The sequence below is a fragment of the Promicromonospora sp. NPDC050880 genome, assembly GCF_044456525.1.
Taxonomy (GTDB): domain Bacteria; phylum Actinomycetota; class Actinomycetes; order Actinomycetales; family Cellulomonadaceae; genus Promicromonospora.
Map to the genome: position 1 here is coordinate 616568 of NZ_JBITFV010000001.1, position 228775 is coordinate 845342.

General features: G+C 73.3%; 192 protein-coding genes and 1 riboswitch (2 of these 193 cut by a window edge). Of the genes, 101 read left to right on the forward strand and 91 right to left on the reverse strand.

The window, feature by feature from the left end; all coding sequences use genetic code 11:
* The 3 genes from ACIBBF_RS02850 to ACIBBF_RS02860 form a co-directional block, all read right to left on the reverse strand.
* Positions 1-1227, reverse strand: partial view of a M4 family metallopeptidase gene (locus tag ACIBBF_RS02850; protein WP_397410269.1) — the start only. It extends 1662 nt beyond the left edge of the window; the window shows 1227 of its 2889 coding nt (coding positions 1-1227); the start codon lies at positions 1225-1227; its stop codon lies beyond the left edge, outside the window.
* Positions 1228-1383: 156 nt separating this feature from the next.
* Positions 1384-2433 (reverse strand): LuxR C-terminal-related transcriptional regulator, encoded by a 1050-nt coding sequence (locus ACIBBF_RS02855; RefSeq protein ID WP_397410270.1) that lies wholly within the window; start codon positions 2431-2433, stop codon positions 1384-1386.
* A gap of 191 nt (positions 2434-2624) precedes the next feature.
* The gene (locus tag ACIBBF_RS02860) at positions 2625-4862 is read right to left on the reverse strand and encodes a helix-turn-helix domain-containing protein (RefSeq protein WP_397410272.1); all 2238 of its coding nucleotides are present in this window, start codon (positions 4860-4862) and stop codon (positions 2625-2627) included.
* Positions 4863-4978: 116 nt separating this feature from the next.
* On the opposite strand from ACIBBF_RS02860, the gene ACIBBF_RS02865 reads away from it, so the two are divergent.
* The 4 genes from ACIBBF_RS02865 (at position 4979) to rplQ (ending at position 8688) form a co-directional block, all read left to right on the forward strand.
* Positions 4979-5695 carry an alpha/beta fold hydrolase gene (locus ACIBBF_RS02865; protein ID WP_397410274.1) on the forward strand — a complete coding sequence of 239 codons (717 nt, stop codon included), beginning with the start codon at positions 4979-4981 and terminating at the stop codon, positions 5693-5695.
* Positions 5696-5746: 51 nt separating this feature from the next.
* Positions 5747-6709 carry an alpha/beta hydrolase gene (locus ACIBBF_RS02870; RefSeq protein ID WP_397410276.1) on the forward strand — a complete coding sequence of 321 codons (963 nt, stop codon included), beginning with the start codon at positions 5747-5749 and terminating at the stop codon, positions 6707-6709.
* Between the two features lie 356 nt (positions 6710-7065).
* Positions 7066-8082, forward strand: coding sequence for a DNA-directed RNA polymerase subunit alpha (locus ACIBBF_RS02875; RefSeq protein ID WP_397410278.1), 1017 nt, complete (start codon positions 7066-7068; stop codon positions 8080-8082).
* Positions 8083-8139: 57 nt separating this feature from the next.
* Entirely contained in the window at positions 8140-8688 is a 549-nt protein-coding gene (rplQ, locus tag ACIBBF_RS02880; RefSeq protein WP_397410280.1) for a 50S ribosomal protein L17, read from the forward strand.
* 191 nt (positions 8689-8879) lie between these two features.
* Here the strand turns inward: rplQ and ACIBBF_RS02885 are convergent, their stop codons facing one another.
* Positions 8880-9638, reverse strand: coding sequence for an ROK family protein (locus ACIBBF_RS02885; protein WP_397410282.1), 759 nt, complete (start codon positions 9636-9638; stop codon positions 8880-8882).
* 47 nt (positions 9639-9685) lie between these two features.
* Here ACIBBF_RS02885 and ACIBBF_RS02890 point away from each other — a divergent pair, with 47 nt between their 5' ends.
* On the forward strand, positions 9686-10585 hold the full coding sequence (locus ACIBBF_RS02890; protein WP_397410284.1) for a tRNA pseudouridine synthase A: 900 nt from the start codon (positions 9686-9688) through the stop codon (positions 10583-10585).
* Positions 10586-10651: 66 nt separating this feature from the next.
* On the opposite strand, the gene ACIBBF_RS02895 is transcribed toward ACIBBF_RS02890, so the two are convergent.
* On the reverse strand, positions 10652-11077 hold the full coding sequence (locus tag ACIBBF_RS02895) for a DUF5709 domain-containing protein (protein WP_397410286.1): 426 nt from the start codon (positions 11075-11077) through the stop codon (positions 10652-10654).
* 298 nt (positions 11078-11375) lie between these two features.
* On the opposite strand from ACIBBF_RS02895, the gene rplM reads away from it, so the two are divergent.
* From rplM to ACIBBF_RS02915, 4 genes are all read left to right on the forward strand, one after another.
* Positions 11376-11825, forward strand: coding sequence for a 50S ribosomal protein L13 (gene rplM, locus ACIBBF_RS02900; RefSeq protein WP_397410288.1), 450 nt, complete (start codon positions 11376-11378; stop codon positions 11823-11825).
* A 43-nt stretch (positions 11826-11868) separates the two neighbouring features.
* The gene (gene rpsI, locus ACIBBF_RS02905; protein ID WP_397410290.1) at positions 11869-12354 is read left to right on the forward strand and encodes a 30S ribosomal protein S9; all 486 of its coding nucleotides are present in this window, start codon (positions 11869-11871) and stop codon (positions 12352-12354) included.
* A 124-nt stretch (positions 12355-12478) separates the two neighbouring features.
* Complete coding sequence (glmM, locus tag ACIBBF_RS02910) at positions 12479-13843, forward strand: phosphoglucosamine mutase (protein WP_397410292.1); 1365 nt, start codon at positions 12479-12481, stop codon at positions 13841-13843.
* A gap of 192 nt (positions 13844-14035) precedes the next feature.
* Positions 14036-14785: a DedA family protein gene (locus ACIBBF_RS02915; RefSeq protein WP_397410294.1), complete on the forward strand. Its 750-nt coding sequence runs from the start codon at positions 14036-14038 to the stop codon at positions 14783-14785.
* 4 nt (positions 14786-14789) lie between these two features.
* On the opposite strand, the gene coaA is transcribed toward ACIBBF_RS02915, so the two are convergent.
* Positions 14790-15785, reverse strand: coding sequence for a type I pantothenate kinase (coaA, locus tag ACIBBF_RS02920; RefSeq protein ID WP_397410296.1), 996 nt, complete (start codon positions 15783-15785; stop codon positions 14790-14792).
* Between the two features lie 111 nt (positions 15786-15896).
* On the opposite strand from coaA, the gene glmS reads away from it, so the two are divergent.
* The 3 genes from glmS (at position 15897) to ACIBBF_RS02935 (ending at position 19299) form a co-directional block, all read left to right on the forward strand.
* Entirely contained in the window at positions 15897-17786 is a 1890-nt protein-coding gene (gene glmS, locus ACIBBF_RS02925) for a glutamine--fructose-6-phosphate transaminase (isomerizing) (RefSeq protein ID WP_397410298.1), read from the forward strand.
* A gap of 70 nt (positions 17787-17856) precedes the next feature.
* Positions 17857-18687, forward strand: coding sequence for an alpha/beta fold hydrolase (locus tag ACIBBF_RS02930; protein ID WP_397410300.1), 831 nt, complete (start codon positions 17857-17859; stop codon positions 18685-18687).
* Between the two features lie 261 nt (positions 18688-18948).
* Positions 18949-19299, forward strand: a complete 351-nt coding sequence (locus ACIBBF_RS02935; RefSeq protein ID WP_397410302.1) for a holo-ACP synthase — start codon at positions 18949-18951, stop codon at positions 19297-19299.
* A gap of 68 nt (positions 19300-19367) precedes the next feature.
* Here the strand turns inward: ACIBBF_RS02935 and ACIBBF_RS02940 are convergent, their stop codons facing one another.
* The gene (locus ACIBBF_RS02940; protein ID WP_397410304.1) at positions 19368-20417 is read right to left on the reverse strand and encodes a TIGR03560 family F420-dependent LLM class oxidoreductase; all 1050 of its coding nucleotides are present in this window, start codon (positions 20415-20417) and stop codon (positions 19368-19370) included.
* A gap of 97 nt (positions 20418-20514) precedes the next feature.
* Between ACIBBF_RS02940 and ACIBBF_RS02945 the strand changes: the two genes are divergently transcribed.
* The 4 genes from ACIBBF_RS02945 (at position 20515) to ACIBBF_RS02960 (ending at position 29848) form a co-directional block, all read left to right on the forward strand.
* Complete coding sequence (locus ACIBBF_RS02945) at positions 20515-22332, forward strand: bifunctional ADP-dependent NAD(P)H-hydrate dehydratase/NAD(P)H-hydrate epimerase (protein WP_397410306.1); 1818 nt, start codon at positions 20515-20517, stop codon at positions 22330-22332.
* Between the two features lie 351 nt (positions 22333-22683).
* The gene (locus tag ACIBBF_RS02950) at positions 22684-25023 is read left to right on the forward strand and encodes a LuxR C-terminal-related transcriptional regulator (protein WP_397410308.1); all 2340 of its coding nucleotides are present in this window, start codon (positions 22684-22686) and stop codon (positions 25021-25023) included.
* A gap of 402 nt (positions 25024-25425) precedes the next feature.
* On the forward strand, positions 25426-28338 hold the full coding sequence (locus ACIBBF_RS02955; protein WP_397410311.1) for a choice-of-anchor G family protein: 2913 nt from the start codon (positions 25426-25428) through the stop codon (positions 28336-28338).
* A gap of 139 nt (positions 28339-28477) precedes the next feature.
* Positions 28478-29848 carry a copper amine oxidase gene (locus ACIBBF_RS02960; protein WP_397410313.1) on the forward strand — a complete coding sequence of 457 codons (1371 nt, stop codon included), beginning with the start codon at positions 28478-28480 and terminating at the stop codon, positions 29846-29848.
* Between the two features lies 1 nt (position 29849).
* Here the strand turns inward: ACIBBF_RS02960 and ACIBBF_RS02965 are convergent, their stop codons facing one another.
* Entirely contained in the window at positions 29850-30869 is a 1020-nt protein-coding gene (locus ACIBBF_RS02965; RefSeq protein WP_397410315.1) for an NAD-dependent epimerase/dehydratase family protein, read from the reverse strand.
* A gap of 9 nt (positions 30870-30878) precedes the next feature.
* Positions 30879-31658 (reverse strand): class I SAM-dependent methyltransferase, encoded by a 780-nt coding sequence (locus ACIBBF_RS02970; RefSeq protein WP_397410317.1) that lies wholly within the window; start codon positions 31656-31658, stop codon positions 30879-30881.
* Positions 31659-31782: 124 nt separating this feature from the next.
* Between ACIBBF_RS02970 and ACIBBF_RS02975 the strand changes: the two genes are divergently transcribed.
* The 3 genes from ACIBBF_RS02975 to ACIBBF_RS02985 are packed head-to-tail and all read left to right on the forward strand — an operon-like array spanning position 31783 to position 34883.
* Entirely contained in the window at positions 31783-32937 is a 1155-nt protein-coding gene (locus ACIBBF_RS02975) for a hypothetical protein (protein WP_397410319.1), read from the forward strand.
* A 4-nt stretch (positions 32938-32941) separates the two neighbouring features.
* Positions 32942-34249 carry a sensor histidine kinase gene (locus tag ACIBBF_RS02980; protein WP_397410321.1) on the forward strand — a complete coding sequence of 436 codons (1308 nt, stop codon included), beginning with the start codon at positions 32942-32944 and terminating at the stop codon, positions 34247-34249.
* Positions 34242-34883, forward strand: coding sequence for a response regulator (locus ACIBBF_RS02985; protein WP_397410323.1), 642 nt, complete (start codon positions 34242-34244; stop codon positions 34881-34883). Before ACIBBF_RS02980 ends, ACIBBF_RS02985 begins: the two co-directional genes overlap by 8 nt.
* A gap of 22 nt (positions 34884-34905) precedes the next feature.
* Here ACIBBF_RS02985 and ACIBBF_RS02990 read toward each other — a convergent pair whose 3' ends face one another.
* The gene (locus ACIBBF_RS02990; RefSeq protein WP_397410325.1) at positions 34906-35379 is read right to left on the reverse strand and encodes a GNAT family N-acetyltransferase; all 474 of its coding nucleotides are present in this window, start codon (positions 35377-35379) and stop codon (positions 34906-34908) included.
* A gap of 121 nt (positions 35380-35500) precedes the next feature.
* Between ACIBBF_RS02990 and ACIBBF_RS02995 the strand changes: the two genes are divergently transcribed.
* Positions 35501-35803, forward strand: a complete 303-nt coding sequence (locus ACIBBF_RS02995) for a hypothetical protein (protein WP_397410327.1) — start codon at positions 35501-35503, stop codon at positions 35801-35803.
* 53 nt (positions 35804-35856) lie between these two features.
* Here ACIBBF_RS02995 and ACIBBF_RS03000 read toward each other — a convergent pair whose 3' ends face one another.
* Entirely contained in the window at positions 35857-36339 is a 483-nt protein-coding gene (locus ACIBBF_RS03000) for a glutathione peroxidase (protein WP_397410329.1), read from the reverse strand.
* A 79-nt stretch (positions 36340-36418) separates the two neighbouring features.
* Between ACIBBF_RS03000 and ACIBBF_RS03005 the strand changes: the two genes are divergently transcribed.
* The 6 genes from ACIBBF_RS03005 to ACIBBF_RS03030 all read left to right on the forward strand — a co-directional run bounded on the left by ACIBBF_RS03005 (position 36419) and on the right by ACIBBF_RS03030 (position 41608).
* Positions 36419-37441, forward strand: a complete 1023-nt coding sequence (locus ACIBBF_RS03005; RefSeq protein ID WP_397410331.1) for a pseudouridine synthase — start codon at positions 36419-36421, stop codon at positions 37439-37441.
* A gap of 47 nt (positions 37442-37488) precedes the next feature.
* Positions 37489-38730 (forward strand): alanine racemase, encoded by a 1242-nt coding sequence (gene alr / locus ACIBBF_RS03010; RefSeq protein ID WP_397410333.1) that lies wholly within the window; start codon positions 37489-37491, stop codon positions 38728-38730.
* On the forward strand, positions 38723-39271 hold the full coding sequence (gene tsaE, locus ACIBBF_RS03015) for a tRNA (adenosine(37)-N6)-threonylcarbamoyltransferase complex ATPase subunit type 1 TsaE (protein ID WP_397410335.1): 549 nt from the start codon (positions 38723-38725) through the stop codon (positions 39269-39271). Before alr ends, tsaE begins: the two co-directional genes overlap by 8 nt.
* Positions 39272-39393: 122 nt before the next feature.
* Positions 39394-40146 (forward strand): tRNA (adenosine(37)-N6)-threonylcarbamoyltransferase complex dimerization subunit type 1 TsaB, encoded by a 753-nt coding sequence (gene tsaB / locus ACIBBF_RS03020; RefSeq protein WP_397410337.1) that lies wholly within the window; start codon positions 39394-39396, stop codon positions 40144-40146.
* Positions 40143-40694, forward strand: coding sequence for a ribosomal protein S18-alanine N-acetyltransferase (gene rimI, locus ACIBBF_RS03025; protein WP_397410339.1), 552 nt, complete (start codon positions 40143-40145; stop codon positions 40692-40694). The genes tsaB and rimI overlap by 4 nt, the downstream gene beginning before the upstream one ends.
* Positions 40691-41608 carry a sulfurtransferase gene (locus ACIBBF_RS03030; RefSeq protein WP_397410341.1) on the forward strand — a complete coding sequence of 306 codons (918 nt, stop codon included), beginning with the start codon at positions 40691-40693 and terminating at the stop codon, positions 41606-41608. Before rimI ends, ACIBBF_RS03030 begins: the two co-directional genes overlap by 4 nt.
* Before the next feature lie 19 nt (positions 41609-41627).
* Here ACIBBF_RS03030 and ACIBBF_RS03035 read toward each other — a convergent pair whose 3' ends face one another.
* Together ACIBBF_RS03035 and tsaD are read right to left on the reverse strand one after the other, a co-directional pair.
* Entirely contained in the window at positions 41628-42350 is a 723-nt protein-coding gene (locus ACIBBF_RS03035; RefSeq protein ID WP_397410343.1) for a hypothetical protein, read from the reverse strand.
* 58 nt (positions 42351-42408) lie between these two features.
* The gene (gene tsaD, locus ACIBBF_RS03040) at positions 42409-43452 is read right to left on the reverse strand and encodes a tRNA (adenosine(37)-N6)-threonylcarbamoyltransferase complex transferase subunit TsaD (protein WP_397410344.1); all 1044 of its coding nucleotides are present in this window, start codon (positions 43450-43452) and stop codon (positions 42409-42411) included.
* Between the two features lie 111 nt (positions 43453-43563).
* Here tsaD and ACIBBF_RS03045 point away from each other — a divergent pair, with 111 nt between their 5' ends.
* Positions 43564-44178, forward strand: a complete 615-nt coding sequence (locus ACIBBF_RS03045; RefSeq protein ID WP_397410346.1) for a malonic semialdehyde reductase — start codon at positions 43564-43566, stop codon at positions 44176-44178.
* A 4-nt stretch (positions 44179-44182) separates the two neighbouring features.
* Here ACIBBF_RS03045 and ACIBBF_RS03050 read toward each other — a convergent pair whose 3' ends face one another.
* Both ACIBBF_RS03050 and ACIBBF_RS03055 read right to left on the reverse strand, forming a co-directional pair.
* Positions 44183-45361: a glutamate--cysteine ligase gene (locus tag ACIBBF_RS03050; protein WP_397410348.1), complete on the reverse strand. Its 1179-nt coding sequence runs from the start codon at positions 45359-45361 to the stop codon at positions 44183-44185.
* Complete coding sequence (locus tag ACIBBF_RS03055) at positions 45358-46623, reverse strand: SAM-dependent methyltransferase (protein ID WP_397410350.1); 1266 nt, start codon at positions 46621-46623, stop codon at positions 45358-45360. Before ACIBBF_RS03055 ends, ACIBBF_RS03050 begins: the two co-directional genes overlap by 4 nt.
* Before the next feature lie 332 nt (positions 46624-46955).
* On the opposite strand from ACIBBF_RS03055, the gene groES reads away from it, so the two are divergent.
* On the forward strand, positions 46956-47252 hold the full coding sequence (groES, locus tag ACIBBF_RS03060; RefSeq protein ID WP_119139803.1) for a co-chaperone GroES: 297 nt from the start codon (positions 46956-46958) through the stop codon (positions 47250-47252).
* A gap of 178 nt (positions 47253-47430) precedes the next feature.
* Here groES and ACIBBF_RS03065 read toward each other — a convergent pair whose 3' ends face one another.
* Positions 47431-47718, reverse strand: coding sequence for a WhiB family transcriptional regulator (locus ACIBBF_RS03065; protein ID WP_020016179.1), 288 nt, complete (start codon positions 47716-47718; stop codon positions 47431-47433).
* Between the two features lie 191 nt (positions 47719-47909).
* On the opposite strand from ACIBBF_RS03065, the gene ACIBBF_RS03070 reads away from it, so the two are divergent.
* On the forward strand, positions 47910-49148 hold the full coding sequence (locus tag ACIBBF_RS03070; RefSeq protein WP_397410352.1) for a MerR family transcriptional regulator: 1239 nt from the start codon (positions 47910-47912) through the stop codon (positions 49146-49148).
* Positions 49149-49215: 67 nt separating this feature from the next.
* The gene (gene guaB, locus ACIBBF_RS03075; protein ID WP_397410354.1) at positions 49216-50730 is read left to right on the forward strand and encodes an IMP dehydrogenase; all 1515 of its coding nucleotides are present in this window, start codon (positions 49216-49218) and stop codon (positions 50728-50730) included.
* Between the two features lie 495 nt (positions 50731-51225).
* Here the strand turns inward: guaB and ACIBBF_RS03080 are convergent, their stop codons facing one another.
* Positions 51226-52839: an FAD-dependent oxidoreductase gene (locus ACIBBF_RS03080; RefSeq protein ID WP_397410355.1), complete on the reverse strand. Its 1614-nt coding sequence runs from the start codon at positions 52837-52839 to the stop codon at positions 51226-51228.
* Positions 52840-53190: 351 nt separating this feature from the next.
* Between ACIBBF_RS03080 and ACIBBF_RS03085 the strand changes: the two genes are divergently transcribed.
* Positions 53191-53829, forward strand: coding sequence for a Rid family hydrolase (locus ACIBBF_RS03085; RefSeq protein ID WP_397410357.1), 639 nt, complete (start codon positions 53191-53193; stop codon positions 53827-53829).
* 31 nt (positions 53830-53860) lie between these two features.
* On the opposite strand, the gene ACIBBF_RS03090 is transcribed toward ACIBBF_RS03085, so the two are convergent.
* Positions 53861-54583: an exonuclease domain-containing protein gene (locus tag ACIBBF_RS03090; RefSeq protein ID WP_397410359.1), complete on the reverse strand. Its 723-nt coding sequence runs from the start codon at positions 54581-54583 to the stop codon at positions 53861-53863.
* 173 nt (positions 54584-54756) lie between these two features.
* Between ACIBBF_RS03090 and ACIBBF_RS03095 the strand changes: the two genes are divergently transcribed.
* From ACIBBF_RS03095 to ACIBBF_RS03110, 4 genes are all read left to right on the forward strand, one after another.
* The gene (locus ACIBBF_RS03095; protein WP_397410361.1) at positions 54757-55881 is read left to right on the forward strand and encodes a GuaB3 family IMP dehydrogenase-related protein; all 1125 of its coding nucleotides are present in this window, start codon (positions 54757-54759) and stop codon (positions 55879-55881) included.
* Positions 55878-56357, forward strand: coding sequence for a GNAT family acetyltransferase (locus ACIBBF_RS03100; RefSeq protein WP_397410363.1), 480 nt, complete (start codon positions 55878-55880; stop codon positions 56355-56357). The genes ACIBBF_RS03095 and ACIBBF_RS03100 overlap by 4 nt, the downstream gene beginning before the upstream one ends.
* 113 nt (positions 56358-56470) lie before the next feature.
* The gene (locus ACIBBF_RS03105) at positions 56471-58105 is read left to right on the forward strand and encodes a succinic semialdehyde dehydrogenase (RefSeq protein ID WP_397410365.1); all 1635 of its coding nucleotides are present in this window, start codon (positions 56471-56473) and stop codon (positions 58103-58105) included.
* A gap of 31 nt (positions 58106-58136) precedes the next feature.
* A complete protein-coding gene (locus tag ACIBBF_RS03110) occupies positions 58137-58619 on the forward strand; it encodes a hotdog fold domain-containing protein (protein WP_397410367.1) in 483 nt (160 codons plus the stop codon).
* A gap of 4 nt (positions 58620-58623) precedes the next feature.
* On the opposite strand, the gene ACIBBF_RS03115 is transcribed toward ACIBBF_RS03110, so the two are convergent.
* From ACIBBF_RS03115 to ACIBBF_RS03135, 5 genes are read right to left on the reverse strand one after another with little or no spacing between them, the layout of a single operon-like run.
* Positions 58624-59247, reverse strand: a complete 624-nt coding sequence (locus ACIBBF_RS03115; protein WP_397410368.1) for a vancomycin high temperature exclusion protein — start codon at positions 59245-59247, stop codon at positions 58624-58626.
* A gap of 56 nt (positions 59248-59303) precedes the next feature.
* Complete coding sequence (locus ACIBBF_RS03120; protein WP_397410370.1) at positions 59304-60275, reverse strand: DUF4031 domain-containing protein; 972 nt, start codon at positions 60273-60275, stop codon at positions 59304-59306.
* Between the two features lie 46 nt (positions 60276-60321).
* On the reverse strand, positions 60322-61560 hold the full coding sequence (locus tag ACIBBF_RS03125) for an acetate/propionate family kinase (protein ID WP_397410372.1): 1239 nt from the start codon (positions 61558-61560) through the stop codon (positions 60322-60324).
* Positions 61557-63656 carry a phosphate acetyltransferase gene (pta, locus tag ACIBBF_RS03130; protein WP_397410374.1) on the reverse strand — a complete coding sequence of 700 codons (2100 nt, stop codon included), beginning with the start codon at positions 63654-63656 and terminating at the stop codon, positions 61557-61559. The genes ACIBBF_RS03125 and pta overlap by 4 nt, the downstream gene beginning before the upstream one ends.
* A 34-nt stretch (positions 63657-63690) precedes the next feature.
* Complete coding sequence (locus tag ACIBBF_RS03135) at positions 63691-66177, reverse strand: phosphoketolase (RefSeq protein WP_397410376.1); 2487 nt, start codon at positions 66175-66177, stop codon at positions 63691-63693.
* A 186-nt stretch (positions 66178-66363) separates the two neighbouring features.
* Between ACIBBF_RS03135 and ACIBBF_RS03140 the strand changes: the two genes are divergently transcribed.
* Complete coding sequence (locus tag ACIBBF_RS03140) at positions 66364-67266, forward strand: SURF1 family protein (protein WP_397410378.1); 903 nt, start codon at positions 66364-66366, stop codon at positions 67264-67266.
* Between the two features lie 12 nt (positions 67267-67278).
* Here the strand turns inward: ACIBBF_RS03140 and ACIBBF_RS03145 are convergent, their stop codons facing one another.
* Both ACIBBF_RS03145 and ACIBBF_RS03150 read right to left on the reverse strand, forming a co-directional pair.
* Complete coding sequence (locus tag ACIBBF_RS03145) at positions 67279-68445, reverse strand: MalY/PatB family protein (RefSeq protein WP_397410380.1); 1167 nt, start codon at positions 68443-68445, stop codon at positions 67279-67281.
* A gap of 49 nt (positions 68446-68494) precedes the next feature.
* Positions 68495-68902, reverse strand: coding sequence for a DUF3817 domain-containing protein (locus tag ACIBBF_RS03150; RefSeq protein ID WP_397410382.1), 408 nt, complete (start codon positions 68900-68902; stop codon positions 68495-68497).
* Positions 68903-68995: 93 nt separating this feature from the next.
* Here ACIBBF_RS03150 and ACIBBF_RS03155 point away from each other — a divergent pair, with 93 nt between their 5' ends.
* Positions 68996-70849, forward strand: coding sequence for an ABC transporter ATP-binding protein (locus tag ACIBBF_RS03155; RefSeq protein WP_397410384.1), 1854 nt, complete (start codon positions 68996-68998; stop codon positions 70847-70849).
* Entirely contained in the window at positions 70846-72591 is a 1746-nt protein-coding gene (locus ACIBBF_RS03160) for an ABC transporter ATP-binding protein (RefSeq protein WP_397410386.1), read from the forward strand. Before ACIBBF_RS03155 ends, ACIBBF_RS03160 begins: the two co-directional genes overlap by 4 nt.
* 56 nt (positions 72592-72647) lie before the next feature.
* Here the strand turns inward: ACIBBF_RS03160 and ACIBBF_RS03165 are convergent, their stop codons facing one another.
* A complete protein-coding gene (locus ACIBBF_RS03165) occupies positions 72648-73580 on the reverse strand; it encodes an IclR family transcriptional regulator (RefSeq protein ID WP_397410388.1) in 933 nt (310 codons plus the stop codon).
* Between the two features lie 69 nt (positions 73581-73649).
* Between ACIBBF_RS03165 and ACIBBF_RS03170 the strand changes: the two genes are divergently transcribed.
* From ACIBBF_RS03170 to guaA, 4 genes are all read left to right on the forward strand, one after another.
* A complete protein-coding gene (locus ACIBBF_RS03170) occupies positions 73650-74684 on the forward strand; it encodes a 2-dehydro-3-deoxygalactonokinase (RefSeq protein ID WP_397410390.1) in 1035 nt (344 codons plus the stop codon).
* Positions 74681-75292 (forward strand): 2-dehydro-3-deoxy-6-phosphogalactonate aldolase, encoded by a 612-nt coding sequence (locus ACIBBF_RS03175; RefSeq protein WP_397410392.1) that lies wholly within the window; start codon positions 74681-74683, stop codon positions 75290-75292. Before ACIBBF_RS03170 ends, ACIBBF_RS03175 begins: the two co-directional genes overlap by 4 nt.
* A 76-nt stretch (positions 75293-75368) precedes the next feature.
* A complete protein-coding gene (dgoD, locus tag ACIBBF_RS03180; protein WP_397410394.1) occupies positions 75369-76517 on the forward strand; it encodes a galactonate dehydratase in 1149 nt (382 codons plus the stop codon).
* Positions 76518-76590: 73 nt separating this feature from the next.
* Positions 76591-78189, forward strand: coding sequence for a glutamine-hydrolyzing GMP synthase (guaA, locus tag ACIBBF_RS03185; RefSeq protein ID WP_397410396.1), 1599 nt, complete (start codon positions 76591-76593; stop codon positions 78187-78189).
* A gap of 67 nt (positions 78190-78256) precedes the next feature.
* On the opposite strand, the gene ACIBBF_RS03190 is transcribed toward guaA, so the two are convergent.
* The 4 genes from ACIBBF_RS03190 to ACIBBF_RS03205 all read right to left on the reverse strand — a co-directional run bounded on the left by ACIBBF_RS03190 (position 78257) and on the right by ACIBBF_RS03205 (position 82809).
* Positions 78257-78883 carry a prepilin peptidase gene (locus ACIBBF_RS03190; protein WP_397410398.1) on the reverse strand — a complete coding sequence of 209 codons (627 nt, stop codon included), beginning with the start codon at positions 78881-78883 and terminating at the stop codon, positions 78257-78259.
* A 253-nt stretch (positions 78884-79136) separates the two neighbouring features.
* Positions 79137-80291 (reverse strand): glycosyltransferase family 4 protein, encoded by a 1155-nt coding sequence (locus ACIBBF_RS03195; RefSeq protein WP_397410400.1) that lies wholly within the window; start codon positions 80289-80291, stop codon positions 79137-79139.
* Positions 80292-80332: 41 nt separating this feature from the next.
* Positions 80333-81208 (reverse strand): hypothetical protein, encoded by an 876-nt coding sequence (locus tag ACIBBF_RS03200; protein WP_397410402.1) that lies wholly within the window; start codon positions 81206-81208, stop codon positions 80333-80335.
* Positions 81205-82809, reverse strand: a complete 1605-nt coding sequence (locus ACIBBF_RS03205) for a PspC domain-containing protein (protein WP_397410404.1) — start codon at positions 82807-82809, stop codon at positions 81205-81207. The genes ACIBBF_RS03200 and ACIBBF_RS03205 overlap by 4 nt, the downstream gene beginning before the upstream one ends.
* A gap of 137 nt (positions 82810-82946) precedes the next feature.
* Between ACIBBF_RS03205 and ACIBBF_RS03210 the strand changes: the two genes are divergently transcribed.
* The 3 genes from ACIBBF_RS03210 to ACIBBF_RS03220 all read left to right on the forward strand — a co-directional run bounded on the left by ACIBBF_RS03210 (position 82947) and on the right by ACIBBF_RS03220 (position 86271).
* Complete coding sequence (locus ACIBBF_RS03210) at positions 82947-84359, forward strand: PspC domain-containing protein (RefSeq protein WP_397410406.1); 1413 nt, start codon at positions 82947-82949, stop codon at positions 84357-84359.
* Positions 84356-85057 carry a LuxR C-terminal-related transcriptional regulator gene (locus ACIBBF_RS03215; protein ID WP_397410408.1) on the forward strand — a complete coding sequence of 234 codons (702 nt, stop codon included), beginning with the start codon at positions 84356-84358 and terminating at the stop codon, positions 85055-85057. Before ACIBBF_RS03210 ends, ACIBBF_RS03215 begins: the two co-directional genes overlap by 4 nt.
* Before the next feature lie 290 nt (positions 85058-85347).
* Positions 85348-86271: a hypothetical protein gene (locus ACIBBF_RS03220; protein WP_397410410.1), complete on the forward strand. Its 924-nt coding sequence runs from the start codon at positions 85348-85350 to the stop codon at positions 86269-86271.
* A 52-nt stretch (positions 86272-86323) separates the two neighbouring features.
* Here ACIBBF_RS03220 and cobA read toward each other — a convergent pair whose 3' ends face one another.
* The 3 genes from cobA to ACIBBF_RS03235 are packed head-to-tail and all read right to left on the reverse strand — an operon-like array spanning position 86324 to position 90280.
* Positions 86324-87706 (reverse strand): uroporphyrinogen-III C-methyltransferase, encoded by a 1383-nt coding sequence (cobA, locus tag ACIBBF_RS03225; RefSeq protein ID WP_397410412.1) that lies wholly within the window; start codon positions 87704-87706, stop codon positions 86324-86326.
* Positions 87699-88565 carry a phosphoadenylyl-sulfate reductase gene (locus tag ACIBBF_RS03230; RefSeq protein WP_397410414.1) on the reverse strand — a complete coding sequence of 289 codons (867 nt, stop codon included), beginning with the start codon at positions 88563-88565 and terminating at the stop codon, positions 87699-87701. The genes cobA and ACIBBF_RS03230 overlap by 8 nt, the downstream gene beginning before the upstream one ends.
* Complete coding sequence (locus ACIBBF_RS03235; protein WP_397410416.1) at positions 88562-90280, reverse strand: nitrite/sulfite reductase; 1719 nt, start codon at positions 90278-90280, stop codon at positions 88562-88564. The genes ACIBBF_RS03230 and ACIBBF_RS03235 overlap by 4 nt, the downstream gene beginning before the upstream one ends.
* 651 nt (positions 90281-90931) lie before the next feature.
* Here ACIBBF_RS03235 and ACIBBF_RS03240 point away from each other — a divergent pair.
* On the forward strand, positions 90932-91285 hold the full coding sequence (locus ACIBBF_RS03240) for a hypothetical protein (RefSeq protein WP_397410417.1): 354 nt from the start codon (positions 90932-90934) through the stop codon (positions 91283-91285).
* A gap of 49 nt (positions 91286-91334) precedes the next feature.
* On the opposite strand, the gene ACIBBF_RS03245 is transcribed toward ACIBBF_RS03240, so the two are convergent.
* Positions 91335-92201 (reverse strand): arylamine N-acetyltransferase, encoded by an 867-nt coding sequence (locus tag ACIBBF_RS03245; protein WP_397410419.1) that lies wholly within the window; start codon positions 92199-92201, stop codon positions 91335-91337.
* 134 nt (positions 92202-92335) lie between these two features.
* Between ACIBBF_RS03245 and ACIBBF_RS03250 the strand changes: the two genes are divergently transcribed.
* Complete coding sequence (locus ACIBBF_RS03250) at positions 92336-92818, forward strand: DUF456 domain-containing protein (protein ID WP_397410421.1); 483 nt, start codon at positions 92336-92338, stop codon at positions 92816-92818.
* Positions 92819-93072: 254 nt separating this feature from the next.
* Here ACIBBF_RS03250 and ACIBBF_RS03255 read toward each other — a convergent pair whose 3' ends face one another.
* Positions 93073-93693 carry a PaaI family thioesterase gene (locus ACIBBF_RS03255; RefSeq protein ID WP_397410423.1) on the reverse strand — a complete coding sequence of 207 codons (621 nt, stop codon included), beginning with the start codon at positions 93691-93693 and terminating at the stop codon, positions 93073-93075.
* 24 nt (positions 93694-93717) lie between these two features.
* Between ACIBBF_RS03255 and ACIBBF_RS03260 the strand changes: the two genes are divergently transcribed.
* Together ACIBBF_RS03260 and ACIBBF_RS03265 are read left to right on the forward strand one after the other, a co-directional pair.
* Positions 93718-95793 (forward strand): S9 family peptidase, encoded by a 2076-nt coding sequence (locus ACIBBF_RS03260; protein WP_397410425.1) that lies wholly within the window; start codon positions 93718-93720, stop codon positions 95791-95793.
* 13 nt (positions 95794-95806) lie between these two features.
* Positions 95807-96283: a GNAT family N-acetyltransferase gene (locus tag ACIBBF_RS03265; RefSeq protein WP_397410427.1), complete on the forward strand. Its 477-nt coding sequence runs from the start codon at positions 95807-95809 to the stop codon at positions 96281-96283.
* Between the two features lie 139 nt (positions 96284-96422).
* Here the strand turns inward: ACIBBF_RS03265 and ACIBBF_RS03270 are convergent, their stop codons facing one another.
* Positions 96423-98000 carry a sugar transferase gene (locus tag ACIBBF_RS03270; protein WP_397410429.1) on the reverse strand — a complete coding sequence of 526 codons (1578 nt, stop codon included), beginning with the start codon at positions 97998-98000 and terminating at the stop codon, positions 96423-96425.
* 320 nt (positions 98001-98320) lie between these two features.
* On the opposite strand from ACIBBF_RS03270, the gene ACIBBF_RS03275 reads away from it, so the two are divergent.
* From ACIBBF_RS03275 to ACIBBF_RS03290, 4 genes are all read left to right on the forward strand, one after another.
* On the forward strand, positions 98321-99496 hold the full coding sequence (locus ACIBBF_RS03275; RefSeq protein WP_397410431.1) for a glycosyltransferase family 4 protein: 1176 nt from the start codon (positions 98321-98323) through the stop codon (positions 99494-99496).
* A gap of 100 nt (positions 99497-99596) precedes the next feature.
* Positions 99597-100799, forward strand: a complete 1203-nt coding sequence (locus ACIBBF_RS03280; RefSeq protein ID WP_397410432.1) for a DUF1972 domain-containing protein — start codon at positions 99597-99599, stop codon at positions 100797-100799.
* Positions 100796-101527: a CDP-alcohol phosphatidyltransferase family protein gene (locus ACIBBF_RS03285; protein WP_397410434.1), complete on the forward strand. Its 732-nt coding sequence runs from the start codon at positions 100796-100798 to the stop codon at positions 101525-101527. The genes ACIBBF_RS03280 and ACIBBF_RS03285 overlap by 4 nt, the downstream gene beginning before the upstream one ends.
* Positions 101524-102408, forward strand: coding sequence for a glycosyltransferase family 2 protein (locus ACIBBF_RS03290; protein WP_397410436.1), 885 nt, complete (start codon positions 101524-101526; stop codon positions 102406-102408). The genes ACIBBF_RS03285 and ACIBBF_RS03290 overlap by 4 nt, the downstream gene beginning before the upstream one ends.
* A 19-nt stretch (positions 102409-102427) precedes the next feature.
* Here ACIBBF_RS03290 and ACIBBF_RS03295 read toward each other — a convergent pair whose 3' ends face one another.
* From ACIBBF_RS03295 to ACIBBF_RS03305, 3 genes are read right to left on the reverse strand one after another with little or no spacing between them, the layout of a single operon-like run.
* The gene (locus ACIBBF_RS03295; protein ID WP_397410438.1) at positions 102428-103777 is read right to left on the reverse strand and encodes a lipopolysaccharide biosynthesis protein; all 1350 of its coding nucleotides are present in this window, start codon (positions 103775-103777) and stop codon (positions 102428-102430) included.
* The gene (locus ACIBBF_RS03300; protein WP_397410440.1) at positions 103774-104799 is read right to left on the reverse strand and encodes a glycosyltransferase; all 1026 of its coding nucleotides are present in this window, start codon (positions 104797-104799) and stop codon (positions 103774-103776) included. Before ACIBBF_RS03300 ends, ACIBBF_RS03295 begins: the two co-directional genes overlap by 4 nt.
* Positions 104796-106013 carry a glycosyltransferase family 4 protein gene (locus tag ACIBBF_RS03305; protein WP_397410442.1) on the reverse strand — a complete coding sequence of 406 codons (1218 nt, stop codon included), beginning with the start codon at positions 106011-106013 and terminating at the stop codon, positions 104796-104798. The genes ACIBBF_RS03300 and ACIBBF_RS03305 overlap by 4 nt, the downstream gene beginning before the upstream one ends.
* Before the next feature lie 90 nt (positions 106014-106103).
* Between ACIBBF_RS03305 and ACIBBF_RS03310 the strand changes: the two genes are divergently transcribed.
* The 5 genes from ACIBBF_RS03310 (at position 106104) to ACIBBF_RS03330 (ending at position 113602) form a co-directional block, all read left to right on the forward strand.
* On the forward strand, positions 106104-107078 hold the full coding sequence (locus tag ACIBBF_RS03310; protein ID WP_397410444.1) for a glycosyltransferase family 2 protein: 975 nt from the start codon (positions 106104-106106) through the stop codon (positions 107076-107078).
* Positions 107079-107130: 52 nt separating this feature from the next.
* The gene (locus ACIBBF_RS03315; protein ID WP_397410446.1) at positions 107131-107853 is read left to right on the forward strand and encodes a hypothetical protein; all 723 of its coding nucleotides are present in this window, start codon (positions 107131-107133) and stop codon (positions 107851-107853) included.
* A gap of 159 nt (positions 107854-108012) precedes the next feature.
* On the forward strand, positions 108013-111291 hold the full coding sequence (locus ACIBBF_RS03320; protein ID WP_397410448.1) for a LamG-like jellyroll fold domain-containing protein: 3279 nt from the start codon (positions 108013-108015) through the stop codon (positions 111289-111291).
* The gene (locus ACIBBF_RS03325; protein ID WP_397410450.1) at positions 111288-112544 is read left to right on the forward strand and encodes a hypothetical protein; all 1257 of its coding nucleotides are present in this window, start codon (positions 111288-111290) and stop codon (positions 112542-112544) included. The genes ACIBBF_RS03320 and ACIBBF_RS03325 overlap by 4 nt, the downstream gene beginning before the upstream one ends.
* The gene (locus ACIBBF_RS03330; RefSeq protein WP_397410452.1) at positions 112541-113602 is read left to right on the forward strand and encodes an acyltransferase family protein; all 1062 of its coding nucleotides are present in this window, start codon (positions 112541-112543) and stop codon (positions 113600-113602) included. The genes ACIBBF_RS03325 and ACIBBF_RS03330 overlap by 4 nt, the downstream gene beginning before the upstream one ends.
* Before the next feature lie 63 nt (positions 113603-113665).
* Here ACIBBF_RS03330 and ACIBBF_RS03335 read toward each other — a convergent pair whose 3' ends face one another.
* The 3 genes from ACIBBF_RS03335 to ACIBBF_RS03345 are packed head-to-tail and all read right to left on the reverse strand — an operon-like array spanning position 113666 to position 117147.
* Complete coding sequence (locus ACIBBF_RS03335) at positions 113666-114796, reverse strand: glycosyltransferase family 4 protein (RefSeq protein WP_397410453.1); 1131 nt, start codon at positions 114794-114796, stop codon at positions 113666-113668.
* The gene (locus tag ACIBBF_RS03340) at positions 114780-116441 is read right to left on the reverse strand and encodes a polysaccharide biosynthesis tyrosine autokinase (RefSeq protein WP_397410455.1); all 1662 of its coding nucleotides are present in this window, start codon (positions 116439-116441) and stop codon (positions 114780-114782) included. Before ACIBBF_RS03340 ends, ACIBBF_RS03335 begins: the two co-directional genes overlap by 17 nt.
* A 43-nt stretch (positions 116442-116484) precedes the next feature.
* Positions 116485-117147, reverse strand: coding sequence for a low molecular weight phosphatase family protein (locus ACIBBF_RS03345; protein WP_397410457.1), 663 nt, complete (start codon positions 117145-117147; stop codon positions 116485-116487).
* A gap of 165 nt (positions 117148-117312) precedes the next feature.
* Between ACIBBF_RS03345 and ACIBBF_RS03350 the strand changes: the two genes are divergently transcribed.
* Both ACIBBF_RS03350 and ACIBBF_RS03355 read left to right on the forward strand, forming a co-directional pair.
* Entirely contained in the window at positions 117313-117759 is a 447-nt protein-coding gene (locus ACIBBF_RS03350) for an adenylyltransferase/cytidyltransferase family protein (RefSeq protein ID WP_397410459.1), read from the forward strand.
* Between the two features lie 39 nt (positions 117760-117798).
* Positions 117799-120558 (forward strand): UvrD-helicase domain-containing protein, encoded by a 2760-nt coding sequence (locus tag ACIBBF_RS03355; protein ID WP_397410461.1) that lies wholly within the window; start codon positions 117799-117801, stop codon positions 120556-120558.
* Positions 120559-120735: 177 nt separating this feature from the next.
* Here the strand turns inward: ACIBBF_RS03355 and ACIBBF_RS03360 are convergent, their stop codons facing one another.
* Complete coding sequence (locus tag ACIBBF_RS03360; RefSeq protein WP_397410463.1) at positions 120736-121125, reverse strand: pyrophosphatase; 390 nt, start codon at positions 121123-121125, stop codon at positions 120736-120738.
* Positions 121126-121480: 355 nt separating this feature from the next.
* Positions 121481-123226 carry a DUF222 domain-containing protein gene (locus ACIBBF_RS03365; protein WP_397410465.1) on the reverse strand — a complete coding sequence of 582 codons (1746 nt, stop codon included), beginning with the start codon at positions 123224-123226 and terminating at the stop codon, positions 121481-121483.
* A 214-nt stretch (positions 123227-123440) separates the two neighbouring features.
* Between ACIBBF_RS03365 and ACIBBF_RS03370 the strand changes: the two genes are divergently transcribed.
* Positions 123441-124763 (forward strand): hypothetical protein, encoded by a 1323-nt coding sequence (locus ACIBBF_RS03370; RefSeq protein ID WP_397410467.1) that lies wholly within the window; start codon positions 123441-123443, stop codon positions 124761-124763.
* On the opposite strand, the gene ACIBBF_RS03375 is transcribed toward ACIBBF_RS03370, so the two are convergent.
* From ACIBBF_RS03375 to ACIBBF_RS03400, 6 genes are all read right to left on the reverse strand, one after another.
* Entirely contained in the window at positions 124750-125502 is a 753-nt protein-coding gene (locus tag ACIBBF_RS03375) for a hypothetical protein (RefSeq protein ID WP_397410469.1), read from the reverse strand. The genes ACIBBF_RS03370 and ACIBBF_RS03375 overlap by 14 nt on opposite strands.
* Positions 125499-126119 (reverse strand): hypothetical protein, encoded by a 621-nt coding sequence (locus ACIBBF_RS03380; RefSeq protein ID WP_397410471.1) that lies wholly within the window; start codon positions 126117-126119, stop codon positions 125499-125501. The genes ACIBBF_RS03375 and ACIBBF_RS03380 overlap by 4 nt, the downstream gene beginning before the upstream one ends.
* Positions 126116-127042, reverse strand: a complete 927-nt coding sequence (locus tag ACIBBF_RS03385) for a hypothetical protein (RefSeq protein WP_397410473.1) — start codon at positions 127040-127042, stop codon at positions 126116-126118. Before ACIBBF_RS03385 ends, ACIBBF_RS03380 begins: the two co-directional genes overlap by 4 nt.
* A gap of 350 nt (positions 127043-127392) precedes the next feature.
* Positions 127393-131226, reverse strand: a complete 3834-nt coding sequence (locus ACIBBF_RS03390; RefSeq protein ID WP_397410475.1) for a S8 family peptidase — start codon at positions 131224-131226, stop codon at positions 127393-127395.
* A gap of 147 nt (positions 131227-131373) precedes the next feature.
* A complete protein-coding gene (locus ACIBBF_RS03395; protein ID WP_397410477.1) occupies positions 131374-131916 on the reverse strand; it encodes a Clp protease N-terminal domain-containing protein in 543 nt (180 codons plus the stop codon).
* Positions 131916-132125 carry a helix-turn-helix domain-containing protein gene (locus ACIBBF_RS03400; protein WP_397410479.1) on the reverse strand — a complete coding sequence of 70 codons (210 nt, stop codon included), beginning with the start codon at positions 132123-132125 and terminating at the stop codon, positions 131916-131918. Before ACIBBF_RS03400 ends, ACIBBF_RS03395 begins: the two co-directional genes overlap by 1 nt.
* A 237-nt stretch (positions 132126-132362) precedes the next feature.
* On the opposite strand from ACIBBF_RS03400, the gene sucC reads away from it, so the two are divergent.
* The 5 genes from sucC to ACIBBF_RS03425 all read left to right on the forward strand — a co-directional run bounded on the left by sucC (position 132363) and on the right by ACIBBF_RS03425 (position 138601).
* Entirely contained in the window at positions 132363-133532 is a 1170-nt protein-coding gene (gene sucC, locus ACIBBF_RS03405; RefSeq protein ID WP_397410481.1) for an ADP-forming succinate--CoA ligase subunit beta, read from the forward strand.
* Between the two features lie 39 nt (positions 133533-133571).
* Positions 133572-134468 (forward strand): succinate--CoA ligase subunit alpha, encoded by an 897-nt coding sequence (gene sucD, locus ACIBBF_RS03410; RefSeq protein ID WP_119139663.1) that lies wholly within the window; start codon positions 133572-133574, stop codon positions 134466-134468.
* 209 nt (positions 134469-134677) lie between these two features.
* On the forward strand, positions 134678-136375 hold the full coding sequence (locus tag ACIBBF_RS03415; RefSeq protein ID WP_397410483.1) for a DUF6350 family protein: 1698 nt from the start codon (positions 134678-134680) through the stop codon (positions 136373-136375).
* 9 nt (positions 136376-136384) lie between these two features.
* Entirely contained in the window at positions 136385-137029 is a 645-nt protein-coding gene (gene purN, locus ACIBBF_RS03420) for a phosphoribosylglycinamide formyltransferase (RefSeq protein ID WP_397410485.1), read from the forward strand.
* Between the two features lie 321 nt (positions 137030-137350).
* Positions 137351-138601 (forward strand): MFS transporter, encoded by a 1251-nt coding sequence (locus tag ACIBBF_RS03425; protein ID WP_397410487.1) that lies wholly within the window; start codon positions 137351-137353, stop codon positions 138599-138601.
* 12 nt (positions 138602-138613) lie between these two features.
* Here the strand turns inward: ACIBBF_RS03425 and ACIBBF_RS03430 are convergent, their stop codons facing one another.
* A complete protein-coding gene (locus ACIBBF_RS03430; RefSeq protein WP_397410489.1) occupies positions 138614-139663 on the reverse strand; it encodes an SDR family NAD(P)-dependent oxidoreductase in 1050 nt (349 codons plus the stop codon).
* A 60-nt stretch (positions 139664-139723) separates the two neighbouring features.
* Between ACIBBF_RS03430 and ACIBBF_RS03435 the strand changes: the two genes are divergently transcribed.
* Complete coding sequence (locus tag ACIBBF_RS03435; protein ID WP_397410491.1) at positions 139724-140344, forward strand: TetR/AcrR family transcriptional regulator; 621 nt, start codon at positions 139724-139726, stop codon at positions 140342-140344.
* Positions 140345-140375: 31 nt separating this feature from the next.
* Here the strand turns inward: ACIBBF_RS03435 and ACIBBF_RS03440 are convergent, their stop codons facing one another.
* Positions 140376-140963, reverse strand: a complete 588-nt coding sequence (locus ACIBBF_RS03440) for a TetR family transcriptional regulator (RefSeq protein WP_397410493.1) — start codon at positions 140961-140963, stop codon at positions 140376-140378.
* A gap of 94 nt (positions 140964-141057) precedes the next feature.
* Between ACIBBF_RS03440 and ACIBBF_RS03445 the strand changes: the two genes are divergently transcribed.
* A complete protein-coding gene (locus ACIBBF_RS03445; RefSeq protein WP_397410495.1) occupies positions 141058-142122 on the forward strand; it encodes an NAD(P)-dependent alcohol dehydrogenase in 1065 nt (354 codons plus the stop codon).
* A gap of 222 nt (positions 142123-142344) precedes the next feature.
* Positions 142345-143997 carry a bifunctional phosphoribosylaminoimidazolecarboxamide formyltransferase/IMP cyclohydrolase gene (purH, locus tag ACIBBF_RS03450; RefSeq protein ID WP_397410497.1) on the forward strand — a complete coding sequence of 551 codons (1653 nt, stop codon included), beginning with the start codon at positions 142345-142347 and terminating at the stop codon, positions 143995-143997.
* Between the two features lie 194 nt (positions 143998-144191).
* Here purH and ACIBBF_RS03455 read toward each other — a convergent pair whose 3' ends face one another.
* Positions 144192-145625: an NAD(P)/FAD-dependent oxidoreductase gene (locus ACIBBF_RS03455; RefSeq protein ID WP_397410499.1), complete on the reverse strand. Its 1434-nt coding sequence runs from the start codon at positions 145623-145625 to the stop codon at positions 144192-144194.
* Between the two features lie 109 nt (positions 145626-145734).
* On the opposite strand from ACIBBF_RS03455, the gene ACIBBF_RS03460 reads away from it, so the two are divergent.
* The gene (locus tag ACIBBF_RS03460) at positions 145735-146184 is read left to right on the forward strand and encodes a DUF3017 domain-containing protein (protein WP_397410501.1); all 450 of its coding nucleotides are present in this window, start codon (positions 145735-145737) and stop codon (positions 146182-146184) included.
* A 78-nt stretch (positions 146185-146262) separates the two neighbouring features.
* On the opposite strand, the gene ACIBBF_RS03465 is transcribed toward ACIBBF_RS03460, so the two are convergent.
* The 4 genes from ACIBBF_RS03465 to ACIBBF_RS03480 form a co-directional block, all read right to left on the reverse strand.
* The gene (locus tag ACIBBF_RS03465) at positions 146263-147432 is read right to left on the reverse strand and encodes a septum formation family protein (protein WP_397410503.1); all 1170 of its coding nucleotides are present in this window, start codon (positions 147430-147432) and stop codon (positions 146263-146265) included.
* Between the two features lie 64 nt (positions 147433-147496).
* Positions 147497-148459 (reverse strand): septum formation family protein, encoded by a 963-nt coding sequence (locus ACIBBF_RS03470; RefSeq protein ID WP_397410505.1) that lies wholly within the window; start codon positions 148457-148459, stop codon positions 147497-147499.
* Complete coding sequence (locus ACIBBF_RS03475; protein WP_397410507.1) at positions 148456-149214, reverse strand: CD225/dispanin family protein; 759 nt, start codon at positions 149212-149214, stop codon at positions 148456-148458. The genes ACIBBF_RS03470 and ACIBBF_RS03475 overlap by 4 nt, the downstream gene beginning before the upstream one ends.
* Positions 149215-149375: 161 nt before the next feature.
* Complete coding sequence (locus ACIBBF_RS03480) at positions 149376-150347, reverse strand: MIP/aquaporin family protein (RefSeq protein ID WP_397410509.1); 972 nt, start codon at positions 150345-150347, stop codon at positions 149376-149378.
* A 173-nt stretch (positions 150348-150520) separates the two neighbouring features.
* On the opposite strand from ACIBBF_RS03480, the gene ACIBBF_RS03485 reads away from it, so the two are divergent.
* The 3 genes from ACIBBF_RS03485 (at position 150521) to ACIBBF_RS03495 (ending at position 157670) form a co-directional block, all read left to right on the forward strand.
* Positions 150521-151510 (forward strand): malate dehydrogenase, encoded by a 990-nt coding sequence (locus ACIBBF_RS03485; protein ID WP_397410511.1) that lies wholly within the window; start codon positions 150521-150523, stop codon positions 151508-151510.
* 154 nt (positions 151511-151664) lie between these two features.
* Positions 151665-153875: an NADP-dependent isocitrate dehydrogenase gene (locus ACIBBF_RS03490; protein ID WP_397410513.1), complete on the forward strand. Its 2211-nt coding sequence runs from the start codon at positions 151665-151667 to the stop codon at positions 153873-153875.
* Positions 153876-154022: 147 nt separating this feature from the next.
* Complete coding sequence (locus tag ACIBBF_RS03495) at positions 154023-157670, forward strand: ATP-binding cassette domain-containing protein (RefSeq protein ID WP_397410515.1); 3648 nt, start codon at positions 154023-154025, stop codon at positions 157668-157670.
* 15 nt (positions 157671-157685) lie between these two features.
* On the opposite strand, the gene ACIBBF_RS03500 is transcribed toward ACIBBF_RS03495, so the two are convergent.
* Positions 157686-159173 carry an MFS transporter gene (locus tag ACIBBF_RS03500; RefSeq protein WP_397410517.1) on the reverse strand — a complete coding sequence of 496 codons (1488 nt, stop codon included), beginning with the start codon at positions 159171-159173 and terminating at the stop codon, positions 157686-157688.
* 45 nt (positions 159174-159218) lie between these two features.
* On the opposite strand from ACIBBF_RS03500, the gene ACIBBF_RS03505 reads away from it, so the two are divergent.
* The 5 genes from ACIBBF_RS03505 (at position 159219) to ACIBBF_RS03525 (ending at position 168817) form a co-directional block, all read left to right on the forward strand.
* On the forward strand, positions 159219-159665 hold the full coding sequence (locus ACIBBF_RS03505) for a GNAT family N-acetyltransferase (RefSeq protein WP_397410519.1): 447 nt from the start codon (positions 159219-159221) through the stop codon (positions 159663-159665).
* A 293-nt stretch (positions 159666-159958) separates the two neighbouring features.
* Positions 159959-165487 carry a pullulanase-type alpha-1,6-glucosidase gene (gene pulA, locus ACIBBF_RS03510; protein ID WP_397410521.1) on the forward strand — a complete coding sequence of 1843 codons (5529 nt, stop codon included), beginning with the start codon at positions 159959-159961 and terminating at the stop codon, positions 165485-165487.
* A 213-nt stretch (positions 165488-165700) separates the two neighbouring features.
* Positions 165701-167050, forward strand: coding sequence for an extracellular solute-binding protein (locus ACIBBF_RS03515; protein WP_397410523.1), 1350 nt, complete (start codon positions 165701-165703; stop codon positions 167048-167050).
* Between the two features lie 4 nt (positions 167051-167054).
* A complete protein-coding gene (locus tag ACIBBF_RS03520) occupies positions 167055-167930 on the forward strand; it encodes a carbohydrate ABC transporter permease (protein ID WP_397410525.1) in 876 nt (291 codons plus the stop codon).
* Entirely contained in the window at positions 167930-168817 is an 888-nt protein-coding gene (locus tag ACIBBF_RS03525) for a carbohydrate ABC transporter permease (protein ID WP_397410527.1), read from the forward strand. The genes ACIBBF_RS03520 and ACIBBF_RS03525 overlap by 1 nt, the downstream gene beginning before the upstream one ends.
* A gap of 153 nt (positions 168818-168970) precedes the next feature.
* Here the strand turns inward: ACIBBF_RS03525 and purU are convergent, their stop codons facing one another.
* Both purU and ACIBBF_RS03535 read right to left on the reverse strand, forming a co-directional pair.
* On the reverse strand, positions 168971-169831 hold the full coding sequence (purU, locus tag ACIBBF_RS03530) for a formyltetrahydrofolate deformylase (RefSeq protein ID WP_397410529.1): 861 nt from the start codon (positions 169829-169831) through the stop codon (positions 168971-168973).
* A gap of 9 nt (positions 169832-169840) precedes the next feature.
* On the reverse strand, positions 169841-170473 hold the full coding sequence (locus ACIBBF_RS03535) for a GNAT family N-acetyltransferase (protein WP_397410531.1): 633 nt from the start codon (positions 170471-170473) through the stop codon (positions 169841-169843).
* 88 nt (positions 170474-170561) lie between these two features.
* On the opposite strand from ACIBBF_RS03535, the gene ACIBBF_RS03540 reads away from it, so the two are divergent.
* Positions 170562-171077, forward strand: a complete 516-nt coding sequence (locus ACIBBF_RS03540) for a GNAT family N-acetyltransferase (protein WP_397410533.1) — start codon at positions 170562-170564, stop codon at positions 171075-171077.
* Between the two features lies 1 nt (position 171078).
* On the opposite strand, the gene ACIBBF_RS03545 is transcribed toward ACIBBF_RS03540, so the two are convergent.
* Positions 171079-172158 (reverse strand): hypothetical protein, encoded by a 1080-nt coding sequence (locus ACIBBF_RS03545; RefSeq protein ID WP_397410535.1) that lies wholly within the window; start codon positions 172156-172158, stop codon positions 171079-171081.
* Between the two features lie 132 nt (positions 172159-172290).
* Positions 172291-172377: riboswitch (ZMP/ZTP riboswitch) on the forward strand.
* A gap of 95 nt (positions 172378-172472) precedes the next feature.
* Between ACIBBF_RS03545 and glyA the strand changes: the two genes are divergently transcribed.
* From glyA to ACIBBF_RS03565, 4 genes are all read left to right on the forward strand, one after another.
* Complete coding sequence (gene glyA, locus ACIBBF_RS03550) at positions 172473-173753, forward strand: serine hydroxymethyltransferase (RefSeq protein WP_397410537.1); 1281 nt, start codon at positions 172473-172475, stop codon at positions 173751-173753.
* A 4-nt stretch (positions 173754-173757) separates the two neighbouring features.
* Positions 173758-174642, forward strand: coding sequence for a bifunctional methylenetetrahydrofolate dehydrogenase/methenyltetrahydrofolate cyclohydrolase (locus tag ACIBBF_RS03555; RefSeq protein WP_397410538.1), 885 nt, complete (start codon positions 173758-173760; stop codon positions 174640-174642).
* Between the two features lie 174 nt (positions 174643-174816).
* Complete coding sequence (locus ACIBBF_RS03560) at positions 174817-175299, forward strand: VOC family protein (protein ID WP_397410540.1); 483 nt, start codon at positions 174817-174819, stop codon at positions 175297-175299.
* 67 nt (positions 175300-175366) lie between these two features.
* Positions 175367-176191, forward strand: a complete 825-nt coding sequence (locus ACIBBF_RS03565; protein WP_397410542.1) for an exodeoxyribonuclease III — start codon at positions 175367-175369, stop codon at positions 176189-176191.
* A gap of 114 nt (positions 176192-176305) precedes the next feature.
* Here the strand turns inward: ACIBBF_RS03565 and galK are convergent, their stop codons facing one another.
* The 4 genes from galK to ACIBBF_RS03585 form a co-directional block, all read right to left on the reverse strand.
* On the reverse strand, positions 176306-177538 hold the full coding sequence (galK, locus tag ACIBBF_RS03570; protein WP_397410544.1) for a galactokinase: 1233 nt from the start codon (positions 177536-177538) through the stop codon (positions 176306-176308).
* An 82-nt stretch (positions 177539-177620) separates the two neighbouring features.
* On the reverse strand, positions 177621-179723 hold the full coding sequence (locus tag ACIBBF_RS03575) for a beta-galactosidase (protein ID WP_397410546.1): 2103 nt from the start codon (positions 179721-179723) through the stop codon (positions 177621-177623).
* Positions 179724-179814: 91 nt separating this feature from the next.
* Complete coding sequence (locus ACIBBF_RS03580; RefSeq protein ID WP_397410548.1) at positions 179815-180804, reverse strand: NAD-dependent epimerase/dehydratase family protein; 990 nt, start codon at positions 180802-180804, stop codon at positions 179815-179817.
* A 78-nt stretch (positions 180805-180882) separates the two neighbouring features.
* Positions 180883-182022 (reverse strand): Mrp/NBP35 family ATP-binding protein, encoded by a 1140-nt coding sequence (locus ACIBBF_RS03585; protein ID WP_397410550.1) that lies wholly within the window; start codon positions 182020-182022, stop codon positions 180883-180885.
* Positions 182023-182133: 111 nt separating this feature from the next.
* Here ACIBBF_RS03585 and ACIBBF_RS03590 point away from each other — a divergent pair, with 111 nt between their 5' ends.
* Positions 182134-184200 (forward strand): hypothetical protein, encoded by a 2067-nt coding sequence (locus tag ACIBBF_RS03590; RefSeq protein ID WP_397410552.1) that lies wholly within the window; start codon positions 182134-182136, stop codon positions 184198-184200.
* Between the two features lies 1 nt (position 184201).
* Here ACIBBF_RS03590 and ACIBBF_RS03595 read toward each other — a convergent pair whose 3' ends face one another.
* Both ACIBBF_RS03595 and ACIBBF_RS03600 read right to left on the reverse strand, forming a co-directional pair.
* The gene (locus ACIBBF_RS03595; protein ID WP_397410554.1) at positions 184202-184717 is read right to left on the reverse strand and encodes a DUF1003 domain-containing protein; all 516 of its coding nucleotides are present in this window, start codon (positions 184715-184717) and stop codon (positions 184202-184204) included.
* Positions 184710-186041, reverse strand: coding sequence for a magnesium transporter MgtE N-terminal domain-containing protein (locus ACIBBF_RS03600; RefSeq protein ID WP_397410556.1), 1332 nt, complete (start codon positions 186039-186041; stop codon positions 184710-184712). Before ACIBBF_RS03600 ends, ACIBBF_RS03595 begins: the two co-directional genes overlap by 8 nt.
* Before the next feature lie 72 nt (positions 186042-186113).
* On the opposite strand from ACIBBF_RS03600, the gene ACIBBF_RS03605 reads away from it, so the two are divergent.
* Together ACIBBF_RS03605 and ACIBBF_RS03610 are read left to right on the forward strand one after the other, a co-directional pair.
* Entirely contained in the window at positions 186114-187031 is a 918-nt protein-coding gene (locus tag ACIBBF_RS03605) for a general stress protein (RefSeq protein ID WP_397410558.1), read from the forward strand.
* Positions 187032-187632: 601 nt separating this feature from the next.
* Positions 187633-188607, forward strand: coding sequence for a hypothetical protein (locus tag ACIBBF_RS03610; protein ID WP_397410560.1), 975 nt, complete (start codon positions 187633-187635; stop codon positions 188605-188607).
* 361 nt (positions 188608-188968) lie between these two features.
* Here ACIBBF_RS03610 and cimA read toward each other — a convergent pair whose 3' ends face one another.
* Positions 188969-190600 (reverse strand): citramalate synthase, encoded by a 1632-nt coding sequence (cimA, locus tag ACIBBF_RS03615; protein ID WP_397410562.1) that lies wholly within the window; start codon positions 190598-190600, stop codon positions 188969-188971.
* A 275-nt stretch (positions 190601-190875) separates the two neighbouring features.
* The gene (locus ACIBBF_RS03620; RefSeq protein WP_397410564.1) at positions 190876-191451 is read right to left on the reverse strand and encodes a TetR/AcrR family transcriptional regulator; all 576 of its coding nucleotides are present in this window, start codon (positions 191449-191451) and stop codon (positions 190876-190878) included.
* Positions 191452-191534: 83 nt separating this feature from the next.
* On the opposite strand from ACIBBF_RS03620, the gene ACIBBF_RS03625 reads away from it, so the two are divergent.
* The 9 genes from ACIBBF_RS03625 to ACIBBF_RS03665 all read left to right on the forward strand — a co-directional run bounded on the left by ACIBBF_RS03625 (position 191535) and on the right by ACIBBF_RS03665 (position 200689).
* Complete coding sequence (locus ACIBBF_RS03625; RefSeq protein WP_397410566.1) at positions 191535-192476, forward strand: aldo/keto reductase; 942 nt, start codon at positions 191535-191537, stop codon at positions 192474-192476.
* Positions 192477-192640: 164 nt separating this feature from the next.
* Entirely contained in the window at positions 192641-193897 is a 1257-nt protein-coding gene (locus ACIBBF_RS03630; RefSeq protein ID WP_397410568.1) for an inositol-3-phosphate synthase, read from the forward strand.
* A complete protein-coding gene (locus ACIBBF_RS03635) occupies positions 193894-194910 on the forward strand; it encodes an SCO3242 family prenyltransferase (RefSeq protein ID WP_397410570.1) in 1017 nt (338 codons plus the stop codon). Before ACIBBF_RS03630 ends, ACIBBF_RS03635 begins: the two co-directional genes overlap by 4 nt.
* Positions 194907-195794 (forward strand): sugar phosphate isomerase/epimerase family protein, encoded by an 888-nt coding sequence (locus ACIBBF_RS03640; RefSeq protein ID WP_397410571.1) that lies wholly within the window; start codon positions 194907-194909, stop codon positions 195792-195794. Before ACIBBF_RS03635 ends, ACIBBF_RS03640 begins: the two co-directional genes overlap by 4 nt.
* Positions 195791-196462 (forward strand): EboA domain-containing protein, encoded by a 672-nt coding sequence (locus ACIBBF_RS03645; RefSeq protein WP_397410573.1) that lies wholly within the window; start codon positions 195791-195793, stop codon positions 196460-196462. Before ACIBBF_RS03640 ends, ACIBBF_RS03645 begins: the two co-directional genes overlap by 4 nt.
* A 2-nt stretch (positions 196463-196464) precedes the next feature.
* Positions 196465-197343: a TatD family hydrolase gene (locus tag ACIBBF_RS03650; protein ID WP_397410575.1), complete on the forward strand. Its 879-nt coding sequence runs from the start codon at positions 196465-196467 to the stop codon at positions 197341-197343.
* A gap of 10 nt (positions 197344-197353) precedes the next feature.
* Positions 197354-198571, forward strand: a complete 1218-nt coding sequence (gene eboE, locus ACIBBF_RS03655) for a metabolite traffic protein EboE (protein ID WP_397410577.1) — start codon at positions 197354-197356, stop codon at positions 198569-198571.
* The gene (locus tag ACIBBF_RS03660) at positions 198568-199968 is read left to right on the forward strand and encodes an alkaline phosphatase family protein (protein ID WP_397410579.1); all 1401 of its coding nucleotides are present in this window, start codon (positions 198568-198570) and stop codon (positions 199966-199968) included. The genes eboE and ACIBBF_RS03660 overlap by 4 nt, the downstream gene beginning before the upstream one ends.
* A 136-nt stretch (positions 199969-200104) precedes the next feature.
* Complete coding sequence (locus ACIBBF_RS03665) at positions 200105-200689, forward strand: DUF6069 family protein (protein ID WP_397410581.1); 585 nt, start codon at positions 200105-200107, stop codon at positions 200687-200689.
* 9 nt (positions 200690-200698) lie between these two features.
* On the opposite strand, the gene ACIBBF_RS03670 is transcribed toward ACIBBF_RS03665, so the two are convergent.
* Both ACIBBF_RS03670 and ACIBBF_RS03675 read right to left on the reverse strand, forming a co-directional pair.
* Complete coding sequence (locus tag ACIBBF_RS03670) at positions 200699-201358, reverse strand: response regulator (protein WP_397410583.1); 660 nt, start codon at positions 201356-201358, stop codon at positions 200699-200701.
* On the reverse strand, positions 201355-202743 hold the full coding sequence (locus ACIBBF_RS03675; RefSeq protein WP_397410585.1) for a sensor histidine kinase: 1389 nt from the start codon (positions 202741-202743) through the stop codon (positions 201355-201357). Before ACIBBF_RS03675 ends, ACIBBF_RS03670 begins: the two co-directional genes overlap by 4 nt.
* A gap of 108 nt (positions 202744-202851) precedes the next feature.
* Between ACIBBF_RS03675 and ACIBBF_RS03680 the strand changes: the two genes are divergently transcribed.
* Complete coding sequence (locus tag ACIBBF_RS03680; protein WP_397410587.1) at positions 202852-203673, forward strand: GAP family protein; 822 nt, start codon at positions 202852-202854, stop codon at positions 203671-203673.
* A 79-nt stretch (positions 203674-203752) separates the two neighbouring features.
* On the opposite strand, the gene ACIBBF_RS03685 is transcribed toward ACIBBF_RS03680, so the two are convergent.
* The 5 genes from ACIBBF_RS03685 to ACIBBF_RS03705 form a co-directional block, all read right to left on the reverse strand.
* The gene (locus ACIBBF_RS03685; RefSeq protein WP_397410589.1) at positions 203753-204883 is read right to left on the reverse strand and encodes a branched-chain amino acid aminotransferase; all 1131 of its coding nucleotides are present in this window, start codon (positions 204881-204883) and stop codon (positions 203753-203755) included.
* Positions 204884-205043: 160 nt separating this feature from the next.
* Positions 205044-206102: a 3-isopropylmalate dehydrogenase gene (locus ACIBBF_RS03690; RefSeq protein ID WP_397410591.1), complete on the reverse strand. Its 1059-nt coding sequence runs from the start codon at positions 206100-206102 to the stop codon at positions 205044-205046.
* 75 nt (positions 206103-206177) lie between these two features.
* Positions 206178-206711 (reverse strand): pyridoxamine 5'-phosphate oxidase family protein, encoded by a 534-nt coding sequence (locus tag ACIBBF_RS03695; protein WP_397410593.1) that lies wholly within the window; start codon positions 206709-206711, stop codon positions 206178-206180.
* 60 nt (positions 206712-206771) lie between these two features.
* Entirely contained in the window at positions 206772-207170 is a 399-nt protein-coding gene (locus ACIBBF_RS03700) for a VOC family protein (protein ID WP_397410595.1), read from the reverse strand.
* A gap of 128 nt (positions 207171-207298) precedes the next feature.
* A complete protein-coding gene (locus tag ACIBBF_RS03705; protein ID WP_397410597.1) occupies positions 207299-207910 on the reverse strand; it encodes an ASCH domain-containing protein in 612 nt (203 codons plus the stop codon).
* A gap of 219 nt (positions 207911-208129) precedes the next feature.
* Between ACIBBF_RS03705 and ACIBBF_RS03710 the strand changes: the two genes are divergently transcribed.
* The 3 genes from ACIBBF_RS03710 to ACIBBF_RS03720 all read left to right on the forward strand — a co-directional run bounded on the left by ACIBBF_RS03710 (position 208130) and on the right by ACIBBF_RS03720 (position 211308).
* Entirely contained in the window at positions 208130-209392 is a 1263-nt protein-coding gene (locus ACIBBF_RS03710; protein ID WP_397410599.1) for a glycine betaine/L-proline ABC transporter ATP-binding protein, read from the forward strand.
* Positions 209385-210311 (forward strand): ABC transporter permease, encoded by a 927-nt coding sequence (locus ACIBBF_RS03715; RefSeq protein WP_397410601.1) that lies wholly within the window; start codon positions 209385-209387, stop codon positions 210309-210311. The genes ACIBBF_RS03710 and ACIBBF_RS03715 overlap by 8 nt, the downstream gene beginning before the upstream one ends.
* Positions 210312-210408: 97 nt before the next feature.
* On the forward strand, positions 210409-211308 hold the full coding sequence (locus ACIBBF_RS03720) for a glycine betaine ABC transporter substrate-binding protein (RefSeq protein WP_397410603.1): 900 nt from the start codon (positions 210409-210411) through the stop codon (positions 211306-211308).
* A 113-nt stretch (positions 211309-211421) separates the two neighbouring features.
* Here ACIBBF_RS03720 and ilvC read toward each other — a convergent pair whose 3' ends face one another.
* From ilvC to ACIBBF_RS03760, 8 genes are all read right to left on the reverse strand, one after another.
* A complete protein-coding gene (gene ilvC, locus ACIBBF_RS03725; protein WP_397410605.1) occupies positions 211422-212582 on the reverse strand; it encodes a ketol-acid reductoisomerase in 1161 nt (386 codons plus the stop codon).
* Positions 212485-213009: an acetolactate synthase small subunit gene (gene ilvN / locus ACIBBF_RS03730; RefSeq protein WP_119142819.1), complete on the reverse strand. Its 525-nt coding sequence runs from the start codon at positions 213007-213009 to the stop codon at positions 212485-212487. The genes ilvC and ilvN overlap by 98 nt, the downstream gene beginning before the upstream one ends.
* Positions 213010-213014: 5 nt before the next feature.
* Entirely contained in the window at positions 213015-214892 is a 1878-nt protein-coding gene (locus tag ACIBBF_RS03735) for an acetolactate synthase large subunit (RefSeq protein ID WP_397410607.1), read from the reverse strand.
* 284 nt (positions 214893-215176) lie between these two features.
* On the reverse strand, positions 215177-216151 hold the full coding sequence (locus ACIBBF_RS03740; protein WP_397410609.1) for an NAD-dependent epimerase/dehydratase family protein: 975 nt from the start codon (positions 216149-216151) through the stop codon (positions 215177-215179).
* Positions 216148-217809: a class I adenylate-forming enzyme family protein gene (locus ACIBBF_RS03745; RefSeq protein ID WP_397410611.1), complete on the reverse strand. Its 1662-nt coding sequence runs from the start codon at positions 217807-217809 to the stop codon at positions 216148-216150. Before ACIBBF_RS03745 ends, ACIBBF_RS03740 begins: the two co-directional genes overlap by 4 nt.
* A complete protein-coding gene (locus ACIBBF_RS03750) occupies positions 217806-219068 on the reverse strand; it encodes a cytochrome P450 (protein WP_397410613.1) in 1263 nt (420 codons plus the stop codon). Before ACIBBF_RS03750 ends, ACIBBF_RS03745 begins: the two co-directional genes overlap by 4 nt.
* Positions 219065-219850, reverse strand: a complete 786-nt coding sequence (locus ACIBBF_RS03755; RefSeq protein ID WP_397410615.1) for a glycosyltransferase — start codon at positions 219848-219850, stop codon at positions 219065-219067. The genes ACIBBF_RS03750 and ACIBBF_RS03755 overlap by 4 nt, the downstream gene beginning before the upstream one ends.
* Positions 219847-221022 carry a 3-oxoacyl-ACP synthase III family protein gene (locus ACIBBF_RS03760; protein ID WP_397410617.1) on the reverse strand — a complete coding sequence of 392 codons (1176 nt, stop codon included), beginning with the start codon at positions 221020-221022 and terminating at the stop codon, positions 219847-219849. Before ACIBBF_RS03760 ends, ACIBBF_RS03755 begins: the two co-directional genes overlap by 4 nt.
* Positions 221023-221145: 123 nt before the next feature.
* Between ACIBBF_RS03760 and ACIBBF_RS03765 the strand changes: the two genes are divergently transcribed.
* A complete protein-coding gene (locus ACIBBF_RS03765) occupies positions 221146-221715 on the forward strand; it encodes a Uma2 family endonuclease (RefSeq protein WP_397410619.1) in 570 nt (189 codons plus the stop codon).
* A gap of 7 nt (positions 221716-221722) precedes the next feature.
* Here the strand turns inward: ACIBBF_RS03765 and ACIBBF_RS03770 are convergent, their stop codons facing one another.
* The 5 genes from ACIBBF_RS03770 to ilvD all read right to left on the reverse strand — a co-directional run bounded on the left by ACIBBF_RS03770 (position 221723) and on the right by ilvD (position 226662).
* Positions 221723-222688 carry an ATP-binding cassette domain-containing protein gene (locus ACIBBF_RS03770; protein WP_397410621.1) on the reverse strand — a complete coding sequence of 322 codons (966 nt, stop codon included), beginning with the start codon at positions 222686-222688 and terminating at the stop codon, positions 221723-221725.
* On the reverse strand, positions 222685-223500 hold the full coding sequence (locus ACIBBF_RS03775) for an ABC transporter permease (protein ID WP_397410623.1): 816 nt from the start codon (positions 223498-223500) through the stop codon (positions 222685-222687). Before ACIBBF_RS03775 ends, ACIBBF_RS03770 begins: the two co-directional genes overlap by 4 nt.
* Entirely contained in the window at positions 223493-224311 is an 819-nt protein-coding gene (locus ACIBBF_RS03780; RefSeq protein WP_397410625.1) for an ABC transporter permease, read from the reverse strand. The genes ACIBBF_RS03775 and ACIBBF_RS03780 overlap by 8 nt, the downstream gene beginning before the upstream one ends.
* Before the next feature lie 12 nt (positions 224312-224323).
* Positions 224324-224680, reverse strand: coding sequence for a 4a-hydroxytetrahydrobiopterin dehydratase (locus tag ACIBBF_RS03785; RefSeq protein WP_397410627.1), 357 nt, complete (start codon positions 224678-224680; stop codon positions 224324-224326).
* Positions 224681-224799: 119 nt separating this feature from the next.
* Complete coding sequence (ilvD, locus tag ACIBBF_RS03790) at positions 224800-226662, reverse strand: dihydroxy-acid dehydratase (RefSeq protein WP_397410629.1); 1863 nt, start codon at positions 226660-226662, stop codon at positions 224800-224802.
* 221 nt (positions 226663-226883) lie between these two features.
* Here ilvD and ACIBBF_RS03795 point away from each other — a divergent pair, with 221 nt between their 5' ends.
* Positions 226884-227324 (forward strand): CBS domain-containing protein, encoded by a 441-nt coding sequence (locus tag ACIBBF_RS03795; RefSeq protein WP_397410631.1) that lies wholly within the window; start codon positions 226884-226886, stop codon positions 227322-227324.
* A gap of 25 nt (positions 227325-227349) precedes the next feature.
* On the opposite strand, the gene ACIBBF_RS03800 is transcribed toward ACIBBF_RS03795, so the two are convergent.
* Positions 227350-227934: a GNAT family N-acetyltransferase gene (locus ACIBBF_RS03800; protein ID WP_397410633.1), complete on the reverse strand. Its 585-nt coding sequence runs from the start codon at positions 227932-227934 to the stop codon at positions 227350-227352.
* Between the two features lie 40 nt (positions 227935-227974).
* Positions 227975-228775 carry the 3' portion of an Asp-tRNA(Asn)/Glu-tRNA(Gln) amidotransferase subunit GatB gene (gene gatB, locus ACIBBF_RS03805; RefSeq protein ID WP_397410635.1) on the reverse strand. Its footprint extends 720 nt past the window's final position, so the window shows 801 of its 1521 coding nt (coding positions 721-1521); its start codon lies off the right edge, out of view — the gene reads right to left on this strand; its stop codon occupies positions 227975-227977.

Genomic DNA, 228775 nt, shown 5'->3' on the forward strand with positions numbered 1-228775 from the left:
GTTCACGAACGGGTTGCCGCCGTAGGTGATGCCCACGAAGGAGTCGATCGGCATGCCGGCGCCGTCCATGCTGTCGCGTCCGTGCACGGTCTTGTAGTACTCGAAGACCTGGGCCGCGGCCCAGTGCGCGTCGACGGCGCCGAGGTCGGTCAGGTCGGCGCCGAGCGTGCTGGAGGGCGAGACGAACGGCGCGATGCCCTCGGGCCACGTACCGGCCGTGTCGAAGTAGTCGTGCTCCGTGGCGTCCCACGTGGTGACCGGTACCGTCCGCCCGTCCGCGACCGTGTGCGTCAGGTCGACCGTCCGGTACGTACCGGTCGCGTCCTCCCGCTGCAGCGGGACGTCGACGACCGTGCCGTCGGCCTTCGTGCCCGTGCCGACCACGTCGGTCACACCGTTGCCGGACGGCGGCGGTTCGGTGGCGGCGCCCGTCCCCGCTCCGGCCGGGCGCGCACCGGCGGCCTGTCCGGGTGGGGCCAGCGTGCGCAGGCGGCTGGAGCTCAGCAGCATCGCGCCCGTGGTGGCGCTCACGTACACGTCGGTGAGCACGGGCTCGCCGGTGACCGGCGCCGCGCCACTCACCACGACGTGACGGGCCAGGACGCCGGTCCCGGCCGGCACGACGGCGAGGCCTTCGTCCGTACCGGTCAGGCCGGCCTGTGCCGCCGACGGCGCCGTGCCCGGCTTCACGCCGCCCGCGACGACCGCCGTGCCTGCCGACAGGCTCTTGCGGACCGAGTCGACCGCCCGGTCGACGGCCACTCCCGCAGGCAGCGTCTCGGCCGTCGTGTCGACGTCCAGCTCGGTGAAGTACGAGCCCGAGGTACCCGTGACCGTCCGTTCGCCACCCCGCTTCTCCATGCGGACCACGTACTGGCCGCCCACCACGGGCAGCTTCTTGTACCGCTGGTCCAGCCGCACGGTCTCGCGGACGCCGTCCCGCTCGACGTCGGCGGTCACCAGCGTGGCGCCGACGTTCGCGATCGCGTACCGCGACCGGTGGTCGGTCAGGTGGGACCTGGCCGCCTGGTCGGGCGTGACGGTGGCGTCGACCGGCTCGTCGAGCCCGTCCACGAGCCGGGGCGTCTCGGTGCCGGGCGCCGGGTCGGCCGCCTCGGCGTCCGCGGGAGCGGCCGCCGGGGCCGCGTGAGCAGGGGCCATGGCCCCGAGCAGCAGCGCCGTCAGCGCGATCGAGACGACACCACGACGGTGTCCTGGGAAGCGCATGGTTCCTCCTCCGGCCCTGACGGGCCCGTGTCGAGTGCTGTCCTGGAGAGAGCCGGTCGCCTCGTTGCGCCCTGTTGGGGCACAACTGTGCTGAGCGGCCTCGGGCCCGACAAGGAGGAGGATGCGCAATTGCGCAGATGAGCAGAGAGCGGAGCGTCACGCGTGCATGCGCGGCAGGAGGCCGCGCTCGGCGGCGAACAGCCCGATCTGGAACCTGGTGCGCGCGCCCAGCTTCTCCGCGAGCGCGGTGATCTCGGCCTGGACGGTGCGCCGGCTGATGTCGAGGGTCCGGGCGATCGCCTCGTCGGTCAGGCCGCCGGCCATCAGGTCGAGGATGGACCGCGTGCGGTCCTCCAGCGGGACCGGGGACCGGTGCCGGACGGGCTCGTCGCCCTCGTCCGACGGCGCCCCGGCGCCGCGGAGCTCCCACAGCGCCTGCGGCACCGCCGCCTCCCAGAGCCGTTCGAAGAGCTCCAGGAGGGCCCGCACCAGCGCGGGCGAGTGCACCACCAGCGACGCGACGCCGGCGTCGTCCCCCTCGGCGGGGAGCAGCGCGATCCGCCGGTCCACGACGACCAGCTTGAGCGGGACCTGCGGCAGCAGACGCAGCCCCGCCCCGGTCGACCGCCCGCCGAGCGCCGTCTCCAGCGACACCGGGTCGGTGAACGTGGAGCTCTCGTACACGCTGCGCATCGTGACCGCCGGGTCCATGGCGGGCCGCTCCCCCTGGGTCTCCGGCGTGACCTTGAGGTACGGCGGCCGGGCGAGGTGCAGCACCTCGTGCGTGGCGGTCTCCATGAGCTGCCAGTACAGGGCGCTGACCTGCTGCGCCCCCACGACGACGTCGACCAGGCCCGTGCCCCCCACCTGTCCCGTCGACACCTGGTAGGACCGTTCGATCTCGTCGACGTGCAGCTCCCAGACGGCGAGCTCCAGCCGCCGCTGGGCGAGCAGCCTGGTGAGCACCGACCGCGGCGGGAACGCCGTCCACCGCCCGCCCGCAGGATCCCCCGGCGCGCTCACCCGGACGACGAGCCGGTCCCGCTCGAGCGCGGCCAGCGCTCCGCGCACCTCGTCGATGCCCAGGCCCAGTGCCCGGGCGATCTCCGCCTCGTCGACCTCGCCTCGCCCCGCGAGGTGGTGGAGCACGCGGACCGGTGGTGGCGTGGCCACGCCCAGGGACCGCTGCACGTCGTCAGAGATCATGTCGGCCTGCCTCCTTGGCACACGTGGTCGTGCCAAGCCGCCGTCGCCTCGGCCACGGGCGGTCGCCCTCGCCAGCTTTCCGGAGACGATAGCTCGTCGTGGTGCGCACGCCGCCCTGTTTCACCCGCAGGGCGGGGCCGGTCGGCCCGGGCGGACGGCGGCACCGCACGCGTGCCGGGTGGCGGTGCGGGTCAACCGAGTCCCGCGAGCTGCTTCCGGGCCGCGGCGGCGCGCCGGCGGTCGCCCAGCGCCTCGCGGATCTCCACGACCCGGCGCAGCGCGGCGGCCGCCTCGGCCCTGCGCCCGGTCGCCGCGAGCGCCAGCGCCCGCACACGCAGGTACATGGCGCGGTGCGCGCGCACGTCGAGCTCGTCGACGGCGGACGCGGCGGCGTCCGCGGTCGCGAGCGCGCCCGCGCCGTCGCCGAGCTCGACGAGGTTCTTGACGATCGCGGACGCCGCGGCCACCCGGGTGGTCAGCGCGATGTCCCGGGGGAACCGGTCGGGTTGCCGTTCCAGCAGGTCGATCGCGGCGCGGTCGGCGCCGATGGCGTCGGCCCGCTGCCCGAGCTGGGTGAAGGCCTCGGCGAGCATGCGGTGCGTCTGGAGCAGGCCGGCCGCGTCGTCGGCGTCGGTGAAGCAGCGGCGCGCCTCCTGCGCGTCACGCACGACGTCGCCGGGGGAGCCGAGCAGCAGCTCGCACCAGCCCGTGTAGTACAGGGCCCAGCCCTCCTGGGAGCGGTTGCCCGCGCGCCGCGCGACGTCCCGGGCGCGGTGCGCGTGCTCCAGGCCGCGGGCCGGGTCGTCCTGCGTGCAGAGCTCGGCCCAGCTCAGGTACCCGAGCTGCGTGGCCAGCAGGTCGGCGTCGTCGAGGCGTTCTGCCGCCTGGACGGCCAGGCCGTAGACCTGGTGCCACTGGCCCCACTGCACCCACAGGTCGGAGAACCAGTGCAGGGACTCGGCCACCCGCACCACCAGGGCGTCGTCCTTGTCGGCCGCCGCGGCGCGCAGCGCGGAGAACCAGTGGTCCGCCTCGTCGTGCAGCCAGGCGCTCGCGGCCTCGCGGGTGGACAGGTCGACCAGCCCGGGCCGGTCGGGGCCGTGCCCGCGGGCGGGCTCGAACCAGAGGCCGGCGTCGACCGTGGTCTCCAGGATCCAGTGCCGCAGGCGCTCGGCGTGCCCGGTCGGCGCGTGCGGACCCTCGTCCCGGCGGAGCCGGTCGCGCGCGAAGATCCGCAGCAGGTCGTGCAGGTGGTACCGGTCGTGGCTGGCGGCCTCCAGCAGACCGAGGTCCACCAGCTCGTCGAGCAGGTCCACGGCCGGGTACCGGCCGGAGCCGATCAGGACGGCGCCGAGCTCAGCGGTGAACGTGGGTCCCGTCAGCACGCCGAGGCGCCGGAACAGCGTGCGTGCGGCGTCCGAGAGCTGGTCGTAGGACATCGCGAAGGCCTTGCGCAGCTCGAGGTCCCCCGCGCGGAACCCGTCGAGGCGGTGGTCCTCGGAGGCCAGCCGGTCCGCGAGCCCGCCCGCGGTCCAGGCGCGGTGGCTCGCGACGCGGTTGCCGGCGATGCGCAGGGCCAGCGGGCAGCCGTCGCAGAGGTCCGCGAGGCGGTGCAGGTCACCCTCGGGCCCCTGCGCCGCAGGGATGATCCGGCGCAGGAGGGCGACGGCGTCGTCGTGGGCGAGCCGGTCGAGCTCCACGCGCAGCGTGGCGTCCAGCCCGGCCAGCGGGCGGCGGGCCGTGACGATCACCGCGGAGGGACCGGCGGCGGGCAGGACGGGCCGTACCTGCTCCTCACCGCCCGCGTCGTCGAGGATTACCAGGACGCGACGGTCGCCGAGGAGGGAGCGCCAGAGCGCGGCGGCGTCGTCCAGGTCGGTCGGTACGGACCGTACGGCGGGCTCGCACGCCTGGATCAGGCGGCGCAGCACCAGGTGCGGGTCGAGGGGGCGCCCGCCGAACCCACCCAGGTCGATGAACCGCACCGCGTCGAACCGGTCGCCGACGTCGCCCGCGGCGCGCACCGCGAGCAACGTCTTGCCGAGCACCGCCGGGCCGGAGAGCACCACGAGCGGCGACGGCGCACCGTCCGCGCCCGACGTGACGTGCGCGCCGATCGCGGACAGCTCGGCGTCCCGCCCGACGAGGTCGGCGACGGCACGAGGCAGCGGCAGCGGGGCGACGACGCCGGCCGGGGGCCGGTGGCGGCCCGCCCGGGCGGCCGCCAGGAGCGCCGCGCGGTCGGCGTCCGCCAGTCCGAGGCCGTCGGCGACGAGGTCCACGGTGCGCCGTTGCGGACCCAGGCTGGCCCCGCGCTCGATGTCGCTGATCGTGCGGTCGCTCACCCCGGAGAGCTCCGCGAGGCGCTCCAGCGTGAGGTCGGCCTCGTGCCGGAACCGGCGGAGCAGCGGGCCCAGCGCGTCGGTCATCTCTCCCCATTCCTGCGTGCTTCCTTCGTGGACGCAGTCACCGGTGACGGCCTTGGATCGAAGTGTCTCATCGTGGCGGCCGTGCTCCCGCGGTCGTCCCGCGGAAAGGAACCCTCATGTCATCCACTCCCACCATCGTCCTCGTGCACGGCGCCTTCGCCGACGCCGGAAGCTGGACCCCGGTCACGCGCGCACTGCTCGACCAGGGCTTCCGGGTCGTCGTCCCGCCCGTGCTGAACCGCTCGCTGACCGGCGACGCCGCGTACGTGCGGTCCGTCGTCGAGTCGGTCGACGGGCCCGTGCTGCTCGCGGGGCACTCGTACGGCGGCGCCGTGATCACGGTCGCCGGCGCGGCCGAGAACGTCGTCGGGCTGGTCTACGTGGCCGGCTACGCGCTCGCCGAGGGCGAGAGCCTGGGCGAGCTGCAGGGTGGCTTCCCCGACTCCGACCTCGCGGCCCACCTGGTCTACACGCCGTACCCGGTCGAGGGCGCCGAGCCGGGCACCGACGTGTCCGTGGCCGTCGACGCGTTCCCGGCGGTCTTCGCCGCCGGGGTGCCGGACGACGTCGCGACGGTGCTCGCCGTGTCGCAGCGCCCCCTGTCGGCCGTGGCGTTCGGCGAGCCCGCGCCGGTCGCCGCCTGGCGGACCAAGCCGTCCTGGGGGATCGTCGCGGCCGCCGACCACACGATCAACCCCGACGTCGAGCGCTTCGGCTACGAGCGCGCCGGGGTCCGCGAGAGCGTCGAGCTCGACGCGCCGCACCTCGTGATGCTCACCCACCCCGCCGAGGTCGCCGGCCTCATCGCGCGGGCCGCGGCGCAGACCGCCTGACGGCGTCCCCGGCCCTCCGCACTCCAAGACCCCCCGCACCGAAGGAAACCCATGACCGCCAATCCCCACGGCCTGTCCCTGGAACCCGCCGCCCAGGCGTTCGCCGAGGCCACCGACAACCCGCCGTACCTGTACCAGCTCACGCCCGAGGAGGGCCGCAAGGCCGTCGACGACGTGCAGTCGAGCGAGATCTTCAAGCCCGAGGTCGACGACGTGTGGGTCACCGTCGAGGGCGGGCCCACCGGCACCGTGCCGGTCCGGATCGTCCGGCCCGCCGGCGTCCAGGGCCCGCTCCCCGTGGTGCTCTACGTGCACGGCGCCGGCTGGGTGTTCGGCGACGCCCACACGCACGACCGCCTGGTGCGCGACCTCGCGATCGGCGCGCGGGCCGCCGTCGTCTTCCCCGAGTACGACCGCTCGCCCGAGGTGCGCTATCCCGTCGCCGTCGAGCAGGCCTACGCCGTGGCGCAGTGGGTCACCAAGGAGGGCGCCGACCAGGGGCTGGACGGCGGCCGCCTGGCCGTGGCCGGCGACTCCGTGGGCGGCAACATGTCCGCCGCCCTCACGCTGCTCGCCAAGGAGCGGGGCGACGTCACCTTCCGGCAGCAGGTGCTGTTCTACCCGGTGACCGACGCCGCGTTCGACACCGCCTCCTACCGCGATTTCGCCACCGGATACTTCCTCACGCTGGAGGGCATGCGCTGGTTCTGGGACCAGTACACGACCGACCCCCAGGAGCGGGACCTGATCACGGTCTCCCCGTTGCGGGCCACCCAGGAGCAGCTCGCCGGTCTGCCGCCTGCCCTGGTCATCACCGCGGAGGCCGACGTGCTGCGCGACGAGGGCGAGGCCTACGCGGCCAAGCTCCGCCGGGCCGGCGTCGACGTGACCAGCGTCCGGTACGGCGGGGTCATCCACGACTTCGTCATGCTCAACGCCCTGCACGACACGCACGCCGCGAAGGCCGCCGTCGCGCAGGCGTCGGCCACGCTCCGGTCCGCCCTGCAGGACTGACCGGGCACCGGCGTGGGGGGGGGGGGGGGGGCGCCGCGCGCCCCCCCCCCCCCCCCCCCCCCCCCCCACCCCCCCCCCCACCCCACCACCCCCCCCCCCCACCCCCCCCCCCCGCCCCCCCCCCCCCCCCCCCCGGGCGCCCCCCCCCCGGGGGGGGGGTGGTGGTTGGGGGGGGGGGGGGGGGGGGGGGGGCGGGGGGGGGGGGCCCCCCCCCCCCCCCCACCGCGGGCGCGACATCCGCTCACCTCGCGAGGTGAGCACCCCCGCCCGGTCGGTGACAGAGATCCGTCCGGGCTGCGAGAGATCGCAGGCCGTGATGCGTCATATAGCGGACGCACACTGAAAGGACACCCACAGTGCTCATCGCACAGCGCCCCACGCTGACCGAAGAGGTCATCTCGGAGAGCCGTTCCCGCTTCTCCATCGAGCCGCTCGAGCCTGGCTTCGGCTACACGCTCGGCAACTCGATGCGTCGCACCCTGCTGTCGTCCATCCCGGGCGCGGCTGTCACGTCCATCCGTATCGACGGTGTGCTGCACGAGTTCAGCACCGTGTCGGGCGTGAAGGAGGACGTCACCGAGATCATCCTCAACATCAAGAACCTCGTGGTCTCCTCGGAGAACGACGAGCCCGTCGTGATGTACCTGCGCAAGCAGGGCGCCGGCGCCGTGACCGCCGCGGACATCGTTCCGCCGGCGGGGGTCGAGGTGCACAACCCCGACCTGCACATCGCCACCCTGAACGACAAGGGCAAGCTCGAGATCGAGCTGACCGTCGAGCGGGGCCGTGGGTACGTGTCCGCCGCGCAGAACAAGCAGTTCGACGCGGAGATCGGGCGCATCCCGGTCGACTCGATCTACTCGCCGGTCCTCAAGGTCACGTACAAGGTCGAGGCCACCCGAGTCGAGCAGCGCACCGACTTCGACAAGCTCATCGTCGACGTCGAGACCAAGCAGGCGATCACGCCTCGCGACGCGCTCGCCTCGGCCGGCAAGACCCTGGTCGAGCTGTTCGGCCTGGCACGTGAGCTGAACGTCGAGGCCGAGGGCATCGAGATCGGCCCGTCGCCGACGGACACCGCGCTGGCCGCGGACCTGGCGCTGCCGATCGAGGAGCTCAACCTCACCATCCGTTCGTACAACTGCCTCAAGCGCGAGGGCATCCACCAGGTGGGCGAGCTCGTGGCCCGCAGCGAGGCGGACCTGCTCGACATCCGCAACTTCGGTGCCAAGTCGATCACCGAGGTCAAGGAGAAGCTGGCCGAGCTCGGCCTCAGCCTCAAGGACTCGCCGCTGGACTTCGACCCGGCCGGCGCCTCCTACTTCGAGGCCGGCGACACGGCTGCCTACAGCGGCGACGAGCAGTCGTACTGACGTCCCGCGCCCGGCCTGCGGGCCAGGCGCGCGGAACCACTTCCAAGGAGACAAGCAATGCCTACCCCTACCAAGGGCGCGCGGCTCGGCGGTAGCCCGGCTCACGAGCGTCTGATCCTCGCGAACCTGTCGACGTCGCTCTTCGAGCACGGCCGGATCACGACCACCGAGACCAAGGCCAAGCGCCTGCGTCCGCTGGCCGAGCGTCTGATCACGTTCGCGAAGAAGGGCGACCTGTCCGCCCGCCGCCGTGTCCTCACGGTCGTGCGCGACAAGGGCGTGGTGCACACGCTCTTCACCGAGATCGCCCCGGCCATGGCCGAGCGCAACGGTGGCTACACGCGCATCACCAAGATCGGCACCCGCAAGGGCGACAACGCGCCGATGGCGGTCATCGAGCTCGTCACCGAGCCCGTGAGCCCCAAGCAGGCCGTCGTCAAGGAGGCCACCAAGGCCACCGAGAAGGCTGCTCCGGTCGAGGACGCGCCCGTCGAGGACGCTCCGGTCGAGGAGACCCCCGCCGAGGACGTCAAGGACGCCCCGGCCGAGGACGCCGCCGAGGAGACCCCCGCGGACGAGACCGCCGAGGAGAAGAAGGAGGCCTGAGCCCCCTTTCTCCCGCACGACGCCGGGCCGCACCCTCCGTACGGAGGGTGCGGCCCGGCGTCGTCGTGCGGTCCGTTGCGCATCGGGCTGTGCATCGTGTCGCGCATCGTGTCGCGCGTAGTGCGCTTCTACCCAGTCATCAGGCCCGGAAACAGCTCGATTCCGGGTCTGATGACTGGGTAGAGGCGCACTTACGCCGGCGGAAGGTCCCAGGCCCGGGCGCCGCCCACCAGGGCCGCCGAGTTGGGGACGATGACGACGTCGTCGCCCAGGCGCGTCAGCGCGGACGGCGTGATGCAGCGTGAGTTCCCGCCGCCGATGTAGAGGCGGTCCCAGTGGAACACCGGGCGCAGGCCGTCCACCACGGTGACGACGCGGCGCGACCAGAGTCCGTCCCCGAGCCGCCGCCGCTCGGGTTCGCCGATGTACTGGTCGTAGGTGAGGCTGCGGCGAACCGGCGCGTGCGACCACTCCAGGTGCGGTGCGATGCGCCCGCCGTGGAACATCGCCGTCCCCAGGCCGGTGCCCAGCGTGATCACCAGCTCCAGGCCTGACGCCGCGACCACGCCCGCGCCGTGCACCTCCGCGTCGTTGAGGACGAGCGCCGGCAGGCCCAGCCGTTCGGCGACGGCGGCGCGCATGTCGAAGTTGCGCCAGGCGTCCGCCAGGGCGGGGACCACGCGTGAACGCGGCCCCGACCGGGTGATGTAGTGCGGCGTGTGCACGACGACGCCGCTGCGGATCATGCCGGGGAGCCCCACCGTGACCCGGGCGGCCGCGGGCAGGTCGGTGGCGATCTTCGCGATCGTGTCGACGAGCAGCTCGGGCGGCAGCGGATACGGTGTCGGGACGCGGACCGGTGTCGCGTGGGCGGTGCCGGACGCGTCGAGGACGGCCGCCTTGATCCCGCCGCCCCCGCAGTCCACGGCCAGCGTGAGAGTCTCTGCCATGACGTCACTGTACGAACCTCGGCGCGGGAATCGGGGAGGATGAGCGTGTGAACCAGCTCATCAGGGTCCGCCTCGACCTGGCCTACGACGGCACGGACTTCGCGGGCTGGGCCCGGCAGCCGGGACTGCGCACCGTGGAGGGTGCCCTGGAGACCGGGATCGCCCGGGTGCTGCGGACCGAGCAGCGCGGGCTGCCGGCGCCCCGGCTCACGGTCGCCGGTCGCACGGACTCGGGCGTGCACGCGCGCGGGCAGGTGGCGCACGTGGACGTCGACCGGGAAGGCTGGGCTGCCTTGCCGGGCCGGTCCGACCGGTCGCCGGGCGAGTCGCTCGTGACGCGGCTGGCGGGTGTGCTGCCGGCAGACGTGGTCGTGCGCCGGGCGGCGCCGGCTCCTGCGGGCTTCGACGCCCGGTTCTCCGCCCTGCGCCGGCGCTACACGTATCGCATCGCCGACGACCCCGGCCTGCGTGACCCCCTGCGCCGCAGCCATGTCCTGTGGACCCGCCGTGCGCTCGATGCCGAGGCGATGGACGCCGCGGTCCGGCCGCTCGTCGGCCTGCGGGACTTCGCCGCGTACTGCAAGCCCCGGCCCGGGGCGACGACCATCCGCGAGCTGCAGCGCATCGCCTGGGAGCGGGCGGCCGAGGGGCCGGACGCGGGGCTCGTGGTGGCGCACGTCGTCGCCGACGCGTTCTGCCACAACATGGTCCGGGCGCTCGTGGGGGCGTCGATCGCGGTGGGGGAGGGGCGGCGTCCGGTCGGCTGGCCCGCGGAGCTGCTGGCGAGCCGGCGCCGGGATGCCGGGGTGTTCGTGGTGCCGCCCGAGGGCCTGTGCCTGGAGGAGATCACGTTCCCGCCGGACGCCGAGCTCGCGTCCCGCGCGGACGCCGTCCGTGCGAAGCGGATGGACGAGGAGGTCTGGGATGACCTCCCGAGCGCGAGATAGAACCACAGCGAGGTAGAACGCCGACCGGGCCGTTCTACCTCGCTGTGGTTCTACCTCGGCTGCGGGTCAGGGCTCCTCGACCCAGTGGACGGCGGCCTCCTCGGCGCTCGCTCCCGCGCCGTCGATGCCCGCGTCCGTGCCGTACAGGTCGTTCTCGCGGTTGCCGTCCTCGGCCGCGTAGCTGCCGGGGTCGGCGTCCGGGTCGGAGACCAGGCGGCCCGCGCGCGACGTGTCGGTGCGGTCCAGCGGGTCCTCCTGCCAGATGTCCGGCTCCTCCTCGGCGAGGCGCTGGTCCATGGGCTCCCCCTGCCGCTCCTCCCACGAGGTCTCGCCCCAGTGGTTCGAGCGCGGGCGGTCGGGCGGGGAGTAGCCCTCGTCGAGCAGGTCCTTCGGTCCCCGGCTGTACAGGGTGTCCTCGGTCGGGAGCTGGTCGGTGTCGCCCTCGGCGATGCCGTCCGGCCCCGGCATGGTGGCTGGGGTTTCCTCGGTCATGTTCCTACGGTGGCACCAGTTGCGCGTGGACGCCACAGTGCCGGTGCGAATGCGTCGACGTGGTGAACGTCATGCCCGTCCCGTGCGCCGGCAGCCCGCTTCGCTTTGACCCTCGGGGAAACGGCCAGGTATTCTATTGAGTCGTTGTGCTCTGTCACCGGCGTTCCTGCGTCGGCACCGCGCCCACTCGCGTGCCGACGTCCGGCCCGGACGTCACCTTGACTCCCGCGCACAACGACCTGACTCATCGGGCGCCGCTTCTCGCCCGACGACACCGCAAACGAAAAGGTTACGAACCGTGCGTACGTACACCCCCAAGCCCGGCGACGTCCAGCGCGACTGGTACGTCGTCGACGCGACCGACGTCGTCCTGGGCCGCCTGGCCAGCCAGGTCGCCAATCTGCTGCGCGGGAAGCACAAGCCGACCTTCGCTCCGCACGTCGACGGCGGTGACTTCGTCATCGTCATCAACGCGGACAAGGTCGCGCTGAGCGGCAACAAGCGTCAGACCAAGATGGCGTACCGCCACTCGGGCTACCCGGGCGGCCTCACGGCCACCCCGTACGGCGAGCTGCTGGACACCAAGCCGGAGCGCGCCATCGAGAAGGCTGTGCGCGGCATGATCCCCAAGACCTCGCTCGGTCGGACTCAGCTGACCCACCTGAAGGTCTACGCAGGCCCTGAGCACCCGCACACGGCGCAGCAGGCCAAGCCGTTCGAGATCACCCAGGTTTCGCAGCAGGCCTGAGGCCGCTGCCGGATCGCAACGCGAAGGACGCGAGGACACCACAGTGGCTGAGACCACCGTCGACATCGAGCAGGGCGCCGAGACGCCCAGCACCTACACCACCGAGACGGCCGCGCCGGCAACGCGCGGTTCGTCCATCACCGCCCCGGCCCAGGCCCTCGGGCGCCGCAAGGAGGCCGTGGCGCGCGTGCGCCTGGTCCCCGGCACCGGCACCTGGAAGATCAACGGCCGCACCCTCGAGGACTACTTCCCGAACAAGGTGCACCAGCAGCTGGTCAACTCCCCGCTGAACCTGGTCGAGGTCGAGGGCCGCTTCGACGTCATCGCCCGCATCACGGGTGGTGGCACGTCGGGCCAGGCCGGCGCCCTGCGCCTGGGCATCGCCCGTGCGCTGAACGCCATCGACGCCGAGGCGAACCGCCCCGAGCTGAAGAAGGCCGGCTTCCTGCGCCGCGACGACCGCAAGGTCGAGCGCAAGAAGGCCGGTCTCAAGAAGGCCCGCAAGGCTCCGCAGTACAGCAAGCGCTGATCCCAGCGCCCGGCCGGGTGGCCCCGCCGAACAGTATCGACACTGTTCAGCGGGGCCATCCGCATTTCCGGCACCGGCCGGACGCCCACTACGGTGGGACTGGAACGATCTGAGGAGACGCGGAATGGGCAGGCTGTTCGGCACCGACGGGGTTCGGGGTCTCGCCAACAAGGACATCACGGCGGAGCTGGCACTGGAGCTGGGCGTCGCCGCCGCTCGGGTGCTGACCGCGCAGGGCGAGCTGCTGGGCCCGCGACCACGGGCCGTCGTCGGACGTGACACGCGGGCCTCCGGCGAGTTCCTCGCGGGCGCCGTCGCCGCGGGCCTCGCCTCGGCGGGAGTCGACGTCGTGATGCTCAACGTGCTGCCCACGCCCGCGCTGGCCTACCTCGTGACGGAGCTGGAGGCCGACCTCGGGGTCATGGTCTCGGCGTCGCACAACCCCATGCCGGACAACGGGATCAAGTTCTTCGCCCGCGGCGGCCTCAAGCTCGACGACGCCGTCGAGGACGCGATCCAGGCCACTCTGGGCGAGGACTGGGAGCGGCCCACGGGCGCCGACGTCGGGCGGATCCGCACCGACGGGCAGGCCGCCGCCGAGCGGTACGTGCGGCACCTCACCGACAGCGTCGGGACCACGCCGGACCACCGGCCCCTCGAGGGGCTGCGCATCGCGCTGGACTGCGCCAACGGTGCCGCCAGCGAGGTGGGGCCGGAGGCGCTGCGGGCGGCGGGCGCCGACGTCGTGGTGATGAACGCGAGCCCCGACGGCCGGAACATCAACGAGAAGTGCGGCTCCACGCACCCGGAGCAGCTCCAGGCCGTGGTCGTGGCGTCGGAGGCGGACTTCGGCGTCGCGTTCGACGGCGACGCCGACCGGTGCCTCGCGGTGGACCACACGGGCGCGATCGTGGACGGCGACCAGATCCTCGGGATCCTCGCCACCGCGCTCAAGCAGGAGGGGCGCCTGCCGGGCGACACGCTCGTGGTCACGGTGATGAGCAACCTCGGCCTCATCCTGGCCATGCGGGAGCAGGGGATCACGACGGTGCAGACCGCCGTCGGCGACCGGTACGTGCTGGAGGAGATGCGCGCCCAGGGCTACGGGCTGGGCGGGGAGCAGTCGGGCCACATCATCCTGGCCGAGCACGCCACGACGGGTGACGGTGTGCTCTCGGCACTGCACCTCGCGGCGCGGGTCAAGGCGTCGGGCAAGCGCCTGGCCGATCTCGCGGGTGAGATCGAGCGCCTGCCGCAGACGCTCGTCAACGTGCGCGGCGTGGACAAGTCCCGCGCCGGGACCGACGAGGGCGTGCAGGCGGCCGTCGCCGACGCGGCGGCGCGCCTGGGCGACACCGGCCGGGTGCTGCTGCGCCAGTCCGGTACCGAGCCACTGGTGCGCGTCATGGTGGAGGCGCCGGCGCAGGACGAGGCGGACAAGGTGGCCGAGGACCTGGCGGCCGTCGTGCGGGAGCGGCTCGCGCTGTAGCGGCCTCCACGCCCGCGGGCAGGACGGCGGGGCCGGCGTGAACGCCCCGTGAATCCTTGGGAAGCGGGGTTGTCCCAGGGGTACCCCTGATGCGTTTCAGGGGTACCCCTTGCGTAGGCTGGTTGCAGGCACTATGAGGTGCCGCTCTCCACCCGCCCCGGGAAGCGCCCCGGCCGAGACTTCCGAGGTCCTGTGCTCGAACTCATCTCCGCAGTCCTGAGCGCCACCGAGGCGTGGATCCTCGCGATGGCGGCCTCGCCGTGGATCTACCCGGCGATGTTCGCCTTCGCGACCATCGACGGCTTCTTCCCGCCGCTGCCCAGCGAGTCGGTGGTGATCACGCTCACGGTGTCGGCGCACAGCACCGGCACCCCGTGGATGTGGCTCGTGCTCGTGGCCGCGGCGGCCGGCGCGTGGGTGGGCGACCAGATCGCCTACCAGATCGGCAAGATGATCGGCACCGACCGGGTGCCGTTCCTGCGCTCGGCACGCGGACGCCGGGCCGTGGACTGGGCGGAGCGGGCCCTTGCCCGCCGCGGTGCCTCCTTCATCCTGGCTGCGCGGTACGTGCCGATCGGGCGCGTGGCCGTGAACATGACCGCCGGGGCCGTCGGCTACCCGCGGCGCCGGTTCATGGTCATCGCCGCGATCGCGGCGGTCATGTGGGCCCTGTACTCCGCCGGGATCGGCCTGGTCGCCGCCCAGTGGCTCGGGCACGAGCCGCTGCTGGCGATCGTGATCGGCGTGGTGCTCGGCGTCGCGATGGGCTTCCTCGTCGACCAGGTGGTGGGCTGGTTCTCCCGCCGGCACCTCGGCCGCGAGCAGGGCGGCGAGGCCGGCCCGGACGGCGAGAAGGTCGCCGTCCCGGCCGGTGCCACCGAGATGGTCCGGGAGTACGTCCACCGGGTCGACGACCCGGCCAAGCCCCAGAAGGACCGCTGAGCCGCTAGAGCTTGCGCAGGCGGACCCGCTGCACGGCGTGGTCCGAGCCCTTGGTCAGCACCAGCGTGGCCCGGCCGCGCGTCGGCAGGATGTTCTTCTCGAGGTTGGGCGCGTTGATCGACTCCCAGATGGACAGGGCCTTGTCCGTGGCCTCCTGGTCGGAGAGCGACGCGTACCGCTTGAAGTAGGAGTCCGGCTTGGTGAACGCGGTGCGGCGCAGCTCCAGGAACCGGTCCACGTACCACTGCCGGATGTTCCGGGTACGGGCGTCCACGTAGATCGAGAAGTCGAAGAAGTCGCTCACGGCGACGGTCGACTCGTCGACGGCGGACGGGCGCGCCGGCTGGAGCACGTTCAGGCCCTCGACGACGAGCACGTCGGGCTTGCGCACGACGACCTCCTCGCCCGGCACGATGTCGTAGATGGTGTGGGAGTAGACCGGGGCGCGGACCTCGTCCTGTCCCGCCTTGATCCGGGACAGGAAGCGGATCAGGGCACGCCGGTCGTACGACTCGGGGAAGCCCTTGCGCTCCATCAGGCCCCGTCGCTCCAGCTCGGCGTTCGGGTAGAGGAAGCCGTCGGTCGTGATGAGCTCGACGCGCGGCGTCTCGGGCCAGCGCGCGAGCATCTCGCGCAGGACGCGTGCCGTCGTCGACTTGCCGACGGCGACCGAGCCCGCGACCCCGATGACGTACGGCGTGCGGGGCGGATCCTCGTGCAGGAAGGTCGACGTCGCACGGTGCAGGCCGCCGGTGGCCTGCACGTAGAGGTTGAGCAGGCGCGACAGGGGGCGGTAGATCGCGTCGACCTCGGCCAGGTCGATCGGGTCACCGAGACCGCGCAGGCGCTCGACGTCGTCGTCGGTCAGCGGCAGCGGGGTGGAGGCCGACAGGCGGCTCCAGGCCGCGCGGTCGAGGTCCACGTAGGGTGAGGACGGGGCGAGGGCGAGCAGGTGCTCACCGAGGTCCGTCGACGAGAACTGGGAAACCACCTGCAGCATTGTGCCCCACGCGGGCCCGAGCCTCCGCACCCGTCGGCCGCCGGCGGCTCACCGGCGGCCCTGTGAGGCCCGTCATGGGGGCAGGCTCGCTCGCTCGATAGACTCGCGCGCATGTGTGGGATCGTCGGGTACACCGGAACATCAGTCGCGTCGCCGAACGGCGCCGCCGCGCCGTCGGGCACGCCCCTCGACGTGGCCATCGAGGGGCTGCGCCGCCTCGAGTACCGCGGCTACGACTCGGCCGGTGTCGCGCTCGTCGCGCCCGGGCTGGACGGTGTCGCCTGGGCCAAGAAGTCGGGCAAGCTGGCGAACCTGATCGAGGTGCTCGACCGTGACCCGCTGCCGCAGGCGACCGCGGCGATCGGGCACACCCGCTGGGCCACGCACGGCGGGCCGACCGACGCCAACGCCCACCCGCACCTCGCCGACGGCGACAAGCTGGCGGTGATCCACAACGGCATCGTGGAGAACTTCGCGCAGCTCAAGAACGAGCTGCTGGCCGACGGCGTGGTCTTCCGGTCCGAGACCGACACCGAGGTGGCGGCGCACCTCGTGGCCAAGGCGTACCGCGAGTCGGGCGACCTGACCGACGCCATGACCACGGCCGCCGGGCGGCTGGAGGGTACCTTCACGCTGCTGGCGGTCCACGCCGACGCCCCGGACACCGTGGTGGGCGCCCGGCACGACTCCCCGCTCGTGGTGGGCCTCGGTGACGGCGAGAACTTCCTCGGTTCCGACGTGGCCGCGTTCATCGCGCACACGAAGGAGGCCCTCGAGCTGGGCCAGGACCAGGTGGTCACGATCACGCCGACGTCCGTGACGGTGACCGACTTCGACGGCAAGCCCGCCGAGGCCAAGCGCTACACCGTGGACTGGGACGCCGCGGCCGCCGAGAAGGGCGGCTTCGACTCGTTCATGGACAAGGAGATCCACGACCAGCCGCAGGCCGTGGCCGACACGCTGCTCGGCCGCACGGATGCCGCGGGCGCGCTCGTGCTGGACGACCTGCGCATCGACGAGTCGGTGCTGCGCGCCGTGAACAAGATCATCGTCGTGGCGTGCGGTACCGCCGCCTACTCCGGGCACGTGGCCAAGTACGCCATCGAGCACTGGTGCCGCATCCCCGTCGAGGTCGAGCTGGCGCACGAGTTCCGCTACCGCGACCCGATCCTCGACGAGCGCACCCTGGTGGTGGCCGTGACGCAGTCCGGCGAGACCATGGACACCCTCATGGCCGTGCGGCACGCGCGTGAGCAGGGCGCGAAGGTGATCTCGATCGTCAACACCCACGGCTCCACCATCCCGCGCGAGTCCGACGCGGTGCTGTACACGCATGCCGGGCCCGAGATCGCCGTCGCCTCCACCAAGGCCTTCCTGGCGCAGATCACCGCCGCCTACGTGCTGGGCCTGTACCTCGCCCAGCTGCGCGGCAACAAGTTCCCCGACGAGATCGCCATCCTGCTCGACGAGCTGCGGGCCATGCCGCGCAAGATCCAGACCGTCATCGAGCGCGGCGAGTACGTGCGTGCGACGGCCCGGTCCATGGAGAAGTCCGACAAGGTGCTGTTCCTCGGGCGCCATGTCGGGTTCCCGGTGGCTCTGGAGGGCGCGCTCAAGCTCAAGGAGCTCGCGTACATCCACGCCGAGGGCTTCGCGGCCGGCGAGCTCAAGCACGGTCCGATCGCCCTGATCGACGAGGGCCAGCCCGTGTTCGTGGTGGTGCCCTCGCCGCGCGGCCGCGACTCGCTGCACTCCAAGGTGGTCTCCAACATCCAGGAGATCCGCGCCCGCGGCGCGCGCACGCTGGTGATCGCCGAGGACGGCGACGACGCGGTGCGTCCGTACGCCGACGAGATCTTCTGGATCCCGCAGGCGCCCACGCTGCTCCAGCCGCTGCTGGCCGTGGTGCCGCTGCAGATCTTCGCCATGGCGCTCGCCACGGCCAAGGGCCTGGACGTGGACCAGCCGCGCAACCTCGCCAAGTCCGTCACGGTGGAGTGACGCCCCGCCCCGCGGGCATCCGGGATGTCGGTGGCTCCGTCTAGGGTCTGGCCTGACGAGAGGAGCGCCGATGGCGTACGTGGAGGTCGACGGGGTCCGGGTGCACTACGTGGAGCACGGGCCGCCACCCGGTGCCGGGGTGCGCACGGCGGTGCTGGTGCACGGGTTCCCGGTGGACCACCGGATCATGACGAGTGCCTTCGAGCCGGTCTTCGGGACTCGTCCCGGCTGGCGCCGGCTCTACGTCGACCTGCCGGGCATGGGGCGCACGGTGGCGCCCGACGTCGCGAGCACCGACGACGTGTTCCGGATCCTGCGGGGGACGGTCGAGGCGCTCGTGCCCGAGGGGCCGTACGTCGTCGTCGGGCAGTCGTACGGTGGCTACCTGGCGCGGGGACTGACGGCCGCCGACCCGGAACGGGTCGCGGGACTGGCCGCGGTCGTGACGGTGGTCGACGCCCGCCACGAGCTGCGGCACGTCCCGGAGCACCGGGTGCTGGTGCGGGAGCCGGCGCTCGCCGAGCGGGTCGGTACACAGGTGCTGGACGCGGAGGACACGCTCGTCGTGCAGACGACCGAGACCTGGGAGTGGGCACGCCGGGTGGTCGATCCGGGGCTCGCGGCCGCCGACCCGGCGGCGGTCGCCCGGCTCGAGGCGAGCTACGCGGGGACGTTCCCCGTGGAACCTGTGCCGTTCGAGGGGCCCGCCCTCATCCTGGTCGGGCGGCAGGACGCGACCACGGGGTACCGCGATGCCTGGGGGCTCGTGGAGCACTACCCGCGGGCGACGTTCGCGGTGCTGGACCGGGCAGGGCACGCGCTCGACACCGAGCAGTCGACGCTGTTCACGGCGCTGGTGGGCGAGTGGCTCGACCGCGTCGAGGAGGCGGTGCCGGTCTGACCCGGCGCCCGTCAGCTCGATACCGCGACGACTATCAGCAACGTGACGATCGCGGCGATCACGACGCCGAAGACGACGACCATGACCACGGGGAAGGGGAGCTTGTCGTCGTCCTCCGGCATGGCAACTCCTCCGCATGAAAAGAGGCGCGCTGCGCTATGCAGGCGCCGTCTTTACCTCTGCATTACGGCGATATGGTGCCGCAAAACGGTCATCTCGCGCAAGGCCGTCGGTGTGATGGGGTGGACCTAGGCTGGGCCCATGATCATCGGGACGGGTATCGACGTCGTCGACGTGGACCGCTTCATGGAGACGCTCGCCCGCACGCCCCGGTTGCGCGAGAAGCTGTTCACCGAGGTCGAGCGCGAGCTGCCGCCGGCGTCCCTGGCCGCACGGTTCGCGGCCAAGGAGGCCATCGCCAAGTCGCTCGGCGCGCCGGGGAACCTGCGCTGGCACGACGTCACGGTGCACCGCACGGTCGGTGGCCCGCCCCGGATCGACGCGCGGGGCACCGTCGCGGCGCGGGCTGCCGAGCTCGGGGTGCGTACCTGGCACCTCACCATCTCTCACGACGCGGGGATCGCGTCGGCCATGGTGATCGCGGAGGGCTGACCCACCGAGACAGGACGGGGGCGGGACACGTGGTCCCGCCCCCGTTCTCGCTCGCTGTCGGCAGGGGGCTACTGGAGCTCCGGGATGACCTGCTTCTCGAAGAGCTCGATGCCGCTGGTGTCGTAGGCCGCCTCCTGGAAGTACGTGATCGCGTACTCCAGGCCGCGGCCGGACATGCCCTGCAGGCGCTCGACGATCTGCTCCGGCGTGCCGACCAGCAGGCCGCCGCGCCAGTTCGCGATCTCCCGCTCCGCCGTGCCGGGCACCGACGTGCGCAGGTGCGCCTCGATCCAGTCCAGCCGCTCGGCGACCTCGGCGTCGTTCTCGCCGATCACCACGTTGTAGTTCGAGGACCGTGTGATCTCGCCGAAGTCGCGGCCCACGTCCTTGCAGTGCGCCTCGAGCACGCCCGACTTGTGGGTGAAGCCCTCGGGCGACCCGTCGAAGTTGGTGTACTGGGCGTGCTGCGCGGCGATGCGCAGCGTCTTCTTCTCGCCGCCGCCCGCGATCCACAGGGGGATGGACGGTACCTCGGCGCCGCCGTCGCCCACGGGGAGCTGCTGCAGCGGCTGCGGGTAGCACAGCGCGCCGTCGACCTGGTAGCGCTTGCCGTCGAACGTGCCCGAGGACCCGGTGCGCCACATGGCCGACATGATCTGTACGCCCTCGTCCAGCGCGCGCAGGCGTTCGCCCGCGGACGGGAAGCCGTACCCGTAGGCGCGCCACTCGTGCTCGTACCAGCCGGCGCCGATGCCCATCTCGATGCGCCCGCCGGAGATCGTGTCGATGGTCGAGGCCACCTTGGCCAGGTAGGTCGGCTCCCGGTAGGCCATGCAGGTGCACATCTGACCCAGGCGGATCCGCTGCGTCGCGGCCGCGAACGCGGCCATCAGCGACCACGCCTCGTGGGTGGCCTCGGTCGAGGGCGCGGGCGTGGTGTGGAAGTGGTCGTACACCCAGGCCGACTCCCAGGCGAACTCGCCGCCCGGGACGGCCTCGCCCGCGGCCTGGTTCTCCGCACGGTGCACGAGGGACAGCATGGTCGCCCACTGGTCGGCGGGCGCCACGTCGACGAGGTCGAAGCGCCAGCCCTGTGGGATGAAGAGTCCGAATCGCATGTCCCGACCCTATGCCGACCCGGTTCCGCACGGGAGAGATGGTCCATATTGTCGGTTCTGTTACGCGTGGCGGCGGCCGACCCGGCACTATAGGACCGTGAAAGACGCGTGGACCTCGGACGAGATACGCAAGGCGGAGGAGCCCCTGATCGCCGCCGGTGAGCCGCTCATGGCGCGGGCGGCCTACGGGCTGGCCCAGGTGGTGCTGCGGGAGGTGGCGGGGCGGCGGGCCGCAGGCAGGCCCGGGACGGCGCCGCCCGCCCGGCGCGCAGGCGTCCGGCTGCGCGGCAGCCTCGGTTCCGACGGGCTCCCCGGCACGGCCAGGCTTCGCCCGGCGCGCCGGCTCGGCGAGCGGGTGGCCGGCGCAGCGGTGGCCGGTGCTCCGGCAGGAGACGCGTCCCGGTCCGGCGGCGGGACGGGCCGGGGCGACGTGCGCGGCGCGCGCGCCGTGCTGCTGGTCGGCCCCGGCAACAACGGCGGCGACACCCTGTTCGCGGGCGCGCACCTCGTCCGGCGTGGCCTGCGGGTGACCGCCGTCCTGGCATCGGTGCGCGCGCACGAGGCGGGGCTCGCCGCGTTCCGTGCGGCCGGCGGAGAGGTGGCGAGCCTGTCCGACGTCCGCGTGCCCGCCGTCGTCGAGTCCGTGCTCGGTTCCGACGTGCTGCTCGACGGTCTGGTCGGCGTCGGTGCGCGGGGTGCCCTGCGCCCGCCCGCGGGCGGCCTGGTCCGCGCGCTCGCCGAGGCCCGCAAGGCGGCGGGCGACCGCTGGCCGTACACGGTCGCCGTCGACATCCCCAGCGGCATCGGCGTGGACGACGGCGTGGTGCCCGGCCCGGTGCTGCGCGCGGACCGGACCGTGACGTTCGGCGCCCTCAAGCCCGGCCTGCTGCTGCCGCCCGCGGCGGGGACGGCCGGTGTGGTCGAGCTGGTCGACGTCGGCTTTCCCGCCGTTCCGGGCGCCCGTGCGCGGCGCGGCGGAGTCGCCCGGCACGCCTGGGGGACCACCCACCCGGCGGCGGGCCGCGTGCTGCGCATGGAGCCGGCCGACGTGGCGGCCCTCTGGCCCGCGCCGGGCCCGGACGACCACAAGTACACGCGCGGTGTGGTCGGCGTGGTCGCCGGGACCAGCACCTACCCAGGGGCCGCCGTGCTCGCGACGTCGGGCGCCGTGCTCACGGGCGCCGGGATGGTGCGCTACCTGGGCCCCGAGGCGGTCGGGACACGGGTGCTGCTCGCGCGGCCCGAGGTGGTCGTGGCGGGCGGCCGGGTGCAGTCCTGGGTGCTCGGTCCCGGTGTCCCCGCACTGGACCCGGACGACGAGGGCCCGGACGACGACGGTCAGGCCCGGCGGATCTTCGGGGCGCTCGCGGCGGTGACGGGGGTGCTGTCCGAGGACGTGACCGGCGGCCGGATGCCTGCCGTCGTGGACGCGGGCGCGCTCACGATGCTGGAGCACCGGCTGCCGGCATCAGCGGTGCTGACCCCGCACGCGGGCGAGCTGGCGGAGCTGCTGCGAGGGCTCGGCCACGACGTCGACCGGGCGGCGGTGGAGGCCCGCCCGCTCCACTGGGCGCGCACCGCCCACCAGGCGACCGGTGCGACCGTCCTGCTCAAGGGTGCGATCACGGTGGTGGCGGGGCCGGGCGACGTCTACGCGCAGGCCGACGCGCCGCCCTGGACCGCCACCGCGGGTGCGGGGGACGTGCTCGCCGGGATCCTCGGGGCGCTGCTCGCCGGCCGTTCGGCGGAGGCGGTCGAGGACCCGGCGCTCCCGGCGCGGCTGGCAGCCGCCGCGGCGCTCGTGCACGGCCGGGCTGCGGCCCGGGCGTCGGCGGGTGGCCCGGTGGCCGCGCTCGAGATCGCCCGGGCGGTGCCCGCGGTCGTCGCGGAGCTGCTGGCGGGTCGCGGGCGATGAGCGAACGCGTCGTCGTTGTGCGCCGCGCTGACCGGCCACCACCGCAGCGAGGACGCCACGCTGTTCGACGTCGTGCTCGACGGCGCCGACCGTCCTCCTGCCGACCTCCAGAAGATGCTTGGACCGCTTGCCTGATGTAATGGAATGGGCATTACGGAATTACTTCCGTACCACAGTCACAATCTGCACGATTCATCTCCTGCCATAGACTCCTGACGCGCTGCTCATCAATATTCATGTAAGTCGCGAATTGGGGTTTGCGTGCCATCAAGCTACGGGCCTTCCGTGGCCGTGCCTCCGGCGGTGCCGGGGTCGACGTCGGGCAAGGAAGGCGGCAGGGGGAGGGACCACGTGGTCCACGGGCGTGATCGAGAGCTGCGGGTCATCGGGCACTTCGCGACCGACCTGGACCCGACGGTCCTCGTCGTGCGCGGGCTGAGCGGGATCGGCAAGACCGCCACGGTGCTCCAGGCGCTGAAGCAGGTCGGTGCGGGGTCGTCGGCGGTCCGGGTGGTCCGTCCGTGCTCCCCGCGCCCCTCGGCGCACGACCTCGACAACAACCGGCGTATCGACCTGTCGGCGTGGTCCGTGCCGGACCACCTGGAGCACGGGACCGACTTCGATGCCGCCGGCTTCCTCCGCGCGGTCTCGGCCTGGGCCGTGCCGGACCACCTGGACGGCGAGTCCGGGCCGCGGGTCCTCTTCATCGACGACGTCGGTGTGCTGACCCCCGACCGTGCCCGCTGGCTCCAGCACCTGGCGGACGAGGCGTACGGGCAGGACTGGCGCGTCATCGCCGCGGTGCGCAGCATCGCGGTCGAGTCCCTCTCCGACGACGTGGAGGTGCTGGAGCTCGGCCCCCTCGACCGAACCGCCCTGCGGCGCGTGCTCGACCTGGAGCTCAGCGGCCCGGTGGCCGCCGACGTCGTCGAGCAGCTGCGCTGGTGGAGCGCGGGCAACCCGCGCCTGGCGCTCGAGCTCGCGGGCTCGCTGACCGGCGCGGAGCTGCGCGGGGACGCCGCCTGGGCCGGGCCCGACGGCGTCGGGTCGGCCGCCCGGCGGGCGTACCGCTCGATGCTGGCCGGGCTCGACCCGGCGACGGCGGCAGCGCTCGCGGCCGCCCCGCTCACACCGGCCGTGCCGGCCCGCCGGGAGGACCGCGCCGTGCGGCACCCCCTCCTGGCGCTGCTGTGCCGGGAGGTGCGCGGCGTCGACGGTCTCCCCGACGTGCACGAGACCACGGACCGGGACCTGACCGGGCCCGGCGTCGCCGTCGACGTCCTCGACGGGCTGTACCTCGACGAGCTGCCCGCGCGGGCCTGGGCGGTCGTGGCAGCCTCGCCCGAACCGCGCCTGGCCGCGCGCGCCGTCGGGGTGTCCCTGCTGGCGGGCCGGGCGTGGACCGACCATGCGGACGGGCCGCTGGTGCCGGACGGCGTCGGGCCGGCGTGGACCGACCACCTGTGGTGGCGGGACCCCGAGGGGATCGGTGCGGCCGCGCGGGCCGCCGGTGCACGCGTCGCCGAGGCGCTGCTGCGCCTGGAGGACTCCGGGGACCTGCCCCACCCCGGCCGGCTCCGGGAGGACCTGCGACTGATCGGGTCGACGCCCGGCCAGGACTGGGTGGGCGTCGAGATCCAGGTGCGCGCCCTCCTCATGCTGGGCGACGTGGTGAGCGCCCGGGCCCTGCTCGCGGACCACTCGGGCACGGCGACGGGCCGGGCGGTCGCGGAGATCGTGGCGCGCGACCTCGCCGCGGCCCGGGTCGCAGCGTTCGACGGCCGTGCGGTCGACGTCCGCGCGCACCTGGCGCACGCGGCGGAGCTGCGCCCGTCGGTCGACGAGTGGCTGCCCGCGCGCGGCATGCGCGCGTCGGCGGACGCGGTGGTCGACGGGACCGTGCCGGCCAGCAGCATGCCGGCCCAGGCCGGGAGCTGGTCGGCGCGCGTGCTCGGCGAGTACGCCGCGGACCTCGGCGCGGCGCACCTCGTGGTCGGTCAGGCGGAGGGCGCGGTGGCGCTGCTGACCATCGCGCTCGAGCACTGCGCCTGGCCGTACCGCGGCCGGGTGCAGGTGCGGTGCGACCTCGTGGAGGCCGTCATGGCCTCGACCCCGCCGGGTCAGGTGGGCCCGCGGACCCGCCGGCTGATCGAGCCGCCCGTCTCTCCCGAGGAGCGGACGGCGCCCGACGTCGCGGCGGCCTGGTCACGGCTCAACGCGCTCCTGGCCGACGACGGTGCGCCGTCGGCGGCCTTCGAGGCGGCGCTGCACGCGCCGCCCGCTCCGATGTCGCCGTGGCAGCGCGTGCGCATGCTCGTCGCGTACGGCCGGTACGCCGTGACGCGTGGCGGGCGCACCGCGGGCATCGCGATGCTCGACGAGGCCCGGACGCTCGTGCGCCTGGCCGGGATGGCCGGCTGGCTGCGCGGCATCGACACGTTCCTCGCCGAGACGGAGGCCAGCGGCGGCGCCGGGCCCGAGTGGGAGGTCCTCGGCGGGCACGAGCGGGAGATGGTGCGGCTCGCGGTGCACGGCGCGACCAACTCGCAGATCGCGCAGGCGACCTTCGTCTCCGAGCGGACGGTCGTGAACCGGCTGCGCCGCGCGTACGCGACGCTCGGTATCCGCGACCGCAGGGACCTGGTCCGGCTCGCCGAGACGCGCCCGCCGGCCTGGCTCGCCGGTAGCTGATCCGCGACTCAACGCAGATTTTTCACCCGCGGGCGGGTTGATATTTCACCCGGCAATTCGGACTACTTTCACATCTTTCCGCTGCCCTGCTGGTCAATGCCTTTGTCATGGCTCGGTATGTCTCGAACGCATGCGGATGTGCGTTCTGTTGCGTCAGCGCACGATTACCGCTCTGCCTGGCAGGTCCCTGGGAACCACTGTTCGCTGATGCCCGGGCATCGGTGTGCATGTGCCACCGCCCCGACCGATCCGGACGTGATCACGTACCGATCCGGACGCTTTTCTTGAAGCGTGATTATGGAGGAGTGAGTTCTTTTGAACCGAACGCAAGTACCGTCCCGGCGCCGGAGGGGAAGCGTCACGTGGCGCCGGTCCCTGGCGACGGCCGCGGCATCGGCAGTCGTGGTCACGGCCACTGGACTCCCGGCGGTCGCGGTGGACAACTACCCGGAGGAGCCGTCCGAGGCCGCCGCGAGCGTGCTCGACTCGACGCTCTTCCAGGAGGCCCTGCTCGCAGCGGCCTACTCGGACGCGGGCTCGGAGTCGAACCCCGGTCCGAACGAGGGCAACCTCAACGTCGAGCTGCTCGGCTCGCAGCTCGTGACGCTCGGTGACGTCGAGGTCCCCCTCGACCAGATCCTGGACTTCGGTCAGCTCGGTGCGCTGGCCAGCAAGAGCGAGGCCTCGTCCCCGCTCGACGCGTACGCGGTGTCCGGCCTGGCCGGTGCCGACGGTGGCGTGACGCTCGACGGCGCCACCGAGGACTTCGGCAAGGCGTCCGTGGACGTCCTGTCCGTCGCGCGCCTGCTGGGCGTCGACGGCCTCACCGACCAGATCGTCGACCAGCTCCTGCTCGAGGCGGGCGCCGGCGCGGCCGAGGTCAAGGCCGAGAACGGCGAGATCCTGGACCAGGACGGCGTGGGTGGCCCCGGCCAGTACCGCGTCGCGGACCTGGACCTGTTCCTGCACTCCCCGGTCATCGAGGACGCTGCCTCGTCGATCTACGACATCGGCGGCTCCATCGACACGACCGTCGAGAAGCTCATCAACGAGAACCTCGACGACAGCGCCCTCACCGGCCTGTTCGACGCGGTCCCGGGCGTCCCGACGCCGTCGATCACGGTCGACAGCAACATGCAGGAGAACCTGTTCCAGTCCGTCGTGGGCGAGCCGATCACCTCGGCCAACCAGCTCATCACCATCGACCTGTCGACGGGTCAGCTGGAGATCCACCTGGACAAGCTGGTGGACAACCCTGACGAGACCGAGGGTGGCATCAACGAGCTGCCCGCGAACTACGAGCTCATCGACGACACGACCTACCCGCTGATCGCGGAGACCGTGCACGAGCTGATGCAGGAAGTCACCCGCATCCTCATCGGTGCGATCGAGGACTCGCTCAACTCGGTGACCGTCAACATCGCGTTCTTCGAGGAGGGCCCGCTGGGTACCCTCGACGTGTCGTGGTCGCTGCCGCTGGCCGACGCCGTGAACGGGAACTTCCCCGAGGCCGTCAACAACAGCACGGGCACCCTGGCGCCGGTCGCCACGGTCCTGGTCAACACCATCAACACGCTCGGCCCGGCGCTCGCGCCGATCCTGGCCCCGGTGTACGACCTGCTGATCAGCGACGAGGGTGACAACATCTTCGAGCTGCTCATCAACGACCTCAAGACGGACTCCATCACCGCTCCGATCCGCGAGCTGCTCTCGCCGGTCTTCGAGGTGCTGGCCAAGGTCCTCTCGATCCAGATCAACCGCCAGGTGACCGACGGCGTGACCCCGACGTCGGCGACGGCGGCGGTGGAGACGTCGTTCGAGCTGTCGGCCCTGAGCATCGCGCTCCTGCCGGAGAACGAGGTTGCTCGTATCAACCTGGGCAACGCGGCCGTGCGCATCGGTGGCGACGACGGCGGTTCGGGCGAGGTCGACCCGTCGCTGACCGTGAACCCGGACTCGGTGGCCCCGGGCCAGTCGACCGTGGCGACCGGTGAGGGCTACACGCCGGACTCGACCGCCACCGTCCAGCTCACCGACCCCGAGGGCAACCCCGTGGGCGACCCGATCACGGTCGACACCGACGCCGACGGTGGGTTCACCACCCCGGTGACGGTCCCGGCCGACGCCGAGCTCGGTGACTACACCGTCATCGGCACCGACGACACCACGGGCGAGGCCGCCGAGGCCCCGCTGGCGGTCGTCGCCGGTTCGGACATCTGCGCCATGGACCCGACCCTGACGGTCGAGCCCAGCTCCGCCTACCCGGGTGACACCGTCACCGTCGTGGGTCAGGGCTTCCCGGCCGGCGTGCCGGTCACGGTGCAGCTGCGTGACGCCGACGGCAACCCGGTCGGCGACGCGGTCACGGTCACCCCGGACGAGGCCTGCGGCTTCATCACCGACCTGACGATCCCCGAGGACGCCGAGCCCGGCGACCACGTGGTCGAGGCCGAGCCCGAGGACGGCAGCGGCGGCGCCGAGGCGCCCATCGAGATCCTCGACCCGGGCACCAACAACCCGGGTGAGTGCACCGACCCGGCCATCACGGCCGACCCGACCGTGGTCGCCGCCGGCGACGAGGTCATGATCACCGGGACGGGCTTCCCGGCCGGTGTGAACGTGGTCGTGCAACTCTTCGACACCGAGGGCAACAAGATCGGCGAGCCCGTCACCGTGCTGGTCGACGAGGACTGCGGCTTCACCACGCCGATCACGGTTCCCGAGGGCACCGAGCCCGGCGTCATCATCGTCGACGCCCAGCCCGAGGACGGCAGCGAGGGCGCGCAGACGCCGATCGTCGTCTCCGAGAGCCTCGGTGGTGGCGACGGTCGCGACCTGACCGCGCGCTTCGAGAAGGCCGCTGTCGAGCAGGGTGACGAGCAGACCTTCTACGCCTCGGGCTTCAACCCGGGCGAAGAGGTCGTCGGCATGATCAACTCGACGTCGTTCGCGCTGGAGGCCCAGGAGGCCGACGCCGAGGGCAACGTCGAGTGGACCTTCACGGTCGACGAGCGGCTCGACACGGGCCGCCACCAGGGCATCGCCGTCAGCACGGTCGAGGGTGACTCGGCCATGGCGACGTTCGACGTGGTCGACCTGTCCGCGAGCGGCGGCGCCGGTGACGGCGACGGCGACGGTGCGGGTGCCGGCTCCGACGGTCCGCTCGCCAGCACCGGTGCGAACGTGACGGCCCTCATCGCCGCCACCGTGCTGCTGCTCGGTGCGGGTGCCGTGATGATCAAGCGCCGTCGTGAGATCAGCCAGGCCTTCGCCACGGCGATGGGCCGGTTCTCTGACGACTCGCGTTCCGCGTGATCCCGTCGGGCGCCCTGAGTCCTTGACCCGGGGAGCCTGACGCAGCAAGGCCGGCCCGGTGCGACCTCGTCGCACCGGGCCGGTCCCGTCGTAGGGGGAACGGGCCCGTACGGGCCCCGCAGACTGAAGGGGGAGAGACGTGCCGGAGCTCTCGCCGAGGCGCAAGATGCTGCCCGCGGTCGTCGCGGCCGCGGCCATCGTCGCACTCGTCGTGACCGCCGTCCTGATCGTCGAGCGTGCGATACCCGCGGCACCGGCGCCGCGGGGGGAGGACTCGGCGGTCGCCGGCGCCGCAGACCTGGACTGCGCCGAGAACGACCCGGTCGCACAGGAGCTGGCGGGCGGTTCCACGTGGACCATGTGCTGGCGGGTCGACGCCAGCCGCGGGCTGGTGCTGGAGGACGTGCACTTCACGCCCGTCGGCCACCGGCCCGTGCAGGTGCTCGCCGAGCTGTCCATCGGCCAGCTCGAGGTGCCGTACGACACCGGGCTGCGCAACACCGAGGACATCACCACCCAGGGCTTCGGCGGCAGCCACATGATGTCCCTGACGGAGACCGAGTGCCTGGGTGACCGCCTGGAGACGTACGTGCCGAAGATCGGCGACGGCTCCGTGGGCGGCGGGGGTGACCGGCGCCCCGTGCTGTGCCGGGAAGAGGTGGACGGCGGCATCGCCTACCGGAGCAGCGACGGCGCGGGCACCGAGGTGGCCCGCCGCAGCGAGCTGCGGCTCGCGACCATCTCGAAGGTCGGCTGGTACGAGTACGTCAGCCAGTACACGTTCGGGAGCGACGGCACCATCCGGTCCGACCTCGGCGCCACGGGTGACCTCTCGCCCGAGGACTACGGGGACGACCCCGCCCACGGCTGGCCCGTCGGGCCGGGGGACACGGACTACGCCACCAGCCACTCGCACAACGCGGTCTGGCGCGTGCACTGGGCACTCGGCGGACGGGGCGGGCAGGTGGTCGAGCAGTACGACGCGGCGCCGACCGGCGAGGAGGGCCCGCGCGCGCCGCTCGTGGAGGGAAGGATGACCCGGATCCCGCACGAGGGCACCGCCAGGGCCGCCGACCGGCGCTGGTGGCGCGTCGTCAACCCCCAGGTGCTCAACGACGACGGCCACCCCATCTCGTACCAGGTGGACCTGGGGGCGACCACGCCGTTCCAGCTCACGCAGGACCACCACCACGAGGACGGCGGCACGGGCGACGACGGCTACACCGTCGCGTTCACCGAGGCGGACGACTGCCAGCTCTTCGCCACGGCCAACAAGGACGGCGCGTGCGGGTCGGGGGTGCTCGACTTCGCCCAGGACGAGGCCGAGCTGTCCGACGTCGTCACCTGGGTCGCCGTCGGCTTCCACCACGTGGCGCGCGACGAGGACCAGAGCCCTATGGAGATGCACTGGCAGGGCTTCACCCTGACGCCGCGTGACCTGACGGCGCAGCGCGTCGACCCGCCGCCCGCCCGCGAGGACGTCAACGGGAAGCCGTCCCCGCTGCGCTGACCTACCGCTGACCGGCCAGGAACGCGTCCTCGGCGGTGTAGTCGAAGGATCCGTCGAAGAACGGTCGCTGGATGGTGCGCTGCCGGTCCGCGGTGCGGACGAGCCAGTCGACCGTGTCGCGGACGGTCGCGGCGTAGCTGCCGACGGGCCGGTACCCGAGCGCCTCCGCCGCTGACGTGTCGAGCACGATGGGGAACGGAGCGCTCCAGGGTGTGCGTCCGAGTCCCGAGGGTGCGGACTCGTCGAGCAGGATCTCCTCCCAGATGTGTCCAAGACGGCCCGCGACGGCACGGGCGATGGCTCGCACATCCGGCGCGTCAGGGTCCGCGCTGTTCAGGACTCGGGTGCCCGGACGGTTTGCTACCGTCTCGACGAGCATCGCCAGGTTGTCGGCGGCCGTCGGATGGTCGACGCCGCGGCCGCCGTCCGCGAGGAGCACGACGCGGCGGCCGTCGAGGACGCGCCGGACGAACGTCCACTCCCGGGCGGGGGCGGCGCCCTCGCCGTGCACCTTGGACGCGCGGACCACGGTGACCGGGTGCCCGGAATCGAGGAGCACCTGCTCGGCCGCGACCTTGTTCGCTCCATACCCCACGGGCGAGTCGTACGAGCCGCTGTCGTCGGGCGGCAGGGTGGGCTGATCCTCCCGTACCGCGGCGATGAACCGAGGCTTGACCGGTGAGTTCACGTGGTTGCCGCGATCGTCGACGTACACGGCCTTGCTCGAGACCATCACGGTCGACCCGATCTCGCCCAGTAGCGGGAGCAGCCCACGTGCGTCGTCGGCGGTGAAGCAGAGACAGTCCACGAGCAGGTCGGCGCCGCTCCCGACGAGCGCGGCCGTCGCGTCGTCGTCGGCCCTCTCGGCGACATGATGCCGCACGCCGGCCTCGGCCAGGTCGGTGGGGAGCCGGCCAGGGTCGCGTCCGGTCACATCGACCTGCCAGCCCGATGCCAGGAGCCTTCTGGCGACCGCACGGCCGAGCACACCGGTACCTCCGAGGATCACGGCTCTGCGCATCACGTGATCCTATGCGTGAGGTCGGGCCTTCCTGGCCTCCACCAGGGTGCGGCGGCTGTGGCAGACGAACGAGCCGTGCTCCGCGATGTGGTCGTACAGGTCGCGGAGGCGGTCGCGGTAGGCGTCCACGGTGAACCCGGGCACCGTCCACAGGACCTTGCGCAGGAAGTGGACCACGGCGGCCAGGTCGAAGAACTCGACCCGGGTCAGCGCGTCCCGGAGCTGCACCAGGTCCAGGCCGACGCCGGCCACCCGCTCCCGCAGCGCGTCGAGGTACTCGGCGTCCCGGTTCTCCTGCGGTCCCAGGAGGTACTCGTACAGCTCGCGGTTGGACCCCGCACCCACCTCCTGGACCAGGAGCGTGCCGCCCGGCGCCAGCACGCGCCCGGCCTCGGAGTACGGGAAGGACACCGGGTGGCGGCCCGTGACCAGGTCGAAGGTGCCGTCCTCGAACGGGAGGGGCGCGTCCCCGTCCACCGGCACCACCACACCCCCGAAGGGTTCCAGCGCGGCCGAGGCGAGCCGGTGGTTGGGCGCCCAGCCTTCCGTGGCCCGGACGACGGCGGGCACGTGCGCCGCCAGCCCCAGCGCCTCGGCGTAGACCTCGCCGCCGCCCGTGTCGACGTCGAGCGCCGCACGGGCGGACCCCAGGCGCTCGCCGCACAGCCGCACGTAGCCCCACCCGGGCCGCTGCTCGGTGGCGCGGCCCGCGAACCACGAGAAGTCCCAGCCGTCGGTGGGGACGGCGGCCCCCTCGGCGAGCTGGTCCTCGAACGTCCCGAACTTCATGGCCTCGACGCTAACGGCCGGGATCCCCCGCCCACCAGCCGATATCCCCCGGCCGGGGGAGGGGCCGCACGCCCCGGCGACGCGACGGTGGAGGCACACCGAACGACCGACCGGAGGGAACGTCATGTCACGCCTCGCCCGCGCCACGCTCGTCGGCGCCACCATCGCCGCCGGCGCCACCGCGCTGCTCGGCCTGTCCTGGGTGCTCGGGCTCTGGCCGAGCGCCTACACCGTGCCGGGATCCGCACTCCTCGCCCAGCTCGCGGGGCCCGACGTGGCGACCGCCGTGCACGTCGGCACCGCGCTGACCGGGGTGGCCGCCGGCATCGCGGCGCTCGCCGGAGCCGTGGGACCGCGCGGCCGTGCCGCCGCCGCGGGGCTCCAGCTCGTCGCGTTCGGCCTGGTGCTGCAGGGCACCGGGCCGCTGTCCACCATGGGTTACCTCGTCGCCATGGCGATGCCCGCCGCCGTCGTGGTCCTGCTCGTCCAGGTGGTGCGGCGGTACCGCGTGGCACGGTGGACCGTGGGTCTGCCGGGCCTGGCCCTGCTGCTCGTGGGCGGCGTCGTGGCCCGCGACGCCCTGGCCGGGATCGTCCGCATGCTCGGGGCCGGGCTCGTCGAGAACCGCACCGGGCTGCTCCTGTCGCTGCTGGTGCTCGTCACGGGGACCCTCTGGGCTGCCGTCGGCGTGCAGGCGCTGGCGGGCACGCCCGTGGCCGAGCGGGCCACCGACTGGGTGGTCCGGCACCGCACGGCCGTCACCGTCGTGGCCGCCACCGGACCGCTGCCGTACGCGCTCGTGCGCCTCACCTGGCTGACGCCGTGGCCGCAGCTCGGCTTCGACATGGACCTGTCCACCCGGATCTGGGGGCTGACGCTCTCCAGCGGCGCCTGGCTCGGCGTCGTCCTCACCCTCGGGCTGATCCGCCCCTGGGGCGAGGTGTTCCCCCGGTGGATGCCCGGCCTCGCCGGGCGACGCGTCCCGATCGCCGCGGCCGCCGTGCCCGGCGGGCTGATCGCTGTGACGCTGATCTTCTCGGTGGTGCCCATGCTCGTGCTGTTCGGCAGCCAGAGCCCGGCCGAGGCGATCGTGGGAGCCGTCGTCTTCCCCTGCTGGTACTGGGGCCCCGCGCTGGCGCTCGCGGTCTGGGGGTACGTGGCGCACCGGCTGCGGGCCGAGCGTCCGGCCGCGCCGGCAGAGGGCCCCGCGGTGGCCGGCACCGTCGAGCCCGCCGGGGTCGCCGGCCTGGCGGGCGGCCCCCGTGACCGGAGAGGATGACGGCATGGCGACGACGCGGCACTCCGCACGAGGCCTCGTGCGGTACCTCGCCCGGCGGTTCGCCTGGCACATGCTGGGCGCCGCGATCGGGCTGGCGCTGGTGCTGCTCGTGTACGGACTGCTGAACATCGCGGCCGGGGGCACGCCCGGAGGGGTGGTGGTGGTCGTCGCCGTGGCGGCGGCCGTCGCCCTCGGCCTCGTCCCGGGCGCGCGGGAGCTGGAGGTGACGGCGGCCCGCGCCCTGCTCGACGTGGACGAGGATCTGGTGGTCCCGGCCCAGCCGCGCCTCGCGCACCGGGCCCGGACCGCGGGCTGGGTGCTGCTGCACCTGGTCACCGGCCTGGTGGTGGCGTTCGGACTGTTCGCCCTGGTCCCCGGTGCGGTGCTGATCGGTGCCGAGGCGGCGACGGGAAGCTCCATGGGCTCACAGATCCCGCCGCCGGCGGGGCCTGGCGAGGCGGTCGCACGGGTGGCGGCGTGCGTCGTCGTCGGGCTGCTCGCGGTGGTGGCGACGTGGCCCCTGGGTGCCGCCGCGGCCGCGCTCGCCGCCCGGGTGCTCGGCCCCACGCCGCACGACCGGATGGAGACGGCGCTGGCCCGCGCCCGTCGCGAGGCGGAGCACATCCGCCTGGCCCGCGAGCTGCACGACGGCATCGGTCACGCACTGACCGTCGTCGGTGTCCAGGCGGCCGCCGGGCGGCGGGTGGTCGCGCAGGACCCGGCCGCCGCGGCTCAGGCGCTCGCGGCGATCGAGGACACCGCCCGGACCGCCGTCGCCGAGCTCGACCATCTCCTGGCGGTGCTGCGCGACGACGCCGGGGACGACCCGCCCCTGCCCGCCCTGGGTGACGTGGTGGCGGCGCACCGGCGGGCGGGCCTCGACGTCCGGGACCGGGTCGATCTGCCCCCGGACCTGCCGGGGCTGCTCGGCCGGACGGTCCAGCGCATCGTCACCGAGGCGCTCACCAACGCACACCGGCACGGCGCGCCGGGCCCGGTGGTGCTGGACGTGCGGTGGGCCGGAGACCACGTGCTGATCGAGGTGGCGAACCCGCTCGCCACGGGCCGGGGCCGCCGGCGGTCCGGCGGCCGGGGGCTGGCCGGCGTGCGGGAACGTGCGGCGCTCTTCGGGGGCACGGCCACGGCGGGGCCCGACGGCGACCGCTGGGTGCTGCGCGCGACGCTGCCCTGGACATCGTCGCCGGCCGGTGCCTGCCCGGCACCGCACCTCGACACCGGCGCCCCGGGCCCGGCCGTGTCCACCCCGTCCGCCGTGCCCGACGCCGCCACGAGGAGGGACTCCGGTGCCTGACATCCCCGTGCGGGTGCTGGTCGCCGACGACGAGCCCCTCGTCCGCAGCGGCCTGCGCCTCATCCTGGACGCCGAACCCGACCTGGAGGTGGTCGGGGAGGCCGGCGACGGTGCCCGGGCGGTCGAGCTGACGCGCGCGTTGCGGCCCGACGTCGTCTGCATGGACGTGCGGATGCCGGGCGTGGACGGCCTGCGGGCGACCGAGCTGGTGCTGCGGCTGCCCGAGCCGCCGCGGGTCCTCGTGGTGACGACGTTCGAGCACGACGGCTACGTGCTCGACGCGCTGACCGCCGGGGCGTCGGGCTTCCTGCTCAAGCGGGCGGGAGCCGACGAGATGGTGCAGGCGGTCCGGACGGTCGCCGTCGGGCAGAGCCTGCTGTACCCGCAGGCGCTGCGGGACCTGGTGCGGACCCGTCCGCGTGCCACGGCGGGGGCGCCCGCACTGACGCCGCGCGAGCGCGAGGTGCTCGCGCTGGTGGCCGAGGGCATGACCAACGCGGAGATCGCGGCGGCACTGGTGGTCGGTGTCGAGACCGTGCGGACGCACGTGGCGTCCGTGCTCGCGAAGCTGGGCGCGCGTGACCGGACCCAGGCCGTGGTGCTCGGGTACCGGGCCGGGCTGGTCGAGCTGTAGCTGTCGAGCTGTGGCCGGGACGTCAGTCCCGCGGCAGCACCATCTCGACCTCGTCGGGGAACGGCGGGTACTCCGCGGCCTGTGTGCGGCCCGTGCGGCGCCAGCCGAGGTGCTCGTAGAACCCGATGGCCTGGTCGTTGTCGGCGAGGCACCAGAGCCGGGGGTCCTGCATCTGGGCGACGGCCGCGTCCATGGCGGCCCGGGCCAGGCCGGTGCCCCAGCGGGACGGGTGCACGGCCAGGTGCCGCAGCAGCCGGCTGTCGTAGGCGACGAAGCAGGCCAGCCGGCCGGGTTCGGCGTCGTCGTCCAGGACGAGCACGCGGACGCCCGGCTCGGTGAGCGCGGCGTTCCACGTGGCCAGCACCTCGTCGGCCGGGAACGGGTACATGCCCGGCGGGAAGATGTGACCCAGTGCCGCGATCCCGGCGGCACGCTCGACGTCGAGGAGCGCGCGGGCGTCCTCGGGCGTGGCCTGCCGGAAGCGGTCGGGGTCCATGCCTCTCAGCGTAGGGGCACGCGTGCCCCGTGGCACGGGGGTGCGCGGAGCGGGCGAAAAGTGATGTGCAACATTCTCGCGAAGTGCTGTGACCTGTGGCCGCCTCGAGCGTCAAGGCTGCATGACAGAGACAGCATTCAGCGCGGTGATGTCCCGCCTGTCGGCGCTCGACACGCTCTCGCTCAGGGTGAGTCAGGACTGGCTCGCGTTCGGCCTGGACCGGGTCGACGTGCTGGTCATCGACGTTCTCACGGTCAGCCAGCGCACGTCCGAGCAGCTCGTGCGCAGGTACCGGCTGGTCGCCCAGGAGGCCGACCCGGGCCAGGGGCTGGGCCTGACCAGGGTGTGGGTCGGCTGGCTCGGCGACGCGTCCGACGTGGCGCCCGTCGCGCTGCGGCTCACGCTCGCGCGGGGCGACGGCTGAGCACGCAGCCCGCCGGGGCACGCGGGCCGTCGCCGGGGCGACGGCCCCGGGCCTCAGCGCGGCAGGTGCGCCTCGATCTCGCTGATGATCGCCGGGTCGTCCGGCAGGGTCCTCGGCGCGTACCGGCGCACGTCCCCACCGGGCAGGACGAGGAACTTCTCGAAGTTCCACCGGATCTTGCCCGAGTGCCCGGTCGCGTCCTCGGTCTTCTTCAGCTCGACGTAGAGCGGGTGCGCGTTGCGCCCGTTCAGCCGGATCTTGTCGAGCACGGGGAACGTGACGCCGTAGGTCATGGAGCAGAACTCGGCGATCTTCTCGTTGGAGCTCAGCTCCTGCAGGAACTGGTTGCTGGGGAAGCCGAGCACGGTGAAGCCACGGTCCTGGTACGTCTTCTGCAGCTTCTCGAGGGTCTCGTACTGCGGTGCCAGGCCGCACCGCGAGGCCACGTTCACCACCAGCACGACGTCGTCCCGGTGGTCTGCCAGAGAGATCTCGGTACCGTCCATCGTGCGGAACGGGATGTCGTAGAGAGTCACCCGCTCATCCTCCCCCCGTCGCCCGGCCCGCGGAACCCTCCCGGCACACCCGGCCGCCCACCGGGGTTACCGTGACCGGGTGACCCGCACCCCCGGCCCGGCCCGGCATCGCCCGCCGCTGCCCGTGCGCGACGGGCTGAACCCCACGCGGATCGTGCTGCCGCACGACGCCGCGACGGTCGTCCGCTTCCCGTACGCGCTCGACTACCTCCTGGACCGCTTCGCCGACGACGCGGACCGCCTGCGTGAGAAGGTCGCCCTGGGCGAGGTCGTCACGGGCCACGGGGAACCGGTCGGGCCCACCACACCGTACGAGCCGCGGGGATTTCTCTACCTGTACCGCGACCCGCCGGCCCACGAGACGCCGATCCCGTTCCAACCCGAGGTGCTCCACCGCGACGACGACCTGCTGGTCGTCGACAAGCCCCACTTCCTCGCCACCATGCCGCGCGGGCGCTGGGTGCGCGAGACCGTCCTGGTCCGGCTCCGGACCGCGCTCGACCTGCCCGAGCTGTCGCCCGCCCACCGGCTCGACCGCGGTACGGCGGGCGTGCTCGTCCTCACCGTGCGGCCCGAGGTGCGCGGCGCCTACCAGGAGGCCTTCGCCCGCCGTGCGGTGCACAAGGTCTACGAGGCGGTCGCCCCGCTCCCGGTCGGCGGCGACGTGGCTCCCGGCCGGCCCCGCACCGTGCGCAGCCGCATCGTCAAGCGGCGCGGTGTCACCCGTGCCGAGGAGGTCCCCGGCGAGCCCAACGCCGAGTCCGTGGTGACCCTCGTCGCGGCCGACGAGGCCCGTGGCCTGGGTCTCTACCGCCTCGAACCCCGCACCGGCAAGACCCACCAGCTCCGGCTGCACATGGCGTCGCTCGGCCTGCCCATCCTGCACGACCCGTTCTGGCCCGAGCTGCGCGCCACCGACCCCGACGACTTCGACCGGCCCCTGCAGCTCCTCGCCCGGTCCCTGGAGCTCACCGACCCGCTGACCGGCCGGGTCCGCCGCTTCGAGTCCCGCAGGACCCTGACCGGATGGACCGGGCGGACTCCGCCGGCGGGTCGGAACGAGCCGCACCCGTCGGACGACCAGGTCACCCGGGCGACCTGAGAGCCTGACACGGACAGGGGGATCTGACAGGTGCGAGAATCGTCGGGATGAGCACCACCCCCACCTACCCCGCCCGCGCGGTCGTCGATCTGGACGCGATCCGCGACAACGTGCGCGCCCTGCGGGCGACCGCCTCGGCCGCGCAGGTCATGGCCGTCGTCAAGGCCGACGCATACGGGCACGGGCTCCCCGCCGCCGCCCGCGCGGCGGTCGCGGGCGGTGCGACCTGGCTGGGTGCGGCGCAGAGCCGCGAGGCGCTCGCGGCCCGTGCCGCCGTCGGTCCCGGCCCCCGGGTGCTGACCTGGCTCTACGCCCCCGGCGCCCCCTTCGCCGACCTGGTGCGTCACGACGTCGACGTCGCCGTCGCCGCCGCGTGGGCCCTCGACGAGGTGGCCGACGGCGCCCGCGCCGCCGGCCGGAGCGCCCGCGTGCACCTCAAGGTGGACACGGGCCTGGGCCGCAACGGCATCATGCCCGGCGACCTGCCCGACGTGCTCGACCGGGCCGCCGCGCTGCAGGCCGAGGGCGCGCTCACCGTGGTGGGCGTCATGTCGCACTTCGCGCTCGCGGACGAACCCGACGACCCGTCGGTCAAGCAGCAGGCCAATGCCTTCGACGACGCGGTCCGTGCCGTCGAGGCGGCCGGGATGCCGCTGGAGGTACGGCACATCGCCAACTCCGCCGCGACGCTCACCAACCCCGCGTCGCACTACGACCTGGTGCGCCCCGGGATCGCCGTCTACGGGCTCTCGCCCGTACCGCACCTGGGCTCGCCGGGCGACTACGGCCTGCGTCCGGCGATGACGCTGGAGGCGCGGCTCGCGACCGTGAAACGCGTCCCCGCGGGCCACGGCGTCTCCTACGGCCACTTCTACACCACCACGCAGGACACGGTGCTCGGCGTGATCCCGCTCGGGTACGGTGACGGCATACCGCGCCACGCGTCCGGTGGCTCGCTCGGCCCGGGCGGCCCGGTGCTGGTGGGCGGCGGCGTGGACGACGTCGCCGCGCCCGACGCCGGCCTCGGTACCGTGCGAGTGCTGCGCGTCGCGGGCCGGGTGTGCATGGACCAGATCGTGCTCGACCTCGGCCCCTACGCGCCCGAGCAGGCCGGCGACGTCGTCACCCTGTTCGGGGCGTCGGACGGCCTCACCCGCGCGGGCGCACCCAACGCCGAGGACTGGGCGCAGGCCGCCGGCACCATCAGCTACGAGATCGTCACGCGCCTCGGGGCGCGCGTCCCCCGCGTGTACGCGGGAACTGCAGGAAAGGAGACCACCGGTGAGTGAACCGGGCAGCACCACGACGTCGGAGGCGGTCACGCTGGAGCTGCCCGACGCCGCCACCACCCGCGCGCTCGGCACGGCCCTCGCCGGGCTGCTGCGCGCGGGTGACCTCGTGATCCTCACGGGCGACCTCGGCGCCGGGAAGACGACCCTCACCCAGGGCATCGGGGCCGCGCTGAACGTGCGCGGCCAGGTGGCCTCGCCCACGTTCATCGTGGCCCGGGAGCATCCGCCGCTGCCGCGCGCGGACGGCACGCGCGGGCCCGGGCTCGTGCACGTGGACGCCTACCGGCTCGGCGGGCTCGGCGAGCTCGACGCGCTCGACCTCGACTCGTCGCTCGACGAGTCCGTGACGGTCGTCGAGTGGGGTCGCGGCCTGGCGGAGGCGCTCGCGGAGGACCGGCTGGAGATCGACCTGGAACGCCCGCGCGGTGCGGCGTCGCCCGGCACGGACGAGGACCCGGAGGCCGGCGTGCGGACGGCGACCCTGCGGGCGGTCGGCCCGCGCTGGGCAGGCGTGGACCTGCGGTCGCTGCACGCGTGATCGGTATCCCGTCAGGTGCCCGGCACCCCGCGCCGCCGGACGCCGTGCGGGCCGCCGGCCGGTCCGGCGCGGACCGGCCCGGCCGCCACGGTGCCGGCCGGTCGGCGTAATACCCTGGTGACGTGGCCGTTCTCGCTCTCGATACCTCCGCTGCCGTCGCCGTCTCGCTCGTCGACGAGGACGGCACGCGCCTCGCGTCCCGTGCCTCGGACGAGCGCCGCCGGCACGCCGAGTCGCTCGCGCCCCTGATCACCGAGGTCCTGGCGGACGCGGGGATCGAGCGCGCCGACCTGACCGCCGTCGTCGCGGGCACCGGACCCGCGCCCTACACGGGCCTGCGGGTCGGCCTGGTGACCGCCCGGACGCTCGCGCTCACCCTCGGCATTCCCGTGCTGGGGGTGCCCAGCCTCGACGCGCTGGCCGTGCAGGCAGTGAGCGACCTCGGCCTGCGGCCGGGCACCGAGGTCCTCGCGACGTCCGACGCGCGGCGCAAGGAGGTCTACTGGGCCCGCTACCGGGTGATCGCGCACGAGGGACCGCACGGCGTCCCGGTGGTGGAGCGGCTCGCGGGTCCCGACGTCGACCGGGCCGGGTTCGTGGCGCAGGCCCAGCTCGCCCCGTCGGACGGCGAGCAGTCCGAGCCGCCCGTGGTGGTCGGCGAGGGCGCCATGCTCTACCCCGAGTTCCTGCCGGTGGCGGACGACGCGCCCCTGACGCCCGACGCGACCGTGCTGGCCCGGCTGGCGCTCGTGCGGCGGGCCGCGGGCGAGGAGCAGCCGTCGGAGCCCCTCTACCTGCGCCGTCCGGACGTGCACGAGCCGACCGGCCGCACGGCGCCCGCGCTCGGGCAGGCCACCCAGGGAGGTGCCGCGTGATCACCGAGGTGCGGCTGCGGCCGCTGCGCAACGCCGACTTCGACCGCGTGCTGGAGCTGGAACGGCAGCTCTTCGGCAGGGGTGCCTGGACCTACGGGATGCTCGCCGACGAGCTCGCCGGGCTCGGCCGCTGGTACATCGTGGCGGAGCCCGAGCGCCTCGACCGTGCCGGCGACCAGCCCGTGGTCGGCTACGCCGGCCTCTGGTTCGACGGCGACGTCACCCAGATCATGACCATCGGCGTGGACCCGGCGGTGCAGCGGCACGGCGTGGGCCGCCAGCTCATGACAGCGCTCATCGAGCGGTCCCGCCGGCTGAAGGCCGGCGCGGTCCTGCTGGAGGTGCGGGTCGACAACGCGGCGGCCATCGAGATGTACCGCAGCTTCGGGTTCGAGATCCTCGGCGTCCGCAAGCGCTACTACCAGCCCGAGGACAAGGACGCGTACACGATGCGCCTCGACCTGTCGGCTGCCGGGTCCGCCCCGGTGGACGCCCCGGTCGACCGCCGCACCGACGGCCCGCACGACCAGGCGGGGGACGCGGCGTGAGGGAACGAGTCCTGGTCGACGCCGCCACGCTCGCGGCCGACCTCCAGGTCGGTGCGGGCGCGGACCCCGTCGAGGGACGGCCCGTCCTCCTCGACGTGCGCTGGGCGCTCGGCATGACCGACGGGCACGACCAGTACCGCGCCGGGCACGTCCCGGGCGCGGTGTACGTGGACCTGGAGACCGAGCTCGCCGCCCACGGGTCGCCCGCCGAGGGCCGGCACCCGCTCCCGTCGGCGTCCGCGTTCCAGCAGGCCGCACGCCGGTGGGGTGTCTCGGCGGGCACGCGCGTCGTCGTCTACGACTCCGTCGGCGGCACGTCGGCGGCCCGGGCCTGGTGGCTGCTGCGGTACTTCGGCGTCCCGGACGTGCGCATCCTCGACGGCGGGCTCGCGGCGTGGGCGGGGCAGGGCCTCGCCCTCGAACCGGGTGACGTGACCCCCGAGCCGGGCGACGTCGTGGTGCGGCCCGGAGGGATGCCGGTGCTGGACGCGGACGAGGCAGCCGCCCTGGCCGACGGCGACGGCCTGCTCCTGGACGCGCGCGCGGGCGAGCGGTACCGGGGCGAGGTGGAGCCCGTGGACCCGCGGGCCGGGCACGTCCCGGGTGCGGTCAGCGCGCCGACCACCGAGAACCTGCGTGCCGACGGGCGGTTCCTGTCGACCGCCGACCTGCGACGGCGGTTCGGGGCGCTGGGCGTCCCGGCGTCGACGGGCACCGTCGGGGACGGGGACGCCGGCGGTGCGACGGACGGCGTCGTCGCCGGACCCGCCGTGGGCGTGTACTGCGGGTCCGGCGTGACGGCCGCGCACGAGGTCGCGGCACTCGCCGTGGCTGGCGTGGACGCCGCGCTGTACCCGGGCTCGTGGTCGCAGTGGTCGAACGACCCGGCGCGCGAGGTGGCCACCGGGGCGTGAGGCCGGGCGCCGTCGGGCGTCAGGTGACCGAGCGCTCCTCGCCGAGCACGAAGATCTTCTGCCACACCTTGCGCGACATGCCCATGGTGAGCGTCTCGATGGTCGACACGGTGTTGAGCACGACGTCGTCCTGCGACTCCTCGGCGCACAGCGCCGCTGCCTTGCTCACGATGGACAGCAGCTCGGTGCAGTACTCCAGGTAGTACTCGACCTGCTCGGGCGTGAGGTCCGCGTCGGAGTCCTCACGGCCGCCCGCGAACGCGTCCCGGAGGCTCTCGGGCTCCTTGGTGAGCTGGTGCATGTCGATGATGTGCGCCAGGGAGCGCAGCCGGTGCAGCTTGGCCAGGAGGTCCGTGCGCTGGACCCGCTCGGGGAGCGAGTGCAGCACGACGACGGCGATCGCGACGAACACGACGTCGTTCACGGCGCTCTCGATGAGGGGGAGCCAGTCCAGGCCGTTGTCGGGGGCCTCCGTGAACGCGGACTCGACCGCGAAGCCGAACGCGACCAGCGCCACCAGCACCACGACGACGATCGTGCCGCGGGACCCGGCCCGGACGAGGCGGCTGCGCCGGCGGGAACCGGCGGAGGCGTCGGCCACCTGTTCGGTCAGGGCGGCGAGCTCCTGCGCCACCCGGTGGATGCCGCGGTCGGGGAACCGCGCGCCGATGCGCTCACACAGCCGGCGCGCCGTCTCGATGACGGGGACGGGCTCCAGCTTCTCCAGCGTTCTGACGGACACGGGTGGCAGCGTAGAGCCTCCGGCGGGCCGCTCCGGACGGTGGTCCTAGACGGTGGTCCTAGACGGTGATCGTCGTGAGCGGCATCGACGAGTCGACCGGGATGTCCAGGTCGCTCGGCGCCACCCCGGCACGCACGACGGCGGAGCCCAGCGCCGCGATCATGGCGCCGTTGTCCGTGCAGTAGCGGATCGGCGGGATGCGCAGGTCGATGCCCGCCTCGGCGCAGCGCTTGGCCGCCATCTCCCGGAGCTGGCTGTTGGCGGAGAACCCGCCGCCGATCACGAGCGTGTCGACACCGTGCCGGTGGCAGGCGGCGATGGTCTTGGCGGTCAGCACGTCGGCCACGGCCTCGGCGAACGACGCCGCGACGTCGTGCACCGGGATCTCCTGACCGGCGTCGGTGCGGGCCTCGACCCAGCGGGCGACCGCCGTCTTGAGCCCCGAGAACGAGAAGTCGTAGGCGTGCTTGGCCTGGTCCTTCGCGGCCGTGAGGCCACGGGGGAAGCGGATGGCGGTGGGGTCGCCCTCGCGGGCCAGGCGGTCGATGTGCGGGCCGCCCGGGTAGGGCAGGCCGAGCAGGCGGCCGACCTTGTCGAAGGCCTCACCGGCGGCGTCGTCGAGCGTGGAGCCGAGCTCGGTCACGTTCGTGGCGATGTCGTCCACCAGCAGCAGCGAGCTGTGGCCGCCGCTGACCACGAGCGCCATGGCACGCTCGGGCAGCGGTCCGTCCACGAGCTGGTCCACGCACGCGTGCCCGATCACGTGGTTGACGCCGTACAGCGGCTTGTTCAGGCCGATCGACAGCGCCTTGGCGGCCGACGCGCCGATGGTGAGCGGCCCGACGAGGCCAGGTCCGGCGGTCACGGCGACCGCGTCCACCTCGGACAGGTCGACGTCGGCGTCGCCCAGCGCCTTCTGGATCGTGGGGATCATGGCTTCGAGGTGGGCCCGGCTGGCGACCTCGGGAATGATGCCGCCGTAGCGCGCGTGCTCCTCCATCGAGCTGGCGACGACGTCGACCAGCAGCTCGTTTCCGCGGACCAGCGCGACGCCGGTCTCGTCGCAGGAGGTCTCGATGCCGAGGACCAGGGGATCTGCCATGGGCTCCAGCCTAGTTGGTCACCGCGGATCGGCTGGTGTGGTGCCCGCTCTGTGTCGCGGCTCATAGTTGAAGTCGGAACTATCGCCCGGGGCATCATTGTTGTCGTCCGCATGACCGAGACACTTGAGGCCGCCGGCCTCGCCATCGACGACGCCACCGCCGACCGCTTGTTCCGCACCGCGCGCACCGTGACGACGTTCGCGGACACCGAGGTGACGGACGCGCAGCTCGCCGCGGTGTACGACCTCGTCAAGTGGGGTCCGACGATGATGAACACCAGCCCGCTGCGGATGCTCGTCGTCCGTACGCCCGAGGCGCGGCAGCGCCTGGTCGAGCGCATGCCGGAGGGCAACCAGGAGCGCGTGGCCAAGGCCCCCGTGACCCTGGTGCTGGCGTACGACACCGACTTCCACGAGCGGCTCGACGTGCTGGTCCCGCACATGCCCGGCGCGCGCGAGATGTTCGCCGCCGACGCCGACTCCCGCGCGGAGGCGGCACGCACCAGCGCGCTGATCCAGTCCGGCTACCTGGTCGTGGGCCTGCGTGCGGCCGGCCTGGCGGCCGGCCCGATGCACGGGAACTACGACGCGATCGACGCCGAGTTCTTCGCCGGCAGCGGCTGGAAGAGCTTCCTCGTCGTGAACGTCAGCGCGGCCGAGGGCGCCGACACCACCCGCGCCCGCGCCCCGCGCCTGACCTTCGAGGACGCCGCCCAGGTCATCTGACCTCTCATCTGACCTCGGTGAGCGGCCGGCCCGCCCGCATCTCCCGGAGCATGGCCCCCACGACGGCGGTGAGATCGCCGTCGTGGGCGGCCGCCACCGCCTGCTGACGCTGGTAGGAGGCACCGGTGCGCAGGATGTCGCGCACGCCGGCCAGCTCCGTGGCGCAGCCGAGGCGCTGCGCCACCGGCTCCAGCTCGACCAGGAGCTTGGCGATCGCGTCCGTGACCGGTCCCTGGTCTCCCTCGGCGTCCAGGATCACCGTGGCGTCGAGCCCGTAGCGCGCGGACCGGAACTTGTTCTCCGCGACGAACCACGGGGGCAGCACCGGCAGGGGGCGGCCCTGGTCCAGCAGCGTGGACAGGTGCTCCACGAGGCAGTGCACGAGCGCGCCCAGCTGGAGCGCCTCGGTGAGGTTGGTGGGACCGTCGCAGACCCGCACCTCGAGCGTGCCGAGCGCGGGCGACGGGCGGACGTCCCAGTGGACCTCGTGGAAGCCCTCGACAGCGCCGACGTGCTGCAGGTCGCCCGCGTACGCCTCGAGCTCCTCCCAGCGCTCGAACGCGACCGGCAGGCCGGAGCTCGGGATCTGCTGGAACAGCAGCGACCGGTTGGAGGCGTACCCGGTGTGCCGGCCCGCCCAGTAGGGCGACCCGGCCGAGAGCGCCTGCAGGTGCGGGAAGTATGTGAGCATCGCGCGCATGAGGGGCAGCGCCTTGTCCCGGTGCTCCACGCCCACGTGTACGTGCAGCCCCCAGATGATCAGCTGCGCGCCCCAGATCCCGGTGCGGTCCATGATCCGGGCGTACCGCTCCTTGTCCCCGACCTGCTGGTCGGCCGCCCGCGCGAACGGGTGGGTGCCGCCGCCCATGAGCTCCAGGCCCAGGGAGTCGGTGACGGTCCGCACACGGCCGAGCAGGTGCTCCAGGTCGGCTCCCGCCTGGCCGACGGTGCGGCAGACACCGCTGACCAGCTCGACCGTGTTCCTCATGAACTCCCCGGTCACCTGCGGGGCGAACCCCGTCTTGCCGGGCTGCGGCTCACCGGCGCGGGCCAGCGCCTCCAGCACCTGCGGCGCGGACTGCGCCAGGTCCGCGGTGCCGGGCTCGACGAGCCCGATCTCCCACTCGAGGCCCACGGTGGACCGCGGGGACTCGCCGAAGCCGAGCCGGGCCGGCGAGCTCATACGGCTCCCAGGGGATCGACGACGAGTACCTGTTGGTTGCCTGCCACACGCGTGAGCACGATCGTCGCCTCCTCGGTACCGGTGAGCACGAGCTGCTTGCGAAGCTGTTCGGGCACCACGGCGGTGCCCCGTTTCTTGATCGTGAGCCGCCCGACGTTCCGGTCCCGCAGGTACGACTTGAGCCGCTTGAGACCGAACGGCATGGTGTCGAGCACGCGGTACCCGGTGGCGATCGGTGCGGGTGCCCCGGCCGGCTCCGTGGGCCGGGCCGACGGAAGGTCGGCGGGGTCGTCGGTGGTGACGTACGCGATGGTGGGGTCGACGAGCCGTCCGCCGAGCTCGGCGGCGGCCCGGGCGACCAGGCCCGCACGGATCACGGCGCCGTCGGGTTCGTAGAGGTACTGACCGACGGCGCCGACCTCCGGCTCGTCGTCGTCGCCCCGGACGGTGCGGCTGAGCGTGTGCTCCTTGCCGTCGTCGTCCGTGAACGTGCGCAGCACGAGCGCCGAGCGGCCGGGGCCGTCGGGCGCGAGCGGGCCGAACCAGAGACCCGCCTCGACCACGTCGCCGTCGACGGAGACCCACTGCGTCTCCGCGTCCTGGGGCAGTCCCTCGTGCGCGATGCCCGGCCCGACCTTCACGCCGACGGCAGGCACGGTCTCGCGCAGCGCCCAGACCGCGTCGAGCGGAGGTTCGTAGGCGCGGGGGTCGAAGATGCGACGGCTGCGCCCGCCCGGGCCGCCGACCCGGCGCGCCGGGTCGGCGTACACGCCCTCGATGCCCTCCGCACGCAGGTCGAGGCCGAGCCCGTCCGCGTGCCGGACGTCCGCCTCGGGGAAGTGGCGCAGGTTCCAGCGGGCGATGGCTGCGGTGCACTCGTCCAGGTCGGTCGCGACCACGCGCAGGCCCGTCCCGGCGAAGGCGAGGGAGTCCGCCCCGATGCCACAGGTCAGGTCGGCGAGCGCGGTGAGCCCGGCGTCGAGGTACCGTCGGGCGTGCAGCGCGGCGACGAGGAGCCGCGTGGCCTGCTCCAGGCCGTCCGCGGTGAAGAGCATCCCGTCCGCGAAGTCGCCGAACTTGGCCCGTGCCCGGGCGCGCAGCCGGGACTGGGTGACGACCGCGGCCGCGAGGTCGGGCGCCACGCCCTGGGCGCGCAGGGTCGTCACCGTCTTCATCGCCTGCCGCTCGTCGTAGGGCGGCAAGGCGCCAAGCAGGGCCCAGCCGTCGGGGCTGAGGAGTTTGCTCAGAATCGCCGCATCCATGGGAAGATCTTTCCACGTTTGTCCTGGTCGTGGCGAGGGACCGGACGAATCCTTTTCGGAGAGATGGCGTGTTTCCGGGGTGCGTGGCGCATGCCGGGGGCCCGGAGGGTGAGCAGGCTCACGCGATTGGCACTCGCCTTGACCGAGTGCTAGCGCCGACCTAGATTTGGGGTGTTCGCCGCCGCGAAGCCCGGTCCACGGGCCCGTGACGGAGGACCCAGACGTTCGTGCCCGCCGGCACCCGCGACGACGGCGGACCGTCGAACGTTCGAGCCCCTTAAGTCCATCACGATGCAGATCTCTCGATCCGCTCACGAAAGAGGAGGTCCGACGTGTCGGTCCCCATCAAGCCGCTCGAGGACCGGATCGTCGTCAAGGCTCTCGAAGCCGAGACCACGACCGCTTCCGGCCTGGTCATCCCGGACACCGCGAAGGAGAAGCCCCAGGAGGGCGAGGTTCTGGCCGTGGGCCAGGGCCGCATCGACGACAACGGCAACCGTGTGCCGCTGGACGTCGCCGTCGGTGACAAGGTGATCTACTCCAAGTACGGCGGCACCGAGGTCAAGTACGCGGGCGAGGACTACCTGGTCCTCTCGGCCCGTGACGTCCTCGCCGTGGTCGTGGGCTGATCTCAGCCCCGCACCCTGCTTGAAGCAGAGGGCCCCGCACCGGATCGGTGCGGGGCCCTCTGTCGTTGCGTCGTGCTCTGCTTCGTCGTCAGTGCGCGCCGGACAGCTGTCTGTGGTCAGGCGGAGACCAGGTCAGGAGTGGGTCAGGGGTGGTGCGAGAACTGGTGCGCGAACCTGGTCAGGCCGAGACGGACTTGCCGGCGAGGATCGCGGAGCGCTCGTCCTCGCTGAGGCCGCCCCACACGCCGTACGGCTCGCGCACGCGGAGCGACTGCTCGCGGCACTGCATCATCACGGGGCAGGAGCGGCAGATCGCCTTGGCCGCCTCCGCGCGGCGCCGCCGGGTCGAACCCCGCTCGCCCTCGGGGTGGAAGAACAGGGTGTCGTCCGCGTCGCGGCACGCCCCCTGGTACTGCCATTCCCACAGCTCCATCACCGGACCGGGAAGCCTCGAGATCTCCGTCATGGCGAACAACCTACAAGTTGTGCAGAAGTTGTTCAAGGGGCAATTCCTCTTCATGTGGTTCGAATCGAGTCGGACGGAACCGCGTCATCGCTGACCGGGTTTGTTCGGATGTGAACCGAATTCGACCGAGATCGGCGGCACGCCGGATTTCGCAGTGGCGCGGAGAGGCCTGGGTCGGCAGAATCGAGTCCATGACTTCTTCGCGGCCTGCCCAGAACCCGGGCGGGTCACGTACATCCAGCCCCGGGCTGGCCGTCGCGGCGGTGGCCCGGCGCCTCGGGGTCGCTCCCGCCACCCTGCGCACGTGGGACCGCCGGTACGGGCTCGGCCCGTCGGGCCGCACCGCGGGGTCGCACCGTCGCTACACACCGGACGACGTCGCCCGGCTGCTGGTGATGCGACGGCTCACGCTGGAGGGCGTCGCGCCCGTCGACGCCGCGCGCGCCGCGGTCGAGGCCGGCGACGCCGAGCTGGAGGTCGCCACCCGGACCGCCCCGGCGCTGCCCGCCGTACAGGTCGAGGGCGCCGGCGACGACATCGAGGACGGCGACGAGCCCGAGTTCGCGGAGACCTTCGTCGGCACGGTGGAAGCACCGGACGAGGAGGACGACCCCGACGACGGCGCCGGTCCGGCGTCGTCCGAGGACGTGGCGCAGGAACCGCGGCGCGCCCGGCTGCGGGCCCTGCCCGGCGGGGCGACGGGGGAGCCCGCCGGCCGCCAGACGGGCGGCGGGCCGGCGCTCGGCCCGCGGTCGGCCACTGCGCCGGCACCGACCTCCGGACGGGTGTCCGCCCTGGTCGACGCCGCCCTGGCCTACAGCCGTACCGCCTGTGACAACCTCCTCGTGCTCGGTCCGGACGGCGACCCCGCCACGTGGTGGACCGACCTCGTGGAACCGGCGTGGCTGCGGCTGTCCGAGCGCACCGTGCTCGCCGGCCCCGGTGAGATGCCGGAGGTGGTGCTCGCGACCTCCGCCCTGCGGGCGCTGCGCAACTACACGGAGGAGTTCGAGCGCGCGATGGTGGAGGCGGGCGGCCCGCCGGCCAACCACCCGAGCCGGATGCGCAAGATCGTCCTGGTGTTCGCCGCCCCCGACGAGGTGGTGCCGCTGTCGGCGCACGCACTGGCGGCGGCGCTGGCCGCGCAGGGCTCGATGGCGCGCATCGTCACGGGCCCCGCCAGCACGCACCGCTCGGTCGAGCTGGTCACGATGGTCCGCCCGACGGCGGTCGTGCTGGCCACCACGCAGAACAAGCCGGACCTCGACGTGGTGCACGCCGTCAACGAGAGCTACCCCGAGCTGCCGATCTTCGTGGGCCTGCGGGCGGACGCCGCCGCGACGGACCTGCCGTTCGGTCCCACGGTGCAGCGCGTGCGCTCGTTCACCGGCCTGCTGCACGAGGTGCTCGCCGTCATCAAGGCGAGGTGACGCACGCCTCGGGTGGCCATCACCACCCGGCCGGGTTCCACGGGCGCACCCGCCGTAGACTTGCTGCATGACGGACCAGACCTCGCCGGGCGACCCGTTCGGTTTCCTCGGGCTCACCTATGACGACGTCCTGCTGCTGCCGGGTTACTCCGACCTGGCGCCGTCGGACATCGACACGACGTCTCGCCTCACGCGCGAGATCTCGCTCAAGATCCCGCTGCTCTCCGCGGCGATGGACACGGTCACCGAGTCGGCCATGGCGATCGCCATGGCGCGTCAGGGCGGCCTGGGGGTGCTGCACCGCAACCTCTCCATCGAGGACCAGGCCTACCAGGTCGACCTCGTGAAGCGGACGCAGACCGGCATCATCACCAACCCGGTCACCATCGGCCCGGACGCCACGCTCGAGGAGCTCGACACCCTCGCGGGCCAGTTCCGGATCTCCGGCTTCCCGGTGGTGGACTCCGACAACAAGCTCATCGGCATGGTCACCAACCGTGACCTGCGCTTCACGCCCGTCGCCGAGTGGGCCACCACCAAGGTGGACGAGGTGATGACGCCGCAGCCGCTGATCACGGGCCCGGCGGGCATCTCGCGGGACGACGCCACGCTGCTGCTGCGCAAGCACAAGCTGGAGCGGCTCCCGCTGATCGACCCCGACGGCCGCATCACGGGGCTCATCACCGTCAAGGACTTCGTCAAGTCGGAGCAGTTCCCGGACTCGTCCAAGGACGGCCAGGGCCGCCTCATGGTCGGCGCCGCGATCGGCTACTTCGGCGACGCGTGGCAGCGCGCCACCGCTCTGATCGAGGCGGGCGTGGACGTGCTCGTGGCCGACACCGCGCACGGCAACGTCCGCATGCTGATCGACATGGTCAAGCGCCTCAAGACCGACCCGGCCACCAAGGACGTCCAGGTGATCGGCGGCAACGTCGCCACCCGCCAGGGCGCGCAGGCGTTCGTCGACGCCGGGGCCGACGCCGTGAAGGTCGGCGTCGGGCCGGGCTCCATCTGCACCACCCGCGTCGTGACCGGCGTGGGCGTCCCGCAGATCACCGCGGTCTACGAGGCGTCGCTCGCGGCCAAGCCCGCGGGTGTCCCCGTGATCGCCGACGGCGGCCTCAAGCACTCCGGCGAGATCGGCAAGGCCCTCGTGGCCGGCGCCGACAGCGTGATGCTCGGCTCGCTGTTCGCGGGCTGCGAGGAGACGCCGGGTGACCTGGTGCTCGTCAACGGCAAGCAGTTCAAGACCTATCGCGGCATGGGTTCGATGGGCGCCATGTCCTCGCGCGGCAAGAAGTCGTACTCGAAGGACCGGTACTTCCAGGCCGAGGTCACCAGCGACGACAAGATCGTGCCCGAGGGCATCGAGGGCCAGGTCGCCTACAAGGGCCCGCTGGCCACCGTGGCGCACCAGCTCATCGGCGGTCTGCACCAGACGATGTTCTACACCGGCGCGCGGACGGTGCCCGAGCTGCAGGCCAACGGCCGGTTCGTGCGCATCACGTCGGCGTCGCTCAAGGAGAGCCACCCGCACGACGTGCAGATGACGGTCGAGGCGCCGAACTACTCGGGCTTCTAGCAGGCGGGTGCCGGCGGAGCGGTGGTCGCTGGCGCGGCTGGCCGGGCTTGGCTTGCACCTAGCCGTGTCGAGACTCGTCGCGCCGAGTCCAGGCGCGTCGCGCCGAGCCGAAGCGGGGCGAGTCGAAGCTTGCCGAAGCGGGGCGAGTCGAAGCTAGCCGACGCGGGGCTGGCCGAAGCTAGCCGACGCGAGGCGAGCCGGGCCGGGCCGCAGCGAGCCGAGGCGCGCAGCTTTGCGCCGCACAGCGGGGCGCCGCACAGCGCCGCACCACGAAGTGCGCTTCTACCCAGTCATCAGGCCCAGATTTCGGGCTGGATCTGGGCCTGATGACTGGGTAGAAGCGCACTTTTCGTGCTCGTGCTCGTGCTCGTGCTCGTGCCCTGTCCGTGCTCGTGCCGTCCGTGTCCGTGTCCGTGTCCGTGTCCGTGTCCGTGCCGTCCGTGCCCGTGCCCGAGGCCGGGGCCGACGTCTGAGTTCGGCGGGGCCCGGTCCGGGTCAGCTCGACATGACGCGGGCGTGCAGGGTCTGCACCGCGTAGCGGGCGGACCAGAACGCGCCGTGCTGCCACGCCGAGATCTCGGACATCCAGTCGCCCGCGAAGTACACGTTCCCCGCCCCCTGCTGCAGCAGGCGGAAGCCGGCCGACGTGGTGTTCGGGAACGCCCAGGCCCCTTCGATGTAGGGCACCTTGTGCCAGGCGATCGAGAAGGAGGTGTCCAGCTCGGTGCGGTACTTCTCCCCGTGGATCTTCACGCCCTGCTCGACGGCTCGCAGCTCGCGCTGACGTGGGGTCATGTCGGCGTAGGTGCGTGCGTTCGCGCCGGTGTTGTAGTAGCCGACGATCAGCCCCTTGCGCTCGCCGTACCCGTAGGACGGGTACCAGAGGTGGGCGAGGTCCATGTCGGTCTCGGTGATCCCGCCGAAGATCCGGTGGTCGTCCTCCCAGAACCGGGACCGGTACTGCAGGCCGATCTTGCCGGCCGGGGTGCCCACGGCGAACTCACCGAGCGCCGCATCGACCTCCGGACCCCAGTTGGTGGTCCAGCGTCGCATCAGGCCGGCCGGTGCCGCGGCGACCACGAAGTCCGCCTCGATCTGGCGCTCCCGGCCGTTCGGTGCGGTGTAGGTGACCCGGGCCCCGCGGCTGGTGTTCTCGACACCCGTGACAGGGGAGCGGAACCGCACGTTGTGCTCGCCGATCGCCCGGACGAAGTACCGGTAGATCGTGTCCATGCCGCCCTTCGGCTGGAACATGAGCATCGACTGCTCCCAGTTGATCTCGAACGGGAAGTACTGGCCTACCTTCGAGGCCAGCACCTCGGCGACGGTCCCGGGGCCCGGCAGCGGCGTGCCGTGCTCGTTCCACGCCGACGGGTAGACCTCGAAGCCACGGTTGCTCCCGCCGGCGTAGGTACCGTCCGAACCGAGCGAACCCCAGCTGCGCAGGAAGGTGCGCAGGTTCTCCTTGTCCTCCTCGGTCAGGCGCTGGTCCAGGGCGCCCTGGTCGGTGGCGTGGTGCAGCAGCTCGGAGGTGTAGCCGAAGACGTCGGCCTTGGCGGTGCGGTAGCGGACCGGGTTGCCGGGCGTCGCGCCGGATCGTTCGTTGTAGATGTAGGCGTCGGCGTTCGCGTTGGTGAAGACCTCGTACGGCACGCCCAGCTCGCGCAGGTAGTCCATCGTGACCATCCACTGCGCGATGCGGGCCGCGCCGGCGTTGAGGTAGATGCCGTCGGCGAACCGGGCGGTCTGCGTGACACCGTTCAGGTCGGTCTCGGAGTCGCCACCGCGGATGGTGAGGGTGCGCCCGCCCGGCCGGTGCCTGGCCTCCAGCACCGTGACCTGGTAGCCGGCCTTCTGCAGCTCGTACGCCGTGGTGAGGCCTGCGGGCCCGGCGCCGACGACGACCACCTTCTTCGCGGAGCGGCCGGTGAGCGTGAAGTCGCTGCCCTGCGGGGGAGTCCAGGACTGCGCCCTCGGCTGGGCGGCAGCGGTCGGGGCCAGGCCCATGGCGCCCATCGTCGCGAACATCACGCCGGCGCTGGACCCCGCGCCGACGGCCTGGAGGAAGTTGCGGCGGGAGACTCCTGGGGTGCTCTTCTCGGTGACCACGGTCCCTACCTCTCGTGTCGACAGGCCTGACGCGCTGCGGAACTCGGCCGGGAAGCCGGGAGCCGCCGTCAGCACCGTGCCGGACGCTAGAGAGCGTCGGTCACCGCCGGGAGTCGCCACCGTTTCTGTGCAGTTGCACGGCGTAACCATGTGGTTTCGGGGTCCCGCCGCAGGTCAGCGTCTGTGCAGGAACGATTCGGGCGCGGCGTCCGAGCCTTTCCCGAGCCGACCCAGGACGGTCATTCGTCGGTAACGCCCGATGGCTAGCGTCACGCGCCACCCGGCGCCGGACGCCGGGTGGCTGTACCGGACGCCGTCCTGGCGCCCGGCCGGAAAGCTGGAGGAGCGTCCATGAGGAACCGCACGAAGCTCGCCGTTGCCGTCGCCGTGACCGCGGCGGTCGCCGTGCCCGGCACCGCCTTCGCCGCCGCGCACGTCTTCCGGCCCGATCCGCACCGGGCCCACTCGTTCGTCACCGGGGACACCCCGCTCATCGCCGACGGCGTGGCCATCGGCAAGAACGTCTCCTGGTACAAGTCCTCGGGGCTCGGGCCCGCCGCGCGCAACACGGCGCCGGGCGCCTCGCCGGAGGAGCGCTACATCCCGACCGACGTCTTCCCGGGCGGCGAGCTGCCCGACGGCGTGACCCTCACCGAGGCCCAGGGCATCAACGCGCTGACCCGCATCGGCGAGAACCTCGAGCGGGCGGGGCTCGGGTACGACGACGTCGTCTCCATGCGGGTCTTCCTGCAGAACCCCGACGGTGAGGAGCAGATGGACTTCGCCGGCTGGAACCGGGCCTACCGGCAGTTCTTCGCCAACACGAACCTGGCCACCGGCGAGGTGCTCGACGTCCAGCTCGGCTCGGCGACGACCGAGCCGATGGTGGTCAACGACGCCCGTCCGTCCCGCTTCGCGCTGGAGGTCGAGAACCTTCCGGTGGACGGATGGCTGGTCGAGGTGGAGGTCGACGCCGTCTACCAGCGCTGAACCCTGTCCCCGGCGTGTCCGGGCCGGCCGGTCAGACGCCCGAGGCGTGCTGCACCGGCCATGCCCCGGACGCGCCAGGGCCCTCCAGCCCCTGCTCGCGGCGCCACTCGTTGAAGCTCACGGCCCACTGCCGGTGCGCGCCGATCTGCTGCCGGTGCAGGTCGGCCAGTGACATGCGGCCCAGCTGGGGGAACCGGCGTGCCAGCGCCTCCAGGACGTCCAGCGTCGCGAGCACGTCGACCTCGGCGGTGTGCAGGTCGCCGTCGGAGACCACGCCGTACCACTGCGACAGGTCGCCCAGGCGGCGCTTGCCCGGGCGGTAACGGTCCAGCCACCGGTCGATGACCAGCGGGTCCACGACCGGTTCCACCGGGTGTCCCAGGCGCTGGGGGAGGGTCTTGAGCCCGTGGCGCACGAGCTCCGCGTCGAGCAGCGAGAGGTCGAACGCCGCGTTGTAGGCCACGACGGGCACGCCGTCGGCCAGGTGCTCGGCCAGCTGGGCGGCGATCTCCTCCAGCGCCTCCAGCGGCCGGACGCCGTGGGCCCGGGCATGCTCCGTCGAGATGCCGTGGATGGCGGCGGCCTCCTGCGGGATCTCGACACCCGGATCGATCAGCCAGGTGCGGACGTCGGTGCCCACCCCGGGCCGACGCAGCACGAGAGCCGCGGTGACGATCCGGTCGCCCGTGACGTCCACGCCCGTGGTCTCGGTGTCGAAGCCCAGCAGCGGCCTGTCGATCCAGGTCTCGTTCATGGTGTCCTCCCTGCTCGTCCCGGGTTTCCGGGCCACACTCGTCCAGCCGCGCCCGCATCCCTGGTGCGTCCACGGAGAACCTTGCCACCGCTCACTGACACCGCGGCTCACGACACCCGCGCACATCACGGACCACTGCGCGCCGTGTCACCGGCGATAGGTAGGCTTGGCGGGTGAGCAACGAGATCGAGATCGGACGCGGCAAGCGCGGGCGGCGCGCCTATTCCTTCGACGACATCGCGGTGGTGCCGTCCCGGCGCACGCGCGACCCGAAGGACGTCTCGGTCGGCTGGCAGATCGACGCCTACCACTTCGACCTGCCGATCGTGGCGGCGCCGATGGACTCCGTGATGACCCCGGACAGCGCCGTCGCGCTGGGCCGGTTCGGCGGTCTCGGCGTGCTCGACCTGGAGGGTCTGTGGACCCGGTACGAGTCGCCCGAGCCCCTGCTGGCCGAGATCGCCGCCCTGCCGGCCGGCGAGGCGACGCACCGGATGCAGGAGATCTACGCCGAGCCCATCAAGCCCGAGCTGATCACGCAGCGGCTCAAGGAGATCCGGTCCGCCGGCGTCACCGTCGCCGGCGCGCTCACCCCGCAGCGCACGCAGGAGTTCTACAAGACGGTGGTCGACGCCGGCGTCGACCTGTTCGTCATCCGCGGCACCACGGTCTCGGCCGAGCACGTGTCGGGCAACGCCGAGCCGCTCAACCTGAAGCGGTTCATCTACGAGCTGGACGTGCCCGTCGTCGTCGGCGGTGCGTCGACCTACACGGCCGCCCTGCACCTGATGCGCACCGGCGCGGCCGGCGTGCTCGTCGGGTTCGGCGGTGGCGCCGCGCACACGACGCGCGTCAGCCTCGGCATCCACGCGCCCATGGCCACGTCGGTGGCCGACGTGGCCGCGGCGCGCCGCGACTACCTCGACGAGTCGGGTGGCCGCTACGTGCACGTCATCGCCGACGGCGGGGTGGGCCACTCCGGCGACATCGTCAAGGCCGTGGCCTGCGGTGCGGACGCCGTCATGCTCGGTGCCGCGCTCGCCCGCGCCGCGGAGGCGCCGGGCAAGGGCTTCCACTGGGGTCCCGAGGCGCACCACCCGCAGCTCCCGCGCGGCGAGCGCGTCGAGGTGGGCACGGTCGGCACGCTGGAGGAGATCCTCTTCGGGCCGGGCAAGCAGGCCGACGGCACCCTGAACCTGGTCGGCGCCCTGCGCCGGGCCATGGCCACGACCGGCTACTCCGACCTCAAGGAGTTCCAGCGGGTCGAGGTCGTCGTGTCGCCCTACCAGCCACGATGAGCACCGTGTCCGACGGCGAGCGGCTCGCCCCCGTCCTCGCCGCGGCTCCCGCGGCTGACGGCGAGTTCGTCGAGATCACCGATGCCGACGTCGACCAGGTCGTCGAGCTGTGGCAGGCCTGCGGGCTGACCCGGCCCTGGAACGACCCGCACGTCGACATCGCGGAGGCCCGGGCCGGTGCCGCGTCCACCGTCCTGGTCGCACGGGCGGGCGGCCGCGTGGTCGCCTCCGCGATGGCGGGGCACGACGGTCACCGGGGCTGGCTGTACTACGTGGCGGTGGCTCCCGACCTGCAGGGTTCGGGTCTGGGTCGGGCGGCCGTGGTGGCCGCCGAGGCGTGGCTGGTCGCACGAGGGGCACGCAAGATCCAGCTCATGGTGCGGACCACCAACACCGGTGTGCTGGGCTTCTACGAGCGCCTGGGCTACGCCGACCAGGAGTGCACGGTGCTGGGCCGATGGGTCGAACCCCGCTGATTTCGCAGTGCGGATCGGCGCGCGGTTGCACTCACCGGGATCAACCGCTCTGAAAGTCAGTTTCACACACCTATCAATACGTGGTGCAGGGTTTTGCGCGTAGGGTGGCCGCCATGATCGACGACGCAGCAGCCGAAGCAGCGGCTAGTGGTGCGGTCGGCGGCGTGCTCGACCCGGAGCACCCGCAGGGGACCTTCGTCCTCGAGCCCGGGGTGATGGCTCCCCTCGTGGCTCGGATCGCCACCTCCGAGGGATCCGGCACGCACCGGTCCATGTGCCCGTTCACGGGCGCGCCGCTCGTGACGTTCCCGGTCTCCTCGGCCGAGGACGTCGCGGCGTCCGTCGTCCGGGCGCGCGTCGCGCAGCGGGGCTGGGCGCGCCGCCCGGTCCGCGAGCGTGCCGGGGTGCTCCAGCGGCTCGGACGGATCGTCCTGGAGCGGCAGTCCGAGGCGCTCGACCTCGTCCAGCTCGAGACGGGCAAGGCCCGCCGCGCTGCCTTCGAGGAGGTCGCGGACGTCGCCCAGGTCGCCCGGCACTACGCCGTGCGCGGCGAGCGGTACCTGGCCGCACGGCGTGCCGGCGGCATGATCCCCCTGCTCGCGGGCGCCCGCGTGCACCGGAGGCCCGTCGGCGTGGTCGGCGCGATCGCGCCGTGGAACTACCCGCTGGTGCTCGCGCTCGCGGAGGCGCTGCCCGCGCTCCTGGCCGGCAACGCGGTGGTGCTCAAGCCGGATCCGCAGGCCACGCTCACCGCGCTCTGGGCGGCGGAGGCGCTGGACGACGCCGGGCTGCCCGCGGGTCTGTTCCAGGTGGTCGCGGGCGGTCGCGAGGTCGGCGAGGAGCTGATCGAGCACGTCGACCACATCGCGTTCACGGGCTCGACGGCCACGGGGCGCAAGGTCGCGGCTCGGGCGGGCGAGCGCCTCATCGGCGCCACGCTGGAGCTGGGTGGCAAGAACGCCCTGTACGTGGCCGACGACGTCGACATCGACAGCGTGGTGCCGGGCATTGTGCGGGCCTGCTTCTCGAACGCGGGTCAGCTGTGCGTGTCCGTCGAACGCCTCGTGGTGCACGAGGCGATCGCCGACGAGTTCGTCGCGAAGTTCGTGCGTGCCGTGCGGAACCTGCGGCTCGGACCGGCCCTCGACTACACCGCGGACGTCGGCTCGCTGACGTCGGCCGCGCAGCTCGACAAGGTGACCGCCCACGTCGACGACGCGCTGGCCCGCGGAGCGCGGGTGCTCGCCGGCGGGGTGCACCGTGCCGACGTCGGCCCCTACTTCTACGCCCCGACCGTGCTCGACGACGTCCCCCCGCAGGCGACGGTCGCGCGGGAGGAGACGTTCGGGCCCGTCGTCACGATCACGCGTGTCGACTGCGACGAGGACGCGGTCACGGTCATGAACGACACCGAGTACGGCCTGCACGCGGCCGTGTGGTCCCGCGACGTCGGCCGGGCGCGTCGTCTGGCGGAGCGCATCGAGTGCGGGTCGGTGGCGGTCAACGACGGGTACACGATGACGTGGGGTTCCGTGGCGGCGCCGATCGGGGGCTGGAAGGCGTCCGGTCTGGGCGGCCGGCACGGGGCGGCGTCGATCGACGGCCTCACGCGGCAGCAGACCGTGGTGACGGCGCGCGGCGTCCGGTTCGGCGCGACGCTCGACGCCTTGTACGGGCTGGGCGGGGACACGCCGAGCCGGGTGCTCACGACGGCCCTGACCGCGATGCGCAAGCTGCGCATGGGGTGAGTGAACGGCCTTCACCGGTACGCTCGTCCGCATGACGACGCAGCTGGCCGCCTTCTGGAAGACCGCGAACTCGCTGCCGCTGGTCGGCGGGCTCCTCGGCAAGCGGATCTTCAGCCTGGCCTACGGTCTCAAGGCCCCGTACTTCGGCACCATCGCCCCGCGCGTGGTGGACATGCGGCCGAACTACGGCGAGGTGGTGGTCCCGAACCGGTGGCGCAACCGCAACCACATCGGCACGGTGCACGCGATCGCGGTCTGCAACGGGCTGGAGATGGCGATGGGCTCCCTCGCCGAGGCCACGGTGCCCGACGACAAGCGGTGGTTGCCCAAGGGCATGGAGGTCTCCTACCTCGCCAAGTCGACCGGCGACGTCACGTGCATCGCCGAGACCGACCAGGCGCAGTGGGACGGCGACGACAAGGACCTGCCGGTGCGGGTACGCGGCGTGCTCGCGGACGGGACGGTCGTGGTCGAGGGCACCATCCACCTGTGGGTCACGCCGAAGAAGCGCTGACCTGTCAGCGGGGGCGGCGTCGGCCCAGGGAGCGGACCGCGGCCTTCCAGCTCGCGGGCAGCTCACGCACGTGCCACCAGGCCCACTGCACCGGCTGCACGCTCGCGGCGCTCACGCCCACCCCGACGGCGTCCAGCCCGGCCTCGACGCAGGAGTAGAGGGTGCGGCGCAGGTGGTAGTCCTGCGTGACGACGACGGCGGTGCGCACGCCGAACAGGTCGTGCGCCCGCCGGCACGTCGCCGTCGTGTTGAAGCCCTGGCGATCCAGCACGATCGCGTCGTCGGGCACGCCGAGGTCGTTGTCCAGGAGCCAGGCGCGCATCGAACCGGGCTCGTCGTACCGGGTGCCGTCCGGGTTGTCGTGCGCGTCGCCGCTCAGGATCACGGTGGGTGCCACGCCCGCGCGGTAGAGCTCGGCCCCGCCCTCGACACGACGCCGCAGGTAGGTGGACGGCGTGCCGTCGGAGCGGAGGCCGGCGCCGAGCACGATGACGGCGTCCGCCTTCTCGATCTCGCTCGCGTCGCTGCGCACCCGGGCGTGGCCGGTGGCCTGAACTGCGACGACGGGGACGGTGAAGGCGACGGCCAGCACCCCGGCGACCAGGCCGGCGACCTTGAGTGGACTCACGCCGCGAACGCTACCGCGTCCGGAGCGGGCCCAGAGCGCGCGCCCTCCGACCACCCTCAGGCGGCCAGCAGGGCCAGCTCGCTGCGCAGGTTGGCCGCGGCGGCGTCCTCCCAGCGGGCAGCGCCCGCGGCGGTGCGGAAGAGGGGGCCGTCCGTCAGGAGGGTGCTGAGCACCTGGGACCGGCCGGCGCGGAACAGCGGGTCGGGTACGTCGCAGTACTCCGCGCGGACCTGGTGGGTGTAGCGCGCGTAGACCGCGGGGCTGCCGCCCAGCACGGCCAGGTCGGCGTCGCTGACCAGGCCTCCGACGGCGTCGTCGGGCGCCGGGTCGTGGTCCGCCGTGACCATGACGAGCCGGGCGACCTCGTCGACGTCGTCGGCCGAGACGCCGGTGCCTGCGAGCGGGCCGAGCAGCTCGGCCACCAGGTTCGCGGACCGTTCCTCGTCCTGCTGGGCGATTCCGCCCGCACCCCGCGAGGTGTCCTCGCTGCGCTGCGGTACCTCGCGGGGACCCCGGCCTCCGTCGTGCACCGCGTCGTGGAACCACAGGGCGAGGCGGGCGCGCCAGAGGTCGCGCTCGGCGACGCCGTGGGCGGGCGCGATCTGGTCCAGGGCGTCGAGCGCCACGGCCAGGTGCAGGGTCGAGTGGTAGACGCGGTGCGGCTCGCGCCAGCGGTCCACCAGGTTCTCGCCCGCCGCGCGGGCCAGGCTCGGGTCGGCCCACAGCCCGTCCCACCGGGTCAGGAGCGCCGCCCGCTTGGCGCGCCCGCGCTCGGCGCCCGAGACCCGCAGGCCCGAGGACGCCAGCCGCCGGGCCAGGTCGCCGCCCTCGACGGGCACCGCACCGGCCGCGACCAGGTCGTCGTACCGCGCCGCCGGGACGTCGTAGTGGTCGAGGTCGAGGGCACGGTCCGGAACCTCGGCCGCCCGCGCGAAGAGGCGGAGCTCGCGCAGCGACCCGTCCGAGACCAGGTGGGAGAACAGGGTCCCGTGGGCGGGCCAGGCGGGCGGGTCGATGTAGAGGGTCACGGGGCGAGGCTAACGCTGTTCGTCGCCCAGCCGATCAGCCGGGGCGTCAGCCCTCGACCAGCGCCGCCGCGAACCGCGCGATCGCCAGCTCCTCGTTGGTCGGCACCACCATCACCAGCGGCGCCTCCGCACCCGATCCGGCCGAGATCACCCGCGCCTCGTCCGACGCCGACTCGTTGGCCGCCGGGTCGATCGTCAGCCCCAGGAACTTCAGGTCCCGCACTACCCCCGACCGGACGGTGTGGTCGTTCTCGCCCACGCCGGCGGTGAACGTGAGCACGTCGATCCCGCCGAGCACCGCCGCGTACGCCCCCACGTACTTGCGCAGCCGGTGCAGGTAGACGTCGCGCGCCAGCCGCGCGTCGAGGTCACCGGCCGCCACGAGCCGGCGCAGCTCACGCATGTCGCTCACGCCGGACAGCCCGAGCACGCCCGACTTCTTGTTGAGCAGGGTGTCCACGTCGTCCCCGGACATGCCGCCGCGCACGAGGTGGAAGACGACGCCCGGGTCGATGTCGCCCGAGCGGGTGCCCATGACCAGCCCTTCGAGCGGCGTCAGGCCCATCGAGGTGTCGAGCGGCCGGCCGCCCAGGATCGCCGACGCCGACGCGCCGTTGCCCAGGTGCAGCACCACCTGCCGCAGGCTCTCGGGTCCGCGCCCCTCGGCTGCCAGCTTCGCGACCACCGCTGGGTGCGACGCCACCGCCGCCGACACGAACTGGTGCGACGTGCCGTGGAAGCCGTACCGCCGCACGCCGTGCTCGGCCGCGACCTTGCGGTCCAGCGCGTACGTCGAGGCGGCGGCCGGCAGCGACGCGAAGAACGCCGTGTCGAACACCGCGACGTGCGGTACGTGCAAGAGCTTGCGCGCCACCTCGATCCCGGTCACGTTCGCGGGGTTGTGCAGCGGCGCCAGAGGGATCAGGTCGCGGATGCCGGCCACGACGTCGTCGTCCACCAGCGTGGGGGCGGAGAAGATCTCGCCGCCGTGCACCACCCGGTGGCCCACGGCGATGATCCCCGCGTCGGCCAGTGCTGGCCCCACCTCGTCGAACATGCCGGCGACCACCCGCAGCGCCTCGCCGTGGTCCGGCACCGCCAGGTCGCGCACGACCTTCTCGCCGCCCGTCTCGTGCTTGACCGTGCCCGACGACTGGCCGATCCGGTCCACGATGCCACCTGCCACGGCCTCGCCCGAGTCGGGGTCGACGAGCTGGTACTTGAGCGACGAGGACCCGGAGTTGAGCACCAGGACGGTGCGCCGGTCAGGTGCGGAACTGCTCATGCGGTGGGCTCCTCGGTCTGGGCCTGGATGGCGGTGATCGCCACGGTGTTCACGATGTCCTGCACCAGCGCCCCGCGCGACAGGTCGTTGACCGGCTTGTTCAGGCCCTGCAGCACCGGGCCGACGGCGACGGCGCCCGCCGAGCGCTGCACCGCCTTGTATGTGTTGTTGCCGGTGTTCAGGTCGGGGAAGACGAACACGGTGGCGCGCCCGGCGACGTCGGACCCGGGCAGCTTGGACGCGGCGACCGAGGCGTCCACGGCGGCGTCGTACTGGATGGGGCCCTCGACCTCCAACTCGGGCGTGCGCTCGCGCACCAGGCCCGTGGCGGTGCGGACCTTGTCCACGTCGGCGCCCGTGCCCGACTCGCCCGTGGAGTAGGACAGCATCGCGATCCGCGGGTCCACGCCGAACTGGCGGGCGGTGGCCGCCGAGGAGATGGCGATGTCGGCGAGCTCCTGCGACGTCGGGTCCGGGATGACGGCGCAGTCGCCGTACACCAGCACGCGGTCCTCCAGGCACATGAAGAACACCGAGGAGACCGACGACGTACCCGGCCTGGTCTTGATGATCTCGAACGACGGCCGGATCGTGTGCGCCGTCGAGTGGGCGGCGCCGGAGACCATGCCGTCGGCGAGCCCGAGGTGCACCATCATGGTGCCGAAGTAGGAGACGTCGGTGACGATCTCGCGCGCCCGCTCGACCGTCATGCCCTTGTGCGCGCGCAGGCGGGTGTACTCGGCGGCGAACTTCTCGACGTGCTCGGGGTCGTGCGGTGACAGGACCCGTGCGGCCTCGATGTCCAGGCCCAGCTCGGCGGCCCGGGCGCGGATCGGCTCCTCGTCGCCCAGGATCGTCAGGTCCGCGATCTGCCGCGCCAGCACCGTGGAGGCCGCGCGCAGGATGCGGTCGTCGGAGCCCTCCGGGAGCACGATGTGCCGCCGGTCGGCGCGGGCCCGCTCGATGAGCTGGTACTCGAACATGAGCGGCGTGACCACCTGCGGCCGCGGCAGGTCGAGGCGGGCGGCCAGCGCGGTGGAGTCGACGTTCCGCTCGAACAGGGCCCGGGCGGTCTCCACCTTGCGCACCGACTCCTTGTCCACCCGGCCGCGGGTCGTCGCGGCGGCCCGCGCCGTGCGGTAGGTCCCCAGGTCGGTGGTGATGATCGGCAGCTTGGGACGCATCGCCTCCAGCAGCTGCGCCGGCCGGCCCTCCGGGTAGAACCCGCCGTTCAGCACGATCCCCGCCAGGGACGGGAACGACGGCGTCATGTGCGTCGCGAGCAGTCCGATCAGCAGGTCGGTGCGGTCACCCGGCGTGATGACCACGGCACCGTCGATGAGCCGCTCCAGCAGGTGCTCGAAGCTCATGGCCCCCACCTGCACGTCGAGCGCCTCGCGGCCCAGCAGCTCCGGGTCGCCCAGGACGAGCTTGCCGTCCACTGCCTCCAGGAGCTGGCCCACCGTCGGGGCCTGCAGGAACGGCTCCTCGGGGATGGTCCACACCGGCAGGTCCGGCTGCGCCTCGGCGAGCACGGCCCGCACCTCCCGCGCGCTGTGCGTGTCCGCGCGGTTCACCACCAGACCGACTGCCTGGGCATGGTGCGCGGCCAGCTCGGCCAGGCTCACGTCCACCAGCGCCCGCACGCCGTCCGGGGTGCGCTCGCGGCCCGCGACGACCAGCAGCACCGGTGCACCCAGGTTCGCGGCGATGCGCGCGTTGAACGACAGCTCGGTGGGCCCGGCGACGTCGGTGTAGTCGGTGCCGAGCACCACCACCGAGTCGCAGCGCGCCGCCAGGTCGTGGTACCGGGACACGATGCGGCTCAGCGCCGCCTCGGGGTCGGTGTGCAGGTCGGCGTAGGTCACGCCGACGGCGTCGTCGTAGGGGATGTCGACGCCGTCGTGCTCCAGGAGGAGCTCCAGGACGTGGTCCCGCTCGTCCTCCCGGTCGGAGGTGGCGCGCGAGACGGGCCGGTAGACCCCGACCCGCTGGCCCTTGCGGACCAGCAGGTCGAGCACGCCCAGCGCGACCGTCGACTTTCCGCTCTCGCCCTCCGGGCTCGCGATGACGATGCTGCGGGTTGCGCCGGTCACGTGCTGCTCCGTGTTCACTTCGTGGGATTTGCTGCTACTCGTTGTCTCCACCGGTGCCGAGCGTAGCGTCTACCTGCCCGTTGTCGGACTGGTCCTGCGCGTCCGGCCACACCCAGTCGCGCACCTCCGGGATGTCGTCGCCGTGCTCGCGGGTCCACGCACGCGCACGGAGTCGCGCGTCCTGCATGCGCTGCCGCAGGCCGGCGTGGGCGCTGCCGAGCGACGGCACGCGGTCGATGACATCGATCACCAGGTGGTACCGGTCCAGGTCGTTGAGCATGACCATGTCGAACGGCGTGGTCGTGGTGCCCTCCTCCTTGTAGCCGCGCACGTGCAGGTTCGCGTGCCCCGTGCGCCGGTACGTGAGGCGGTGGATGAGCCACGGGTAGCCGTGGTACGCGAAGATGATCGGCCGGTCGGGCGTGAACAGGCCGTCGAACTCGGAGTCGGTGAGACCGTGCGGGTGCTCGGTGGCGTCCTGGAGCCGCATCAGGTCGACGACGTTCACCACGCGCACCTTGAGGTCCGGCAGCTCGCGGCGCAGGATGTCGGCCGCGGCGAGCACCTCCAGCGTGGGCACGTCGCCCGCGCAGCCCAGGACGACGTCGGGCTTCTCGCCCTCGACCTCGCTGCCCGCCCACTCCCAGATGCCGAGCCCACGCGTGCAGTGCTCGATCGCGGTGGGCATGTCCAGGAAGTTGGGCGCGGGCTGCTTGCCCGCCACCACCACGTTGACGTACTGCCGGCTGCGCAGGCAGTGGTCGTAGGTGGACAGCAGGGTGTTGGCGTCCGGCGGGAGGTAGACCCGCACGATCTCCGCCTTCTTGTTCACCACGTGGTCGATGAACCCCGGGTCCTGGTGGCTGAACCCGTTGTGGTCCTGCCGCCACACGTGGCTGGACAGCAGGTAGTTCAGCGAGGAGATCGGCCGCCGCCACGGGATGTCGTTCGTGACCTTGAGCCACTTGGCGTGCTGGTTGAACATCGAGTCGACGATGTGGATGAACGCCTCGTAGCTGGTCAGCAGCCCGTGCCGGCCGGTCAAGAGGTAGCCCTCCAGCCAGCCCTGCACCTGGTGCTCGCTCAGCATCTCCATGACCCGGCCCGCCCGGGCCATGTGCTCGTCCACCTCGGGACCGATGTACTCGGCGTTCCACTGCTTGTCCGTGGCCTCGTACACGGCCTGCAGGCGGTTCGACGCCGTCTCGTCCGGGCCGAAGATCCGGAAGTTGTCGGGGTTCAGCCGGATGACGTCGGTGAGCCACTGGCCCAGCACACGCGGCGCCTCGGCCTTCGACCCGCCGGGCGTCGGCACGTCCACGGCGTAGTCGCGGAAGTCCGGCAGCCGCAGGTCCTTGAGCAGCAGGCCGCCGTTCGCGTGCGGGTTGGCGCTCATCCGCAGGATGCCGTCGGGCGCCAGCGCACCGATCTCGGGCAGCACGCGGCCGTCGTCGTCGAACAGCTCCTCGGGCCGGTAGGACCGCAGCCAGGTCTCCAGCACCTGGAGGTGCTCCGGGGTGTCCCGGGCGTTCGCGAGCGGCACCTGGTGCGCGCGCCAGGAGCCCGTCGTCTTCTTGCCGTCGATCTCCGCCGGGCCGCTCCAACCCTTGGGGGTGCGGAACACGATCATCGGCCAGGTGGGGCGGCTGACGTCGCCCTGCCGCGCGCGTGCCTTGATCGCGGCGATCTCGTCGAGCACCTCGTCGAGCAGGGTCGCGAACCGGCGGTGCACGTCCAGCGGCGACTCCTCCTGGTCGTAACCGCCGTCGAAGAAGTAGGGCTTGTGCCCGTAGCCGACCATGAGGTCGTGCAGCTCCTCCTGCGGGATGCGCGCCAGGACCGTCGGGTTGGCGATCTTGTAGCCGTTGAGGTGCAGGATCGGCAGCACGACGCCGTCCTGCGCGGGGTTGAGGAACTTGTTCGAGTGCCAGGAGGTGGCCAGCGGGCCCGTCTCGGCCTCGCCGTCGCCCACCACCGCCGCGACCAGGAGGTCCGGGTTGTCGAAGGCCGCACCGTACGCGTGGCTCAGGGCGTAGCCGAGCTCGCCGCCCTCGTGGATCGACCCCGGCGTCTCGGGCGCGACGTGGCTGGGGATGCCGCCCGGGAACGAGAACTGCCGGAACAGGCGGCGCACGCCCTCCGTGTCCTGCGTGATGTCGCTGTAGACCTCGGAGTAGGTGCCGTCCAGGTAGGCCGAGGCCACCAGGCCCGGTCCGCCGTGCCCGGGACCGGTGACGTAGACGGTCTGCTGCTGCCGCTCCTTGATGGCGCGGTTCAGGTGCGCGTACAGGAAGTTCAGACCCGGCGTGGTGCCCCAGTGGCCGAGCAGGCGCGGCTTGACGTGGTCCGCCGTCAGCGGTTCGCGCAGCAGAGGGTTGTCGAGAAGGTAGATCTGGCCGACCGAGAGATAGTTCGCCGCCCGCCACCAGGCGTCGAGGCGGTCCAGCTCGGCGGGCTCCAGCTCGTGGACACCGGTGGCGCGCCATCCGGTGGCCGTGTCGGGGGCTGCGGTGGTCGTCATCGCTCACGCTCCTACCTACGAGGTGCCTGGGATCTGTACCAGGTGGCTGCCTGTTCAGCGCCTGCCTGTTCATTCGAACGCAGAATGGGCCCACATGCGAGAGGGGCGCCGTGTGACACGTCAGACGGAGAGGTCAGGGGGCCGATCTGTACCTGGTACGTGCCGGCGGCGGTTACGGTTGAGGGTATGCCTGTCAGTGCCCCCAGCACACCCGAGCCGAGGGTGATCGACGCCGCCGTGGTCGCCGAGCGCCGCACCTTCCTCCAGGTGGCCCGGCAGCCCCGCATGATCGGGCTGCTGCTCGTGTTCGTGCTGGCCGCGCTGGTCTGCGGGCGGCTGGGTGCCTGGCAGCTCGACCGCGCGTACGAGCGTGCCGAGCTCGCCGCGCAGCAGGAGGCGGCCGAGGCCGTCGCCGCCGGGCCGGCCTGGCTCGGCGACGTGCTGGCCCCCCAGGAGAGCTTCTCGGGCGAGCTCGTGGGACGCGAGGTGCGGGTGGCGGGCGAGTTCGAGCCGGACGGTTCGCTGCTGGTTCCCGGCCGCGCCCTGGAGGGTCGCACGGGCTACCTCGTGCTGACCCCGTTCCGGGTGACCGACGACGGGACCGGCGGAGCGTCCTGGGCCGACCTGTCCGGTGCCCCGGTGCTCGCCGTGGTCCAGGGCTGGGTCGAGACGCCCGCCGACGCCGCGGCCCTCGTCCTGCCCGAGGGCGAGATCACGCTGACGGGCTGGCTGCAGATGGGCGAGTCGACGGCGGGCAGCGCCGCCGTGGTGGACGGCCGGACCGAGCACATCGCCCTCAGCGCGCTCGTCAACGAGTGGGGCGGGCCCATCTACACGGGCTACCTCGTCGCGACCGAGGGTCCTGGCTCGCCGCAGGACGGGGGCGTCGCCGCGCTTCCGCGCCCGACCATCGACGGCGGCTCGGGCGCGAACCTGCAGAACATCTTCTACGCCCTGCAGTGGTGGCTGTTCGGCGGGTTCGCCGTGCTGCTGTGGATCCGGCTGGTGCGCGACGAGATGGCGGGCGGACGCCGCGGCGGCGAGCCCACCGACGCCGGCACGGGCATCGCGGGGCTGCCGGCGGCGTGACCGCCCGGAGCGTCAGCGGTCCAGCACCGCCCGCATGCGGGTGACGGCCTCCTCGAGGAGCGGTCGCGGGAGCCCGGCGTTGAACCGCACGAACCCGCGGCCCGCCGCGCCGCAGTCCGCGCCGTCGACCAGCGCGACGCCGGCCTGCTCCCGGAAGAACGTCGCGGCGCTGCCCGGCCCGCCCGGCAGGTCGAGGTCGCGGCAGTCCAGCCAGGCCAGGTAGGTGCCCTCGGGCGCCCGGTAGCCGATCCCCGACCCCTCGAGCAGCTCGCCCAGCCGGGTCACGTTGCCCTGCACGTAGGCGACCACGTCGTCCAGCCAGTCGCGGCCCTCGGTGTAGGCGACCTGGTTGGCCAGCATGCCCAGCGTGGACGCGCCCTCCTCGATGCGCTCGCCCACCTCGTCCCACAGCTTCACGTCCGCGTCGTTCGACAGCACGACCTGCGCGCACTTGAGGCCGGGCAGGTTCCACGCCTTGGACGCGGAGGTGGCCGTGAGGGTGTGGCCCGCCGTCGTCTCGTCGAGCGACGCGTACGGCACGTGCCGGCGGCCAGGATGGACCAGCGGGGCGTGGATCTCGTCGGAGAACACCCGGCCGCCGTGGCGGTCGACGACCTCGGCGACGGCCAGCATCTCCGCGGGCTCCAGGACCCGGCCGATCGGGTTGTGCGGGTTGCACAGGATCAGCAGGTGTCCGCCCGCGGCGAACGCCGCGTCCAGCGCGTCCAGGTCGTAGGTGTAGCGGCCCGCGGCGTCGCGCGCCATCGGCACCTGGATGATCTCCCGGCCCAGCTCGCGCGGCAGGGTGTGGAACGGCATGTACGACGGCGTCGGCACGATGACCGGCGACCCCGGCCGCGAGAAGTGCCGGATGGTGTGCTCCAGCGCCGTCAGCACGTCGGACGCGGGGCGCACCCGGGCCGGGTCCACCACCCACGAGTAACGGTCGGCCGCGAAGGACGCGTACGCCTCGCGCACGCCGGTGACGAGGGCCGGGGGGAGATAGCCCAGCAGGCCGCGGTCCACGGCGTCGTGCAGCGCGGCGCTGATCGGGGGAGCGACCGGGAAGTCCGCCTCGGCGACCCAGGCCCCGATGGTGCCGGGAAAGGCGGTCCACTTGAGGCTCCCGTTCTCGCGGAGCCGGTCTGCGGTGATGGAGTCGAAGGCGTGCGCGTTCACGCTCGCATTGAACCAGGGGACCGCGGCGCGCCGCGGGGGTGCCCGGCCCTCAGGACAGGTAGCGCGCCTCGAGCGCGGCGAGCTTCGCCTCGGCCTCGCCGTGGATCTTCTTCTCCAGCACGAACGACATCACCGGGACGACGCCGGCGATCACCATCGTCACCAGGCGGCCGAAGCCCCAGCGCATCTTCGACCACAGGTCGGCGACCGTGACGAGGTACACCACGTAGATCCAGCCGTGCGCGAAGGGCACCCAGGCGATGAACGGCATGACGCCGTCGACGTCGGTCACCGCACCCAGGCCGTACTTGATGCCCAGCTCGACGCAGAGGATCAGGAGCATGACACCGGTGACCAGCGCCATGAAGCGGTAGCGGGACATGGCGCCGCGGGCCTTGCGGATCGCGGTGGCGGCCGCCTCGGCGGAGATCTCGGGAGCGGTCTGCGGGGTACTCACAGCAATCGAGGATATGCCTTTTCCGGAGCGGTCCGGGACCGTCCCCCGCCGTTCCCGGACCGCGCGGCAGGGCTGTGGATAAAGCGTGGATCAATGTCAGTGGTCGTCCGTACGGTGTCGGTCGTGCGCTCCCTCCCCTTTGCCGATCCCGGCACCCCGCCGCTGCGCGGGCCGATCACCCTGCTCCTGTGGCTCGCGCGCAAGCAGGTGCGGGTGCTGCTCGTCGCCGTGTTCTTCGGCGTGCTCTCGTTCACGTGCAGCGCGTTCCAGCCGTTCCTGCTGGGCCGGATCATCGACAGCGCCACCGGCTCGGGGCTGAGCCGGACCACCTGGACGTGGGCGGCCGTCATGCTCGGCGTCGGTCTCGTCTGGATCGCGTCCAACGCCATCGGGCACCGGTGGGACATCACGGCCTGGATGCACGCCGCCTTCCGCACGTCACAGCTCGTGACCCGCACCGTCGCGCGGTCGGGCCACAACATCACCAAGGAGCTGCCGACCGGTGAGGTGGTCTCGTCGGTCGCCAACGACACCATGCGGATCGGCGAGGTGTTCGCCATCGCCGCCCAGACCCTGGGCAGCCTCGCCACCTACGGCATCGTGGTGGTGCTGATGCTCACCCAGTCGCTCACGCTGGGCCTCGTCATCGCGCTCGGCCTGCCGGTGGTCGCGGCCATCCTCGCGCTGCTGGTCAAGCCGCTGCAGAAGCACCAGAAGAACCAGCGCGACGCCCAGGGCCGGCTCACCACGCTCGGCGCGGACACCGTCTCCGGCCTGCGCATCCTGCGCGGCATCGGGGGCGAGAAGGTGTTCACCGGCCGGTACCGCGTGCAGTCGCAGAAGGTCCGGCAGGCGGGCGTCGACGTCGCGGGCACGCAGTCGATCCTCGACGCCCTCCAGATCCTGCTGCCGGGGCTCTTCATCGCCCTCGTGGTGTACCTCGGAGCGGCCGAGGCCATCGCGGGGCGGATCACCACGGGCCAGCTCGTCGCGTTCTACGGGTACGCGTCGTTCCTGTCGTGGCCGGTGCACCTGCTCGTGCAGTCCGTCAACGTCGTGACCAAGGCGCACGTCGCGGCGGGCAAGGTGGTCAAGGTGCTGCAGGTGGTCCCGGCCACCGGTGCCGCCGGCTCGACGGCCGACATGCCGCCGGCCGGGGTCCCCCTGGTGGACGACACGACCGGTGTGGCCCTGGAACCGGGCCGGGTCGTGGCGCTCGTCAGCGCCGACCCGGACGAGTCCGCGCGGGTCGCCGTCCGGATGGGCCGGTTCGACGACGAGGCGGAGGCCGAGACGCCCGTGACGCTCGGCGGGGTCCGGCTGGGCGACCTCGACAAGCACGCGCTGCGGGAACGGATCGTGGTGGCGGACGCGACCCCGGCGCTGTTCTCCGGCCGCCTCGCGGGCGAGCTCGACGTGCGCGACGGCGCCGACCGGGAGTCGCTGCTGCGCGCCCTGCACATCGCCGACGCGCACGACGTGCTGGACTCGCTGCCCGACGGCATCGAGGGCGAGATCCCGGAGAAGGGGCGCTCGCTGTCGGGCGGCCAGCGGCAACGGGTCGCCCTGGCGCGGGCGTTGCTCACCGACCCGGAGATCCTGGTGCTCGTCGAGCCCACCTCCGCGGTCGACGCCCACACCGAGGCGCGCATCGCCCAGCGCCTCACCGGCTGGCGCCGCGGCCGCACCACGCTGATCGTCACGGCCAGCCCGCTCGTGCTCGATCACGTGGACGAGGTGATCTTCCTCGACGCCGGCCGGGTCGCCACGCGGGGGACGCACCGCGAGCTGCTCGACCTGCCCACGAACGCTCCCGGTGGACGCGAGGCCGCCTGTTACCGGCGGGTGGTGGGCCGCTCGCTGGCGGGGGACGACGAGGGTACGGCTCTGGACCAGGAGCTCGACGAGCTGCTGGGCGTGAACGCACGGGAAGGAGGCACGGCATGAGCACGGGAAAGATCTTGCCGATCGCCGACGCCACCGAGACCTGGCAGTACACGCGCCAGCTCCTCGGCCGGCACAAGGGGCCGCTGGTGATCATCACCGTGGCGAACACGGTGGCCGCCATGGCCGGGCTGGTCGGCCCGTTCGTGCTGGGCAAGCTCGTCGACGCCGTGATCAGGGGCGCCACGCTCGAGGTGGCGCGGAACCTGGTGCTGGTCGCGGTCGGCGCGATCGTGGTGCAGGCCCTGATCACCCGGTTCGCGCAGCGCCGGGCCATGGTGTTCGGCGAGACCGTGTTCGCCGACATGCGCGAGGAGTTCGTCGAGACGGTCACCTCCCTGCCGCTGTCCACGGTGGAGACGGCGGGCACCGGTGACCTCATCGCCCGCACCACCCGCGACGTCAGCCGGATCCAGAACGCGGTGCGCTTCGGCGTGCCCCGACTGGTGATCGCCGTGGTCACGCTCGTGCTGACGTCCGTGGTCAGCCTGTTCGTGTCGCCGCTGGTGGCGCTGGGCATGTTCGTCGGCGTGCCGGTGCTCGTCGCCGTGGCCCGCTGGTACCTGAAGCGGGCCACGCCCGCCTACCAGCGGGAGTCCGCGGCCTACGCCCGGCTCGACGGCACCGTCACCGAGTCCGTCGAGGGGGCGCGCACCATCGACGCGCTGCGCATCGGCCGGCGACGCACGGCACGTGGCGACGACGACCTGCACGAGGCGTTCCAGGCCGAGCGCGGCACGCTCAACCTGCGCACGGTGCTGTTCCCCGGTGTGGACTTCGCGTTCATGATCGCGCCCGTCTCGGTGCTCGTGTGGGGCGGGTTCCTCGCGTCCGAGGGCACGGTGACCATCGGCATGGTCGCGACCATCGTGATGTACACCTACCAGCTCCAGGGCCCGGTCTGGGAGCTCATCTTCTGGCTGGACGAGATCCAGGTGGCGGCCACGTCGTTGTCCCGCATCATCGGGGTGCGGCTCGTGCCGACGGACCGAACCGCCCGGACCGCGGTGCCCGTCGACGAGCAGGTCCGCGGCGAGGGTGTGCGCTACGCGTACCGCGAGGGCACCGACGTGCTGCACGGCATCGACCTCGACCTGCGGGTCGGGGAGCGGCTGGCGGTCGTCGGACCGTCGGGTTCCGGCAAGTCGACGCTGGGCCGCATGCTGGCCGGCATCCACCCGCCCACCGGCGGCACGGTGCGGGTCGGCGGCGTCCCGCTCGTGGACCTGCCCCTGGAGGACCTGCGCAAGCACGTGGCGCTCGTGACCCAGGAGCACCACGTGTTCGTGGGGTCGCTGGCGGAGAACCTGCGCCTGGCCAAGATCGACGCCGACGACGAGGAGCTGATGGACGCGCTGCGCGCCGTCGACGCGCACGGCTGGGTGGAGGCGCTCGACGAGGGTCTCGCCACCGAGGTCGGGTCGGGCGGCCACAAGCTCACCCCGGCCCAGGCGCAGCAGATCGCCCTCGCCCGGCTCGTGCTGCTCGACCCGCACACGCTCGTGCTCGACGAGGCGACGTCGCTGCTCGACCCGCGCGCGGCCCGGCACCTGGAGCGCTCGCTCAACGCGGTGCTCGAAGGGCGCACCGTCGTGGCCATCGCGCACCGGCTGCACACGGCGCACGACGCCGACCGCGTCGCGGTGCTCGACGGGGGCCGGATCACCGAGATCGGCCCGCACGACGAGCTGGTCGCGGCGGGCGGCGACTACGCGAGCCTCTGGCACAGCTGGCAGCACGAGTAGCCCGTTGAGTGCGGGATGTTCGCCCTCTTGAACGCTTGAGGACGAACATCCCGCACTCAACGGGCTTGCTCGGGGCGCCGGCCCAGGGCCGACGAGATGCGGGACGCCGCGTCGCGCACGATCGGGGCCAGGGTCTCCAGACGTTCCGGCGGCATGTAGGGGCGGGTCGCCGCCACGCTGATCGCGGCGACGATCGAGCCGGAGATGTCCCGCACGGGTGCCGCGACGCAGAGGATGCCCGGCTCGTTCTCCTCCAGGTCGAACGTGACGCCCCGGGCCGCCGAAGCCTCCATGACCTGCACGAATGCCTCGGGAGTCAGGACGTCGCGCGCCGGTTCGTCCCCCGCGCCGGCCGGCCGCTCGGCGACGAACTGGTCGTGCCAGCGAGCCGGGCCGTCCAGGAGCAGGGCCTTGCCGATGCCTGTCCGGGTCAGCGGCATCCGATGCCCGATCTGCGAACGCATCACCGCGCCGCGCGTGCCCGGGATCTTGTCGAGGTACAGCACCTGCCCGCGGTCCTCGATGGCGAGGTGGACGGTGTCGTGCACCCGCTCGGCCAGGGTGCGCAGCACCGGCGCGGCCACCTCCGTGACGGGGTTCTCCTGGAGCGCCTGGTAGCCCAGCTCGATGAGGGCCGGACCGAGCGCGTACGCGCCGTCGTCGTGCTGGCGGAGGTAGCCGGTGGCCAGCAGGAGCTGGAGCAGGCGGTGGGTGGTGCTCCGCCCGACCCCGGTGGCCTCGGCGATGTCGCGCAGCCGGCTGCGGCCCCGCGCCACGGCGTTCACGACGGCGATACCGCGGGCGAGCGTCTGCGTGCCCGGGGGAGGCACGACGGCGTCGGCGCGCCCCGGGACGCCGGTCCGTGCGGGGACCGTGCCCTCGCCGGTCGTCCCCGCTGTCCCCGCTGTCCCTGGTGCCCTGATGGCGCCGACGGGTCCGGCCGTCCCGGTGCCTCCGGACGGCTCCTGGCGCTGTGCTGTCGGGGTCATGCGGCACACCGTATCCCGATAATAGGGACAGGATTCCATCAATCGGTGCGTCCGCCTACGGTCCCAGGCATGGCTGACGACGCAGGGGAGCCCGACGCCGCGCTCATCGCCCTCGACTGGGGCACCACCACGTTCCGTGCGTGGCTCCTGGACAGTGCGGGCACGGTCCTCGACCGCGTCCGGTCCGACGACGGCGTGCTGACCGTCTCGGAGCGCGCGGGTACCGCGGCGGCCCGGGCGGCCGCGTTCGCCGACGTCTTCGGCCGGCAGTGCCGTCCTTGGCTCGCGGGGCACCCGGGTGTGCCGGTGCTGTGCGCGGGGATGGCGGGCTCGAACCACGGCTGGGCGGAGGCCGGATACCTCGACGTCCCGGCGGAGCTCGGCGAGCTCGCGGGGCTGCTGACGGTGGTGCCGGCCGGCGAGTCGGTCGTGCACATCGTCCCCGGGCTGCGGGCGACCGGCGCCGACCCCGACGTCATGCGTGGTGAGGAGGTGCAGCTCGTGGGCGCGCTCACGGGGCAGGACGGGCCGGCCACCGTGCTGCTGCCCGGCACGCACTCGAAGTGGGTGCGGCTCGACGGCGCTCGCGTCACCGGGTTCACCACCGCGATGACCGGCGAGCTCTACGGGCTGCTGCTGCGGGACAGCATCCTGGCGCGGCTGGCCACGGGCGCGCCGGGGCCAGAGGTGACCGAGGCCTTCCTGCGCGGGCTGGAGACCGAGTCCGCGCTCGGCGACGAGCGCGGACTGCCCGCCCTGCTGTTCACGGCCCGCACGCACGTGCTCGCCGGGCTGCTCGAACCCGGGCACGTCGCCGACTACGTCTCCGGCCTGCTCATCGGCGCCGAGGTGCGGCACGGGCTGCGCACGACGCCGGACGGCGTGGTCGCCCTGTGCGGGCCGCCGTCGACCACCGACCGTTATCGCGCCGCGCTCGAACGGGGCGGTGCGTCCGTCCGGGTCGTGCCGGAGGGCGCCGCCGTCCGCGGGCTGTGGCGGGTGGCCGCCGACGCGGGACTGGTGCCCGCCCGGTCCGCGCCGTCGCCGACACCCGCTCCGTCGCCCACTCCCGCCCCGCCCGCCACCGAGGAGCCCTCCCCATGACCTATCCCTCCGCCGGACTGGTGGCCATCCTGCGTGGCGTGACCCCCGCCGAGGCGGTCGACATCGCCGCGGCGGTGTTCGAGGCCGGGTTCGACGCCGTCGAGGTGCCGTACAACTCGCCGGACCCGCTGGAGTCGATCCGCCGCATCCGTGCCGCCGGGCCGTCCGACCGTCGCGTCGGCGCGGGCACCGTGCTCACGCCGGACGACGTCCGCCGGGCCGCCGACGCCGGGGCGTCCCTGATCGTCTCGCCGAACACACGGGCCGACGTCGTCGCCGAGACGGTGCGGCTCGGCCTGGAGAGCTATCCCGGTGCCGCGACCCCCACCGAGGCGTTCGTCGCGCTCGACGCCGGCGCGCGCGCCGTCAAGCTCTTCCCGGGCTCGACGATCGGCGTGAGCGGGATGCGCGCATGGGCGAGCGTGCTGCCCCCGGGCACGGGTCTCGTGCCCGTGGGCGGCGTCGACGCGGGGAACCTCGCCGAGTGGGCCCGCGCCGGCGCGGCGGGCGCCGGGATCGGCACGGCTCTCTACCGCCCGGGCGACACCCCGGACACCGTGGCCCACCGCGCCGCGACCCTGACCGCCCTCTGGCCGGGACCCCGGTGACGCCCCGAGATCCGGTGCCGGCGGAGGCGCCCACCGACGGGCGGCCCGGATCGGAATCGTTGAACGGAGCAGCAGCATGAAGATCGTCTCGATGACCACGTACGCCGTCCCGCCCCGGTGGCTCTTCCTCCGGATCGAGACCGACACCGGCATCGTCGGCTGGGGCGAGCCCACGCTCGAAGGGCGCGCCGCCAGCGTCGCGGCCGCCGTCGAGGAGCTGTCCGACTACCTGATCGGCAAGGATCCGCGCCGCATCGAGGAGCACTGGACCGTGCTGTACCGCTCCGGGTTCTACCGCGGCGGCGGCATCCACATGAGCGCCCTGGCCGGGATCGACCAGGCGCTCTGGGACATCACGGGCAAGGCCCTCGGGGCGTCGGTGCACGACCTGCTCGGCGGACGGGTGCGCGACCGCATCAAGGTCTACTCCTGGATAGGCGGCGACCGGCCGGCCGAGACCGCGGCGCAGGCCAAGGAGGCCGTCGACCGGGGGTTCTCCGCCGTGAAGATGAACGGACCCGAGGAGCTGCAGTACCTCGACACGCGGGACAAGGTGGAGCGGGTCGTCGCCAACGTGGCCGCCGTCCGCGAGGCGGTCGGGCCCGACGTCGGCATCGGCGTCGACTTCCACGGGCGCGTGCACCGGCCCATGGCCCGGGTGCTGCTCGACGCGCTGGCGCCCTACCACCTGATGTTCGTGGAGGAGCCGGTGCTGTCGGAGCATGTCGACGGCGTGGCCGACGTGCTGCGCGCCTCGGCCACGCCGATCGCGCTCGGCGAGCGGCTGTACTCCCGGTGGGACTTCAAGGACGTCATCACGTCGGGCGTGGTCGACGTGGTCCAGCCCGACCTCTCGCACGCCGGCGGCATCACCGAGGTCCGCAAGATCGCGGCGATGGCCGAGGCGTACGACATCGCCGTCGCGCCGCACTGCCCGCTCGGCCCGATCGCGCTGGCCTCCTGCCTGCAGCTCGACGCCGTCGCCTACAACGCGGTGATCCAGGAGCAGAGCCTGGGCATCCACTACAACACCTCGAACGACCTGCTCGACTACCTCGCCGACCCCACGGTCTTCGACTACGAGGACGGCTACGTGAGCATCCCCCGGGGCCCCGGCCTCGGCATCGAGGTGAACGAGGAGTACGTGCGCGAGCGCGCCGCCGAGGGGCACCGCTGGCGCAACCCGGTGTGGCGGCACGCGGACGGCTCGTTCGCGGAGTGGTGAGCATGCCCGGCGGGTGCGGCACGTTACACGGGTGCGGAGCGCCCGAGGGCCGCGGGGCACTTAGACTTGGCCCGTGACGTCACCCGCCACCGCTCCCGAGGCTCAGCCCCAGACCCCCCGCCCGGTCATCGTCGTCGACTTCGGCGCGCAGTACGCCCAGCTCATCGCACGCCGCGTGCGCGAGGCCCGGGTGTACTCGGAGATCGTGCCGCACACGTTCACGGTCGAGCAGATGCTCGCCAAGGACCCGGCGGCCATCATCCTGTCCGGCGGCCCGTCCTCCGTGTACGCGGCCGGCGCCCCGTTCGTGGACCCCAAGCTGTTCGAGGCCGGCGTTCCGGTCATGGGCATCTGCTACGGGTTCCAGGCCATGGCGCAGGCGCTCGGTGGCGAGGTGGCGCAGACGGGGCTGAGCGAGTTCGGCGGCACGGAGGTCGAGGTGTGCTCCGCCGGTGTGCTGCTCGCCGACACCCCCGAGCACCAGACCGCGTGGATGAGCCACGGCGACGCCGTGCACAAGGCGCCCGTCGGCTTCGAGGTGCTCGCCACCTCCGAGGGCTCGCCCGTCGCCGCCTTCGAGGACACCCGCCGCCGCCTGTACGGCGTGCAGTGGCACCCCGAGGTGAAGCACTCCGCGCACGGCCAGACGGTGCTGGAGCACTTCCTCTACGAGGGCGCCGGCCTGGCGCCCGACTGGACCCCGGGCAACGTCATCGCCGACCAGGTGGCCGCCATCAAGGCGCAGATCGGCGACGCCCGCGTCATCTGCGCGCTGTCCGGCGGCGTGGACTCCGCGGTCGCGGCCGCGCTCGTGCAGCGCGCCGTGGGCGACCAGCTCACCTGCGTGCACGTCGACCACGGCCTGATGCGGGCCGGCGAGGTCGAGCAGATCGAGAACGACTTCGTCGCCTCCACCGGCGTGAAGCTCGTGGTCCGCGACGAGAAGGAGCGGTTCCTGACGGCGCTGGCCGGCGTCAGCGACCCGGAGACCAAGCGCAAGATCATCGGCCGCGAGTTCATCCGCGTCTTCGAGGACGCGCAGCGGGACATCGTCGCCGAGGCCGGTGCGCACGGCGAGGAGGTGAAGTTCCTCGTGCAGGGCACGCTGTACCCGGACGTCGTCGAGTCCGGCGGCGGCGAGGGCGCGGCCAACATCAAGAGCCACCACAACGTGGGCGGCCTGCCGGACGACCTGAACTTCGAGCTGGTCGAGCCGCTGCGCACCCTGTTCAAGGACGAGGTCCGCGCCGTGGGCCGTGAGCTCGGCGTGCCCGAGGAGATCGTCTCCCGCCAGCCGTTCCCCGGCCCCGGCCTGGGCATCCGGATCGTCGGCGAGATCACGGCCGAGCGCCTGGAGATCCTGCGCCGCGCCGACGCGATCGCCCGCGAGGAGCTGACCAAGGCCGGCCTGGACAACGAGATCTGGCAGTGCCCGGTCGTGCTGCTCGCGGACGTCCGCAGCGTCGGCGTCCAGGGCGACGGCCGCACCTACGGCCACCCGATCGTGCTGCGCCCGGTCTCGTCCGAGGACGCGATGACGGCCGACTGGACGCGCCTGCCCTACGACGTGCTGTCGACGATCTCGACCCGCATCACCAACGAGGTGCGTGAGGTCAACCGCGTGGTGCTCGACGTGACGAGCAAGCCGCCGGGCACCATCGAGTGGGAGTGACGTCCCGCGGCCCCGTACCCGGTCCGGGTGCGGGGCCGCGGTCGTCCCGGCGTGCCCCCGGCTGCCGTCACCAGCCCACGAGGCGGGCCCAGCTCAGCCCGACGACGGTGCCGATCAGCATGTACGGCCCGAACGCGATGCCCGTCTTCCAGCCGGCTCGACGGCCGAGCAGGAGCACGACAGCCACCACCCCGGCCAGCACGTGGGCGGCGAAGACGCCGACGACGAGCGTCGTCCACGAGTGCCAGGCCAGGACCGCGCCCAGGCTCATGGTGAGCTTGACGTCGCCGTACCCGATCCCGCCGCGCGGAGCCACGAGGTAGAGCACCTGGTACAGGGCGAAGAAGGCCAGCCCGCCGAGCACCGCCCGGCCCAGCGACCCCCAGGCTCCCGTGCCGGCGGCGGCCACGGCGAGCAGTGCCGCCGTCGCCCACGTGAGCGGGAAGACCAGCGCGTTCGGCAGCCGGTGCGTGCGGGCGTCGATCACGCCGAGCGCGGCGCCCACCACGCCGAGCACCAGGTAGGCGGGGGTGAGCCAGCCGGGCCCGCTCGCCCAGACGGCCCACGCGGCCGCCGGCACGACGGCGACGGCGATGCCCCGCGCGAACGGGGCCACCTCGGCCCGGGCACGTTCGTACTGGCGGACGACGAAGGGCTGGGCGGGGCTCGTCGCTGCCGGCTCGCTGGGGGTCACCCGGGGAGGCTATCGGCGCCCCGGGCCTCGTGCACCACGTTCGTGAGCGTGGAGATCGATCGACCGCGGAAAGGCCCGGTCAGGGAGGATTCCGCCGACCCGTCTCCGGTCGCCGAGGAAGGTGCCCCGCGCAGGTCTGTTGCTGGCAGTAGACAACGTCTACCCAGAGCAACAGGCCTGCGCGGGGCACCTTCCCCCTGCGCCGCCGGCAGGTGCCGGCGGCGCACACCGACGGACTGCGCGCGGCCTGCCCTCAGCTCCGGGACGGCAGGAGCGCGGCCGCTTCGGCGTAGGTCCGTTCCGTCGCGGCCAGGACCTCCGGCCAGGTCACGCCCGACGGTGGGGTCGCCGCCCGCGCCAGCAGGCCGTCGAGCAGGCCGGGCTCCGCCGCGAGCCGGACGATCGCCGCGGCCAGCTCCTCGTCGTCGGGTACGACGAGCCCGGTGGCGCCGTCCGTCACGCGCTCGGCCACCCCCGAACCCGCGCGGGTGACCACCGCCAGCCCGGCCGCCTGGGCCTCCAGGGCGGCGAGGCCGAAGGCCTCGGCGACGGCGGGCGCGGCGAAGACGTCGGCCCGGGCGTAGAGGCGTTTGAGCTCGGTGGCGGTGAGGCGTCCGGGCAGGGCGACGATGTCGCGCAGGTCGCGCTCCGCCACGAACCGCAGAGCGGCCGCGCGTTCCGGGCCGTCACCGGCGAGGGTCACGAAGAGGGAGCCGTCCGGGAGCCGGGACGCGGCGTCGGCGACCGCGGCGAGCAGCGGCAGCATCCGCTTGCGGGACGCGAACCGGGCGGCGGACACCACGTGCACCGCCGGGCCCTCGGGCCGCCGGTCGCGCTCGGTCCGCGGCACCCTCCAGGCGTCCAGGTCGAGGCCGTTGGGCAGGATCGCGACGTCGGTCCCGGTGACGTCCCGCAGCGGCCGGGCCGTCAGCTCGCTGACCGCCGTCCACCGTACCGGCCACCGCGACCATCGGGTCATGGCGTCGGCGGCGGCGAACAGCGGGGCCGCCGCGCCCCACACGCTGTGCACGGTCAGCACCGCGGGCAGGTCGAGGCGGGTCACGGATCGCAGCGCGGCCTGCACGGTCGGGGCCAGCACGCCCATGTGCAGGTGGACGACGTCGGGCCGCTCGCCACGGGCGATCACCTCCCGGAGGCGCCGGGTCACGTGGGTGGTGGAGCGGGGGTGGACCGGCCAGCCGCCCGGGACGCGGGCAGCGACGCGGTGCACGGTGACGCCGTCCTCGACGGCGGTCCTCACCCCGTGCGCGCCGGGTGCGGCGGGGGTCGTCGTGATGACCTCGACGTCGTGGCCGGCCGCCGACTGTTGGTGGGCGAGGCGGCTCACCTGGGCCTCGATGCCGCCGAGCAGGGGCAGGTAGGTGTCCGACACGTGGGTGATGCGCACGGCGTCATCCTCGCACCGGAGGGCCTACCTACGCCCGTGGCCTAACGCCGCCGCACGCTGGACACCACCGAGCCGACCACCAGGATCACACCCGCCGCACCCAGCAGCACGATCAGGGCGGCACCCAGGTCGAACACCACGCCCGCCGCGACCGCGAGGATCCCCAGGCCGATCGCGATGACGATCAGTCCCCAGACGGCCGTCCCGACGCGCGGACCGCGCCGCACGGCGGGCTGGGCCACGGGCTGACCGGGCTGACCCGCCTGTGCGGCGCCCGCCAGTGCGGGAGCTGCCTGCCCCGGACCGGCTGGACCAGCGCCTGTCGGTGCGGAGCCCGTCAGGACGGGCTGCCCGCCCACGGGCACGGGACCGGCCTGCGTGCCCGGCCCCTGCGGCTCCGGCTCGCGCAGCGGGGCGAGCGGGTCGGACTCGTCGTGGACAGGGGCGTCCTGGACGGCGCCCGACTCGGCCTGGACCCGGGCCGCGGCGATGCCGTAGGCCGGGTGCACCTCCCCCTCGGGCGCGGTGCCCTCGGGGATCCGGTGGGTCGCCTGCGCGATCTCCTGCGTCGGCGGAGTGGCCGACGCGGCCGGGGTCACCTGGGTCGGTGTCTCGGCCAGGACCGCCGCCGGGGGCAGCACCTCGGTCGGGTCGGCGGGACTCCCGGCGGCACCGGTGGTGCCGGTGGCCGGAGAGGTGGTGGTGTCGTGCGTCAGATCGGTCATGGTGTCGCTCACGTCCTGGCCCACGGGCCGGCCGGTTGTCTGGGTCGTCTCGGCCTCGGGCTCGGCCTCGATCGCTGGTGCGCCGCTCTCGGCCGCTGCTGTGCCGGTCCCGGTCGCCGCCGGGCCGCTCTTGTCCGGGGTTTCGGTCGAGGCCGGGCTCCGGTCCTTGTCGTCGTGCGCATGCTCGCTCATCGCGTGCTCCTTCCCTGGGTCTCGCTCACGATCACTTCGCCGGCGCCGGCCCGGATGGCCAGGCTGAGCACCGCGCCGTCGTCACCGACCTCGTCGCTCGCGAAGTACGTGTCGGAGCCGACGCCGCTCGCGGCGCGGTCCTGGTCGTCCACGTTCCACCGGACACTTCCCGCGGCGACGTAGGCGTTCGCCTCGACGGCCACGTCCGGGGGCACCGTCACCACGGTCTGGCCCGCGCCCAGCTCGATCGGCACGACGACGGGGTCGCCCGGCTCGACCCGGGACAGGTCGAGCTCGGACAGGTCGATCTCCGGGTCGCCCCACTGGACGTAGAAGCCGTTCTCGGCCTCGCGCAGGGTCTGCACCACCACGGTGCCCTCGGTGAGGGTGGCCGCATCCGGGTTGGACGGGTCGGTCATGATGTCCTCGACCTCGCGCCCGGTCGTGACGGCCTCGTCGGTCCAGTAGGCGGCCGAGGTGCCGTAGAACGTCAGGTACGCGAGGCCGAACAGCAGGGCGATGATCGCGAAGAACCCGAGCACGCCGCTCGTGCGGCCGCGCAGCGCGGAGACGAGGATCGCGACGCCCAGCACGACCGTCGAGATGCCCAGCCAGGCAGCGGCGAAACCCGCGCCGTCGTCCAGGAAGCCCGCGGCCCCCACCCGGTCCGCGGCCAGGAGCAGGGCCCCGGCCAGCAGGATCAGGCCGACGGTGATGCCGACGGCGCCACCGCCCGGGCCCCGCCGGACCCGGGCGGGCGGCGGTGCGGTGCGGACGAGCGGCGGCTGCGGCGTGCGGCCGGGCCGGTACTGTGGCTGCTGCCGGGGAGCGGGGCCGGCGCCGGTCGCGTACACGAGGCCCTCGGACCGTCGGTAGTCGACGGGTGGGGCGGGCGTGTACGGGGCCGGGGCGCCGCCCGTCGGCGCCTCCGGTGCGCCCGTTGCGGGTGCGCCCGGTGCCGGCGGGACCGGCGCGCCAGGGACGAAGCCCGCGCGGCGGGCGTCGCGGCGCCGCTGCACGCCCTGGACGATCAGCGGCAGCGCGACACCGAAGACCGCCAGCCAGAACATGACGGCCAGCCACTCGAAGCCGCCGTCGTCCCACCAGCCCAGCGGGCCGCCCCACGCGATGCCGACGAGGAACACGGCCACCGAACCGAGCATCGCCACGTCGAAGTTGCCGCGCGTCGCCTCCTGCAGGTGGATGCGGCCGTCCCGCTCGGGCAGGAGCGCCCAGGCGATGCCGTACAGGATGAGGCCGAGGCCGCCGAGGAAGAAGCTGATGATCAGCACGCCGCGCACCACCAGCGGGTCCCAGCCGATCCGCTCCGCGACACCGCCGGCGACACCGCCCACCCAGCGCTGGTCGGAGCGCGGGAACAGGCCGCGGCGGATGGACGCGAAGAAGCCGGACTCCGGGTAGGGCTGCTGCCCGGGCGCGGGAGGTGCGGCGGGTGCGGCGTCGGCCTTCTGGTCGGACGCCGGTTCGGCGGGGTCGGCAGCCGGGCCGGAGTACGTGGTGCCCGGTCCGGCCGACCCCGCGTCGGCCGGGCCGCCCGGCCCGCTCGTGGCGTCCTCGGGACGCGTCTCGTCGGTGCTCATGGTGTCCATGCTGGTCCCTCGGCGCCCCCGGAGGCATCGGGGACCGGCCCTGAACCAACCCTGGTTCCTCCGGCACGGCACCCTGAGATCCAGGCTCAGGCGTGTTCAGGGGGCCACGGACGTGTGACGATCGGGGAGTGAAGCAACGACTGACCCTCCGCAGGCCGGGCCAGGCCGGGCCGGGATACAGCGGCCGCTGGCTGGCCGGCGTGGCCGCGGGCTTGGCCGCGCACACGGGCCTGCCGGTCTGGCTGGTCCGGGTCGCGTTCCTGGTGCTCACCGGGTTCGCGGGGGCCGGCGTCGTCGCCTACGTCTTCTGGTGGGTGACCGTCCCGGCCGGCGTTCCCGCCCGGCCCGACGACGCCGTGCCCACCGAGCGCCGCCGGCTCGCCCCACGCCTGACCACCGACGCCTCCGCCGACGCCGGCGCGCAGGAGCGCACCACCGCGTCGCTCGCCGACCGGATGCGCCTCTCTGGCCCCGTCTCCCGGCTCGCCGCGCGCGACATCTGGGTCGGCGTGGTGCTGCTCTCCGGCGCCGCGCTGCTCGTCGCGTACCGCGCGGGCTGGGACCCGGTCGCGTCCTGGGTGCTGCCCGCCCTCATCGGGCTCGGCGGCGTGGCCCTCGCGTGGAGCCAGATCGACGCCACCGAGCGCGACAAGTGGGTGGGTGGCTCCGGGTCGCTCCTGCGCTCGCGGACGGCGCTGCTGCGGCTGGCCGGCGGCGTGGTGCTGACCATGCTCGGCGTGCTGATGCTCGTGGGGCAGGACACGCCCGTCAGCGTGCTCATGCAGGCCACCGTGGCGTCGGTGGCGATGGTCGCGGGCCTGGTGCTGGTCTCGGTGCCCTGGTGGATCCGCCTGGTGCGCCAGCTCGGCGACGAGCGCGCCGCCCGTGCCCGGGAGGCCGAGCGCGCCGACATCGCCGCCCACCTGCACGACTCCGTGCTGCAGACCCTCGCCCTGATCCGGGCCCAGGCCAAGGACCCCGAGGCCGTGTCCCGCATGGCGCGCGCCCAGGAGCGCGAGCTGCGTGGCTGGCTCTACGACGACCGTCGCGAGCCGGGCACGTCCGTGTCGGCCGAGCTCAAGGAGCTGGTGGCCGAGATCGAGGACGCCGTGGCGCCGCTCACCGTGGAGACCGTGGTGGTGGGCGACTGCCCGCCCACCGAGTCCACGGCGGCGATGCTCCAGGCCACCCGTGAGGCGCTGCTCAACGCCTTCAAGCACGGGTCCCCGCCCGTGTCGGTGTACCTGGAGGTGACGGACGAGGTGGCCGAGGTGTTCGTCCGGGACCGTGGCGACGGGTTCGACCTGGACGAGATCGCGCAGGACCGGTTCGGCGTCCGGGAGTCGATCCTCGGGCGCGTGCGCCGGCGCGGCGGCACCGCCGAGGTCGTGAGCAGGCCAGGATGGGGTACCGAGGTGCGGCTGCGGATGCCGCTGGACAAGCCGGCGAACGGTGAGAAGAAGACCGAGAAGAACGGCAGGGCACGGGCGGCGTCGGCCCCCGGTGCCGTGCCGGCCACTGTGGAAGGTGCGACGAGATGACAACCCCCGCGACGCCGTCGGGCAGCACGCAGAGCTCAGTGACCATCCCGGTGCCCGTGGTGCTCGTGGACGACCACCACCTGTTCCGCACCGGCGTGCGTGCCTCGCTGGACGACCGGGTGACGGTGGTGGGCGAGGCGTTCGACGTCGACTCCGCGGTGGCGCAGGTGCACCAGCACCGCCCGCCCGTGGTGCTGCTCGACGTGCACCTGCCGGGCGGCAACGGGGGCGGCGGCGCCGAGGTGGTGCAGCGGTGCGCCGGGCTGCTGACCGAGGGCGTGCGGTTCCTCGCGCTGTCGGTGTCGGACGCGGCCGAGGACGTCGTCTCGGTCATCCGGGCGGGTGCGCGCGGCTACGTCACGAAGAACATCGCGCCGGCCGACCTGTCGTCGGCGGTGGTACAGGTGGCCGGGGGCGACGCCGTCTTCTCGCCGCGGCTGGCCGGGTTCGTGCTGGACGCGTTCGGGGCGTCCGCGAACGACATCGCCGTGGCCGACGACGAGCTCGACCGCCTCTCGAAGCGCGAGCAGGAGGTCATGCGGCTCATCGCACGTGGTTACTCCTACCGCGAGGTGGCCAGCGAGCTGTTCATCTCGATCAAGACGGTCGAGACCCACGTGAGCGCGGTGCTGCGCAAGCTCCAGCTCTCGTCGCGGTACGAGCTGACCCGCTGGGCGGTGGCGCGCCGGCTGCTCTGACGCGGCGGGGGTGAAGCACTTTCCTTGCACCCGCTTCACCCCGTGTGTGAGCCTCGCAGGGCGGCCCGACGACGAGCTGAACCCCGACGCACGGGACGCACCGTGCCCGAGTGACAGGTCGCGCTGCCGGAGGGGATGAAGTACACAACCGTGCGTTCACACTGGTCGGAGCCATTGATACGCTGCGGTGCCCCCGTGGGGCAGGTGCCGCACGGGGCTGTCTCCTGCGGCACCGTGCAGGGTTTCCGCGGCTGCTCGCCGCACGTCCGTCGGAGATGAAGCCAGGTCCAGTGCGCACTCGCCGTCTCGTCAGCCTCATGCTCGCGTTCGTCGCGGGCATCATCTGGGTGCTGAGCACGCTCGCGAACATCTCGAACACCTGGGACCCGCTGAACTTCGTGCTCCGGGTGGCCGCGGGCGTAGTGACGGTGGCCGCGGCCGCGGAGTGGCTCGTGCTGACCGTCCGGGCCGCTCGGCGGCCGGAGGGGCTGCGGGACGACGAGGAGCTGCCGCTCGACGGCCCGCCGATCGTCGAGGATCGTCCGGGGTCGGACGCCTTCTCCGGCCTGGACCCGTACCGAGACTCGTTGGCCGACGAGGGCCTGCGCACCGGGCCGGCGCGTGCCCCGCATGCCGATCCCCGTTCCGACCAGCACGTCGGGCCGGAGCCGTCTCCCGCCCACGACGCCGAGCCGTACCCGGGCTCGCTCACCGACGCAGAGCCCGTTCCTCCCGTCCACCCCGAACCGCTTCCGGTCTTCCGCCCCGACGCCGGAGCCGACCGCGAGCCCACCGGCGCGGGCAGCGCCGGGCGGGTCAGGCGCGGGCCGGCCGTGCCGCGCAGCGCGGGTTCCGCGGTGCTCGGCGGCGTCCTGGCCCGGTTCGGCCTGCAGCGCACACCGGACCAGGACCTCGCCGTCGTCGTGGGCGGGGGTGCCGTCCGCGTCGGGGCGTACCTGATGGAGCGGAAGGTGCGCCGGGTGACGCTGCGGGTCGGGCTGGACCCGGAGTCGCTCGACGCGCTGGCGGAGGTGCTGGGCGACGCCCCGCACCGGGTGTTCGGTACGCAGGCTCCCACCCGCGGCCTCTTCGCCCGCGCGGCCTACACGCAGATCGAGGGCGCGTCCGGCTCGGGCGCCTGGAGCATCGCGGTCCGCTCGCAGGACGTGGAGGTCATCCGCTACGTCCTGGCGCGAGCGGCAGAGTTCCGTTGAGTGCTGGGTCTCTGCCGGGTTGATGGCCTTCGCGCCGGCAGAGACCCAGCACTCAACGAGCTTGTGGGGGCCAGGACGGGGAGAGGCGGACCACCGCGCCCACCACGACGACCGCCGGGGGCAGGACGCCTGCCGCCTGCGCGCGGGCGGCGATCGTGGCCAGCGTGCCGGTGGTGACGCGCTGTCGGGGACCGTAGCCGTCCTCGATCACGGCGACCGGGGTGTCGGCAGGACGGTCCCGCGTGACGAGTGCCGCGGCGGTCTCGGCCAGCCGGGTGACACCCATGAGCAGCACCAGCGTGTGGTCGGGGCCGCCGGGTACGTCGGCGGCGCCGTCGTGCCCGGTCAGGACGCTGAAGCCGCGCGCCACACCGCGGTGCGTGACCGGGATGCCGGCCGCGGCCGGCACCGAGACCGCCGATGTGACGCCCGGCACCACGTCGACCTCCAGGCCCGCCGCGCGACACGCCGCCAGCTCCTCGCCGCCGCGGCCCAGCACGTACGGGTCGCCGCCCTTGAGCCGCACGACGTCGCGCCCCGCCTGCGCGTGCTGGATCAGCAGCGCGTTGATCTCGTGCTGCGGCACCGGGTGGTTGCCACTGGTCTTGCCCACGTCGATCACCTCGACCTCTGGGGACAGCTCCCGCAGCAGCGCGCGCGGGCCGAGCCGGTCGACGACCACGACGTCGGCCTGGGCCAGGACGGCGCGGCCGCGGGCGGTGACGAGGCCCGGGTCGCCCGGGCCGCCGCCGACGAGCCACACCCGGCCGGGCTCGATCGTCGGCGCGGGAGCGTGCGCGTCACCCGGCACCGGGCCGGCCTGGACCGATGCCGTGCCGTCCCGGTGCGGGCCGGTGGCACGGGGGCGGTGCCGCCGCAGAGGCAGGGTGCCCGACTGCAGCGCCGCCGCCACCGCGTCCCGGATCGCCCGCGAGCGGCGGGGGTCCCGGCCGGCGGTCACCGCGACGGTCACCTCGGCGTCGTCGGTCAGGGTCGTGCGCGCCACCGCGGGCACCCAGGCGGTCCCCGCGGTGGCGTCGCCCGCCGTGACGCAGAAGACCCGCGCGCGCTCGGCGTCGTCGGCCACCTGCTGGTCCACGGACGGCGAACCGGTGGCCGTGTGCACGAGCCACGCGCCGTCGAGGTCGCCGGTGCGGTAGTCGCGTCGCACCCACTCGACGGCGCCGGGCGCCGGGCCGTCCGTCGGCTCGGGAACCTCGGTGGTGGCCTCGGTGGTGGCCTCGGTGGTGGCCTCGGTGGTGGCCTCGGTGGTGGCAAGGCCGGACTCGGCCAGGACGCTGTGCGGCGCGACGACCCGCACGCGTGCGCCGGCGTCGACCAGCGCGCCGACGCGGCGGGCGGCCACGGGCCCGCCGCCGACCACGACGACGAGCCGGCCGGCGACGCGGAGTCCCAGGGGATAGATGTCAGACATGGAGACCGCACTCGTCCTTGTCGAGCCCGGCCCAGCGGCCCGAGCGCGCGTCCTGACCCGGCAGCGGCCGCGCGGTGCACGGTTCGCAGCCGACCGACGGGTAGCCGTCCGCGAGCAGCGGGTTGACCACGAGGCCGTGCCGCGCGGCGTACTCGGCCACCTCGTCGTCGGTCCACGCGGCGATCGGGTTGATCTTCACCACGCCGTTGCGCTCGTCCCAGCTCACCAGCGGCGCGTTCGCGCGGGCCGCGGTCTCGCTGCGGCGCACGCCCGTGGCCCAGGCCTCGTAACCGGTCAGCGCCTTCTGCATGGGGGCGACCTTGCGCATCGCGCAGCACGCCTCGGGGTCGCGGTCGTGCAGCCGGGGGCCGTACCGTGCGTCCTGCTCGGCCACCGTGAGCTCGGGGCGCACGTCGATGACGGTCACGTCGAGCTCGATCTCGACGGCGCCCCGCGTGCCGAGCGTCTCCGCGAAGTGGTAGCCCGTGTCGCCGAACAGCACGTCCACGAACGGGAACTGCTCCGCGACCAGGTGCGACAGCACGGTGTCCTGCATCGAGGACGCCACCGCCATGAACGGACCGAACTCGCGCACCGCCCAGGCGATGACGGCGTGGGCGTCCGCCTCCCGGTTGCCGGACGACGCGTGCAGCTGCGCCTGCCCGCGCTCCACGACGGCCCGCAGCTCCTCGGCGGTCCGGCGACGACGGCGGGACCGGGCGATCGGCCGGGCCGCGCGGATGCTCTCCCGGGCGGCCGCACGGGCGCGGACGCGAGCGAGACGCGGGTTCACGCCCGCCCCGAACGCCGACGCCGGCGCGGCGAGCGCGACGGCGGACGCAGGCTCCGTGGTGGTCATCGCAGCGCCTCCTCGTCGGCGCGGTGCGCCCACTCGGCGAAGGTCTCGTCGCCCTCGTGGTCGGCGTCGTACCGGCGCACGACCCGCTCCACGTAGTCCCCGATCCCGTCGGCGGTCACCTTGAGGCCGCGCACGGTGCGCCCGAGGCCGGCGTCGTCCCGGTCGAGCGACGTGAGGCCGCCGCCGAGGTGCACCTGGAAGCCGGGCACCTGGTTGCCGTCGTCGTCGAGCACGAGCTGGCCCTTGAGGCCGATGTCGGCCGTCTGGATCCGTGCGCACGAGTTGGGGCAGCCGTTGACGTGCAGGCTCAGCGGCTTGAGGTTGGTCAGGTCGCCGAGCCGCTCCTCGAGCTGCGTGATGGCGGCGGCCGACGTCGCCTTGGTCTCGACGATCGCGAGCTTGCAGTACTCGATGCCGGTGCAGGCGATGGTGTTGCGGCGGAAGGGGCTGGGCCGGGCCTGGAGGCCGAGCTCGGCCAGTCCGGTGATCAGCGGCTCGACCTCGTCCTGTGCGACGTCCAGCACCAGGAGCTTCTGCTGCGGCGTCAGGCGCACGCGGCGGCTGCCGTGCGCCTCGGCCAGGTCCGCCAGGCGCGCGAGCGTCTCGCCCGAGACCCGGCCCACCGTGGGGGCGGCGCCGATGTAGAAGCGACCGTCGTGCTGCTCGTGGACGCCCACGTGGTCACCGCGCTCGTCCAGGCCGAGCGAGGCGGGCGACGGCGGCTCGATCCCGTCGCGGAGCTGGTACCCCAGGTACTCGTCCTCCAGCACCTGGCGGAACTTCTCGACGCCCCAGTCCGCGAGCAGGAACTTCAGGCGGGCCTTGTTGCGCAGCCGCCGGTACCCGTAGTCGCGGAAGATGCGGACTACGCCGTGCCAGACCTCGGCGGCCTCCTCCGGGGAGACGAAGGCGTTCAGGCGCTCCGCGAGGCGTGGCGCCGTGGACAGCGCGCCACCCACCCAGACGTCGTAGCCGATCCCGTGCTCGGGGTGGTCGACGGCGACGAACGAGATGTCGTTGATCTGGTGCACCACGTCGAGGCTGGGGTGCCCGGTGATCGCCGACTTGAACTTGCGGGGCAGGTTGGCCAGGGCCGGGTCGCCGATGAAGCGCTCCTGGATCTCCTCGATCACCGGCGTGGGGTCGATGAGCTCGTCCTTCGCGACGCCCGCGACCGGGCTGCCCAGGATGACGCGCGGCACGTCGCCGCAGGCCTCGGTGGTGCTCAGGCCGACCGCCTCCAGCCGGCGCCAGATCTCGGGCACCGACTCGACCTCGACCCAGTGGAGCTGGATGTTCTGCCGGTCGGTGATGTCGGCGGAGTCGCGCCCGAACTCGGTGCTGATGCCCGCGATGGTCCGGAGCTGCTCGGTGGTCAGGGCGCCGCCGTCGATGCGGACGCGGAGCATGAAGTACTTGTCCTCGAGCTCGTGCGGCTCCAGGGTGGCCGTCTTGCCGCCGTCGATCCCGGGCTTGCGCTGCGTGTACAGGCCCCACCAGCGGAACCGGCCGTGCAGGTCGTCACCGGGGATCGAGTCGAAGCCCTCCTGGGCGTAGATCTTCTCGATCCGGTCGCGGACCTCCAGCGGGTCGGACTCCTGCTTGAACTCCTCGTTGTGGTTCAGCGGGGCGGTGCCGTCGACCTTCCACTGGCCGTTGGGGCGGGCGGGGCGCTTGGTGGTGCGGGGCTGTGCGGGCGGGGCGGTGTTCACCATGGGCAGGGTCCTGTTCGTGCGGGGCGCGCGGGCATGAAGCTGGCTGGGGGAGTGGTGCGCGTCGTTACGGGCAGGAGGCCGTTTCCCGGGGATGACCAGGGACTCAGCGCTGCGGGCCGGCGGCGCGCGCTGACCTTGCGGAGGGCGAGGGGCGCGTCAGTGCAGACAGCTGCGACAGCGGTCGCAGGCACAGGTCGGCATGGCGGGCATTCGCATCTCGTGACGGGATGTCACGAGTGCTGTGCGCGCTGCTGCCTTGGTCATGGCGAAGACGTTAACCGGGGGGTCGGACGGGCGGAAGACCACGTCCACATAGTGGATGTCTATCGGGTGCATCAATGTTGCCTATGGATTTCCCGACCAGAACAGTCGGGATTCCCCCGGATGTCTACTCCAGGAGCTGGTCGGCGAGGTCGGCAGGTTGCCGTGGTGGCTCGTTCGAGGTCGGCAGTTGGCGTCGAGGTCGGCAGAGGTCTGGACCGATCTCGACGCCAATTGCCGACCTCGCAGGGGTTGCCGACGTCGCGGGGAGGTCGGGGCTCGGAGGGTTCCCAGGCGGTGTTCTCCAGGGCCTTGTGAAGAGTGTCACTAACTCCCTGCGTGCGTGGTTTCGAGGCGGTTCGTATGCCCGTCGCCGATAGGCTGCCCACCATGGAGTTCCTCTACAACGTCTTCGTGTTCCTGCACTTCGCGAGCTGGGCCCTCGTCTTCGGCGGCTCCATCGCGTCGCTGCGGACCAAGGCCCTCTACAAGGGTGTCTCGCACGGTGCCATGGGTGCTGTCGTCGCGGGCGTCATCATGGTCGGCATCGCCGAGATGGGCGGCCTCTGGGACGACGGCGGCCCGTCCATGGCGAAGATCGGCGTCAAGCTGATCATCGCGCTCGCCGTCGCCGTGCTGGCCGTGATCGCCGTGCGCAAGGGGGAGAACGTCTCCCAGGGGCTCAAGGGCTCCGTGCTCGGGCTGACGCTGGTCAACATCCTCGTCGCGGTCTTCTGGAACTGAGGCCCCCAAGCGGCCCGCCCGGGGAGCGGGCCGCATCGAGCCACCAGGGCTAACGCGCCGCCAGCCACTCCCGGTGGGCCGTCAGGCTGCGGTCGAACAGGCCGCGCAGGGCGTCGGCGTCGACGTCCTGCATCCTGATGCCCAGGGTCACCAAGCCGTCCCGCCAGTCGTCGTAGCTGGTCAGCTCCGCTCGCGAAGCGCGTGCGCCCGTCCGGGTGAACTGGCAGCCGCGGATCGTCTCCGCGGCGTCGGGGAGCCGGCGCTGGACCACGAGCTTGCGGGCGTAGGCGCCGCTGTCCGGGGCGGTGAGGCGGCGGTGGGCGGCTTCAGCCTGCGCCTGGGTCAGCTGCGCATCGAAGATGTCCACCGCGCCGAAGCTGCCCTGGGCGTCGTGGTGGAACGTCCAGCCGTCGGCGCGCACGTCCAGGCGGTAGGTGAACGGGCCCTGGCGGTACTCGCCCGCCACGAGCGGGAGCGGGGCGTGCAGGCCGTCGCCGCAACCGACGTCGGGCCACCAGACACCACCCGGGTTGTCGGCGGTCGGCAGGCCGCGCACCGACAGCGCGAGGTGGCCGACATGGACGTCGCGGCGCTCGGCGTCGTGGTCCCAGTTGTGGCCCCAGGCCTCCACGACGTCGTAGCCGAGCGCGCGCAGGGCCGCGATGAGGATGCCGTTGTGGTGGAAGCAGTACCCCGCGTTGCCGCCAGCCGCCACGCGGCGCAGGGTCGCGGCCGCGTCGATGTCGGGCGGGCTGCCCAGCATGGTGTGCAGGTTCTCGTACGGGATGCGCTCGGCGTGCCGGCGGTGGATCTCGTCGAGGGTCTCGACCGCGGCGTCGGGCGTGGTGGGGCGCCCGGCGGCGAGCGCGGGGTCCAGGCCCAGCCGGGCGAGGTAGCCGGCGACCGCGTGGCTCACCGTCGTGTCCCGTGCCGGAGCGGGGTCGTGGCGTCGGGGCGCCGTCGTGCGCATCGTTGACCTGGCCTCATGGTCAGAAGCGTAGACGCGGGCGTTTGATCGAGCGGACGCCGCTCACCCGCTAGGGTTCGGCCGTGAGCGTTCTGGGAGAAGTACTCGTCGGCGTCGCCATCTTCGTGGGACTGATCGGCATCGTGGTCCAGATCCTGCCCGGTGCCGTGCTGGTGCTGGGCGGCATCCTCGTGTGGGCCATCTTCACCGGCGGGGTCGAGGCGTGGGTGGTGTTCGGCATCGCGGCGGCCGCGATCGCCGTCGCCGAGGTGGCGCAGTGGCTGATCGCGGGCAAGCACCTGCGCAAGGCGAACCTGCCCTGGGTGACCCTCGCCGTCGGCGGTATCGCGGGCATCGTCGGCTTCTTCGTGGTGCCGGTGATCGGGCTGTTCCTGTTCTTCGTGGGCGCGATCTTCCTGCTGGAGTGGGCGCGGCACAAGGAGGTGCCGGCGGCGTGGGCGTCCACCAAGGCGGCGGTGCAGGCCACGCTGATCACGATCGGGGTGCAGCTGGTGGGCTCGCTGGTCGCCACGGGTGCGTGGGTGGTGGGTCTGTTCCTGACGTGACGCGGGTGGCGCGGGGGTCTCTCGGCACCCGCACCACCCGCGTCGGCTGGGTCGGTGCACGAAGGTGCGCTTCTACCCAGTCATTGGGCCCGGAAAACGAGCTGGATCTGGGCCTGATGACTGGGTAGAAGCGCACTTCTGCGTTCGGGGTGCGGCGGCGCGGGTGGCAGGCAGGGTGATCGGTCGGCGCGCGCCGGCCGGCGTGGTCGGGCGCTCCGGCCCGCCTGACCGGGTCAGCCGGCCCGCGCGCCCGGCTACGACGCCGGCACGTCGAACACCAGCAGCGTGCTCGACGCCGTCGCCACCACCGCGCCCGTCGCGTCGCGGACCACGCCCTCCGTGAAGCCCACGCGCGAGCCCGCCTTGACCACGGTGCCCTCCGCGGTGAGCGGGCCGCCGCCCCCGCGCACGGCCTTGACGTAGTTCACCTTGATCTCGACCGACGTGTAGCCCTTGCCGGGCGGCAGCACCGACTGGATCGCGCAGCCGCACACCGTGTCCAGGAGGGTGCACAGCACGCCGCCGTGGATGGTGCCGATCGGGTTGAAGCCCGACTCGTCCGGGGCGCACCGGAACGTCACCCGGCCCTCCTCCACCTCGTCGATGTCGAGGCCGAAGTGCGCGGCGATCGGGGGCGGCGGGATCAGGCCGTCGCGCATGCGGCGCAGGAACTCGACGCCGGGCACCAGCGGCGCCTGTGCCGCGAGCTGCATCGGGTCGTACCAGGTCAGCTCGCGGGTGCGTGGCTCGCCCCAGGAGTCCGGAGCGACGGCGGACGGGGCCTGGCCGGCGGGGATCTCGCCCGCGGCCCCCGTGGCAGGGGCACCCGCCGCCTCCGGGGTGGCCGGGGCGGAGGTCTGCTGTGTGTCGGACATGTTCGCAAGGGTAATGTCCGGCCCATGCAGGCAGCCGATCTTCCCCTCGTCCGCACCGTCTCCCGCCCTGCCGTCCACCCGGACGGCACGTGGGCCGTCGTGTCCGTGACCCGGCCCGACCTCGACGCCGACGCCACCGTGGGCCAGCTCTGGCGGGTACCGCTCGCGGCCGCCACGATGCCGGCCGTCACACCCTCGGGAGACCTGGCGCTCGCGGCCCCGACCGGCCGCACCCCCGCGCCCCGCCGCCTCACCCGCGGCTTCCGTGACACTGAGCCGCGCTTCTCGCCCGACGGCGCCCTGGTCGCCTTCCTGCGCGCCGAACCGCAGGCCGCGCCGCAGCTCTGGGTGCTCCCGGTCGGCGGCGGCGAGGCGGTCCAGATCACCGAGCGCCAGCTCGGCGTGACCGACTTCCGCTGGTCGCCCGACGGCACCCGCCTCGCCTTCCTGAGCCGGGAGCCCGAACCGGGCCGGTACGGCTCGGTCGAGGGCATCGCGCCCGCCGCCGAGGAGCCGCGCCGCATCACGAGCTGGAGCTGGACGCGCAACGGCCTCGGCTACCACCGCGACCGCCCGCAGCACGCGTACGTCGTGGACGTGCCCGACGTCGCCGCCGAGCCCGTGGTCCAGCCCGTCGCGACGCCGCAGGGGCCGGCCGAGCCGCGCCCGGCCGTCCCCGAACCGCGCCGGGTGACCACCCACGACGTCGACCACAGCGCGCTCGCCTTCACGCCCGACGGAGCCGCGCTCGGCGTCGTCGCCGCACGCGAGCAGGGCCCGGGACAGGTCGGCACCGGGACCGTGCGCGTGCTGCCGCTGACGGGGTCGGGCGGCGGCGGGTCCGACGTCGACCTCGGCACGCTCGGCCCGCAGGCCATCGCGTTCGGGGCGGGCGGCGAGCTGTACGTCGTGGCCCAGGACCTCGGACCCGAGGGCAAGGACTTCGTGGCGCGCAACGCCGCGCTCTACGTGCTGTCGGCCTGGGCCGACCAGCAGCCGCGCCGGCTCACCGACCCGGAGACGCAGACCGTGGGCGGTGAGCCGCTCCCGCTGGACGACGGCGGGGTGCTGCTCGCCCTGGAGACCCGCGGCACCCAGCACGTGGTCCACGTCGCCGATGACGGGGTCACAACCCAGCTGACCAGCGGAGACGTCGTCGTGTCGGGATTCGGGGTCGGTGGCGGGACGCTGGCCGTGTCCTACGCGGACCCGGGCACCTACGGCGAGGTGGGTGTCGTCGAGGCGGGTGCCGCGGCGTCGGCGTCCGCGACCGGGGAGGGCGGTCTGCGGCGCGTCACCGACTTCTCCGCACCGCTGCGCGCCGCCGGCGTCGTCACCCCGAAGGAGCTCGTCGTCACCGGGCGCGACGGCTACCCCGTGCACGGCTGGGTGGCCGTGCCCGAGGGCACCGGGCAGCACCCGACGCTGCTCATGATCCACGGCGGCCCGTACGCGTCCTACACCACCGCCCTGTTCGACGAGACGCAGGTGCTGGTCGACGCCGGGTACGCCGTCGTCTACTGCAACCCGCGCGGGTCGGCGGGCTACGGGCAGGCGCACGGCCGGGCCATCCGGCAGGCGATGGGCACCGTGGACCTGCACGACGTGCTCGACTTCCTGGACGGCGCCGTCGCCGCCGACGGGCGCCTGGACGGCTCCCGCGTCGGCGTGCTCGGCGGCTCGTACGGCGGGTACCTCACCGCCTGGACCATCGCGCACGACCACCGCTTCGCGGGCGCGATCGTGGAGCGCGGCTTCCTCGACCCCGAGGTGTTCTTCGGGACCAGCGACATCGGCTCGTTCTTCGGCCTGGAGTACGTGGGCGAGACCCCGGAGCAGGTGGCGGCGCAGTCGCCGCAGGCCGTCGTCGGCCAGGTGCGAACGCCCACGCTCGTGCTGCACTCCGAGCTCGACCTGCGCTGCCCGCTGTCCCAGGCGGAGCGCTACTACTCCGCGCTCAAGCGGAACGGCGTGGACACGGAGCTGGTGGTGTTCCCCGGCGAGAACCACGAGCTGTCCCGCTCGGGCCGGCCGCGGCACCGCAAGCAGCGTTTCGAGGTGATCCTGGACTGGTGGCAGCGGCACCTGCCGGTCGGATGAGAGCATCGACACCGTGCAGATCATCACCACCCCCCTCGCCCAGCTCGACGTCGCCATCGCCTACGGGGTCTGGAAGCTGCGCCAGGACGTGTTCGTCGTCGAGCAGGACTGCCCGTACGAGGACCTCGACGGGCGTGACCTCGAGCCCGCCACCCGCCAGGTGGTGATGCTCGGCGAGGCGGCTCCTGACTCGGTGTCCGACGGCGGCACGCGCGTGCTCGGCACCGCCCGTGTGCTCGACGACGGCGACGTGTGGCGCATCGGGCGCGTCGCGCTGGTCAAGGGGGCACGTGGCCGCGGCCTGTCCGACGAGGTGATGCGCGCGGCGCTGAAGTACGTCGAGGACTCGGGCGACCGGCGTGACGTGGTGCTGGACGCCCAGTCGCCGCTGACGGGCTGGTACGGCAAGCACGGCTTCGAGCCGGACGGTGACGAGTTCCTGGAGGACGGCATCCCGCACACCCCGATGCGTCTCCGCCGGGCAATGTGAGGCCGCAGGTCCTCGCGAGATCGGTCGGTTGCCTCAAGATCGGTCGATTGATGGACCGATCTCGAGGCAGTGGACCGGTCTCGGCTGCCACGGCATCTCAGGAGGTGCCTCGGCCCGGATCGGCGGCGCGGGGGCAGGCTCAGTACGCGCCGCGGCCCGAGACCACCGCGCGTGCGGTCTGCGCCAGGATCAGCAGGTCGAGGAACGGCGTCCAGTTCTCGGCGTAGTAGACGTCGAGGCGCACGGCCTCCTCCCACGAGAGGTCGGAGCGGCCCGTGACCTGCCAGAGGCCGGTCATGCCCGGCTTGACCAGGAGCCGGCGGCGCATGCGCTCCTCGTAGGCGGCGACCTCGTGCGGCAGGGGCGGCCGTGGGCCGACCAGGCTCATGTGCCCGCCGAGCACGTTGAACAGCTGCGGCAGCTCGTCGAGGGAGTAGCGGCGCAGGAACCGGCCCACCGGCGTGACGCGCGGGTCGGACCGCATCTTGAACAGCGGGCCCGCACCCTCGTTGCTGGCGGAGAGGGCGACCACGTCGGAGTCAGCGCCCACGTGCATGGTGCGGAACTTGACCATCGGGAAGAGCTGGCCGTTCCGGCCCACGCGGTGCGCCACGTAGAACACCGGACCGCGGCTGGTCGCCGCGACGACGACGGCGATGGCGAGGAGCACAGGGGACGCGAGGGCCGTGATGACGGCGGCCAGCGACCAGTCCATGACCTGCTTCACGGAGAACTTGGGGCCGCCGAACCGGGGCATGTCCACGTGCAGCAGCGACATGCCGGGTGCGGGGGAGACGGTGATGCGGGGGACGGCGACGTCGGCCAGCTCGGCCGTCAGCATGAGGTCGACGCCGTAGCGCTCGAGCTCCCAGCCGAGCCGGCGCACGTCCTCCGCCGTGATCTCGTGCGAGCTGCTCACCGCGACGGCGTCGGCCCCGAGCCGGTGGGCCACGCGACCGACGTCGCTGAGGTCGCCGAGCACGGGCACGCCGCTGACGTGCTCGCCGGGGCGCACGCCGCCGGACGGCACGCACACGCCCGCCACGAGGAACTCCTGCTCGGGTGTGCCGTTGAGCAGGCGGATCAGGCGCCCGGCCTGGGGGCGGTCGCCGATCGCGAGCAGGATGGTCAGGCCGCCGTCGCCGCGGCGACGCTGGCGCAGCAGGTGCTGCCGCCACGCGTACCGGGCCGCGACGAGGCCGACCATGCCGAGGGGGAACGCGACGAGCAGGGCTCCGCGTGCGTCGGAGTACGCCGTGACCCATGCGAGCAGGACGACGAGGCTGAACGCCTTCCACGTCGCGTCGAGCACGCGCTGGTACTCGGACATGCCGCGGCCGAAGAACCGCACGTCGTAGGCCCGGTTGGTCGCCAGGGCGGCGAGCCAGACGACGGCGAGCAGCGCGGCGGCCGTCGTGTGCACGGTGAGGTCGGCTGGCGCGCGCAGGGCCCCGCCGTCGACCACGAGCTGGAGCCCGAGGGCGGTGGCGAGCGTCGCGCACACGACGGCGACGTCGGTCAGCCGGATGCGCGCCTGGTACCCCGCCTGCCAGCCGGTGCGCGCCCGCGGCGTGGGGACGGCGTGCAGCGGTCGGCCGTTCGCGTCCGGGGCCAGGGCGCGGGGCTCGTGCAGGGTCGAGCTCGCGGCGCGTACGCCGAGTCCTGCCGACGCGGTGAAGCGGAGCGGCTGCTCGCCGCCAACCGAGTGTGTGGTCACGCTCGATCCCTCCGGGTTCCTGCTCCTGCGTTTCCGGGCACACGCGATCAGACGCTCTGGGTGGCGTCGTCGCACGGGGGTTGGTGTCGCACTGCCCACGGGGGCGATGGACACCCGTGGCTCACCCAAAGTACGGCTTCGGTTCAGACAACGTGGGCTGAACCAGCAGAAGTCACCCGCTCGACCTCAAAATTCACCTCTCGGGCGGGCCATTTCGGCTTAATAGGGTTCATTTCACCCAGGTGAAAGCGCGGGTGAAGCCCGGTTCACCCTGTCCGGGGTCTCACTGGGTGGGCACGGTCCTGGCAGAGTCGTGCGCCATGACCACCGTCCTCCTCGCCCATGCCTCGGCCGAGCTCTACGGCTCCGACCTCCAGCTCGTCGAGACGGCGGCGGCGTGCGCCGAGGCCGGCGCGACCGTCGTCGTCGCGCTCCCGGACCACGGTCCGCTCGCGGCGCGCCTCGCCGCCGTCGGCGCGCGGGTCGAGGTTCTCGACACCCCCGTGCTGCGCAAGGCCCAGCTCTCGCCGCGCGGGCTCGTCGGGCTCGCCGGGCACACCGTGCGCGCGCTCGGGCCGATGGTGCGGCTGATCCGGCGGCTGCGGCCCGCCGCCGTGCTGGTCAACACCCTCACGATCCCCGCGTGGCTCGTCGCGGCGCGGCTCGCCGGCGTCGCCCCGGTGTGCCACGTGCACGAGGCGGAGGCCGACGTGCCCCGGGTGCTGCGCTGGGGTCTGGCAGCTCCGCTGCTGCTCGCGCGGTGCGTCGTGGTCAACTCCCAGGCGGCGCGCGGCGTGGTGGTGGGCGACCTCCCGGCACTCGGGCGGCGCACCCGGGTGGTCTACAACGGGGTGCCCGGGCCGGACGTGCCGCCCGAGGCCCCGCGGCCGCCGCAGGGCCCTGCGCACGTGGTGCTCGTCGGGCGCCTGTCGCCGCGCAAGGGGAACGACGTCGCGCTCGAAGCGGTCGCGCGCCTGCGGCGGGCGGGGCGCGACGTGCGGCTGGCGCTGTGCGGATCGGTGTTCAGCGGCTACGAGTGGTACGAGGAGCAGCTGCGGCAGCGGGCCGCCGAGCCCGACCTGGCCGGCGCCGTCGAGCTGCCCGGGTACGTCGAGCCGTGGGACTGGTTCGCCCGTGCCGACGTCGTCGTCGTGCCCTCGCGGGTCGAGCCGTTCGGCAACGTGGCGGTCCAGGCCCTCCTCGCGCGGCGCGCCGTGGTGGTGAGCCGCACCCAGGGCCTCGCGGAGATCGTGCGCGACGGCGAGACCGGCCTCCTCGTGCCGCCCGGCGACGCCGACGCGCTCGCCGAAGCGGTCGGGGCGCTGCTCGACGCGCCCGACCGGGCGGCAGCGCTCGCGGAGGCGGGCCGGCGGGACGCCGAGGAGCGGTTCGGCGCCGCGCGCTACCGCGCGGACCTGCGCGAGGTCCTGCTCGGGAGCGCGGGCGTGGCGGCGGGCGGACCGGGGGGCGGGCTAAAGGACTCCGCTTCGGCCTGAATTAACCCATAACCGGGTGAAAGTGGCGAGCGGGTTAAATGCCATCTTCACCCACGGATCGGGTGTCCCGTGGCCGTCGGCGCGACCTACGCTCCCTGCCATGCCTCCGGAATCCCTGCGCGTCGCCATGGTCGGAACCCGCGGCGTCCCCGCCCGGTACGGCGGGTTCGAGACCGCGGTCGAGGAGATCGGGGCTCGCCTGGCGGACCGCGGGCACGCCGTGCGCGTCTACTGCCGCGCTGCGCCCGGCGCGCAGGGCTCCGGGGCTGCTGCGACTCCTCCAGCGACTCCGTCCACGGCCTACCGCGGCATGGAGCTCGTGACGCTTCCGGCGATGCGTCGCCGCTCGCTGGAGACGCTCAGCCACACCGCGCTCTCGGTGGCCCACCTGGTGCGGCACCGTACCGACGTCGCATTCGTGTTCAACGCCGCCAACGCGCCCCTGCTGCCCGTCGTCCGCGCGGCCCGGATCCCCGTGGCCACGCACGTCGACGGCCTCGAGTGGCGGCGTGCCAAGTGGGGCCCGGTCGGTCAGCGGTACTACCGCGCCGCCGAGACGGCCGCCGTCCGGCTCTCGGACGCGCTGATCGCCGACGCGCAGGGCATCGCCGACTACTACCGCGACGAGTACGCCGCCGAGAGCCGGCTCATCGCGTACGGGGCGCCGGTGCTGACCGCCGCCGGGCACGACCGCCTCGCCGAGCTCGACCTCGAACCCGGCGGGTACCACCTCGTGGTCGCGCGGTTCGAGCCCGAGAACCACGTCGACGTGATCGTCGAGGGTTACGTCGGCAGCGACGGGGCGCTCCCGCTCGTCGTCGTCGGCTCGGCGCCGTACGCGCACGAGCACACGCGCCGCATCGAGTCGCTCGCCGCGGGCGACCCGCGCGTGCGCCTGCTCGGCGGCGTCTGGGACCAGGAGCTGCTCGACCAGCTCTACGCCGGCGCGCTCACCTACCTGCACGGCCACTCCGTGGGCGGCACCAACCCGTCGCTGCTGCGTGCCATCGGCGGCGGGACGGCGACGATCGCCTACGACGTCGGCTTCAACCGCGAGGTGCTCGGCACCCACGGGCGGTACTTCCGCACGGCCCCCGACGTCGGTGCGCGCGTGCACGAGGCCGAGCAGGACCCCGAGGGCTGCGAGCTGCGGGGCAAGGCCCTCGCCGAGCGCGCCCGGGCCTACGACTGGGACGACGTCGCCGACGGCTACGAGCGGCTCGCCCGCGACCTCGCGGCCGGGAGCACGCCGGGGCCGAAGCGGTTCGCACGCCGCCTGGGTGCGGAGCAGTGGGCCCGATGAGCACCGAGGTCCGGGAGTCCTACGGCGCCGTGCTCGCCCGCCTCGGCACGGCCCAGAAGGGTGCTGCCCGGGGCGCGCCCGCCTACTCGCGGTTCGTCAACCGGCGCATCGGCCGCTACCTCGCCGCCGCCGCGTACCGGGCGGGCCTGACACCGAACGCCGTCACCGGCGTGAGCGCGCTGTTCACGTTCAGCGGCATCGCGCTGCTCGTCGCGCTGCCGCCGTCCTGGGGCCAGGGGGCCGCCGTCGCGGCTCTGCTCGTGCTCGGCTACGCCTGGGACTCGGCCGACGGGCAGGTGGCCCGCCTCACCGGCACGGGCAGCCCCGCCGGGGAGTGGCTCGACCACGTGGTCGACGCCGTCAAGGTCGTCACCCTGCCGCTCGCGCTCGGCGTCGGGTTCGCCCTGCACGACGTCGTCCCGCCCGCCTGGCTGCTCGTGCCCGTCGTGTCCGCGGTGACCAGCAGCGTGCTGTTCTTCGCGATGATCCTCACCGAGCAGCTCCGTCGCGCCCACGGCGTGCAGTCCGTCGCGCCCACCGGTGGCCGTGCCCCCTGGCTGCGGTCCGTGCTCGTGCTGCCCACCGACTACGGCGTGCTGTGCTGGACGTTCCTGCTGCTGGGCGCGCCCACGGTGTTCCTCGGCGTGTACACGGCGATCACGGCGGCCACGACCGCGTTCCTCGCGCTCGCGCTCACCAAGTGGTTCCGCGAGGTGCGCACGCTGTGAGCCGGCTCGCCGGCCCGCTCGCCGATGTCGCACTGGTCGTCGTCAGCTACGGGTCGTCGGGTCTGCTCGCGGCGAACCTGCCCCGGACCGTCGGCGACAGCGGCGTGCGCGTGGTCGTGGTCGACAGCTTCAGCGGCACTGCCGAGCGCGCGGCCGTGACCCGGCTCGCGGCCGAGCACGGCTGGGACCTGCTCGCCCCGGACGTCAACACGGGGTTCGGCGGCGGGTCCAACCTCGGCGCCGTCCACGCGCTCGCGAAGGGCGCCCGGGTGCTCGTCCTCCTCAATCCCGACGCGTGGACCGACCCCGACGGCCTCGCGGCGCTCGCGGACGCCGCCCGCGCGCCGGGTCCCGTGCTCGTCGCGCCGCGGGTCCTGCGTCCCGACGGCCGCGTGTACTCGCGCGGGCTGACCTACCTCAGCCTGCGCGACGGCACCATGAGCGGCCGCCGCAGGAGCTCCGACGACGTGCCCTGGCTCAGCGGCGCCTGCCTCGCGCTCGGCGCGGACCTGTGGACGGCGCTCGGCGGGTTCGACGAGGACTACTTCCTGTACTGGGAGGACGTCGATCTCTCGTGGCGCGCGCAGCGGATCGGCGCGCGGCTCGACGTGGTCGAGGACGCGCACGTGGTGCACGACGAGGGCGGCACGCAGGAGTCGCGCGGACGGGCCAAGAGCGAGACGTACTACCGCTACGACATCCGCAACCGGATGCTGTTCGCACGCAAGAACCTCGGGCCGGCCGCCGTGCGGCGGTGGCGCCGGACGCTGCTGAGCGCCGCGCGTGCGGTGGCGCTGCGGGGCGGGCGCAGGCAGTTCGTCGAGGGGGTCGCGCCGTGGCGCGGGGTGGCGCGCGGCGTGGTGGAGGCGCTGGGACGCTGAGGCGCGGTGCGGCGCGCGGTCACTCCGCCGGGGTCGCCCCGGCGTCGGCCGCCGGCGCGGGCCGGCGCAGCCTGCGCCGCACCCACAGCGTGTTCGGCACCACCTGGCAGACGAGCACGGAGGCCGCCGTCGCCCACACCGGCCCGGCGGCGCCGAGGTGCGGGATGAGCCACCAGGTCAGCCCCAGGTTGAGCGGCACCATGAGCACGATGGGCAGCACCTGGGCGCGCAGGCCCGCCGCGTCGGTCATGTACATGCCGACGGGGTACTTGGCCGCCTGCACCACGGTGAACACGACGAACGCCGCGACGAGCGGCAGCCCCACACCGAACGCGCCGTCCGTGACCAGGGGGACGACCACGGGCAGCAGCGCGGTGAGCACCAGGGCCAGCGCGATCCCCGCGCCGGTGAAGACCAGCGACGCGCGGAACGGCGACGCCTTGACGGACTCGCTCCGGGCGCGCGCGAAGTGCGGCCACAGCGCCAGCCCGGCCGTGGCGACGGCAGCCAGGACGACGCCGAAGAGCTGGGCGGCGAGGTTGTACCGCGCGAGGTCGAGGCCGGTGCCCTGGTGGCTGAGCAGGATGCGCCCGGTCTGCATCGCGACCGGCAGGGAGACCATCTGCACGAGCATGGGCCACGCGAGGTGGAACACCCGCACGCCGGGCACCGCACGGACGCGGGGCACGTCGCGCAGGGCCGCGCCCACCTGGGGCCGGAGCAGCCGGGCGGCCGTCACGAGCAGGACGACGCCGACCACCGCCGAGGCCACGTAGGTGGCCAGCGCGAGGAACGAGGAGTCGCCCAGGGCCAGGACCACGAGCACGCCCGCCATGACGAGCGGGGCGGTGAGCCCGGTGAGCGCGGTCTGCAGCGGGTTGCGGCCCAGGCCGACGAGGATGCGTGCGCCGACGCCGCACGGCAGCGCGATACCGAGCACGACCACGCACACGGTGGCGGTCAGCGCACCACCCTCGAGCAGGCCGGGGCCGAGCAGGGCGGGCCACCACCCGAGCGCGCCCAGCAGCACCCCGACGGCGACGATCGTCAGGCCCGAGCCCACGAGGATCCGGAAGGCGCTGGTGAGCGTCCTGCGGACGGCGGGGTCGTCGTTCGCGTGCGCCGAGCCGGCCACCGCGTTGACCACCACGGCGGCCATGCCGAGATCCGCGAACGGGACGAGCGACGGCAACGTCGACAGCAAGCCGTACTGCGCGTACTGCGCCACCCCCGCCTGCTCGATGACGAGCCGGGCGGTCACCATGCCGAGCAGGCCCGACAGCCCGGTGACCACCACCTGCACCACGGCGCTGCTGCCGACCGCGCGCCAGGGGGCCCCGCGGCTCGTCGTGGTGCGGGTGTCGGTCATGCGGGGACCTCGGCCCGGCCGGCGGACCGGGAACGAGACAGCGCCGTGCGGTACACGTCGAGGTGGGCCTGGCCGGCGTCGTCCCACTCGCGTGCGCCCAGGTCCGGCGACGGCGCGCGCGGGACGCGTGCCGCGGTGAGTGCCCGCGTCAGGTCCTCGGCCGTCAGCTCGCCCGTGAAGGTGTGGATCCAGCCGGGGCCGACCTCAGCCGCGAGGTCGGCGTTGACCGAGGTGTCCGGCACGAGCACGGGCCGGTCGAGCGAGAGCGCGGCGAGCACCGTCCCGGAGTTGTGCATGAACCGGTAGGGGAGCACCACGAGCTCGGCGGCGGTCACGGCGGCGACCAGCTCGTCGTCGGAGAGGAAGGCGAGGCGCAGGGTGATGCGCGGGTCGCCGGCCGCCAGGCCCGTGACCGTGGCGGCGAGCTCGGGGGTCGACGCGGCGCCCGCGACCTCGAGGGACACGTCCGGGGCCGTGGTGGCACGGAACGCCTCGACCAGGCCCTCGACGCCCTTGTACCGGCGCACCAGGCCGACGTACTGGAACCGGCCCGGCACGGTCGCGGCCCGCGGGCCGGTGTACCAGTCGCGGTAGTGGCCGTGCGGGATGGTCGTCACCGGTCCGGGGCACTCCGTGCGGTCGTTGAGCACGATGCGGTGGGTCGTCAGCCGGTCGAACCAGCGCAGGAGGAGCCGCTGGGCCGGGCCCGCGTCGGCGGGCAGACCCACGTTGTGCACGGTGCGGACCACGGGCGTGCGCGTGACCGTCAGCCGGAGCAGCAGCAGCGCGGCGAGCAGCCAGCGCGCGACGCGGCCGGTCAGGCGGCGGCCGCCGAGGCCCGTGACGGTCTCGGGCCAGTGCAGGTGCGCCACGTCGTACCGGCCCAGCAGCGCGGCCCGGCCCGTGAAGGTGACCACCTCGACGCCCGGCGTGCGGCGCAGGGCCGCCGTGAGCATCGTGATGTACGGGTTGGTCGTCGCGCGCGGCTCGCGGTGCGAGGTGAGGACACGGACGGTGGTCATGCGGGTACCTCCGTCGTCGCGCCGAGGGCCGTGCGGTACAGGTCCCCGACCACGCCGGGCAAGCGCGCGCGGGACCAGCGGTCCGAGGGCGTGCCCGGGCGCTCGGCGACCTCCTCGAGCCGGGCCGCGAGGCTGCCCACGACGTCGCCGGCGAGGTCGGCCGTGCGGGCGTTGGGCCCGGCCAGCAGGGGCACCCCGCCGAGCGGAAGGCAGACCACCGGGCGCCCGAGCGCGCTCGCCTCGGCGGCGACCCAGCCCGCCTGGTCGTGCATCGACGGGAAGAGCATCGCGTCGCTGTCCGCGATCGCCTCCAGGACCTCGGCGCGAGGCCGGTGCCCGTGGAAGACGACCCTGTCCTGTACACCGCGCCGCCGCGCCAGGCGGCCGAGCGCCGCGCGCTCGTAGCCCGTGCCGTAGACGTGCAGCTCCCAGCCCGTCGTCCGGGCCAGGGCCTCGACGGCCAGCCGCCCGCCCTTCCAGGCCAGGAGCCGGCCGACGAACACGGCGCGCCTCGGCCCGGCGCTCGTGCCCGCGTGGCCCGTGCCGGCGGGCCGGGCGCGCGCCGGAAGGTCGTCGTCGAGCGCGGCGTTCGCCTCGACGACCACGCGGCGCGCCCGCCGGAACCGGTGCGCCACGTCCGCGTTCTGCGCCACGACGACGGCCGCCCGGCGGGCCGCTGCGTCGCCCCACAGGGCGCGCAGCGGCGCGGTGAGCAGACCGCGCAGCAGCTCCGTCGCCGTGCCGCGGACGCCGAGCCGGCGCACCAGGCGCAGCGGGACGGTGCTCGCCCCGCCGACGGGGCCCCAGACCACGGGCAGGCCGGGCACGCGGGTCAGGCCGCACGGCAGCCAGTCGTTCGCGAACGTGACATGGTGGCCCAGGTCGAAGGGCTCGGCCGCGTGCAGGGCGGCGGCCCGCCGCGCGAGCGCGCGCTGCCACAGCACGTAGTACCAGTACACGTCCCAGCCCCGCCGCTTGAGGGCGAGGACCCGGTCCGACAGGTCCAGGTACTCGACCGTCAGGGTCCCCGCGAGCTCCGGCTCGGCCGCCAGCGCCGCGGTGAGGGCGGGCTCGAACCGGCGCCGCGTGACGACGTGGACCCGGTGGGTGCGCGCGGCGGCCCGGGCGAACGCCCACCCAGCGGCGGCCTCCGGCTCGTCGCCCGGACCGCACGCGTAGGCGCTGACCAGGACGCGCGGGTGAACCTGCTGCACGGGTCTCGTCTCTCCGGGGGATCTGAGGGCTGGCCACGCTACGGTAACTGCCGGATCCGCCGTCATGGGGCGGTCGGAAGGGTGATTGTCGTGGGCACAGGCGAGCGGGAACGGCTGATGGTCGCCGTGCTGACCTACCGGCGCCCCGACCGCATCGCGGCCCTCGTCCCCGCGCTCGTCGCGCAGGCGGCCGACCTCGAGCGGCAGGGCGGCCCCCGCGTCGCGGCGAGCGTGCTCGTCGTCGACAACGACCCGTCAGGCACGGGCGCCCGCGCCGTGGACGACGTCTGGCCCGCCGGGCAGGGCTGGCCCGTCACGACCGTGGTCGAGCCGGAGCCCGGCATCGCCGCCGCCCGCAACCGCGCGCTGCGCGCCGGCGCCGACCACGACCTGCTCGTCTTCGTGGACGACGACGAGGTACCCGGCGAGGGCTGGCTCGCCGCGCTCTGGACCACCTACCGGGAGACCGGCGCGCAGGCCGTCACGGGACCCGTCACCTCCACCTTCGAGGCCGAGCCGGACCCGTGGGTCCGCGCGGGCGGCTTCTACGACCGGGCGCACCGCGCCGGCCTCGCCACCGGCACCGTCGTGCGCAGCGCGGCCACCAACAACCTGCTGCTCGACCTGCGGGCCGTCCGCCGCGCCGGCCTCGCGTTCGACCCCGCCCTCGGCCTGTCCGGCGGCGAGGACACGCACTTCACCAGCGCGCTCACCGCCGCGGGCGGCCGCATCGTCTGGTGCGCCGAGGCCGTCGTGGCCGACGTCGTGCCCGCCGACCGGCTGACCCGCGAGTACCTCCTGGCCCGGACGGCGGGGCTGGCGAACTCCTCGGCCCGCGTGGCCCTCCTGCTCGCGCCCGGCGCGCTCGCCCGCGCCCGGGTACGCGCCCGGACCCTGGCCGCCGGGCTGGCCCGCTGCGCCGTCGGGTCGGCGCAGACGGCGCTCGCAGCCGTCCGGTCCGACGTCGCGGGCGACGCGAGGGGGCGCCGCGCGCTCGCGCGGTCGCGGGGCGAGCTGCTCGCCGCCGCCGGGCGGGTGCTGCTGCCGTACGCCCGGCAGGGGTGAACTCCGGCGCCCGGCGGCGTCACCGGCCGCGGGCGGGATTACGCTCCCGGACATGCCCGCAACGTTCCCCCTCACCCGGCGTCGGCTCGTGCTCGGCCTCGCGCTGGTCCTCGTGGTGGTGGCCGCCCTCGTCGCGGTGCTCGCGCTCCGGGGCGGCGGCGAGCCCGGGGCGGCGGGGACGACGGCGTCGCCGTCGGCGACCGCATCGCCCACGGGTGGCGCGCAGGACGACGGAGCCGACGAGGGCGGGGCGGGCGACGAGGGCACGGACGAGGGCACGGACGAGGGCGGCGCTGAGCCCGGCAGCGACGCCGAGCCCGGCGGCGACGCCGGCACGGACGACGGGAGCGGCGAGCCCGCTCCCCGCGAGCCCGCTCCCCGCGAGACCCTCGCCCCGCGGCCGTTCGACGCCCCGGCCACGCCGCAGCCCGGCGTCACCGTCGCCGTCGCCGAGGTCGAGGAGGTCGAGGGCGAGGCGAACCTGCCCGGCGAGGTCGGCGGCCCGGCACTCCGGTTCACGATCGACGTCACGAACGACACGGGCGAGACGCTGGACCTGCGCACCATCGTGGTGAACGCCTACTACGGTCCGGACCGCACGCCCGCGAACCAGCTGCTCAAGCCCGGTGGCAAGGCGTTCGAGGCCGAGTCCGCCGACGGGAGGACGGCCCGTGGTGCGTTCGTCTTCACGGTGCCGGCCGACCAGCAGGACCGCGTCGAGCTCGAGGTCGACCCGGGCGTCGGTTCGCCGGTCATCCTCTTCACCGGCGCCTGATACCGCGAGATCACCCGCCATTCACCCCGGTTTGCGAGGGCTGACCGGCGTGTCCGCTATTAGCGTGACGCACAACGGTCTTCGCAGGTTCACACCGCCCCGGCCCCTCGGCCCGGCCGGCCCCTCCTCCGCAGCAGCTCTCTTCCCAGTGAGGTCCTCGTGTCTCCTCTCCCCGTGCCCGGTCGGCGGATCTCCGCCGTCCTGGCGAGCATGACGCTCGTCGTCACGTCGCTGGTGACGGCGCCGACGGCGTCTGCCGGCGTCGAACAGGCCCCCGTGGCCACGGCCGAGGTCACCGACCCGGTCACCGTGTCCGCCGACGCCCTGCCGACCGTCCAGGTCGACGGCGTCGTCTGGAAGCAGGTCATCGTCGGCACCAAGGTCTACGTCGGCGGCGAGTTCCAGAACGCGCGCCCGGCCGGCGCGGCGCCCGGCACCAACCAGGTGCCCCGCACGCACCTCCTGGCCTACGACCTGAACACGGGCGTGCTCGACACGTCGTTCAACCACACGCTCAACGGCAACGTCACCGACCTGGCGGCCTCCCCGGACGGCACGCGGCTGTACGTCGTGGGCGGCTTCACCACGGTCGACGGCGCGACGCGGAACCGCATCGCGGCCTTCAACCTGCCCAGCGGCACCCTGAACACGTCGTTCGCGCCGAGCATGAACGGCAACACGAAGGCCGTCGCCGCCACGAACACGACCGTCTACGCGGGCGGGTACTTCTCCGCGGTGAACGGCAACACGCGCTACCGCGTCGCGGCCATCAACGCCTCGAACGGCGTCGCGCTGACCGGGTTCCGGCCCGTCGTCGACGACCGCCAGGTGCAGTCCATCGTGGTGTCGCCGGACGAGCAGTCGGTGGTCATCTCGGGCACGTTCACCTCGGTGAACTCCGACACCGCGAACGGCTACGGCCTGGCCTGGCTGGACGCCGCGACCGGCGCCACCAAGCCCCTGCCGGTCAACTCCCGCATCCGTAACGCCGGCGACAACTCCAGCATCATGCGCGTCGCCAGCGACGGCGAGGCGGGCTGGTACGGCGTCGGCTGGCACTTCAACCGGGGCGGCACCACCGAGGGCACGTTCCGGGTGAGCTGGGCCGACGGTCAGCTCGTCTGGCTCGAGGACTGCCACGGCGACACGTACGACGTCGTGCCGCTCGGCGGCGTCGTCTACACCGCCAGCCACAAGCACTACTGCGGCAACAGCGGCGGGTTCCCGCAGACCGAGCCGTGGTCGTTCTACCACTCGACCGCGTGGATCAACGAGGTGCGCGGCACCAACACGCGTGACATCTACGGCTACCCGGACCACCCGGGCACGCCGCGGCCCGAGCTGCTCACCTGGTACCCGCAGACGGACGTCGGCACGTACACGGGCAAGAACCAGGCCGTCTGGACGGTCACGGGCAACGACGACTACGTCATCTACGGCGGCGAGTTCCCCAAGGTGAACGGCGCCGTGCAGCAGGGCATCGTCCGGTACGCCAAGCGCTCGGCCGCACCGAACAAGCAGGGGCCGATCGGCTCGGGCGCCGAGCTGAACCCGGCGGTGCGCTCGGTCTCGGCGGGGACGGTCCGGATCAGCTTCAGGACCACGTGGGACCGCGACGACGAGGCGCTGACGTACCGCGTCTACCGCGACTCCGAGGCGCAGGCGCCCGTCCACGAGGACACCGTCGCGACGAAGTTCTGGGCCCCTGTGACCCGCAGCGCCCAGGACACGGGCCTGCAGGCCGGCTCGGAGCACCGCTACCGGCTGACGGTCACCGACCCGTCGGGCAACGTGAAGAAGTCCGACTGGGTCTCCGTGACGGTCTCGGACGCACCGCCCAGCGCCTACGCCAGCACGGTGCTCCAGGACGGCGCGGTCAACTACTGGCGCCTCGGTGAGCCGCAGGGCTCGGCCACGTCGTTCGACTGGTCGAGCGGGGCGGACCTCGCGGTCCCGTCGACGGTCCGTCTCGGCGCGGCCGGCGCGATCTCGGGCGACTCCAACGGGGCGGCGACGTTCCAGAACTCCTCGGGCAGCCGGCTGGTGTCCCCGCAGCAGATGCAGGGTCCCGACACGTTCTCGGTCGAGGCGTGGATCAAGGGCAGCAGCACGGGCCGCATCGTCGGGTTCGGCAACAACAACAGCTCGACCGGCACGTCGAACCAGACCGACCGGATCCTGTACGTCGACTCGGGCGGCCGGATCAGCTTCGGCGTCAACGACGGCAGCCGGCGCGCCATCCGCTCCCCGGGCCGGGTCGACGACAACGCGTGGCACCACGTGGTGGGCACGCTCGGCGCGGACGGCATGAAGCTGTACGTCGACGGCGCCCTGGCCGCCGAGCGCGCGGCCACGACCCGCGGCCAGGCCATCACCGGCTACTGGCGCATCGGTGCGGACACGCTCGCCAACTGGCCCAACCGGCCGCTGTTCGGGCTGGGTGACCGGTTCAGCGGCACGATCGACGACGTGGCGATCTACCCGAGCGTGCTCTCCGCCGCCGCGGTGCTCGACCACCGCACGGTGGGGCTCGAGGGGCGGCCGAACCGGCCGCCGGTCGCCGAGGCGACCGCGACCATCGACGACCTCGACCTGCAGGTCGACGGCCGCGGCTCGTCCGACCCGGACGGTCCCCTCGCGTCGTACGCCTGGGACTTCGGCGACGGCGAGACCGCGACCGGCGCCCAGGCGACCCACACCTACGCCGCGCCCGGCACGTACACCGTGACGCTCACCGTCACGGACAGCGAGGGCGTCACGGCGCAGGACACGGTCGAGGTCGAGGCGACGGCACCCGCCGAGTTCGCGGTCGACACCTTCGACCGCACGGTGTCCTCGGGCTGGGGCTCGGCCACGAAGGGCGGGGCCTGGACCCTGTCCGGCGCGGCGTCCGGCTACTCCGTGGCCGGCGGTGAGGGCGTCATGGACCTCTCGGCGCCCGGTGCGAACCGCAAGGCACAGCTCCAGGACGTCGCGGCGGCCGACGTCGAGGTGCGCGGGGTGCTCTCGCTCGACGAGATCTCGGACGGCAGCGGCACCTTCGTCTCGCTGACCGGCCGCACCGGTGGGTTCTCCAGCGAGTACCGCGCCAAGGTCTGGGTCAAGGCGACGGGGGCCGTCCAGCTCCAGCTCGTCGCGCTCCAGTCCGCCGAGACGACGCTCGCCGCCGTGAACGTCGCGGACCTGACCGTCGGGCCGGGCGAGCGGCTGGCCGTCCGGTTCCAGGTGACCGGCACCTCGCCGACCACCGTGCGCGCCAAGGTGTGGAAGGCGGGCACGCCGGAGCCGGCGACGTGGCGGCTCACCGCCACCGACTCGACGCCCGAGCTGCAGGACGCCGGCGGCGTGGGTTACGCGCTCAGCCTCTCGGGCAACGTGACGACCGGTGCGAACGTCGTCCGGCTGGACGACCTGTGGGCGGGACCGCCCGCGCCGTGACGTCGCCCCGCACCGCGGTCGCCCCAGCCCTGCCGTCCCTCCAGGGACGGCAGGGCTGGGGCGTTGCCGCGACCGGGCTCGCGGTGCTGTGCCTGGTGCTCACGGGTATCAACCGCAACGTCTTCTTCGGCCTGACCCCTGGCCTGGCCCTCGCCCTCGTCCTGCTGCCGCTGTGGGCCCCGCAGCTGCGCAGCTCCCGGTGGGTCGCCTGGACGACCGTCCTGGCCGTCGTCTCGGTGGTCTGGGGTGCGTGGCTCACGATCTGGCACGCCGACTCGCGCGACGTGTCCACCGCGGGGACGCTCGAGGCGAGCTTCGTCGTGCTGGCGCTCGCCTGCGGGATCGGGGCGGCCCTGTGGGCGCGCGGGCGCACCTCGGACGCCGTGGTGGGCGTGGCGTTCGGCGTCGGCCTGGTGCTCGGCATCAACCCGGGGAGCGAGACCTTCGCCGAGAACCCCTGGCGGTTCGGGTTCTCCCTGCCGGTCACGGTCCTCGTCCTCGCGATCGTCTCGCGCTTCCGCAGGCGATGGCTCGACGTCGTGGCCGCGCTCGCGCTCGCGGGCGTCTCCGCGCTCAACGGCGGGCGGTCCAGCAGCGCGATCCTGCTCATGGTCGCGCTCCTGGTGGTGTGGCAGTCGTGGGGCCGGCCGGCCTCGTCGCGCCTCGCGGCCCTGCGGACGCTCGTGCTCTTCGGGCTGCTCGCCCTCGGCACCTACTTCTCCGTCCAGGCGGCGATCCTCGAGGGGGCGCTGGGCGAGAGCGCGCAGATGCGCACGGAGCTGCAGCTCTCGACGTCGGGCACGCTCATCACCGGCGGGCGGCCGGAGATCGGCGCGACGCTCGCGCTCATGGCCGAGGCGCCGGCCGGGTTCGGCGGTGGCAGCGTGCCGTCCATGGCGGACCTGCTCGTCGCCAAGTCGGGCATGGCCGCACTGGGGTACGACCCGAACAACGGGTACGTCGAGAACTACATGTTCGGCAGCGGCTTCGAGCTGCACTCGGTGATCGGCGACCTGTGGGCCTGGTGCGGCATCCCGGGTCTGGTGCTCGCCGTCGTGCTGCTGGTGTTCCTCGTGGCGCGCACCGCCGTCCTCACCACGGGGCGGGTCGCCTCCGGACTGGTCCTGTTCCTCGGGGTCAAGTCGCTGTGGAACCTGCTCTTCGCACCGCTGGAGAGCGCCCTCACCGTGCTGATCCTCGCGGTCGCGCTGATGGCCCCGGTGCTGGGGGCGGCACGGAGAGCGGACGGATGACCGGCGTACCCGCGCGGGCCGGGACGCCCGGCCGCGAGGCGTGGATCGACGCGGGCCGGGGCCTCGCCGTCCTGCTCGTGGTCGTCTACCACGCCGCGCGCTGGTTCGACGTGGCGGCATGGGAGCAGGTCAACGACTACCTGTCGGCCGTGCGCATGCCGTTCTTCTTCATGATCTCCGGGCTGCTCGCGCACCGGGTCGGCGCGCGGGGCGAGGGCGGGATGCCCTGGCGGACCCTCTGGGACCGGCGGCTGCGGCTCTACCTCTGGGTCTTCGTGGTGTGGGAGTGCATCGGCACCGCGTGCTACCTCGCGGGCTTCGCCCTGCGCGGCACGCCGCTCGGGTTCGGCCCGATGCTGCGCGACCTGCTCCTGTCGCCGGTCCGCCCGCAGTTCGAGCTCTGGTTCATCTGGGCCCTGGCGCTGTTCTGCGTGCTCGCGCGGCTGTTGCGGTCCGTCGATCCGCGGTGGCACCTCCTGGTCGCCGCCGTGCCGTCGGTCGTCGCCCTCACCGAGGGGTTCGACCTCGGCAACGTCGGCTGGAACGGCGCGCTCAGGTACTACGTCTTCTTCGTCTGCGGCATGCAGCTGCGCTCGCTCCTGCTCCGGTTCACGCGCACGCCCTGGCCGGTGCGGGTCGCGGTGGTGGCGGGCTGGGCGGCGCTCGCGACCGTCGTCGAGGTCGCCGGACTGCGTCCCGTCGTCGGTGTGTACTTCGTCCTGTGCGTCGCGGGTGTCCTCGCGGGCGCCGCGCTCGGCACGTTCCTCGCACGCAGCGCCGCGCTGGTGCGCACGGGCACCTCGACGCTCCCGGTCTACCTGGGGCACACGCCGGTGATCATCCTGGGGTCGTCCGTGGTGTTCGCCCTGACCGGCTCGACGACGCTGCCGCCCGTGGCCGGCCTGCTCGCGGTGCCGGCCGCGACAGTGGTGGCGACGACCCTGTCGCTGCTGCTGCACCGGTGGACGGCGTCGAGCCTGCTGCGCTATCTCTACGCACCCCCGCCGTGGACGGCGTCCCGGCGTGCCGCGGAGCCCGCCGCCCGCCGTCGGCCGTGACCTCGGGTCCACACCTCGGGTCCACACCTCGGATCCACACCTCGGATCGACGGGGGAGCCGTCTCATCCCCCCGTCGCGACGACCTCGCGGGCGAACAGCCACGCGTCCGCCTCCAGGCGGGAGTCCTGGCTCGGCAGCGACGCACGGACGTCGTCCGGGTCGAGCGGGTGGGCGGCTGCCTGTGCCAGGACGGGGGCGAGCAGCTTGGTCACGGATGCCGCCGGGATGACGCCGTGCCCTGCGTCTCGCAGCCAGTCGGCGATGCCGGTCTCGTCCGTGGTCACCACGGTGCAGCCGTGGGCGAGGCCCTCGACCAGCGGCAGCCCGACCTGCTCGCGCCACGCCCCCTGCCGCCGCGACGGCAGCACGACGACCGACGCCCGCCGCAGCTCCGCGTGCACGACGTCGCGGGGCGGATCGGCGATGACGCGCAGGCGGTCGTCGGCTCGGGCGGCGTCGTACGCCTGGTCGAGAAGTGCGCCGCGGCCCACCACGGTGAGCACGGAGCCGGGCAGACGGCGGCGGACGGCGCCCCAGGCGGCGAGCACCGAGTCGAACCCCTTGCGCGGCGAGAGGTCGCCGAGGAACAGGATGCGGCCGGGCGCCTTGTCCGACGTCGTCGCACCGGCGGGGGCGCAGTCGCAGGGCGCGGGCAGCGCCTCGATCGTGGTCCAGTGCGGCCGGCGGCGTCCGGCCAGGCCGAAGACGCTGCCGTAGAGCTGCCGTGACGTCTCCGTGCCGAAGGCGACCCGGTCGACGCGCCGCCAGACCCAGTGGGCGAGCAGCAGGTCGAGCGTGCGGCCCAGGCGCGGCCACCAGGCCGTCGGACGGGGGAGGGCACGCGGGTCGATGTTGCCGATCGCGTACGTGACCACCCGGGTCCGCCGGCGCCGCAGCACGTCGGCCACGAGCAGGGCGAGCAGGACGGCGGCCGCCCGGCGGACGCAGTCGATCGCCGCGGGCTCGTTGATCTCGACGGTCCGGTAGCCGCGCCGGGCGACGAGCCACGCGCAACGCAGGTCACCGACCTGCTCGGGCCGCACGCGGTCCACCAGGTCCTCGTCGAAGTCGTAGCGGCTCTCCTGGTACAGGATGTCGGCGGGCGGCATGGCCAGGGCCCGCTCGAGGTGCGCGGTGCGGAGCGTCTTGTAGACCCGCGCGTCACGCGGTCGGGCGTCACCCGGCACGTTCATCGGCGGTCCCCAGCTCGATGACGGGTGGGACGGCGGGCGGCATCGCCGCGGGCCTCAGGCGAAGGGTGGGAGCGTTCGGCCCGGTGAGGTCAGCCGCGAAGGCCTGCACCGGCGGCTTCGGCGGGCCGTCCGGACCGCCGGGCGCGGGGGCCTCGGGCGCCGGACTGCCGGGCTCCACCTCCGCCGGCGTCGGTGCGGCGGCGTCGGTACCGGGGAGCGGCACCGCCCGGATCGCTCCGGTCGGCAGGCTGAGCTGCGCGTGCTGCCGGGACGAGCCGGGCAGCATGCGCGGCCACCGTCGTCGTCGGGTGCTGTAGCCGTAGTAGGTGCCGTCCGGGCCGGACCGTGGGGCGAACGTCAGGATGAAGCCGAGCACACGCGCCTCGACGCCCGCGAGGGCACGCAGGGCCTGGGCGAGCTGCTGCCGGCGCACGCGCCGGGCGCCCACGACGACGACCACGCCGTCGGCCATGGTGGCCAGCAGGGCGGCGTCGGACACGGGCAGGAGAGGCGGCGCGTCGATGACCACGACGTCGTACTGCGCGCGTGCCGACGCGATGAGCTCCTGCGTGGCCTGCGACGCGATGAGCTGGTGGGGGTTGGGCGGGATGGGGCCGACCGGGAGCACGTCGAGGCTGCCGGGGCCGTACCGCTGGACGAGGTCGGCCATCGCGGCCCGCCCGACCAGCGCAGTGGTGAGGCCCGCTGCCTCCTCCAGCCCCAGTGACGTGGCGACCGACGGGCGGCGCATGTCGCCGTCGACCAGCAGCACGCTGCTGCCGCTCTCGGCGAAGGTGGAGGCGAGGTTGATCGCCGTCGTCGACTTGCCCTCGCCCGGCACGCTGGACGTCACCACGAGCACGCGAGCAGGTGTCGTGGCGTCGACGAACGAGAGGTTGGTCTGCACGCGCCGGTACGCCTCCGCGCGGGTGCTCAGCGGGTTCTGCGTGGCCGGGACCCGCGCCACCTTGCGTGTGGCGGTCGGGACGGAACCGAGGAGGCCGGCGCCCTCCGAGACGAGCTCGAGGTCGTCGGCCGACCGGATCCGGGTGTCGAGCACGGCCCACAGCAGCACGAGCACCACGCCGAGCGCGAGGCCCGCGCCGCCCCCGGCCGCCGTGAGCAGCCGTGTGCGCGGCGCCGACGGGTACTGCGGTACCTCGGCCGACGACACGACGGTCACCGCGATGGACTGGCCGCCGCCGGGCGTCTCGGGCGACAGGTCGACGACGGTCGAGGAGAGCTGCTCGGCCACGGCGTTCGCGACGAGGGCGGAGCGCTCCGGGTCGCCGTCCTCGACCTTGATCTCGATGATCGAGGTGTTGAGCGGGGAGTCGGCGGTGACGGTCTGCGCGAGCTGGCGCCCGGTGACGTCCCCGAGCTCTGCGGCCACGGGGTCCAGCACGACCGGCATGTCCGTGAGCGCGGCATAGGACTCGATGAGGTTCTTCACGTATGTCGAGCCCTGCAGCAGGTCGCTGGTGGACTCGCCGGTGTTGAGCGAGACGTAGACCTTCGCCGTCGCGGTGTAGGACGGCGGCGTCGTCCAGGCCCAGCCGAAGGCGGCGAGCGCTCCGGCGAGTGCGACGCCGACGATCACCGCCCAGCGGCGGCGCAGCACGTTCGCGTACTCGACCAGTTCCACGTCCTGCCTCCCTCTGTAGTCGTACGGCGTGTCTCGTCCGGGCTCAGAGCCGGCCGAGGCTCGAGGAGTGGCGCGGCTGGGGCTGCGCGACGGGCAGCGGGCCGGACCGGGGCGGCTTGCTGCCCAGCAGCCAGGGCTGCCTGCCGGTGCCGAGCACCCCGCAGACCGTGTCGGTGGCCGACACGATCCGCTCGAAGGCTCGGCGGTAGACCTTCTCGCTGCGCCCGTAGGGGTCCTCGATGTCGAGCTCGCGCGCGAGCGCCGGGTGGTGGAGGCGCTCGAGGCTCACGAGCTCGGGGACCTGCGCCCAGCGTGCGGCGTCGTCGGCAGCCGAACGGGCGCCGGGCGACGTGCTCAGCACGTGCGCGAGCTCGAGGAGCGTGAAGGTGCGCCGCACCGCCTCGGGGACGGCGCGGACGACTGCCGCGCGCTGCGCGCGGGTCATGGTGATGACGACGGTCGCCGAGCGGAGGGCGTCGCCGGTGAGCTGGTGCGCCGTGAACTGCCCGGCGTCGAGACCGCGAGCCTGCAGGAGGCTGGCCATGCGCGGGTCGATCGGCTCTCCCCTGCGAGCGCGGACGCCGGCGCTGCTGATCCGGACGGTGCCGTCGGTCCGGGCGGTGAGCAGGCGCGCGAGAACCGGGGAACGACAGATGTTCCCCGTGCACACCGCAAGGACGGACGTAGACATGGTGAGGCCAAGCATGCCGCGACGCTATGTCCATGAGCGGCCGATCGGTGCGCTTTCACCCGAAAGTCACCCGAGCGGGGTGAAATGTGCGGCTCGGGGGAGGGGTGAACTGCACGTTCACCCGCTCCGGAGGCCCCTTGGGCGTGTCGTCGGGGCGGGAGCGCTCCTAGCCTTCCTGTCATGACTGTGGTCGGTTACGCGCCAGGTGCCTGGGACCTGTTCCACGTGGGCCACCTCAACGTCCTCCGGCACGCCAGGAGCCGTTGCGACCACCTGGTCGCCGGGGTGGTCGACGACGCCGTGCTCGAGCTGACCAAGGGGCGCCGGCCCGTGGTGCCGGTGATCGAACGGGCTGAGATCGTGCGCCACATCCAGTTCGTCGACGAGGTCTTCGTCGAGACCCAGCCCGACAAGATCGAGACGTGGCGCACGCGGCCGTTCGATGTCTTCTTCAAGGGTGACGACTGGAAGGGCACGGCCAAGGGCCGCGACCTCGAGCGCCGGTTCGCCGAGGTGGGCGTCGAGGTCGTGTACTTCCCCTACACGGTGCACACGTCGAGCACCAAGCTGCGCCGCGCGCTCGACCTGATGGACGGCACCTCCGCCGAGACGTCCGCGCGCGGCTGAGGCACGGGATGTCGGTGACCCCGCCTAGGCTTAGGCGCGATGACTTCCCTCTTCGACAGCCTCTCCCTGCCCGGCCTCGACCCCGCGTCGCCGGGTGACGAGGCGCGCCTGCCGAGCACGGCGCCACGCTGGGACGACGACGCGCCGGACGCCGGGGACCCGGGCGAGGCGGCGCTGCCCGCCGAGCCGGAGTGGCTGGCCGGCCTGCCCCACGAGTCCGAGGCACCGCGCGCCCGGGGCGCCTTCGCGCACCTCGACCCCGAGGAGCTGCTCGACGGGCTGAACCCGCAGCAGCGGGCCGCCGTCGTGCACGAGGGCGGTCAGCTGCTGATCGTCGCGGGCGCCGGCTCCGGCAAGACGCGCGTGCTGACGCACCGCATCGCCTACCTGCTGGCCACCGGCCGGGCGCGCGCGGGGGAGATCCTCGCGATCACGTTCACCAACAAGGCCGCGGCCGAGATGCGCGAGCGGGTCGAGGGCCTGGTGGGCCCCGCCGCGAACCGCATGTGGGTGTCCACGTTCCACTCGGCGTGCGTGCGCATCCTGCGCCGCGAGGCCACGACGCTGGGGCTGCGCTCCAGCTTCAGCATCTACGACGCCGCGGACAGCCAGCGCCTCATCACCCTGGTGACGCGCGAGCTCAACCTGGACCCGAAGAAGTACCCGGCGCGTGGGCTGTCGAACAAGATCAGCGACCTGAAGAACGAGCTGGTCGACCCCGAGACCTATGCCCGGCAGGCCGGGGCGTACGCGGAGCAGGAGGCGCAGGCCGAGGCCGCCTCGGCGGCGGCCGGCGGCATCCGCCGCCCGTGGGGCGGGCAGTCGGCCGACGAGCGCAACACCGCCGTGCCCGCGTTCGACCAGGTGCTGGCCGACGTCTACACCCGCTACCAGGCGCGCCTGGCCCAGGCCAACGCCCTGGACTTCGACGACATCATCATGACCACGGTGAACCTGCTCCAGGCGTTCCCGAACGTCGCGGAGCACTACCGGCGCCGGTTCCGGCACATCATGGTCGACGAGTACCAGGACACCAACCACGCGCAGTACACGCTGGTGCGGGAGCTGGCGGGCGTGGGCTCCGACGACGATTCCGGTCTGGACCCGGCCGAGCTCACGGTGGTGGGCGACTCCGACCAGTCCATCTACGCCTTCCGCGGCGCCACGATCCGCAACATCCTGGAGTTCGAGAAGGACTACCCGGACGCCACCACGATCCTGCTGGAGCAGAACTACCGCTCCACGCAGAACATCCTGAGCGCCGCCAACGCGGTGATCTCCCGCAATGCCGGCCGCACGCCCAAGCGCCTGTGGACGGACTCGGGGGCCGGGGCCAAGATCGTGGGCTACGTGGCCGACGACGAGCACCAGGAGGCCCGGTTCGTCGCCGACGAGATCGACAAGCTGGGCGACGACGAGGGCGTGCGCCCGGGCGACGTCGCGATCTTCTACCGCACCAACGCGCAGTCCCGCGCGCTGGAGGAGGTGCTGGTCCGGGTCGGGCTGCCGTACAAGGTGGTCGGCGGCACGCGGTTCTACGAGCGCCGCGAGGTCAAGGACGCCGTCGCCTACCTGCGCGCCCTGGCCAACGAGGACGACGACGTGAACCTGCGCCGCATCCTCAACGTGCCCAAGCGCGGCCTCGGCGACCGCGCGGAGTCGCTCGTCGCGTCCTACGCGGACCGGGAGCGCATCTCGTTCGGCGCAGCCCTGGAACGGGCCGACGAGATCCCCGGCATGACCACCCGCTCGCTCAAGCCCCTGCTCGCCTTCCGCGACCTGATGCGCGAGCTGCGCGGCCTCGTGGACGACGGCGCGGCGCCGGCCGTGGTGCTCGGCGCGGTGCTCGACAAGACCGGCTACCTCGCGGAGCTGCGCGCGAGCGAGGACCCGCAGGACGAGGGTCGCGTCGAGAACCTGGCCGAGCTGCACGCCGTCGCGGTCGACTTCGGGGAGACCGATCCGGAGGGCTCGCTCGCCGACTTCCTGGAGCGGGTGTCGCTGGTCGCGGACAGCGACCAGATCCCCGACGAGGACGTCGCCGACGGCGCGGCCGAGGAGGCGCCCCGGGAGAACCAGGGGGTCGTCACCCTCATGACCCTGCATACGGCCAAGGGTCTGGAGTTCCCGGTCGTCTTCCTCACGGGCATGGAGGACGGCACGTTCCCCCACATGCGCTCGCTGCACGACGACACCGAGCTCGCCGAGGAGCGCCGCCTCGCCTACGTGGGCATCACCCGCGCCCGTGAGCGGCTGTACATCACGCGGTCGTCGACGCGGGCCGCGTTCGGGATGTCGAACGAGTTCCCCGAGAGCCGGTTCCTGCAGGAGATTCCCGAGGATCTCTGGGACTGGCGACGGCGGGAGTCGTCGACCGCGGCGATCCGTGGCGGCCGAGGTGGCTGGGGCGGTGGGTACGGCTCCGGTGGCTATGGCTCAGGTGGGTACGGGTCGGGCGGCTCGAGCCGTGGTCCTGGTGGCCGGTCCGGTCCGGGCTCGGGTTCGACGTGGTCCTCGGGCCGGTCGGGTGGCGCACGCACGGGTTCGGGCTCGTCGGCGGGCGGCAGCCAGCCGAATGCGTTCTCCCCGCAGCGGAAGACGGGCGCCAAGGGCGGCTTCGGCGGGATCGACGTGCAGAAGAACGTGCCCAACCTGGAGATCGGCGACCGCGTCACGCACGACTCCTACGGGCTCGGCACCGTGATCGACGTCGAGGCCAACGCGGTGGTCAAGATCGACTTCGGCAGCAACGGCACCAAGCGCATCGCCCTGAAGTACACGGCGATCACGAAGCTCTGAGCGGGGCGGGGCTCCGGCTGGGGCGGGATCCTGACCGGTGCGGGGTCCTGACCGCGGTGGGGTTGTGGCCCGCGCGGGGTCCTGACTGCGGTGGGGTTGTGGCCCGCGCGGGGTCCTGACTGCGGTGGGGTTGTGGCCCGCGCGGGGCTCTGACCGTGGCGGGGTCTCGGCCGACGGTCAGATCCCCTCACGATCCTGCGGCTCGATGAGGTTGCTCCAGCGGAACCACTTGCGGGCCAGCTCGGCCTCGATGTCGATGTCGAACCGTCGCGCGATCACGAGCAGCTGGCCGAACACGTCGGCGAACTCGGCCCTGAGGTCGGCGTCGATGTCCTCGGCGGACCGGCCCCGGTCGCGTGACCGTCCCGTCCGGGCGAGGTAGGCCTGTACGAACTCTCCCATCTCCTCCTGGAGCTTGAGGACGAGCCAGTCGTCGGTGCGTGGCACGCCGAACTTGCGCTCGTAGACCCGCGAGATCACCTCGACCTCGTCGGCGAGCGCGGAAAGTCCCGCCGGGGGCAGTCCGGGAACGCCCCCGGGCGGAGTGTTCGCTGTCGTGGGCTCCATGGTGTGCAGCCTGCCATGACGTGGCCGACTGGCGTGGGCGCCCGGCGCGGAGCCTGCCTCGACGTGGCCGGCTGATGCGGGTGACTGGGTGCGGAGCCTGCTTTGACGTGGCTGGCTGGTGCGGGTGTCTGGGTGCGGGCACCTGGGTGCGGAGCCTGTCTTGACGTGACCGGCTGACGCGGACGTCTGGGTGCGGAGCTTGCCATGACGTGGCCGACTGGCGTGCGCGCCCGGGCGCGCAGCCTGCCGGTGACACGACCGGCCGTCCCGCGTGCGCTCGCCGTGTGACCCGCCGTGGTCGGCCTGCGGTCGAGCGGGGGTGCCGGCACCTCGTGCAGGAGCGTGCGGAGCACGGTCACCCGGCGCGAGCGTGGGGCAGGTCGATACGTCGTCCGAGCCGGCTGGTGAACCGCCAGTGTCCCGGCTGGTCCGGAGTGCTGCCCGGCCGCCAGTCCATCGTGATCCCGGTGGTGTCCACGAGCGTGTGGTGGTGCCAGCAGAGCAGTGCGCTGTTCGCGAGGCTGGTACTCCCGCCGTCCGCCCAGTGCGTGACGGCATGGTGCACCTCGCAGCGTGCCGCCGGCTGGTCGCATCCCGGGTAGACGCAGTGCTGGTCCCGGGCGATCACCGCTCTGCGGAGCTGCCCGCTGACCGTGCGTCGGCTGCGGCCGACGTCGACAGCAGCACTGTCCGGCCCGAAGACCACCCTCGTGACGGCGGCGTCGCAGAGAATCTTGCGCAGGAGCCCGTCGGGGACGACGTTCCCGGTGCTGCTCGCTCCGGTGAAGATCGCCGGCTGTGCTGTCAGGGCCGTCAGGTCGTCTGGGCGCAGGCCTTGCGGGTCCGTTCGGGGCGCGGTGGAGCGGTCGGCGGCGTCGGCGTGCGTGTCCGCCGGAGTGCCGGTCTGGGCACTCGTCGGGCTGCCCGTCGGGGTGCCGATGGCCCTTCGTGCACCGGTGTCGGCGGTCCGCGCCGGGTCCGTGCCGGCGGCGTCTGCACCGTTCCTCGTCAACCGCATGAGCTCGGACAGCGAGACGGTGACGCTGACGTGCGGCCGCACCGCCGCGCCGGTCCCGGTCCGTCCGTGGTCCAGCACGTCGCGGGCCAGGTCGGCCAGAGCCTGGGCGCGCCGTTGCGTGGGTGTGCGGGAGTCGCCTGGGGTGGGTGCGCCCATCATGGAGCCGAGTGCGGTGCTGACCTGCTGCCCGTGCTCGTCGGTGAGGAAGCCGCTGACGTGCCAGCCGTCGAAGGTGGGGCTGATCTCCAGGTGCTCTCGTTCCGTGGCCCGCTGGTAGCCGCGTTCGTCGGCGTCGGGGTCGGCCACCGCGGCGAACCGCTTGAGCATGCGTCGGTACCGGCCGGGGTCGCAGGTCCCGGCGAGACCTGTCAGGTACTCCTCTCCTGTCGGCACGACAGGTGCGCGCCCGGGCCGATCGGCATCGAGGTCTGATTCGCCATCGGCAGCCGTCGGTTGCGCGTCCCCGGCGCGCTCCGTCTCGTCGGTGGGCTCCGTCTCCTCGGTGGGCTCCCGTTCCTCGACGGGCTGCGCGTCCCTCGACGGTCGGGACGGCGTGCCGTCCGTGTCGGCGTCGGGGGCCTCTACCGGGGCAGCCAGTGCGTTCTTGCGGGCCTCGCTCGTCGGCGCCACGTCGACGAGGGCACGCACGTGGTCGGCGCCCAGCCGTCCTGCGAGAGCCCGTTCGCGTGCGGTCGGCAGGTGGTCGCGCAGCGTGCGCGCGGTGCGGACCTCGCGCCGGGCCGTCGTGGTCGTGACGTTCTCCGTCCGGGCCAGCCAGGTCGCGAAGGTCCTCGCGCCGGTGGTCTGCCACGGGCGGTCCTGCTCGATCACCGGCAGCCACGTGAGACGCACCGTCTCGAGGCGGGTGTTCAGCGTGCGCAGCCGTGGTGCGGCGTCGGCCAGGCGAGACGCCACGATGTCGCCGCCGCCGCAGAACCTGCCCGTGCCGCGCACGGCATCGGGTCCGGCGACGTCCACGAGCTCGCCTGCCAGGGCCTCAAGATCGGTCAGCACGTCCTCCATGGCGCGGGTGCGAGCATCGACACCGGGCGCCCCACGATCCGGCTCCTCGTTCGTGATCATCCGCACCACCCCTGACTTCGAAACCCATCGAACAGTCTCCAAGATATCGAACATGTGTACCCGCTGCGCGGCGCTCCGTACATCTGTGGACAACCGGCCGAGGTCGGTCCGGAGTGCCGCCCGGGCGAGCCGCGGTGCGCTGCCGTCAGCCCTCCGTGGGCCCCCATGAGCGCGCTTGGCGCACTGTGCCCGCTTTAGGCCACTATGTGTCGCCATGAGGATCCTCGTCTCCGCGGCGCGCCTGTTCGCGGCGCACTGGCCCGCGCTCCTGACGCTCGGCCTGCTGGGCGTCGCCGTGCGCAACGGTGCGGTGTGGGGAGCAGTGGAGCTCAGCCAGTGGAACTCGTTCGTGGCGCAGCTCCTGCTGATCGTCAGCCCGCTCGGCTACCTCCTGCCCGTCGTCGGCATGCTCTGGGTCTGCCGCACGTCGCTGCCGCTGCTCCGACCGGAACCCGTGCCCGCCTACGGCGTGGCCGGCCCGGCCTACGGCGCCGCCCCGATCCCCGGGATGCTGCCGGGCACGCGCGCCCCGATGATGCCGTCCGAGAAGCGTGAGCGGCGCCTCGTCGACGTCGCCCTGTCCGTACTGGTCCCTTTCCTGGTGGTCTACGAGGTCGAAGGCCTGATGGACGCCGACCGGGACCAGTTCCTCAACGAGGCCGCCGCCGACGAGCTGTTCAACGACGCCTGGACCACGCAGGGCGTCGACTTCACGTCCCGGCTCGGCATCTGGTCCGGCTGGACCGTCCTCACCATCGTCGGGGTCGCGTTCGTGCTGCGCTGGCTGCTCGGCAGGCTCGAGGGCCGGCTGGGCTTCATCGGCATCGGGGTGTTCGGCGCCGTCCTCGAGATCTACTGGACGAGCCAGGTCGCGGGCCAGATCGAGGCCATCGAGAGCGACCTCTGGTCCGTCGCGGCCGACCGGCAGCTCGTCGCGGCGGCCACCGGAACGATCGGCGCCGCACGGGAGTCCGTGGGCGACGCCGGCGAGCAGGCCGTCACCTTCGTGGCGGACGGCGCCGTGACGATCGTCGAGTCGCTCGACATCGTCCTCGTCGCGCCGCTGGCCTGGCTCGCGATCGGCGCCGTCGTGCTGGGCCACCGGCTCATGGAACCGCCGTCCACCGAGCACCGCTGGCTGGACCGCGTCACCTGGCTCCCGCGGGGGCTCCGCTCCGTGCTGGAGTCCCTCACCGAGGACCTGCGCGCCCGCTTCTCCGCCTTGTGGGACGGTCTGAAGATGATCGTGCACGGCGGCCTCGGCCCCATGCTGGTCTTCTGCCTGGGCTATCTCGTGGTCATGCGGGTGCCGTACGGCGTCGCGTGGATCGTGCGCGCCGTGACCGGGCCCGTCGACAGCAGCACCTGGCTCGCCTTCAGCCCCATGGAGAGCGCGGCGGGCCTCGCGCTCTCCCTGGCGCTCGCCGCGGTCCTCGTCGCCGCGACCGTCGAACAGCTCGTCGAGCGCGGCCTCGTGATCCGTGACGAGGAAGCAGAGGAGGAAGCGGCCGCGGCCCGCCGGGTCACCGCAGGCTGAACGTCACGTACTCCGGACCGCCGAACGCCAGCCGCACCTGCGTGATCGTCGCGTCCGGGTCGGCCAGCACGTACGACGTGACGTCCCACTCGGGCTGCACGGTGAGCGAGCCCTCCGCCTCGGGCGGCGCGCAGCGGTTCAGGTTGCCCAGCAGGTCCGCGTTCGACTCCCCGTACCGCGTGCCGTCCTCGGCGACGAGGATGATCTGGCACAGCGAGATGTCGGTCTGCGGCTCGGCGGCGAAATGCATCCCCACCGCGTACGCGACGGAGCCCTCCGGGATCGGCATCGGGTCGCCGTAGGCGGGCGGTGGCAGCTCCGTCACCCGCTCCACGCCGGTGACCGACGCGTCGACCTCCCGCAGCACGTACGTGTTCGCGCGCTCCGGCACGTCGAACCCGAGGTCGTAGTACTCGCCCGCCAGGTGCGCCGTCGCGCCCGCCGCGGCCCGGTCCACCTCGTGGTGCAGCCCGGTGGGCCACCAGTACGCCCACACCCGGAAGGACGACGCCCCCGCCGCCACCACCACCGCGACCGGCAGCAGCACCAGCCAGACGGCATTGCGGCGCCACCAGCCCTTGCGGGGCGCCTGCGCCGGCACGTCGGGCGGGATCATGCCCGGCAGCGTGCCCGGGGGGACGCTCGGCGCGGGGCCCGGGTACTGCCCCTGGCCCGGGTACTGCCCTGCGTTCGGGTACTGGTCCGGGCCCGGTACGGCCGGGGTCACCAGCGTGGTCATCCCTCGTCCCCTCCCGGGCTCGCCGTGGCGTAGCCCTCCATCTGGGGCGACACGGTCTCGGTCGCTTCCCACAGCTCGTCGGCCTCGTTCCCGGTGATCCCCAGGTCGACGACGGCGACGGCGTCGCGCCGCTGGCCCGCGTGCTCCTCCGCCTGGTCGCCGCGGGCGAGCCGAACGGTCGCCCCCGCCAGCGCGTCGCGCGGCACGTCGAAGCAGTACGTGGCGCGCCAGGCGTAGCCGGGCTGTGCCTTGGGTGCCGTGGTGCAGTCGGCCAGGTTGGCGGGCCAGAACCGGCGGCCCTCGGCATCGGTGACCTCGGCGCCGACGAAGGTCGTCAAGCCCTGCGTGGCCCGCCAGGTCGCGTCCACCACGACGAAGGTGCCTCCCGCCACGGCGGTCTCGGTGACGCCGCTCAGGGTGTCGGCGACGCGGACGTCGGTCACCGTCAGCTCGGCGTACGTCAGGTCGAGCGTCTCACCCACCCCGCCCTCGACGACGAACGGGTCCTCCAACGCGGTGTCCTGGGGCAGGTAGGTCACGAGCGCGCAGCCCGCCGTCACGGCTCCGACGACCAGTGCCGAGCCCTTCCAGGTGATCCGACGACGACCGTGCCTCATGGCTGGGCCGTCCCTGACCCGGGCTGCCCGGTGGTGTCTTGTCCTGCGGTGTCTTGTCCCGTGGTGTCTTGTCCTGTGGTGCCCTGTCCGGCCTGATTCTGCCCGGTGGTGTCCTGGCCCGCGCCCGCGGCTGGCTTGGCCGGTTCGACCGCGATGTCGCCGCGAAAGGCCACCTCGTTCGGGGTCCAGTGCCCGTCGTCGAGCCCGAACGGGTCCTCCTCGATCCACTCCAGCTCGACGAGCTCCAGCGGGATCGTGGAGCCCGACCAGTCGCCGCTCTGCTCCCAGATCAGGGCGACACGGTAGGTCACGCCGGGGTTGAGGATGCTGCGGGTCGTGCCGTCCTCGATGTTGACGATCGTCGCGGACGGCAGCTCGGGCTCCGCGGGGGAGGGGCTCGCCGAGGGGTCGGCGTCGTTGTCGGTCGCCCCGTCGCCTGCTGCAGCTCCGTCGCCTGCTGCAGCCCCGTCGTCGGACGCAGTGCCGTCGTCGGGTGTGGTGCCGTCGCCGAACCCCAGGTCGCCGAGGGGCTCCTCCGGCACGATGCCCACGCCCTCGGGCGCGAGCACGGCGTTGCTCAGGGTGACGCTGTACTCCGGCACCTCGCCGGTGTTGGTGACGTTCGCGACCACGGCGAGCATGTGGTTGCCCGGCGCCGGCACCAGGTAGCCCAGCTCGTCGGCGGTCGCGGCCTTCTCGATCGTCACCTCGAACGGGCCCACCTCGACCGGCGCACCCGTCGTCAGCGGGTCGGTCCGCGCCTCCGCGGCGTTCCAGGCCCCGAACGGGGTGACGGCGAACAGCGCGCCGACGACGCCGACCCCGATGCGCTGGACCGTCGACATGTCATCGACGACGGCCGAGACGACGCGCCGGACGATCCGGAACGCGAGGTCGGGACCGTCGCTGCGGGCATGCTTCATGGCGCACGATCGTAGCGGTGCACAAGGGACAACCCGGGCGAAAGTCCACGGCCCTCGGTGCTGCTCCGCGTTGGTGCGCTTCTACCCAGCGATTGCGCCCAGAATCCTCGTGAATTCCGGGCCTGATCGCTGGGTAGAAGCGCACATCCGCACCGCGCCCCGCCGCACGCCGGGCCCCGCCGCACGCCGTGTGCCGCCGCACCGCACACCGCCGCACCGCACACCGCCGCACGCCGCCGCGCCGCGTGCCGCCGCGCCGCACGCCGCCGCGCCGCGTGCCGCCGCGCCGCGGGCTGCCGAGCCGCATGCCGCCGCGCCGCACGCCCCCGCGCGTCAGCCGCCCCCGCGCGTCAGCGCAGCCCGAACGCCCGGGTCAGGGTCTGGGACACCGAGCTGCCGGCGCTGTCCTCGACCGTGGTCCGCAGGGTCGCGAACTGCGCGCCCCGCGGAGCCGCCAGGCGGGCCGACCAGGAACCACGGTCCCGCGTGAGGTCGAGCCGGCGCCAGGTGGCCCCGTCGTCGTACGACACCTCGACCGTGGGCCGGCCCACCGTGGCCTCGATCCCGGGCAGGTGCGACGGCGTCACCGCCAGGCGGGCGGTGCGCGCGGCACGTCCCGCGGTGTCGGTGTCCACGTCGTAGTCGAGCTGGATCAGCGGGAGCGGCTCGGCGGCCTCCGGCCCGCTCGCCCCCGACGTGAAGGTCCACTCGGTGAGCGTGTGCGTCGAGTACGGGCCGGACCAGGCGGCACGGTCGTTGTCGACCACCACGCGGTACGGCAGCTCCTCGGCGGGCAGACCCCCGTTCACCGGCAGGAACTCCGCGTTGCTCCACAGGAGCTCCGTGTCGCCCTGGTAGAGCGTGGCCCGGTTGCGGACGTCGAAGTTCCCGCCGCCCGTGCTGCCGATGTGCCCGCCGCCCGAGTCGCCCCAGCCCGGAACCGGCACGTACATCTGGTCCAGGTAGCGCACCGGCTGCGAGTCCAGCGCCCCCATGCGCGGGCGCAGGACCGGGCCGAACCAGGTCACGTCGCTGGTCGAGCGGGCCGCGTACCGCAGCACCTCGGCCGACGACTGCCCCATCTCGCCCGGCAGGTACGCGCTCTGCGTCCACGGCACGTCGGCGGTGACCCAGTCGGTCCGCTCACCCTGCGCGGGTGCGACGAGCTGGTTGCCCGCCGTCCACCCGTGCCAGACGTCGAACCGGGCCTCCAGCGCGGGACCCTGCCGGTGGTGGCGGAACGACACGTCCACCCGTGCCAGGTCGTGCTTGGTCGAGGTCCACGTCGGCCGGGCCGGCACGGCGCCGGTCCAGTGGTGCACCACGTCGTAGGTGTACTCGGTCGTCGGGTGCGACGTGACCGTGACCTCGGGCCGGTGCCGGTCCAGGGACCGGAGCAGCTCGGTTCCCTGCCCGGACGTGAGCGTGGCGACCGTCAGCGGTGCCGGCTCGCCCGGGATCCACGGGGACTCGTCCCACGGGGTCAGGCGCCCGGCGCCGTCGTGCACCACGAGCAGCAGCCGCGCCCCGGCGTCGGCCGCGGCCTGGGCGAGCGGTGCGATCTCGTCGGTCCCCGCGGCCCGTACGACGACGGCGGTGCCCCGGAGGCCCGGACCGTGCCCGCCCTGCCCCGCCTGCCGGGCACGGTCCGCGAGGTCCGCGAGGCCGGTGGACTCGACCACCCGGAACGTGCGCGTCCCCGCCGGCAGCGGTTCGGCGCCCCGCTTGACCCGCAGGTCGTCGAGGCCGGCGAACCCGGGGCGGGCGCCCCCGACCGTCAGCGCCGGCTGCTCCAGGCGGAACTGGGTCCCGAACTCGAACAGGCCCTCGGTCACCTTCTTGCCCGTCGGCAGCGCCCACAGGCTGTCGTACTCACCCGCCGGGAACATCGAGCTCGCCGTGTAGCCGCCGTTCGGGAACTGCCGCATCACGTCCAGGCGCATCGAGGCCGGGTCGGTCTCCTGCGGCACCTCGGCCCGCACCTGGACCGCCTTGCGTGCGTCCAGCACGACCGAGCGGTCCTGGCTCAGGTCCACGTCCACGAAGCTCAGCAGCGCGGTGCCGAGCGACCCCGGCCCGTTCGCGCCCTCGACGTCGACCGAGAGCCAGCCGCTGTAGCTGTCCACCGGGAGCCGCAGCACGGCCGTGCCCGTCTCGTCCAGGTCGGCACCGGCGAAGATGTCGTCGGACGTCACGAGCAGCTTGCCCGCGGCGGGACGCCCGTCGTCACCGAGCACGGTGACGGTCAGCTCCTGGCGCTGGCCCTCGCGGCTCGCGCCCGTGAGCGTCCGCGCGCGGACCGCGCCGCTGTGATCGGTCGCGACGACCGTCGCACCGAGGTCCGCCTCCGCGGGAAGCAGCGAGAGGTCGGCCGTGAGCGCCACCGACGCCGTGCCGCCCGCAGGCACCGTCACGGCGTCCGCCGACAGCGTCAGGAACCCCTCCGGGAGGGCGCCGTCCACCCCGCCGTCCACCGCGAGGTCGAGCTCGACCGGTGCGTCACCCAGGTTGGTGTACGTGATCGGCTTCGACACCGGCTCGTCCACGTCGGAGCCCCAGGGGTGGAAGCCGAACCCGGCGCTCGCGGTACCGAAGACCTCCGCGGCCACGGCAGCCGGCGCGTCGATCCGTCCGCTGCCGGCCTCGTAGGCGGTGTAGGCGGGGGTCGGCACGGCCGTGCTGACGATCGCCTCCTTGATCTGCTCGGCCGTCCAGCCCGGGTGCGCCGCCGCGACCAGGGCCGCGGTACCCGCCACGTGCGGGGTGGCCATGGAGGTGCCGCTCATCGTCGTGTACATCCCCGACCCGCGCACGAGCTGCGACCGGGCGGCGAGCACGTCGACGCCGGGCGCGGTGACCTCGGGCTTGATCCCGCCGTCGAGCGCCGGGCCGGTGCTGGAGAAGTCCGCCAGCGTGTCGGTCGCGTCCACGGCGCCCACGGCGAGGGCCGAGTCGGCCAGGGCCGGGGTGCTGATGGAGCGCGGACCGTCGTTGCCCGCGGCCGTCACGAACAGGGCGCCCGTCTCGGCGGTGAGCTCGTCCAGGGCCGTCGCCATCGGGTCGTCCGCGCCGGCGGGGGCACCGCCGAGGCTCATGCTGACGATCCGCGCGTCCTGGTCCCGCGCGGCCCACTCCATGCCGGCGATGATCCAGGACTCCAGACCGCGGCCGTTGCTGTCGAGCACGCGGCCCACGTGCAGCCGCGCGCCCGGGGCGACACCCCGCTCGAGCCCGTCGGAGGCGGCCCCGGTGCCCGCGATGGTCGACGCGACGTGCGTGCCGTGCCCCTGGTAGTCCTCGACGTAGTCCTCGCTCGTCACGAAGTTGGCGCTCGCGGCGACCTGGTCGGCCAGGTCGGGGTGGGTGGGGTCGATGCCCGTGTCGAGCACGGCCACGTCCACGCCCGCACCGGTGTTGCCCGCGGCCCACAGCTCGGGCGCGCCGATCTGCGCCGTGGACTCCGCGAGGTCGGCCGTGACCGGGCCGTCGAGCCAGATCTTCTCGATACCGCCCGCGAACGCGGGCTCACCGCCCCGGCGGGCGGAGTCTCCGTCGCCGGAGTCCCTGTCGCCGGAGTCCCCGTCGCCGGAGTCCCCGTCGCCGGACGCCCCGTCGCCGGTCAGGCCGGACCAGAACGCGGCCGCCTCGTCGCGGTCCTGCTCGACGGCGGCGCCGTCCAGGCTCGGCAGCGGCCGCACGACGTCGGCGCCGGCGGGCGGCGTCGTGCCGCGGGACCGGGCCGCGTCGTCGGTGTAGCGGACGATGAGCGGCAGGGAGTCGCTGCTCGCGTCGTCGTAGCCGTTCGCGAGCAGCTGCGTGACGTTGAACAGGCGGTCGTCGAGCACACCGGCCGTGACGTACGACAGCGCGGCGTCCGGGTAGACGTAGGTGCTGCCGTCGCGCTCGGTGCGGTGGTAGGACGACGTCGTCCCGCCGGGTCCGGCGACCGTCGTGACGGACGTGCCGTCGGCGGCCGTGGCGACGGTGACGGTGTCGCCGGTGATCAGGGTGACGCTGCGCGATCCTGCCGCCGATGGCGGGAGCGCGGTGGCGGTCCGGTCCGGGGGGACCGGACCGCCGGGGCGCGCGGGCGTCGCGGCGGACGCCGACGCGGCCCCGACGGCCAGGGCCGCTGTGACGCCGGCGGCGACCAGGGCCCGGGCACGGGTGGAGAAGGTGAACACGGATGTCCCTTTCGACAGTGGTGTTCCTTTTCCTATCCGCCGGGTGCCGCGCGCTGGGTTTCGCGGGTGTAACGAGGACGCCGGTTCGGTGGCCGACACCGGTCATCTGACCCGACCCGGCCACGACGGGCCGTGCCGCACCCCGGGTCAGGCGGCCTGCGCACCACCCTCGGCGCGCTGCCGGACCTGGTCGACGTCGGCGCCGGCGTCGACCAGGATGCGCCGCGCGGGGGAGTCGGCGCGGGTGAGGCCGAGCAGCAGGTGCCCGCCGTGGATCTCCTTCGAGCCCAGCCGGATCGCCTCGCGGAGCGCGAGCTCCAGCGACTTCTTCGCGTCCGGTGTGAAGGGGATGTGCTTGCGTCGCCCGCGCAGCACGCGGCCCGCCCGGGCGAGCGCACCCTCGCCGAAGGTCTCCTCCGTGCGGCGCGTCACCTCGTCCAGGTCGATGCCCACGGCGGCCAGCGCGCCGGGGTCGAGCTCGTCGCCGGCCGCGATGTCCGCGCGGGTGCGGTCGACGAGCCCGCCGACGTCCACGCCGCCGTCGGACAGTGCGGTGCGGGCCGGGCCCGGGGCCGAGGCGAGGGCGACGAGCAGGTGGCGGGTGTCGATCTGCTCGCTGTGCGCGTCCCGGGCCACCTGCTGGGCGTCGACGACGGCGGCGCGGGCGTCCTTGGTGAACCTCTCGAACATCAGATCCTCCTGTTGTGCTTCTTGTGGACCGCCTGCCGCGAGACGCCGAGGGCCTCGGCGATCTCCTGCCACGACCAGCCGAGCCGCCGCGCCCGCTCCACCTGGAGCGTCTCGAGGCGGTCGGCCAGCTCGCGCAGGGCCCGGACGGCGCGCAGCCCCTGGGCGGGGTCGTCCCCGGCGGCGGACGCGACGAGTGCTTGCTGGTTCATGTGTCAACTATGGTTGACGGGGTCGCTCGGTGTCAACTCTGGTTGACGAATCTCCGCTATCGAGACGTGTGCCACACGTCTGTGCCGAAGAGGCCCGGAATACCGCCGCTCTCGTTCGGAAGCACAAGCGATCCAGGGCTACTCTGTACGGGGATGTCTTGACGTCGAGACATCGCTTCAGCCGGGCTCCGGGCGATACGACGTCCGAGCCGCATCCCGATGGAAGGACGCAGCAGGGTGGACCTGTTCGAATACCAGGCGCGCGACATCTTCGAGAAGCACGGCGTGCCCGTGCTGGGCGGGGTTGTCGCGACGACCCCCGAGGAGGCTCGCGAAGGCGCCGAGAAGCTGGGCGGCGGTACTGTCGTCGTGAAGGCCCAGGTCAAGACCGGTGGTCGTGGCAAGGCGGGCGGCGTCAAGCTGGCCCACTCGCCCGAGGAGGCCGCTGAGAAGGCCTCCGAGATCCTCGGCATGGACATCAAGGGCCACACGGTGCACCGCGTGATGATCGCCCAGGGCGCCAAGATCGCCGAGGAGTTCTACTTCTCGGTTCTCCTGGACCGGTCCAACCGCAACTACCTCGCGATGTGCTCCGTCGAGGGCGGCATGGAGATCGAGCAGCTCGCCGTCGAGCGTCCTGAGGCGCTGGCCCGCATCGCCGTCGACCCGGCCGTCGGCATCGACGAGGCCAAGGCTGCCGAGATCGTGGACGCCGCGGGCTTCGCCGAGGAGCTCAAGGGCAAGGTCGCCGCCGTCATCCAGCAGCTCTGGACGGTCTTCAAGGCCGAGGACGCCACGCTGGTCGAGGTGAACCCGTTGGTCCGCACCGAGGACGGCGACATCGTGGCGCTGGACGGCAAGGTCACCCTCGACGAGAACGCGGGCTTCCGGCACCCGGAGCACGCCGAGCTCGAGGACTCCGCCGCGGCCGACCCGCTGGAGGCGAAGGCCAAGGAGAACGACCTCAACTACGTCAAGCTCGACGGCGAGGTCGGCATCATCGGCAACGGCGCCGGTCTGGTCATGTCCACCCTCGACGTCGTCGCCTACGCCGGTGAGAAGCACGGCGGCGTCAAGCCCGCCAACTTCCTCGACATCGGTGGCGGCGCCAACGCCCAGGTCATGGCGAACGGCCTCGACGTGATCCTGAACGACGCGCAGGTCAAGTCGGTCTTCGTGAACGTCTTCGGCGGCATCACCGCCTGCGACGAGGTCGCCAACGGCATCGTGGGCGCGCTGGACATCCTCGGCGACGAGGCGTCCAAGCCGCTGGTCGTCCGCCTCGACGGCAACAACGTCGAGCTCGGCCGCCAGATCCTGAACGAGCGCAACCACCCGCTCGTCACCCTCGCCGACACCATGGACGGCGGCGCCGACCTTGCCGCCGCCAAGGCTGCCGCCGCCTGATCGCCCGCTGAAGACGTCGAAAGCAGAGACAAGAAGACAATGTCGATCTACCTGAACCAGGACTCGAAGATCATCGTCCAGGGCATCACGGGCGGCATGGGTGCCAAGCACACCGCCCTGATGCTGGACTCCGGCGCGCAGATCGTCGGCGGTGTGAACGCCCGCAAGGCCGGCACCACGGTGACGCACAAGGACCAGGCGGGCAACGACGTGACGCTGCCCGTGTTCGGCACCGTCAAGGAGGCCATGGCCGAGACCGGCGCGGACGTCTCCGTCGTCTTCGTGCCGCCGGCCTTCACCAAGGACGCCGCCATCGAGGCCATCGACGCGGGCATCGGCCTGCTCGTGGTCATCACCGAGGGCGTGCCGGTGCAGGACACCGCCGAGGTGTGGTCGTACCTGCAGGGCAAGGAGACCCGGATGATCGGGCCGAACTGCCCCGGCATCATCACCCCGGGCGAGTCGCTCGCCGGCATCACCCCGCACACCATCACGGGCAAGGGCCCGATCGGCCTCGTGTCGAAGTCGGGCACGCTGACCTACCAGATGATGTACGAGCTGAAGGACTTCGGCTTCTCGACCGCCATCGGCATCGGCGGCGACCCGATCGTCGGCACCACGCACATCGACGCGCTCGAGGCCTTCGAGAACGACCCGGAGACCAAGGCGATCGTGATGATCGGCGAGATCGGCGGCGACGCCGAGGAGCGGGCCGCCGCGTACATCAAGGAGCACGTCACCAAGCCGGTCGTCGGCTACGTCGCGGGCTTCACCGCCCCCGAGGGCAAGACGATGGGCCACGCGGGCGCGATCGTGTCCGGCTCGTCCGGCACCGCCGCCGCCAAGAAGGAGGCCCTCGAGGCCGTCGGCGTCAAGGTCGGCAAGACGCCGTCCGAGACCGCCGACCTCATGCGCGAGATCCTGCAGTCGCTCTGACGCCACCCGGCTGAGCACCCCCGTCGAGGCCCCTCGCTCCGGAACCGACCGGAGGAGGGGCCTCGGCGCGTTCGGGGCCGCGAACCGGGCCTTTTACCGCAGAACACACCGCCGGCACCATGCTCGGCAGTGATTTTCCGGCAAGTTCACCCGGGCCACGCCGAGCCAGGTCCCCGGTGTGACAGCAACCAGCGGGTGAAGATGGGGCCGTGAGCGCACCACCCCGCACGAGCACGGCATCCCGCACCCCGGGTGCCCGGACGAGCCGTCCGGCGAGCCGGCCGGCCGCCCGACGCAGCCGGCTCGTCGACGAGCAGCCCGCGGCGGCCGCGTCGTCGGGCCTGTCCGACGTCGTCGTCGGCGTCCTCGCCGCGGGGCAGGCGCTCGTCCTCTCCCTCGCCGTGGTGGTGCTCCCGGCGGTGGTCGCCTACCTCGTCGGCACGGCAGCGCAGGGGGCACCGTCCGGTGCGGCCGACGACGCCGTCCACGTGCGCTCCGCGGTCGACGTCGCGATGGGCATCTGGCTGCTGGGCCACGGCGTACCGCTCACCACCGGTGAGGTCACCCTCTCCCTGGCACCGCTCGGCATCACGGCGCTCGCGCTGTTCGCCGTCTACGTGTCGGCCAAGCGGTTCGCCGCGACCTCCGTCCGCGCGTGGGTCGCCGGTGCCGTGACCTACGCGCTGTGCACCGCGGCGGTCGCGGCGTTCGCCGGGAGCGCGCCCGGCTGGTCGCTCCCCGTGGCTGCGGTGGCCGGACTGGTCGTGGGCGGGCTCGGCACGGGGCTCGGCATCCTGGCCCGCCCGGACGCTCCCGCCCCGGCCGAGATCGGCGAGCGGACCGAGGCCCTGGCGTTGCGGCTCACCGGCCTCGACCTCGTGCCCCCGACGTTCCGGCTCGGCCTGCGTGCGGGTGCGGTCGTGACCGCTGCGCTCGTCGGGGGCGCCGCGCTGCTCGTGGTGGCCTGGGCGGTGGCGGGGCGCGCGACGTCGTCGGACATCATCACCGCGCTCGAACCCGGCTGGGCCGGGGGCGTGGTGTTCGCCGTGGCGCAGCTCGCCCTGCTGCCGAACCTCGTGCTGTGGGCGGTGTCGTGGCTCGCGGGCCCGGGGTTCGCGATCGGCGCGGGGACGAGCTTCACCCCGTACGGCACGGTCTCCGGCCCGCTGCCGGCGATCCCGCTCCTCGGTGCCCTGCCGGGGGCGGACTGGGCCAACGCGGTGAGCGCCTGGTCGCCGGTGCTGGTGGTCGCGTGCGGCGTCGTGGCGGGCCTGTTCGCCTGGCGGCGGCTGGAGCCGTCCCTGGTCCGCTGGCCCGACGTCGGCTGGGTGCTGGCCGGCACGGTCCTGACCCCGGGCGTGCTCATGCTGCTGGGGCAGTGGGTCGCGGCGGGGGCCGGCGGTCCGGGCCGGCTCGCCGTCATCGGTGCGCAGCCCCTCGTGACGGCGGGGCTGGTGTCGGCCGAGGTGGCCGGGGGAGCGGCCGCCGTGCTGCTCGGCGCCAAGCTCGACGTGGTGTCGCGCCGCGGTGAGATCGGGGAGGACCTCGTGACGTGGCTGCGCCGCCCGGCCCCCGTGCGGTCCGACGGCGGTGAGGACGGGCCGGACGCCGGCCGGGACGGGCTGGACGTGGAAGGGCTGGACGTGGAAGGGCTGGACGTGGAAGGGCTGGACACGGCTGACGCGGCCGGGCCTGGCGGCGGTGAGCGGGCGCCGGGACGCCCGGCGCCGGACCTGGCGGCCGAGCTCGGTCCCGAGGCGTCGCCGGACGAGCCCGAGCCCGTCGGCGGTGAGGTCCTCGGCGACCCCGGCCGCGCGTGGGACGTCTCACGCGAGCCGGGTGCGCACGTCGACCTGGGTGCGGCCGAGGACTCCGGCGGGGCCTCCGGAGCCCACCCGGGAAAGTAGGCTGGGGGCGTGCAGACGCCCTCCGGTCACCCCGTCGAGTCCAGTTCCGCCAAGCGCCTGGTGGTGCTCGCCTCCGGCGGCGGGTCCAACCTCGGTGCGCTGCTGGCCGCGCACGGCGACCCCGCCTACGGCGCGCGCGTCGTCGGTGTCGTGTCAGATCGCCCGTCCGCGGGCGCGCTGGACCTGGCCCGGGATGCCGGTGTGGCCTCGGCCGTGGTGGCCATGAAGGACTTCGAGGACCGGACGGCATGGAACACCGGTGTGCTCGAGGCGATCTCCGTGTTCCAGCCCGACTACGTGGTCCTGGCCGGGTTCATGCGCATCCTGGCGCCGGACGTCGTGCGCAAGTTCGAGGGGCGCATGCTCAACACGCACCCCGCGCTGCTCCCCAGCTTCCCCGGCGCGCACGGCGTGCGTGACGCGCTCGCCCACGGCGTCAAGGTCACCGGCAGCACGGTGCACCTGGTGGACGACGGCGTGGACACCGGCCCGATCATCGCCCAGACCGCCGTGCCCGTGCACGAGGATGACGACGAGCCGACGCTGACCGAGCGCATCAAGACCGCCGAGCGGGCCCTGCTCGTCGAGACCGTGGGCCGCGTGGCCCGCGAGGGCCTGTACGTCACGGGCCGCCGGGCGACGATCGGCCGCTGACCGCCGGGCCGTTGCCTCCGCGGCGGCGGACGCAGCTGATCCAGTGAGCGCGCGTGCGTCCTGTCCGCGCTCTCGGACCGGCATCGCGGACATTTCACCCACTCGACACGCGTGACCGCTACGTTGTGCCGCGTGACCGTCGAGACCTCGGCCAATCGCCCACCGACAGATCCTCCGCCGCGGCGCGCGCCCTCCCCGGACGCTGTGTCTCCGGAGGCCGTGTCTCAGGGGGTCGCGCTTCCGGGGGCCGCGCTTCCGGGGGCCGCGTCGTCGGGCTCCGCGTCGCCAGCCGCCGGTTCGCCGTCCGCCGGATCCTCGGACGTGCCGCTCCGCCGGAACGCGGCCTACCTGCTGCTCACGACGGGACGGTTCGCGCAGGCGATCGGCGCCGGTGTCGGGACGTTCGCGATCCCGTTGCTCGCCTTCGAGGTCACGGGGTCGGTGGGTCAGGCCGGGCTGATCAGCGGCGTCGGGCAGGTGGGTGCCCTGCTGGCGACGCTGCCGGCCGGCGTGGTGGCCGACCGGGTCAACCGTCGGCTGCTGCTGGTGGTCGCGGCGGCGACGGGTGCTGCCCTGTGGGCAACCGTCCTCGTCGGCGGTGTCGCGGGCACCCTGGGCGCCTGGCACCTGGCGCTGGTCCTGTTCGGCTCCTCGACGGTGAGCGCGTTCGTGAACCCGGCGTCGGGCGCAGCGTTGCGCGCCGTCGTGCCCGCTGCGCAGATGGCGGACGCGATGGCGGTCAACCAGGGGCGGATGGCGGCGGTCGCCCTGTTCGCCGGGCCTGTCGGCGGCTTCCTCTACGGCATGGCGCACGTGCTGCCGTTCGCGGCGTCCGTGGTGGGGCACGCGATCGAGCTGGTGGCGGTCTCGTTCGTGCGCCGCCCGCTGGGTGAGGAGCGCACGGGTGCGACGCACCCGCTGGCCGATCTGCGCGAGGGGCTGCGGTTCGTGGGCCGGGTGCCGCTGTTCCGGGCGGTGCTCGTGCTCATCACGCTGCTGAACCTGACCTCGATCGCGCTGGTCGTGGCCGTCAACCTGGAGCTGGTGCGCACCGGCACCGACCCGCGCCTCATCGGTCTGGTCGACGCGTGCGCGGGGATCAGCATGCTGGCGGGCGCCGTCGTCGCGGGCCCGATCGTGCGGCGCGCGCGGGTTGGCCGGCTCGGTGTGCTGACCATCGGGCTGCTCGCCGTCGCGCTCGCCGTCATGGCGCTGGCGCCGGCCTACTGGGTGTTCGTCGCGATGCTCGCCGTCGGCGTGTTCCTGTACCCGGCGCTCAACGCGGGCTTCACCGGCTACCTCGCGGTGATCATCCCGGACCGCATGATGGGCCGCGCCACGTCGCTGCTCGGGCTGACCGGGCTGATCGCCGCGCCCGCCGCTCCCGTGCTGGGCAGCGCGCTGCTGGAGGGCTGGGGGATCGGCGGCACGCTCTGGGCCATGACGGGCGCCGTGCTGATCGTGCTCGTGGCCCTTGCCCTCACCCGTCCGCTGATGCGGATCGGCACACCGGACACCTGGGCCGCCGATGCGATCGACTGGCCGGTGGCGCGGACGCCGTCGGCCACCTGACGGCCGCTCCGCTCAGGCGGCCGACCAGCCGCCGTCCGCCGCGACGATCGCGCCGTTGAGGTTCACGGAGTCCTGCGACAGGAGGAACGTGATCGTCGCCGCGAGCTCCTCGGCCATCGCGAGGCTCAGGATGTTGACCTGGTGCGGGCGCAGCACGGCCGCACCGAACTCGGCCTGGCCCGGCACGGGGATGCCCGTGGCGACGCCGCCGGGCGCCACGGCGTTGGTGCGGATGCCGTGCTTGGCGTACATCACGGCGTTCGACCTGGTCAGCCCGACCACAGCGTGCTTGGAGGCGGTGTAGGCCGCGCCGGCCGCGGAGCCCCGCAGCCCGGCCTCCGAGGTGACGTTGACGATGCGGCCCTGGCCGGCCGCCAGCATGCCCGGCACGACGGCGCGGGTGAGTCGCATCGTGCCCTCCAGGTTCACGCGCAGCACCCGCTCCCACAGGGCGTCGCTGACCTCGTGGACCGCCGACATGTCGTCCATGATCCCGGCGACGTTGGCCAGCGCGTCCACGCGGCCCTCCGCGGCGGCGACGATCCGGGCGACGTCGTCCTCGTTCGAGATGTCGCCCGCCACGGGCACGACCTGCGCTCCGGAGGGCAGGTCGGTCAGCGTGGACGCGAGGTCGTCGAGCTTCTCCGCGGAGATGTCGGCGGCGATCACGCGGCCGCCCTCGCGGGCCACCCGGGAGGCGACGGCTCGGCCGATGCCGGAGGCTGCGCCCGTGACGACCACGGTCTGCCCGGTGAACCGGCCGGGCGTGATCCGCTCGGACCAGCCCGCGGCCGTGCCGGTGGCGGCATGCTCGGCGTCCGCGTTCGCGGACCCGCCGGCCTCCTCGGGTGCGGCCTCCCGGTAGGCGGTCATCAGGCCGTCGAGCATCTCGGCGGGGAACGCGCCCCCGGACAGGGCGACGAGCTGTTCCAGCGGCAGGCCGCGGGCCGGCGTCAGGGAGTCCGGGGTGGCGCCGCCCTGTGCGAGGAGCCCGGCGAGGACCTGGCCGCCGACAGGGTGGTCGAGCCACTCGCCGACGGTGGAGTGGACGGTCAGTGCCATGGTGTGCTCCTCGAACGTGGTCGATACCGGACAACATTGTCCGGTATCTAGGATAGCGCCATGACCGGTGTGCTTCGCGACCCTCGACGCGGTGCGGTTCCTCGCGCGTCCGCGGCGCGCGGTGGCGCGCCCAACCTCGGCCCCCGGGCCGCGGCGGGCAACCGGGCGGCGCTGCTGTCCGCGGCCCGCGAGGTCTTCGGCACCGCCGGGACCGGCGCCCCGCTGAGCGCGGTGGCCAAGCGGGCGGGCGTGGGGCAGGGCAGTCTCTACCGGCACTTCCCGGAGCGGCTGGACCTGGTGGTGGCGGTCTTCGAGGAGCAGGTCGTGCTGGTCGAGGAGCTCGCCGCGACCGGCGTCGCCCTGCCGGACCTCCTCGGGCTGGTCACGCGGCACGCCGTCGACTCGGTCGCGTTCGTGGACCTGGTCCGCTCGGGGGAGCCCGACCGGCGGGTGGTCGCGCTGGGGGACCGGGTCGCCGCCGTGCTGGGTGCCCGGCTCGACGAGGCCGCCGCGGCCGGCGCGGCACCGGCCGGCACGACGCCGGACGACCTGCTGCTCGCCGTCGCGATGGTCGCGGGCGGGCTGTCGGGGTCTGACGGCGACGCCCGGGTGCGCCGGGCGGAGCGCGCCTGGGAGCTGCTGGGGTTCGAGGTGCGGATCCCGGCCTCGGGTGACGGGTGACCCCGCGTAACCCCGTGTGATCGGGCGTGGCTCAAGCCGGCGCGACGGCGCGCCGGACCGCCTCGCGGAGGAACTCCCGGCGCCGGTCGTGCTCGGCCTGGGCCTCGTCCGGGTACGCCGCGTACACGTTGCTCACGGGTGACCAGGCCATGGACATGGCGATCACCATGGCCATGACGTCGAACGGGTCGCCCGGGCCCACCACCCCGGCCGCCTGTGCCTCGGCGATGGCGGCGAGCTTCTCGCTGTCCTGGCGCGCGTCCGCGTCGACGAGGTGGCCCTGGGGCCTGCGCTCCAGACGGGCCCAGGTGGCCAGCCGGACGATGTCGGGGCGGACCAGGTACTCGTCGTACAGTCGCACGGCCCAGCCGGGCAGGTCGTTGGCGTCGATGGTCGCCAGGTCGATGATCTGGCGGAACGACTGCGCGAGCACGGCGTCGAAGAGCTCGTCCTTGGTGCCGAAGTAGCCGTAGAGCTGGGCCTTGTTGGTCCGCGCGGCGCCGGTGATGCGCTCGATCCGGGCGCCGGCGAAGCCGAACTGCGCGAACTCGACGGTCGCGGCCCCCAGGATCCGGTGCCACGTCGCCGCGCCGCGCGCGGTGGGGGGCTTGTCTGGCACGTGGCGAGGATACCTGCCACGTGCTTGTCGGGTCCGGGTGCATGCCGTAGGCTCCAAATAAACCGAACAGTCTGTTTGCTCTGAGGAGGCGCACATGCGCAGCACCCACGGGTACGGGGCCCGGCACCCCGAGCAGGAGCTCACGCTCCGCACCATCGAGCGCAGGGAGCTGCGGCCGGACGACGTCGCGGTCCGCGTCACCTACTGCGGGGTCTGCTACACCGACCTGTCCGCGCTGCGGTCGCTGTCCGACCGGGAGGGCGACGACCTGCTGGTGCCGGGGCACGAGTTCGTCGGCGAGGTGGTGGCGGCAGGCGCCGAGGTGACACGGTTCCGGGTCGGTGACCAGGTCGCCGTCGGCAACATCGTCGACTCCTGCGGCACGTGCGACCTGTGCCGGGCAGGTCAGGAGAACTTCTGCGCGGAGTTCCCCACGCTCACCTACGGCGGGCGCGACCGGCACGACGGCACGACGACGCTCGGCGGCTACTCCGGCGAGTACGTGGTCCGCGAGGATTTCGTCTACCACCGTCCGGCGAACCTCGACGCCGCGTCCGTGGCACCGCTGCTCTGCGCGGGCGTCACGGTCTGGGAGCCGCTGCGCCGGTGGCAGGCCGGGCCCGGGACGACCGTCGGGGTCGCGGGCCTCGGCGGTCTCGGGCACCTCGCGGTGCGCCTTGCCAAGGCTCTCGGCGCACGCGTCGTCGTGCTCACCCGGTCGCCCGGCAAGGCGGACGACGCGCGGGCGCTCGGGGCCGACGACGTCGTCGTGACCACCGAGGAGCGTGAGCTCGCCCGGGCGGCGGGCACCGTCGACCTGCTGATCGACACCATCTCCGCGCCCCACGAGCCGGGGCCCCTGCTGCGGCTCGTCGCGCTCGACGGCACCCTCGTCTCGCTCGGCTACCTGGGCCCGATCTCGCTGGAGACGATGGACCTGCTGATCGGGCGCAAGAGCCTGGCGTCCGCCGGGAGCGGGGGACGCCCGCGCACCCAGGAGCTCCTCGACTTCTGCGGCGAGCACGGCATCACGGCCGACGTCGAGGTGCTGCCCTCCGCCCAGGTGTCGACGGCCCTGCGCCGACTGGCCGCGAACGACGTGCGCTACCGCTTCGTCCTCGACCTCTCCGACCTACCCGCGGTGCGAGCCGTGGTGTGAGCCGTGGTGTGAGTCGTGGCGTGAGTCGTGGCGTGAATGTCGGCGCGAGCCCCGATGGGTGACCCGGGCGGGCGGCGCGGCCCGGTGCCGCACCGGTAGACTGCCCGTGGCCGTGACTGGCGAGGGTGGGTCACCACCGGGGAGCGGCCGAGCGACCCGTGATGCGCGCCGCCCGCCTGGGTGCCAGGGTTTTCCGCGAAGCTACCTCCGAGGAGAACCGCCATGTCCGGCGCCCCGTCCACCCCTGACGTCCAGCTCACCGACGACTCGCAGCGCCCCGTCCGGCGCGCCCTGCTGAGCGTCTACGACAAGACCGGCCTGATCGAGCTCGCCACCGCGCTCCACGCGGCGGGGGTCGAGCTGGTCTCGACCGGCTCCACCGCGTCGAAGATCGCCGACGCCGGCGTCCCCGTCACCCCGGTCGAGGAGCTCACAGGCTTCCCCGAGTGCCTGGAGGGCCGTGTCAAGACGCTGCACCCGCGCGTGCACGCCGGCATCCTGGCCGACACCCGCAAGCAGGACCACCTCGACCAGCTCGCGCAGCTCGACATCGCGCCGTTCGAGCTCGTCGTCGTGAACCTCTACCCGTTCGCCGCCACCGTCGCCTCGGGCGCCGGGCCGGACGCCGTCGTCGAGCAGATCGACATCGGCGGCCCGTCCATGGTGCGCGCCGCGGCGAAGAACCACCCGTCCGTCGCCGTGGTCGTCGACCCGGCCGCCTACCCGGCCGTCGTCGACGCCGTGCGGGCCGGCGGGTTCACCTACGCGCAGCGCAAGGCGCTCGCGGCCCAGGCCTTCGTGCACACCGCGACGTACGACGTCGCCGTCGCGTCGTGGATGGGCAGCGTCGTGTCCCCCACGGACGAGGTGACGGTCGACGGCGAGCCGCAGCACTCCGGCTTCCCGGCCTGGATCGGCGGCACGTGGGACCGCTCGGACGTGCTCCGGTACGGCGAGAACCCGCACCAGCGTGCCGCCCTGTACACCCGCGGCGACGGCGTGACGGGCCTGGCCCAGGCCGAGCAGCTGCACGGCAAGGCCATGAGCTACAACAACTACGTCGACGCCGACGCCGCGTGGCGCGCCGCCTGGGACCACGAGGGCCCCGCCGTCGCGATCATCAAGCACGCCAACCCGTGCGGCATCGCCGTGGGCGCGGACATCGCGGAGGCGCACGCGAAGGCGCACGCGACCGACCCGGTCAGCGCTTACGGCGGCGTGATCGCGGCCAACCGCCCGGTGACCGCGGACGCCGCGCGGCAGATCGCCCCGGTGTTCACCGAGGTCGTCGTCGCCCCCGGCTTCGAGCCGGAGGCGCTGGAGATCCTCCAGGCCAAGAAGAACATCCGGCTGCTCGTCGTCCCGGAGGCGCCGGCCGCCGCCGTCGAGACCCGGCCCATCTCGGGCGGGCTGCTCATGCAGGCCACCGACCGGTTCCAGGCCGACGGCGACGCTCCCGAGCACTGGACCCTGGCCACCGGCGAGGCCGCCTCGCCCGAGGTGCTCGCCGACCTCGCCTTCGCGTGGAAGGCGGTGCGTGCCGCCAAGTCGAACGCGATCCTCCTGGCCAAGGACGGCGCGGCCGTCGGCATCGGCATGGGCCAGGTGAACCGTGTGGACTCGTGCCGCCTCTCGGTCGAGCGTGCCAACACCTTGGCCGACGGCGAGTCCGGGCCCGTCGAGCGCGCCCGGGGCGCCGTCGCGGCGTCGGACGCCTTCTTCCCGTTCGCGGACGGCCTCCAGGTGCTGCTCGACGCCGGGGTCACCGCCGTCGTGCAGCCGGGCGGGTCGATCCGGGACGAAGAGGTGGTCAAGGCCGCCGAGGCGGCCGGCATCACGATGTACCTGACGGGCACGCGACACTTCGCGCACTGAGGCGAACAGAGGGACGCCGCGGCGCCCGGCGCGATCGGGGTGCCGGGTCGTGGTGCCCCGCGGAGCTCGGTTGCTCTGTGTAGACAACGTCTACGCAGAGCAACCGAACCCCGCGAGGGTAGGTCTCCCTGGCGACCAACCGGGGCGTCTCGCCGCCGTGCGCGGAGATCCGGCTGCCGGAGCGACCCGCACGGTCAGAGCACGGCGTCCTTGAGCTTCGTGCCCGGGGCCAGGGCGCGGTCCAGGTCGATCTCCAGCGGGACGCTGCGGTTCATCAGCTTGCGTACCTGCCCCACCTCGCGGGGGGAGTCGACGAGCAGCACGGCCCGGACGGTCGCCACGCGATGGCCGTCCGGGGTGCGGCGGGGATGCCGGTCCAGCGCGCGCTCCAGGTAGAGCGCCGCCCAGCCGCCCGCGCTGCCGCCCGAGGCGCTGCCCGCCCCCGGCTCGCCAGGCGCCGGCGGTGCCCCGCGCAGCACCACCTCGTCGAACGGGGACGGCGCGCCGAACAGCGCCAGGTCGTGCCCGAGCTGCTGCGAGAAGACGTACGGCGCGTGCGCGGGGACGGGAGCCAGACCCAGCCGGGCGCGCACGTGCTCCGGCTCGGCGGCGCGCTCGTCCAGGCCGAGCAGCGCGCGGACGGTCGGCTCGGGGTCGTGCAGGGCGGCCGACCAGTGCCCGCCCGGCACCGGGCCGAACACCGGGTGCTCCCTGGTCGCCACGTCACCCACGGCCCAGACCCGCCGCAGCGCGTCGAGGTGCAGGTGCCCGGCGGGGTCGGTGGGGGAGTGCAGCCCCATGAAGCGGCCGGCCCGGTTGACCCGCAGGCCGCCGTTGGACTCGAGCGGCAGCGAACCGGCCAGCCAGCCCGACGCCGGACGCGCGCCCACGGCCGCCAGCACCAGGTCGGCCTCCAGCACGCGGCCGTCGTCGAGGGTCACGCGTGCTCCGTCCGGCGCACCCTCCTGCCGCCCGGCCAGCACCTGGTCGACGGCGATGTCCGTGAGCAGGGTGACGCCGGCGTCGTCGTACCAGGGGGTCAGCAGGCCGCCCACCCGGCGGCCGAGCTGGCGCTCCAGCGGCACCGGGCCCGCCTCCACGACCGTGACCCGCGCCCCGGCGCCCGCCGCGACCCCTGCGATCTCGGCACCGATCCAGCCCGCGCCGACCACCACGAGCCGGGCACCGGGAACGAGCGCGGCGCGCAGCCGGTCGGCGTCGGCCGCGGTGTGCAGGGTGACGGCGGCGTCCCAGCCCGCCGGGCGGACCGGCGCGCTGCCGCAGGCGAGCACCACGGCGTCGGCCTCGACGTCGTCGCCCGACGCCGTCCGCACGACCACGTGCTCGCGGTCCACCCGGAGCCGGACGGCCGGGTCGGCGAGGCGCAGGTCGTCGACGAGGGCGGGCAGGTCGATGCCGAGGTCGTCGGCCAGCCAGACCGGCTCGGTGCGCTTGAACAGCTCCTTGGACAGCGGCGGCCGGTCGTAGGGCGGCAGGCCCTCGGCACCGAGCACGGTCAGGTGCCCCTCGAAACCGTGCGTGCGCAGGGCTGCGGCGGTCTGCGCGCCCGCCAGCCCCGCACCCACGACCACGACGCTGCTGGGGACCTGTGCTGAGGGTGAGGGCATGGACCTCACGGTAGCTCGCAGGCCGCCAACCTGGGAACGCGCTGGCATTCTGGTTGCAAGCAGGTCACGGCTCTCCTGAATCGCGACGTTTCGGTTGTACTCTCGTGCCGTGGATCTCAGTGAGACGCGGACCGCCCCCGGCGCACCGGGTGGCGCCACGACGCTCCTCGAGCCGGGCCCCGCCGGAACCGCTACGCTCGAACGCGCCGGACAGGCAGGCCTGGCCGGGGCCGCCACGACGACCACCCGGGAGCCTGACCGTAGTGAGCCAGCCAGCGGCGAGGCCGCCGACATGACGCTCCCGGAGCTGCAGCGCAGCAACCTCGCGATCTGGATGGTGCTCGGCGGCGTCGTGCTCTCGGTCCTGCTCGGCATGGTCGCCGGCGCGCGAGCCGGGGCGATCGGCATCGGCGTGGTGCTCGTGGTCTGCGCGATCTTCCGCGCGGTGCTCGACAGCCCGGTCGGCCTCGTGATCCGCACGCGGACCATCGACATCGTGCTCTACGGCTCGACCGCGGTGCTCATCGGCATCCTCGCGGTGGCGACGCCGAGCATCTGAACCTTCTCCTCTGGTTCTTCCCCGTCCGGCCCGTCCGACTCTCCGGGCGTCCGACTCTCCCGGCTCCCGCCGGACGGGTCAGCGCTCGGCGTCCCGCAGCGTTCCCGTCACCGGCGTCTCCGACTCGACGACGCACAGGATGCGCCGGTCACCCTCGGCCCAGCTCTCCTCCGACGGCGCGATGGGCCAGTACAGCAGCTCCGACCGCGCCCAGCGCAGCCCCACGAACCTCGCGAACTGCGGGTAGCAGTAGGCGTCGGCCGCGTCCCAGAGCGCCTGCTGGGTGGGCGCCTCGCCGTCCTTCGCCAGGCTGTCGTCCGCCGTGGTCTCCGCGTAGATCTCGCCGCCGTGCGCCGTGGTGCAGGACACCACGGGGATCCGGTACAGCGTGGACTGGCCGGACGTCGCACTGGTGTCGAAGCAGTCGCCGACCTCCAGGTCGGGGATCTCCGCGCCGGACGTGGCCGTCGCGTCCGACCCCGGGTCCGCCGCGCCGCCGTCCTCCGGGGAGGTGCCGGGGTCGGTGCCGTCGGCCGGGTCCTCGCCGTACCCGTCCTCGCCGGCGTCCTCGCCGGACTGGTCGTCTGCGTACGGGTCCTGGGCGTACGGGTCCTGCGCGGAGAGGTCCTCTCCGTACGGATCCTCTCCGTACGGGTCCTCGGCATACGGGTCGTTCGCATACGGGTCGCCGGACGGTGCGGCGGTCGACGTCGGGGCGCCGCCGCCGCCGGGCGTCCCGATGCCCAGCGGGCCGGCCAGCGCCGGGGGCACGAACGACCGGGCCGCCGCGACGACGCCCGGCGGGAGCGACGACGCGTAGGTGGGTGCGGCCACGATGCCGATCGCCAGCGCGACGAGGCCGACGACGCCCGTGGTCACCGCACCGAGTGCGAAGTCGAGGGTGTGCACCGACGACTTCCTGGCGCGGCGGAAGCTGCCCGTGCCGTTGGCCTCGGCGGTCCGCATCGAGAGCACGAGCGCGGGGATCGCGAGCGGCCAGAAGAAGAGGAAGGCCGCGACGACCCAGCCGACCCGCGTCGAGGAAGGGCCGGTGGGGGCGTCGTCGTCGGTGCCGATGGTGCCGGTCTCGGCCTCAGTCCCCGCGTGGCCCGTCGTGTCGGCTCGCGCCTCCGCGCCGTCCGCTTCCGCACGCCCCGTCCCGTCTGTCCCCGCCGGCGCCGCTGACGTGGCCGTGACCTGCGGCTCGGGTGCGCCGGCGTCGGGGGAGGGCTGCGTGGAGTCGGCCATGATGCGCGATCGTAGCGGTGCGGGGTTTCGCGACGGAAGCCTGCCCGACGTCGTCCCCTGCTGGTCAGCCGCCGTTCGCCCGATGGTCGCCGACCGGGCCGACGACGTCGGTCTCGGACTCGGCGAGGCACGCGATCCGGCGGTCCTGCGCACGCCAGTCCCACGCGTCCGGTGCGGTGTGCCAGACGTGCAGGCCCGCGCCGTCGGCCGGGCCGCCGGTCGCCTTCGCGAGCGCGGCACGGCAGGCCTCGTCGGCGTGCTCCGCCATCCACCGGTCGCCGGGATAGTCGGGGGAGATCGTGCCGAAGTCCTCCCTGAGCGCCCAGCCGGCGATGTAGGTGACCTCGTACAGCTCGCCTCCGTGCGGCTCGTCGCACGGCACCACGGCGACGGTCCGCACCACGTCGGTCAGACCGTCGGTGAGATAGCAGTCGCCCTCGCGCAGCTCCCACACGCTGGTCCCGTCGGCCGGGCCCGAACCGGGCTCGTTGTCGGCCACGTAGCTGGTCGCGGACTCCGGAGGGCCGAGCCGGGACTCGCCCCAGAGCACGAGCGCGACGAAGCCGACCAGCATGGCGACCGTCAGCACGAGGCTGACCACGATCGTGCACACGAGGCCGGTGATGCCGGCCCGGCGCGCCTTTGCCGCCTCGGCGGACGCCTGCTCGAGGTCCCCGGTGGCGAGGGCGAGCGTGGCCCGCTGGGTGTGTGGGTAGGCCCAGAGACCGAACGGCCACCACGACAGCAGGGCGACGATCGTCCACCCGATGCCGGACGACGGCGGCGCGGGCGGGCGAGGCACCGGGTGATAGGGCGCCGGTCCGGCGACGTCGGGAGCAGGCACACCGGGAGCAGGCACCCCGGGGGCGGGCGCGTACGGGCCCGGGGTATAGGCGCCGGAGGGACGCGAGCCCGAGGCGTACGGCGGGGCGGGCTCCGCGAAGAGCGGCCGAGCGGGAGCCGGGCCGTCCGGGGTGGGTGCGGTGCCGTCTGGCGGGACCAGCGGGGGCAGGTCGTGGCCGCTCACGAGGTGGCTCCCTTCGCCAGGACCTGCGGGTGCGCCGAGAACTCGCCCTCCACCGGGTACAGCGCCTCGACGAAGCAGACGCTCGTGCGCCCGCCGGCCCGCCAGTCCTCGGCGTCGGGCTGGAACGTCCAGACGGGCGAGTCCGACGCGGCCGGCATCCCCGTGTAGTCCTCGTACCGCGGCCAGCACTCGTACCAGACGTCGTCCTCGATGGCCGTGGTGCCAGGGAACTCGTCGTAGAGGTGCTCGGTCACGTCGATCACCAGGCCGTCGTGTGCGCGGCTGCAGGGGATGACGTCGATCATCGCCCACTCCGAGTCCCAGTCCGGGGCCATGAAGCAGTCGCCCGTCTCCAGCTCCAGCGGCTCGACCTTGATGGCCTCCCGCACCGGGGCAGCGGCCGTGCGGTACGAGTCGGGTGCCGCGGTCGCCGTCGGTGCGTCTGCGAGCCCCAGCAGCTCCGGTCCGTACCGGACGCCGAGCACGGCGAGCGTCACGTAGGTCGCGAGGCCGAGGGCGGTGGTGACCGCACCGACCAGGACGCCGACCCGGGCGAGGCCACGCGCGGTGTGCGCCTCCGCCTCCGCCGTCGTGCCGTCGCCGGCGCCGAGCGCGCGGGCGGCCCGGTTCGCGGCCAGCACGGCCGGGATCGCCAGGGGCCAGAAGAAGACCATCGACGCGACGATCCAGCCGCGGTGCACGGGCACCTGGAGAGTGCCGGGCGCGACGTCGGCAGGGGGTGGGGAAGCGGACACGGCTGATATCTACCAGGTGTCCCGCGCGCTCCCGGGCGGCGTGACCGGATCGTGAGGGGAGTTCACCCGGTGGCACGGGCCGGACAGGTTCCCGGTGCACGACGACGGGGCCGCACCCCCGGAGGAGAGCGCGGCCCCGTCGTCGTGCGAGTGCTGCGGGATCAGGCCTTGTCGTCGGTCTTCTTCCCGGGCTCCGCGGACTCCTGCGCGGCCTCCTCGGCAGCGGGCGTCGTGGCGGGCGTCGCAGCGGGCTCGGCGGCGGCCGGCTCGACGACGGACTCGTCGTCATCGTCCTCGTCGTCGTCCTCGTCGAGGTCCTCGAGCTCCTCCTCGGCCTCGGCCGAGCCGAACGCGCGGTAGAAGAGCGCGGCCAGGGCGGCGCCGACGAGCGGCGCGACCCAGAACAGCCAGAGCTGGCGACCGGAGCCGTCGGCGCCCCAGCTGTTGGCGAAGAGCGCGGCGGCCGTGGAGCGGGCCGGGTTCATGCCCGCGTTGGTGACGAACCACGAGACCAGGGTGAGCGCGGCGATGGCGCTGCCGACGGCGACCGGGGCGTAGCCGACCTTGCTCCGCGGGTCGTTGACGCCGAGGTACACGCCGACGAGCACGGCCGAGATGATGACCTCGACCAGCAGGGCCGGGAGCCAGTCGAACTGCGCCTGGCCCTGGGTCTGCAGGTAGAGCGGAGAGTTCTGTGCGAAGCCGTTGACCGCGGAGTCGAAGGCGTCGGGCGTGCTCTCCTTGCCGAGCAGCGTGAGGAGCGGCTGCGGCACGGTCGCGAACAGCACGGCCGCCGCGAGGATCGCGCCCACGAGCTGCGCACCCCAGTAGCTGAACATGCTGGAGATCGAGATGCGCCCGCCGAGCCAGGCACCCAGCGAGATCGCGGGGTTGAAGTGCGCTCCGGAGACGCGGCCGACGGCCGCGGCACCCGCGATGTAGGCGAACGCCCCACCGAGCGCCACACCGAGCCCGCCGACCGTGTTCAGCGGGCTGTAGACGAGCACACCCACGATCACGAGCGTCAGCAGGAACGTGCCGAAGGTCTCGGCGAGCAGGCGGGAGAGCAGGCTCGGCGTCCGCTCCTCCTCGACCTCGGTGACGCCGCTGGTCGCGGCGAGGTCCTGGGACATGAAGTCAGATCCTTTCAGTGGCGCACCGTCGGGTGCGCGTCGAGGCGGCGTGCGTGCGATGTCGCGCACATCCTGCCATTACCCGCCTGAACAAAACCTGAATCCACGCAGGCGTTTTCTTCATGATGCGCGAGGGCTGGGCGTATGGCCCCCGTCGATGCAAGAGTGGGGCCATGACTGAACCCGTGAATGTCACCGTCACCGGAGCCGCTGGCCAGATCGGGTACGCGCTCCTCTTCCGTATAGCCGCGGGCGAGATGCTCGGCGCGAACACCCCCGTGCGGCTCCGCCTCCTCGAGATCCCGCAGGCCGTGGCGGCCGCCGAGGGTACCGCCATGGAGCTCGACGACTGCGCCTTCCCGACCCTGGCCGGCGTCGACATCTTCGACGACCCGGCCAAGGCCTTCGACGGTGTGAACGTCGCGCTCCTCGTCGGCGCCCGCCCGCGCGGTGCGGGGATGGAGCGGGCCGACCTGCTGGAGGCCAACGGCGGTATCTTCGGCCCGCAGGGCCGGGCGATCAACGACGGCGCCGCCGCCGACGTCCGCGTGCTCGTGGTCGGCAACCCGGCCAACACCAACGCGCTCATCGCGGCGTCCAACGCTCCGGACGTGCCCGCGACGCGCTTCACGGCGATGACCCGCCTGGACCACAACCGCGCGCTCTCGCAGGTCGCGGCCCGGACCGGGACACCGGTCGCGGACATCCGGAGGCTCACCATCTGGGGCAACCACTCCGCCTCGCAGTACCCGGACCTGTTCCACGCCGAGGTCGGCGGGCGCTCGGGTGCCGAGGTCGCGGCCGACACGGCCTGGCTGACCGACGACTTCATCCCGACCGTGGCCAAGCGCGGCGCGGCGATCATCCAGGCCCGCGGGGCGTCGTCGGCGGCTTCGGCCGCGAACGCGGCGATCGCGCACGTGCGCGACTGGACGCTCGGCACGGCCGAGGGCGACTGGACCTCGGCGGGTATCTGGTCCTCCGGCGAGTACGGGGTACCGGAGGGGCTCGTCTCCTCGTTCCCGGTCACCTCCGACGGCAGCGGCGAGTGGAAGATCGTCGAGGGGCTGGAGATCGACGACTTCTCCCGGGCCCGCATCGACGCGAGCGTCGCCGAGCTGGCGGAGGAGCGCGACGCCGTCCGCGGGCTGGGTCTGATCTGAGTCCTCGCGTGGTCGTGGGTGCCGCCGTCGTGCCCACGGCCACGGTGCGGCGGGCGTGAGGTGCGTCTCGTGATTCCGGGGCGGCGGGCCCTCTCAGGTATCTTGATATCGAGAGATCGGCACATTCCACTAACCCGGGGAGTCAGCCACACCCATGTCCACGATCATCTATACCCACACGGACGAGGCCCCGCTTCTGGCGACGTACTCGTTCCTGCCGATCGTCTCGGCGTACGCGGCCAAGGCCGGTGTGGACGTCGAGACCCGCGACATCTCGCTCGCCGGCCGCATCGTCGCGCAGTTCCCGGAGCGGCTCACAGAGGAGCAGCGCCAGCCGGACGCGCTCGCCGAGCTCGGTGAGCTGGCGAACGACCCGTCGGCCAACATCATCAAGCTGCCCAACATCTCGGCGTCGGTGCCGCAGCTCAAGGCGGCGATCGCCGAGCTGCAGGCCCTCGGCTACGACCTGCCGGACTTCCCGGAGAGCGTCGAGACCGACGAGCAGAAGGACGCGCGCGAGCGCTACGGCCGGGTCATGGGCTCCGCCGTGAACCCCGTGCTGCGCCAGGGCAACTCCGACCGCCGCGCGCCGGCGTCGGTCAAGAACTACGCGAAGGCGCACCCGCACCGCATGGGCGCGTGGACGGCCGACTCGAAGACCAACGTGGCGACGATGGGCCACGACGACTTCTTCTCCAACGAGAAGTCCGTGATCATCCCGGCCGACGACACGCTGCGCATCGAGCACGTCGCCACCGACGGCACGGTGACCGTCCTCAAGGACGGGCTGAAGGTGCTGGCGGGCGAGGTCGTCGACGGCACGTTCCTGGACGCCGCCGCGCTGGACGCGTTCCTCGCCGAGTCGATCGAGCGGGCCAAGGCCGAGGGCGTCCTGTTCTCCGTGCACCTCAAGGCCACGATGATGAAGGTCTCCGACCCGATCATCTTCGGCCACGTCGTGAAGGCCTTCTTCAAGCCGGTCTTCGAGAAGTACGGCCAGGACCTGGCCGCCGCCGGGCTCTCGGCGAACGACGGCCTGGGCGGCATCTTCGCCGGCCTGGAGGCGCTGCCGAACGGCGCGGAGATCCGTGCCGCGTTCGACGCCGCGCTGGCCGACGGCCCGAAGATGGCCATGGTGAACTCCGACAAGGGCATCACCAACCTGCACGTGCCGTCCGACGTCATCGTCGACGCCTCGATGCCCGCCATGATCCGCATCGGCGGCCACATGTGGGGGCCGGACGGCGAGGAGGCCGACACCCTCGCGGTGATCCCCGACTCCTCGTACGCCGGGATCTACCAGACGGTCATCGACGACTGCCGCGCCAACGGCGCGCTCGACCCGGCCACGATGGGCTCCGTGCCGAACGTGGGCCTCATGGCGCAGGCCGCCGAGGAGTACGGCTCGCACGACAAGACGTTCGAGATCGCCGCCGACGGCACCGTGCGCATCGTGAACGGCGCGGGCGAGGTCGTCATGGAGCACGACGTGCACGCCGGCGACGTCTGGCGCGCCTGCCAGACCAAGGACGCCCCGATCCGCGACTGGGTCAAGCTGGCCGTCACCCGCGCCCGCCTGTCGGACACGCCCGCCGTGTTCTGGCTGAACTCGCGCCGCGCGCACGACGCGAACCTGATCCAGAAGCTGGAGCAGTACCTCCCGGAGCACGACACCGAGGGCCTCGAGATCCACGTCATGGACCCGGCGGAGGCGACGGCGTTCTCGCTCGCGCGCATCCGCCAGGGCCTGGACACCATCTCGGTGACCGGCAACGTGCTGCGCGACTACAACACCGACCTGTTCCCGATCCTCGAGGTCGGCACGTCGGCCAAGATGCTCTCGATCGTGCCGCTCATGAACGGCGGTGGCCTGTTCGAGACCGGCGCCGGCGGCTCGGCCCCGAAGCACGTGCAGCAGCTCGTCGAGGAGGACTACCTGCGCTGGGACTCGCTCGGTGAGTTCTTCGCGCTGGCCGCGTCCTTCGAGCACCTCGCCGTGAGCGAGGGCAACGCCCGGGCGCAGGTCCTGGCCGACACCCTCGACCGGGCCACCGGCACGTTCCTCAACGAGGACCGCTCCCCGGGCCGCAAGCTCGGCACGATCGACAACCGCGGCTCGCACTTCTACCTCGCCCTGTACTGGGCCCGTGAGCTCGCGGCACAGTCCGACGACGCCGAGCTGGCCGCCACGTTCACGCCGCTCGCCGAGGCGCTGGGCGCGGGCGAGGAGAAGATCGTGGAGGAGCTGCTCGCCGTCCAGGGCAAGGCCGCCGACATCGGTGGCTACTACCGTCCGGACGACGCCAAGGCGACCGCGGTGATGCGCCCGAGCACCACGTTCAACGAGGCGCTCGCGTCCCTCTGACGCCGGCCTCCGCCGACGTGCCAGGCCCTCAGGTCGCTCCGGTGACCTGAGGGCCTGACCCGTGAGGGCGGACGGGGAGTGACGTTGGTCGCCCGGTGCGAAAAAGAGGCAGGGACTGTCGGTGTCTCGACGTAGCCTCAGGAAACGATGATCGACGCGCCCCAGACTCCCCAGACCCCGCCCGTACCTGAGGCGTCGCCTCCCCCTGCCCCCGTGCTGACGGACGACCCGGCCCGCCGGCTGGACTGGCGCCGCCTGCGCGGTGCGGCCGCCGTCGTGGCCCTGCTCGCGCTCACCGCGGGCGCCGTCGGGCAGGCCCTGGGTACCGCGGCTGCCGGTCAGCTCGCCGCGCACGCGACCGTCGCCGGGCTCCTGCTCCTCGCCGCGTGCGTGGTGGGCGGCGCGGTGCTCGACGGCGTCGGCCAGGTGGTCTGGGCCGGTGTCGTGGACCGCGCCGAGGGCAAGCTCCGCAGCGACCTGCTCAGCGCCGCCCTGCGTCAGCCGCTGGCGACCCTCTCCGAGCAGGCCGTCGGGGAGGTGCTGGACCGGGTCGACGACGACACGCACGCCGTCGGCACGCTCGTGCGGCGCCAGCTCTGGGGCGCGGGGCGCACCGTCGTGGGCACGGTGCCGATGTGGATCGTCGCGGGCATCACCTGGTGGCCGGCTTGGTTCCTCTTCCCGGTGCTGGGCGTGCTCGTCGCGCTGCTGACCCGGCCGCTGCTCGGTGAGATCGCGCGCCGCAAGGTGATCGAGGAGGCCGCGTGGACGGACCACGCCGCCGCCTTCGAGGAGGCCGTGGCGGCCCGGAACGACCTGCGGACCAGCCTGGGGCAGGCGTTCGCGGTGCGGCGGGTCGCTCAGCTCTCGGCGGTCGTGCACCGCAAGTTCAAGGACGTGGTGCGCGTTGAGGAGCGGCTGCTGCGCCGGGCCGGCCTGGTGATGTACGCGCTGCTGGCCGGGACCGCCGTGGCGTGCGCGGTGGTCGCGTCCGGCGGTGGGCTGTCCGTGGACCAGCTCGTCACGCTCTTCCTGGTCACGGCCATGTTCGTGGGGCAGATGGACAACCTGGTGCACCACCTGCCGGACATCCAGGAGGGTCTGGGCGCCGTGCTCCGCATCCGCCAGATGCTCGCGGTGGAGCCGGAGCCCGAGGGCGGACGGGACGTGCCGGAGGGGCCGCTCGAGCTCGAGCTGCGCGACCTGAGCTTCGCCTACGCCGAGGGCACGTTCGCGCTGTCGGACGTCGACCTCACGGTGCCCGCGGGTGAGACCGTGGCCCTCGTGGGCCGCACCGGCTCGGGCAAGTCGACGCTCGCCGCACTGCTCTCGCGCGCTGTCGAGCCCGAGCCAGGGTCGGTGTTCCTGGGCGGCGTCGACGTGTGCGACCTGGACCTGCAGAAGCTGCGCGGGGCCGTGGGCGTCGTCACCCAGCGCACGGAGATCCTTGCGGGCACCCTCGCGGAGAACATCGCCCTGTTCGCGGACGTGCCGCGCGACGCCGTCGAGGGTGCCGTGCGTGAGCTGGGCCTGGCCGAGTGGGTCGCGGGCATGCCTGACGGCCTCGACACCCTCCTCGGACCGGGCGGCACCACGCTGTCCGCGGGGGAGGAGCAGCTGGTCGCGTTCGCGCGGCTCCTGGTGCGGAACGTGCAGCTCGTCGTGCTCGACGAGGCCACGGCTCGTATGGACCCCCTCACCGAGGCGCGCGTCGTGGCCGCGTCCGACCGGCTGCTCACGGGGCGCACCGGCGTGCTCATCGCGCACCGGCTGGGCACCATCGAGCGCGCCGGGCTCGTCGCGGTGCTCGATCACGGGCGCGTGGTGCAGCAGGGACGGCGCGCCGTCCTCGCTCGCACACCCGGTCCGTTCCGCACGCTCCTGGAGGCAGGGGCGAGCGACGGATCGCTCGACGGGGCTACCGGCGACGACGGCGTGGCGGCTGCCGCGACCGGTGACGTCGCTGTCGATGCGGCGGAGGTGCGTGCTCAGGCTGTCACTGCGACCGCCGACGCCACCCCCACCGGTGCTGGTGGGGCCGCTGCCGACGGGGCCGACGCCGTCGGCGGCCGGCGCCGGACCGGGACCCCGCCCGACCTGCCGCAGCCCGGCACCGGCCCGAGTCTCGCGCGGGGCGTGCTGCACGCGCTGTTCGTGCGGCCGAAGTGGGGCGTGTTCGGTGCGGTCCTGTTCCTGCTGGCGAGCCTGGTCGCGGCGCAGGGCGCGGTCAGCGGCTACCTGTGGGGCCGCACGGTCGAGGAGGTCGGGTCGGGCGTGCTGCCGGTCGGCCTGCTCGTCGCGCTCGCGCTGCTGCTGATCGTGCAGCCGCTCTTCATCTCCCGTGCGCTGGGCGTGTACCCGCGCTGGTGGATCGAGATCCTGCTGCGTATCCGCATGTCCGTGATGCACGGGCAGACCCGGCAGTACCGGCTGCCGGCCACCCCGCCGGGCGAGGTCGTGGCCCGGTCCATGGACGCCGACCGGTTCGTGCGGTACGCCGACCGCTGGGTCGACTTCGTCAACGGGCTCCTGATCGTGGCGGCCACCGCGCTGATCAGCGGGACGTGGACGGCCGGCGCCGTGCTGCTGGCCGTCATGGTGGTCTCGGCCGCGGCGTCGGCCATCGGGCGGCCCATCGCAGGTCGGTCCGCGGCGGGCTCCTCGGCGGCCCGCGCCCGGTTCGGCCGCGCCCTCGTCTCGGCCTTGGACTCCGCGCGCACGGTGAAGCTCGCGGCCCGCACGCCCGACGTGCGCCGACACCTGGGCACGGTGGACTCCGGCCGGGTGAAGGCAGCGATCTTCGAGCACCGGGTGCAGGCCGTGCTCGACTCGGTGCCGCTGGTGACGCTGTACCTCGGCGTCGTCGCAGCCTGGGGATTCCTGCTCACAGGCCGGTGGGACCTGGCCACGACGCTGCTGGTCGCCAACGCCGTCACCGGCTTCGCCTGGTTCGGCGTCGTGGCGGGCGCGGTCGTCACCGAGGCTCCGGGCACCCGGGCATGGCAGGTCGCGACGGCCCGGTTCGCGGGCGGGGTCGACCTGGTGTCGCGGCAGCCGGGGGTGGACCTGGTGACGGGCGTCGCACCGGCGCCGGAGGCACCGCGCCGGGAGCCGCTCGACCGGCTGGACCTGCGCCACGTCACCGCCGTGCACGACGACGGCACCATCGGGGTCTCCGACGTCGACCTGGAGATCCGGCGCGGCGAGCTCGTGCTCCTTCTCGGGCAGGTCGGATCGGGCAAGTCGTCGCTGCTGTCCGCCCTGGCGGGGCTCATGGAGCACACGGGTCAGATCCGGTGGAACGGGACCGAGGTGACCGACGCCCAGGCGTTCCTGCGCCCCGGTCAGGTGGCGCACGTGGCGCAGGTGCCGCGCGTGCTGTCGGGCTCGTTCTCCGACAACGTGCAGCTCGACCACGCGCGCGACCTCGAGGGCCCGATCCGCGGCGCACGCCTTGCCCAGGACATGGCGGACGCCGGCGGCCCGCACGCCCTGGTGGGTCACCGCGGCGTCCGGCTGTCCGGCGGCCAGGTGCAGCGGCTCGCGCTCGCACGGGCGCTCGCGGCGGACACCGAGCTGCTGCTGGCGGACGACGTCTCCAGCGCGCTCGACGCGTCGACCGAGATCGAGCTGTGGGCCGCCCTGCGGGAGCGGGGCACCACGGTGGTGGGTGCGACGTCGAAGCGCGCCGCGCTGGCCCGCGCCGACCGCGTGGTGGTCCTGGTCGACGGCGAGGTGGCCGACGTCGGGCCGTGGTCCGGTCTCGCGCCGAGGTGGGGTCACCTGGCGGGCTGACGCGGGCGGACCCGCCTACGCCGTCGGCGTGGGCGGGTCGACCCGCCGGGGCAGGGCGAAGACCAGCAGGAACGCCACCACCGAGAGTGCGGCGCTGGTGCCCATCGCCATGGTGGCCGCGTGGGCGAACGCGTCAGCGACCACGTCCGGTGTCGGACGGCCCGGCGGGAACGTGAGCGACCCGAACAGCACGGAGCCGACGACGGCGATGCCCGCCGCCGAGCCGATGCGCTGCATCGTGCCGATCACGCCGGACGCTGCGCCGGCCTCGTCGCGGTCCACCGTGGCCACGATGAACTGGGCGTTCGGCGCGATGAAGAGGCCGCTGCCGACGCCGCCGACCAGGAGCGGTGCGGCCAGGTGCCAGTGGTTCAGGTCGCCGGTCGGCACCAGCCAGAGCACCAGCCAGACGGAGACGAGGCCGAGGGCCACCATGCCGGTCCCGATCACGAGCACGCGCCGGCCCAGCCGGTGCGCCAGGCGTTCGCTCTGCGAGGCTCCCACGATCGAGCCGATGGCGAACGGGATGGACACCAGGCCCGATGCCAGGGCGGAGTGCCCGAGGCCCGTCTGCCAGAAGATCGAGATGGTGAAGAAGATGCTCGTGAACGCCGCGAAGTAGACCAGCGCGAGCACCACGCCACCGGTGAAGGCCGGGTGCGAGAAGAGGTGCGGCGGGACGAGCGGGCTGCGGCCGCGGTCCGCGACCCGGCGCTCCCAGAACGCGAACGCGACCAGCAGGAGGAGGCCCCCTGCCAGGGACGTCCAGGTCCACCACGGCCAGCCGGCGTCCTCGCCCTCGATGAGCGGCACGAGGATCGCGACCAGCGCCACCGTGACCAGCAGCAGTCCGAGCGCGTCGACGCCGCGGGCCGTGCCGCCGGCGACGATGCGGGGCAGCAGCATGATCGCAGCGACCACGGCGACCAGCCCGAAGGGCAGGTTGACGAAGAAGATCGAGCGCCAGCCCTCGTCGTCGCCGAACGCCTCGATGAGCAGCCCGCCGACGATCGGCCCGAGCGCCGTGGAGAACCCGATGGCCGCGCCCATCACGGCGAACGCCCGGCCGCGTGTGCGGCCCGTGAACATCAGCTGGATCAGCGCGGTCACCGCCGGGAAGAAGATGCCGCCGCACAGACCCTGGACCACGCGCGCCACGATCAGCTCGGTGGCGCCCGACGCGAGCCCGCACCACAGGCTCGCCAGCGTGAACCCGGCCAGTCCCACGACGAACACCCACTTGTGGCCCACCCGGTCGCCGACCCGTCCGGCGGGGATGAGGGCCAGGCCGTAGGCGAGCGCGTACCCGGAGATGATCCAGGACAGCGTGCCCTCCGAGGCGTCGAGCGACGTACGGATCGTCGGCAGGGCGACGTTCACGATGGTCGTGTCGAGCAGGGCCATCGAGACGCCGAGGATGAGCACCGCGAGTGCGATCCAGGAGCTGCGCGGGGCCGCGTCCGGGACGCCGTCGGGCGCCGCGGGCGCGGAGGAGGTGGTCACAGGAGGATCGTAAGCACCCGACCGGCCCCACCTAGGGTTGGCGGCATGGATCTCACCTTCCGCGACGCCGTCCGCGCCGACCTGCGGCGCGTCGTCGAGCTGATCGCCGACGACGCCGTCGCCGCCCGTCGCACCGGAACCTACGGCGAACCGCACGTCCGCGGGTTCGAGGCCATCGTGGCGAGCCCGGACAACGAGCTGGTCGTCGCCGAGTCCGACGGCGAGGTGATCGGCGTCATGCAGCTCACCTACATCCCGGGGATCTCGCGCAACGGTGCGTCGCGCCTGCTGGTCGAGGCGGTGCGGGTCGACAGCACGCTGCGGGGCCAGGGGATCGGCCGGCTCATGATGGAGCACGCCCACGAGCGCGGCCGGGCGCGGGGCTGTGTGCTGGCCCAGCTCACGTCGGACAAGCAGCGACCGGAGGCGCACCGGTTCTACCGGAGCCTCGGCTACGAGCAGTCGCACGAGGGCTTCAAGCTCCCGCTCTGAGGCGGCGGCATCGTCGTGACCGGGGGCAGGCCGGGATGCCGGACCTCGCGATCGCGCCTGACGTCCTCGGCGGTTGCGCCCTCGCGACCAGGGTGAGGGAACGTGGCCCGCGGGGGTCTGTCACGGGGAGTAGACAATGCCTACTCTCCGTGACGCAGCCCCGCGGGCCACCCTTGCTCCGGAGCCACGCGTCCGCAGTGCATCTTCCGGGCGAGAGCCTTGCTGCAACGTTCTGCAAGCGTTACAGTCGCGCTCGGTTCACACTCGCGTTCCGGACGACGAAGGGGTCATCCATGTCTCGCACCGAGCGTCGGCGCCGGCCGCACGCCCGCCCGTTCCACACGTCGCGCGCAGCGCTTCGTGCGACGGCGGGGCTCGCCTCCGCCGCCCTGATCGCCACGTCCGGCCTTGCGGCGTCCGCGTCGGCGACCACCCCGGTGCAGGAGACCGGCACGGCCGCGGTGCGGCAGGCGACCGGCACCACCGCCGCGGACCGTACGGCAGCCCTCGTCGGCAGCCTCCAGGACGAGCTCGGCTGCGCGGCCGACTGGGACCCGGCCTGCGCCGCCACGGAGCTCGTGGCCCAGGGCGACGGCACCTTCGTGGCCGAGTTCGACCTCCCCGCGGGCACCTACGAGTACAAGGTCGCCCTGGACGACGCGTGGGACGAGTCCTACGGCCGCGACGGCGGCACCGAGAACGCCCCGCTCCACCTCGAGGGCTCGGCGCGCGTTCGCGTCACCTACGACGACACGACCCGCCGCACCGCCCTGACCCCGCTCGGGCTGGCCGGCGACTACACCGAGGCGGACGACGCCCTCGTCCACGACCCCGTGCGCCAGCCGGGCGGCGACGAGCGCTTCTACTTCGTGATGACCGACCGGTTCGCCGACGGCGACCCGACCAACAACGAGGGCGGCCTGGGCGGCGACCGGCTCACCACCGGCTTCGACCCGACCGACAAGGGCTTCTACCAGGGCGGCGACCTCGCCGGCCTGCGCCAGAACCTCGACTACATCGAGGGCCTGGGCACCACCGCGATCTGGCTCACCCCGAGCTTCCTCAACCGCCCCGTGCAGGGCTCCGGCAGCGACGTCAGCGCCGGGTACCACGGCTACTGGATCACCGACTTCACCCGGATCGACCCGCACCTGGGCACCAACGAGGAGCTCGCGGCGCTGATCGACGACGCCCACGCCCGCGGCCTCAAGGTCTACTTCGACATCATCACCAACCACACGGCCGACGTCGTCGACTACGCCGAGGGCACCTACGACTACGTGGACCAGGCCACCACCCCGTACCAGGACGCCGACGGCAACCCGTTCGACCCCGCCGACTTCGCCGGCACGGGCAGCTTCCCCGGGCTCGACGCCGCCACCAGCTTCCCGTACACCCCCGTCGTCGACCCGGCCGACCAGGACGTCAAGGTCCCGGCCTGGCTCAACGACCCCACGCTCTACCACAACCGGGGCAACTCGACGTGGTCCGGGGAGTCGGTGACGTACGGCGACTTCAGCGGCCTGGACGACCTCATGACCGAGCACCCGCGCGTGGTGGACGGCTTCGAGGAGATCTACAAGGCGTGGATCGACCTGGGCATCGACGGCTTCCGCATCGACACGGTCAAGCACGTGAACTTCGAGTTCTGGGAGGAGTGGTCTGCCGAGATCGCCGAGTACGCCCGCGCGCAGGGCAAGGACGAGTTCTTCACCTTCGGCGAGGTCTACGACGCCGACGCCGCCAAGACCTCCCCGTACGTGCGCCGCACCGACATGAGCTCGGTGCTCGACTTCTCGTTCCAGTCGGCGGCCACGAGCTACGCCAGCGGCAACAGCGCGCAGCGGCTCGCGGACCTGTACGCCTCCGACGACCTGTACACGACGCCGCACAGCAGCGCCTCGGCCCTGCCCACGTTCCTGGGCAACCACGACATGGGCCGCGTCGGCTACATGCTGTCGGGCGCCGAGAACCCGCTGGAGCGCGACGAGCTGGCGCACGAGCTGATGTACCTCACCCGCGGTCAGCCCGTCGTCTACTACGGCGACGAGCAGGGCTTCGCGGGCACCGGCGGCGACAAAGACGCACGCCAGAGCCTGTTCGCGACCCAGGTCGACGAGTACGCCGACCAGCCGCTGGTCACCGGCGAGCAGGCCGGCAGCACCGACCGCTACGCCACCGACGCGCCGCTCTACGAGCACATCGCCGCCCTCGCGGCCCTGCGCGAGGAGCACCCGGCCCTGGCGTCCGGTGCGCAGATCGAGCGCTACGCCGAGGACGGTGCCGGCGTCTACGCCTTCTCCCGCGTGGACCGCGAGGAGAAGGTCGAGCACCTGGTCGCGGCCAACAACGCCGCCCAGCAGCGCACGGTCACGTTCGACACGCTCACCCCGGGCGCCGTGTACGCGCCGCTGTACGGCACCAGCGCCGAGGTCACGGCCGACGCCGACGGCGCGGTGACGCTCACTGTCCCGGCGCGCTCCTCGATCGTGCTGGTCGCCGACCGCAGCGTGGGCGCGGACCCCGCGGGTACCGTCACCGTGGTCCCGGGCACGAGCGCCCGGCCGGGCGCGGCCGTCACCGGTGTGGCCCCCGTGGCTGCGGGTATCGATGACGCCTGGGCCGAGACCTCCTTCGCCTGGCGCGCCGTGGGCACCGACGAGTGGCACGACCTCGGCACCGCCGAGGACACCTCGCCGCGGGTCTTCCACGACATCGCCGACGAGGCGGGGCTCCCCGAAGGCACCCTCGTCGAGTACCGCGCCGTCACCCAGGATGCCGACGGCGACCGTGCCGCGGCCAGCTCCTACGCGTCGGTGGGCGTGGACGTCAGCGGCGTCGTCGACGACCCCACGGACCCCGACGTCGACCTGGTGACCGTGCCGGGCTCGCACAACAGCGAGATGGGCTGCGCCGGCGACTGGACGCCCGACTGCGAGGCCGCGCGTCTCACCCTCGCCGACGACGGCACCTACACCGGCACGTTCGAGCTGCCCGCCGGGTCCTACGAGTTCAAGGTGGCGCTGAACGGCTCCTGGGCCGAGAACTACGGCGCCGACGGCGTGCGGGACGGCGCCAACATCGCCTACTCGACCGGCGGCGGCCCGGTCACGTTCACCTGGGACCCGGAGACCAAGGTGCCGTCCGTCCAGGTCGGCACCCCGGGAACGCCCGGCGAGGGGCAGCAGGCCGCGCACTGGGTGCGTCAGGGGCTCGTCCTGGTCCCGGCCGCCGGCTTCGGCTCCGGCGACACCTGGGCCCTGGAGACCGAGGCGGCGTCGTACCCGCTGAGCCCGGCGGACGGCACGGGCGACGTGCCAGCGGACGTGGCCGAGGACTTCCCGCACCTGGCCGGACACCTCGCCCTGGAGGCCGAGGGCCTGACCCGGGCCGCGGCGACGTCGGCCCTGCAGGGGGCGCTGCGCCTGACCCGGCACGACGGCGAGACCCTGACCGCCGCCACCGGCGTGCAGATCCCCGGTGTGCTGGACGACCTGTTCGCGACCGACCGCGCGCTGGGCGTGACGTGGCAGGGCAGCAAGCAGGCCTCCTTCGCGCTCTGGGCGCCCACGGCCCGCGCCGTGACGCTGCAGGCCTGGCCCGCGGGCCGGTCGCCCGACGCCGAGCCGCGCACCTTCGCGCTGACCCGGCAGAAGGACGGCGCCTGGACGCTCGACGGCGGCCGCGCCGACCGCCGGCTCGACTGGCGTGGTGCCCGCTACCGCTACGCCGTCGAGGTGTACGTGCCGAGCACCGGCCAGGTCGAGACGAACGTGGTGACCGACCCCTACTCGGTGGGCCTCACGCTGAACTCGACGCACTCGGTCGCGCTCGACCTCGACGACACGGCGTGGCAGCCCAAGGTCTGGCGGAACACACCCGCGCCACGGGTGGAGCGCGCCGTGGACCAGACCATCTACGAGCTGCACGTGCGGGACTTCTCCAGCTCCGACGAGACCGTGCCCGAGCGCCTGCGCGGCACCTACGGCGCGTTCGGCGTCAAGGGCTCGGACGGCATGAAGCACCTGCGGTCGCTCGCCGACGCCGGGCTCACCACCGTGCACCTGCTGCCCACCTTCGACATCGCGACGATCCCCGAGGACCGCGCCGACCAGGCCACGACCGGCGACCTGACGGGCTTCGCGCCCGACGGCACGGAGCAGCAGGCCGCCGTCGGCGAGGTGCAGGGCAGCGACGCGTTCAACTGGGGCTACGACCCGTACCACTTCATGGCCCCGGAAGGTTCCTACGCGGTGCAGGCCGACGGCGGGGCGCGCGTCGCCGAGTTCCGCTCGATGGTCGGCAACTTGCACGGCGCCGGTCTGCAGGTGGTGCTCGACCAGGTGTTCAACCACACCGCGGCGTCGGGCCAGGACCCGACGTCGGTGCTGGACCGCGTGGTGCCCGGCTACTACCACCGGCTCAACGCGACCACGGGCGCCGTCGAGACCAGCACCTGCTGCCAGAACGTCGCCACCGAGCACGCCATGGCGAGCAAGCTCATGGTCGACTCCGTGGTCACCTGGGCCCGCGACTACCACGTCGACGGCTTCCGGTTCGACCTCATGGGCCACCACTCGCGCGAGAACATGGAGGCCGTCCGGGCCGGGCTGGACGCGCTCACCCTGCGGCGGGACGGCGTCGACGGCAAGAGCGTGTACCTGTACGGCGAAGGCTGGGACTTCGGCGAGGTCGCGGGCAACGCCCGGTTCGAGCAGGCCACGCAGGGCCAGCTCGGCGGCACCGGCATCGGCACCTTCAGCGACCGTCTGCGCGACGCCGTCCACGGCGGCTCGCCGGTCGACGGGTCGTCGCTGTTCACGCAGGGCTTCGGCACCGGCCTGTTCACCGACCCGAACGGGCGGGACGCGCGGCTGGAGGACCCGGCGTCGGTCAACGACGGCGGCGACGACGAGGCCGCGGACCTGGCCCACCAGACCGACCTGGTCAAGCTCGGGCTGGCCGGCAACCTGAGATCCTTCGAGGTCACCACCGCGACGGGGGAGCAGGTCCGCGGCGACGAGCTCGACTACCGGGGCGCGCCCGCGGGCTACGCGGACTCGCCGGAGGAGGTCGTCACGTACGTCGACGCCCACGACAACGAGACGCTGTTCGACCTGCTGACGCTCAAGCTGCCGGCAGACACGTCGATGACCGACCGCGTCCGGATGAACACGGTCTCGCTGGCCACCGCCGCGTTGTCGCAGTCGCCGTCGTTCTGGCACGCGGGCACCGACCTGCTGCGCTCCAAGTCCCTGGACCGCAACTCGTTCGACTCCGGCGACTGGTTCAACGCCATCGACTGGTCGGGCCAGGACAACGGGTTCGGGCGCGGCCTGCCGATGGCGGCCGACAACGAGGACAAGTGGCCGTACCAGCGGCCCCTGCTCGCCGACGCCGCGCTCAAGCCGGACGCCGACGACATCGGCTTCGCCTCCGCGCAGGCCCGTGAGCTGCTGGAGCTGCGGAACTCGACCGAGCTGTTCCGGCTGGGCTCCGCGGACCTGATCCGCGAGAAGGTGACGTTCCCCGGTTCCGGGCCGGACGCCGTGCCCGGCGTCATCACGATGTCGATCGACGACCGGGCGGGCCGGACCGACGTCGACCGCACGCTGGACGGCGTGCTCGTGGTGTTCAACGCGTCGCCGGACGAGGCGTCCGTCGAGGTGCCCGAGCTGGCGGGGCGGGACTACGCGCTGTCCCGCATCCAGGCACGCGGCGCGGACCCGGTGGTGCGGGGCACCGCCTGGGACGCCGCGACGGGCACCGTCACGGTGCCGCCCCGCACGGTGGCGGTCCTGACGGACCCGCGGGGCCGCTGACCGGCCTGACCGGCCTGCCCGGCCGCTGAGCAGCCGCTCACCAGGCGATCGGGCGGGGGCAGGAAGGGTGGGGAGGGGGCGGGATCGGCGGGCGGGGGTGACAGCGCTGACAATTCCTCGGCGGAGTCCCTTGACTCGGGCCCGCCAGGGGTGAATCGTGTGCGTCAGTTGGTCCGGCGGCGTAGCCGGGCTCGCACGACGCAAGGGAGCTTCATGCGCACGGCACGATTCCTCATCGCACCCGTCACTGCAGCGGCACTCGCCCTCTCGCTCGGTGCCTGCGGCTCCGGTGGAGGCGGCTCCGACTCCTCCACGATCAAGGTGGCCTACCAGAAGTTCGGCAACTTCACGCAGGCCGACGAGCTGTTCAAGGACGTCAAGGCCGACTTCGAGGAGGCCAATCCCGGCATCACCGTGGAGCTGGTGCCCATCGAGGCGCAGCAGAACGACTACTTCACCAAGCTCGCCCTCATGAACCGGTCGCCCAGCACGGCGCCCGACGTCATGTACGAGGACACGTACATGATCAAGTCCGACGTCGAGGCCGGGTATCTGGCGCCGCTCGACGACTACCTCGCGGAGTGGGACGAGTGGGACCAGTTCGTCGACAGCGCCAAGGAGGCCGGCGCCGGCGACGACGGCAAGACCTACGGCGTCTCCATGGGCACCGACACGCGCGGCCTGTGGTTCAACAAGGACGTGCTGGCCAAGGCGGGCCTGCCGGAGGACTGGGCGCCCAAGTCGTGGGACGAGCTCCTGGATGCCGCCCGGGCCATCAAGGAGTCGGACCCGGACGTGGTCCCGTTCAACATGTACTCCGGCAAGCCGCAGGGCGAGGCCGCCGTGATGCAGGGCTTCGAGATGCTCCTGTACGGCACGGGCGACACCCTCTACGAGGACGGCAAGTGGGTGCTGGGCTCGCAGGGCTTCGTCGACAGCCTCGACTTCATCACCACCGTGTTCACCGAGGGCCTGGCGCCGACGCCGCAGCAGGCGCTCGACACCAACATCGGCAACACGGTGCAGGCCGAGTGGCTGCCCGAGGGCAAGGTCGGCATCGCGCTCGACGGCTCCTGGGTGGCGGGCAACTGGCTCGAGTCCGGCGTCGCGCCGTGGCCCGAGTGGTCCGAGAAGATGGGCACCGCGCCCATGCCCACGCAGGACGGCGCCGACCCGGGTGCCGTGAGCATGTCGGGCGGCTGGACCCTCGCGATGGGCTCCGGCTCCAAGAACCCGGATGCCGCGTTCGAGTTCATCTCGATGGCGCTGAACCGGGAGAACTCCCTCTGGTTCGACGTCGCGAACAGCCAGATCGCGGTCCGCACCGACGTCGCGGAGGACCCGGAGTACACCAAGACGAACCCCACCACGGAGTTCTTCACCGGCCTGGTCGACGTGACCAACTTCCGGCCCGCGACCTCGGACTACCCGAAGGTCTCGAACGAGATCATGGTCGCGATGGAGGCCGTGATGACCGGGCAGCAGACGCCGGAGGAGGCCGCGGCCGCCTACGACGAAGCGGTGATCGGCATCGTCGGCGAAGAGAACACGGTCCAGGGCTGACCTGATGGCCGTCACGTCCCGCGGCGTGGCGCGAGTGGTTCCGCTCGCGCCCGCCGTCGTCCTGCTCGCCCTGTTCATGCTCGGCCCCGTGGTGTGGTCGTTCTACGGCTCGTTCACCAACGCCGCCCTGACCGGCCCCGCCGCCCTGAGCCCGGAGTGGATCGGGTTCGACAACTACGCCGCGCTGATCGGTGACCCCGACTTCCCCAAGTCGCTGTGGCTCACCGTCGTGTTCGTGTTCCTGTCCGCCGTGGTGGGGCAGAACGTCATGGGCATCCTGCTGGCCGGCCTGCTCCGCTCGGCGGTCAAGCCGGTGCGCTCGATCGCCTCGACCGTGGTCGTCGCCGCGTGGGTGCTGCCCGAGATCGTCGCGGCGTTCGCGGCGTACGCGTTCTTCCACTCCGAGGGCACGCTCAACACGCTGCTCGGCGGCATCGGGATCACGGGGCCGGACTGGCTCTACTCCACGCCGATGCTCGCGGTGATCCTCGCCAACATCTGGCGCGGTACGGCCTTCTCGATGATGGTCTACTCGGCCGCCCTCGCGGAGGTGCCGCCGGAGCTCACGGAGGCCGCCCAGCTCGACGGCGCCAACGGGCTGCAACGCCTCGCCTGGGTGACCCTGCCCGTGATCCGGCGCAGCATCTCGACCAACCTGATGCTGACCACGCTGCAGACGCTCTCGGTGTTCACGCTCATCTACGTGATGACCGGCGGTGGACCGGGCACGGACAGCTCGACCCTGCCGATCCTGGCCTACCAGGAGGCGTTCAAGTTCGCGCAGGTCGGCTACGGCACGGCCATCGCGACCGTGATGATCATCGTGGGCGGGATCTTCTCCGTGATCTACATCCGCGCGCTCCGACCGGAGGTGGACTGATGACGGACACTCTGACGAGGCCCGCGGCGCCGGCCCGCAGCGGCGGGCTCGGCACGCTGGCCGCACCCCGCGGCACGGCCACCAAGGTGGCCGCCAACGTGGTGCTGCTCGTGATCGCCCTGTGCTTCGTGCTCCCGATGGCCTGGGTGCTCGTGGCGTCCTTCGACGCGGAGGCGACGCTCTCCTTCGGCCTGCCCGACGCCGTGACCACCGCCAACTTCGCGGCGATCATGACGCCGGAGCTCACCTGGCTCCCGCTGTGGAACGCGTTCGTGCTGTCGGCGGGGTCGGGGGCGATCACGGTGGTGGTCGCGGTGCTCGCGGCGTACCCGCTGTCGCGGTATCGGATGCGGTTCGGCAAGTACTTCCTGTACTCGGTGCTGTTCGGCACCTGCCTGCCGATCACGGCGATCATGGTCCCGGTGTACGCGCTGTTCGTGCAGCTCAACCTGCTCGACTCGCTGCCCGGAACCATCTTCTTCATGGCGGCGACGTCGCTGCCCATGGCGATCTGGATGACCAAGAACTTCATGGACTCGGTGCCGATCTCGCTGGAGGAGGCCGCCTGGACCGAGGGGGCGTCGGCCATGCAGGCGCTGCGCCGGGTGGTCCTGCCGCTCATGCGGCCCGGCATCGCCGTGGTGTTCATCTTCGTGTTCGTGCAGGCGTGGGGGAACTTCTTCGTCCCGTTCGTGCTGCTGCTCTCCCCGGAGAAGCAGCCGGCGGCCGTGAGCATCTTCGCGTTCTTCGGGCAGTACGGGTCGGTCGCCTACGGGCAGCTCGCGGCGTACTCGCTGTTGTACGCGGCGCCGGTGCTCGGTCTGTACGTGCTGGTCACCCGCATCTCGGGCTCAGCCTTCGCCCTGGCAGGTGCGGTCAAGGGCTGAGGCGCCGGGCCGGGTAGGCCCGGCTGCCGCCGGCCCGCCCGAGTGATCGGCAGAATGTCAGGTGGTCGGTAGTCCGAGCTACCGACCACCTGACATTCTGCCGACCACCCAGCCCAGCCCGGCCAGCCTGCGCTGCCGGCTACCGCGGGGCGGTCAGCGGAAGACCACGGTGCGGGTGCCGTCCAGGAGGACCCGGCGTTCCGCGTGCCAGCGGACGGCGCGGGCCAGGGTGCGGCGTTCGACGTCCTCGCCGATGCCCACCAGGTCCTCGACGCTGCGGGAGTGGTCCACGCGCTCGACGTCCTGCTCGATGATCGGGCCCTCGTCGAGGTCACCGGTCACGTAGTGGGACGTGGCGCCGATGATCTTCACGCCGCGGTCGTGCGCCTGCCGGTAGGGCCCGGCCCCCTTGAACGACGGCAGGAACGAGTGATGGATGTTGATGATCTGCCCGCTCAGGTCGCGGCACAGCTCGTCGGACAGGATCTGCATGTACCGGGCCAGCACCACCAGCTCGGCGTCGGTCTCCTTGACCAGGCCGCGCAGCGTCGCCTCCGCCTCGGCCTTGGTGTCCTTGGTGACGGGCACGTGGTGGAACGGCTTGCCGTAGAAGGTGGCGATGTCCTCCAGGTCGCGGTGGTTGCCCACCACGCCCACGACGTCGATCGGCATGCGCTGCGACCGCTCCCGGTACAGCAGGTCCACGAGGCAGTGCGCGGCCTTGGACACCATGACGAGGGTCCGGATCCGCCGCCCGACGACGTCGAGCGTCCACGTCATCCGGAACCTGCCCGCCACCGGCGTCATCGCGGCGGTCAGCTCGTCGCATGACGCCGTCGACTCGACCTGCACGCGCATGAAGAACAGGCCCGACGCCGGGTCGCCGAACTGCTGCGACTCCGTGATGTTGCCGCCGTGCTCCGCGAGCATTCCCGCCACCGCGTGCACGATTCCCGGCTGGTCCGGGCAGGACAGGGTCAGGATCCAGTGGGTGGCTGCGGTCGCGTCGTTCACGCGGTCAGGCTAACCCGGAGCGGCCGACGGGGCCCCGTCCTGTCCGAGCTCCAGGCGCATGACCCAGCGCCGCCGGCCCCCGCTGACGCCGCTCGTCTCGGTCGCCCGGACGAACCCCGCCTGCTCGAACATGCGCACCGTGCCGACGTACCCGCTGATCACGTCGACGCGGTCGGGGCCCGTGTCCGCCGGGTAGCCCTCGACCACCTCGGCCCCGTGCGCCCGCGCGTGCTCCACCGCCCCGGCCAGGAGGTGGTGCATGAGCCCGCGCCTGCGGTACCCGGCGCGGACCACGAAGCACACCGCGGCCCACGCGTCCCGCTCGTCGACGAACGGGATGGTGCGCGAGTTCATGAGCCGCCGGTAGGTGGACCGGGGCGCGATCGAGCACCAGCCGGCCACGACGTCGTCCACGTAGGCCAGCACGCCCGGGCCGGGCTCGGCCGAGCACAGGCCGCGCATGTAGCCCGGGGCCTCGTCGGCGGGGACGCGGTTGTCCCGGTAGGCCATGCACCAGCACCCTCGGCCGCCCGGTTTCTTGACGCCGACGACCTCGTAGAAGTCGTCGTACCGGCCGACGGCCGAGCGCACGTCGATCCGTACGTCGGGGTTGTCGGGCCAGCGCGGGCGTGTGCTGCTCATGCGCCGAACCTACGCCGGACCACTGACATCGGCGTTCGGGCCACGGTCATCGTCGACCCGGGCGCGTCACCTCTGACACCATGGCCCCATGAGCAACTCCACCACGACGATCGCGCTGGTCGAGGACGACCATGCGGGCGAGCTCCTCACGTTGCGGCGCGCCGCGTTCGTGACCGAGGCCCAGCTGTACGACGACCCGAACATCCCGCCGCTGACCCAGACGCTCGCCGAGCTGCGGGAAGACCTGGCGCGCGACGACGTGGTGACGATCGGCGCGTGGGAGGGCCACCGGATGATCGGCTCGGTGCGCGTGGAGATCGAGGGCGAGAAGGCGACGCTCGGCCGGCTCGCGGTGGCCCCCGACAAGCAGGGGCGCGGGATCGGCACCGAGATGCTCTTCGCGGTGCTGCCGTACCTGCCGGAGCAGACCACGGAGATCTGGGTCTTCACCGGCAAGGACTCCAAGCAGAACCTCGCGATGTACACGAAGCACGGCTACGAGGAGCAGTACGACAAGGCCGCGGGCGACCTCACGTACACCTACCTGCGTCGCGTGCTCGGTGCGGCCGGTGCGCAGAGCGCACCGAGCACGTCGCAGGGCTGACCTACTCGCCGAGGCAGATCGTCTCGTAGCTGCGCGACGGGTCGAAGCCCAGCTCGATCTCGTCGGCGGTCCCCTCGGGGCACTCGACGGCACCGACCAGGAGGCCGGTGACCTTCCGTGCGCCGTCCGCGGAGCACGGCACCTCGCCGCCGTCGCCGTTCACGCAGTCGCCTGCGAGGAGCTGGCCGCCGCCCATCCCGGGGTCGCCGGGGTGGTCGTCCGAGAGGTTGCGGGCGCACACGGCCTGCGTGTCCCCGCCGGCCTGGCCGTCCTTCTGGAAGACGACGTCGGTGCCGGCCGGGCAGTGGAGCTGGGCCACGGACACGGCGTCCTGGATGTCGAGGACCGTGACGGTGGCCTCCGCGTCGTCGCAGGACAGCGGCCGGTAGGCGTCCGTGGGGGCGTCGGTGGCCTGCGCGGCCGGGTCGGGGCCGGCGCACGAGTCGACGGCCCAGGCCACGGTGGGCTCGTCGTCCGCGTTAGGTCCGAAGAAGTGGAACCCGACGGCACCGATGACCACGGCCGCGACGACGAAGGCGACGATCGACCAGATCCAGTCCCGGCGCGTGGTGCCCTTCCTGCCGCGCTCCTCACCGGCGCCGTCGGGTCCGGGGGAGCGGGAGTCCGGTGTCCGGGGGGCCGACGGTGAGGCCGCGCCGGGCGGGGTCGCGAACTGGCCGGACTGCGGCCTGCCGGCGCCGAACGGGCCGGACTGCGGCTGGTTCCCGGCCGGGAACTGCCGGGACGGTAGCTGCCCGGACGGGAACTGAGCAGACGGGAACTGGCCCGACGTGGCCTGCCCCGACTGGCCCTGCCCCGCCGGGAACTGCCGGGACGGGAGCTGCCCCGACGTGGCCTGCCCCGACTGGCCCTGCCCCGCCGGGAACTGCCGGGACGGAAGCTGCCCCGACGTGAACTGCCCCGACGCGAACTGCCCCGACGCGAACTGCCCCGACTGCGGCCGGCCGCCGGACGGCGGGGGGCCGTTCGGTTCCTGGCGGTGCGTTCCGCCGGTCCGGGGGCGGCGCTGGTCTGGCTGGTGTTCCGGAACACCTGCGTCCGGTGACACGGGGGAGGGCATGGCGGCACACTAGCGACGTCGGGGTGAATCGCAAAAGGGTCTCAGGTACTTTCGTTGATTTTCCGGGCTTCCCGAGCCCTTCCCGAGAAGCAGCCGGACGCCGCGTACGGGCTCGTTCCGCCGCTGCTACGATCATCGGGTCGCAACTGGCGTCAGGTGGATCACCACCGGGGAGCGACGAGTCATGCCGACGACGGGTCGTTCGCCTGGGCCCTGGGTCACCTGCAGAGGTGTGCACCCGGGCCGTCGTGTCGCGGCGCGTGTGCCCTCCACCGCCGTCCGACAATTCCCCGTCCCGCATGAATCGAGGAGCTATGAGCGCATCGACTCCCGACCCGCTCGCGACCCCGCTCGCCGAGCTCGACCCCGAGATCGCCGCCGTCCTGGACGGAGAGCTGGCCCGCCAGCGCGACACTCTCGAGATGATCGCGTCCGAGAACTTCGTGCCGCGTGCCGTCCTGGAGGCCCAGGGCTCGGTCCTGACCAACAAGTACGCCGAGGGCTACCCGGGCCGCCGCTACTACGGCGGCTGCGAGCAGGTGGACATCGCGGAGAACCTCGCGATCGCCCGCGCCAAGGACCTGTTCGGCGCCGAGCACGCGAACGTCCAGCCGCACTCCGGCGCCCAGGCCAACGCCGCGGTGCTGCATGCCCTGATCAACGCGGGCGACAAGATCCTCGGCCTGGAGCTGGCGCACGGCGGCCACCTCACGCACGGCATGAAGATCAACTTCAGCGGCAAGCTCTACGACGTCGGCGCCTACGGCGTGGACCCGCAGTCCTACCGCATCGAGATGGACGAGGTGCGCAAGAAGGCGCTGGAGCACCGCCCCGACGTCATCATCGCGGGCTGGTCCGCCTACCCGCGGCACCTCGACTTCGCGGCGTTCCGTGAGGTCGCCGACGAGGTCGGCGCCAAGCTGTGGGTCGACATGGCGCACTTCGCCGGGCTCGTCGCGGCCGACCTGCACCCCTCCCCGGTGCCGCACGCCGACGTCGTCTCCTCGACCGTGCACAAGACGATCGGCGGCCCGCGCTCCGGCTTCATCCTCGCCAAGGAGGAGTACGCCAAGAAGATCGACTCCGCCGTGTTCCCGGGGCAGCAGGGTGGCCCGCTCATGCACGTCGTCGCGGCCAAGGCCGTGGCGTTCAAGGTCGCCGGGACCGACGCCTTCAAGGAGCGCCAGGAGCGCACGGTGCGCGGCGCGCAGATCATCGCCGAGCGCCTGTCCCAGCCGGACGTCGCCGAGGCCGGCGTCTCCGTGCTGACCGGCGGCACGGACGTGCACCTGGTGCTGGTGGACCTGCGCAACTCGGACCTCGACGGCCAGCAGGCCGAGGACCTCCTGCACGACGCCGGCATCACGGTCAACCGCAACGCCGTCCCGTTCGACCCGCGTCCGCCGCGCGTCACCTCGGGCCTGCGCATCGGGACGCCGGCCCTGGCCACGCGCGGGTTCGGCGACGCCGAGTTCACCGAGGTCGCCGACATCATCGCGACGGCGCTGAAGGACGGCGCCGCGACCGACGTCGACGCGCTCTCGGCCCGTGTGGCGAAGCTGACGGCCGACTTCCCCCTCTACCCGGGGCTCTGAGCCGATGACCGCACAGATCCTGGACGGGAAGGCGACCGCCGCCGCCATCAAGGCGGAGCTGAAGGACCGCGTCACGGCCCTGCGCGAGCGGGGCGTCGTCCCCGGCCTGGGGACCCTCCTCGTGGGGGACGACCCCGGCTCGCAGTGGTACGTCGCGGGCAAGCACCGCGACTGCGCCGAGGTGGGCATCGCGTCGATCCGGGAGGACCTCCCGGAGACCGCCACGCAGGACGAGATCGAGGCCGCGGTCCGCCGGCTGAACGACGACCCGGCCTGCACCGGGTACATCGTCCAGCTCCCGCTCCCCAAGGGCATCGACACCAACCGCGTGCTGGAGCTCGTCGACCCCGACAAGGACGCCGACGGCCTGCACCCCACCAACCTGGGGCGCCTGGTGCTGCGGGTCAACGAGGAGGTCACCTCCTCGCTGCCCTGCACACCGCGCGGCATCATCGAGCTGGTGGAGCGGCACGGCATCAAGCTCGCCGGCAAGGAGATCGTGGTGCTCGGCCGCGGCGTCACCGTGGGTCGCCCGATCGGGCTGCTGCTCACGCGGCGCGCCGTGAACGCGACGGTCACCCTGACGCACACGGGCACGCAGGACCTGGCGTCGCTCGTCCGGCGGGCCGACGTCGTCGTGGCCGCCGCGGGCGTCAAGGGGATCGTGACCGGCGAGATGGTCAAGCCGGGCGCCGTGCTGATCGACGTCGGCGTCTCGCGCGAGACCGACCCGGAGACGGGCAAGTCGCGCGTCGTCGGCGACGTCTCGCCCGAGGCCGCCGAGATCGCGGGCTGGGTGTCGCCCAACCCGGGCGGCGTCGGCCCGATGACCCGGGCGATGCTCCTGGCGAACGTGGTCGAGTCGGCGGAGCGCTCGCTGGTTCCCTGATCTGCCGCCGAACGGAGGAATGGTCGCTCTCTCAGCACCGAGAGGGCGACCATTCCTCCGTTCGCCGGTGGCGGACGGCGGGTGAACGTGCCTGCGATGAGTTGCGGGGCAGCGCGGCGTCTGAAGAGTTGATGCCGGGGCCGACCAGGGCCCCGGCCGACCCAGGAGGACATCATGGTGAGCGTTCGGACCCATCTCTGGTTCGGGAACAACAAGGCCGGCGAGGCCGCCGCCTTCTATGCCGAGCACATCCCCGGCTCGTCGATCGAGCGCGTCGTCAAGGCTCCGGAGAACGCGCCGGGCGCCGAGGCCGGCACCGACTTCGTGGTCGAGTTCACCGTGGCCGGGCAGCCGGTGGTCGGCCTGAACGCCGGGCCGCACCGCACGCTCGACGAGGCCTTCTCGTTCTACCTGTCGGTCGAGGGCCAGGAGGAGGTCGACCACTACTGGGACCTCCTGACCGCCGACGGCGGCGAGCCCGGTGCGTGCGGCTGGTGCACGGACAAGTTCGGGGTGTCCTGGCAGGTGATCCCCAAGGAGCTCGAGCGGCTCAGCGGCTCGTACTCGACGCCCGCCGAGATCGCCACGATGAACGCCATGCTGAAGATGGGCAAGATCGACGTCGCGGCCCTGCAGGCGGCGCACGACGGCGCCTGAGGCCCCGCGGCGGCGCCTGACCCGGCCGTGATCGGCCCGTGTCAGAGGCTCCGGTTAGGCTGCCCCGGTGCCTCTGATCGTCGCCACCGCCAATGTCAACGGGATCCGAGCCGCCGTCCGCCGCGGCATGGAGTCCTGGATCGCCACCCGAACCCCGGACGTGCTGCTGCTGCAGGAGGTCCGCGCCCCCGACAAGCTCGTGCGCGAGCTGCTCGAGGGCTGGCACGTCGCGCACGCGGAGAGCGAGGTCAAGGGCCGCGCCGGGGTGCTCGTGGCGTCCCGGCTGCCGCTCGGTGAGGTCCGCACGGGCCTCGCGGCCCACGGGCCGGACGGCGCCCTCGAGGAGGGCACCGACACCGGCCGCTGGATCGAGGCCGACATCAGTCTGCCCGACGGCGGCACGTTCACCGCGATCTCCGCCTACCTGCACTCCGGGTCGACCAACCCCGGCCAGGAGCACACGATGGTCGCCAAGTACGCCTACCTGGAGAAGGTGACCGCGCGCCTGGCTCAGCTCGCCACCGCGCCGACGCCGGCCGTCGTGGCGGGCGACCTCAACATCGCCCACCAGAACGTGGACATCAAGAACTGGAAGGGCAACCAGAAGAGCGCCGGCTTCCTGCCGGAGGAGCGCGCCTACGTGACGCGCTGGCTGGACGAGCACGGCTGGGCCGACCTCGGGCGGATCCACGCCGGTGACGGCCCCGGCCCCTACACCTGGTGGTCCTGGCGCGGCGCGGCGTTCGACAACGACTCCGGCTGGCGTATCGACTACCAGCTCGCCAACCAGGCACTCGCGGGCGCGTGCCGCAAGATCGAGGTCGACCGGGCGCCCACCTACGCGGAGCGCTGGAGCGACCACGCCCCGGTCGTGGCGACCTACGAGCTGTAGGCCACCACGACCAGCAGCGGATCAGGCCGCCACGACCAACGCCGGTTCAGGCCGCCACGACCGATGGCCGTCGTGGCGGCCGACGGCGGCTCAAGCCGCCGGGCCGACCGCGGTTCAGCCCGCCGGGGCCGACGGCGGGGCCAGCAGGAAGGCCGGCGCGGTGAGGCCGGCCTCGGCGAACGCGTCCGCGACGGCCTGGGCCACGGTGTCGACGTCGGACAGACGGACCAGCGCGATGGCGCTGCCGCCGAACCCGCCGCCGGTCATGCGCGCGCCCAGGGCGCCCGCGGCCATGGCCGAGTCGACGACGAGGTCGAGCTCGCGGCACGAGACCTCGTAGTCGTCGCGCAGGGAGACGTGCGAGGCGACCATGAACGGGCCGACGTCGGCCGCGCGGCCCTCGCGCACCAGGTCGGCGAACCGCGCGGTGCGGTCGATCTCGGAGACCACGTGACGCACCCGCCGGCGCAGCACGCCGTCGGGGTCGTGCGGCTCGAGCTCGGCCAGGGCGCGGTCGATGCCCATGCCGCCCAGGGTCGGCGCGATGTCGCGCAGCGAGCTCAGGCCGAGCAGCTCTGCGGCGCGCTCGCACGAGGCGCGGCGCGCCCCGTACTCGCCGGAGACGTGCGAGTGCTCCGCCTTGGTGTCGACCACCAGGAGCGTGAGCCCGGCGGTGTCGAGGTCGAACGGCACGGGCACGCCCGACTCCAGGGGCTTCAGCCCGGGCCGGAAGTCCAGGAGCAGCGCGTAGCCCTCGCGGCACCGCAGCGAGGCCGACTGGTCCAGCCCGCCGGTCGGGGCGCCCGCGATCTCGTTCTCGGCCCGGCGGGTGGCGTCGACCAGCTCGGCGCGTCCGGCGTCGGACGCCGCCAGGCCGAGACCGGCGACCGCGTCGAGGGCGACGGCGACGGCCGCCTCCAGCGCGGCCGACGAGCTCAGCCCCGCGCCGAACGGGACGCACGAGTCGACGGCGGCGTCGAAGCCGCCCACCTTGTGCCCGGCCTCGGCCAGGGCCCAGGCCACGCCGGCGACGTAGGCGCCCCAGCCCTGCACGGTGCCGGGCGCGATGTCGGCCAGGCTCGCCTCCCACACGCCCTCGGCCTGGGCCGACACGAGCCGGACCTGGTCGTCCTCGCGTGGCCGCAGCGCGATCCAGGTGCGGTGCGGCAGCGCCGTCGGCAGGCAGAGCCCGGCGTTGTAGTCGGTGTGCTCCCCGATGAGGTTGACGCGCCCGGGGGCGGACCAGACGCCCTCGGGGGAGCCGTCGAACGAACGGGTGAAGAGCTCGTCGACCCGGCGCGCGCCGTCCTCGGCGCTCCAGGCCTCGAGCCAGTTGATGGTGGTCACGGAACCGATTATTGCCCCCTCGGCGCGCAGGACCCACAGCCGGTCAGGCAGCGAGACCGCCGGCAGGCCCGGCGGGCCGGCGTCAGGCGTCCTGGCGCAGCACGCGGACCGCGCCGGCGGGCACGTCCACGTCGCCCGCCACCGGGTTGCCCGTGAGCAGGTCGGTCGCGGGACCGTCCAGGGGCAGGCGTGCGTCGTGGTCCGTGTGGTTGATCGCGACCACGTACTCGGCGTCGCCGTGCCGCCGGACCACCTCCAGCCCCTCCACGGTGCCCGACGGCGTCAGGCCCGCACCCGCGTACACGTCGGCCATGACCGTGGCCAGCGTGTCGACGTCGAGGCTCGTCGAGACGTACCAGCCGGTGCCCGCGCCGTGCCGGTGCCGGGTGATCGCGGCGCCGCCCGGCTTGGGGCCGTCGGCGTAGGTGCCGACGGGCTCCGCGCCGGCGAGCACCAGGTCGTCCGCCCAGACCGTGCCGGTGAGTCCGGTGGTCTCCGTGGTCGCGGCGCCCGCACCGGCCGCGCCCGCGCGGTAGGCGACGGTCAGCGACTCCTCCTCCCGCAGCGGCAGGAACTCCTCGACCCACACGCCCAGGGCGTCGCGCAGCGGAGCCATGAAGCCGCCGGGGTGCACGGCGTCGTGCTCGTCGACGATGCCGCTGAAGTAGCTCACCAGCAGCGAGCCCCCGGCCTCGACGTAGGCCGTGAGGTTCGCCGCGTCGTCGGCCCGGAGCAGGTACGACGCCGGTGCGACGACCAGCTTGTAGCCCGACAGGTCCTGTCCCGGCCGCACCAGGTCCACGGTGTGGCCGTCGCGCCAGAGCCGCTCGTAGTAGGTGTCGATCCGCTCGCGGTGCCGGGCACCGACGCTCGGGCGGAACTCCAGGTCCTGCGCCCAGAACGAGTCGTAGTCCCACACCAGCGCGACGTCGGCGTGCACGCGCGAGCCGCGCAGCTCCGTGAGCCGCCCGAGGTTCGCCCCCAGCTCGGTCACCTCGCGCCACACGCGGGACGCGGTGCCGGCGTGCGGCAGCATCGCGGAGTGGAACTTCTCCGCGCCGGACCGGGAGGCGCGCCACTGGAAGAACATGATCGCGTCCGCGCCCCGGCCGAGGTGGGCGAACGAGTTGCGGGCCAGCTCCCCGGGCCGCTTGGCCACGTTGCGCGGCTGCCAGTTCACGGCCGACGTCGAGTGCTCCAGCAGCAGCCACGGCTTGCCGCCCGCGACCGACCGGGTGAGGTCGGCGGCCAGGGCCAGCCCGACGTACCCCTGCGGGTTCGCGGCCCGGAGGTAGTGGTCGTTCGCGACGACGTCGACCTCCCGCGCCCAGGCGAACAGGTCCGTCGACGGGCAGCTCGCGGCCATGAAGTTGGTGGTCACCGGCGCGGAGGAGTGCTCGCGGACGGCGTCCCGCTCCGCGATGAAGCAGGCGCGCAGCGCGGCGTCGGAGAACCGCGCGAAGTCGAGCTGCTGGGCCGGGTTGACGGGTTCGAGGGCGGCGGCGGGGAGCTGCACGTGCGCCCAGTCGGCGTAGTGCTGGCCCCAGAAGGCCGTGCCCCACGCGGCGTTCAGCGCGTCGAGCGAGCCGTAGCGCTCGCGCAGCCAGTCCCGGAACGTGCGCTCGGCATGGACCGAGTAGTCCAGGGTGACCGGCGCCCCGTACTCGTTGTGCACGTGCCATCCGGCCAGCGCCGGGTGGGTGCCGTAGCGCTCGGCCAGAGCCCGCGTGATGCGCAGGGCGGCCTCGCGGTAGGCGGGGGCGGTCGGCGCCATGAGGCCGCGCCCGCCCGGGCCCATCGGCGTCCCGTCCCGGTCGACCACCCGGGCGTCCGGGTGCGCGGCGTACAGCCAGGCGGGCGGCGCGGCCGTCGGGGTGGCGAGCAGGATGCGGATCCCGCCGTCGTGCAGCAGACCGATGATCCGGTCCAGCCAGCCGAAGTCGAACTCGCCCTCGCGCGGCTCCAGGAGCGCCCAGCTGAAGATGCCGAGGCTGACGAGGTTCACGCCCGCCTCGTTCATGAGCCGGACGTCCTCCGCCCAGACCTCCTCGGGCCACTGCTCGGGGTTGTAGTCGCCGCCGTAGGCGATCTGGTCGACGCCGGTGAGCCAGCCGTCGAACTGCGGTCCGGGGACGAAGTGCTGGCTCGCGGGGCGGGGGTCTTCGGGCAGAGCAGGTGCGGTCACGGGACCACCGTAGGTGCTCGGGCCGCGGTGGGGAATACGCTTCCCGGCTGGTGGGCCTGGCCGGGCCGGTGGGTGCCGGGCCCGCGAGCGGTCAGCCGCGGAGCGCGGTCAGCACCTCCTGCTCCTCCTCTCGCGTCAGACCGGTGACCGGCGCGTCCGGTGTCGCACGCAGCCACGCGACGGTGTCGCGTGCGGTCTCGGCGAACGGCCGGATCGTCAGGCCCGCCTCCAGCGACTCCGTGACGTCGTGCGTCATGAACCCACCCTCCGCCAGGCCACCGGCCCAGAACGGGATCGACCGGGGGCCGGACCACGGGGCGACGTCGTGCCCGGCCAGGACGTCGGGCGCGACCGCGACCAGCTCCGGCGTGCTCCCCGTCCCGTCACCGACGCGGGCCAGCAGCTCCGAGCGCGGCACGGGCGGGCAGACCGCGTCGTAGTCTCCGGTGGTGCGCCGCTCGGCGGCGGTGACGATCCAGTCGGCCAGGTCGCGGACGTCGACGAGCTGCACCGGGTCGTCCACGGGCTCGGGCACCAGGACCGGCAGGCCGTCCTCGGCCGCCTGCGCGAACCGGGCCGGCCAGTAGGTGAACCGGCCGCTCGGGTCCCCGGGTCCGACGATCAGGCCCGGCCGGATCACGAGGGCGGCGGCAGCACCGTCCCGGACCAGGTTCTCGCACGCGACCTTCATCGCGCCGTAGGTCTCCGGCCCGGACGCCGGGTCGTCGTCGGTCTCGATCGGGTCGAGCAGGGGCAGCGTGGCGGGTGTGCCGCCCACCGTGGCCGTGTCCGCGTACACGTTGATGGTCGACACGAACGTCCAGTGGGCCTCCGGGAAGGCGGCCACCGCGCGGCGCACGTGCGAGGGGATCCGGGAGACGTCGACGACGGCGTCGAACGGCGTCTCCGTGAGCTCCGCGGGCACCGCCTCGGCACGGTCCCAGCGGACGAGCGCGGCGCCGTCCGGCACGGCGCCGCTCACGCCGCGCGCCGCGCACACGACGTCGTGGCCGCGCGCGACGGCGGCCGCCGCGACCGCGCGGGAGAGGAAGACGGTTCCGCCGAGCACCAGGATTCGCATGGTGCCCACCGAACCGCACCGGCCGGGCGAGTGCCAGGGAGATACCGGGATATCTGCTGGTGGCGAATCCGGCCGTGCTCAGACCGGGTTGATGCCGAGCTGCATCCCGGCGAGCCCCCGCCGGCGGCCGGCGAGCGCGGAGGCGACCTCGCGCAGCACCTTGGCCCCGGGTGAGTCCGGGGCGGCGAGGACCACGGGGGTCCCGCCGTCCCCGCCCTCGCGGACGGCGACGTCCAGCGGCACCTGGCCGAGCAGCGGCACGTCCTTGCCGACCAGGTCGGTGAGCCGGGCCGAGACCTGGGCGCCACCACCCGTGCCGAAGACCTCCAGGCGCGTGCCGTCGGGCTGCTCCAGCCACGACATGTTCTCGACCACGCCCACCACGCCCTGCGACGTCTGGGTCGCCACGGACCCGGCGCGCTCGGCGACCTCGGCGGCGGCGGCCTGCGGCGTCGTCACCACGAGGATCTCCGAGGACGGCAGGAGCTGCGCCACCGAGATCGCGATGTCGCCGGTGCCGGGCGGCAGGTCCAGGAGCAGCACGTCGAGGTCGCCCCAGAACACGTCGGCGAGGAACTGCTCCAGCGCGCGGTGCAGCATCGGCCCGCGCCACACGACGGGCTGGCCCTGCGGCACGAACATGCCGATCGAGACCACCTTGACGCCGTGCGCGATGGGCGGCAGCAGCATGTTGTCGACCCGGGTGGGCTGGCGGTCCACGCCCAGCATGCGGGGGATCGAGAAGCCGTAGATGTCCGCGTCGATCACGCCGACCGACAGGCCGTCCGCCGCAAGCGCCACCGCGAGGTTGGCCGTCACGGACGACTTGCCCACGCCGCCCTTGCCGGAGGCCACCGCGAACACCTTGGTCATCGAGCCCGGCTGAGAGAACGGGATGACGGGGTCACCCGCGCCGCCGCGGAGCTTCGAGCGCAGGGACGAGCGCTGCTCGGGGGTCATGACGCCCAGCTCGACGTCGACGCCGGCAACCCCCTCGACCGCGCTCGCCGCCGCGGTCACGTCCTTGACCAGCGTCGACTTCATCGGACACCCCGCGACGGTGAGGTCGACACCGACGGCGACGTGGCCGTTCGTCGACACCTCGACCGACCGGACCATGCCCAGGTCGGTGATGGGGCGCCGGATCTCGGGATCGAGCACGCCGGTGAGCGCGTCGCGCACACGGGCCTCGAGGGCGGGGGAGTCGACGGGGGTCATGTTCCGATCCTAGGACGGGGGTCCAGCGGGTCCGGCACGCGCTTTCATGTTTTTGCAATGAAGCTCAGTTGAAACGGTACGCTGCGTCACCACCACCGGTGAGGAGGCCCGATGACCGAGGCACGCGTCCCCGCGCGAGTTCGGCATGTCGCCTCCGAGGGGCAGGCGCGTGAGCTCGCCTCCGCGCTCCAGCGCCCGGGCCGCGACCGGCCGGTGGTCGTCATCTCGACGCCCGCGGGCCACGACACGCCCTTCGTGGACCCGCAGCGGGTGCTCGACGACGTCGCCGGCCTGGCCGAGGTGGTGGTGATCCCCACGGGTGACGTGTCCTGGGCGTTCTCGTCGGGCATGCCCCCGGACACGCAGGTCTACGGCGGCGCCTCCCGCGTCTACGGCACCGACCTGGAGTGGGTGCATCATCCACGTCGTTCGCCGCTGCACTTCGCCTACTCCCCGGACGAGGACGCCCGGGTGCACGACCGGCTCGTGGGTGACGTCATGCGGCTCGCGGTGCGCGCGGGGATCGTGGGTTCGTCGCGGGCCGCGGCGGACGCGGCGGTCACGGGTGGCACGGTGCTCGGCCTGCTCGGGTCGCGCGCCCTGGTCAGCACCGACGACGGCGGCCAGGCGACCGTCGCGGAGGAGCTCGTCCTGCCCGACGTGCCGCTGGGGAGCGTGCTCGCGCCGGGCATGCGGGTCACGGGTGTGCTCGACCCGGCCCGCCGCCTCCTCGACATCCGCGGCATGCTGCCCGACGGCGCCGCGCTGCGCCGCGCCGTGCATGCCGCCTACCGGGTGGGTCAGGTGGTGCTCGGCCGGATCGAGACCGTCGAGGACGACGCCGTCCGCGTCGCCCTCGCACCGGGCGTGCTGGTGCGCGTGCGCCGCGCGGAGATCACCGGCAACGACCTGGACCTGCTCGGCGACCTGTTCACGCCGGGGGAGGTGGTGGCGGCCCGCCGGGTCCCCGCGCCGCTCGACGGCCTGGCGCTGCGGCTCGACGACGTCGACGAGTCGCAGGACGAGCCCGTGCCCGCGATCGCCCTGCTGGACGGGGGCCCGCCGTGGCTGGAGCCGGACCGTTCGGCCGCCGAGGACCCGTCGCCGGAGCCGCCGGTCCGGCTGGGGCCGGTCCGCGTGCGGCCGGGCGGTGTGCCGGAGGCGAGCGGCTCGGACGGGAGCGGCTCGGACGGGAGCGGTTCGGACGGACGTGGTCTCGGCGCGGATGCCCTGGATCAGGCTGTCGTGGACGGCGCGCCCGGCGAGCGCGCCCCGGACGGCGGCGCGCCCACGCCGGCCGACCTGTTCGGTGTGCGACCCACTCCGGCCGGCCCCGGGTCCTCGCCCGCGCCCGAGCCCGAGCCCCTACCCGCGGACGGTCCGCGCGCCCCCACGCCGGCCGACGTCGCCGCGTGGCACGCCGGCGAGCAGGACGCCCTGCCCTCGCCGTCGGCTCCGTCCGCCGGCGCGGCCGACAGCCCGGCGGAGCCGCCGGGCAAGGCCGCACGTGACCTCAGCCTCTCGCTGGACGCCGCGAAGTCCCAGGTCGCGGCCCTCGCGAAGGAGCTGCTGGACGACAAGGTCAAGCGGCACCAGGTCGAGCTGGAGGTCGACCGGCTGCTCGGGCGCGTCGGCGAGCTCACCGAACGGCTCGAGCGTGCCGAGCGGCGCGCCGAGCAGCAGGCGACCGCGCTGCGCAAGGCCCGGCAGGAGGCCGCACGGCTGCGTCGCCGGCTCGGCGACGCGGGGGACGAGCCGCCCGAGGAACGGTTCTTCCCCGACGACGAGGACCAGCTCCGGTTCGAGGTGCTGACCGAGTGGGCCCGGGCGATCCCCGCCGCCGAGAAGGCGGGGCGTCCCCTCGCCCCGTACACGCTCGGCCCGCGGTTCCTCGCCTCCCTGGCCGACGTCGAGGGCGTCAGCCGGGAGCGGGTCGTGTGGACGCTGGTCATGGTGCTGACCGGGCTCGCTCCCGAGATGAACGGGCTCCAGGTGCACCGCCTGCGGACCGGCTCCGGCGGCGACGACCCCGTCCGGCAGCGGGACGACGGCGCGGTGTGCTGGCGGGTCGCCCTCCAGGTCAACACGCCGTCGGCCCGCCGGCTGCACTACTGGCGGCTGTCCGGCGGCTCGTTCGAGCTGTCCCGGGTGGTGCTGCACGACGACGTCGAGCCGTGACTCAGCCCGGCTGGTCCTGCTCGCCGGACCGGTCCCGCTCCCGGCCCTTCTCGTCCAGCTCCTCCAGGAGGTTGCGGATCTCGGAGCGCACGAAGTCGCGCGTGGCGACCTCGTTCAGCGCGATGCGCAGCGCCGCCATCTCCCGCGCCAGGTACTCCGTGTCGGCGAGGTTGCGCTCACCGCGCTGCCGGTCCTGCTCGGCCGTGACCCGGTCGCGGTCGTCCTGCCGGTTCTGCGCCAGCAGGATCAGCGGGGCCGCGTAGCTGGCCTGCAGCGACAGCATGAGGGTGAGTGCCGTGAAGCCGTTGGCCGCGCTGTCGAACCGCAGACCCTCCGGGCCCCACGAGTTCCACGCGAGCCACAGCAGGCAGAAGACCGTCAGGTAGATGAGGAACCGCGGCGTGCCCAGGAACCGGGCGATCGCCTCGGTGGCCTTCCCGACGGCGTCCTGGTCCACCCGGAACCGGGGCACCAGACCGCGGCGCTGGGCGAGCGGGGTGTCGAGGCGGTCAGCCACGGCGCGGCCCCCGTCCCGCCGGGCGCTGCGCGGGCCGACGCCGCGCCGCCGGGGCGGCCTGCGCCGACACGGCCTCCATCCGCTCGTCGTCGCTGTCGCGCCAGTCGTCCGGGAGAATGTGGTCCAGCACGTCGTCGACGGTCACGACGCCCAGCAGCCGGCGCTGGGCGTCCAGCACGGGCAGCGCGAGCAGGTCGTAGGCGGCCAGGAGCCGGGTCACCTGCCCCACCGACGCGTCGTGGGTGAGCCACTCGGTCTCGGCGTCGAGCACCGACCCGACCGCCGCGTGCGGCGGCTCGCGCAGCAGCCGCTGGAAGTGCGCGACGCCGAGGAACCGGCCCGTCGGCGTCTCCAGCGGCGGGCGCACCACGAACACCATGGACGCCAGGGCCGGCGGCAGCTCCGAGCGCCGGATGGAGGCCAGGGCGGTCGCGATCGTGTCGTCCGCGCCCAGGATCACCGGTTCGGTGGTCATCAGGCCGCCGGCCGTGTCCTCGGCGTACTCCAGCAGGCGCCGGACGTCCGCGGCCTCCTCCGGCTCCATGAGGTTCAGCAGCTGGGCGGCCTGCTCCTCGGGCAGCTCGTGCAGCAGGTCGGCGGCGTCGTCGGGCTCCATGACCTCCAGCACGTCGGCCGCGCGGTCGACGTCCAGGCCCGACAGGATGGACACCTGCGCGTCCTCCGGCAGCTCCTCCAGCACGTCGGCCAGGCGCTCGTCGTTCAGCGCGGTGGCGATCTCCAGGCGGCGCGCCGTGCCCAGGTCGCGGATCACGTCCGCGAGGTCCGCCGCGCGCATGTCCTCGTACGCCTCCAGCAGGCGCGCGGCACCCTGCTCCGCCGAGCGGGCGGTGAGGTCTGCCACGGCGTCGACCGGCACCGTCAGGGTGGACCCCCGGCGGAACGGTGCCGAACCACGGGCCGACCGCCGCCGCACGAAGAGCTGGTCCACCAGCCAGTCGCCCGTCCGCTGCTGCGCGATCGACACGTCCTCGATGGTCACCTCGCCCGAGCCGTCCTTGAGCTGCACGCGGCGGTCGAGCAGCTCGCCGAGCACCACCGACTCCATGGCCCGCTGCTCGAACCGCCGCATGTTCACCAGGCCCGTGCTGATCACCTGCCCGGGGTCGATGCTCGTCACCCGGGTCAGCGGCAGGAAGACCCGGCGTCGGCCCGGCACCTCGACCACCAGGCCCACCGCCCGCGGCGCCCCTTTCGCCCGGACGAGCACGACGACGTCGCGGACGCGGCCCACCTGGTCCCCGATCGGGTCGAAGACCACGGTGCCTGCCAGACGTGCCACGAAGACCCTGCTGCCGGCGCTCACGCTGGTCAGCCTACGACCCGCCCCACACCCTCGCTCCTCGCCACTTCCGCCCGGGTGGGGGAGACTAGGGGTATGAGCATGTCTCGCCCGGGTGCCGTCCCGAAGGTCCCGACCCTGCCGGCCGGTGACGAGGTCGCCGCGTACTCCACCTACCTGGAGGCGCAGAAAGCAGTCGACTACCTCTCCGACAACAAGTTCCCCGTCGAGAACGTCACGATCGTGGGCACCGACCTGCGCATGGTCGAGCGCGTCACGGGCCGTCTCACCTATGGCCGCGTAGCGCTCGCGGGTGCGTTGTCGGGTGCCTGGTTCGGTTTCTTCGTCGGGCTCCTGCTCACGCTGTTCGCAGGTTCGTCCGGGTTCCAGGTGATGTTCGCGGGCATCGCGCTCGGTGCCGGCTTCGGTCTGCTGTTCTCGATCCTGTCGTACTCGTTCACGGGCGGACGCCGCGACTTCACCTCCTCGTCGCAGATCGTCGCGGCCACGTACGCGATCCTCTGCGGCCACGACCACGCGTCGGACGCACGCGCCCTGCTGGCGCAGTCGCCGAGCGGACTGGGCAAGTCCCGGGGAACGGCCACCGTCGGGGTCCCGGCGCCCACGGCCCCGCCCGCGTACGGTGCGCAGCCGCCGGCCGCCGCGCCGACCGGGCCCGCCGCTCCGCCGACCCGCCCGGCCGACCCGCGCTGGGTCACGCCGTCGGGCGAGCCGCGGTACGGCGCGATGCGCCCGGGGTCGCAGGCGCCGGCTGCTCCCTCGGCGGACACGACCCCGGGCGCGTCGGATGCGGCACCGGCCTCGGGCACGCCGAGTGGCGGGGTCGCTGAGTCCGGGCAGCCGGCTCCTGGCGCCCCGACGGATGCGCCGACGGCGCAGGACACCGGGTCCGACCGGCCCACGGCAGCGGCCGCCGACCAGGACGACGTCCCGACGTCGCGCACCACACCGCCGGCCAACCCGTACGCACCCCCGAGCGACGACCAGAAGTAGGGTCGCGCTCGCTCCGGAGACCGCGCTTGCTGCGGAGGAGCCGGCGCCAGCTTCGGAGGTCGTGCTCGCCCTGGAGGGAACGGCGCCAGCTTCGGAGGTCGCGCTCGCTGCCACGACGGTCGGCATGGTGCTCGCGCACCGTCCGGGGCCGCCCGGGGTCTCCTGTGTTCCCGCTGCATTCCGGCTGTCTTCCTGCCGAGTTCCTACTGGGTGCGCTGGGTGCGCTGGGCACGCTGGGCACGTGTTCGGCCCTTCGCGGTGTGACCACTGCTGACTTCGGTCCCTTGCGCCGAGATCGGTCAACCGGTTGACCGATCTCGGCGCAAGGGACCGAAGTCATGTTGCTGCTGCTGACGGATGACCGAAGTCATGCTGGTGCCGCTGATGGATGACCGAAGTCATGTTGCTGCCGCTGACGGATGACCGAAGTCGCGCCGCTACCGCCGGCAGATGACCGAGCATGTTCTGGGTTCTGCGCCGGGACCCTGTCCCAGACGCACGCTCGGCCCGAGCTCGACCACAGCGCGCCGTAATCCGTGCCGGTGCACAGGCGGCCCGGTCCAGGCCTCTCGAGCGGTCGGCCACGGTGGACCGTCGAGGCATGACCACAACGATCACCACCATCACGATCCCCGCCGTCACGCTGACGTTGGAGCATGATCGCAACCGACTTGCCGCGTCCGCCCGGGCCGGCGACATCCTCCGGGTCCGGCGCGGAGCCTACTGCCCACCGGACCAGATCCAGGCCGAGGGCCCAGGCCGGGCGTACCAGGAGGCGCGCCGACTGGCGCTCGCGCGGATCAGCGCCCTGCATACCCAGCTCAGGGCCGACCACGTGTTCGGTCACGTCTCGGCGGCCCTGCTCCTGGGGCTCCGCCTCTGGTCCATACCCACCGTCACACACGTCTACCAGCGCTACCGTGCCTCGGCCCATGCCGCGGCGGACGTCCGTCGTCACGCCTGGACGTTCTCCGCGCAGGACGTCGCCGTCGCGTCGGGCATTCCTGTGACGTCGTTGGCGCGCACCGTCGTCGACTGCGCACGGACCCTGCATCCCCTCGAAGCACTCGTGATCGCCGACTCCGTACTGGCCATGGGCCTCGCGCGGGAGACGTTGCTCGAGGTGCTCGCCGCCATGCCGGACCGACGCGGCACGCGCCGGGCCCGCCGGGTGATCGAGCTGGCCGACGCCGGCGCCCAGTCCGCCTGGGAGACCTGGGTCAGGTACGAGATCCTCCGGCGCGGGCTGCCCCGGCCCGTCACGCAGATGCCGGTCTGTACCGCGGCGGGTGTCTTCCACACCGACCTCGGGTACGACCGGTGGGCTCTGGGCATCGAGTTCGACGGGCGTGTGAAGTACCGTCCCGACGGCGTGCGCCCGGGACACGACCCGGCGCAGGAGTACCTGGACGAGAAGGCGCGAGCGGGTGCGATCCGGCAGGCCGGCATCACCATCGAGAGCGTCAGCGCCTCGGACAGGCGCGACGTGCCCGCGATGATTGCGCGATTCGTCCGCCATCTCCCGCGCGACGCCGTGGACGCGGCCCGCCTGGATCCGTTGCTCCGCCCGTCCTGACACGCGAAACCGGTCAGATGCACCGCGGCTGAGGACGGTTTCGGTCAGATGCACGACGGGCAGCATCGGTCAGATGCACGTCGGCCGGGCTCATCGTCGGTCGGATGCACGTTGACCGGGCTCACCTTCGCTCGGATGCACGTCGGTCGGGCTCTCACCTTCGGTCAGATGCACGTCGACCGGACCGATCTTCGGGGGGGGGGGGGGGGGGGGGGGGGGGCCCCCGCCCCCCCGCCGGCCCCCCCCCCCCCCCCCCCCCCCCCCCCCCCCCCCCCCCCCCCCCCCCCCCCACCCCCCGCCCCCCCCCCCCCCCCCCCCCGCCCCCCCCCCCCCCACCGTTCTGTCTCGCCAGGGCGCTACCTCACGGGCGGGGTTCCACGCCCGAGGTCAGCAGGCCGTAGACGTACGCCTCCGTGACCGCCTCCCAGGCGGCCTCGACCATGTTGGGGCCGACGCCGACCGTGGACCACGACCGCCCGCCGTCGCTCGTCTCGATCAGCACCCGTGTGATCGCGTCCGTACCGAGCTCCGTGTCCAGGATCCGCACCTTGAAGTCGATGAGCTCGAACCGGTCCAGCTCCGGGTAGACCCGCGACAGCGCGTGCCGCAGCGCCTGGTCCAGGGCGTTGACCGGCCCGTTGCCCTCACCCGTGGTGACGATCCGCTCCCCGCCGGCGCGGATCTTGACGGTCGCCTCGGCCACGGCGGCGGCGTCGGGAGCGTGGACCGACGGCGGGGCGGCGCCCGCCGGCACCGTCTCCACGATGGTGCGCCACGACTCGACGGCGAAGAACTCCGGGCGCTGCCCCAGCTCGGAGCGCAGCAGCAGGTCGAACGACGCGTCGGCGGCCTCGTAGGTGTAGCCCGCGGCCTCGTCGTCCTTCACGCGGTTGGTGACGCGCGAGAGCAGCTCACCCTGGCCCGCGAGGTCGAAGCCGAGCTCGCGGCCCTTGAGCTCGATCGACGCGCGGCCGGCCATGTCCGAGACCAGCATGCGCATGTCGTTGCCCACCAGCGTGGGGTCGGTGTGCTGGTACATGTCGGGGTCCACGCGGATGGCGCTGGCGTGCAGGCCGCCCTTGTGCGCGAACGCGCTGGCCCCCACGTACGGCTGCCGCGCGAACGGCGAGATGTTGGTGATCTCGCTGATGGCGTGCGAGATCCGGGTCGCCTCGCGCAGCCCGCCGTCGGCCAGCAGGGTCATGCCGCCCTTGAGCTCCAGGTTGGCCACGACGGTGATGAGGTCGGCGTTGCCGGTGCGCTCGCCGTAGCCGTTGACCGTTCCCTGCACGTGGGTCGCGCCCGCCTCGACGGCCGCCAGCGAGTTGGCGACGGCGCAGCCGCTGTCGTTGTGCGCGTGCACGCCGAGCAGGTCGTCCGCCCCGGCACCGGTCGAGGCCCGCAGCTCGTGGACGATCTCGCCCACCCAGGTCGGCAGCATGCCGCCGTTGGTGTCGCAGAGGGTGACCACCTCGGCACCGGCCTCGAACGCGGTGGTCACGGCGCTGGTCGCGTACTCGCGGTCGAACCGGTAGCCGTCGAAGAAGTGCTCGGCGTCCAGCACCACGCGGCGGCCCTCGCCCACGAGGAACGCGACGGTGTCGCTGATCATCGCGAGGTTCTCGGCGCGGGTCGTCCTGAGCGCGCGCTCGACGTGCCGCACGTCCGACTTGGCCACGAGCGTGACCACGGGGGTCGCGGCGTCGAGCAGCGCGCGCACCTGCGGGTCGTCTCCCGCGCGCACGCCCGCCCGGCGGGTGGCGCCGAACGCCGCGAGCACCGCGTTCTTCAGGGTCAGCTCGGCGGCGGCCCGGGCGAAGAAGTCGGTGTCCTTGGGCACGGCCCCCGGCCAGCCGCCCTCGATGTAGCCGACGCCGAGCTCGTCGAGCAGCGCCGCGATGGCGAGCTTGTCGGAGACGGAGAGGCTCATGCCCTCCTGCTGCGCGCCGTCACGCAGCGTCGTGTCGTACACCTGGAACGAGGGGGTGGTCATCGAGGCTCCCAACCATGTGTGCGACCTGGCCGTGCCAGGTCTTCAGGCCAACAAAAAAGACCCTCCAGGGTGTGGAAGGTCTGCGCGCCCGGTGCGATTCTCGCCGGACGCGCTACGAAATGATGATCACCTGTCGCGGGGTGGAGCTCGGGGTGAAGCGCTGAGTCATGCGGGTCATGGTGCCACAGCCGGACGATCGGCAAAAGCCCGGCCCAGGATCCGGACGCGGCTCCGGCCCTGCCGGGCGGCACCGCGGCACGGACCCGCACCCATGGTCACCCCTCCGGCCGCAGCCCCGCCGCGACGAGGTCGAGCAGGCGCTCGGTCCGGTCCGGCCGGCCCTCGGCGCCCACGAACAGGAGCGCCCCGAGCAGGAGCGCGGCGACGTCCGACGGATCGACATCGGCACGGAGCACCCCCGTCCGCGCACCTTCCTGGAGGATCGAGCCCAGGGCAGCCGCCACGCGCTCCCGCGTGACGGACTGGTCGATGCGCCCCGTCGCCCAGCCGGTGCGCAGCGTGTCGAGCATGCCGCGCTTGGTCGCGACGAAGGCGGCGTAGCGGTCCATCCACGCCCGGAGCGCCTGGTCGGGCGGGAGCTGGCCGAGCAGCTCGGCGGCGCTGGCCGCGACGGCGTCCAGCTCGGCGCCGTACACGGCCTCGACGAGGTCCTCGCGGGTGGGGAAGTGACGGTAGAGCGTGCCGATCCCGACGCCGGCGGCGCGGGCCACACGTTCCAGCGACACGGTGTCGTCCGACGCGGCGAACACCTCCTGGGCGGCGGCCACGAGCTTGCCGCGGTTGCGGAGCGCGTCGGAGCGCGCCGGACGGCCGGATGCGGGGACAGACAAAGCGGAGGCACCTCCGGTTGTGCTACGGTCGAAGAGCGGAGGGTCCTCCGCTTCATCCATCATCGCACGAGGACTGGTCTTCCATGACATCCAGCACCGCTCCCGAAACCCCCGGCACCCCGCGCCCCGGCGGCACTGCGCCGCTCGCCGGCCACACCGTCTCCCGCGTCGGCTACGGCGCCATGCAGCTCGAGCGGCTGCACGGCGATCGCGCGGCCGCGGCCGCACTCCTGCGCCGCGCGGTCGAGCTCGGCGTCGACCACTTCGACACCGCGCAGTTCTACGGCAACGGCTTCGTCAACGAGCTGCTCCGCGACACGCTCCGACCCGAGGACGGCGCCGTCGTCGTCTCCAAGGTGGGGGCCGACCCCGACCCCCACGGCCCGGTGCCCCTGCGCGCGGCCCAGCGGCCCGAGCAGCTGCGGGCCAGCGTCGAGGACAACCTCAGGAGCCTCGGCACCGAGCAGATCCCGGTGGTGAACCTGCGCCGCATGGACACCCTGCCCGGCGTCCTGGCGGAAGGTGACCAGGTGGTCGACCTCGACGACCAGCTCGCGGTCATGACCGCCCTGCGTGACGAGGGCAAGATCGGCGCGATCGGGCTGAGCAGCGTGACGCAGGACGTGCTGCGCCGGGCGCTCCCGGCCGGCATCGCGTGCGTGCAGAACGCGTACAGCCTGGTCGCCCGCCCCGACGAGGAGATGGTGGACCTCTGCACGGCCCACGGCATCGCGTGGGTGCCGTTCTTCCCGCTGGGCGGCGCGTTCCCCGGCATGCCGAAGGTCACCGACGAGCCGGCCGTGCTCGCCGCGAGCGCCGCGCTCGACGTCACGCCGTCGCAGGTCGGCCTCGCCTGGCTGCTGCGCCGATCGGCCGGCACGCTGCTCATCCCGGGCACCGGGGATGCCGGTCACCTGGAGCAGAATGTCGCGGCGGGTGCCCTGGCCCTGAGCGAGGAGTTCGACGGGGTGCTCGCCTCGCTCGACGCCGTGACGTCGCGCGGTGCGGACGTGCGCCTGGCCTGAGCGCCGCGGCTCCGGTTTCTCCGCCCTCCCGGCCGGGAGGGCGGAGAAACATCGGCTGATGTCGGGAATCGCGCTTCTCGCGGTGAACTTTGAACTTTTGTTTGCTAATCGGCATAAGTCCGGATAGGTTGCTCGGGACGACGACGTCGGACCGGGGAGCAACGATGCACGACGCCTCTGCACGCCATCACGCCGCAGAACGCACTGGAATCTGGTTCGTCGGAGCCCGCGGCTCCGTGGCCACCACCGCGACGGTGGGCCTCGCGGCCATCGCGGGCGCCCAGGCGCCGCCGACCGGCTGCGTGACCGCGCGGGAGCCGTTCGCCTCCGCGGGCCTGCCCGAGTTCGCCGACCTCGTGGTGGGCGGGCACGACATCTCCGCCGTCACCATGACCAAGCGCGCCGAGCGGCTCGTGGAGACGGGGATGATCCCGCCGCGCCTGCTCGCCGCGACGCACGACGCCGTCGAACGGGCCGACGCCGAGGTGCGGCCCGGGTACGACCCGCACGCCGGCCACGGCCCCGGGCCGGACGCCGCCGTGTCCGAGCGGGCCGTGTCCGAGCAGCCCGTGTCCCAGCAGCCCGTGTCCCAGCAGGCTGTGGCCGAACGCCTCGCCGGCGACATCACCGCGTTCCAGGACCGGCACGGGCTGGCCCGGGTCGTGGTGATCGACCTGTCCTCGACGGAGCCGCCGGTCACCGACGTGCCCGAGCTCCACGACCCCGAGGCCCTGCTGGCCGCCCTGGCGGACCCGGACCGCGCGGTGCTGCCCGCGTCGTCCGTGTCGGCGTATGCGGCGATCCTGGCCGGGGCGTCGTACGCGGCCTTCACCCCTTCGGCGGGCATGGGCGTGCCCGCCCTGACGGCGCTCGCGCAGGAGCGCGGCATCCCCGTGGCCGGGCAGGACGGCAAGACCGGGCAGACCTGGCTGCGCACCGTGCTGGCTCCCGCGTTCGCCGCCCGCGGCCTGAAGGTGCTCTCCTGGTCCGGCACCAACCTGCTGGGCGGCGGCGACGGCGCCACGCTCGCCGACCCCGACGCCGTGCGCAGCAAGCTCGCCACCAAGACCCGGGGCCTGACAGCGCTGACGGGCAGCGAGACCACGCCCCTGCACATCGACAACGTGCCCGACCTGGGCGACATCAAGGTCGCGTGGGACCACGTGCACGTCGAGGGGTTCCTCGGGTCGCGGATCACGCTGCAGACCACCTGGAGCGCCCACGACTCGATGCTCGCGGCACCGCTCGTGCTCGACCTGGCGCGCCTGCTCGCCCTCGCCCACGCCGCCGGGATCAGCGGCCCCGTCCCGGAGCTCGGCTTCTTCTTCAAGGACCCGTGGACCTCCGACGTGCACGACGCCGCCGCCCAGGCGGTCGCGCTGGAGGACTGGGTGCGCCGCACCGCGCAGGCCCGCCCATGACGACGCGCGCGTCCCGCCGCTTCACCCCTCGCTTCAACCCTCCGCTGCGCACGCAGTCGTCGGCTCCCGGCGCCACGGCGGCCGGCCCGCCCGCCGCGCGCCGGGCCCGGCTCGCGGACCTCGCGGAGCTGGTGCGGGCACCCGCCGCGCTGTCCGTCGTCGGGGACTCGCTCGCCGGGCTGGCGGCCGCACGGGCCGCGGCGCCCGTGCCGCTGCGCGCCCGCCATGCGCTGCTGCCCGTCGCGTCCGCGTGCCTGTACCTCGGCGGGATGGCGCTCAACGACTACGGCGACCGGCACGTCGACGCCGTCGAGCGCCCGGAGCGGCCCATCCCGTCCGGCCGGATCACGCCCCGGGGCGCACTCACGGTCGGCGCCGCGCTCACCGCGGGCGGCCTGACGGCGGCGGGCCTCGCGGGCGGACGGCGGGCGCTCGCCGTCGCCGTGCCGCTCGCCGCCTGCGTCTGGACCTACGACCTGGTCGCCAAGGACCGGCCGGCCGGTCCGTTCGTCATGGCCGCCTGCCGCGGGCTGGACGTGCTGCTCGGTGCCACGCCGGGCCGCGTGCGGGCCGCGCTCCCGGCCGCCGCCGGGCTCACCGCCCACACCCTCGGCGTCACCGTGCTCTCGCGCGGTGAGGTGCACGGCACGTCGCCGCAGGTGGCCGGGGGTGTGGCCGCCGGAACCGTGGCAGGGGCCGTCGCGGCGGCCGCCACGCCGTCGCGGAACGGGAACGGCGGAGCCGTCGCGCGGTGGGCCACCGTCGCGGCGGCCGCCGCCTACACGACGGCTGCCCTGCCCGGCCAGGTCCGCGCGGCGGCCGAGCCGACCGCGGCCAACGCCCGCACCGCCACCCGGTCCGGGATCCAGGCCATGGTGCCGCTCCAGGCGGCATGGGCGGCGCGGGCGGGAAGCCTGGGCACCACGGCGCTGCTCGCCGGGGTGGCCGCCGCCGGGTACGGGCTGCGGCTGCTGGGCCGGGCCCGCGGCCGGGCGGGGGTGAGCATCACATGAGGCCCCCGTTCCTGCTGGGCTACGGCACCAACGGCTTCGGCGACCACCCGCTGCACACCGCGCTCGACGTGCTCGACGACGTGGGCTACGACGCCGTCGCGCTCACGCTCGGGTTTCCGCACCTGGACCCGTTCGCCCCCGGTGCGCCCACCGAGGTCGCCGCCGTGCGGTCCCACCTGGCGCGCATGCGCGGCGGCAAGGGAGCGGCGGTGGTCGTCGAGACCGGGACGCGCTACCTGCTCGACCCGCTGCGCAAGCACCGGCCCACGCTCGTGGACCGCGACGCCGCCCTGCGGATGCGGTTCCTCGAACGGGCCATCGAGGTCGCGGCCGACCTGGACGCCTCCTGCGTCTCGTTCTTCTCCGGGATCCTGCCCGACGACGCCGCCCCCGCCGACGGCTGGGCCCGGCTCCGCGACCGCATCCCCGCGCTGGCCCAGTACGCCGGCGAGCGCGGCGTGCGGCTCGCGATCGAGCCCGAGCCCGGCATGCTCGTCGAGACGGTCGACGACGCCCTGCGGCTCCTGGCCGACGTCGGCGAGCCGCCCGAGCTGGGCATCACCGTCGACGTCGGGCACTGCCTGGTGGTCGAACCCGGCGGTGTCGAGGGTGCGCTGCGCGCCGCCGCGCCCCACATGAGCAACGTGCAGCTCGACGACATGCCCCGCACCCACCACGAGCACCGCCCGTTCGGCGAGGGCGAGATCGACCTGCCGCAGGTGCTCGCCACGCTCGCCGACATCGGCTACACCGGCGTCGCCGCGATCGAGCTGCCCCGCCACTCCCACGACGCGCCGCGGCTCGCCCTGGACGGCCGGACCGCCCTGATGCGGGCGTGGGCCGCGGTCATCGGCGCGCCCATCAGCGAGAGGACCGTGTCATGAGCACCGACGCCCCGACCAGCCCGGACACCGACCCGGACCCCGCATCTGCCTGGCTCGCCGGCGCCCGCGCCGACGTCGCGCGCGACCCGGACACGATCACCCGCGCGTTCGCCCTGGCGGCCCGCCGGGTCGGGCGCGGTCCGCTGCACCCCGCCAGCGACCCGGCCGGCGTCGTGCACGGCACCGTCGACGACGCCGCCCGCGCGGCCCTCGTCGTCGCACTGGCCGACGCCGTGGGCACCGGCCCCGACTGCGCCGGCCGCCTGACCACGCTCTACCACCAGGGCGACGGCGCCGAGCGGCGCGGCGTGCTGCGCGGCCTCGACGCACTGACCGAGCGGGGCGACGTCGGCGACCTCGTGCCCGCCGGGCTCGACCTCGCCCTCGACGCCCTGCGGGCCAACGACCCCAGCCTCGTCGCGGCCGCCGTCGGCCCCTTCGGGTCCCGGCACCTGGACCAGCACACCTGGCGGCACGCCGTGCTCAAGCTCGTCTTCCAGGGCGTGAGCCTCGCGGCCGTGCACGACCTGGACGCCCGCGCCGACGCCGAGCTCGACCGTATGGCCCGCGACTTCGCCGCCGAGCGCCGGGCCGCGGGCCGCACCGTACCCGCCGACCTCGACCTGCTCACCGGCACCAGCATCCGAACCGGCACGACGAAGGACTGACGATGCGCATCCTCGACCCCCACATCCACATGACGAGCCGCACCACCGACGACTACGAGGCCCTGTACGCCGCGGGCGTGCGCGCCGTCGTCGAGCCCGCGTTCTGGCTCGGCCAGCCGCGCACCTCCGTCGGCTCGTTCACCGACTACTTCGACTCGCTGCTCGGCTGGGAGCGGTTCCGTGCCGCGCAGTTCGGCATCCGCCACCATGCCACCATCGCGCTCAACCCCAAGGAGGCGAACGACCCGCGCTGCCGCGAGGTGCTCGCCGAGGTGCCCCGCTACCTGCTCAAGGACGGCGTCGTGGCCGTCGGCGAGGTCGGGTACGACTCGATGACCCCCGAGGAGGACGAGGTCTTCGCCGCCCAGCTGCAGATGGCGCGCGAGGCCGAGCTGCCCGTCCTGGTGCACACCCCGCACCGCGACAAGCTCGCGGGCACGCGCCGCACCCTCGACGTCGTGCGCGAGTCGGGGATCGCGCCGGAGCTGGTGCTGGTGGACCACCTCAACGAGACCAACGTCGCCCTGGTGCGGGACGCCGGCGCGTGGGCCGGGTTCTCCATCTACCCCGACACCAAGATGGACGAGGACCGCATGGTCGCGCTCCTGACGGAGTACGGCACCGAGCGGATGATCGTGAACTCCGCCGCCGACTGGGGCCGCTCCGACCCGCTCAAGACCGTGAAGACCGGGCGGGCGATGCTCGCCGCGGACTTCACCGAGGACGACGTCGACCAGGTGCTCTGGCGCAACCCCGTCGCCTTCTACGAGCAGTCCGGCAACCTCGTGCTCGACCCCGTGCCGGGCTTCACCGAGGGCGCGCCGCCCACCCCCGGCGTCGAGTTCGAGGGCTCGTCCGTGCTCCGCGGCGTGCGGGCCTGAGGGGGCCGGGATGCTGCTCTCCTACTGCACCAACGTGCACCCCGCCGAGGACCTCGACGGCGTCGTCGACCAGCTCGCCCGGTACGCCGGCCCCGTCCGCGAGGCCGCGGGCCTGGACACGCTCGGCGTCGGCCTGTGGCTGCCCGCCGAGCTGGCCCACCGCCTGGACCGGTCGGCCGCCGACCGTGACCGGCTGCGGGCGGCGCTCACCGAGCACCGGCTCCAGGTGCACACGCTGAACGCGTTCCCCTACGGCGGCTTCCACCGCGAGGTCGTCAAGCTCGCCGTCTACTCCCCCACCTGGGCCGAGCGGGCCCGGCTCGACTACGTGCTGGCCTGCGCGCGGGTGCTGGCCGACCTGCTCCCCGAGGGCACCGCCGGATCCATCTCGACCCTGCCCCTGGCCTGGCGCGCCCCCTGGACCCGCGCCGACGACGACGAGGCGACCAAGGCCTTCGCCACGCTGTCCGCCGAGCTGCGAGCGCTCGCCGAGCGCACCGGACGCACCGTGCGGGTCGCCGTCGAGCCCGAGCCCGGCTGCGTGCTCGACACCGTGGACGACGTGGTCGCCTGGCTCGCCGCGCGCACCGGGCCCGAGTGGCCGGCCGACCGCCGCATCGACCCCGAGCACGTCGGCGTCTGCCTGGACACCTGCCACCTGGCGGTCTCGTTCGCCGACCCGGTGGGCGCCGTCCGGCGGATCACCGACGCCGGGCTGCGCGTGGTCAAGGTGCAGGCCTCGGCCGCGCTCGAGGTCGCGGACCCGTCCGCACCGGGTGCGCGGGACGCCGTCGGCCGGTTCGTCGAGCAGCGCTACCTGCACCAGGTGCGCGAGCTGACCGCGGACGGCGAGGTGCTGACGTCCGACGACCTGCCGGTGGCCCTGGGGACCGCCGACCGGCGCCCCGGCCTGCCCGGCGACGGGCCGTGGCGCGTGCACTTCCACGTGCCGCTGCACCACGAGCCGGCACCCCCGCTGGCTTCGACGACCCAGGTGCTGCGCGACGCCGTCGACGCCGTCCGGGCCGCCCCGCACGGCGCCGAGGCGCACCTCGACGTCGAGACGTACACGTGGTCGGTGCTGCCGCCCGACGTGCTGCCCGCCGGGGAGGGCGAGCTGGTCGCGGGCATCGCCGCCGAGCTCCGCTGGGCCACCGGCCACCTGCTGCCCGACACCGTCGGGACCGCCACCCGCACCGAGACCGTCCCGGAAGGAATCGACGCATGACACCCGTGCTGCTCCTCGACGTCGTCGGGCTCACCGCCCGCGCCCTGGCCCACATGCCGCGGCTGCGGCGCCTCGCGGGAGCGGGCTGGCAGTCCGAGCTCGCCACCGTGCTGCCCGCCGTCACGTGCAGCGTGCAGTCGACGATGCTCACCGGCCTCATGCCGGCCGAGCACGGGATCGTCGGCAACGGCTGGTACTTCCGCGAGCTGGGCGACGTGTACCTCTGGCGGCAGCACAACAAGCTGGTCGAGGGCGAGAAGGTGTGGGAGGCCGCCCGCAAGCGGGACGCGATGTACGCCGCCGACAACGTCTGCTGGTGGTACGCGATGGGCATGACTACCGACGTCACCGTCACGCCGCGGCCGATCTACCACGCCGACGGGCGCAAGTCGGCCGACGCGTACGTGCGCCCGGCGGCCCTGCACGACGAGCTGGTGGGCCGGTTCGGCGACTTCCCGCTGTTCACCTACTGGGGCCCGACGGCGGCCATCGCGTCGACCCGGTGGATCGTGGACGTGACGCGGCACCTGCTGCGCACGCGGACGTCCCAGCTCACGACGGCGTACCTGCCGCACCTGGACTACGACCTGCAGCGCTTCGGCCCGGACTCCCCCGAGGCGGACCGGGCGGCGGCCGAGCTGGACGCCGTGCTCGCGCCCCTGCTCGACGACGCCGAGGCCGCGGGCGTCACGGTCGTCGCCGTGGCCGAGTACGGCATCGGGCCGGCGGACCGCCCCGTGGACATCAACCGGCTGCTGCGCCGCGAGGGCTACCTGGAGGTCTACACGCAGGACGGCCGCGAGCAGCTCGACCCGTGGACGTCGCGCGCCTTCGCCGTCGCCGACCACCAGGTGGCGCACGTGTACGTGACCGACCCGTCGGACGTCGCCCGCGTCGCCGACCTGCTGCGCACCGTCCCCGGCGTCGACGAGGTGCTGGACCGCGAGGCGCAGGCGAAGTACGGGCTGGACCACGAGCGGGCCGGCGAGCTGGTCGTGGTGGCCGAGCCGGGCGCGTGGTTCACGTACTACTTCTGGCTCGACGACGACCGGGCCCCGGAGTACGCACGCGGCGTGGACATCCACCGCAAGCCGGGCTACGACCCCGCCGAGCTGTTCTTCGACCCGGCCGACCCGCTGGCCAAGGCGAAGGCCGGGCTGAACCTCGTGCGCAAGAAGCTCGGCCTGCGCTACGCGATGAGCACGACGCCGCTCGACGGGTCGTACGTGCGCGGCACCCACGGCCGGCTGCCCGACTCGTCGGCGGACACGCCGCTGCTCCTGTGCTCGGACGCGAGGGTCCCGGCGTCGGTCGAACGCTGGGTCACGGACGACTCGGGGCAGGTCCCGGCGGCGTCGGTCAAGGACCTGGTGCTGGACCTGCAGGGCCTGCGCTGACCTGGCGCGTCGCCCCGTCCCCGGGACACCACGGTGACCCGGGGACGCGACACGCCGGTCCTGTAGCCCCCTGCCGTGCGCCGGTGTCCGATCCGTGGTGGAGTGGACATACGGCTCACAACCGGGAGGTATCTCAATGAGTGACCCGAACCGGCCCTACGACCCCGAGTACGGGGAACAGCCGCCGCCTGCCTACCCTCCGCCGCCCGCCCAGGTGCCCGGCACCCCCACCCAGCCGGTGGGTCCGGCCCGCGGCGAGGCGCACGTGCAGCCGGTCACCTCCGGCACCGAGAACCCGCGGCTCGGCCTGGAGGTGGGCCGGTACTGGGCCGGCGCGCTGGCGACGGTCCTGGTGGCCGCCCTGATCGGGCTCGCCGCGGACTTCATCCTCGAGGAGGTGCTCGGCCTGGAGGTCCACGCCCAGGCCGACCTGTTCGGCACGGGCTCCGACCTCATGGCCTGGGTCGTGGCCGGGGCGCTCTTCGCGCTGCTGGCCGCGGTCGTGCTCTACCTCTTCGTGCTCAGCACCCCGCGCCCGCGCTCGTTCTTCGGCTGGGTGGTCGCCCTGGCCACCGTGATCCTCGCCGCCGTGCCGTTCGCCGACCGGGCGGACATCGTCCCGGCGGTGCTCGCGGCCGTGGTCTGGATCATCATCGGGTCGGCGGTCTACTCCCTGCTCACGGGGACGCTGAGCCGCACGGTGGTGCAGCAGCGGGGCTGAGGCCGGGCGTCAGGCGAGGCCCGCGTCGCGGGCCGCGATGGCGGCCTGTACGCGGGACGTGACGCCGAGCTTGGCGAGCACCCGCGACACGTGGGTCTTGGCCGTGGCCTCGCTGATGGTCAGCCGGGCGGCCAGCTCGGCGTTCGACAGACCGGACCCGAGGCCCGCCAGGACGTCGAGCTCTCGGGGTGTCAGGTCCTCCGGCAGGGTGACCGCGGGGGCCGCCCGGCCGCCGGCACCGTTCCCGGTGCGCGGCGCGCCGAGCTCCGCGATGAGCCGCCGGGTCACCTCGGGCGCCACGACGCCGTCCCCGGCCGCGACATGCCGCACGGCGTCCACCAGGGCGGTCGCCTCGGCCGTCTTGAGCAGGAAGCCCGCGGCCCCGGCACGCAGCGCGCCGAACACGTACTCGTCCAGGTCGAACGTGGTGAGCACCAGCACCTCCGCCAGCCCCTCCTCGACGATCCGCCGGGTGGCGGTCACGCCGTCGGTGCCCGGCATGCGCACGTCCATCAGCACGACGTCGGGGCGCAGCGCCCGCGCGTTCGCCACGGCCACCGCGCCGTCACCGGCCTCGCCGACCACCTCGATGTCGCCGGCCGTCGCGAGCAGCATCCGCAGGCCGGCGCGGATCGCCGCGTGGTCGTCGGCGAGCAGCACGCGGATCATGCGCGACGCCCCGGCGCAACGCCGTCCGAGGTGTCCGCACGGCGCGGCAGCGGCAGGGTGGCGCGCACGCGCCAGCCCGCACCGGCGGTCTCCCCCGGGTCGCGAGCCGGGCCTGCCTCGAAGGTGCCACCGACCGCCTCCACCCGCTCCCGCATCGACACCAGGCCGAGTCCGGTGCCGCCCGCGCCGACGGGCGGGTGCGCAGGATCGCCGGGCCGTGCGCCGACGTCGTGCACCTCCACCTCCAGCTGCCCGTCCGCCGCGAAGCTCAGGTCGGCGTGGGCGCCGCCGTGCTTGTGCACGTTGGTCAGGGCCTCGCGCACCACCCGGTAGACCGCATGGTCCACGGCGGCCGGGAGCACGGCAGCGCCCGTCAGCACGCCGTCGGGGTCCGAGACCGCCAGGTCGAGCCCGGCGAGGCGCGCCTGGTCGAGCACGGGGGCGAGCTGCGCGACGCGTGGTGCGGCGAGCAGGTCGGAGACGCCGGGCCCTGTGCCTGGCCGTGGCCCCGGTTCCGGGTCCTGTCGTGCGCCAGGTTCCGCGGACGAGCCCTCCGCGCTCCCCGCCGTCGTCTCGGCACGCAGCACGCGGATCATCGCCTGCATGTCCTGCAGCGAGGCCAGGCTCTCCGCCCGGACGGCCCGCAGCGCGGCACGGTCCCGGTCCGGCTCGGCCGCGCCCGCGAGCGCCGCGCCCGAGGTGATGGTGATCGCGGACAGGTGCGACGCGACCACGTCGTGCAGGTCGCGTGCGACGGCGGTGCGCTCGGCGCGGACGGCGTCGTGCCGCGCGGCCTCGGCGAGGTGGAGCAGGGCGGTGCCGCGCTCCCGTTCGAGCCGCTCCCGTTCCTCGGCGGCGGCGGCGAGCTCCCGGCCCTGGCGCACGTTGGCGCCCCACCACATCGGCATGACCAGGAGCGTGCTGGCCTGGAGCCCACCGAGGACGGCGCCGCGGAGCTCGCCGGAGGCCACACCCGCGAGGACCGAGACCGCGAGCACCGCGACCGTGACGCCGGCGACCGCGACCCGCCGCGCTGCTCGGCGTCCGTGCAGGTGGACCGCGTACAGCGCCTCCCAGAGGATCACGATGAGGCCCACGCTGCCGCCGAGCGCGACGTCGGCGACGAAGGCGACCGTGGCGACGCCGAGTGCGCCCAGGGGGTGGATCCGGCGCCAGACCAGGGCGGTGCAGCCGACGACGGCGGGGACGACGAACCACCAGACCGGCACGTCCGGCGGGCCGCTCCAGGAGGTCCGGACCAGGCCGAGCGCGTCGAGCCCGAGCGCGATGACGAGCAGGCTCGCGGCGGTGATGACGTCGCCCCGGCGGTCCTCGGCCAGCACGGCCCGGGCGAGGGGCTCGATGCGGTCGGGCAGGCGGGGCATGCCACCATCTCAGCACGAGACGGCGCCGGCCGGGTCATCCGAAGGATGTAGGCGGGGTCGGCGCTTCGGCCGATGTGCCCGCCGCCCGCCGGCACGAGGCTGTGTCCCATGGACCTCTTCTCCGCCGAGCTCACGGGTACCGCGCTGGTCGGCGCCCTGGTGGTGCTCGCGCTCATCGACTCCACGAGCTTCGGCACGCTGCTCATCCCGGTGTGGCTGCTGATGTCCCCCGGTCGGGTGCGGGTGGGCCGGATGCTGCTGTACCTGGGCTCGATCGCCGGGTTCTACGCCCTGGTGGGGCTGGCGATCCTGCTCGGCGCGAACGCCCTGAGCGACGCACTCACCACCCTGTCCGGCACGCGGTGGTTCCTGATCGCGCAGCTCCTGGTCGGCGTGGGGCTGTTCGCCTGGAGCTTCAAGCTGGAGCCGGTCGGCGGGCGCAAGCCCGCGGCGGCGGTCGCCGGCGGTGCCGCGGGCAGCGCCCCGGTGCCCGCGGACGCGGCCTCGCCGGCGGGCGGTCCCACGGCGGACACCACCCCCGCGACGCGTGCGGGCCGGCTGAGCCGCTGGCGCGAACGGGTGCTCGGCAGCGAGTCGGGGAGCGGGTCCGCGCTGGCCCTGCTGGCGGTCGGCGCCGGCCTGGTCGAGGTCGCGACGATGCTCCCGTACCTCGCGGCACTCGGCCTGATCGGTACGCAGGGGCCGGGCTGGCCGGCGTCGGGCCTCTGGGTGCTCGGGTACTGCATGGTCATGATCGCGCCCGCGCTGGTGCTCACCGCCGCGCGGGTCTTCGCGGCGCGGCTCGTGGAGCGCCCGCTCGGGCGGCTGGACGGCTGGCTGACGCGCAACGCCGCGAGCACCACGGCGTGGGTGGTGGGCATCGTCGGCTTCCTGGTGGCCCGCGACGCGATAGGCCGCCTGTGGGGCTGACGCCGGGAGAGAAGCGGGCGAGGCAGGACGACAGCGAGATCGCTGCGGTTCTGCCTCGCCCTGGTCTTCTCCCGGCGGGTCAGGCCAGGCGACGCATCCAGCCGTGCCGGTCCGCGGCGCGGCCGTACTGGATGTTGGTGAGCTCCTGGCGGAGCGCCATGGTGAGCTCGCCGGGCTCCCCGCCGTTGACCTCGTGGTCGAACGTCGCCCCGGCCAGGCGCCCCACCGGGGTCACGACGGCCGCCGTGCCGCACGCGAAGAACTCCTTGATCCGCCCGGACTCGAGCCCGGCCGAGACCTCGGTGAGCGGGATCTGCCGCTCCACCACCTCGTACCCGCGGTCGGCGGCGAGCTGCAGCACCGAGGCGCGGGTGATCCCCTCGAGGATCGAGCCGAGCTCGGGCGTGTGCAGCGTCCCGTCGTCGGTCACGAGGAACACGTTCATGCCCCCGAGCTCCTCGAGGTAGGTGTTGGTGGCCGCGTCCAGGAAGCAGACCTGGTCGAAGCCCTCGCGCTGGGCCTCGAGCTGCGGCAGCAGGCTCGCGGCGTAGTTGCCGCCGAACTTCGCGTCACCGGTACCTCCGGGCGGTCCGGCCCGGTGGTACTGCTCGGACACGTAGATCGACACCGGCTGCACGCCGCCCGAGAAGTACGGGCCGACCGGCGAGGCGATCACGAGGTACTCCGCCTCGACGGACGGGCGCACCCCGAGGAACACCTCCGAGGCGTACATGAAGGGCCGCAGGTACAGGGACGAGTCCTCGGTGCCCGGCACCCAGTCGATGTCCGTGCGGACCAGCGCGGCGAGGGACCCGATGAAGTCGTCCACGCTGAGCGCCGGCAGGGCGAGACGGTGCGCCGACCGGGCGAAGCGGACGGCGTTCTGGTCGGGGCGGAACGTCCAGACCGAACCGTCGGCGTGCTTGTAGGCCTTGAGGCCCTCGAAGATCTCCTGCGCGTAGTGCAGCACCGCCGTCGCCGGGTCGAGCTGGAGCGGCCCGTACTTCTCGATCCGCCGGTCCTTCCAGCCGTCCGTGCTGTTCCACGAGATCCGCGCCATGTGGTCCGTGAACACCGTGCCGAACTTCGGCGCACGGAGCGCCTCGGCGCGCTCGGCGTCCGACGTCGGCACGTCGGTGGGCCGCACGTCGAAGAGCGCCACCAGGTCTTCGAGCGGGGCGGGGAGGATGGGATCCGTCGTTGTTGTCATGTCGATGCCTTTCACCGGAATGCTGCTGTCAGTCTTCCACGCCCGGCGAGGCAGAGGGAGCGTTCGGAGCCGGGCGCCTGCCCGGACGGCCCTCGACATGCGAGAGCGGCGCCCGGGATCCGTCTCGCGTGACCCGTGCGCCGCTCTCGTGGAACGTGCGTTACCCGGTCACGCGGGCCGCGATGTCGCGGCCTACCTGCTCGGTCGTGCGTACGACGTCGCCACGCTCCGCGAGGTCCGCGGCCACGGCGTCCTGGACGCGCGCGGACTCGGCCGCGAAGCCCAGGTGGTCCAGCAGGAGGGCGACCGAGAGGACGGTCGCCGTGGGGTCGGCCTTGCCCTGGCCCGCGATGTCGGGCGCCGAGCCGTGCACGGGCTCGAACATGGACGGTGCGGCGCGGTCGGGGTTGATGTTGGCCGACGCCGCGAGCCCGATGCCGCCCGAGATCGCGGCAGCCTGGTCGGTGAGGATGTCGCCGAAGAGGTTGTCCGTCACGATCACGTCGAACCGGCTCGGGTTCGTGGTCAGGTAGATGGTCGCCGCGTCCACGTGCGCGTAGTCGGTGGTCACGTCGGGGAACTCCGCGTTCACGGCCTCGACGGTGCGCCGCCACAGGTGACCCGCGTGCACGAGCACGTTGTGCTTGTGCACGAGCGTCAGGTGCTTGCGCGGCCGGGCGTTCGCCCGGGCGAACGCGTCACGGACCACGCGCTCGACGCCGAACGCGGTGTTCACGCTGACCTCGGTGGCGATCTCCGCGGGCGTGCCGACGCGCAGCGCGCCGCCGTTGCCGACGTACGGGCCCTCGGTGCCCTCGCGCACGACGACGAAGTCGATCTCGCCCGGGTTCGCGAGCGGGCTGGTGACGCCCTGGTACAGCTTGGTGGGGCGCAGGTTGACGTAGTGGTCCAGCGCGAAGCGGAGCTTGAGCAGCAGACCGCGCTCCAGCACGCCGCTCGGGACCGACGGGTCACCGATCGCGCCCAGCAGGATCGCGTCGTGCGCCTTGATCTTCTCGAGGTCCTCGTCGGTGAGGGTCTCGCCGGTCGCGTGCCAGCGGCGCGCGCCCAGGTCGAACTCGGTGGTCGAGAGCTTGGTGCCCGACGGCGCGAGCGCCGCCTCGAGCACCGCGAGCCCCTGCTCCACGACCTCCGTGCCGATGCCGTCTCCTGCGACGACCGCGAGGTCGATGCCGTCTGTCGTAGCCGCCTGTGCCATGTCCGGAGCCTACGCGCGCAGGCAGCCGGATGAGACGCCGGTCTCACGGAATGGACGCAGCGCGGGTATCCCGCGTCAGTCGAACGACCAGGCCGTCGCACCACCCGGCTCCCGCACCCACAGCGCGTTCGCCCGGGTGGGCGTGACCCGGTAGACGTGCCACGGGGCCGGCCCCGCCGATGGCGCGCTGTACGGGGCGGTGAGTGCCGTGCCCGACTCGTCCACCGTCGCCGGCCAGCCGCCGTCCGCCGCGATCTGCGCGATGTGCGCGACCACGCCGGCGTCGGTGACCAGCTCGGCGACGCCGTCGACCACGACGTCGTAGTCGTCGGCGGCCACGGCGATGGTGCACCGCGGCTCACGCTCCATGTTCCGGCCCTTGCGGACGCCGCGGCCGGAGACGACGTAGAAGGCGCCGTCGTCCCAGAACGCACCGACGCCCGTGGTGTGCGGGCTGCCGTCGGCGTTGACCGTGGTGAGCCAGTGCGAGTGCCGGTCGGGGCCACGCCCGCCGGGGGCCTGGTCCCCGATGTCGACGAGCGCCGCGTCCACCGCCGCCCACTCCAGCGGCGGCAGATCGTAGAGGCCGGCAAGGTTCTTGGACGTCACGTGTGTGCTCATACCAGGGCCGACCGTCCGGGCGGGCGGAACTCATCGCCCCGCCGGCACCTACTGCTCCCGGGCCGACAGCACGCAGAACTCGTTCCCGTCCGGGTCCGCCAGCACGGTCCAGGTCGCGGTGGGCGGCTGCCCCACGTCGATCACCGTGGCCCCCAGCCCGACCAGCCGGGCGATCTCGGCGTCGCGATCATCGCCCGTGTGCGGCGCGAAGTCCCAGTGCAGCCGGTTCTTCCCGGCCTTCTCGTGCTCCACGGGCACGAACACCATGCCCGGCGGCATCCGATGGAACTCCAGCGACTCCGACAGCTCGAGCGCCCACGGCGGAACGACCACCGACTCGCCGTCCGTGTCGAAGATGACCTCCCAGCCGAGCGCCTCGGCCCACCAGCGGGCCAGCTTCTTGTGGTCGGTGGACTCCACCACCGTCGAGTACCAGCGCAGCGCCATCGCCCTCACCCCTCGTCAGGATCGTCGCCCGCCAGAGGTCGAGCACCCCTGACCAGGCCGAGACCACCACCGTAGGGCGAGCCACTGACAACGACGCGGGCACGGTCACCGGCCCCCGCCGTGGCGGCTCAGGGCTTGGGGTAGAGCAGCTCGAACCGCTCGCACACCAGCGGCATGTCCGGCGCGAACTCGCGGCCCCCGCCGAGCGTCCTGCGGAAGTACGCCTCGTGGCCCGCGCGCCACGACTCCAGCGTGCGGTCGTCCTCGCCCTCCGCGGCCGCGAACTCCTCGTCGACCTGCTCGAACGTCGTGGTCTCGACGCTCGTGGTGCGGATCAGCGCCCGCGGGTGCCCCTCGCCGTCGAGCAGGATCGACAGCTCGCCGGCCAGCGGCAGGGGCGCGCCCTCGTCCTCGTAGTCCCACAGCGCCGACGACGTCGCCGTCTTGTCGCCCGCCAGCACGGCGGCGAGCAGCTTCTCGGCGAGCTCGGGCTCGTCACCGAACGACCACGCCTGCGGCGGCACGGTCTCGCTCACCGTCTGCCCCACCACGATGCTCGCCTTGGCCATACCCGCGTACTGCCGCGTGGCCGCCCAGAAGTCGAGGACCTCGGTGGCGAGCTCCGACTCCTGCCCCGACACCGCCTCGGGGTCGAAGGTCGCGGGGTCGAAGGGCTCGGCCGAGGCGTCACCGGTCGGCTCGTTGTCATCCGCGGCCTGCGGGTTCACGTCGTGGGTCACGGGGACATCCTGCCCTAAGCGCCCGTCCGCCACGAGGTTCGGCCCACGTTACGAACGCTGAACGATCCGGTAACGAACACTAAGCGAGTTTGCATGTACAGGACCGGTCATGGTCTGGTGAACGGCGGTTCACGTCGCACCGACGTTCCTTTTCGAGACTTTTCGTAACCAGTTCCTGCCCAGATGAGACCGAGACAACTGCCAAGACGAGGGGGCTCTGTGCCAGCAATCGAGGCACATCACCTGTACAAGGTGTTCGGCCGCAAGGGCCGCGAGGGCGTCAAGCGCCTCCAGGCCGGAGCCGACGCCACCGACCTGAAGGCCGCCGGCCTGACACCAGCGGTCATCGACGCGTCGTTCACCGTGGAAGAAGGCGAGATCTTCGTCGTCATGGGCCTGTCCGGGTCCGGCAAGTCGACGCTGATCCGCATGATCAACGGGCTCCACCCACCGACCGCCGGGCACGTGGAGCTCTACGGCGAGAACATCACCGCCGCCACCGGCAAGGACCTGCGCCGCCTGCGCCGTCAGCGCATCAGCATGGTCTTCCAGCACTTCGCGCTGTTCCCCCACCGCAGCGTGGTCGACAACGCCGCCTACGGCCTGGAGACCCAGGGCGTCGGCAAGGAGGAGCGCCGCGCACGGGCCCACGAGGCCCTGGAGCTGTGCGGGCTGAGCGGCTGGGACGAGCACCTGCCCAGCGAGCTGTCCGGCGGCATGCAGCAGCGTGTGGGCCTGGCCCGCGCGCTGGCGGCCGACACGGACATCCTGCTGATGGATGAGGCGTTCAGCGCCCTGGACCCGCTGATCCGGCGGGACATGCAGGACCAGCTCATCGAGCTGCAGCAGAAGCTCGGCAAGACCATCCTGTTCATCACGCACGACCTCAACGAGGCCATGCGGATCGGTGACCGGATCGCCATGATGCGCAACGGGCGGATCGTCCAGGTCGGCACCGCCGAGGAGATCCTCACCGACCCGGCCAACGACTACGTCGCCCAGTTCGTCGCGGACGTCGACCGCACCCGGGTCCTGACCGCCTCGTCCGTCATGGAGCCCCCCGCCGCCGTGCTCGGGGCCGAGCAGGGTCCGCGCGCCGCGCACAAGCTGATGCGCGAGCACCAGATCCCGGCGATGTTCGTCACCGGACGTGACCGCACCCTCAAGGGCTATGTCACCGAGGACGAGGTCGGCCGGCACCTGGAGCAGAAGAACCTCGACGGCCTGCTCAGGCCCGTCCCCGAGGTGGCCCGCGTGTCCCCCGACACCTCGCTCGCCGACCTGTTCGGCCCGGCCGCCGAGACCCCCGCCATCGCGGTGGTGGACGACGCCGGCCGGCTCAGCGGCGTCGTCCCGCGCATCACGCTGCTGTCGGCGCTCGCCGCGCACACCGAGACCGACGCGCCGGGCGACGGCGCGGCCGGTGCCGCCGGCGCGCCGGACCCCGACCACCACCACACGAAGGAGGCCGTCCTTGACTGAGATCGCGGCTCCCCAGACGATCGTGCCGCCGATCCCGATCGGCAGCTGGCTCGAGACCGGCTTCACCTGGTTCAAGCAGACGTTCGACGCGCTCTTCGACGTGATCGGCGACCTCATCACGGGCGCCATCAACGGGATCGCGGACCCGCTCCTCGCCGTGGACCCCCTGGTCCTCGTGATCGTGCTCGCGCTGCTCGGCTGGCTCGTGCGCAACTGGAAGCTCGGGGTGGGCACCCTGATCGGCCTGGTCCTGATCATCGGGATGGACATGTGGGAACCGGCCATCGAGACCCTCGCCCTGGTGGTGGTGGCGACCGTCGTGGCGCTGATCCTGGGCATCCCGCTGGGCATCCTGGCGGCGCGCTCGCCCGTCGTCAGCCGCATCACCAAGCCCGTCATGGACTTCATGCAGACCATGCCCGGCATGGTCTGGCTGCTGCCGGTGCTCAAGCTGTTCAGCATCGGCGTGGCCGGCGCGCTGGTCGCCACGGTGATCTTCGCCCTGCCCCCGGCCGTGCGGCTCACGGAGCTCGGCATCCGCCAGGTCGACGGCGAGGTCGTCGAGGCGGGGCAGGCGTTCGGCGCGGGCCCGCGCCAGATCCTCAAGGACATCCAGCTCCCCCTGGCCCTGCCGACCGTGATGGCCGGCGTCAACCAGGTGATCATGCTGGCGCTCTCGATGGCCGTGATCGCCGGCCTCGTGGGCGGCGGCGGCCTGGGCAACGAGGTGGTCGGTGCGATCTCGACCCTCAACCTCGCCCGTGGCTTCGACGCCGGGATCTCCGTGGTCATCCTGGCGATCTTCCTCGACCGGCTGACCGGTTCGATCGGCTCCGGCCGGCCCGGACGCGGCCGGCTCCGCGAGCTGCGCGACCGGTTCACCCGCACCCCCGCCGGGACGGCGGCGCGGACGGCCTGAGCCGCTCGGCGCACCACACCACGTCAACCCATCACGTCAACACACCTCACGTGACAGTTCGTAACGAACCCCAGATATACGAAACGGAAGGAAACCGATGATCGGCACCACCGGCAAGCGGATCGGAGCAGCCACGACGGCGCTCGGCCTCGGCCTGAGCCTCGCGGCCTGCAGCTCGGGCGAGGGCAGCGGCGAGAGCGGAGGCGACCAGACGATCACGCTGGGCATCATCCCCTCGTGGACCGACGGCCTCAGCACGGCCTACCTGTGGAAGAACGTCCTCGAGGAGGACGGCTACACGGTGGAGATCCAGGAGATCAACGACGCCGCGCCGTTGTACACCGGTCTCGCCGAGGGCGACATCGACGTCTATCCGTCCGCGTGGCCCGAGGTCACGCACGCCGCCTACATGGACGAGTACGGCGACGACATCGAGGACCTCGGCGCCTACTACGACAACGCCAAGCTGACCATCGCCGTGCCCGAGTACTCCGAGCTGCGGTCCATCGAGGACCTCGTGGGCAGGAGCGCCGACTACGACGGCAAGATCGTCGGCATCGAGGCGGGCGCCGGCCTGACCAAGGCCACCCAGGAGCAGGTCATCCCGCAGTACGGCCTGGACGAGGACGGCTGGGAGCTGCAGACCTCCTCGACCCCCGCCATGCTGAACGCCCTCGACGAGGCCGTGCAGGCGCAGGAGGACATCGTCGTCACGCTGTGGCGCCCCTTCTGGGCGAACAACACGTTCCCGGTCCGCGACCTCGAGGACCCGAAGGGCGCCCTCGGCGAGGCGGAGGGCCTGCACGAGCTCGCCACCGCCGGTTTCAGCGAGGAGTTCCCCGAGGTCGCCGAGATGATGGCGAACGCGAAGCTGACCGACGAGCAGTACGGCAGCCTGGAGGACCTGGTCGTCAACGAGCACGAGGGCGACCCGGCCGCCGGCGTCGAGGCCTGGCTCGCCGACAACCAGGACTGGGTCGACTCCCTGCAGGGCTGACCCACCTCGGTGCCGCCGCCGGGTGATCGGCGGTCCCGGCCCGCAGAACAACGGCGCCTCCCACGCTCCAGCTGGTGCGTGGGGGGCGCCGTGTTCTGCCGGCGGGCGCGGGGTCAGCGCGCCGCGCTGCCCTCGACGTAGTCGGAGTCGGCCGGCTTGATCCACGAGAACATCTTGCGCAGCTCGCGGCCCGTGGCCTCGATCGGGTGCTGCTCGCCCTTGGCGCGCAGCTCCTTGAACTCCGGGGCGCCCGCGTCCTGGTCCGCGATGAAGCGCGCGGCGAACGTGCCGTCCTGGATGTCGGCCAGCACGGCCTTCATGTTCTCCTTGACGCGCGGGTCGATGACGCGCGGGCCGGAGACGTAGTCGCCGTACTCGGCAGTGTCCGAGACCGACCAACGCTGCTTGGCGATGCCGCCCTCGATCATGAGGTCGACGATCAGCTTGAGCTCGTGCAGCACCTCGAAGTACGCGACCTCCGGCTGGTAGCCGGCCTCGGTCAGCGTCTCGAACCCGTACTGCACCAGCTGCGAGGCACCACCGCACAGCACGGCCTGCTCGCCGAACAGGTCGGTCTCGGTCTCCTCGGTGAACGTCGTCTTGATACCGCCGGCACGCAGGCCGCCGATGCCCTTGGCGTACGAGAGCGCCAGGCCCCAGGCCTCGCCGGACGCGTCCTGCTCCACCGCGACGATCACAGGCACGCCACGGCCGTCGGCGAACTCGCGGCGCACGATGTGGCCCGGGCCCTTGGGGGCGACCATGAGCACGTCGTGGCCGGCCTCGGGCTTGATGTAGCCGTACCGGATGTTGAAGCCGTGCCCGAACACGAGCGCGGCACCCTCCTTGAGGTTCGGCGCGATGTCCTCGGCGTACAGGTGCCGCTGCACCTGGTCCGGCGCGAGGATGACCACCACGTCGGCGTCACGCACGGCGTCCGGCACGGTCGCCACGGCCAGACCCTCGTTCTCGGCCTTCTCACGGGACGACGAGCCCTCGCGCAGGCCCACGGTGACCTGCACGCCGGAGTCACGCAGGTTCAGGGCGTGCGCGTGACCCTGGCTGCCGTAGCCGATCACCGCAACCTTCTTCTGCTGGATGATCGACAGGTCGGCGTCATCGTCGTAGAACAGCTCAGCCACGGTACTTGCTCCTCGGTGTGTATCTCGGTAAAGGTCAGGCGGATCGCACCGCGCGCTCGAGCGCGCGGTCGGTGATGGACCGGGCGCCCCGGCCGATGGCCAGGGTCCCTGACTTGACGATCTCACGGACACCGTACGGTTCCAGCGCCGCGAGCAGGGCGTCGAGCTTCGCCGCCGGACCCGTGGCCTCGATGACCACGGCCTCCGGCACGACGTCGACGACGCGCGCCCGGAACATCTCGACGACTTCCAGCACCCCGGTTCGGGTGGCGGCGTCTGCCCGCACCTTGACGAGCAGGAGCTCGCGGTGCACGGACGACTCGGGTTCGAGCTCGACGATCTTGATCACGTGGACGAGCTTGTTGAGCTGCTTCGTGACCTGTTCCAGGGGGTGTTCCTCGACGTCGACCACCACGGTGATGCGCGAGATCTCCTCGTGCTCCGTGGGGCCGACGGCCAGGGAGTGGATGTTGAACGCGCGACGGGCGAACAGTCCGGCGACGCGCGTGAGCACGCCGGGCTTGTTCTCCACGAGCACGGACAGGGTGTGCCTCGACATGGGGGTCAGTCCTCTCGCTCCCACGCCGGCGAGATGCCGCGTGCGTACTGGATGTCGTCGTTGCTGACGCCGGCGGCGACCATGGGCCACACCATCGCGTCACGCGAGACGGTGAAGTCCACGACCACGGGCCGGTCGTCGATCTCGTTGGCGCGCTTGATCGCGGCGTCGACGTCGGAGGCGTGCTCCACGCGGATGCCCTCGCAGCCGTACGCGTCGGCGAGCTTCACGAAGTCCGGCACGCGCATGGTGCCGTGCCCCGTGTGCAGGTCGGTGTTGGAGTAGCGCGACTCGTAGAACAGCGTCTGCCACTGCCGCACCATGCCCAGCGAGCTGTTGTTGATCAGCGCCACCTTGATCGGGATGTCGTTGATCGTGCAGGTGGCGAGCTCCTGGTTGGTCATCTGGAAGCAGCCGTCACCGTCCACCGCCCACACCGTCCGGTCGGGCTGGCCCACCTTGGCGCCCATCGCGGCGGGGATGGAGTAGCCCATCGTGCCGAGGCCGCCGGAGTTGATCCAGGTGTTGGGGTGCTCGTAGCTGATGAACTGCGCCGCCCACATCTGGTGCTGGCCTACGCCGGCCACGTAGATGGCGTCCGGCCCGGTCAGCTCACCGAGGCGCTGGATCACGTGCTGCGGCGACAGCAGGCCGTCCGCCGTCTCGCTGTAGCCGCGCGGGTAGGTGCGACGCCACTCGTCGAGCTGACGCCACCAGCCCTCGACGTCGGGGCGGCCGTGCTCCTCGTGCTCCCGCGCCAGCTCGGGCAGCAGGTCACCGATGACCTCGCGCAGGTCCCCCACGATCGGCACGTCCGCCTCGCGGTTCTTGCCGATCTCGGCGGGGTCGATGTCCGCGTGCACCACGGTGGCCAGCGGCGCGAAGCTCGACAGCTTGCCCGTGACGCGGTCGTCGAACCGGGCACCGAGCGCGAACACGAGGTCCGCCTTCTGCAGCGCCGCCACCGCGGGCACCGTGCCGTGCATGCCGGGCATGCCCAGGTGCTGCGGGTGGCTGTCCGGCACGGCGCCGCGGGCCATCAGCGTGGTCACGACGGGCGCACCGGACAGGTCCACGAGCTGGCGCAGCAGCTCGGACGCGCCCGCCCGGATCACGCCGCCGCCCACGTACAGGACGGGTCGGCGGGCCGTGGCCAGCAGCTTCGCGGCCTCGCGGATCTGCTTCGAGTGCGGCTTGGTCACGGGGTGGTAGCCCGGCAGGTTCAGCTCCTGCGGCCACGAGAACGTGGTGCGCGACTGCATCGCCGACTTCGCGATGTCCACCAGCACCGGCCCCGGCCGCCCGGTGGAGGCGATGTGGAACGCCTCCGCGATGGTGCGCGGGATCTCCGCCGGGTCCGTGACCAGGTAGGAGTGCTTGGTGATCGGCATCGTGATGCCGACGATGTCCGCCTCCTGGAACGCGTCCGTGCCGATCGCGGCGCTCGCGACCTGGCCGGTGATGGCCACCATCGGGATCGAGTCCATGTTCGCGTCCGCGATGGGCGTCACCAGGTTGGTGGCACCGGGGCCCGACGTCGCCATGGTGACGCCGACCCGGCCCGTCGCGTGGGCGTAGCCGGAGGCCGCATGGCCGCCGCCCTGCTCGTGCCGCACCAGGATGTGCCGCAGCTTGGCGGAGTCCATCAGCGGGTCGTAGGTGGGCAGGATCGCGCCGCCGGGGATGCCGAACACGACGTCCGCACCGACCTCCTCGAGGGAGCGGACGATCGACTGCGCCCCCGTCACCTCCTCCGGCCCGACGCGCGGTGCGGGGGCCTCGACCTCGGCCTTGCCGCCTACGCGGGACCGAAGCTCGGTACGCACCTGGTCACGCGCCTCGGCGCGCGCGGCGATCTGTGCGGGTGTCGGTGTGCCGGTCATGCGGTTCTCCTGCCGTCGCGCCCCGTCCTGGGGCGAAAGCGAGCGTTCGTGACAACAAAAAAACCCCGGGTCCTCTGATGAGAAGGACTGCCAGGGTGAGCGCGCGGACGATGCCTGTGCTGGGCCTAGGCCGCGCGCTCAGGAAGTACTACGAGAATGATCGTCTGCACGCGCAGCACGTTACGCCGAATCCGGGCCGGTGTCATCCAGCGGGCCAAAGGTCCCACGATCCGAGACGGGCGGCGGTTCCACCCGTCCCCGCGGGCGCGACCCACCGGTGCGGCTCACCACCGCATCGCACCGTGCAGCGACGTCGGCGCCGGGTCCACGCCCAGACGCTCCCGCAGCACCGTGAGGTCGTAGGTGCGCTCCATCGCGAGGTGGCTGATCGCGTACCGGGACAGCCGCGGCTCCCGCCCGGTCCACCGGGCGACCCGCTCCCCCGCCCAGGCCAGCATCCGCGCCAGCCGGATCGGGATGCCCACGACCTGCACCGGCCGGAACCGGGCGAACATGAGCAGCTCGATGGTCTCGTCCAGGTCCACCGGCCGCGCGTCGGCCACGTTCGCCACCAGCGGCCGGCCGGCCGCGACCTCCGGCTCGACGTCGGCGTCCAGGGCCGCCCGCACGGCACGGGCCAGCGTGTCGACGTGCGTGAGGTGCTGACGCACCTTGCCGCCGCCGGGCAACGGCAGCCAGGCGCCGACCGCCGCGGACTCGAGGCGCGGCAGCAGCGTCGTGTCACCCGGCCCGTAGACCGCGTGCGGCCGCAGCACGACGACGGGCCCGCGGTCCTCACGCGCGGCGTCGGCCGCCAGGTACCGCTCGGCCGCGGCCTTGGTGGAGCCGTACGCGTTCATGTAGCCGCGCACGGGCGCCTCCGCCTCGGTCGCGGCCACGCTCGGCGTGCGGGGGTCGTACACGCTGCCGGAGGAGACGTGCACGAAGCGCGCCTCGGGGAACGTCTCGCGCACGGCGCGCGTGCCCTCGACGTTCACCACCCAGGCGCGCGCGTGGCTCCCGCCGTCGCCGACGGCGGCCCCGCAGTGCACCACGGCGTCGACGTGCTCGGGCCGGTCCTCCTTGGCCAAGGGGCCGTCACGCAGGTCCCAGAACTGGTGGGAGACCTGAAGGAGGAGCTCCTCGGGCAGACGCGGCACACGCCGCGAGAACGCGACGACCTCGTGCCCGTGCGCCGCGAGGTCCCGGACGACAGCGCCCCCGACAAATCCTGACGAACCGGTCACAGCCACCTTCATGCGCGCACTGTACCCGCCAGGGATGACACCCAGTTGACCAGCAACCGACGGTCAGGCTTCCGGGACCGCCCGGCGAGCGGCACCCGGGCCACCTCCACCACCAGGTCGGGCAGCGCGCCGTGGTCCAGCACGTCCCCCAGGCGTGCCGTGACCGCCCTGGTCAGCGCGGTATCCGTGCGCGCGCCGGGCCAGTGCGCACCCGCCGGGACGTCCTCGGCGGTCACCACGAGCACCACCCGCTCGTCGCCGTCCGGCACGGGGACACCGACCAGCACGGCGTCCGCCACGCCCGGCAGCTCCCGCAGGCGGGGCTCGAACAGGCCGGGGTAGATGTTCACGGTGCCCCGGATGATCATGTCGCGGTTGCGCCCCACGAGCACGATCCGGCCCCTCGCGTCCTGGTAGGCCAGGTCGCCGGTGCGGTGCTCGGTCGCGGGCGGGCGTCCGGCGTCGACGTCCGACAGGTAGCCGGCCATGAGGGACGGGCCCGTCAGGACGAGCTCCCCCACCGCATCACCGTCCCCCGCCGCATCGCCGTCGCCCGCCGCGTCGACGACGGTCGTGTCGATCCGCACCCCGATGCCGTCGAGCGGCCGGCCGACCAGGTCCCCGGACGCCGCCGCCGCGATCTTCTCGTCGGCGTCGGTCACCGCGGCGGGCAGGATCTCGGTGGCACCGTAGACCGCGAGCCAGCGCGTGCCCGGCAGCACCCGGCGAGCCCGTTCGAGCAGCGCCACCGTGACGGGCGCGGCGCCCACGGCCAGCACGGCCGGGCCCACGGCGGCCGTACCCGTCGACCGCCCCTCCAGGACGTCGAGCAACGCGGTCACGTCCGCGGGCACCAGGAACGACGAGTCCGCACCCGCGACCCCGCGCGCGAACGCCTCGGGCGCGTCCTTGGGCGCCCGCGCCGGGATCTCCCACGTGCCGCCCGCCAGCAGCGCCGGCAGGCCGAGGAACATCTGGTCGGTGTGCGCCCGCTGCCCCGGTCGCAGGTCACCCACCTGCGCGAACAGCCCGAGCATCCCGCCGAGCGTGCGCGCGGTGTGCACCACGGCCTTCGGGTCCGACGTCGTGCCGGACGTGAACACCACGAGCGCCACGGCATCGAGGTCGCTCCCGCTGCCGGGCCGCGCCGCGGGGGCCGGCGTCGTGCGCCCGAGCCGTGCCACCCGCCGGGCACCGCGCGGGACGCCGGGAAGCCACGGCCCCGCGTAGAGGTGCCGTACCGGCAGGCGGCCGTAGTCCGGGAGCAGCAGGCCGCGCGAGCGCGCGACCGGGCGCAGCGCCCCCGACGACACCGCGTACAGCAGCGACTCCGTCGCCGCCCACCGCGGCCTCGCCGCCGCGATCCGGGCGGCGAACAGCTCCGGCGTCGAGCCGGGGTCCACGAAGACGACGGCGCCGCCCGCGCGCAGGACGGCGAGGCACAGGACCACGCCCTCGGGCCGGGGCCGGATGCTGAACAGCACCCGGTCGCCAGAAGTCATGCCCAGCGCCCGCAGCCCGGACGCGGTGCGCTCGACACGGTCCGCGAGGTCGCCGAACGTGACCTCCTCGCGCACGCGAGCGCCGTCACGACCGCCGAACCAGCGCAGCGCGACGACGTCGGGCGTCCGGCGGGCCAGGGTGTCCAGGGCGTCGAGGAAGTGGGTCATGCGGCGTCCTGCGCCAGCCGCAGCTCCAGCGACCGGTAGGCCGGGACCAGCACGCCGCGCTCGGCCCGGCGCCGTCCCACGACGGGGACGAGGCCGTCCGTCGCGGCGGCCGCGAGCGCGTCCAGGACCGCGTCCACCTGCGCCGTCGCCAGCGGCATGCCGAGGCAGAAGTGCGGCCCGGCCCCGAACCAGAGGTGCCGCACCGCGGGGTCGACCGGGCGGCCGGGGTCGAAACCGCCGGCCGCCCGGCAGCAGTTGACGGTGGCGATCACCACGCGCTCCCCCGCGGCGACCGGCACGTCCGCCACGGACGTCGCGGCCCGCACCGACCGCAGCATCGCCGGGGTCGGCACCGTGACCCGCAGCCCCTCCTCGACGGCCCGACGGCGCAGCTCCGCGTCGCCGCCCAGCAGGCGGCCGGTCCAGCCGGTGTCGTGCGCGATCGCCAGGAGGCGGGGCACGAACGACTGGACGGTCTCGGTCCCGGTCAGCACGAAGGCCCCGACGGCGCCCATGGCCTCACGCTCGGAGAGGCCCAGGTCGCGCATGCGCCCGGGCACGGTCGCCGGGTCGCCCGCACGGTAGGCGGCGCGCGCGGGTGCGGTCAGCCGGTCGAGCACCGCGCGCGCCCGGGCCACCTGGGCCCGCGTGAGCCCGTGCCGGTGCAGGCGCACCATGCCGGTGATCGTCCGGGCCGCGACCATCGCGGAGCGCACCGCGTCGTCCGTCGGCGGCAGGCCCACCATCCCGCAGATCACGGCTCCCGCCTGGGCCGTCACGACGGCGGCCAGGTCCACGCCCTCCCCCGCGGCGAGCCGGCGCGTCAGGTCCGGCAGCACGCCTGAACGGTTCTCGCCGTCGTCCCCGGTGCCGGACACGAGCTGCCGCACCGCGCGCGGCGAGAACAGCGGCCCGAGCGTGCGCCGCAGCGCGGCGTGCTCGGCCCCCTCCATGTTGAGCAGCACGGACGGCCCGAGCACGGGCGTCCACAGGTCCGACGGCGCCCCGGGGCCCACCTTCGAGAAGTGGTCCAGGTCGAGCAGCACCTCCCGGGCCAGGGCGGCGTCGCTCACGATCACCCCGATGCGCGGCACCCGCACGACCGGACGGTGCCGTGCCGACCGGATCGCGGGGTAGGCGAGCGGGTGCGCGGCCCGCTGGACGAGTTCCTCCCAGTGCGCCTCGGGCGGTTCACCACGCCGGCGCCTGGTCGCACCCAGCACACTCGTCCCGGCGGCGTGCGTGAGGTGGGCCGTCATCGGATGTCCACCACGTCGGGCCGGTAGCGGTGGTCGGCGTACCAGCCGAGGGTGCGGACCAGCCCCCACGCGTGCACGCGCCGGGTCGACGCCCGCACCCAGACCTCGCGGTGCTCGGCGTACCGCGTGGTCAGCCGGCGGACGGCGTTGACCAGGGCACGGTCCTCGTGCACGTCCTCGATCCGGGTGCGCGGGAACCCCCCGGCGCGCTCGTACAGCGACGCCGTGATCGCCATGTTGCAGCCTGGCGTCATCACGTACGGGCCGAGGTAGCCGTCGTCCTGGTTGCCCGGGCGGACCTTGCCGAACGTGCTCGACGCCCACAGCGCGAACGACAGCACGCCCTGCTGGAACCGCGAGACCGGCAGGTCGTCGGTGCGCGGCACGAGCCGCCCGGCGACGAGCTCGTCACCACCCGCGAAGGCTTCGCGGACCGCGCGGGTCCAGCCCGGCGGCGGCAGGCAGTCCGCATCGGTGCGGGCCAGCAGCTCGGCCCCCAGCGCGATGGCGGCCCGCATGCCGGTGTCGGCCGCGGCACCGGTCCCCTTCTCGGGCTCGTCGACCACGCGCCAGCGCAGCCGCCCCCACTCGGCGGCGGCCTTGCGCGCGACGTCGGCGGTGCCGTCGGTGGACCCGTTGTCCACCACCACGAGGTCGAAGTCGTCGTCCTCCTGCGCGTGCAGCGCCTCCAGCGTGCGCAGGATGCCGTGCTCGTGCGCCTCGTTCAGCGCGGGGACGACGACGGCGAGCCGCGGCCGGTCCGCGCCGGGTGCCGGGGTCACCAGCGCACCACCATCGCGCCCATGCTGATGCCGCCGGCCAGACCGAGCAGCAGCACGACGTCACCGCGGTGCAGCCGGCCGGACTCCAGGGCGGTGACGAGCTGCAGCGGCAGGGTGGCCGAGGCGATGTTGCCGTGGTCGGCCACCGTGACGACCGTGCGGTCGGCGGGCACGCCGAGCGCACGGTGGACGTCCGCAAGATAGCCGACCGCGACCTGGTGCACCGCGACGAGCGCCACGTCGTCCATGGTCACGCCCGCCCGGTCCAGGGCCTCGCTGACCGGGCCTGGCCCGATCGCCAGGAACGCCTCCCGCAGGCGGGAGCCGTCGATCTCGAAGTAGCTCCGCTCCGGGTCGCGCGGGTTCACCGTGCCGCCCGCGGGCAGCATGCCGACGTCCCAGTGCTGCGACTCCGCGGCGAACACGGACCCCAGGATGCCCGACGGCGGCCCGGCGTGCTCCGCGAGACCGGCCAGCTCCGCAGCGAGCTCGTCCTCCAGGCTGCCGGTCCCGGTCGCCTCGACGAGGACGGCGGCCCCGGCGTCGGACATCGTGTAGCCGGGGGCGGACATCGCGTAGGTGCGCCGGTCCGGCACGTCCCAGCGGACGCCGCGCGAGGGCATCTCACCGCTCGCCACGAGCACGCGCCGGTAGCGGCCGGTGCCGATCAGCGCCTCGGCCACCTCGATGCCGTTGAGCACGGAGTTGCAGGCGTTCTTGACGTCCATCACCGGGGCGCGCACCCCGAGCTTCGCAGCGACGATGTGGCTCGTGGCGGGTTCGATCATGTCCTGCGTCGCGGACGCGAAGATCAGCAGGTCGACGTCGGCCGGGCCCAGCCCCGCCCGGTCCAGCACGTCGCGGGCGGCAGCCGCGGCGAGGTCCGAGGCCTGCTGGTCGTCGTCGGCCACGTGGACGGTGCGCACACCCGTCAGGCGCGACACCATCGGCACGCGCGGCGCGACGGCCGGGTTCCTGCGGTGCAGCTCCCGCTCGGCGGTGGCCACGTCGCGGGTCTCCTCAGGCAGGTGCACGGCGACGCCGGCGATGCGGGCGACGGGACGTGGAGCGGGGTGCGGCGGCACCGCGGGCGCGTCGGCGCGGGCCGTCGAGGAGGAGCGGACGGCTCGGGCGGTGGCCGTGGGCGGCGCGACGGCCGGTTCGGGAAGCACGCGGCACAGGCTAGCGGTCCTCCGTGCGCACGGGTGGGCTAGATGTATTAACGTCTAGACATGGGATCGACAGCGGCCGCGGCCAGTCATGACACGACATGTGCGCGTTGCTACCGTGGTGCCATGGCTGAGCTCCCCGACTGGATGCGCCCCCCGCGCCCGGAGGGCTGGCTCGCCGAGGACCTGGACAATCTGCCGGACGCTCCCCGCCACACCGAGCTGATCGACGGAGCCCTCGTCTTCATGATGTCCCCGCAACGCAGCTGGCACCGGCGTGTTATCCACGCCCTCCACGGCACCCTCGCCGCGCAAGCGCCCGAGGGGATCGAGATCAACAGCGAGATGACCGTTCGTCTGGACAGGTACAACCGGCCGGAGCCCGACGTCATCGCGTCGACGGCCACGATCGACCGCAACGCCACCTGGTACGAGGCCGAGGACGTCGTGCTCGCGATCGAGGTGGTCTCACCCGAGTCCCGGCACCGCGACAGCGCCGTGAAGCCGCACAAGTACGCCGAGGCCGGTATCGCCCACTTCTGGCGCGTCGAGGACGTCGACTCCGTCACGACGGTCCATGTCTACGAGCTCGACACCCTGACCAAGACCTACGTCCCGGTCGGCATCTTCCGCGACACGCTCAAGGTGGACCTGCCGTTCCCGATCGAGCTGGACGTCCAGGCCCTGTACGGCTGAGGGCAGTTCAGGCCCGCGTCGCCCGGTAGATCTCGCGGACCACGTCCTCGATGTCGGGCTCCTCGACGGACAGGTCCAGCACCTCCACCCGCTCGGAGACCGCGGCGAGCACGCGCGCCGCCGTCGTGCGCTGCGGGTCGAACGCGAGACGCTGGCGCAGGCCGCCCGACTCGCTGCGCACGTGCTCCGTGCCCGCCACGTCCACCAGGTCGGGGCTCGCCGCCGCGAGGTCCACCACGAGCTCACGGCGCGCACCGACCGTGCGGGCCAGGCCGCCGAGCGTGCCGTCGAACGCGAGGCGCCCGCGGTCCACGACGAGGATCCGGTCGCACAGCCGCTCGACGTCGCCCATGTCGTGCGTGGTCAGCAGCAGCGTGGTGCCGTGCTCACGCCGCTGCGTCACGAGGAACTCGCGCAGCCGCTGCTTGGAGAGCACGTCCAGGCCGATGGTGGGCTCGTCGAGGATCAGCAGCTCCGGCCGGTGCAGCAGGGCGGCCGCCACCTCGGCCCGCATCCGCTGCCCCAGCGAGAGCTGGCGCACCGGGGTGCCGAGGAACGCGCCCATCTCCAGCATGTCGACCAGCTCGGCGGTGCGGGTGCGCTCCTCGTCGGCGGACAGCGAGTGGATCGCCGCGAGGATCGAGAACGACTCGTGCACGGGCAGGTCCCACCAGAGCTGCGAACGCTGCCCGAACACCACGCCGACCCGGCGGGCGAGCGCGCGGCGCTGCTTGAGCGGGTGCAGGCCCACCGTCGTCACCCGTCCGCTGGTCGGTACGAGGATGCCGACGAGCATCTTGATGGTGGTCGACTTCCCGGCGCCGTTCGCGCCGATGTAGCCCACGGACTCCCCGGCCCCGACGGTCAGGTCGAGCCGGTCGACGGCGACGTGCCGGGTCCGGCGCAGCCGGTCGCCCCGCTGGGGCCGCCCCGTGAACACCCGGGTCAGCGCCTCGGTCTCGATGACGTTCATCCACCCGCTCCTCGGTAGTGACGTAGTCCCCAGCGCCAGCACAGCCCGGCCACGACCACGGACCAGAGCGCGGCGACCGGCGCGCACCAGCCCAGCCAGGCGGGCAGCCCGGCGACGCCGGGCACCCCCAGCAGGGTGGTGACCGGCAGGTACGCCGCGAAGGCCACGGGGAAGACGGTGCCGAAGAGCACCAGCAGGGCGCGGGGCCAGACGGTCGCGGGCTGGGTGGCCGCGTACCGGCCGCCGTAGACGAACGCGTTGGTCATCTCGGCGCCATTGATCAGGAAGAACTGCAGGCCCGCCGCCGTGACGAACTGGGCCGTGAAGATGACGAACCCGCAGACCAGGGCCAGCACCAGCAGGCCGACGGCGGCCGGGCCCCAGTCGATGTCGTTGAGCACCAGGCCCACCACGAGCGCGGACGCGCCCACGAGGCTGCGGGCCAGCCGGCGCAGGCTGAGGTCGCTCGTCACGAGCTGGGCCAGCACGGGCTGCGGCCGCAGGAAGAAGACGTCGAGCGTGCCCGCACGCACGTAGGTCGGCAGTCTGTCGCAGTGCCCGGCCACCAGGTCGGCCAGGCAGAAGGCGAGGTCGGCCAGGCCGAACACGAGCAGCACCTGGGCGAGCGAGAACCCGCCGATCTGGTCGGCGGCCGTGTACAGCACCCAGACCTCGGTGAACTCGATGACACCGACCAGCAGCGCCCCGACCAGGTCCATGCGGAAGCTCGCGCGGTGGCTCGCCTGCGAGCGGGCGCGGCTGGCGAGGACCGCCCGGTAGGCGCGCAGGTGACGCACCCTCGGCTCAGCCACCCTGCACCTCCAGCCTGCGGCGTCCCGCGCGCGTGGCCAGGTACCCCGCGACGAGGACCGCCGCGAGCCAGCCGAGCTGCACGCCGATGTGCTGCCCGGCATCCCACCCGGTGACCCGGCCGGACAGCACGTCGATCGGGAGCTGCATCATCGACGGGAACGGCGTGGCCAGCGCGAGGGTCAGCAGCCAGTCGGGGTAGAGGTAGATCGGCGTGTACAGCCCGGCGAGGAACCCGGAGAGCGACATGTAGAGCACGCTGACGCCACGGGTCTCGACCAGCCAGAAGCCCGTCGTCGCCACGACGTAGACAGTCGCGTGCGAGATGGCGATGCCGATCAGCAGGCTGAGCAGCCCGAGCACGGAGGCGGCGGCGTCCGGGGGCAGCGCCATCCCCGACACGAGAACGCCGATGGCGACGCTGGGCAGGCCGCGCGGCAGCAGCGCGAACAGCCCCTTGCCGATGTCGGTCAGGACGTTCGCGGCCTGCACGCTGACGGGCCGGAGGAAGTCGACGGCGACGTCGCCCGACCGGATCCTGGCCTGCAGGTCGCTGCCGCCCCAGAAGTTGACCGAGCCGAGCATGCCCTGCCCCAGCCAGACGAACGCGGCCATGGTGGCCGCGGAGTAGCCGGCCAGCTCACCGCCGGAGCTGTCGACCGCCGCGCCCATGATCCCGCCCTTGAGCAGGCCGAACGTCGCGTTGGCCGTCAGCCCCGCGAGCGTCGCCAGCGGGTACGCGGACTGCCCCCGGAACCCGGCCACGAGGAACCGCCAGTAAGGGTTCCTGGCCGGGACGGGGAGCGAGCGCACAAGCGCGAGACGCTACCCGGCGATCGGCCCGGCGTCATCCTGATTTCCCGACACCGTCCAGGCCCCGCGGTCGGCGGCGATGCTGAGCTCGCGCGCCGCCGCCGAGATCTCGCGGGCCAGGGCGAGGTCGCGCCGCGACAGGCCGCCGATGTCGTGCGACGAGGTGCGCACGGTGACGCTGCCGTACCGCAGGTCGACGTCCGGGTGATGGTTCGCGGACTCGGCGAGCACGCCGATGCGCGTGACCAGCCGCAGCCCCGTCGCGAACGACCCGGTGGCGTAGCGCACCACGGCGGCGCCCGCCAGCACGCGCCAGTCGCTCACGCCCTCACCCGCCGTGAACTCTCCGGCGGTGATCGCGTCACTCATGTATCGCTCCCTGTGTCGGTGGACCGTCTCGAACGGCCGGGACACCACCATGGCACGGGACTCCGACACCCCGGTAGGCGGTCGGCCGGGCCCGGCACGCACGCCGGGCCCGGCCGGTGTCAGCCGCGCCGCAACCGCGCGACGTCGCGCACCGCGCCCCGGTCGGCCGACGTCGCCAGCGCGGCGTAGGCCTGGAGCGCCGGGGACACGTACCGGTCACGGGCGACGGGCTGCCAGGGCCGCTCCGACGACTCCATCTTGGCGCGCCGCTCGGCGAGCACCTCGTCGGGCACGTTGACCCGGATCATGCGGGTGTCGACGTCGATCTCGATCTCGTCGCCGTCCTCGATCAGGCCGATCGTGCCGCCCGCGGCCGCCTCCGGGGAGACGTGCCCCACGGAGATGCCGCTGGACCCGCCGGAGAACCGGCCGTCCGTGATCAGCGCGACCTGCTTGCCCAGACCGCGTCCCTTGATGAACGACGTCGGGTACAGCATCTCCTGCATGCCCGGGCCGCCGGCGGGACCCTCGTAGCGCACGACCACGACGTGACCGGGCTTGACCTGCTTGGTCAGGATCTTCTCGACGGCGTCGTCCTGCGACTCGCAGACCAGCGCCTTGCCCACGAAGTGGAAGACGTCGGGGTCGACGCCCGCCGTCTTGAACACGGCGCCGTCCTCCGCGAGGTTGCCGCGCAGCACGGCGAGCCCGCCCTCGACGGTGTAGGCGTGCTCGACGTCGCGGATGCAGCCGCCCGCGCCGTCCGTGTCGAGCGACTCCCACTGGTTGTTCGTGGAGAACGCCTGCGTGGTGCGCACGCCGCCGGGGGCCGCGTGGAACAGGCCGAGCGCCCGCTCGGTGGCCTTGCCGCCGCGGATGTCCCAGTCGTCGAGCCACGCGCGCAGCGTGGGGGTGTGCACCGAGGTGACGTCGTGGTCGAGCAGGCCGCCCCGGTCGAGCTCGCCCAGCAGGGCGGGGATGCCACCCGCCCGGTGCACGTCCTCCATGTGGTAGTCCGGGTGGTTGGGCGCCACCTTGGACAGGCACGGCACGCGCCGGCTGATGTCCTCGATGTCGGCCAGCGTGAAGTCGACCTCGGCTTCCTGCGCGGCGGCCAGGATGTGCAGCACGGTGTTGGTGGAGCCGCCCATGGCCACGTCGAGCGCCATCGCGTTGGCGAACGCGGCCTTGGTGGCGATGCCGCGCGGCGCGGCGGTGTCGTCCTCGTCCTCGTAGTACCGGCGGGCCAGGTCGACGATGGTGCGGCCGGCCTCCAGGAACAGCTCCTTGCGGGCGGCGTGCGTGGCCAGCGTCGAGCCGTTGCCCGGCAGCGACAGGCCGAGGGCCTCGGTGAGGCAGTTCATGGAGTTGGCGGTGAACATGCCGGAGCACGAGCCGCACGTGGGGCACGCGTTCTCCTCGACCAGGCCGAGCGCGGCGTCGTCCACGTTCTCGTCCGCCGAGTAGTTGATCGCGTTGATCAGGTTCAGCGGGGTCTTCGCGACGCCGTTCGCCACGACCGCCTTGCCGGCCTCCATCGGGCCGCCGGACACGAAGATCACCGGGATGTTCAGCCGCAGCGCGGCGTTCAGCATGCCGGGCGTGATCTTGTCGCAGTTGGAGATGCACACCAGCGCGTCGGCGGTGTGCGCCTGCACCATGTACTCCACGGAGTCCGCGATCAGGTCGCGGCTGGGCAGCGAGTAGAGCATGCCGGCGTGGCCCATCGCGATGCCGTCGTCGACGGCGATCGTGTTGAACTCCTTGGCGACGCCGCCGGCCTCGCGGATCGCGGAGGCCACGAGGTCACCCATGTCCTTGAGGTGTACGTGCCCCGGCACGAACTGCGTGTACGAGTTCGCGATCGCGATGATCGGCTTCCCGAAGTCCTCCGAGCCCATGCCCGTGGCGCGCCAGAGCGCGCGGGCACCGGCCATGTTGCGGCCGTGGGTGGAGGTCCGGGAGCGCAGGGGACGGCTCATGACGGTTCAGCTCCTTCGATGGCTGGACGGGCCGCGCGGGAGGCCGGGCACTGTGCGGGGCGGGCGGCCTCTGCACGCTACCTCCGGTGCGCGGGGATGGACACCCGGCGTCCACAGGGTGACCCTGCCCCCCTACCTCAACCCTGGCGGGTGCCGTACGGTCGTACCAGGGAGCCCGCAACGACGCGGATCCTGGCGTGCACGCGACGGAGGTGCTCGACATGCGAGTGACAGAAGCATTGCGGCGCAAGGGCGGTTCGGTGGTCACGATCTCCCGGGACCGCAGCGTGCGCGACCTGCTGGCGCTCCTGGCCGAGCACGGCATCGGCGCGGCCGTCGTGTCCGACGACGGCGTCCGCGTCGACGGCATCGTCAGCGAGCGGGACGTCGTGCGTCGGCTGCACTCCGACGGCGACGGCATCCTGGACGGCACCGTCGAGGCGATCATGACCGCCGCCGTGCACACCTGCGGACCCGAGGCCACGCTCGACGAGCTGATGCCGGTCATGACGGAGCACCGCGTGCGCCACGTCCCCGTGCTCGTCGACGCCCGGCTGACCGGGATCGTGAGCATCGGGGACGTGGTCAAGCACCGGATCGCCGAGGTGCAGGCCGAGCGCGACCAGCTCACGGCCTACATCACCGGCGGGCCGGGCGCCTAGCCCCTCGTCCGGCCCTCGACAGCGCTCAGCCCAGCGTGGCCCGGTACTCGTCCTCGAGGATGCTCATCACGATCGCGTCCGCCCACGTCTCACCGTCCCGGTAGACGTCGCGCAGGCGGCCCTCCTCACGGAACCCGAGCGACTCGTACAACGCCTGTGCCCTCGGGTTGATGCTGAGCACGTCCAGGCTCACCCGGTGCAGGCCCGGACCGGGCTCGCCGTCGGCGCCGTCGAACGCGAAGCGCAGCACCTCCAGGATGGCCTCCCGGCCGTACCCGCGGCCCCGGTAGTTCGGGAGGAGCTGGAGCCGCAGGTTGGCCGAGCGGGCGTGCTCGTCGAGGTCGTTGAGCACGATCTCGCCGATCATCTCGTCGCTGACGGGCTTGCCGTCCCGGACCGCCGCGGGGCAGATCGCCCAGTCGTAGCGGCCGGGCCGGTCGCTGACCGTGCTCGCCCACTCGTCGATCTGGTCGCGCGTGAAGGTGGCGGTGGTCCCCGTCAGGCGGGTCCCCTCCGGATCCTGGACCGCCTCCCACAGGCGTTCCGCGTCGCGCGCCTCGACAGGACGCAGCCGCATCATCTCGCCGTGCAGGCGCGGCCCCCGGGTCATGCGGCCGGCCTCACAGCCCCCCGCAGCACGGCCCGGCAGGTCACTGACCGATCCGATCCAGCACGAGCTCCCGGACCCGCTTGGCGTCAGCCTGTCCCTTGGTCGCCTTCATGACCGCGCCGATGATCGCGCCGACCGGACCCTGGTTGCCGCCGCGGACCTTCTCGACGATGTCGGGCTGAGCCGCCAGCGCCTCGTCGATCGCGGTGAGCAGGGCACCGTCGTCGGACACGACCTCGAGGCCTCGGGCCACGACGACCGCCTCCGGGTCACCCTCGCCGGCGAGCACGCCGTCGAGCACCTGGCGGGCGATCTTGTCGTTGATGCGGCCGGACTCGACGAGGTCCTGCAGCTGCGCGACCTGCGCCGGCGTGACCGTGAGGTCCTCCAGCGCGATCTCGTCCTGCTTGGCCCGGCGGGCCAGCTCGCCCATCCACCACTTGCGCGCGCCGGCGGCGTTCGTGCCCGCGGCAATCGTCGCCTCGATCAGGTCCATGGCGCCCGCGTTGACGACGTCGCGCATCTCTGCGTCGGCGTATCCCCACTCGCCCTGCAGCCGACGCCGCCGGGCGACGGGCATCTCCGGCAGGGAGGCGCGGATCTCCTCGACCCACTCGCGGCTCGGCGCCACGGGGACCAGGTCGGGCTCGGGGAAGTAGCGATAGTCCTCGGCGTCCGACTTCACGCGGCCCGACGACGTGCTGCCGTCCGTCTCGTGGAAGTGGCGCGTCTCCTGGATGACCGGGAGGCCCGCGTCGAGCACGCCGGCCTGACGGGACACCTCGTAGCGCACGGCACGCTCGATCGAGCGGAACGAGTTCACGTTCTTGGTCTCGGTGCG

Excerpts from the sequence above, each read along its gene's own strand:
- ACIBBF_RS03675 (WP_397410585.1), bottom strand. The coding sequence starts at position 202,743 with ATGCCCCGCCTGCCCGACCGCATCGAGCCCCTCGCCCGGGCCGTGCTG.
- ACIBBF_RS03045 (WP_397410346.1), top strand. The coding sequence starts at position 43,564 with ATGACCGAGACACTTGAGGCCGCCGGCCTCGCCATCGACGACGCCACC.
- ACIBBF_RS03770 (WP_397410621.1), bottom strand. The coding sequence starts at position 222,688 with ATGAACGTCATCGAGACCGAGGCGCTGACCCGGGTGTTCACGGGGCGG.
- ACIBBF_RS03365 (WP_397410465.1), bottom strand. The coding sequence starts at position 123,226 with ATGATCACGAACGAGGAGCCGGATCGTGGGGCGCCCGGTGTCGATGCT.
- ACIBBF_RS03070 (WP_397410352.1), top strand. The coding sequence starts at position 47,910 with ATGACTTCTTCGCGGCCTGCCCAGAACCCGGGCGGGTCACGTACATCC.
- ACIBBF_RS03680 (WP_397410587.1), top strand. The coding sequence starts at position 202,852 with ATGGACCTCTTCTCCGCCGAGCTCACGGGTACCGCGCTGGTCGGCGCC.
- ACIBBF_RS03625 (WP_397410566.1), top strand. The coding sequence starts at position 191,535 with ATGACATCCAGCACCGCTCCCGAAACCCCCGGCACCCCGCGCCCCGGC.
- ACIBBF_RS03295 (WP_397410438.1), bottom strand. The coding sequence starts at position 103,777 with ATGACCGACACCCGCACCACGACGAGCCGCGGGGCCCCCTGGCGCGCG.
- ACIBBF_RS02990 (WP_397410325.1), bottom strand. The coding sequence starts at position 35,379 with ATGGACCCCGACCGCTTCCGGCAGGCCACGCCCGAGGACGCCCGCGCG.
- ACIBBF_RS03395 (WP_397410477.1), bottom strand. The coding sequence starts at position 131,916 with ATGTTCGAGAGGTTCACCAAGGACGCCCGCGCCGCCGTCGTCGACGCC.
- ACIBBF_RS02855 (WP_397410270.1), bottom strand. The coding sequence starts at position 2,433 with ATGATCTCTGACGACGTGCAGCGGTCCCTGGGCGTGGCCACGCCACCA.
- ACIBBF_RS02975 (WP_397410319.1), top strand. The coding sequence starts at position 31,783 with ATGTCACGCCTCGCCCGCGCCACGCTCGTCGGCGCCACCATCGCCGCC.
- ACIBBF_RS03300 (WP_397410440.1), bottom strand. The coding sequence starts at position 104,799 with ATGACCACCGTCCGTGTCCTCACCTCGCACCGCGAGCCGCGCGCGACG.
- ACIBBF_RS02930 (WP_397410300.1), top strand. The coding sequence starts at position 17,857 with ATGGCGTACGTGGAGGTCGACGGGGTCCGGGTGCACTACGTGGAGCAC.
- rplQ (WP_397410280.1), top strand. The coding sequence starts at position 8,140 with ATGCCTACCCCTACCAAGGGCGCGCGGCTCGGCGGTAGCCCGGCTCAC.
- ilvN (WP_119142819.1), bottom strand. The coding sequence starts at position 213,009 with ATGTCGAGGCACACCCTGTCCGTGCTCGTGGAGAACAAGCCCGGCGTG.
- ACIBBF_RS02860 (WP_397410272.1), bottom strand. The coding sequence starts at position 4,862 with ATGACCGACGCGCTGGGCCCGCTGCTCCGCCGGTTCCGGCACGAGGCC.
- ACIBBF_RS03350 (WP_397410459.1), top strand. The coding sequence starts at position 117,313 with ATGACTGTGGTCGGTTACGCGCCAGGTGCCTGGGACCTGTTCCACGTG.
- tsaD (WP_397410344.1), bottom strand. The coding sequence starts at position 43,452 with ATGGCAGATCCCCTGGTCCTCGGCATCGAGACCTCCTGCGACGAGACC.
- ACIBBF_RS03455 (WP_397410499.1), bottom strand. The coding sequence starts at position 145,625 with ATGCCCTCACCCTCAGCACAGGTCCCCAGCAGCGTCGTGGTCGTGGGT.
- ACIBBF_RS02940 (WP_397410304.1), bottom strand. The coding sequence starts at position 20,417 with ATGCGATTCGGACTCTTCATCCCACAGGGCTGGCGCTTCGACCTCGTC.
- ACIBBF_RS03345 (WP_397410457.1), bottom strand. The coding sequence starts at position 117,147 with ATGCTTGGCCTCACCATGTCTACGTCCGTCCTTGCGGTGTGCACGGGG.
- ACIBBF_RS02965 (WP_397410315.1), bottom strand. The coding sequence starts at position 30,869 with ATGCGCAGAGCCGTGATCCTCGGAGGTACCGGTGTGCTCGGCCGTGCG.
- coaA (WP_397410296.1), bottom strand. The coding sequence starts at position 15,785 with ATGCTGCAGGTGGTTTCCCAGTTCTCGTCGACGGACCTCGGTGAGCAC.
- ACIBBF_RS03610 (WP_397410560.1), top strand. The coding sequence starts at position 187,633 with ATGACCACAACGATCACCACCATCACGATCCCCGCCGTCACGCTGACG.
- ACIBBF_RS02970 (WP_397410317.1), bottom strand. The coding sequence starts at position 31,658 with ATGAAGTTCGGGACGTTCGAGGACCAGCTCGCCGAGGGGGCCGCCGTC.
- ACIBBF_RS03135 (WP_397410376.1), bottom strand. The coding sequence starts at position 66,177 with ATGACGACCACCGCAGCCCCCGACACGGCCACCGGATGGCGCGCCACC.
- alr (WP_397410333.1), top strand. The coding sequence starts at position 37,489 with ATGAGCACCACCCCCACCTACCCCGCCCGCGCGGTCGTCGATCTGGAC.
- ACIBBF_RS03205 (WP_397410404.1), bottom strand. The coding sequence starts at position 82,809 with ATGAGCACCGACGAGACGCGTCCCGAGGACGCCACGAGCGGGCCGGGC.
- ACIBBF_RS03155 (WP_397410384.1), top strand. The coding sequence starts at position 68,996 with ATGTCAGTGGTCGTCCGTACGGTGTCGGTCGTGCGCTCCCTCCCCTTT.
- ilvD (WP_397410629.1), bottom strand. The coding sequence starts at position 226,662 with ATGAGCCGTCCCCTGCGCTCCCGGACCTCCACCCACGGCCGCAACATG.
- ACIBBF_RS03765 (WP_397410619.1), top strand. The coding sequence starts at position 221,146 with ATGGCTGAGCTCCCCGACTGGATGCGCCCCCCGCGCCCGGAGGGCTGG.
- ACIBBF_RS03380 (WP_397410471.1), bottom strand. The coding sequence starts at position 126,119 with ATGAGGCACGGTCGTCGTCGGATCACCTGGAAGGGCTCGGCACTGGTC.
- ACIBBF_RS03430 (WP_397410489.1), bottom strand. The coding sequence starts at position 139,663 with ATGGCACTGACCGTCCACTCCACCGTCGGCGAGTGGCTCGACCACCCT.
- ACIBBF_RS03750 (WP_397410613.1), bottom strand. The coding sequence starts at position 219,068 with ATGACGGCCCACCTCACGCACGCCGCCGGGACGAGTGTGCTGGGTGCG.
- ACIBBF_RS03050 (WP_397410348.1), bottom strand. The coding sequence starts at position 45,361 with ATGAGCTCGCCGGCCCGGCTCGGCTTCGGCGAGTCCCCGCGGTCCACC.
- ACIBBF_RS03585 (WP_397410550.1), bottom strand. The coding sequence starts at position 182,022 with ATGACCCCCGTCGACTCCCCCGCCCTCGAGGCCCGTGTGCGCGACGCG.
- guaB (WP_397410354.1), top strand. The coding sequence starts at position 49,216 with ATGACGGACCAGACCTCGCCGGGCGACCCGTTCGGTTTCCTCGGGCTC.
- ACIBBF_RS03490 (WP_397410513.1), top strand. The coding sequence starts at position 151,665 with ATGTCCACGATCATCTATACCCACACGGACGAGGCCCCGCTTCTGGCG.
- ACIBBF_RS03200 (WP_397410402.1), bottom strand. The coding sequence starts at position 81,208 with ATGAGCGAGCATGCGCACGACGACAAGGACCGGAGCCCGGCCTCGACC.
- ACIBBF_RS02995 (WP_397410327.1), top strand. The coding sequence starts at position 35,501 with ATGACAGAGACAGCATTCAGCGCGGTGATGTCCCGCCTGTCGGCGCTC.
- ACIBBF_RS03650 (WP_397410575.1), top strand. The coding sequence starts at position 196,465 with ATGCGCATCCTCGACCCCCACATCCACATGACGAGCCGCACCACCGAC.
- ACIBBF_RS03685 (WP_397410589.1), bottom strand. The coding sequence starts at position 204,883 with ATGACAACAACGACGGATCCCATCCTCCCCGCCCCGCTCGAAGACCTG.
- ACIBBF_RS03660 (WP_397410579.1), top strand. The coding sequence starts at position 198,568 with ATGACACCCGTGCTGCTCCTCGACGTCGTCGGGCTCACCGCCCGCGCC.
- ACIBBF_RS03505 (WP_397410519.1), top strand. The coding sequence starts at position 159,219 with ATGGATCTCACCTTCCGCGACGCCGTCCGCGCCGACCTGCGGCGCGTC.
- ACIBBF_RS03495 (WP_397410515.1), top strand. The coding sequence starts at position 154,023 with ATGATCGACGCGCCCCAGACTCCCCAGACCCCGCCCGTACCTGAGGCG.
- ACIBBF_RS03445 (WP_397410495.1), top strand. The coding sequence starts at position 141,058 with ATGCGCAGCACCCACGGGTACGGGGCCCGGCACCCCGAGCAGGAGCTC.
- ACIBBF_RS03100 (WP_397410363.1), top strand. The coding sequence starts at position 55,878 with ATGAGCACCGTGTCCGACGGCGAGCGGCTCGCCCCCGTCCTCGCCGCG.
- ACIBBF_RS03480 (WP_397410509.1), bottom strand. The coding sequence starts at position 150,347 with ATGTCCCAGGACCTCGCCGCGACCAGCGGCGTCACCGAGGTCGAGGAG.
- ACIBBF_RS03400 (WP_397410479.1), bottom strand. The coding sequence starts at position 132,125 with ATGAACCAGCAAGCACTCGTCGCGTCCGCCGCCGGGGACGACCCCGCC.
- ACIBBF_RS03330 (WP_397410452.1), top strand. The coding sequence starts at position 112,541 with ATGACCGGCGTACCCGCGCGGGCCGGGACGCCCGGCCGCGAGGCGTGG.
- ACIBBF_RS03375 (WP_397410469.1), bottom strand. The coding sequence starts at position 125,502 with ATGACCACGCTGGTGACCCCGGCCGTACCGGGCCCGGACCAGTACCCG.
- ACIBBF_RS03520 (WP_397410525.1), top strand. The coding sequence starts at position 167,055 with ATGGCCGTCACGTCCCGCGGCGTGGCGCGAGTGGTTCCGCTCGCGCCC.
- ACIBBF_RS03525 (WP_397410527.1), top strand. The coding sequence starts at position 167,930 with ATGACGGACACTCTGACGAGGCCCGCGGCGCCGGCCCGCAGCGGCGGG.
- ACIBBF_RS03110 (WP_397410367.1), top strand. The coding sequence starts at position 58,137 with ATGACGACGCAGCTGGCCGCCTTCTGGAAGACCGCGAACTCGCTGCCG.
- ACIBBF_RS03215 (WP_397410408.1), top strand. The coding sequence starts at position 84,356 with ATGACAACCCCCGCGACGCCGTCGGGCAGCACGCAGAGCTCAGTGACC.
- ACIBBF_RS03105 (WP_397410365.1), top strand. The coding sequence starts at position 56,471 with ATGATCGACGACGCAGCAGCCGAAGCAGCGGCTAGTGGTGCGGTCGGC.
- ACIBBF_RS03720 (WP_397410603.1), top strand. The coding sequence starts at position 210,409 with ATGATCGGCACCACCGGCAAGCGGATCGGAGCAGCCACGACGGCGCTC.
- ACIBBF_RS03645 (WP_397410573.1), top strand. The coding sequence starts at position 195,791 with ATGAGCACCGACGCCCCGACCAGCCCGGACACCGACCCGGACCCCGCA.
- ACIBBF_RS03535 (WP_397410531.1), bottom strand. The coding sequence starts at position 170,473 with ATGAGCAGCACACGCCCGCGCTGGCCCGACAACCCCGACGTACGGATC.
- glmM (WP_397410292.1), top strand. The coding sequence starts at position 12,479 with ATGGGCAGGCTGTTCGGCACCGACGGGGTTCGGGGTCTCGCCAACAAG.
- ACIBBF_RS03515 (WP_397410523.1), top strand. The coding sequence starts at position 165,701 with ATGCGCACGGCACGATTCCTCATCGCACCCGTCACTGCAGCGGCACTC.
- ACIBBF_RS03435 (WP_397410491.1), top strand. The coding sequence starts at position 139,724 with ATGACCGGTGTGCTTCGCGACCCTCGACGCGGTGCGGTTCCTCGCGCG.
- ACIBBF_RS03255 (WP_397410423.1), bottom strand. The coding sequence starts at position 93,693 with ATGTCCGACACACAGCAGACCTCCGCCCCGGCCACCCCGGAGGCGGCG.
- ACIBBF_RS03240 (WP_397410417.1), top strand. The coding sequence starts at position 90,932 with ATGGAGTTCCTCTACAACGTCTTCGTGTTCCTGCACTTCGCGAGCTGG.
- ACIBBF_RS03690 (WP_397410591.1), bottom strand. The coding sequence starts at position 206,102 with ATGGCACAGGCGGCTACGACAGACGGCATCGACCTCGCGGTCGTCGCA.
- ACIBBF_RS03745 (WP_397410611.1), bottom strand. The coding sequence starts at position 217,809 with ATGACCCACTTCCTCGACGCCCTGGACACCCTGGCCCGCCGGACGCCC.
- ACIBBF_RS03740 (WP_397410609.1), bottom strand. The coding sequence starts at position 216,151 with ATGAAGGTGGCTGTGACCGGTTCGTCAGGATTTGTCGGGGGCGCTGTC.
- cimA (WP_397410562.1), bottom strand. The coding sequence starts at position 190,600 with ATGACCACCCCCTCGTTCCAGGTGTACGACACGACGCTGCGTGACGGC.
- glyA (WP_397410537.1), top strand. The coding sequence starts at position 172,473 with ATGAGCGCATCGACTCCCGACCCGCTCGCGACCCCGCTCGCCGAGCTC.
- ACIBBF_RS03670 (WP_397410583.1), bottom strand. The coding sequence starts at position 201,358 with ATGATCCGCGTGCTGCTCGCCGACGACCACGCGGCGATCCGCGCCGGC.
- ACIBBF_RS03665 (WP_397410581.1), top strand. The coding sequence starts at position 200,105 with ATGAGTGACCCGAACCGGCCCTACGACCCCGAGTACGGGGAACAGCCG.
- ACIBBF_RS03580 (WP_397410548.1), bottom strand. The coding sequence starts at position 180,804 with ATGCGAATCCTGGTGCTCGGCGGAACCGTCTTCCTCTCCCGCGCGGTC.
- ACIBBF_RS03485 (WP_397410511.1), top strand. The coding sequence starts at position 150,521 with ATGACTGAACCCGTGAATGTCACCGTCACCGGAGCCGCTGGCCAGATC.
- ACIBBF_RS03635 (WP_397410570.1), top strand. The coding sequence starts at position 193,894 with ATGACGACGCGCGCGTCCCGCCGCTTCACCCCTCGCTTCAACCCTCCG.
- ACIBBF_RS03590 (WP_397410552.1), top strand. The coding sequence starts at position 182,134 with ATGACCGAGGCACGCGTCCCCGCGCGAGTTCGGCATGTCGCCTCCGAG.
- ACIBBF_RS03230 (WP_397410414.1), bottom strand. The coding sequence starts at position 88,565 with ATGACCACCACGGAGCCTGCGTCCGCCGTCGCGCTCGCCGCGCCGGCG.
- ACIBBF_RS03315 (WP_397410446.1), top strand. The coding sequence starts at position 107,131 with ATGCCCGCAACGTTCCCCCTCACCCGGCGTCGGCTCGTGCTCGGCCTC.
- pulA (WP_397410521.1), top strand. The coding sequence starts at position 159,959 with ATGTCTCGCACCGAGCGTCGGCGCCGGCCGCACGCCCGCCCGTTCCAC.
- ACIBBF_RS03800 (WP_397410633.1), bottom strand. The coding sequence starts at position 227,934 with ATGACCCGGGGGCCGCGCCTGCACGGCGAGATGATGCGGCTGCGTCCT.
- ACIBBF_RS03540 (WP_397410533.1), top strand. The coding sequence starts at position 170,562 with ATGAGCAACTCCACCACGACGATCGCGCTGGTCGAGGACGACCATGCG.
- ACIBBF_RS03140 (WP_397410378.1), top strand. The coding sequence starts at position 66,364 with ATGCCTGTCAGTGCCCCCAGCACACCCGAGCCGAGGGTGATCGACGCC.
- ACIBBF_RS03640 (WP_397410571.1), top strand. The coding sequence starts at position 194,907 with ATGAGGCCCCCGTTCCTGCTGGGCTACGGCACCAACGGCTTCGGCGAC.
- ACIBBF_RS03275 (WP_397410431.1), top strand. The coding sequence starts at position 98,321 with ATGACCACCGTCCTCCTCGCCCATGCCTCGGCCGAGCTCTACGGCTCC.
- ACIBBF_RS03260 (WP_397410425.1), top strand. The coding sequence starts at position 93,718 with ATGCAGGCAGCCGATCTTCCCCTCGTCCGCACCGTCTCCCGCCCTGCC.
- sucD (WP_119139663.1), top strand. The coding sequence starts at position 133,572 with ATGTCGATCTACCTGAACCAGGACTCGAAGATCATCGTCCAGGGCATC.
- ACIBBF_RS03545 (WP_397410535.1), bottom strand. The coding sequence starts at position 172,158 with ATGCCCTCCCCCGTGTCACCGGACGCAGGTGTTCCGGAACACCAGCCA.
- ACIBBF_RS03700 (WP_397410595.1), bottom strand. The coding sequence starts at position 207,170 with ATGGCGCTGCGCTGGTACTCGACGGTGGTGGAGTCCACCGACCACAAG.
- ACIBBF_RS02885 (WP_397410282.1), bottom strand. The coding sequence starts at position 9,638 with ATGGCAGAGACTCTCACGCTGGCCGTGGACTGCGGGGGCGGCGGGATC.
- ACIBBF_RS03735 (WP_397410607.1), bottom strand. The coding sequence starts at position 214,892 with ATGACCGGCACACCGACACCCGCACAGATCGCCGCGCGCGCCGAGGCG.
- ACIBBF_RS03235 (WP_397410416.1), bottom strand. The coding sequence starts at position 90,280 with ATGGTGAACACCGCCCCGCCCGCACAGCCCCGCACCACCAAGCGCCCC.
- ACIBBF_RS03055 (WP_397410350.1), bottom strand. The coding sequence starts at position 46,623 with ATGGATGCGGCGATTCTGAGCAAACTCCTCAGCCCCGACGGCTGGGCC.
- ACIBBF_RS02980 (WP_397410321.1), top strand. The coding sequence starts at position 32,942 with ATGGCGACGACGCGGCACTCCGCACGAGGCCTCGTGCGGTACCTCGCC.
- ACIBBF_RS03385 (WP_397410473.1), bottom strand. The coding sequence starts at position 127,042 with ATGAAGCATGCCCGCAGCGACGGTCCCGACCTCGCGTTCCGGATCGTC.
- ACIBBF_RS03125 (WP_397410372.1), bottom strand. The coding sequence starts at position 61,560 with ATGAGCAGTTCCGCACCTGACCGGCGCACCGTCCTGGTGCTCAACTCC.
- ACIBBF_RS03335 (WP_397410453.1), bottom strand. The coding sequence starts at position 114,796 with ATGAACGTGCCGGGTGACGCCCGACCGCGTGACGCGCGGGTCTACAAG.
- ACIBBF_RS03555 (WP_397410538.1), top strand. The coding sequence starts at position 173,758 with ATGACCGCACAGATCCTGGACGGGAAGGCGACCGCCGCCGCCATCAAG.
- ACIBBF_RS02895 (WP_397410286.1), bottom strand. The coding sequence starts at position 11,077 with ATGACCGAGGAAACCCCAGCCACCATGCCGGGGCCGGACGGCATCGCC.
- ACIBBF_RS03360 (WP_397410463.1), bottom strand. The coding sequence starts at position 121,125 with ATGGAGCCCACGACAGCGAACACTCCGCCCGGGGGCGTTCCCGGACTG.
- ACIBBF_RS03165 (WP_397410388.1), bottom strand. The coding sequence starts at position 73,580 with ATGACCCCGACAGCACAGCGCCAGGAGCCGTCCGGAGGCACCGGGACG.
- ACIBBF_RS02865 (WP_397410274.1), top strand. The coding sequence starts at position 4,979 with ATGTCATCCACTCCCACCATCGTCCTCGTGCACGGCGCCTTCGCCGAC.
- ACIBBF_RS03160 (WP_397410386.1), top strand. The coding sequence starts at position 70,846 with ATGAGCACGGGAAAGATCTTGCCGATCGCCGACGCCACCGAGACCTGG.
- eboE (WP_397410577.1), top strand. The coding sequence starts at position 197,354 with ATGCTGCTCTCCTACTGCACCAACGTGCACCCCGCCGAGGACCTCGAC.
- ACIBBF_RS03175 (WP_397410392.1), top strand. The coding sequence starts at position 74,681 with ATGACCTATCCCTCCGCCGGACTGGTGGCCATCCTGCGTGGCGTGACC.
- ACIBBF_RS03370 (WP_397410467.1), top strand. The coding sequence starts at position 123,441 with ATGAGGATCCTCGTCTCCGCGGCGCGCCTGTTCGCGGCGCACTGGCCC.
- ACIBBF_RS02870 (WP_397410276.1), top strand. The coding sequence starts at position 5,747 with ATGACCGCCAATCCCCACGGCCTGTCCCTGGAACCCGCCGCCCAGGCG.
- dgoD (WP_397410394.1), top strand. The coding sequence starts at position 75,369 with ATGAAGATCGTCTCGATGACCACGTACGCCGTCCCGCCCCGGTGGCTC.
- ACIBBF_RS03465 (WP_397410503.1), bottom strand. The coding sequence starts at position 147,432 with ATGGCCGACTCCACGCAGCCCTCCCCCGACGCCGGCGCACCCGAGCCG.
- ACIBBF_RS03085 (WP_397410357.1), top strand. The coding sequence starts at position 53,191 with ATGAGGAACCGCACGAAGCTCGCCGTTGCCGTCGCCGTGACCGCGGCG.
- cobA (WP_397410412.1), bottom strand. The coding sequence starts at position 87,706 with ATGTCTGACATCTATCCCCTGGGACTCCGCGTCGCCGGCCGGCTCGTC.
- purH (WP_397410497.1), top strand. The coding sequence starts at position 142,345 with ATGTCCGGCGCCCCGTCCACCCCTGACGTCCAGCTCACCGACGACTCG.
- ACIBBF_RS03630 (WP_397410568.1), top strand. The coding sequence starts at position 192,641 with ATGCACGACGCCTCTGCACGCCATCACGCCGCAGAACGCACTGGAATC.
- ACIBBF_RS03605 (WP_397410558.1), top strand. The coding sequence starts at position 186,114 with ATGAGCATGTCTCGCCCGGGTGCCGTCCCGAAGGTCCCGACCCTGCCG.
- ACIBBF_RS03285 (WP_397410434.1), top strand. The coding sequence starts at position 100,796 with ATGAGCACCGAGGTCCGGGAGTCCTACGGCGCCGTGCTCGCCCGCCTC.
- ACIBBF_RS03170 (WP_397410390.1), top strand. The coding sequence starts at position 73,650 with ATGGCTGACGACGCAGGGGAGCCCGACGCCGCGCTCATCGCCCTCGAC.
- ACIBBF_RS03785 (WP_397410627.1), bottom strand. The coding sequence starts at position 224,680 with ATGAGTGACGCGATCACCGCCGGAGAGTTCACGGCGGGTGAGGGCGTG.
- ACIBBF_RS03355 (WP_397410461.1), top strand. The coding sequence starts at position 117,799 with ATGACTTCCCTCTTCGACAGCCTCTCCCTGCCCGGCCTCGACCCCGCG.
- ACIBBF_RS03280 (WP_397410432.1), top strand. The coding sequence starts at position 99,597 with ATGCCTCCGGAATCCCTGCGCGTCGCCATGGTCGGAACCCGCGGCGTC.
- ACIBBF_RS03560 (WP_397410540.1), top strand. The coding sequence starts at position 174,817 with ATGGTGAGCGTTCGGACCCATCTCTGGTTCGGGAACAACAAGGCCGGC.
- ACIBBF_RS03090 (WP_397410359.1), bottom strand. The coding sequence starts at position 54,583 with ATGAACGAGACCTGGATCGACAGGCCGCTGCTGGGCTTCGACACCGAG.
- ACIBBF_RS02935 (WP_397410302.1), top strand. The coding sequence starts at position 18,949 with ATGATCATCGGGACGGGTATCGACGTCGTCGACGTGGACCGCTTCATG.
- ACIBBF_RS03065 (WP_020016179.1), bottom strand. The coding sequence starts at position 47,718 with ATGACGGAGATCTCGAGGCTTCCCGGTCCGGTGATGGAGCTGTGGGAA.
- ACIBBF_RS03795 (WP_397410631.1), top strand. The coding sequence starts at position 226,884 with ATGCGAGTGACAGAAGCATTGCGGCGCAAGGGCGGTTCGGTGGTCACG.
- glmS (WP_397410298.1), top strand. The coding sequence starts at position 15,897 with ATGTGTGGGATCGTCGGGTACACCGGAACATCAGTCGCGTCGCCGAAC.